Here is a 226596-nt window from a genome sequence, read left to right on the forward strand (position 1 = left end):
ACCTCAGCAACACCGGGCAGGCTGCTGTACAGGGCGCGATACCAACGAAGGAGGACGAGCTTCGGATGGCGCGCGTCTACTCGCGCCTCATCGGGAATGCGAATGTGTTCGGCCACGCCGTCCGGAGCGGGCCCATACCCACATGTGACGACATCGTGATCGCGCGCGAACTCCTCCACCTGCTTCAAGACGCGCGCATCCCCCCGAATCGGCGAGAACGAAAGAATCAACATGCGGGTCATCGCGTCAGAACTTCCACCAGCACACGGCTGTTGACATCCGCATCGGACATCTTTTCCCAGACTTGCCGTGCACGTCGCGCGGGCTCGCGCACCATCCGTAGTATCGCGTCTCCCAACACTTCGTCGGTCGCATCGGCCGGCACCGTCTCCCCGGATCCGAGTTCCCCTCCGACAATCTCGGCAACTCCGCCGACGTCTGTGGCAACGACGGGCACCCCGAACGACATGGCCTCCATGATTGAGACCGGGACGCCCTCGCTGCTGCTCGCGTTGACGAACACATCAACCTTCTCGGAACGGTAGAACCGCATGATCTCCTCGTTCGCAGCCTGGCCGCGAAGCTCGACCGCCAGACGTGCAGACGATATGCGCCGAACGAGGTCGCTGAGCTGGACCATCAGAGGGCCGTCGCCGAAATGAACCCACCGCACAGGAACCGATGCCGCCACGTACTTCATCGCAGCGGCAATGAGATCGACGCGTTTGACCGCAGACACCGAGGAGCAGCTGACCACGGTGACGATACCGATCTCGGGGTGAGCCGGACGTTGACCACGGTCAATGGTCCCGAGGCGAGATACGACTATCGGTGAGCGGTCCCGCCAAGGATATGTCTCGCGCAGGTATCGCGCGGCATGATCGGAAATCGGCAGCAGTACATCCGGACGGGTGAGGAGCGAAGCCCGGAGGGGCAGCCACCCAAGCACCTCTTCGTATACGTCGAATCTGTGCAACCGCAATGCTACAGAACCACGCACGCGGGGAAGACAAGGAAGCGCCATGCCCGCACCCATCGCCCAAAAGCTGTATACCGATACTGACTCCGCCCCACGAAGCGCTTGTCGCAATTGCGGATGAGCGGCCCGCCCCGCGGACGCCGCGATACTTTCCAGCACACGCTTAAGCTTTCGCCCGACACGATGGTGTCGCAGTTCGTCCACCATCGTCCTCGCAGCGCGCAACGCGATCGGAGGATGAAGCAATGCCCGCCACGGGGACACGTCACCATCTTTGAGAGAGCCGCCGTAACGAACGTTCGACGGCAAGCTTACCAACTGCGGCTCTCCTGGCGACGGATAATTGAAGATGACGACGTCATCGAACGCTGCAGCAAGTGCACCGATCTCGTTCTGCACGAAGGTCACATCGCCATATGCCCGTGGGAACTCGTTGGTCAGAAGTATCAGGCGACGAGCGACTCGCCGGTCATGGCCATGTGGCATAGCGAATCAACCTCCGCAGGGGGGACTCCCGGTGTAAGACTAGACGCAGGTCAGCGGTCAACCAGCGATCTGATCTCCCTGCCTCGTTTCGACGCCGTACCTTTATCTCGAAGTCTTCGAACGTAGTGATCGGTTCCTGTACGTCTCGCAGCAATCGACCGTCGGCCCTCGAGAGCACCTCCAGGTACCGAGGAGACAGTGCCTCCGCGACCGCGAGAATTCGCTGCACGGCCGTACGATCTTTCTCCGACCAGGATCCGTCTGCGAGGCGACGGAACAGAGCACCGAGGACATGCACGCGGACGGTCTTCACCACCAGAGCCAGGCGCTCTTCCGTACCCAACTGCTGAACCCATGTCAGTGAGAAGAGGCGCAGGAACGGACGGAACTCCTCGTGGAGAGGGCGAACCTCGAGCGTGACGCGCTGGGGTCCGTCGTTCATGATCACGTACCCCGGATCGCGCGGGTGAAAGTCAATGCGAGCTTCAGAGAACCACAGGGCGGCTGAGACGCTGACATCTTCGCCTGTCGGCAGTCCTTCGGTGAAGGCATAGTCGGAGGAAAGCCAGATCCCCTGCCGGACCAGTGCGAGCGGCGCCGTGCGATACATCAGGCGATCGCGCACCACGTGAAGATTTCGCGTACGCCACTTCCGCGCAAGCGGATTCGGCAAGGAAGGTTGCCCATCGTGCCGGAGCGGATACACAAGGACATCGGGTCGGGTCTCATCGAGTCGACGCAGCAAGCTGTCGACGGCACCGCTCTCAAATCGATCATCTGACCCGAGCAAACCTACGTAATCGCCCGTCGACTGCGAGATACCGAAATTGAACGGGCCAGCGGGACTCTTGATTCCGTCTCGGAATCTGAGCCAACGCACGGGTTCACCTTCGAGAGCGAGTCGCACGCTGTCGAATGCGCCGTCTGCGCAATTGTGCTCGACCACCAGCACACTGACGCGGTGCTGTGAATGCGTGTCCAGGACCGACCGGATGGCGCGCTCCAAGGGGCGCTGCGGGTCGTGAACCGAGATGACGATTTCGATTGAGACTGGCGAATGCGTCATCCGGCCAGACCCGCCAATCTCGCTTGCTCTGCGAAAGTCGGATTCTCTCGCACAAGCTGCTCGAAATTTCCCCGAGCTGTGATCCTGCCATCCGCCATGAGACACACCAGGTCAGCATGTCGAATGGTCGCGAGCCTGTGCGCGACGGTGATGACAGTGACTTCGCCGTGCAAACCGGAGATCGCCGTTGTGACAGCCGCTTCGGTCTGGGTGTCCAGAGCGCTCGTGGCCTCGTCCATCACCAGCACCAGTGGATCGCTGTATAGCGCACGCGCTATACCGAGGCGCTGCCGCTGGCCCCCGGAGAGCGCGATGCCCCTTTCTCCAATCCGTCCGCTGAGGCCGCCCGGCCGCGAGTTCACAAAATCCCAGAGTTGAGCTTGTCGGAGAGCTCGCTCAACCCGCATCACGTCGATCTCTTGACTCCACGTCAGAGCAACGTTCTGCGCGATCGTGCCGTCGAAGAGTGCCACCTCTTGAGGGACGTATCCGACGCGATCACGCCAAGCGCGAAGGACATCTTCCAACCGCTGTCGATCCACCGAGACGTCGCCTTGGGAAGGCGTCAGAAGTCCCAACATGATATCGACGAGCGTCGACTTCCCAGATCCGCTGACGCCGACCAGTGCAACAGACGACCCCATCGGCACATCCAACGTCACGTCGCTCAACGCGGGACGATCGGCCCCCGGATACGTGAATGCGACATTGTCGAGAGTGAGGCGTTTCGGGCGAGGCGGGAGCGCCTGTCCTCCGATCCGCTCAGCGTGCTCGATATACGTTTTCGACATCTCGATATCAGCGATGACTGCGCGAACATGCGGAGCACTCGACGACGTCTGCGTCACAATGGACTGGAACCCCGTGATCGCCGGCACCAACCTGAACCCCGCGACACCGAAGAGTGCGATCGCTTCGACAGCCTTCGACATATCGCCGTGCGCGACGATCAGACTGACGCCGCCGATCACCGCGAACCCACCGACCAGCGCCGAATCAATAACGAACTTGGGTACCGCTGACAGGAATGACAGATTAGCCCGCGCCCGCGTCGTAGCGATCCGCTCAAGATGGACGACATCACCGACTTCGCGGAACTTGCCACGCAGGGCGATTTCCTTGAGCGCTCCAACCATCTCCGTCATGAGTTTTGCCACCCGCATCGAAGAATCGCGATTCACTCGCCCAGCCTGCACAGCCTTGCGCGAGACCCACAGGTACAGCACCAACGCGATCAGCCCGAGGTAGATGAGCGTGACGAGCGCCGTCATCGGCTGCGCGATAACGATGAGAACAATGAGAGCGACCGACGTTACGACGAGAGTCGGCAGATTCAGCACCGGGACGAGAAATCCACCTATCGCATTCGCAATGCCAACGTCCGCGAGTCTCACCAATTCGGCTGTCGTGCGCTTCAGCCGATCGACCCACGGTGCTTGGATGTACGCGTCAAACAGGTGATCCCCGATGCTCAGTTCATAGGAGGCAAACCGACGCGTTGCAAGCCATTGGAGTGCGATGTTACCCGCGGACTTCGTGACGACCAGAAGAGCGAGACCCGCAAGCAGCCAAGGAAAATCACTCCCTTGAATCGTTCCCACCACCGGCAGCGACAGCGATGCGCCGCTGGCCACCATCGCTGCCAACACGGCGGCCAATAGCCCGAGCGCACCTACATCGACAAGCGCAAGGACTGCGGTCACCACAGAGTACAGAATCAGGAAACGCCGCGCTTCCCGTGGCAGATAAGGAAGAAGGTCGCTGACGGTATTCCAGATGAGCTTCATCGTGAGATGACCACGGAATCCCCCGTGCGGGCGGAATGGAGGGCTGCTTCGACGACGGTGAGGGTGCGCTGCCCCTGTGCCATGGTGACGACGTCGGTGTGCTGGCCGAGGACGGCGTCGCGGAAGTTCTCGTGCTCGACGCGCAGGGGCTCCCGCTTGGCGAACGCGTAGCGGGTGACGTCACCCTCGGACACGCCGCGGAAGGAGGACACGGACTCCCATTCCAGCGGGATGGTGCCGTTGGCGTAGAAGGTGAGATCTCCCGTGGAGGTGTCGGCGACGAATGCGCCCTTCTCGCCGGTGACGACCGTGACGCGCTCCTTCATCGGGCTGAGCCAGTTCACGATGTTGTTCACGATCACACCGGATGCCGTGCGGCCGGTGATGGTGATCATGTCCTCGTGCTCGCGGCCGGACTTGAACGCGGTCTGCGCGAACACCCGCTCGTAGTCGGACTGCACGACCCAGGCGGTCAGGTCCACATCGTGCGAGGCGAGGTCCTTCGCGACTCCGACATCCGCGATCCGGGCCGGGAACGGGCCCTGTCGGCGGGTGACGACCTGGTAGACGGCACCGAGCTCGCCCGCCTCGATCCGCCGGCGCAGCTCCTGCAGCGCCGGGTTGAACCGCTCGATGTGTCCCACCGCGCCGATCAGACCCGCATCCTTGAACGCGTCGACCATGCGCTGGCCGGCCTCGAGGGAGTGCGCGATGGGCTTCTCGACCAGCGTGTGCACGCCCGCGGCGGCGAGCTTCAACGCGGCATCCTCGTGGAACCGGGTCGGCACCGCGACCACCGCGATGTCGATCCCCGCGTCGATGAGCGCGTCGATGTCGGGCAGCACCTGCAGCTTGCCCGCCACACCGTGCGGGTCACCGCCGGGGTCGGCGATCGCGACGAGGTCGACCCCGTCCAGTTCACGCAGCACCCGCGCGTGGTGCCGGCCCATCATGCCGACGCCGAGCAGTCCCGCCCGCAGCGTCTCGGCCATCAGGCGCCCGCTCCGGCGACGGTGTTCACCGCGGTGACGATCCGCTCCAGGTCCGCCTGCGTCAACGACGGGTGCACCGGCAGCGAGACGACCTCGCGTGCCGCCCGCTCGGTCTCGGGCAGATCCAGGCCCGGCGCGTACGGCGCGAGCGACGGCAGCCGGTGATTCGGGATCGGGTAGTACACCCCGGAACCCACCTGGTGCTCATCCTTCAACGCCCGAACGAAACCGTCCCGATCCTCCGGCACGCGGATCGTGTACTGGTGATACACGTGCACCGCACCCTCCGCGACCGGCGGGACCACGACACCGCGCAGGTTCGCGTCCAGGAACGCCGCGTTCGCCTGACGGGTCTTCGTCCACGCGTCGACCTTCGTCAGCTGCACCCGCCCGATCGCGGCGTGGATGTCGGTCATGCGGGCGTTGAACCCGATCACCTCGTTCTCGTACTGCCGCTCCATGCCCTGATTGCGCAGCAGCTTCACCCGCCGGGCGATCTCCGCCGTGGCCGTGGTGACCATGCCGCCCTCACCACTGGTCATGTTCTTCGTCGGATACAGGCTGAACATCGCGAACTCGCCGAACGAACCCACCGGGCGGCCGTCCAGCGACGCACCGTGCGCCTGCGCCGCATCCTCGTACAACGCGACACCCCGCTCGGCGGCCAGCTTCTCCAGCTCGCGCATCCGCGCCGGGTGACCATACAGATGCACCGGGAGGATGCCCTTCGTCTGCGGCGTGATCGCCGCAGCCACCGCCGCAGGGTCCAGCGTGAACGTCTCCGGCTCGATATCGACGAACACCGGCGTGCCACCCGTCAGCGCCACCGAGTTACCCGTCGCTGCGAACGTGAACGACGGCACGATCACCTCATCGCCCGCACCCACACCCGCCGCGAGCAGGCCCAGGTGCAGACCAGCGGTGCCGCTGTTCACCGCGACCGAGAGGCGCCCCGGCACGAAATGCTCCGAGAACTCCGCCTCGAACGCCGCCACCTCGGGCCCCTGCGCCACCATCCCACTGCGCATCACACGGTCAACAGCTTCGCGCTCCTCATCACCGATGATCGGCTTCGCCGGGGGGATGAAATCGCTCACGCGGCCTCCTTGGTCAGAATTCCATTGGTCTCGATATAGCGGTCACCCGTAGTCGGGCAGACCCAGATGCCGTCGGTGTCACCGGGGGCGAGCGGCACGCCCGACTCCCCCACCCAGCCGATGCGGCGCGCGGGCACGCCGGCGACCAGAGCATAGGCGGGGACGTCCTTGACGACGACCGCGCCCGCGGCGACAGTCGCCCACGCTCCGATCGTCACCGGGGCGACGCAGGTGGCGCGGGCTCCGATGGCGGCGCCGCGCTCGATGGTCACACCCACGGGCTCCCAGTCGTGCGCGCTCTTGAGCGTGCCATCGGCGTTGATCGCGCGGGGGTACGTGTCGTTGGTCAGCACGACAGCGGGTCCGATGAAGACGCCGTCGGCGAGCTTCGCCGGCTCGTACACGAGCGCGTAGTTCTGCACCTTGCAGTTGTCGCCCATCTCGACGCCCGTGCCGATGTACGCGCCGCGTCCGACGATGCAGTTCTGCCCCATCCGCACGCCCTCGCGCACCTGCGCCAGGTGCCAGATCGAGGATCCGTCGCCGATCACGGCTTCGGACGAGACATCGGCGGAATCGACGATGCGCACGCTCGTGGAAGTAGACACGGCGGTTCCTCCTGCAGAGTCGGGGACGGCGGGACCTTCACGATTCTAGTGTGGGACCTGCGTCGCTCCCTGTGATCCATCCGCAATCGCGACGATCGCCGCCGTCGCGCGCTCGGCGACCCGCTCCGCAGACACATTGTCCTCCGCCCAGCGAACGAGTCGATCACGCTCGTCCTCGAAATCTTCGGTGAGCACCTGCGAGACAGCATCCGCGAGCGACACGGCGTCGTGATCGACGCCCACGCCAAGCCGATCGCGATTGATGATCCCGCGTACGGGATCCGGACCTGCATACGCGACAGGCGTTCCGACAGCGACGGCGGCGTACAGCTTCGTGGGCACGGCGAAGTCATACCCTTGCGCCGGCGCCAGCGTCGCCACGGCGACTCGCGCGCTCCGCAGCCAATCGGCCGCCCGTTCAGCCGGAACAGTATCAAGGAACCGCACCCGGCTGTTCACAGAGCTCCGCGCAGCCAGGTCCCTCAACTGCGACCACTCGCTGCCCTGACCGATGAAGGCTGCCGTGAGCAATGGATCCCGTTCCAGCACGCGAATGACTGCTTCCATCGCCACCGACGCGCCGTGCCACTCGCTTGCCGAACCCACGTATACGATGTCCGCAGGCGCAGGGACCGTCTCTCCGTCGGGCGCGAACGTCGACAAGTCAACCCCGTGCCCTACGACGCGTACGTATCGCCCTGGCGCCAAGTCATGAACGCGACTTTCCACGCCCGGAGTCACCACTAGGAGGGCGTCAGCGCCCCGCATCGCGAATCGCTCCATGGCCGCCAAGATCCGGACGATGAATCGCGGCGCGGAGGTCGCCTGCGCGGCGTCGGACCAGATGTCCGCGGCGTAATAGACGTAAGGTCTCCGCCTGAGCTTCGCGGCGATGCGCACGACTGCACCCGTCGTCGGTGGAGGTTCACAGACGTAGACATCCGCCCGACGCCCGAAGAGCACTCGCAGCAGCAAGGGCAGATCGAAGCTCATATACTGCAGGTAGCCGCGCACGTAACCCGAGCGGTCTCGCAACACCGGCCACCTTCGGATGTCGGTTCCGTCGGCCTCAGCGTCATGCACGTCCCCCGGTGGCAACGTCGTGAGGATCGTCACATCGGCGACTTTGCTCAGTGCGCGAGCCAGGGCCTCCAGGCGCAGGGACGCCGCAGATGGTTCGGGAGCGAAGATCCTGGTCACCATCGTCACCCTCGGTCGAGTCATTCGCACGGCTCGCCTCCTCATCTTCTTTCTTCGTTCTTCGCTCGTGCTCGAGCCCCGAGTTCCAGACTCGTTACTGACACAATGGAACCATGCCCGCGACCGTCCCTCCGCCGCACGCCCCCGATCGGCACGCCTGGGTGATCATCCCGCTCTACAACGAAGCGAGCATGATCTCCGGTGTCATCACGGATCTGCGGCAGGAGTTCGAGCACATCGTGTGCGTGGACGACGGCTCGTCCGACGGCTCCGCACGTATCGCGGCCGAGGCTGGCGCGCACCTCGTGCAGCATCCGGTCAATCTCGGGCAGGGTGCCGCCCTGCAGACCGGCATCGAGTACGCCCTCGCGCACCCCGACTGCGACTACCTGGTGACGTTCGACGCCGACGGCCAGCACCGCATCGAGGATGCCCTCGGGATGCTGGCGCTGGCGCGCGAAGAGGACATCGCGATCGTCTTCGGATCGCGTTTCCTCGATGATCGCACCGATCCGGGCTGGGTCAAGAAGGTCGTGCTCAAGACGGCGGTGTGGGTGACGAACATGACCACCAGCCTGAAGCTGACCGATGCACACAACGGCCTCCGGGTGATCCGCCGCGACGCGGCCGAGCCCATCGAGATCAAGCAGGATCGGATGGCGCACGCCACCGAGATCGTCCTCGAGCTCGGCCGCACCGGACTTCCCTGGCGCGAGTACCCTGTCGAGCTGCTGTACACCGACTATTCGAAAGCCAAGGGACAGAGCGTGCTGAACTCCGTCAACATCCTCGTCGATCTGGTGGTGAGGTGACCCATGTGGATTCAGATCCTGCTCATCGCGGCCATCGTCGTGCTCGCAGTGTTCATGATGCGGCGCACCGGCGCCGACAGCCACCTGGCGATCCGCCGCATCCTGATGGGGCTGTTCGTGATCGCCGCCGTCCTCTCGGTGCTGTTCCCGCAGTGGCTGTCCTGGCTGGCACAGCTCGTCGGCGTCGGTCGAGGCACCGACCTCGTGCTCTACGCGCTCATCGTGATGTTCCTCGCGTTCGTGTACACCCAGTACCGACGCAATGTGCAGCTGCAGCGTCAGCTGACCCTGCTGTCTCGCAAGCTGGCGCTGCTGGAGGCTGACCGAGCCACCGACTCGGCGGACCGCACGCCGGAGAAGTGACCGTGCGCGACGTTCTCAGTCGCAGGCGGTGATCCGCCAGAGTTCTGCAGTGCCCCGCTCGGCGACGAGCTCGAACCCCTCACGGCCTTCGAAGCCGGTCATGCCCGGCATCTCGAAGCGTCCCGGCGTGTTGTCACCGTCACCGAAGTCGAGCGCGTACGTCGGGTCGCCGAGCGCTTCGAGGGCGGCGCACACGGCCGGATCGTCGCCCGCGTCATGCAGATCCTCCGCGACCGTCTCCCATGCCGTGGAGCGCGGCGGAGACCAGGTGCGGGGGAAAACGTCGACGCCGCTGAGCATGTATCCGAAGCCCGTCCCTGTCGACGGATTCCCGATCACCCGCGCCCCGTCGCCTACGTAGTCGGGCAGCGCTTCGAGCAGGGCGCGTTCGTCGATGCTGAGATAGCTCTCGGCCGTCGTCAGGTAACGCGAGTCCTTGTCGAAGGTACCCCCGATGAAAGCGGGCATCGGCACGGTGCGCAGCGCGATGATCAGGATCATCAGCACCGTCGCCGTCGCCGCTCCGACCCACCCGCGCGTGGGACGGGTGCCGCCGCGCAGCCTACCGATGATGAAGGCGACCGCGCGGTCCAGCCCGACCGCCGCGATCGGAATGATCACCATCGGCGCATAGGCGGCGATGCGATTCGGGTCGGCGTACCAGGGAGCGAGCAGGCCGTCGCGAAGCAGGGGCATCCCGATCGCCGCGACGAGCACATAGAGCGCGGACACGGCGAGCCACGCAGCCACGAACCAGCGTCGGCCCGGTGTCAGGCAGAGCACGACCAGCCCGATCAGCATCAGAGCGCTCAGCCCCCACGCGAACGGGATCCGCATCTGCCCGTTGAAGAGGATGTCGAGGAAGACCTCGAGCTTTCCGCGGAACGGAGGCCAATGGGAGCCGCCCGTGCCGCGGGAAAGGATCGACCAGGCGATCACGAGGGCGGCCCAGACACCGATGACCGATGCGATTCGCCAGCCTCTGCGCGAGGCCTCGGCGTCGCGGAGCATCCATGAGGTGAACCACAGCGCGAGAACGAGGCCCCAGATCGGCAGCGATGCGGGCTGAGCCAGCGCGAGCGCCGCGATCCCGATGCCGACGAGCAGCACGGTGCGCACGATCGCACCGGCGTCGCGTCCATCGCGCAGGCCCTGCAGCGCCCAGATGGCGGCGGCGACGGACGCGGGCACGAGCGCGACCGACAGCGCGTTCGGGAACAGCACACCCCACTGGAACATGAGCAGCGGGAACAGTTGCAGCCCGGACGACAGGATCGCGGCATAGCCGCCGATGCGTCGGGACCCGGTGACCGTCTCCGTCAGCCAGGCGACGCCGAGGACCCAGATCGCGCCGATGATGACCGTGAAGGCGTTCGCCGCGATCGGGATCTCCACGCCGGTGCCGAGTACGATCATCGAGACGGCGGCGTGCCACGCCGCCGGGTAGAAGCCTGCAGAGCCGAGCATCGAGCTGACATGCAGCGACGAGGCATCCGCCGTGTCCAGCACGTAGCGGATCGCGTTCATGTGGAAGACCGCGTCATTGGTCTGCGAGATGCCGGCGGGATCCTGCACATAGCCGAGCAGTCGCCAGGTGGTGAACGCAAGACCCGCTGCGATCGCCACCCACAGCAGCCGCCGTTCCGCGGGCGCGGACGGGGAGTCACGCGTCTTGTCGCGCATGCGCAACAACGATCCGACAAGCCACGCGAGCAGGATGACGACCGGGAGGACCGCGCCGAGAGACCACAGCGACCAGCCGACGCCGATCATGCCGAGGATGATCGCCGCGACACCGAGCATCGCGACGAATGCGACGGCGGAGAACGCCGCGAGCGGAAGGCCGCGCATCCCCAGGCCTCGGAGAGCGAGCGCTCCGGGTGCGAACGTCAGCGCTGCCGCGAAGACGACGGCGAGTGCCAGCGCCCCCCAGTCGGCGTTCACGCGTCCACCAGGGCGATGGCCCCTTCGAGTTCACCGTCGTAGACGACTTCGCCCTTGCTGATCACCACACCGCGGGTGCAGAGCTCGCGGACCATCTCCATGTCGTGGCTGACGACGACGAGCGTCTTGCCCGCGGCGATGAGCTCCTCGAATTTCTGGCGGCACTTCTCCCGGAACGGCACATCGCCGACCGACAGGATCTCGTCCATCAGCAGCACGTCGAGCTCGACGTGGATCGCGACGGCGAACGCCAGACGCAGGAACATGCCGGACGAGTAGTGCTTGACCTCCTGATCGATGAACTCCTCGATCTCGCTGAAGGCGACGATCTCGTCGTAGCGCTTCTCGATGTCGGCCTTCTTCATGCCGAGGATCGCAGCGTTGAGGAACACGTTCTCGCGTCCCGACAGCTCGGGGTGGAATCCCGCGCCGACCTCGATGAGACCGGCCACGCGTCCGCGGGTGAGGACTTCACCGGCGTCCGGCTCCATGACACCGGAGATCAGCTTCAGCAGGGTCGACTTGCCCGAGCCGTTCATCCCGAGGATGGCGATCGACTCGCCCTCGCCGATCACGAGGTCGATACCCTTCAGCGCCTCGAATGTCGACGTGAGCTTGCGCCTGCGGATCCACGAGACGACGGTGTCCTTCAACGAGAACGCGTGGTTCAGCGTGAACGTCTTGCGAACGCCCTCGATGATGATGCTGGGGCGGTAGGCCTTCTCGCTCATAGGTCCTGTGCGAACTTTCCCTCGAGCCGGCGGAAGACCAGCTGCCCCAGCAGCAGGGTCGCCACGGCGATGAGCAGGGTCCAGAGAGTGTTGATCCCGAGATTCGGAGGGAACGGTGTCAGCGCCTCGCCCGCATATCCGGATGCTTCGACGAGGTACTGGCTGGCCGGACGCCAGAAGGCGTAGTGGAACAGTTCCACGCCCTGTGTGATCGGGTTCAGCATGTACAGGTCGACGATCCAGCTGGGCCAGCCGAGCTTGCCGACCACTGCCTCGTAGACCATCGTCCACGCGTACAGCACGGGTGACGCCCAGGTGGCGAGCAGCAGCAGAAGCTCAACGATGTTCTCGGCATCGCGGAAGCGGACGTTGACGGCGCCGAAGAAGAGGCCGAGCCCCAGCGAGAAGATCATCACGATGAGCATTCCGGCGAGTGTGGCGAGGATGCTCAGCGCGGAGATGTGCGTCGCCCAGCCCATGAGCAGCGAGACCAGCAGCAGCAGGCCCACCTGCGGGAGGAAGTGCACGAACGAGACGAGCACCGCCGACACGGCGAAGAGCTGGCGCGGGAGGAACACCTTCCGGACGAGCGCGGCATTGCCGACGATCGACGTCGTCGCGTTCTTGAAGCCCTCCGAGAACAGGTTGATCACCACGATGCCCGAGAACAGGTAGACGGCGTAGTTCGGCACCCTGTCGAGGTTCATGAAGATGCCGAGGACGATCCAGAACACCAGGAACTGCGCGGCCGGGCGCACGTAGGACCACAGCCACCCGAGCACCGAATTGCGGTAGCGCGTAGTCACGCCGGTGCGCACCAGAAGGCGCAGCAGATAGCGCCAGCGCACGACATCGATCAGCCCGTGGCTCTTGCCCGGGGTGTCGAACGCGGTGCGCGGGACGGCAACGAAAAGATCTCGGGATTCAGTCACGTTCCAACTTACTTAGCGGCCACGACCGCCGTCGTGACAGGTTCAAGAGCAATCCTACGCCACTGCTCCTCGCGAGCCGTGCTCAGCGGATGATCAGGAAGCCGCCCCAGCCCTTTCCGATCTGCCTCGATCCCATCCATCCGCCCTTTCCGTCGCCGCGATATAGGAGCAGAGCGTTATCGGGTGCACGCGACACCACATCAACATTCCCGTCTCCGTCCATGTCGCCCCCTCCGAGAATTGCCGTCATGATGCTCCAGCCTTGTCCCACCTGCCTGGGTTCACCCCAACGACCTTGTCCGTCGCTCGGATAGATCCAGAGGGTACCGTCGGTCTTACGTGCAAGAAGGTCCCCCGCACCATCTCCATCGAAGTCACCGGCATAGAACGCAGAATCTATCGCACCCCAGTTCCAGCCGACGGTGCTCTGAGAACCCCAACCACCTTCGCCGTCTCCTCGATACAGAACGAGTTCGCCACGAGGGTTTCGTGCGAGCACGTCCGGCTTGCGGTCTCCATCGAAGTCCATCGCCCCAATGATGAGGTCGACCGTGTTCCATCCTCGGCCGATCGCTACGGGAGTACCGAGGCCGGAACCCGCGGCGCCGGGGAAGAGATTCAAGATGCCCTCGCCGTTGACGACTCCGAGGTCGCGCTTGCCATCGCCATTGAAGTCCCCGAGTGGGACAACATCACGCGCTCGCTGCCATCCGGTTGCGATGATCTTCGTCGATGCCCAACCGCCCGCGCCGTCTCCGCTGTAGAGCGCCGCTGCCCCATCGACGCGCACGCCGAGCACGTCGGGCGTCCTGTCGCCACTTACATCGCCCACTCCCGGCGGTAGAACGCGGGTTCTGATAACGGGAGAACCGGCGCCGCTTATCGATTGCATCGATGACCACCCCGACCCGACCACTGCACCTGAACCGAGCCTGCCCGATGAAGTCCCCGGATATGCCCACAACTGCCCAGCTCCGTCCCGAGCAAGGATGTCCGCTCGCTTGTCGCCGTTGAAGTCATCAACTACGAAGATGGAACTCAGACTCTGCCAACCATGCCCGAGTTGCGAGCGCGGTTTCCAACCGCCTCTCCCATCTCCGGGATACATGAAGAGGCGACCCTCGCCGTCCCGAGCGATGACGTCTGGGTTTGCATCGCCCGTGAAATCAGTTCCCCCACTGATGTGAGTCATTACGTTCCAGGCCGTCCCGACACGAATCGCATCTCGGAACCCGCCACGATCGTTTCCCGGCCACAGCCAGAGCGCGCCGACCTTGTCCCGGCTGAACAGGTCCGGCACGCCATCCCCGTCGAAATCGCCGGCTGTCGTGATCGTGTCGGAGGCGCCAAACGCGATGTCGAGTTTCTCTGGGGCCGACACCGTGCCGCTATCGGCGCCATTCAGAATCCAAGCGCCGTTCGACGAATCCAACGCCACAAGATCGCGGTGCCCGTCGCCGTCGAGATCGCCGGGCGACAAGATCTGGGTAGCGGCAGTTGATTCACCGAGTTGTTTCCGCTCAGCCCATCGTCCCTTCTCGAATCCATATGCCCAGATCTCGCCGGCAGCACTGAGTGCGACTGCATAGTCTGATGTATCGAGATGGGTCGGATTGGGCGCAGGTGGAGGGCTGGTGCTGGGCACCTGCGTCGAGCCGAACCAGTCGGTGAAGTAGTTGTAGAAGTTGCGGTTGCCGTAGCTCGAGCACGAGTCGCCGGTGCCGTAGCCGGCACGCATCGCGGCCGCGTTCGGCTGGTACGGGGTGTAGTAGTACAGGGCTTCGGTCGCCTTGTTCGCGATGTAGACCGGTCCGGTGCCGCAGCGCGCGCGGTCCGGGTGCCACTGGATCTGCCAGGTCTGCCCCGCCTTATACCACTGGAAGTAGCGGCCCTCCATGTAGATCTGCATCTGCCGGGCGGCGCCGTAGATCTGGTGGAAGAAACCCACGAACTTCGGATCGCAGGGTGCCGTGTCAGGACATGCCTGTCCGAGGGCCGCGTCGTAGCGCCACTGGCTCGGCCAGGTGTGGTTGATCAAGCCCTGCTCCTTCTGAAGCATGACGATCAGAACCTGCGGGTTGATGTCGCATGCCTGTGCCACGCGGTAGATGATGCGAGCCGCGCTCTCGTTCGCCGCGCCGGCATAGCCTCTGCAGTACTTGTCAGCAGGGCGCGTGACCGATGTCGTCCGGTAGTCCTTCAGACACGTGTATCCGGCCCGGCAGTTCGTCACCTTCGAGTTGAAGAACGTCTGGATCTGCGCCTCGGTCATCGTCGAGCGGTCAGTGAACACCGCGTCGCTGATGATGTTGCCCGGATTGAATCCCGCCAGGGACATCTTCGCGGGCCCGTTCACCGCCGCACCGACCGGCGTCGCAGCCGCGGTCGCGGGCACCGCGGTGCCGAGGATGAGGCCGAGAACGGCGACGATCGTCGTCGCCCAGCGGGCCGTTCGAGACACGTGTCGGTCGCGGGGTCGACGAAGATGCATGTGAATAGTGTGACTGAAGTTGCGCGACGATGCCACCGGGGCGGTATATCGGCGGATTTTCCACGGCGTGTCGCGACTGCTCGCGGCTGACTCTCAGAGTTCTGCGTGCAGTGACCAGACGCGCTCGGCAGAGCTCGCCCACGAGAACGCCCGAGCCCGGTCCGAGCCCAGCACCCTCAGCCGCTCACGGCCCGAGCCGAGCGCATCCGCCAGGGCATCGGTGAGCTCTTCTGCGCTCACCACGGCGCCCCCGTCCGCGATCACGTCGCGGTGCACACCTGAATCGACCGCGACCACGGGCACCCCCAATTCCATCGCCTCGACCAGCCGCCACGGCCAGCGCATACCCGTCGATGTGCCCACGAGCGCACCGGCGGCAGAGAGCACCGCCGCGCGTTCGGCGTCGTCGAGAGCACCCCGCACATGGACGCGACGCTCCGGCAGGCCGGCTGCCGACGCGAGATCGGCGAGCGCCGGCTCGGACCCCTCCTCAGCGTCCAGCACGACGGCATCCGATCCCGCGCGGGCAGCCGCGCGGAAACCCTCCTCGAGCGACCCGGCATCCCCGACGAGCGCCACGTACTCCCCCGGAAGCTGCAGCTCGGCCCGCAGCGCCGCGGCGTCATCCGGCTCGCGGAATCCGGTCGGCGCAGCGCCGGCGATCACTCGGATGCGATCACCCAGCGGCGCGATCTCGGCGAGACGCTCGGCCATGGCGTGCGAGGGCACGCTCACGGCATCCGCGTACTTCACCGCGCGCTTGAGCATCGCGCGCTGCCACACCACGCTCGCCTTCGTCAGTTCGTCCGGTGCCTCCCAGGCGCACAGGTCCCAGAGCGTCACAGTCGTCTGGTCGTGATCGTGCAGGCGATCGTGACGCACCAGCGGAGCCAGAAGCGTCGGCGAGTGGATGAGCCCGCCGCCCACCCCCGCGCCGATGCCCATCTGCCAGGCGGCGGCGAGTTCGCGTCGCGCGAGCGGCAGCGAACGGATCTCGTGCAGTCCGGGCGTCGTCACCTCGGTGCCGCTCGGCGCGATCGCCGACACCACGCAGCCGCGGGGTGCGGTGCGGATCAGGCCCTCGGTGAGCGCCAGGCCCGCGCGCGCCACGTCGGCGTCGACGCCCACCTGGTCGAGCACGACCCGCAGCTGAACACTCATGAGGTCAGCCTAACGGCGGCTTCCTGGGCATCCCCGGTACCCCGCGGCGTCAGCTCTCGACCTCGACCAGGTCCTTCTCCTCGATCAGCTCGAGCGAGAGCACCCGGTACCCCTCCGCGTCGAAGAACACCGTCATCCTGTCGTCCTCGACAGACATCACCGTGCCCGGTCCCCACTCCGCGTGCTGCACCCGGTCATCCACCCGGTACGCGACCCCGGCGTCGGCTTCGCAATCCGATGGCGACGGCGCAGTCCCCTCAGCGCATCTGTCGCAGTTCCCGCACGGCCCGTCCAGCTCCTCCCCGAAGTAGTCGAGCAGTGTCTGCCGCCGGCACCGGCGGCTCTCCGCGTACGACCGCATCATCTCGATCCGCGACTGGTCGATGCGCTCGCGCTCCTCGACCCTGTCGAGCGCATCGGAGACCGCAGCTGCCGTGTCGCCGCGGGTGATCAGACGCGCTCCCCCTCGGCCGAGTCGCACATGCCCGGTGTCGGAGAGCAGCGCGAGAAGCGCGGTCACGCGCCGGGTCGACAGGCCGGATGCCTCCGCGAGCTCGGCCCGCCGGCGCGTGCCAGCGCCGAGCGCACGCAGCAGCTTCCGCATCTCCCCGGCGGCCGGCCGGCGGCCCGCGAAGTACCTCCGCAGCGCGAGGTCTTCCGGCCGGAAGTGCAGCACGGCGTGCGCTGGTCCTCCGTCGCGACCGGCCCGCCCCATCTCCTGGTAGTACGCGTCGACCGAGTCGGGCGCGTCCGCATGCACCACGAAGCGCACATTCGGCTTGTCGATGCCCATGCCGAACGCGGACGTGGCGACCACTGCATCCAGCCGGTCCTCGAGCAGGTCCTCGTGCACCTGCTCGCGCGACTTCGCCGACATGCCCGCGTGATAGGCGGCGGCGCGCAGTCCCCGCTCCTGCAGCTGCTCCGCGTACCGCTCGGTGTCACGTCGCGTCGCGGTGTACACCAGGCCCGGCGTCGGCAGCTCGACGACCTCGTCGACGACCGCGGCCCGTTTGTCGGCGTCCTGTGTATGGCGACGCACCGCCAGTGAGATGTTCGGGCGGTCGAGTTCGCCGATGCACACGAACGGGTCACGCAGGCCCAGCCGCGAGACGATCTCCGCGCGCACGGGTGTGGACGCCGTCGCTGTCAGCGCCATGACGGGCGGACGGCCCAGGCGCTCCGCCGCCGCGCCGATCATGAGATAGTCCGGCCGGAAGTCATGCCCCCACGACGCGATGCAGTGCGCCTCGTCGACGACGAGCAGCGACACCTCCAGCTCCGCGAGCGCCGCCAGCACGTCGTCCTTGGCGAGCTGCTCGGGCGCGAGCAGCACGAACTCCGCACGACCGGTGCGCAGCATCCGCCACGCCTCGCGCGTTCTGCGCACTCCCCCGGCCGAGTTGAGCGCGACGCCGGCGGGCGCATCGGGTGCGTTCTCGATGCCGACCAGCTGATCCTCCTGCAGGGCGATCAGCGGCGAGACGACGACGGTGACGCCGTCGCGCAGTGCCGCCGCGATCTGGTACATCGCCGACTTGCCGTACCCGGTGGCCAGCACTGCCAGCACGTCGCGTCCGTTCACGGCCGCCTCGATGGCGTCGCGCTGGGCGGGCTTCAGTCGATCGATTCCGAAGGATTCGCGCGCGACGCGGTCGATGTCATCTGTGCTCACGTCCTCAGTGCATCGCGCGGCGCCGATCTGCGCCACGGGCTTGCGTCATCCTGGCTGCACCCCTAAAGCGCCGCGCTCAGGAGCCGTCCGGCGCGGGCGTCTTGGTCGGCGGATGCAGGGCGTCCTGCACCATCTCGCGGATGTGAGCGTAGTCGGGTTCGTGCTCGTCGACCCCGAACTCGGGCGTCAGCTCGATCTGAGTGACCTGCTGCTCCTTGGCCTTCATCACCAGACCGAAGAACTCGGGCAGCTTGTCCTGCGGCAGGTCGGTCTCGACGAGCGCCGTGCCGGCCGCCGCGATCTCGTTGAAGCGGCTCGCGACGTTCTCCGGAGTGAACTGCTCGAGGATCGCGATCTGCAGCTGACGCTGGCGCTTCATGCGGTCCCAGTCGCTGGTGGTGTAGCGCGACCGGGCGTACCACTGCGCCGTGTCGCCGTCCATGTGCTGCTTGCCGGGCTCGATCCAGCCGGTCGCCCACTCCGAGGCGGGACGGTCGGTGTCGCCGGGGCCGCCGCCCTTGGGCAGCCGCTTCGCGACCTCGATGTCGACGCCGCCCAGGGCGTCGATCAGCTCGGCGAACGCGTCCATGTCGACGAAGACGTAGTACGGGATCTCGATGCCGAGCACACCCTCGGCGGCGTCCTTGGTGGCCTCGATCCCCGGCGCGGAGTCGTGCTGTGCGGCATCCGGATAGAGAGACGCGCCCTGGTCCTCGCGGCAGACCTCTGCGGCGTTGCGGACGTGGTTCATCCAGCCATTCCAGCCGCAGGTGCGGGAGTCGTGGCCCTCGAACCCGTCCGGGTACAGCTGCTGCATCGGGCTGCCGTCGCTGAACGGCGCGTGGGGCAGCTCGCGCGGGATGCCGGTGATCGTCACGGCACCGGAGTCGGCGTTCACCGACACGACCGAGATGCTGTCGAAGCGCATCGAGTCGCGGCCGTCGCCGCTGTCGGCGCCGAGCAGGAGGATGTTGTAGTAGCCGTCGCTGGGCGGCAGGCTCGGGCCGCCGCCGCCGAAGATGCTGCCGATCGCGCCGCGACTGGACGCGGCGACGGTGGATCCGTAGACGGCGCCGGATGCCGCGAGCGAGAGCACGAGGACGGCTGCGACCGGCAGCGTCCACCGCGAGATCGACGGCACCTTCACCAGCCGGACCAGGCGCAGGGTGTCGACGGTGAGCACGATCCAGAGGATCGCGTAGCCGATCAGCAGCACCTGCACGAGGGTGAGCACGAACCATGACAGGGGTCCGACGGCGAGCCACACCAGTGCACTGCGGCCGAACAGCGCGAGCCCCGCCGCGATGAGCAGCAGGAGCCATCCGAGCAGTGTCGCCCCGAGTCCGAAGCGTCCGAGTCGACGGTTGCCGGCGAGCACCTGCGCGGAGCCGGGGATGAGCGCGTTGAGCACCACGAGCCACCATCCGCGCCGCCCCATCGTCGCCTCGTCGGCGCTGTCGGGGTGCCGCAGCGGGCGCGTCTCGATGAGCGGCCGCCCGCCTCGCGCGGGAGCGTGCGGGGCGGCCAAGGTCACAGGGAGTCCTTCAGCCGCTGGTTCTTCTGCTCGACCTGGCTCTCGAGCTCTGCCGCGTACGCTTCCACGCGGTCGGCGAGGTCCGCGTCGGAGGTGCCCAGAATCCGAGCCGCGAGGATGCCGGCGTTGCGCGCCCCGCCGATCGACACGGTGGCCACGGGGATGCCCGCCGGCATCTGCACGATCGACAGCAGCGAGTCCATGCCGTCGAGGTATGCGAGCGGCACGGGCACGCCGATGACCGGCAGCGCGGTCATCGAGGCCAGCATGCCCGGCAGATGCGCTGCTCCCCCGGCGCCGGCGATGATCACCCGGATGCCGCGGCCGCGGGCCTCCCGGGCGTAGCTCATGAGCTTGTCGGGCGTGCGGTGCGCCGAGACGACCTCGACCTCGTGCGGGATGCCGAAGTCGGTGAGCGCCTGAGAGGCGTCGCTCATCACCCGCCAGTCGGAGTCGGATCCCATCACGACGCCGACCAGGGGCGAGCTCGAGGAGTGCAGTGGCTCAGTCACCATGACAGGTTACGCGGCGCCGCTGAGAGAAGGTCGCAGCGGCACGCGCCACCGCGACACGCGCCGCACCGGGTCAGAGGAACAGCGCCGCGGCGGCGCGGGCGGTGTAGGTGACGTCGACGAGATCGTCGCCCGACACGTTCACGTGGCCCACCTTGCGCCCGGGCCGCGGCGCCTTGCCGTAGGTGTGGATCTTCGCGTCGGGGTACTCCTCCATGGCCGAGGCGAACCGGTCGGCGAGGGCGCCGTCGGCGGGGCCGCCGAGGATGTTGATCATCACCGTCCACGGCTGCCGCGGCTCGGGACTTCCGAGCGGGAGATCGGCGACGGCACGCAGGTGCTGCTCGAACTGTCCTGTCACCGCGCCGTCCTGGCTCCAGTGCCCGCTGTTATGCGGACGCATGGCCAGCTCGTTGACGAGGATCCTCTCGTCGTCGGTCTCGAAGAGCTCGACGGCCAGCATCCCGGTCACGCCGATGCCCTCGGCGATCCGGCGGCCGATCTGCTCGGCCATCTCGACGAGCCGCTCGGTCGCGGCGGGGGCCGGAGCGATGACCTCGGCGCACACGCCGTCGCGCTGCACGGTCTCGACGACCGGATAGGAGACCATCTCGCCGCTGGGACGTCGAGCGATCTGCTGTGCCAGCTCGCGGCGGAACGACACCAGCTCCTCGACGAGCAGGGCATCGCCGGCTGCCGCGTCGAACCAGTCGGTGGCCTCCGAACCGACGCGCACCACGCGCACGCCCTTGCCGTCGTAGCCGCCTCGCGGCGTCTTCACGACCGCGCCGCCGCCGTGCTCGTCGATGAAGCGCTGCAGCTCGTCGGCGTCGCGCACCGCGGCCCAGTCGGGCTGGGGCACGTCGAGCTCGGCGAGACGAGCGCGCATGACCAGCTTGTCCTGTGCGTACTGCAGAGCGTCCGGGCCCGGGTGCACCTGAGCGCCATCTGCCACGAGGGCGCGGAGGACCTCCTGCGGGACGTGCTCGTGGTCGAACGTGATCACATCGACGTCGCGTGCGAACGCGCGGACGGTCTCCGCGTCGCGGTAGTCGCCGACGGCGGTCGCGGCGAGCGAGGCGGACATGCCCTCGTCTTCGGCGAGCACCCGGATGTCGAGTCCGAGCTCGACCGCCGGGGCGATCATCATCCGAGCCAGCTGTCCTCCGCCGATCACACCCACGCGCACGGTCATGCAGCGCCCCTTTCGTCGCCTCCATTCTCGCGCACTCCGACGCGGACGCGAGACGGCGTGTGCTCAGAAGCCCTGGCCGGAGATCTGCGCGTCGCGGTGAGCGAGGATCTGGTTCACCTCGACCTGGTCTGCGAGCACTTCGTGCACGAGGTTGACCATGGGCACGTTCTGCAGCCGCATCGGCTCGTCGACGCCGTTGCTCAGTGTGATCGTCCCGGCACCCCAGAGCCGCTGCAGGGGCCCTCGGCGAACGCTGATCGAGTAGCCGCGCGTGTGCGACAGCTCCCGCCGGTGCCGCGAGCCGAGACCCTCCCGGACGATGACGCGACGTGTGGTGATCGTGCAGGTGCGCGAGAGCCAGAACAGGAACGGCAGCACCACGAGCAGCAGCACGACGATCCCTGCAGCTGCCAGCAGCATCCAGTTCTCGAAGGGAGCGGGCAGGTTGTCGTAAAGGTAGGCCGTGGCACCGGCGGTCGCGATGAGCAGCACGGCCGGCCAGAACAGCCGCCGCGCATGGCTGCGGAAGCGCGCCACGAGCAGCTCTTCGACGGGCGCACCCGGCGGCGGCATGTTCGGCCGACCGCCGAGAGTCACGGGCTGGGTCACGTCTCCATTGTGCCCGCGACCGCCTGCCTGCGCGGCAGGCGTGCCGGGCGCGTCGGGTCAGACCGGGTGCGTCGGTCAGACCGGGCGGGCCGGATCGCTCCTCGAACGTCGCATCAGGCGAGTCGGGCGTGCACGACGTCTCCGGATGCGATGGCGCGCACGGTTCCCTCGACATCGACCAGCAGGCATCCGTCGTCCTGCAGCCCCGTCGCGCGCCCGTGCAGCATCTCGCCGCCCGGAAGCGTGACCTCGACGTCGCGGCCGATGCTGAGGCAGCGCTGCTGCGCCTCGGCGTGCAGGCCGGATGCCACGGCATCGCCGCTCGCGGTGAGACCCGCGACCCGTGCCTCCAGGCCCGACAGGTGATCGGCCAGCAGCCGGTCGACGTCGACGGGAGCCCCGAGAGCTGCGAAGGACGTCGCCGACGGCACCGGCAGCTCGCTCTCGGTCATGGCCGTGTTGACGCCCGTCCCGACGATGACGCCGTGCGGCGTCACCTCCGCGAGGATCCCGCAGATCTTGCGCCCGTCGACGAGCACGTCGTTGGGCCACTTCAGTCCGACAGCGCGGCCCGGGAGCTGCGCCGCGACGGCATCCGTCATCGCCACCCCGGCCGCCAGCGGGATCCATCCCCATCGATCGATGTCGGCCGGCAGATCGCGCAGCAGGACCGATACGGCGAGCGCCGAACCCGCCGGCGCCGTCCAGGTGCGCCCCAGGCGACCCCGCCCCGCTGTCTGCGCGTCGGTGAGCAGGACGGCCAGATGCCCCAGCCGCTCCCCCGCCTCGGCGCGCCGGCGCAGCTCGGCGTTGGTCGAGTCGCACGTGTCGAGCACGATGAGCGGATCAGCGAGCGCGCGGGCACGCGACAGCTGCATCAGTCGTCGTCCTCGTCGGAATCGCTCTCGTCGTCTGCGCTGTCGTCGCCGGCATCCGCACTGCGCGCGTGCCAGTCATCCCACTTCTGCATGAGCTGCTCGATGGCGCCGTGGAACTTCGCGGTGGCCGCCCCGGGTGTCGTGTCGCCGAAGTAGTGCGTCACCCAGGTGCGCAGGCGCGCGACCGCCTCCTCGTCGGCGGCGACGCGCTCGACCTCTGCGACGATGTCGGCGGCTCCGGCGACGGTGAGCCATTCGCAGGCCGAGAGGTAGCCGGTGGTGTCGATGGAGGCCCGCTCGTCGGCGGGACGGGTGATCAGCAACGGCTTGCCGGCGGCGAGCCGGTCGTACACCATCGCCGAGATGTCGACGACGGCCACATCCGCGGCGGCGAGCTGCCACCCGAGCTCCGGTCCGTCGTCGTGCACGTGCTGGGCGCCGGGGTTGGCGGCGTTCGCCTCGGCGATCGCGGTCAGGATGCGCCGGTGCGCGGCCCCGTACTCCTCGTTCACCACGCCGCTGCGCGGGTGCGGGCGGTAGATCACCCGGTGGCGGCCGGTGGCGAGCAGTCGGCCCACGAGCGTCTCGCCGTGCGAGGCGATCGACCCGTAGTGCGCCGAGGGGCGGTCGCCCTCCCAGGTGGGCGCGTACAGCACCACTCTGCGCTCGTCGGGGGTGTACGGGAGCGTTCCGGAGTAGTGGTCGGCCTGCGGGCGCCCGATCTCGATCGTCCGCGCGTCGAGGTCGTAGTCCCACAGCGTGCGGCTGAGCCGCTCGCGCGCCGCCTGACCGGCGATCAGCGCGTAGTCGTACGCCTTGTACTGGTTGGTGGTCATGTACATCTTGTCGGACTCGCCGTGGTTGATGAACACGTGCCAGCGGCGCCCGTAGCGGAACATCTGGAAGTTGCGCGTGTTCTGGTTCACGTAGAGCACGACGCGGATGTCCTGCGTCGCGATGAACCTCTCGAGGTCCCGCACGGTGGGCACGAACGCGACCGGGGGCGCATCCTCCTGCAACAGCTGCTCGGCTCCGGTCGCACTGCGCGAGAGCACCACGACGGGCCAGCGTCCGGCCAGCTCGGCGAGCGGGCGGTACCACTGACGCATCTGGTACATATTGACGGCGCCGTCGGCGAAGTACACCGCGACGCGGTAGTGGTGATGCGGATGCGGTCCCTGCGCGGCGAGCCGCCGACGCACCCGCTGCACCGCCGAGCGCGACGCGAGTGCCTTCTTCAGCAGTCGATACGCCTTCTTCCCGTCCGAGACCACACCCATCCCTCCAGGATACCGGGCACTGTGCGGCCGCTCAGGTGCCGGGATACGCGGGTGCCTGCTCCCAGAGCCGGTCGATGGCGGCCTCGAAACGCGCGGTCGCCGCTCCCGGCGAGGTGTCGCCGAAGTACCGGGCCGACCAGCGGCGCAGCCGCGCGACGGCGTCGGCATCGACGAGCACACGGTCGATCTCCGCGACCCCCTCGGCCGAGACGTCCTCCGCGCGCAGCCACTCGCAGGCGGAGAGGTATCCGCTCTCGTCGATCTTCGCCTCCCGGCTCGCCGGGCGCGTCACCAGCAGCGGTCGCCCGGTGGCGAGGCGGTCGTAGATCATCGCCGACACATCCAGCACGGCGACATCCGCGGCTGTCAGCTGCCAGCCGATCTCGGGTCCGTCATCGTGCACGTGGTGGGCAGCGGCGTCGGCCGCGTTCGCCGTGGCCAGCAGGGACACGATCCGCTGGTGGGCGGCGCGGTACGCGTCGTCGATCACACCGGTTCTCGGGTGCGGACGGTAGATCACGCGATGCCGCCCGGTCGCCACCAGCGCCTCGACGAGCGCGACGCCGTGCGTGCGCACCGAGCCGTAGGCCATCGATTCCCGGTCTCCCTCCCACGTGGGTGCGTAGAGCACCACGGTGCGCTCGTCGGGCTCGAACGGCGGGTCTCCTTCGAAGTGGTCGGCCTGGGGTCGGCCGATCATCGTCGTGCGGGTGTCGACGTCGTAGTCCCACAGCGCGTCGGCGAGCCGGTCGCGCGCAGCCTCGCCGGCGATGAGGGCGTGGTCATACGCCTTGTACTGGTTGCTGGTCATGTAGACCTTGTCGGATTCGCCGTGGTTGATGAACACGTGCAGGCGCCGGCCGTAGCGGAACATCTGGAAGTTGCGCGTGTTCTGATTCACGTAGAGGACGATCCTGATGTCCTGCTCGGCGAGGAACGCCTCGAGTTCGGGGATCTCGGGCAGGAAGGCGACCGGGAGGGCGTCGTCCTGCAGCAGCGCGAGGGCGCCCAGCGGCGATCGGGAGATGACGACGACCGGATGCCGGTCGGCGAGCCGCCTCAGGGGCCGGTACCACTGCCTGATCTGGTACATGTTCACATCGGTGTCGGCGAAGTACACGGCGATCTGGAAGTGCCGGGCGGGCAGGGCTGGTCGCTGGGTGAGCAGTGCGCCCGTGCTCCGCCTCGCGGCGCCGAGGCGCAGGGCGCGTCGCACCAGCCGATAGGCCTTCTGCGCGTCGTGGATCACGTCCATCCGCGGACGCTATCGAGCCAACCTCCGAATCGTCCGAACCGGCCGCCGGAGCGCGCATGACATGATCGACACGTGCACGAAGACGACAGGATCACCTCCGCCGGCGTCTCGTTCGTGATGCCCGTGCTGAACGAGCGTGCGTATCTCGAGCACGCCGTGCGCTCGGTGCTGGAGCAGGACGTCGACGGTCCGACCGAGCTGGTCCTGGCTCTCGGCCCCTCCAGCGACGGCACGACCGAGCTGGCCGAGCGCCTCGCCGCGGACGACCCGCGGATCCTGCTCGTCGGGAATCCGGCGGCGCACATCCCGGTGGGTCTGAACGCCGCCATCCGCGCGAGCAGCCACCCGACGATCATCCGCGTCGACGCGCATTCGGAGCTGGCTCCGGGGTACGCCCGCCGTGCGCTCGAGACGCTGCAGCGCACCGGCGCGGCGAACGTGGGCGGCATCATGCGCGCCGATGGCCGCACGCCCTTCCAGCGCGCGGTTGCACGCCTGTACAACTCCCCGGTCGGTCTCGGCGGCGGCGCGTATCACGGCAGCGAGCACGAGGGCGAGGCGGAGTCGGCGTATCTGGGCGTCATGCGCCGGGAGGTGATCGATCAGGTCGGTCTGTTCGACGAGACGATCCGCCGCGGCGAGGACTGGGAGCTGAACCTGCGCATCCGGCAGGCCGGTCATCTCGTCTGGTTCGACCCCGCCCTGTCCGTCACCTATTGGCCGCGCGAGAGCTGGTCGCGACTTGCTCGGCAGTTCCGCGCCACCGGCGCCTGGCGCGGTGAGCTGGTGCGCCGCTTCGGACGCAGCAACGGCCTGCGCTTCTTCGCGCCGCCCGCACTCGTGATCGTGACGGCGGTCGCTCTGCTCACGGGCATCCTGCAGCTCGCCGGAGTGCTGCGCGGCGTTGCCGCGCTGATCGCATCGGTGATCTACCTGCCGCTGATCGCGTACGCCCTGCTCGTCATCGGAGTCGGCCTCGTGAGCCCCGGTGGGGTGCGTCAGCGCCTGTGGACGATGGCCGTGCTGCCCACCATGCACTTCTCGTGGGGTCTCGGCTTCATCGGCGGTGCGCTGCGTGGCGCACGCGACACCGTCGACGCGTCGCGTCTGGGCTCCCGCAACACCCCGCTGCCGTAGCCGTCAGGCTGCTCCCCGGCCGGTCAGGCCGTCAGCCAGCCCTGATCCAGGATGCGCGAGACGACCCGGTCGGCCGCCTGTCCGTCGTCACGGCGGTTGAACTGCGAGCGCCACGCGGCGTATCGCTCGCCATACGCCTCACTCACCTCGAGGTCATCGAGCGCGCGCACCAGATCGTCCTGACTGTGCACCAGCGGTCCCGGTGCCCGCTCGGCGAGATCGAAGTAGAAGCCGCGCAGCTGACCGCGATAGTGCGCGAGGTCGGGGACGAGGAAGAACATCGGCCGGCCGGTGACGCTGAAGTCGAACATCACCGACGAGTAGTCGGTGACGAGCACATCGGCGATGAGCAGCAGCCGCGCCGTCTCCGGGTAGCCGGTGACGTCGATGACCCGCGCGCCCGCGTGGTCTCGGCCCGGTCGGATGGTGCGCGAGTGACCACGCACCAGCACGACGGAGTCGGTCTGCTCGGCGAGAAGCTGCGGGTCGACGAAGTCGACCATCTCGGCGCGGTCGTCTCGCCAGGTCGGGGCGTACAGGATCACCCGCTCGTCTGCGCCGATGCCGAGCGCCTCGCGCACCGGGGTGGGGTCGCCGTTCACGAGCACGTCGTTGCGCGGGTATCCCTCGACCCAGATCGGCTTGCCGAAGAACGCGTACGCCTTCTTGAGGATGCGCGCGGCGTACGGGTTCTGCGCCAGAAGGACATCCCACCGGCGGGACTCCTTCACCACCGCCGCCATACGGCGCGGGTCGAAGCCGGGGCGGTGCAGCGCGAGCCTCTTCAGGGGGGTGCCGTGCCAGGTCTGCAGCACGATCTGCCCGGGCTTGCGCACGAACCGACGGCGCAGCCAGTCGTTGACGACCAGGAGGCGGGACTCGGCGCGGGCGCGCCACCATTCCGGGCCGTTCTCGACGACCGCGACGGCACCCTCGGGCACCTCCACCGACAGATCGGTGACGCTCCAGTACCGGGTCACCGACGGCGCCCGCTGGGCGAGCACCCGGTCGAGCGCCCGCGGGTTGCAGCCGGAGGTCTGTCCGTAGAAGCTCTCGAAGAACACGGCGTTCTCACCCGCGCCGATCTGCGAGGCGTAGCGCTGCTCGAGGGTGCGCTGTCCTTCGGCGGTCTCGTAGATCGGCGCGATGGGCGGGGCGATCACCGCGCGGGCGCCGCGCATCTCGATGCGCAGACCCGACAGCAGGGTCGGCTCGAGGTCGACCCCGTCGAGGTCGATGCCGTCGACCGTCACCTCGTACTCGCCCGCCGGCAGCGGCAGCTCGGCTCCGCCCCAGCGGGAGACCCGCAGCGGCAGGGTGGCCTTCCACGTCTTCCCGCCGCCGGTCATCCTCGCCTTCACGCGGGCGCGCGGGCCGACGAGGTCGGCGGATGCGGGGCGCGCCCCGGCACCCGAGATGATCAGCGTCTGCGCCTGCTCATCGATGCGAGCGGTGGTCATCGTGCTCCCTTCGGCGCGGGTACGCCCCGCGCGCGGATGGCCTGGTAGACGCGGCGGGCGTTGCGCCCGTCGCGGTGAGCGTGCATGTGGGCGCTGAGCTCGGCGGAGCGCTCCGAGCGCTCCGCCCGCACGGCGTCGTCGGAGAGCACCGCGTCGAGCTGTGCGAGCGCCGTCTCCCAGTCGGGCGCGTTGTCGTCGCCCGCGACGTCGGAGTACTTGCCGTAGAAGCCGCGCTCGCGGGCGTACTGCTCGGCATCGGGCGCAAGGTACACGACCGGCATCGCGAGCAGACCGACGTCGTACGCCATCGACGAGTAGTCGGTGATCAGCACGTCGACGCGGGGCAGGGCGGGTGTCACGTCCGCCAGCAGATCGGAGTTCAGCATCCGGACCCGTCCGCTCGACCACGGCGGCGAGTAGGCGCCTTCGCCGAGCGGGTGCGAGCGGATGAAGAGGATCGCGTCGTGCTTCTCGAGCAGTCGCACGATCTCGACCCACTGCGCGGCGGTGGGGATCGCGGGATCAGCCGCGCCGTCGCGCCAGGTCGGGGCGTACAGCAGCACTCGCTGGGCGGCGAGCAGCGGACCGGTGCGGGTGAGCAGCGTGGCGGCGTTCTGCCGTCGCTGCTCGCGGGTGCCCTGCGAGAGGACGTCGACCCGGGGCTCCCCCGTCACGATGACGCGGTCATCATCGAGCCCGAAGGCCGACTCCAGCCGTCCGCGCGAGCGATGCGAGGCCGCGGGCAGCACCTGGATGCGCTGCGCCGCCCTCCGATACAGCACCGTGAGCAGCCGGCGCAGCACGACGGCGCCGGGCACGCCCGGCGGCACCTGTGCGGTGACCGGCGAATCGAGTCCGATGCGCTTGAGCGGGATGCCGTGCCAGAGCTGCACGACGAAGGCGTCGCTGCTGCCGTAGCGGTTCACATCTCCCAGCCCGTGTGTGACGACGACGACCCCGGCCCGGATCGTCGCCCACCAGCCGCGCAGTCCGTCGCGCGGAACGGTGCGGATGCCCAGCGCCTTCGCGTCATCGGCATCCCGGGTCGAGCGGGCCAGCCACAGCACCCGATGGCCCTTCTGCTCGGCGACCCGGTACAGGGCCAGGGCTCCGTCGCCGATGCCGGCTCCGCAGCCGAACACCCATCTGTCGCTGCGAGGGATGACCAGCGCGGCGATGCGTCCGACGGCATACAGCGGGATCCGGAGCAGCTTCGCCGCGTTTCCGGTGCCGAAAGAGAAGGACGCCACCCCGCGAGCCTATCGCGGGGTGGCGTCCTGACCGGGGAGCGGGCTGGGTACCGCTCAGAGCTTCAGCTCGCCGAGCGTCACCTCGGCTTCGTAGGTCTTGCCCGAGCGCACATAGCTCAGCGTCGCGTCGCTGCCGGCGGCCGCCGCACGCACCTGCGCGGTGAGGTCGCTGGCTCCGGTGATCGGCACGCCGTTGAACTCGGTCACGATGTCGCCGCGCTTGAGACCGGCCTCGGCGGCGGCGCCACCCTGCGTCGGAGTGTCGATCACCGCGCCGGCGACCGACGCGCCCTGCACGCTCGACGCGTCGCGCACCGTGGCGCCCAGCAGACCGTGCGTCGCGGCGCCGTCGGCGATGATCTCGTCCGCGACACGCTGGGCGATGTTCGACGGAATGGCGAAGCCGAGGCCGATGGAGCCCGCCTCGCTCGACGACGAGCCGCCGGCCGTCGCGATGGCCACGTTGATGCCGATCAGGCTGCCCTTGCTGTCGACGAGCGCGCCGCCGGAGTTGCCCGGGTTGATCGCGGCGTCGGTCTGGATCACCGCGATCGAGATCGACTGCTTCGCCGGCTGCTGGCCCATGCCGGGGATGTCGAACTGGAACGGGTTGCCGCTGTCGCCCTGCTCGCCCTCGCTGTCGGGCTGCTGCGTGGCGTTGTCGGGGAGTGCAGACGACGCGACCTCGATGCTGCGGTTCAGCGCGCTGACGATTCCCGTGGTCACGGAGTTCGACAGGCCCAGGGGCGCGCCCACCGCGACGGCGGTGTCTCCCACGTTGAGCTTGCCGGAATCGGCGAACTCGATCGGAGTGAGGTCCTTCGCGCCCTCGAGCTTGATGACCGCGAGGTCGTAGATCGGGTCGGTGCCGACGACGCTCGCCTGATAGATGCGCCCGTCGGAGGTGGTGACCCTGATCGTCGGATCGGCCGCGGCACCGCCGAGGGTGACGACGTGCGTGTTGGTGAGCACATGACCCTGCTTGTCGAGGATGACCCCGGATCCGCTGCCCGACTCGTTGGAGCCGGCGACCTCGATGGTGACCACCGACGGCAGCACCTCGCTGGCGATCGCGGTGGTCTCGTTGACCGACCCCGGGTTGTTCACGGTGACGCTCTGCGGACCGGTCGCGGACTGCGAGGCGGGACGGTCGAACACCGCCGTGCCCAGCGCGCTGCCGCCGAACCCGGCGACCCCGCCGACGAGAGCGGCGGCGAGGATGAGACCGGCGAGCCGCACCGGTCCGCCGCTCCTCTTCTGCCCGTCGCCGTTCGCGGCGCCCGCCGTGGTCGACGGAGGGGCGGTCAGGGTCGGGTCGAGCGTCAGCGTGGGCTGGTCGGCCGAGGGGTGCGATCCCATCGGACGCGGAGGCAGCGGCTGACCCGGCTGCGGCTGACCGGCAGGCGCTCCGTGCCCGAAGGACGCCCCGGGCTGACCGTGTGCGCTGGACTGGGGGTGGCCACCCTGCCGGGGCTGCGTGCCCTGCGGGGGCTGGCCGCCGGGCTGCGCCGGAGCAGCCGGGGGCATGCCGTACTGCGGTGAGACGCCGGGCTGCGGCGGAACCGGGGGCTGCCACGGCGCCTGCTCGGAGCCGAAGGGCGCGGGGGTGTGCTGACCGGGCGTGCCGGACGGCGGGGTCTGAGCCGATGCCTCGGAGTTCGAGGGCTGGTCGGGGGTGCTGTTCTCGTTCATCTTCTGCTCCTTCACAACGCCCTATCAGAGTGACAACCGAGTCTGTGCGTTTCGTATGCCGCGGATGACATTCGCCTATGGTCTTAGCCTGTTCTGCATGGATGCAATACCAGGAGCCTGGCGCCGCACTGCCGCCGGAGCAGGACTGCTCTCCCCCGACGGGCGCGTGGCGCCCACCATCTTCGCCGAGATGTCGGCGGCAGCCGCGCGCACCGGTTCGGTGAATCTCGGCCAGGGTTTCCCCGATGAGGACGGCCCGGCGGAGGTTCTGGAGGCGGCCAGGGACGCCATCGCCCACGGCGCGAATCAGTACCCGCCCGGCCGCGGCATGCCCGACCTGCTCGCCGCGATCAGCGAACACCAGCGTCGCTTCTACGGACTCGAGGTCGATCCCGACACCGAGATCCTCGTCACTGCCGGCGCGACCGAGGCGCTGACCGCGACACTGCTCGCCCTCATCGACGGTCCCGACGACGAGGTCGTCGTGTTCGAGCCGTACTACGACTCGTACGCGGCCGCCGTCGCCCTGGCCGGCGCGCGGCTGCGCACCGTGTCGCTGCGCCGACCGGACTTCCAGCCCGATCTCGACGAGCTCGCGGCTGCGGTCGGCGACCGCACGCGGATGATCCTCGTGAACGACCCGCACAATCCCACCGGCACGGTCTTCACCCCCGAGGTGCAGGCGGAGATCGTCCGCCTGGCCGCTGTGCACGACGCGATCATCGTCACCGACGAGGTCTACGAGCACCTGTCCTTCCACACCCCGCACGTGCCGATCGCTACCCTCCCGGGCGCCGCAGAGCGCACCCTCACGATCTCGTCCGCCGGCAAGACGTTCTCCACCACCGGGTGGAAGATCGGCTGGGTGCACGGGCCGGCCGCGCTGATCACCGCCGTGCTGACCGTCAAGCAGTTCCTCACCTACGTGAACGGGTCAGCCTTCCAGCCCGCGATCGCCGTGGGTCTGCGGCTGCCCGAGTCCTACTTCACCGATGCGGCCGACACGATGCTGCGCAAGCACGCGCTGCTCGGCGAGTCGCTGCGCGCGGCCGGTTTCGAGGTGTTCGCCCCGCAGGGCGGCTACTTCACCGTCGCGGATGCCACCGCCCTCGGCGGCGCGGATGCGGCGGCGTTCTGCCGAGCTCTGCCCGAGCGGGCAGGTGTCGCGGCCATCCCGATCACAGCGTTCGTGGCTCCCGAGAACCAGGGCGCGTACGCCGGCCTCGTGCGCTTCGCGGCGTGCAAGCGGGTCGATGTGATCGAGGAGGCGGGCCGCCGGCTGGCGAGTCTGCGCTGACGCGCGTTCGCGATCAGCGGGGCACGACGCGATAGCGGCGCAGCCGCAGTGAGGGGTTCGTCTCGCGTGTGCGGGCGATGAGACCCGGATCGAGGGATGCCACGGCCACGCCCTCCCCGGCGCTGACCCCGGCGACGACCACGCCCTGCGGGTCGATCACCTGTGAGAGGCCGACACCGACGGGGCCCGGATGGTCCGCGGCGATGACGTACGCGGTGTTCTCGATCGCACGGGCTGCGAGCAGCGTGTTCCAGTGGTGCTCCTTGAGCGGGCCGCGCACCCACTCCGCCGGCACGATCAGGGCATCCGCTCCGGCATCCGCCAGCGTCCGCGCCACCTCGGGGAAACGCAGGTCGTAGCAGGTCATCAGGCCGAAGCGCATGTCCGACGTCTCGAAGACCGCAGCCGCGCCGAGCTCCCCAGGCTCGATCCAGTCCGACTCCCGCTGACCGAACGCGTCGTACAGGTGCTGCTTGCGGTACACGGCCTGCACGCCGGCATCCGACACCGCGACGACGGTGTTGCGCACGCGACCGCCATCCGCCTTCTCCACCATCCCGGCGACGATGACGAGGTCGTGCTCGGCGGCGAGCGCGCGCAGCGCCGACGTGAAGGCGCCGTCGAGCTCCTCCGCGTTGGCGGCGACCGAGTCGTCCATGGGTGTCACGAAGTGGTTCGAGTACTCCGGCAGCACCACGACGTCCGCGCCCCGCTCCGCGGCCGCGGCGACGAGCCCTGCGATTCGCGCCCTATTGCGCTCGGGCGAGGCATCCGGAGCGAACTGGCATACGGCGACGATCGGGGCGGGCATGTGAACATGATGCCGCGCTCGGACGCAGGATGCGAAACGCGATCGTGGGCGGGAAGGCAGAAGGCCCGGTCCTCACGGACCGGGCCTTCTTCTTGTTGCGGGGACAGGATTTGAACCTGCGACCTCCGGGTTATGAGCCCGGCGAGCTACCGAACTGCTCCACCCCGCGGCACATCTGAAAGCCTAACACGGCTTCGGAGGGAGGGCGAATCGAGCTCGTACGCCCGGGTGTGTCACGGTCGGTCGGAAGCGGACGGCGAGTGCTCGAGCTCGCAGTCGGGGCCCGGGAAGATCAGCGATTCGCTTCCATCGTCGAAGCGCACGAGGTACGGCGGCCCACCGTTCTCGCCCCGCGTCTCGATCACCTCGCCTCGACGCTCTGCGCTGTCCACGTGCGCGCCGTGGATCACGATCCTCGAACCCGGTGCTGCTCGCATCACGATCACCCTCCTCGAAGAGAAGCAGATGCGTCCATTGTGCGCCGGTCCGCGACGGGACACCAGAGGTGCCCGAACGCAGAAGGAGGGCAGCCCGACGGACTGCCCTCCTTCTGATGCGGGTGCTACTCGCTCGCGGCCTCGTCCTCCAGGGCGAGCAGCTTCTCGATCGCCGCCGTGAGCTTCTTGTCCTCCGCGGCGAACTTCTCGAGGTCCCCGGCCTTCAGCGCCGCCTCGCGCGCCGAGAGAGCGGCGCGGGCCTCCTCCAGCGCGGTCAGCGTCTCGCCGGTCGGCGGGGTGCTGCCCGTGTCGGGCTCGGTCGGCGCGTTCGGATCAGCCGGCGTGCCGGGATCGGTCGGTTCCACGTCGTCATCGCCGCCGGACGCACCGGCGTCACCGCCGAAGAGCACATCGAGCGCCTCGGTCAGGGTGTCCTCGAACGCAACCCGGTCGCCGAAGGCGACGAGCACCTTGCGCAGGTTCGGCAACTTGGTGCCCTCGGACGACTGCACGAACACCGGCTGCACGTACAGCAGACCGCCGCCGACCGGCAGGGTGAGCAGGTTTCCGTATCTCACATCGGACTTGCCGAGGGTCAGCACGTTCAGCTTGTTCGCGATCTCGGTGTCGGAGTCGAAGGTGTTCTGCACCTGGCCGGGGCCGGGCACCGTCGTGTTCGTGTCGATCTCCAGCAGGCGCAGCTTGCCGTAGCCCTCCGCCTTCACGCCCTTCTTGTTCCCGGCATCCGAATCGACCGCCAGGTAGCCCATCAGCACCTCTCGGCTCTCACCCTGCGCCGAGGCGGGGATGAAGGTCGAGAACATCGAGAAGCGCGCCTCGTCCTGCCCGGGCATCTTCATCGACAGGTAGTACGGCGGCTGCAGTCGGTCCTTGGCGCGCGGGTCGTCCGGCGTCTGCCAGCGGTTGTCCTCCTGCGCGAAGGAGCGGGCGTCGTCGATGTGGTAGACGCCGAGCACGTCGCGCTGCACCTTGAACAGGTCGGTCGGGTAGCGCACGTGACTCATCAGGTCGCCCGACATCTCGCTGATCGGCTCGACCGTCGAGGGGTACACCTTCTGCCATGCCTTGAGGATCGGGTCCTCGTCGTCCCACGCGTACAGCTTCACCGAGCCGTCGTAGGCGTCGACGGTGGCCTTGACCGAGTTGCGGATGTAGTTGATGTTGTCGAACGACACCACCGAGGCCGGCGTGCGCGAGTCGGCGATCGCGTCCCGCAGGCTCACCGTCTTCGAGTAGGGGTAGCTGGCGCTGGTGGTGAAGCCGTCGACGATCCACACGATGCGGCCGTCGACGACGCTCGGGTACGGGTCGTTGTCGAGCGTCAGGTACGGTGCGACCTTCTGCACGCGGGTCTTCGGGTCGCGGTCGTACAGGATCTGCGACTCGGAGTTGACGAGGTTCGAGAAGAGGATCTGCTCGGACTGGAACTTCATCGCGTACAGCAGCTTCACGAAGGTGTTGCCGATGCGCGGACCGCCGTCGCCCTCGAAGGTCGTCTTGGTGTCGCTCGCGCCGTCCTCACCGCGCGGGTAGTCGATCTCGACCGGCTCGGTGCCCTCCGGGGCGCCGACGATCGAGTACTCGGGCGAGGACTCGCCGAAGTACACGCGCGGCTGGAACTTCTCGGTCTCGGTGAGGAACCCCGATGTCGGGATGCCCTGCTCGAGGAAGACAGGCTCGCCGTCGCTGGTGCGCTGGTTGCCGGCGAGCGCGACCAGGCCGTAGCCGTGGGTGTAGACGGCGGCGCGGTTGTTCCAGCTGTCACCGCCGCCGAGCTTCGTGAGGTCGAGGTCGCGCACCGAGACGACGGTGTCCTGCGACTTGCCGTCGATCTCGTAGCGGTCGACGTCCAGTTCGGGGGCGAACTGGTAGTACGAGCGGTACTGCTGCAGCTGACGCACGGTCGGGCTGATGATCGCCGGGTCCATGATGCGCACGGATGCCGTGGTCTCGGCGTCTTCGCGCAGCTGACCGGGCTCGGTATCGGTCGCCGCGGCGAACGGCGTGACCTCCATGTCGGCGACCCCGTACGCCTCCTTGGTGCTCTCGATGCTGCGGTCGTAGAACTCGGCCTGATAGGCGTTCTCGTTCGGCTTGACCTGGAAGGTGGTGACGACCCACGGGTAGCCGATGCCGACCACGAGCGAGGCGACGACGAACAGCGCCGTGGCCGCGAGCGGGAAGCGCCAGCGGCCGATCACCGCGGTGACGAGGAACAGCACCGCGACGACGGCCGCGATGATCGAGAGGATCGCGAGACCCGGGATGGTCGCGTTCACTCCGGTGTAGGCGGCACCGGTGATGCGCCCTTCGGGCTGCACCAGGGTGAGGTAGCGGTCGAGCCAGAGGCTGACGGCCTGCACCGCGAGGTAGAGCCCGGCGAGCACGGCAAGCTGGATGCGCGCCGGCTTCGAGATGCGCAGCTCGCGCTGCCCGATGCGCACCGAGCCGTACAGGTACGACACGAGCGCGGTGATCACGAGGCAGAGCAGCAGCACCGCGGAAGCGAACGCGAGCAGCGCCGAGTAGAACGGCATCGCGAAGAGGTAGAACCCCGTGTCGACGCCGAACTGCGGGTCGAGGGTGTCGGTGGTGACGCCGTTAGCCCACAGCCAGGCGGTCTTCCAGTTGCCCGCAGCGGCGAACCCGGCGAAGACGCCGAAGAACACCGGCATCCCCCACATCGCGAGACGGCGCAGCGGCTCGATGACCTCCTGGTAGCGGTCGAGCTGCGAGCTCAGACGCACGTACACCGGGCGCAGCCGGTACGCGAGCTGGATGCACAGGAAGATCGGCAGCGCCATGCCGAGGAACCCGATGGCGAACATCGTGGCGGTCGCGATCCACTGCGTGGTGAGCACCCCGGCGAAGTCGAGCTGATCGAACCAGAGGAACTCGGTGTAGAGCGAGGAGAACACGAAGAATCCCGCGATGATGGCGGCGATGATCGCCACCGAGATCGCGAGGATCCGGCGTGAGGTGCTGGGTGTGGCCGGTTGCGGCGCTGAGGTCGAGGTCACCGTTCCATCCTAGGCAGGCCACCTATGACGCGGCCGCGGATGAGCGCAGGGTTCGCCCGGGCGGATCAGCGGTTCGCGGTGCAGACGGGGAGCTTCGAGGTGTCGCCGCCGTCGGCGACCACCTCGAGGATGTCGAGCGACTCCTCGAGCGTGCCTGTGCGGAACACCTGCAGACCGTCGGGCACATGCCCGACGACCTCGTCGCAGTTCTCCTCGGGAGCGAGGAAGACGGTCGCGCCTGCATCGCGCGCGCCGTACAGCTTCTGCCGGATGCCCCCGATCGGCCCGACGGCACCCGCGGCGTCGATGGTGCCGGTGCCCGCGATCCGCTTGCCGCCGTTGAGCTCACCGGGAGTCAGGGTGTCGATGATCCCGAGGGCGAACATCATGCCCGCGCTCGGGCCGCCGACGTTGTCGAGCTGCAGGCGCACGTCGACGGGGAAGTCGTAGTCGGTCGTGAGCACGATGCCGATCAGCCAGACCTCGTCGCCGGCGGCGTCGGTCGACTTCTCCGGCGTGATCGCGATCTGCTTCTCCTCGCCGTCGCGTTCGACCGTCAGAGTGACCTCCGCCCCATCCGCCTCCTGGATGGCGTCGCGCAGTCGGGTGGCCGAATCGACCGGCGTGCCGTCGATCGCCAGCACGAGGTCGTCGGCCTCGAGCTCGCCCTGAGCGGGGCTGTCGTCGACGGCCTCGACGACGCGCACCTTCGCACCGACGTCGTAGCCGAGTTCGGTGAGGGCCGCGGCGGTCGCCTCGTGCTGCGAGTCCACCATCAGCGCGGCGTTGCGCTCATCTCGCTCGTCGGAGCTGACGCCCTGCGGGAAGACGCTGTCGATCGGCACGACGGCGCGGGTCGGGTCGGTCCACGCCATCGCCAGCTCGAACCAGGTGGGTGTGCGCTCACGATTGCCGATCACCTGCACGGTGGTCAGGTCGAGGGCGCCGGCGGTCGGATAGGTGGTCGCGCCGTCGACCTCGATCAGCGGGACCTCGGTGCCATCGGCGCTGCGCGCCGTGCCGAGGGTGTCGTACACCGGGCCGGGTCGCTGGATGACGTACGGCGTGGGTACGAAGGTGAGCGCGACGAGGGCGACCAGCGAGATGCTCAGGGCGACGACGCCGGTGACCGTGCCGTTGCTGCGGCGTGATGACACGGAACCTCCGGGGCGTTCGCGAGCGGCGTACAGGGATCCGCGCGCATCGTGCTCGAGCACAGGATCGTGTGACTAGCGTAGAGCGCACACGCTACGGGCATGCTGAGAGGGCTATTCGCATGGCAGACGACGATCGCGATCCATCCGACTTCGAGGAGATGCTCCGGCGCATGATGTCGGGAGGTCAGGTCGACCCCGAAGCGCTGCGCGACGCGCTGTCCGGAATGGGCGGGATGTCGATGGACCCGGCGCAGATGTCGGCGTTCATGTCGCAGATGCAGGGCATGTTCGCCGGCGACCCCTGGCAGAGCGCCCGGCAGCAGGCGCTGCACATCGCCAACCGGGACGGGCTCGGCATCGCAGGCGGCGCCCGGACGTCGCTCGTGGATGCCTTCGGCCTCGCCAACCTGTGGCTCGGCGAGGCGACCACGATCTCCGAACTCGCCTCCGCGCCGCAGGCGATGACCCGCGGCGAATGGGTGGAGGCGACGCTGCCGGTGTGGAAGGAGATCGCCGCCCCCGTGTCGACGTCGATCGCCGATGCGCTCACCGACGCCCTCGAGACCCAGGTGCCGCCCGAGATGCAGAGCATGGTGCACGGCGCCGGCCAGCTGATGCGCGGACTCGGCGGTTCATTGTTCGCCGCCCAGTTCGGCCAGGTGCTGGGCCGGCTCTCGCTCGAGGTCGTCTCGGGCGGAGATGTCGGCATCCCCGTTCTTCCGGCCGGGACCGCGGCGGTCATCCCGCAGAACATCGCCGACTTCGGCGAGGGTCTGGAGATCCCCGAAGATCAGATCACCCTGTACCTCGCGGTACGAGAGCTCGCCTACGCGCGGCTGTACCGTCACGCGAAGTGGCTGCACCTGCACGTGCTCTCCCAGATCACCGACTTCGCCCGCGGCGTGACGGTCGACATCGAGGCGCTGGAAGGACTGGCATCCCGGCTCGATCCCACCGACCCCGAAGAGCTGCGCGCCGCGATCGAGGGCGGCGCGCTGCTTCCGCAGCAGACCGACTCGCAGCGGGAGGCGCTCGCCCGGCTCGAGAACCTCATCGCCACCATCGACGGCTGGGTCGACGTCGTCACGGAGGAGGCCACCACGCGCCTGCCCGATGGCGCACGGCTGGCGGAGGCCGCCCGTCGCCGTCGGGCGGTGGGCGGCCCGGCGGAGGATGCCCTGGGCGCCCTCGTCGGACTCAAGCTGCGCCCGCGCCGCCTCCGGGAGGCGTCGGCGATGTGGCGAGCGGTGACGGATGCCGTCGGCATCGCCGCGCGCGACGCGCTGTGGGACTATCCCGACATCATGCCCCTCGCCACGGACATCGACGACCCGTCGTCTCTGATCGCCCGGCTGGAGGCTCTGCAGCGCGGCGAGACCCCCGAGGCGGACGAGCTCGACGAGGCGCTGGCCCGCCTGCTCGACGGTGAGACCCCCGACTCCCCCGCACCCGACTCGCCCGGCGACGACGACCGCCCCGAGGGCGACCGACCCGTCTGATCTCCGCTCCGACGGTCGGCGCCGGGACCGTCCCGCGCAGCGAGTGGTTCTGCACAGACGAGTCCGGGCGCGGATCCGTCCACAGATCGTCCATCTCCGCACCGAGGGCTGGGGCCGCGGGACACAATCGGGTCATGTGCCCCGTGACTCCGCCGACTCTGACCCGTCTCGATCCGCGCTACCCGCTGCTGTGGCGCGATGCCGACACGGTGCAGTTCGGGCTCGAGAGCGTCGTGCGCATCGACGTCGCCGGCCCGTGGGTCGAGCCGCTGCTGAACCGGCTGCGGGCGGGCATCCGGCTCAGCTCGTTCGATGTCGTCGCGCACGGCGTGGGTGCGCCTCGCCGCGAGGCGCGCCGGATGCTCGCGGCGCTGCGGCCCCTGCTCGTCGACGATGCGCTTCCCGCCCCTCCGTTCTGGGTGGACGGGATCAACCTCCCCGACGGCCGCGGCCAGGAGAGGCTGCGGCAGTCGCTGATCGACGAGGGACTCGACGAGGCCGATCCGCATGCCCCGGGGGCCGTGGCCGTGGTGATGATCGGAGGGGCGGTGGCGGCCCTGCAGATGGCCGCGTACCTGCGCGACGACGTGCCGCACCTGCCTCTCGCGTTCGAGCAGGACGCCGCTGTCGTCGGGCCGCTGGTCGTGCCGGGGCGCACGCCGTGCCTGTCCTGCCGCGACGCGCACGAGCAGGAACGGGACGAGGCGTGGCCGCGACTGCACGCACAGCTGGTCGGCACGACGGTGCAGGTGACGTCGGCGCGGATCGCGCAGGCGGCGACGCTCGCCGCACGGATCCTGCGCACGCCGACCCCCGGCGCGGGCCTGATGGTGCGGGTCAGCCCTGACGGGCGACACGCCTGGCGGTCGGTGCGACATCACGAAGGATGCCCGTGCCTCGACCCGTCGTCCCGATCTCGGCGAGGAAGCGAGACGGCGCCCGCTCCCCTCGCCCCGCGGAGCGTGACCACGACACCGCGAGCGTACGCGCGGCCCGCGTGATGCCGACATAGGCCAGTCGGCGCTCTTCGTCGATGTTCTCGAACGATGTGGCGTACGAGATCGGCAGCGAGCCCTCCGCCCAGCCGGCGAGCAGCACGTGCGGCCACTCCAGGCCCTTGGCCGCGTGCAGCGTCGAGAGCGTCACGGTCTGCAGCGTGGGCTCGTGCTGATCCTTCGCCCGCGCCATCAGCTCATCGGCGAACACCCGCAGCGTCGTGCCGGACTCCGCCTCCTCGGCGAGCCGCAGGATCGCACGCCGCGCCTCCCAGCCGTCGCGCTGTGCGCCGCCCGCCTGTGGCGGCTCGTCGGTGAGGCCGAGTCCGCGCAGCACGTCCCGCACGGTGGGCAGGAAGCCCGCGTCCGTCGGCGCGACCGCAGCGGCCCGCAGCGCGAGCACCGCCTGGCGCACCTCGGGCATGTCGAAGAACCGCGTGCCGCCGAGCACGCTGGTCGCGACCCCGCGTGCGGCGAGCGCCTGCTGCAGCACCGCCGACTGCGCGTGCGCCCGGTACAGCACCGCGATCTCGGAAGGGGCCGCGCCGGACGCGATGCGCCGCACGATGGCTTCGGCGATACCGGCGGCCTCGTCGGTCTCGGTGTCGTAGGCGGTCAGAGTGGGGGTCTCCTCGTCGTCGTGCGCACCGGCGGGAGCGAGCGCCAGTGCGCCGGGCCGGCCGCGCATCAGCGCGTTGGCCGCGGTGAGGATCGGCGCGCGCGAGCGGTAGTTCGTCTCGAGCCGCACGACGGTCGCGTCGGTGAAGCGCCGCTCGAACTCGAGCAGGTAGCGCTGCTGGGCGCCCGCGAACGAGTAGATGGTCTGACTCGCGTCGCCCACCACGCAGATGTCGCGGCGGTCGCCGAGCCAGAGCTCGAGCAGCCGGTTCTGCAGCGGGGAGACGTCCTGGAACTCGTCGACGGTGAAGTGCCGGTACTGCTCGTGCACCGCGGCGGCCACCCGGGGCTCGGCCTCGAGCATCCCCGCGCAGGCGAGCAGCACGTCCTCGAAGTCGAGCTGGCGCCGTTCGTCCTTCAGCGCCTCGTACGCGCTCTGCAGCTCGATGAGCTGCTCGGGTCGGATGCCGCTGATCGGTCGCTCGAGTTCGGCGTACTGCTCGATCGAGAGCATCGAGACCTTGCGCCACTCGATCTCCGCGGCGATGTCGCGCAGTGTCGCCGTGCTGGGGCGCAGGCGCATCGCGTCGGCCGCCTGCCCCAGCATCCGCACCTTGTTGTCGATCAGCGAGGGGGCCGAGTCCCCCGCCACGGTGGGCCAGAAGAAGTTGAGCTGCTTCAGGGCCGCGGCGTGGAAGGTGCGCGCGGCGACGCCGCCGACGCCGAGCGCTCGCAGCCGGCCGCGCAGCTCGCCGGCGGCCTTCGCGGTGAACGTCACCGCCATCACCCGCTGCGGCGAGTACGCCCCGGTGTCGACACCGTGCGCGATGCGGTGTGTGATGACGCGCGTCTTGCCGGTGCCCGCACCCGCGAGCACGGCGACGGGCCCGCGCAGCACGCTCGCCGCCTGCCGCTGGCGCTCGTCGAGCGCGTCGAGTGCGCTCACTTCGACTCGCTCCGCTCGCTCAGCACATCGCACTTCGACTCGCTCCGCTCGCTCAGCACATCGCACTTCGACTCGCTCCGCTCGCCGCTCCGTGGCGACTCCCGGTACCAGTCCTCGATGAGCCGCCGCGCGATCGACGAGCGGCTGGGCAGGCCGACCGGCCCGTCGCCGGCGAGCGACTGCCCGATCTCCTCACGGGTCAGCCAGCGCACGTCGATGATCTCCTCGCCGTCCGCGGTGGCCTCGTCGTCGGCGGCGACGGCCCGGAATCCGACCATCAGCGACCGCGGGTACGGCCAGGGCTGCGACGAGATGTACCGAAGTTCGCGCAGGCGCACGCCGGCCTCCTCGGCGATCTCGCGATGCACGGTGGCCTCCATCGACTCCCCTGCCTCCACGAACCCGGCGAAGCATGAGTACATGGTGCCGCGCCAGGCTGCGTTCGCGCCGAGCAGCAGACGCTCGCCGTCCGGGCTCTCCACGGCCACGATCACCGCGGGGTCCGTGCGGGGGAAGTGCTCGGTGTCGCACGTGGCGCAGTGCCGCGACCATCCGGCGCTGCGCAGCTCGAGAGCGCTGCCGCAGCGGCTGCAGTGTCGCACATCGACGAGCCAGGCGGCCATCGCCACCGCGGTCACGAAGATCTCACCCTCGAACGGTTCGAGAAGGCCGCCGACCTCACGCAGCCCCAGCCACGTCTCCTCGGGCGCGGCGTCGATGCTCTCGCTCTCGCGCGCGACCGACGCGAGAAGCAGGGCGCTGCCGTCGGCATCCCTGCCCAGCAGCGCCCAGTCGGCGTCCCCCACCTCGGCGACCCCGACCCGCACGACCTCCCGGCCCGCGACGCGCACCCGGCGGTCGCGGACGACGACGACCCTGCTGTCGGGCTCGGCCCGCAGCCGATCCATGATGCCCGGCTCGGTGCGCAGCTCACCCGCTCTGTCGAGGATGTCGGACCCGGTGCTCATGCGTCCTCCTGCTCTCGTGCTCGTCTCCCGGAGCGCGACGTATGCCGCCGCACGGGCGTGGCGTGGACGCGAACTGCGCACGGGCAGACCTACGCTGGGGAGCATGGCACGCTCTCCTTTCACTCTAGTCGCGGCGGTCACGGCCGCTGTGCCCGGGGCGGAGGTCACGGGCGCTCGCGCTCTGACCGCGGACGGAGACGGGAGGTTCGACTCGGCCGTCGCGACGCTCGCCGACGGCAGCGAGCTCGTGATCCGGGTCGCCGCCGATGATGCCGCCGCGCTCGAGCTGGCCGAGGAGGCGCTCGCGCTGCGTGCACTGACGGCGGGCGCGCGGGAGATGCTGCCCTTCCGCGTGCCGAACGCGATGGGCGAGACCCGGGTGGGCGAAGCGCGCGCGCTGGTGACGGACCTCATGCCCGGTTTCCAGATCGAGGCCGCGCACATCCCGGCCGGACGAGGCGCGGCGCCGTCCGTCGGCGAGGCGATCGCCGCGGTGCACTCTCTTCCCCCATCGGTCGTGCGCTCGGCGGGTCTGAGCGTGCGCGATGCCGCCGCCGTGCGCGCAGAGACCGAGCAGCTTGTCGATCGCGCATCGGCGACGGGCCGGGTGCCAGCGCGTCTCAGTGCTCGCTGGCGCAGCGCGGTCGCCGATGAAAAGCTGTGGCACTTCGAGAGCGCCGTCACGCTCGGGGGCATCCAGGCGCTGTCCTTCCTCTTCGAGGACGACCCGCAGGACGGTCCGCAGGTGGTCGCGGTGCTGGGCTGGCGCGGTCTGACCGTCGGAGACCCGGCGGAGGATCTCGGCTGGCTGTCCGGCGCTCCGGATGCCGCATCCGACGTTCTCGCCGCCTATACCGCCGCATCGCAGCGCGCGGCCGATGACGCCCTGCAGGCGCGCGCACGGCTGCACGCCGAACTCGAGTTCGCCCGGTGGCTCGTGCACGGAGACGAGCTGCGCCGCCCCGACATCGTCGATGACGCAGCGGCGCTGCTGGAGTCGCTCAGCGACGGTCTGCGCAGCGAAGACCTGCGCGTGGCCGCGACCTACACCGGCGGGGTGGACTCGGCGCTCGACCTTCTCGACCGGGTGCCCGCCACCGCAGCGACCGAGATCGACACGTCGATGCAGACCGACGCGTACCGTCCGGAGGATCTCTGGCGCGACGACCAGGACGACCAGAACGACCAGGACGACCACGACGACCAGGACGACCAGGACGACGCTCATGCGGCATCCGGCGGCGGGATGTCCTCGGCCGAGGCGTCCTCCGATGGATCGCCGCCCACCGGCGGGATCGAGGGCGCAGCCCGGACCGGCTGGGACACACCCACGCAGGATCTCAGCGAGGTCAGCGGAGTCCGCGGGTCCTCCCGTGGCCCTTCCGGCTCGACCGCGACGGGTTCCAATTCGGAGACGGACGCAGACGACGGGTCTGCGGGCAGCGACCTCGATTCCGCAAATGAGGCTCAGCGGGCCGCTCGTGCCGCGCTCCAGCGCTGGACCAGATCCGACTCCGAGTAGATCCGGTCGTCGCGGATGACGAGATCGTCTGCGACGTAGAACAGCGCGACGTCGATGTCCTCCAACGGCACGCCGAAGCGGCGGTGGTAGGCCAGCCGGTAGAGGGCCAGCTGCAGCATCCGCTCTTCCCGCTCGGCAGCGGTGCGCGGTGCGCGCCCGGTCTTCCAGTCGACGATCTCGATGCGTCCGCCGCGGTCGTCGCGGCGGTAGACGGCGTCGAGCTTGCAGATGACGATGTGCCCGCCGCTGAACGCGAAGTCGATCTCGATCTCGACCGCGATCGGCTGCAGCGGCGCCCACTCGCTGTGCTCGAACACGGCACGCAGCTCGGCCAAAGCGCGCTCGTCGTCGTCTCTCGTGAGCGCCGTCGGCGCGGCCTCGCCCGGTTCGTCGTCCAGCTCCCACAGCGCGCTCTCGGCGGTCGAACTCGCCCCCACCAGGCCCGAGCGGTGCTCGACCCACGCGTGGAAGAGGGTGCCGACCCTCGTCTGCGTGTACGGGCGTTCGGGCATCGGCCGGCCGAGGTCACGCAGGGCGCCCCGGTAGTCGGTCACCCAGTCCTTGAACCGCGATGCCGGCACGCGAGTGGGCGCCTCGCCGACGACACCCTGCTGCCGCTCAGCCCGCTCGGCGAGCAGGCGCTGCAGCTGCGCCGTCGGCGCGGGCGCGGGCCCGGCGAGCGCGGCACGCGCGTCCTGCTCGGCCGAGGTGACCCGGCGACGGCGATCGCCGAGCGGATCCATCGGCCACGAGCGCGTCATGCCCGGCCCGTCATACGGGTTCTCGTCCGGGTCGACCTCGCCGATCGGCTCGAGTCCGAGCACCTCGATGGCCTCACGCAGGTAGGGGCTCGCCTGCCGAGGCCTCACCTGCCCCGCCCAGTGGGCGCCGGAGAGCAGCAGATCGCTGCGCGCGCGCGTGAACGCGACGTACGCCAGGCGGCGCTCCTCCTGCTGCTGATAGTCGCGGTACTCGTTCTTGAACCGGCGCAGCGCACCGCCGCTCGGGTGCGCCTTGGTCACCCCGGCCGCGAGCGCATCGAGCGCGGCCTTGTGCCGCTTCGCGGGCACGTCGCCGGCCGCATCCATCTCCGCCTGCGGGTCCCACCGGAAGACCGGCAGCGCGTCACGATCACCGCGGAGCACGAAGGGCACCACTCCGAACCCGAACCACCCCGCGGTGTCCTGCGGGCGCCCGGGCAGTTCTCCGTCGACGAGCCTGACCACCGCGACCGCGTCCCACTCCAGCCCCTTCGACCCGTGGATGGTGAGCAGCTGCACCACACCCGGCTCGGGCGGCTCCGGCCGCGGCATCAGCTCGTCGGTGCTCTCGGCCTTATCGAGCCAGGCGAGCAGACTGGCGATCGTGCCGCGGTCGTCGGCGCTGAGGAACGCCCGCACCTCGTCGGTGAAGGCGCGCAGCTGGGTGGCCGCGATGCGCGCGGGCCCCCTGGACTCGTTCGCGGCGAGCTCGATGTCCAGACGCAGTTCGAGCTCTATCAGGCGGATCAGCTCGGGGATCGGAAGTCCCGCCGCGCGCCGCAGCCGTTCGAGGATCTCCCCGGCCGTGCGCAGCCGGCGGCGCCCCTCGACGCTGATCGCGGAGATCAGCCGGTAGTCGTCGGGAGCCGCCCGGAGGAAGTCGACGGCGTCGACGATCGACACCGCCTCGTCCGCGCCGCGGGAGGAGCGCAGGCGCTCTCGCACCTCGTCGGCGAGCGGGGCGAGGTCGGCGTCACGCGACGCCAGCGCCGTGGCCAGGTCGTACAGCACCGCCATGTCGGCGACGCCGATCGCGAAGCGGGGGCCGACGAGCAGGCGGATGAGTGCGGAACCTGCTGTGGGGTCGTGGATCACCCGCAGCATCGAGACGACGTCCACCACCTCGGGAGTGGAGAGCAGCCCGCCGAGTCCGAGGATCCGGTGCGGGATGCCCTGGCGCGCCAGCGCGGCCGCGAACGTCTGCATGTGCCGCTTCGACCGGAACAGGATGGCTCCAGTGTGCGCGCGGTCCGGCTTCGACGCGGCGTGCTGACGACGACGCTCTGCGAACCACTCGGCGACCTGATCGGCCTCCTCATCGACCGTGTGCGGGAACCGGACCTCCACGTCGCCCGCACCGGCCCCCGGTCGCGGCTGCAGGGCGGGGACGTCGAGACCCGGTCTCACCAGCGGCGCGAGCACCCGGTTGGCGACATCGAGGATGCGCGTGTCGTTGCGCCAGCTGGTCATCAGGCTGTACGTGGTGGCCGGCTCATCCTGAGCGAAAGCGCGGCTGAACGCGTACAGGTTGTCTGCGCTCGCGCCACGCCACCCGTAGATGGACTGGTGCGGGTCGCCGACGGCCATCACCGCACTGTCGCGGAACAGCGCGGCCAGGAAGCGGGTCTGGATCACCGAGGTGTCCTGATACTCGTCGAGCAGCACGACCCGGTGCTGCTCGCGCAGGGCGGCCCGCACGTCGGGTGCGCTCTCGACGATGTCGAATGCGCCGCCGACCTGGTCGGCGAAGTCGAGCACGCCGCGGCGCTGCTTCTCGGCCATGTACTCGCGCACGAGTCGGGTGAGCACGGGGATGCTCCGCAGATTCAGCGCCGCCGTGTCGACATCGCGGTTGGTGCGGTAGGGCTCGAAGGCCGCGGCCTGCTCGGCTGCGATGCGCTCCACCGCGTCGAGATCGACGCGATGGTCGAGAACCTCCGCAGCGAGCCGCTGCACCGCGTCGATGACGCCGCCGAGGGATCGGTCGATCTCCTCGAGGTCCGGGATGTCGGCGCGCAGCACGACGGTGCGGGCGATCAGCCACGACGCGGACTGGCTCAGCATGGCGGCTTCGGGGTCGCGACCGATCCTCGCCGCGTGCTCACGCACGATGCCGTCGGCGAAGGCGTTGTAGGTCGACACCTTCGGACGGATCAGCAGGTCCTCCGCGGAGCGCGGGGTGCCCGGCTCCCATCCCGTGCCGAAGCGTTCGGCGAGCTCGTCGAGCACCTGCACGCGCACAGCGTCGCGTGGCGTCCCGGCGACGGCGGCGTGCACACGGCGCAGCGCGTCGGCGGCGACGATCCGCGGAAGGTGCGGCAGCAGCCCACGCCGGGCGAAATGATCGATCATCTCGAGCCGCGCGCCGATGCGCTCGGCGAGCTCGCCCGCCGCCTTCCTCGTGAAGGTGAGCCCGAGCACCTCGTCGGGGCGCACGTGTCCGTTCGCGACGAGCCAGACCACACGGCCCGACATCGTCTCGGTCTTGCCGCTTCCGGCTCCGGCGACGACGAGCGCCGGTGACGGCGGCGCCTCGATCACCCGCTGCTGCGCATCGGTGGGCACGGGCAGTCCGAGCGCGAGCGCGATGGTCTGGGCTGAGATCGGCTGCGTGCCGATGAGCGTCATGAGCTCACCGCCGGGACGGTGTGGATGCGGCACGGCGTGACGCGCACCTGGGTGTCGGCGCAGTGCGCCTCGACCTGTGCCGTGAAGCTGCTGGCGGCCATGCCACGACCGGCCGCCGTCACGCGCTGCAGGAAGGCTGCGCGGGCCTCGTCGCCGATCGTGTGCTGATGCGCGACGCGGTAGTCCGCCTTGCCCACCGTCTTCGACACGATGACCAGACGTGCCCCGGTGAGCGCTGCGGCAGGAGCGCCGTCGAGCAGGCCTTCCTGCACGGCGATCTGATAGGCCGCGAGCTGAGCGTGCTCGCGCACGTTCGCCTCGGTGTCGGGCTCGTACTTGCCGGTCTTCAGGTCGACGACCACGACCCTCTCCCCCGCCTCGCCGTCGCTCATCCGCTCCCATCTCTGCCCGCGCGCCGCTGCATGCTCGCCGGCGCCGGTCGGATACACCTCGACGCGGTCGATGATGCCGCTGATCAGCGCTCGCGGCCGCGGGTCCGCCTCCTCGGCGCTCTCGTCGGCTGCGAGCACGCCTCCGCGGTCCAGATCGACCGCGAACCGGAAGGGCACCTCCGCACCGACCACGCGCCCGCCGTCGCGAGCCACCTCGTGGAGGTACGAGCGCAGGCGCTCCACGTACAGATCCGCGCGCCGGCGCTCCTTGCGACCGATCCATGCGGTCTCGAAGTCCAGTTCGGGCCAGTGCTCGTCGACGATCGCCCGCATCGCATCCGGATCGCCGTCCGGAACCCTCTCCATCACCTCGTGCACGATCGTGCCGATCCCGGCTGAAGGAGGCATGACCGTGTCGCCGCCGAGTGCGGAGACGACCCAGTTGAGCCCGCACTCCTCGAACGCCTCGAGCCGTGACGGCGAGACGCGCACCGGCGCGAGCTGCAGATCGCGCAGCGGCGCCGTGCTCGAGGACGGGGTGATCCCGTACCAGTCGTCGACGTGGGCGCCCGGGACGCCCTCGTCCGCGAGGATGCGCAGCTGGCCGGCCGCGAACGCCCGCTCCGCGGGGTCGGCGGCGGTGGTCAGCGTCCGGCGGTGCCGCGCGACCAGGCCGCGCAGCGTCAGAGGGTGGGCGAAGCGCACCTCGTCCTCCTCCTCCGGCGGCGCGGCCGGGAGGAACGAGAAGAACGGGCTCGGCGTGAGATCGTCGTCGTCCACGGCGGAGACGACGAGTCGCGTGCGAGCCCGCGAGATCGCGCGCACGAACAGCCGCAGCTCGTCATGCAGCGCGGCTCTGCGCCGGTCGAGCACACCCGGCACCGTCTCGGGCTCACCCGAGCGCGCAGCAGAGACGGCCTCCGCCAGACGCCACGTCTCGAGCATCCCGCCGCGCAGGCGCACGTTCGGCCAGATGCCGTCCTGCACCCCGGCGACGACGACCGCCTCGAACTCCGCCCCCAGCGCGGTCGCCGGCGTGAGAAGCGTCACCAGCCCGGGTCGGTCGGGCGTCGAGAGAGTGTCCTCGGGCACCTCGCTGTCGAGGATGTCGCGGATGAATAGAGCCGGCTTCTCCTGCGGCGAGCGCTCGACGAAGCGCTTGGCGGCGTCGAAGAGGGCCACCAGGCTGTCGAGCGAGCGCGCGATCTCGGAGCCGCCGGGCTGATCCGCCGCGGCCCGCCATGCCGCCTGCAGGGAACCGCCGCCGACGGAGCGCGCGCGATCCCACACCGTCCAGAGCAGCTCGTGGATCGTGCGGCCGGCGGCGCCCTCGTCGTGCAGCATCCGCAGCGTCTCGGCGAAGCGCTGCGCGATGCGCGCCTCGGGCGCGTCGACGCGGTCGAACAGATGCGGGAACTGCATCGCCTCTCTGAGCAGCTCGCGCGCCGGCGTCGACCCGCCCTGCTCGAGCTCGACGTGACGCAGTCGCGCCCGCAGGCGGCGCAGACCGACCGCGTCGAGGCCCCCGAACGGCGAGGTCAGCGATTCGGAGAGCAGATCGGCCGCACGTTCGTCCGGCGGCGTCAGACCCAGCCGCACGATCTCGACGATCTCGCGCACGATGCCCTCGCTGCCCAGCGGCCGCGGCACACCCGCCGCCCTGGTCGGCACCTCTCGGGCCGCGAGCTCGGCTTCGAGCATGACGATCTGTCGCGTGTCGTGCGCGATGACGGCGATCCTGCTCCACGGGATGCCGTCGCTGAGGTGCCAGTCGCGCAGCACGCCAGCGATGCGGTCGATCTCCTCGTGAGGGGACGGCGCGATGAGCGTGCGCACACCCGTCCCGTCCGTCGCGTCCGGCGGGCGGCGGTGATCGACCCGGCCGGCGACGCCGATGGCCTGCGTGACCGTGCGCGTCAGCGCGGTCAGGGCGGGCGCCTGCCGGTGCGCGGTGTCGAGCACGCGCACGTCGCCGAGGATCTCGGCGAGCTCGGCGAACAGCTGCGCGCTGGCCCCACGGAACGCGCCCGAGGAGATGTCCGGATCGCCGAACGCGAGCACGGCGACCCCCCGCGAGCGCAGCGCCCTCACCAGGCGCACCCCGCCTCGGGTCAGCTCCTGCGCATCGTCGATGAGCACGACCCGCAGCCGGGCGAGCGGGCCGAGGGCGGCGGGCTCCGCCGCGTGCAGGATCGCCGTCGCCTCGGCGAGCAGCTCGGATACGTCGCGATGGGCCACGCGCATGCCGCCCATCACGTCGCGGTACTCGCCGAGGAAGTCGTCCGCCGCGCGCCACACCCCCCGCTCCGACGCCGCGAGATCGCCCGGACGGATGCCGAGCTCGGTGCACTCCGCGAGGAACGCGCGCAGCTCGGAGCGGAAGCCCTTCGACGCGCGCACCGCGGGGCTGAGCGAGTCGGGCCAGCGACGCACGTCGTCCTCCGCGTCGCCGGCGAGCAGATCGGCGAGGATGCGGTCCTGGTCGGCTCCGGTCAGCAGGGCGGGCGGCTCGTGCCCCTCGTGCACCATCGCGCCGCGCACGAGCTGGAAGGCGAACGAGCCGAGCGAGCGCGCGAGTGGGCCCGGTGTCGCCTGGTCGACGAGCACGCCGACGCGGTCGCGCAGCGCCGTGGCGGCCTGCCTGCTGGGAGTGAGCACCAGCACCTCGTCGGCGGAGACGCCGGTGGCGAGCAGGTGCACCACGCGATCAATCAGGGCGGCCGTCTTGCCGGTGCCCGGAGCGCCGATGATGACGCCGGATGCCGTGGCGTCGGCGTGCACGACGGCGAGCTGAGCGGCATCGGGGATCATGCTCTCCACGCTATCGCCGCCCGCCGACACCCGGCTCAGCGGCGAGGCGCGCGCGGGCTGTGCGCCCAGGGCGAAATCGGCCCGCGCCGCCGAACCGGCGCGATCGCCACCGGGTAGAGTTGCCGATGTTCGCCCAACCTGAGGAGATCGCGTGGAAATCCGCATCGGCATCATCAACACCGGCCGTGAGCTGAGCTTCGAGACGACCAGCACCGCTGACGAGGTGCGCACCCAGGTGACCTCGGCTCTCGAGCAGAACGCCAGCCACATCAGCCTGACCGATGCCAAGGGCAGCTCGTACATCGTGCCGACCGCGAACCTCGCCTACATCGAGCTGGGCACCGAGGAGTCCCGCCGCGTCGGCTTCGTCGCCTGACGTGTACATCCTGCTCGCGCTCATCGCCGCGTGCTCGCTGGGCGTCGCCCTGCACTTCCTGATGCCGCGTCGCGACCTGCGCGGGGTCGCGGTCACCCCGGCGATCGCGACCGCCACCGCCGCCGCCGTCTACACGATCATGCAGTGGAGCGGCATCGGCGAGGGCGACGTGTGGCTGTGGGTCGCGAGCATCGGGGCGGGCATCCTGCTCGCCGCAGCGGCCACCGCGGCGATCACCGCCCGGCGGACCCGCCACGACGCTCTCGAGAAGCAGGCGCTCGGCATCTGACTCCGGATGGATGCTATGAGGCGAGCCCCATGGCATCCATCCGCCGTGCGTGCGCGCCCATCAGCTCGGTGTACACCGGCTCGATCCGCTGATCGTCGGCGACGAGTCGGTCGGGTCGCAGCGCGTCACGGCAGACGAGCAGGGTGTCGCCGACGAGACGGCGCCCCCACATCGACAGCAGCGAGCGCCACTCGTCGTCGCTCTCGATGGTCTGCTGGATGATCGAGACGATCTCCTCGCCGCGATCGTCCTGGCGCAGGATCGCGGCGACCCGCTCGCCGGTCTCGCCGTAGCTGGAGGCGAGCGCGAGGTAGAAGTCGTCGAGCATCCCGGCGGTCAGGTACACCGCGAGCAGCGTCTCCTCCTGCCGCTCGCCGATCGTCTTGCGGCGGAACTCGTCGAGGTTCTCCCGGAACGGGAGCATGACCTGGGTCGGGTCGTCGCCGCGCTCGGCGATCACCTCGACGATGGCGCGATGCTTGTCGAGGGCGGCGCCGGCGGCGCGCGAGAGCGCCTCCTTGCGGGCGAGCTCCTGCGTGCCGCGGATGCCGCGGCTGAGCGTCTCGAAGTAGCCCAGCTGCAGGTAGGCGGCCTGCCCGAGGAACCGGTTCAGCTCGGGAGCGAGCTCGGCGAAGTCCACGCGGGTGGTGTCGCCCGCCTCCCCACGACTGCGCAGTCTCAAGGGGCGCCGCTGCGGCTTGCGCTTCCAGAACCAGTTGACCACCCGCCCAGACTACTGGGCCGGGGGCCGTCCTCCGGTAGGCTTGTCCCGTCCTGCCATCGGAGCAGGGCCCCGCGCCTGTGGCATGCACTGAGACGGCGTGGATCCATGACGAGGCGCCGCGCTCACGCCGCGCACGCGCCGGACAGGCAAGAGAACAACGTGACTTCATTCGCCGATCTGGGAATCGATCAGGACATCATCGACGCGCTGGCCGCGAAGGGGATCGTCGATGCGTTCCCCATCCAGGAGCAGACCATCCCCCTCGGCCTTCCCGGCCAGGACATCATCGGCCAGGCCAAGACCGGCACGGGCAAGACCTTCGGCTTCGGCATCCCCGTGGTGCAGCGCCTCGGTCCGGACCCCGCGCCGGGTGTCAAGGCGCTCATCGTGGTGCCCACTCGGGAGCTGGCCGTGCAGGTGTACGAGGACATCGATCTGCTCACCTCGAACCGCTCCACCAGCGTCGTGGCGATCTACGGCGGCAAGGCCTACGAGGGTCAGATCGACCAGCTGAAGGCAGGCGCCCAGATCGTGGTCGGCACGCCGGGTCGCCTCATCGACCTGGCGAACCAGCGTCTGCTCGACCTGTCGAACGCGACCGAGGTCGTGCTCGACGAGGCCGACAAGATGCTAGACCTCGGCTTCCTCGCCGACATCGAGAAGATCTTCTCGAAGGTGCCGGCCGTGCGCCACACGCAGCTGTTCTCGGCGACCATGCCCGGCCCGATCGTGGCGCTCGCGCGCAGGTTCATGTCGAACCCGATCCACATCCGCGCCAACGACCCCGACGAGGGGCTGACGCAGGCCAACATCAAGCACATCGTCTACCGCGCGCACTCGCTTGACAAGGACGAGATCATTGCCCGCATCCTGCAGGCCGAGGGTCGCGGAAAGACGGTGATCTTCACCCGCACCAAGCGCGCCGCGCAGAAGCTGGTCGACGAGCTCGGCGACCGCGGCTTCAACGTCGGCGGTGTGCACGGCGACATGGGCCAGGAGCAGCGCGAGCGCTCGATGGCCGCGTTCAAGGCGGGCAAGCGCGATGTCCTGGTCGCCACGGACGTCGCCGCCCGCGGCATCGACGTCGACGACGTCACGCACGTGATCAACCACACCATCCCCGACGAGGAGAAGACCTACCTGCACCGCGCCGGCCGTACGGGGCGCGCGGGCAAGACCGGTATCGCGGTCACCTTCGTCGACTGGGAGGACCTGCACAAGTGGGCCCTCATCAACCGAGCACTCGAGTTCGGGCAGCCCGAGCCCGTCGAGACGTACTCGTCGAGCCCGCACCTGTTCGAGGACCTCGACATCCCGGCGGGCACGAAGGGGCGTCTGGTGACGGCGCCGAAGGCCGAGAAGCCGGCGTCCGAGCGCCGTCAGCGTCAGCCGCAGAAGGCCGCGGATGCCGCTGCCGAGGGCTCCGACGAGGGCACCACGCGTCGCCGTCGCCGCCGCCGCCGCGGCTCGGGCGAGGACAAGGTGGGCTCGACCTTCGTCGAGGGCGCCGAGCAGCCGGCATCCGGACACTCCGACTCGAACGACACCGCCGGACGCGAGGCCGACGGCGCCGGCACGCACGACGGCGACGCCACCCGCGAGCACCGCGACGGCAAGCCGGCGCCGCAGCGCCGGCGTCGCCGCCGCCGCAGCGGCGGTGCCGCGCCCAGCGGCGCCTGACGCGCTGCGCTGACCGAGGCCTCTCCTGCACGGCAGGAGGGGCCTCGATCGCGTGACGGCCCGGGTCAGGGCGTGCGCGGTCGCGTGCCGGTCGCGCGCTCGATGATGCGCGTCACCATCTCGTCGGCCGTGGTGTTCTCGCCCGGGCGGTTCGGCTTGCCTGCTCCGTGGTAGTCGCTGGATCCGGTGACGATGAGGTCGTGCCGGGCGGCGATGTCGCGCAGCAGCCGCTTGCCGTCGGCGGTGTTCTCGCGGTGATCGATCTCGAAGCCGGCGAGACCCTCGCCGATGAGCCGCTCGATGTACGACAGGGGCATCATCCGGTCGCGCCCGGCGGTGACGGGGTGCGCGATGACGGCCACTCCCCCGGCGCGCGTGATCAGTCGCACCGCCGTCAGCGGGTCGGGCGCGTAGTGCGGCTCGTAGTAGCCCTCGCGCGGATGCAGGATGCCGTCGAACGCCTCGCTGCGGTCTCGCACGATCCCCCGGGCGACGAGGGCGTCGGCGATGTGCGGGCGGCCCACCGTGGCATCCGGCGTCGTCTGCTCCAGCACGTCGTCCCACACGAGCTCGTAGTCGCGGCCGATGCTGCGCACGATCCGCTCGGCGCGGCCGACCCGGTCGCTGCGGATGCGGTCGGTCTCGGCGACGAGATCGGGGTCGTCGGGGTCGAAGAGGTAGCCGAGCACGTGCACGCTGCGCCACTCGTGCTTGGCCGAGAACTCCATCCCGGGCAGGAACGTCATGCCGAGCGCGACGGCGGCGTCGCCCGCCTCCCGCCAGCCGGTGGTGCGGTCGTGGTCGGTGAGGGCGGCGGTGCGGATGCCGTGGGCGTGCGCCTGACGCATCACCTCCGCGGGCGGTTCGGTGCCGTCGGAGTGGTTGGAGTGCAGATGCAGGTCGCTCGGTCCCCGGAAGCGGGCGGAGGGGCCTGTGGTCATCCTCCGAGAGTACCGCCAGCGCCGTCACAGCCGTCTCCCCTAGGCTTTCGGGCGATGCTACGACTCGTCGGAATACTCCTCACGGTGCTGTTCGCCATCGCGACGGCGATTCTGGTCTGGCCGCAGTTCTTCCAGCTCGAGCTGACGTTCCCGATCGCGCAGATCGTCGCGTCCCGCGCGGCCGCGGCGGTCGGCCTGCTGGTCGTCGCCGTCCTCGCCGCGCTGCTGCTCTTCGCGCGGCCGCTGCGCGGGTTCGCCGCCTCGATCCTCATCGTCGCGCTGATCGGCGCCGGATCCATCGGCGCCATCGGCGCCGTCCGCGGCTACGGCGCGCCGTCGCTGCCGGACAAGACCGACGGCGCCGTGCGGGTGCTGAGCTGGAACACCGCCGGCGCCGCGGTGTCTGCTGAGACGATCGCCGGCGTCATCGCAGACCAGCAGGCGGATGTCGTCGCGCTGCCCGAGACCTCCGAGGAGGTGGGCGAGCAGATCGCCATCATGATGCGCGAGGCCGGCAGGCCGATGTGGGTGCACCACGTGAACATCCGCCCCGACGTGCCCGACGGGCCGCAGGCGTGGCAGACCACGATCCTCATCTCGGTCGATCTCGGCGAGTACTCGGTGATCGATTCGTCGCGTGACGGGTCGAGCAACACCGGCTCCGTGCCCAGTGCCGTGGCGATGCCGGTCGACGGCACGGGTCCGACGATCGTCGCGGTGCACGCCGTCGCTCCCCGCCAGGACGCCATGGCGCAGTGGCGGTCGGACCTGGAGTGGATCGCCGACCAGTGCCCGGAGGGCGAGTTCATCCTCGCCGGCGATTTCAACGCGACCCTCGACCACATGGCGTCGTTCGGCGTCGACGGCGGCACGATGGGCCGCTGCGTCGACGCCGCGGCGAGCACCGGCAACGGCATGGTCGGCACCTGGCCCGCGAAGCTTCCGCGGCTGGTCGGAGCGCCGATCGACCACATCATGTCCAGCCCGCAGTGGAAGGCGACCGGGTCGGTCGTCCTCGAGGACTCGGGCGGCAGCGACCACCGCGCAGTCGTCGCTCAGCTGGAACGCGCGAGCCGGTAACCGCCGGGGCGGGCATCCGTCGCCGGTGACAGAATGGATGCATGACCAGCGCAGACAACGACGCCGCCGTCGAGACCCCCGCCGAGCCCGTCGCCGAAGAGAAGAACCCCCGCAAGCAGCCGTTCCCGCGCGGGTTCCTCGAGACGATCTCCGAGGGATGGGCCGAGCGTCCGGAGTCGTTGCCTGCTGCGCGCGCTCAGGCGCCGTTCGCGGCAGCGCGTCGTGCGAAGGTGTCTCAGGCCTTCCCCGGCAAGCGGCTGGTGGTTCCGGCCGGGTCGTTCAAGCAGCGCAGCAACGACACCGATTACCCGTTCCGCGCGCACTCGGCCTTCGTGCACCTGACCGGGTGGGCGAACGAGTCCGAGCCCGACTCGCTGCTCGTGTTCGAGCCGACCGACGCCGGGCACGAGGTCACGCTCTACTTCCGCGAGCGCGCCGACCGCACCACCAGCGAGTTCTACTCGGATGCCACCATCGGCGAGTTCTGGATCGGCCCGCGTCCGTCGCTCGCCGGCGTCGCCGCCGACCTCGACCTCGCGACCGCGCACGTCGACACGTTCGTCGCCGGAGACGACGACCTCGTCGTCGATGCGGACGACGAGCTGACCCGCTTCGTCTCGGAGCTGCGTCTGGTGAAGGACGAGTACGAGATCGCCGAGATGCGTCACGCGGTCGCCGTCACGGCATCCGGATTCGACGACATCATCCGCGACTTCGACCGCGCCGTGGCGCACCCCCGCGGCGAGCGCATCGTCGAGGGCGTCTTCCACCAGCGCGCGCGCAGCGACGGCCACTGGGAGGGCTACGACACGATCGCCGCGTCCGGCCACCACGCCTGCTACCTGCACTGGACCCGCAACGACGGCGCCGTGGTGCCGGGGGATCTGATCCTGATCGACGCGGGCGTCGAGGTCGACAGTCAGTACACCGCCGACATCACGCGCACCCTGCCGGTGAACGGCAGGTTCTCCGAGGTGCAGCGCCGGGTGTACGAGGTCGTGCTCGAGGCCGCCGACGCCGCGTTCGCGGCCGCGAAGCCCGGCGTGCGGTTCCGCAGCGTGCACGAGGCGGCGATGGAGGTCATCGCGAAGCGCACCGCCGAGTGGGGCGTGCTTCCGGTCACCGCCGACGAGGCTCTGGACGCGGACAACGGCGGGCAGCACCGCCGCTACATGGTGCACGGCACCTCGCACCACCTCGGCATCGACGTGCACGACTGCGCGCAGGCCAGGCGCGAGATGTACTACGACGGTGTGCTCGAGGAGGGCATGGTGTTCACCATTGAACCCGGCCTGTACTTCCAGATCGACGACCTTACGGTGCCCGAGGAGCTGCGCGGCATCGGCGTGCGCATCGAGGACGACATCCTGATGACCGCCGACGGCGCCGTGAACCTGTCGGCCGACATCCCCCGCACGGTGGACGATGTCGAGGCGTGGATCGCGCGGCTGAAGGGCTGACCACGCAGGGCGGCATCGCGGCTCAGGCGCGTGCGACCTCGTCGATGAACGCCATCACCAGTGGCGCCAGGCCCGCGCCGACGACGTCGGCGGGGCGCTTGGCGCCCTTCACCTCGAACGAATGACCCCCACCGTCGATCCACGCGATCCGGGCATCCTGACAAGACGCCACGGCCTCCTCCAACTGCGACAGCGGCTGCACGAACGGGTCGTTCGTGCCCTCCACGAACAGCTGCGGTGGACGCACCGCAGGCAGGTGCTCGGTGCGGGGCTTGTCGGGCTTGCCGGGTGGATGCAGCGGATAGCCGAGGTACACGAGCCCGTCGACCTCGAGCCCTTCGGCGACCGCCATCGACGCCATGCGGCCGCCGTACGACTTGCCGCACGCCCACACGCGTGCATCCGGCCGCTCGGCGCGGATGCGCGCCACCACAGCCCGCCAGGTCAGCACAGCGTGCGCGGCGGGACCGGGCATCCGCCGCCCCGCCTCGAGGTAGGGGAAGTTGAACCGCACCGTCGTGAAGCCCTCGCCGCGCAGCGCCGCCGCGAACCCGAGCAGGAACGGATGATCCATCCCCGCCCCGGCGCCGTGCGCGATCGCCACCACGCCGCGCGACTCGCCCTCAGGCGCCTCCCACGCGGTCGACACCGCGACCGGCCCTGCCGGCAGCTCGACCTCGACCAGCATCAGGCGCTCCTCGCGAACGGAACCCGCACGATCTCCCCGCGGCGTGCCCGGCGCAGCCCGAGCAGGACGACCACCACGTGCACGACGCACACCACGAGATAGAGCGCGAGAGGGATGCCCTGCGGGAAGAACCCGGATGCCTCAGCGCTGGGCTGCGTCATCCGCACCAACCCGATCACGAGCTGTGCGAGCAGCAGCAGCGTCGAGGAGACGAGGAACACCCGACCCCACGATCGCGCCGCCGCCGCGTTCTGCTTCGCGAGAGGTCCCTGCCGCGACAGCGGACCGTAGGCGGCGATCATGCCGCCGCCTGCGGCGATGGGGCCGAGGATCGGGATGGGAAGCAGCGCGAGCAGGCCCATCGCCCAGGCCGACGCGCCCGTCGCCGTCCGCCCCGGCTCGCTCATCGCGGTTCGGTCGGCTTCGGCGCCTCACCGTCGATGCCCGGCTCGGGGCCGGACGCCGGGCCCATGGCAGGAGTCGCGGGGATCCCGGATGCCCCGGCGCCCGGTGCGCCACCGGCGCCCGGAAGCGGAGGCCGGGGCGGAACGACCGGCCCGACATCCGGATCGGACGCGGGCTGGGCGGCCGGATCCTGTGCAGGATCCGCGCCAGGGGCGGGGTCCGCGCCAGGAGCGGGATCCGCGCCAGGGGCGGGATCCGCGCCGGGAGCAGGGGGTGCCGGCGTCGGGGCGGGCGTCGGCTGTCCCGCCGGCGGAACCCGCTCGCCGTAGCGCGGCGGCTCGCTGAGATCGACGGGAGGACGCACCGTCTGCGGCCGCTCGGGTCCGACGACGCCGCGCGCCTTCGTCAGCGACGCCGGCTGCACCCGTACCTCGTAGTGCTCGGCGAGCATCTGCATCATGCTCGCGAAGTCGCGGCGCCGACGCACGATCGAATACGTCACCAGGCTCATGATCATGCCGAGCGCGACGCCGATGAGCAGGAACCCGAGGAAGAGCGAGATCGGGGCGTCGGGTGTGCCGAACAGCATGATCGCCGACAGCAGCAGGCCGATGAGGACGCCGTTGGTGGCACCCGACCTCGCGGCAGCCGCGTAGCCGAGCTTGCCGGTGACCCTCTCGACAGTGCGCACGCCCTCCCCCACGATGGCGATGTCGCGCGCCGGCACCTCGCCGGCGATCAGCTTCGACACGATCTTCTGGGCGGCCTCGTAGTCCTTCGTCGAGGCGATCACCTCGCCGAGGTCGGTGCCGTTTCCCGGTCGATTCAGCATGCTCATCCGGCCATTGTCCCATCGACGGCGATGAGCCGTCACCCGCCCGGCCGACAGCCTGCTCGCGGGCTACGCTGGAGCGGTGAGCACACAACGGGTCTTCGTCGCACGTCTGGCTGGTTGCGCCGTGTTCGATCCCGTAGGCGATCGTCTCGGCAAGGTCCGCGATGTCGTCATCGTGTACCGCAAGACGGCCTCTCCGCGCGTGATCGGCCTGGTGGTCGAGATCCCCGGGCGCCGCCAGGTCTTCCTCTCCATCGGACGCGTCACCTCCATCCGGTCGGGCCAGGTCATCAGCACCGGCCTGATCAACGTGCGCCGCTTCCAGCCGCGCCCCGGCGAGGTGCGCGTCGTCGCCGAGTTCCTCGGGCGGCGGGTGAGCCTCACCGACGGCGGCGGCACGGCCGTCGTCGAGGACGTCGCGATCGAGCAGGATCGCCACGGCGAGTGGGGAATCACCCAGCTGTTCTTGCGCAAGGCGAAGACCAGCGCCTCGCCGTTCGCCAAGGGCCCCACCACCTTCGCCGCGTGGAACGAGGTCGCCGAGCTGCGCAAGCCCGGCGAGGCGCAGTCGGCCGAGCAGCTGGTCGCCACGTATTCCGAACTGCACGCCGCCGACCTCGCCACCACCCTGCTCGACCTGCCCCAGGAACGCCGCATCGAGGTGGCCGAGGAGCTGCCAGACGAGCGCCTCGCAGACGCGCTCGAGGAGATGCCGGAGGACGACCAGGTCGGCATCCTCGACCGTCTCGGCGACGAGCGCGCGGCGGACATCCTCGACGAGATGGAGCCCGACGACGCGGCCGACCTGCTCGCCCAGCTGCCCCCGGAGCGCCTCGAGCATCTGCTGAAGCTCATGGATCCCGAGGAGGCGGAGGACGTCAGGATGCTGCTGCGCTACGGCGCAGACACCGCCGGCGGTCTGATGACCCCCGAGCCGATCATCCTGTCGGCGGACGCGACCGTCGCGGAGGCGCTCGCCCTGATCCGTCGTCACGAGCTGCACCCCGCGCTCGCGGCCGCCGTCTTCGTCACGCTGCCGCCGTTCGAGACTCCCACCGGCCGCCTGCTCGGTGTCGTGCACTTCCAGAAGATGCTGCGCTACCCGCCGCACGAGCGACTCGGCGCGATCCTCGACGACTCCGTCGAGCCGGTCGCCGTCACCGCCTCGGCCGCCGAGGTCGCACGCATGCTCGCGAGCTACGACCTGGTCTCGCTGCCGGTGATCGACAGCGCGCATCGGCTGGTCGGCGCGATCAGCGTCGACGACGTGCTCGACTATCTGCTGCCCGACGACTGGCGCACCCATGACGCGGACGAGCCGACGGCGGGCGCCCGATGATGGCCCGCCCCACGCGCACCCCGCGCCTCGACACCCCGGGCACCCGCGGCGCCACGCGCGCCCAGGCGCCGTCGCGCGACCGGTTCGGCCGGTTCACCGAGTGGGTCGCCCGGGCGATGGGCACCCCGACCTTCCTCACGATCCTCACGCTGTTCTGCGCGCTCTGGATCGGCTACACCATGCTGGCCGAGCAGAACGGCTGGTGGCGCTTCGACTCCGCCGCCCTGGGCTTCACCGCCCTGACGCTGATCCTGTCGCTGCAGGCCTCGTACGCGGCGCCCCTGATCCTGCTCGCGCAGAACCGTCAGGACGACCGCGACCGGGTGCAGATCGAGCAGGACCGCCAGCGCGCCGAGCGCAACCTGGCCGACACCGAGTACCTGGCCCGGGAGATCGTCGCGCTGCGCATGGCGCTCGAGGAGCGTTCGAACCAGCAGATCACCCGCGACGTGCTGCGCCAGGAGCTGAAGGCACTGCTCGCCGACCTGAACGACGACGAGAGCGCATCCGAGACCGGTCATGACGCTCGCTGAGCGGGTGCGTACGGCCGTCGCCGCTGTCACCGATCCCGAGCTGCGTCGACCGATCGGCGACCTCGACATGGTGCGCGACATCGCCGTGGACGGTTCGACGGCCCGGGTCGGGATCGTGCTCACGATCGTCGGATGCCCTGCCGCTCAGCGCATCGAGCAGGATGTGCGGGATGCCGCCGCCTCCGTCGCCGGCATCGACGAGGTGACCGTCGACGTCGGCGTGATGACCCCCGACGAGCGCCGCGCGCTCACCGAGAAGCTACGCGAGGGTCGCCCCGCGCGGCAGATGCCGTTCGGACCGGACTCGCTCACCCGAGTGATCCTCGTCTCCAGCGGCAAGGGCGGCGTCGGCAAGTCGACCGTCACCGCGAACCTCGCCGTCGCGCTCGCACAGCGTGGACTGCGGGTGGGTCTGGTCGACGCCGACGTGCACGGCTTCTCGATCCCGGGTCTGCTCGGCATCGCCCCGGGCACGCAGCCCACGCGCATCGACGATCTCATGCTGCCGCCGGTGGCACACGACGTGAAGACCGTGTCGATCGGCATGTTCCTGCGCGACGGCGAGGCCGTGGTCGCCTGGCGCGGGCCGATGCTGCACCGCACCGTGCAGCAGTTCCTCACCGACGTGTTCTTCGGCGACCTGGACGTGCTGCTGATCGACATGCCGCCCGGCACCGGAGACATCGCGATCTCGATCGGGCAGATCCTGCCGCACGCCGAGGTGCTCGTCGTCACCACGCCGCAGCCGGCCGCAGCGGACGTCGCGATCCGCAGCGGGCTCGTCGCCAGGCAGACCGGTCAGCGGGTCATCGGGGTGATCGAGAACATGGCGGCGTTCGCCCTGCCCGACGGCACCGTGCTCGATCTGTTCGGCGAGGGCGGCGGCGCCGAGGTGGCGAGGGCGCTCAGCGCCGACGGTGAGAACGTGCCTCTGCTGGCATCCGTTCCGCTCAGTCCGGCGCTGCGCCGCGGCGGGGATCAGGGTCTGCCGGTCGTGCTCGGCGAACCTGACGACATCGCCGCGCGCACCATCGCCGGGCTCGCCGAACGGCTCGCCCACCGCGGCCGCGGGCTCGCCGGTCGCACCCTGCCGCTGCGACTGCGCTGAGCCGTCCCAGCCTGGGCGTCGACTCGGCGCGCGGCCGGTCAGGTGGCTTCGACGTCGAAGGGCGGCGGAGTCTGCCGCGAGAAGTACATGCGAGTCATGCGCGGCCGCACCGGGGCGACCGGATCGGTGGCGACGGCGGTCGGCGCGGACACCGGCTTCGCGTCGAACTCGGGCTCTTCGAAGAGCGCATCCCGGATGATGCGACGAGGGTCGTACTGGCGAGGGTCGAGCTTGCGCCAGTCGACCTCGTCGATCTCAGGCCCGAGCTCGTCGCGCATCCGGCTCTTCGTCTCGCGCAGGTACTCGCCCGCGCGACGGACGAACTTCGCGAACGTCTCGGCCGCCTTCGGCAGTCGTTCAGGGCCGATGATGATGACAGCGACAAGGCCGATCAGCAGCAGCTTGTCGAAGGTCAACCCCAGTTCCATCCCCCCAGGCTACCCGCCGCGCCTCCCGTTGTGATCCGGCCCAGCCGCTTACGCTGGTCATCACAAGCTTTTCCGAGGAGAGACCATGAGCGAGCACGACGCGAACGCCCGATTCGCGCGCGAGACCATCGTGGAACCCGCCGCGATCGCCCGTGCGCGCGCCCACGCACTGGAGCTCGGAGCCGCACCGATCAGTCCGGCCGTCGGCGCGCAGGTCGCCGTGCTCGCCGCCGCGACCGCGGCCCGGTCGATCGTCGAGATCGGCACCGGCGCGGGCGTCTCCGCCCTGTGGCTGCTGCGCGGCGCGCCCCAGGCGGTGCTCACCACGATCGACAACGAGCCCGAGCACCTGGCTGCCGCCCGGCAGGCCTTCGCAGACGCGCGGATCCCCGCCGCGCGCGGCCGGTTCATCACCGGCCGCGCCGCCGACGTGCTGCCGCGCATGAACGAGGGCGCGTACGACATCGTCTTCATCGACGCCGACGCCGAGAACGTCATCGAATACGTCGAGCACGGTCTGCGGCTGGTGCGCACCGGCGGCCTCGTGCTCGTGCCGCGGGTGCTGCACGGCGGGCGGGTGGCCGATCCCGTGCAGCGGGATGCCGTGACGACCGCCTACCGCTCGCTGGTGCAGGAGACCCAGGAGTCGCAGGCCGTGCTGGCCGCGCTCTCCACCGTGGGAGAAGGGCTGCTGCAGCTGACCCGCATCGCCGAATAGGCGCCACTGTCGTCCGGGACGCAGAAGAGGGGCGGTGGATCCGAAGATCCACCGCCCCTCTCGCCAGCAGGTCAGGCGCTCACGACGGCTGCCAGCACGTCGTGAAGCTCCTTCGCCTCGGCGTCGTTCACGGAGACGACCAGTCGGCCGCCGCCCTCGAGCGGAACCCGCACGATGATGAGTCGCCCCTCCTTCACGGCCTCCATCGGTCCGTCGCCGGTCCTCGGCTTCATCGCTGCCATCGTGGCACCCTTTCCCTCGGTGGTATGCGTCAAGTTTATCGGTAGCCTCACAGGTTCGGTGTTACCCGCGTCACATCCTGATCACGGCACCTGCCAGTACGTCTGCGCGAGCCCGTACATCGCGTGGATCCACAGCCACTGCAGCAGCAGGCAGACCAGAAGAGTCGCCCAGCGATACACGCGCGAGCGCGGAACGGCGAGCGCTCCGGCGAACGGGGTGAGCGGGAACAGCAGCCGGAAGGTGCTCGACTGGGGGAAGAACACCGCGAGCAGGTAGAGCAGGTAGCTGGCCCCCCACAGCCGGATGTCGACGCCCAGCCGCCGCACGCTGCGCGCGCGCAGCAGGGCGTACGCCGCCGCGATCACCAGGAGCGCCAGGACCACCCAGCCGGCCCACGCCGGCATCCCCCATTGCGTCGCCCAGAACTCGGCCCCGCGCACGAAGCCGTCGAACGGCACGAACGCGGCGCTCGGCTCGGCGAGCCAGTTGCGCCGCCACGACAGCTCCGTCTTGAGATACGCGCCGGCATCGCCCGTGACCGCGGCGGCGATGACCTGCCACGAGAAGCCGACCGCGGTGGTCAGCGCACCGAGCGCGACGATGTGCACGACGTCCCTGGCGGGCAGCGGGTCTCGGTGCCGGGCCGTCCAGCGGGCGATGCCGTGCAGGCCGAGGAACAGCGCGAACGCCAGGACGCCGGGTCTGGTGAAGCCCATCACCGGGATCACGAGGTACAACCAGCCATAGCGGTGCCGGGATGCCAGGTCGAGCGCGACGAGCAGCAGCAGCACGAACAGGCTCTCCGCGTACCCCACCTGGAAGAGAGCGGCGAGCGGGCCGCAGGCGAAGAACGCGACGGCCCACTGCGCGGCCGTCGTGCCGATCCGCGGCCGCAGGAGCCTGTGCAGGGCCAGGCACGCGAGGTATCCGGCGACGAGCGAGACCAGCAGCGCGCCCACTCCCCAGTCGCCGATTCCGACGATCTGCGACAGGTAGGCGTACACCGGCATGAACGCCCATGCGTTCTCGGTCACCTGGCCGGCGTCGTTCACCGGAAGCGCCGTCGGGTAGCCGAAGACGGCAACGCTCCAGTACCACTGCGCATCCCAGCCGAGCACGTAGTCGGCCAGTGTCGGCTGGGCGCCGAAGCGCGAGCCGAAGCTCGATCCGGCTGCGGCGAGCGCGAAGAAGCCGGTGGTCACCAGCCGCGAGAGCACGTAGACCACCGCGATCCGCGCGGTGACCGGCGTCCGGATCCAGCCGCGCAGCGCCCGGGTCAGACCCCGCTGAGCCACGTGCGCAGCCCGCGTTCGACGTCCTCGATCTGCGACACGGGCACGCGCTCCTCGTCATGGTGCGCCAGGTGCGGGTCGCCCGGGCCGTAGTTGACGGCGGGCACCCCCATCGCCGAGAAGCGCGCGACGTCGGTCCAACCGTACTTGGCGTGCGCCTCCCCGCCCACCGCGGCCATGAACTGCTGCGCGATCGGCGCGTCCAGACCCGGGCGGGCGCCGCCCGCGGCGTCGAGGATCTCGACCTCGAAGCCCGCGAAGGCCGAGCGCACGTGCGCCTCGGCGTCGGCCACGCTCTTGCTCGGGGCGAAGCGGTAGTTCACCTCCACCTCGCACAGATCGGGGATGACGTTGCCCGCGACCCCGCCCCGGATGCTCACGGCGTTGAGGCCCTCCCGGTATCCGAGCCCCTCCACCGTCACCTCACGCGCACGGTACTCTGCCAGACGCGCCAGGATCGGAGCCGCGGCGTGTATCGCGTTCTCGCCGATCCACGATCGGGCGCTGTGCGCGCGCACGCCGTGTACGCGCACGACGGCCCGCAGTGTGCCGTTGCAGCCCCCTTCGACGCGTCCGTCGGACGGCTCGCCGAGGATGGCGAAGTCGGCCGCGAAGAGGTCGGGACGCGCCTGGGCGAGAAGATTCAGCCCGTTCAGCGCGGCGTCGACCTCTTCGTTGTCGTACCACATCCAGGTGATGTCGACCGCGGGCGCGGTGAGCTCGGCGGCCAGTTTCAGCTGCACGGCGACGCCGGCCTTCATGTCGACGGTGCCGCGACCCCACAGGTAAGGCACCCCGTCGATCTCGACGTCGCGGGTGGGCACGTTGTCGTTGATCGGCACCGTGTCGATGTGACCGGCGATCACCACGCGCTGCGCACGGCCCAGGTCGGTGCGGGCCACCACTGTGTTCCCGTGCCGGGTGACCTCGAGATGCCCGTGAGCGCGGACGGCCGCCTCGATCTCGTCGGCGAGACGCGCCTCACCCCCCGACACGCTGGGGATGTCGCAGATGGTGCGGGTGAGGTCCAGGGAGCTTGCGGTCAGATCGAGCGCCATGCCTTCAGCCTAGCCACGTCGTCATATCCGACCGCGCACCGGCTGGGAGCCGTACCGTAGACGCATGAGCACTGCGCGCACGCTATGGGGTGTCGGCCTCAGCACGATCGCATCCGACGGCACCGTCCTCGACGCCTGGTACCCCGAGCTGGGGCTGGGCGCCCAGGAGTCCGACGACGCTGAGACGGCCGCATCCACCTGGGGCGCTTTCGAGGATGACGACGAGCGCCGCGGCGTGACCGTCGAGCTCGTGCAGCTGAGCGTCGATCCGGATGCGCCGGTCGCGTCGACCCCGGACGCCTACCTGCGCCTGCATGCGCTGTCGCATCTGCTGGTGCGCCCGAACGAGATCAGCCTCGACGGCATCTTCGCTCATCTGCCGAACGTCGCCTGGACCAACGCCGGCCCCATGCTCCCGGCGGACGCCGCCCGCCTGCGGCCGGTGCTGCAGCGCAACGGCATCCAGGTGCAGGGACTCGACAAGTTCCCTCGTCTGACCGACTATGTGCAGCCCGCGGGCGTGCGCATCGCCGACGCCTCGCGGGTGCGTCTCGGCGCGCACCTCGCCCCCGGCACCACCGTGATGCACGAGGGCTTCGTGAACTTCAACGCGGGCACTCTCGGCGCATCGATGGTGGAGGGCCGGATTTCGCAGGGTGTCGTCGTGGGCGACGGCAGCGACATCGGCGGCGGCGCGTCGATCATGGGCACGCTCTCGGGGGGCGGTCAGCATCGGGTGTCGATCGGCTCGCGCACCCTGCTGGGCGCGAACGCCGGCATCGGCATCTCGCTGGGCGATGACTGCGTCGTCGAGGCGGGCCTGTACATCACCGCGGGCACCAAGGTCGTCATCGTGGGCGCGCCCGGGGATCCCGAGGGCGAACGCCGGACGATCAAGGCGGCTGAGCTTTCGGGCCGAAGCGGACTGCTGTACCGGCGCAATTCGCTGAGCGGGGCGGTCGAGGTCGTGCCCCGCTCGGGCCACGGCGTGACGCTGAACGAGATGCTGCACGCCTGACCGGCCCTCCCCGGCCGCCCCTCCCCGACCGCGAAACTTCTGTTCCAGCACGAAACAGCTCGCCGTGAGCGACGTCTCATGCTGGAAGGCAAGTCTCGCGGGGTGGGCCGGCTGATCGACGGGTCGGCGGGTCGACGGCGATCGTCCAGGCTCGACCGCTCGGCGACTGTTAGGGTTGACGGTGACGCCCCTCGCGAAGCGAGACGTCTGCGTCGTCGATACCCTTTCCGCACCGGCATCCGGTCGCGGTCACCTCGAGCGGCGAAACGATGCGCGAGCCCGCGCCGTCGCCCCATCCCGCAGCATGCTGCGCCTTCCCGGAGATACTCCTATGCCTTCCTTCCTCGACCTCGGCGTGCCCGCCGTGCTGGCTGACGTGCTCGCCGCCGACGGCAAGACCGAAGCCTTCGCCATCCAGCGCGACACCCTTCCCGATTCCCTCGCCGGGCGCGACCTGCTCGGCCGCGGCCGCACCGGCAGCGGCAAGACCATCGCGTTCGCGCTGCCCCTGGTCGCCCGCCTCTCCGCATCCGGCGGCGCGCGCCGTCCCGGCAAGCCGCGTGGCCTGGTGCTGGCCCCCACCCGCGAGCTGGCCACGCAGATCGCGGCCACCATCAAGCCGCTCGCCGACGCCGTCGGCATGCGCGTCACCACCGTCTTCGGCGGTGTCAGCCAGCGTCCGCAGGAGCAGGCGCTCCGCGGCGGCGTCGACATCGTCGTCGCCTGCCCCGGCCGTCTCGAAGACCTCATGAAGCAGGGCATCATCTCCCTCGGCTCCGTGGAGGTCACCGTGCTCGACGAGGCCGACCACATGGCCGATCTGGGCTTCCTGCCCGGCGTCACCCGCATCCTCACCGCGACCCCGGCCGGCGGACAGCGCCTGCTGTTCAGCGCCACGCTCGACCGCGGCATCGACGCACTGGCCAAGCGGTTCCTCAGCCGTCCGGTCAGCCACGAGGTCGACGAGGCCAGCGTGCCCGTCGGCGAGATGACGCACCGCGTCCTGATCGCCTCGGATGCGGATGCGAAGAAGAAGCTCGTCGAGGATCTCGCGTCCGGCACCGGCCGCCGCATCCTGTTCACCCGCACCAAGCACCACGCCAAGAAGCTAGCCAAGCAGCTGACGGCGGCGGGCATCCCGTCGGTCGATCTGCAGGGCAACCTCGGGCAGAACGCCCGCGAGCGCAACCTGGCCGCGTTCGGCGCCGACCCCGCCGACGGCGGTGTGCGCGTGCTGGTCGCGACCGACGTGGCCGCCCGCGGCGTGCACGTCGACGACGTCGAGCTCGTCGTGCACGTCGACCCGCCGGTCGAGCACAAGGCGTACCTGCACCGCTCCGGCCGCACGGCTCGGGCTGGGGCGGCGGGAACAGTCGTCACCCTGATGCTGCCCGAGCAGCGTCGCGATGTGAAGGACATCCTGCGCAAGGCGCAGATCACCGTCGGACTCGAGGACGTCACCCCCGCGATCGTCGACGAGCTGGTCGGCGAGCGGGCCCCGAAGATCAAGACCGTCCCGGTCGCTCAGCAGCAGAACAAGCCGAAGGCGAAGCCTGCGGCGAATGGCGCGCAGCCCGCCTCCGGCGGCGGACGGCGCCGTCGTGGTCGCGGCAGCGCAGGCGACGCCGCCCGCCGCACCGACACCGCGCAGCGGACTGAGACGGGGCCGCGCCACAACGGCAGTCACCGTCAGACCGCCGGCCCCCGTCACGAACCCGGTCATGCGGATGCCGGCCGGTCTCGTTCGCAGGGCAGCCAGACCCGCTACTCCACTCAGAGCGGCGCCCCGTCCGGTCAGTCGCGGCAGAGCGACCAGGGCGCCGGACGGGCGCGCACCGGTTCGCGTCGCGCGAGCCGTCCGCAGGGCCGCTGAGCCCGGCTCGGTCTGATCAAGAGGGCCCGTCACGCGTTCGGCGTGACGGGCCCTCCCGCGTTCGCGAGACGCGGCCGGACTCAGCCCTCGAGCGCCTTGGTCCGCGCGGCCGCGTGCTCGGCATCCGAGATGACGCCTCTCGCGTGCAGATCGTCCAGCTCGCGCAGGCGGTCCTCGATGGATCTCTGCTGCGCAGGCGCGTCGGCCGCAGTGGTCTCGGCTGCACGCAGCAGCTCGCTGCGGCCCAGCTGAGCGGCGATCTGGGCGTCCATCGCGAGCGGGTCGTACCCCGCGTCCCGCGCGACCTTCCAGCGACGAACGACCGACACGATGATGAAGATCAGGATTCCGACGAAGAAGATTCCGAACAAGGTGATGAAACCGCTCATCTGCTGGAACGGGGTGTCATCGATGATCAGATCGTCCATGACCGCATCATAGGGCGCGTTCGCGCAGCCCGCGAGCGCCTGGTCCGGCGCGCACGCAGAAGCGGCCCCGCACGCAGCGCGTGCGGGGCCGCCTCGTGCTCGGCTCAGCGTCCGGGGTAGGAGCGCTCGGGCGAGCCGACGTACAGCTGCTGCGGGCGCCCGATCTTCGTCTGCGGGTCGAGGTTCAGCTCGCGCCACTGCGCCAGCCAGCCGGGCAGGCGGCCGATCGCGAACAGCACGGTGAACATGCGAGTCGGGAAGCCCATGGCCTTGTAGATCACGCCGGTGTAGAAGTCGACGTTCGGGTACAGCCGGCGCTCCTTGAAGTAGTCGTCGGCCAGCGCGATCTCCTCGAGCTCCTTCGCGAGATCGAGCAGCGGATCGGTGACGCCGAGCTCGGCGAGCACCTCGTCGGCGGCCTCCTTGACGAGCTTCGCCCGCGGGTCGTAGTTCTTGTAGACCCGGTGCCCGAAGCCCATCAGCTTCACACCGGCCTCCTTGTTCTTCACGCTCTCGACGAAGCGCTGCACGCTCTGCCCCGAATCGCGGATCTGGCCGAGCATGGTGAGCACGGCCTCGTTCGCGCCGCCGTGCAGCGGACCGGAGAGCGCCTGGATGCCCGCCGAGATCGACGCGAACTGGTTCGCACCGGTCGAGCCGACCAGGCGCACGGTCGAGGTCGACGCGTTCTGCTCGTGGTCCTCGTGCAGGATCAGCAGCAGCTCCAGCGCCTTCGACATCACCGGGTTGACCTCGTAGGGCTCGCTGTGCACGCCGAAGTTCAGCTTGAGGAAGTTGTCGACGAAGCTCAGCGAGTTGTCGGGGTAGAGGAACGCCTGACCGATGCTCTTCTTGTGCGCGTACGCCGCGATGACCGGCAGCTTGGCGAGCATGCGCACCATGTTCAGCTCGACGTGCTCGGGGTTGTGCGGGTCGGTCTGGCCCTCGTAGTAGGTCGACAGGGCCGCGACCGCCGACGACAGCACGGACATCGGGTGGGCGGTGTGGGGAAGCGCCGAGAAGAAGTGCTTGAGATCCTCGTGCAGCAGGGTGTGTCGGCGGATCTTCTCGTCGAACTCGGCGAGCTCACCCGCCGTGGGCAGTTCGCCGTAGATGAGCAGCCATGCCACCTCGAGGTAGCTGCAGTTCTTCGCGATCTGCTCGATCGGGTATCCGCGGTAGCGCAGGATGCCCTGGTCGCCGTCGATGAACGTGACGGCCGACTTCGTGGATGCGGTGTTCACGAATCCGTAGTCGAGGCCGGTGTAACCGGTCTGGCGCGTCAGAGTGGAGAAGTCGATGCTGTCGGTGCCGCTCGTACCGCGGACCACGGGAAACTCCGCTGTGGTGTCGCCGATCGAAAGAGTAGCCTTCTCGGGCTGAGCTGAGCTCACGCCAACCTCCTGCTGCGTTCGTATCGTCGTAGGCGATGTGAGACGCACGCAGCGCCGGGTCGCGTGGGACCCCATCGCCGTTACAGCCTAGTCGTGCCGTCGGCCTACTGTGACATCCGCCAAGAGATCGGCGGCATCATGTGACGCTGAGCACAAAGGCTCGGCGTCAGGAGGCGGCCAGTCGCGCTGCTGCCTGCTGCACCCGTTCGAACGGAGCGGTGAGCGAGAGACGCACGTGCTGGGCGGAGTGATCGCCGTAGAAGTGCCCCGGGCCCGCCAGGATGCCGAGCGACGCCAGGCGATCCATCGACTCCCACGCGTCGCGCCCCTCGGTGGCCCACAGGTACAGACCCGCCTCGGATCCGTCGATGCGGAAGCCTGCGGCCGTGAGGGCGGGCAGCAGCACCTCGCGGCGCCGGCGGTAGAGCTCCTTCTGCGCGGCGACGTGCTCGTCGTCGCGCAGCGCGACGGCCATCGCGTGCTGCACCGGCGCGGGCGGCATGAGGCCGAGGTGCTTGCGGGCGGCGAGGATCTCGGCGATCAGCCGGGAGCACCCGGCGATGAACGCCGCACGGTAGCCGGCGAGGTTGGACTGCTTGCTGAGCGAGTACACGCTGAGCAGGTTCGCGCGCGTGCCGTCGGTGACCCGGGGGTCGAGCACCGAGGGGATGGTCTCGCTCTGCCAGGTGCCGTCCCACCCGAGCTCGGCGTAGCACTCGTCGCTGGCGAGGACGGCGTCCAGCTCGCGTGCGCGCCGGACGGCGACGCGCAGGGCGTCGACATCCCAGGTGCGTCCGTCGGGGTTGCCCGGGGTGTTGATCCAGATCAGCTTCGCCCCGTCCGGCCACTCCTCGGGGTGGTCGGCGGCGACGGCGGTGGCGCCGGCGACGGCAGCGCCGACGGCGTACGTCGGGTACGCCACGCGCGGGTGCACGACGATGTCGCCAGGGCCGAGGCCGAGCAGCAGCGGAAGCAGCGCCACGAGCTCCTTCGAGCCGATCGTGGGCATGACGTTCGTCTCGGCGAGCCCGGGAACACCGCGGCGGCGCTCGTACCATTCGACGATGGCGCGGCGCACGTCGGCCGTGCCCACGGTCTGCGGGTAGGCGTGCGCATCGGTGGCTTCGGCGAGGGCTCGACGGATCACCTCGGGGGTGGGATCGACGGGCGATCCGATCGAGAGATCGACGAGTCCGTCCGGATGCCGGGCGGCGCGCTCACGGTAGGGCACCACCGCGTCCCACGGGTAGTCGGCGAGGTCGCGGACTCCCACTCACTCCCCCTGCGGCGGCAGGGCGCTGACGACGGGGTGGTCGAAGTCGTACACGCCCACCTTCGATGCGCCGCCCGGCGAGCCGATCTCGGTGAAGAACTCGACGTTGGCCTTGTAGTAGTCGGCCCACTCCTCGGGGAGGTCGTCTTCGTAGTAGATCGCCTCGACGGGGCAGACCGGCTCGCAGGCACCGCAGTCCACGCACTCGTCGGGGTGGATGTACAGCATCCGCTCACCTTCGTAGATGCAGTCCACGGGGCACTCGTCGATGCAGGCGCGGTCCTTGACATCGACGCAGGGAAGAGCGATCACGTACGTCACGTGCCCAGTCTACGACCCCTCAGCGCGCATCGCCCCGCGTGACGGTCGAGCCGTCCGAGAGCGCGCGCAGACGCGCGGTGTCGGGCCAGGCCACGACGAGCATGACGATGCCCGCCGCCACGTACATCCAGATGTTGCCGAGGGGCGTGTTCGGCACGATGATCGAACCGCCCGGGCCACGCTGCGAGATGACCAGCAGCAGCGCCAGCATGCCGAGCCCGGCGGCCAGTGCCGCCCATCGGTCACCGGTGAGCGCCCGCAGGGCGACAAGCAGCCCGGCGCACGCTATCGTGCCCAGGATCATCCCGACGGGAATCGGTCCGATCGTGAAGCTGTGCGCGATGGTCGCGGCGATTCCGTAGACGGCCCCGACGAAGGCGGCGGCCACCCAGGACAGGCCACGAGAGAGCATTCTGCGCACCGGATCAGCCTAGTGCGCGTCGCTGTCACGCGGCTGAGGGCGGGTCATGATGCGAGACCCGCTAGGCGCAGCACCGCGGCGACCGCCGCCGCGGCGAACACGACGACCAGGAAGGACTGGCGCATCCACAGCAGCCCCGCGGCCACGAGCACGGCGGGCACCCGGGCATCCAGCATCACGGCCTGCCCGGCTCCGAGCGTCTGCACGGCGACAAGCGCGCCGAGCAGGGCGACGGTCAGCAGGTCCGAGATCCGCGCCGGTCGCGGCGCCTCGAGCAGCCGCGCGGGAACCAGATATCCGGCGAGCTTCAGCGCCATGCAGATGCATGCCGCGAGCAGCACGGCAGTCCAGACGCTCATGCCTGCACCTCCCCGTCGCGAGTGTTCCGTGCCACGTCCCCCGTGTCTGAGGCATCGCGCCCGAGCCAGTTGAACCACCCGACCACGACCGCGACCACGGCGGCGACCAGCACCGGGAGCCCTGGAGTGAGCACGGGCGTGAGGCCGGCTGCGACCACCGCCGCGGCGACGCCGACGGCGACCGCCTGGCGCTGTCTGAGTCGCGGCCAGAGCAGGGCGAGGAAAGCGGCCGCCGCGGCGGCGTCGAGCCCCCACGTCTTCGGGTCGCCGAGCACATCGCCGAGCAGCGCACCGGCGAGAGTGGTGATGTTCCAGCCGATCAGCACCCCGAGGCCGGTCAGCCAGAATCCCAGACGGCGCAGGTGCGGCTGCTCCTGGGAGATGGCGACCGCGGTGGATTCGTCGATCGTCACGTGCGCCGCGGCCGCTCGACGCCAGCAACCCCGGCCGATGATCGACGACATGCGCATGCCGTACGCCGCATTGCGCACGCCTAGCAGCGCGGCGGAGGCGACGGCGGAGGGAAGGGCGGAGATGCCGCCCGCACCGAAGACGCCGATGAAGGCGAATTGGGATCCCCCGGTGAACATGAGCAGGCTGAGCGCGCAGGTCTGCCAGACGTCGAGGCCGGATGCCACCGACAGCGCTCCGAACGAGACGCCGTAGGCGCTCGTGGCGATGGCCACTCCGAGTCCTTCGCGCCAGACCTCGCGACTCGCGAGATCACGGGTCCCGCGATCCCGCACCGATGTTCGCTGGAGTGAACGCATGTACACAATCCTGAACAGTGGTGAGCTGTTCAGTCAAGTTGAATGATCGTTTGTCATACTGAACGGATGGAACTGCGAGAACGGCTCGCCCACTCCCTCCGGCGCGAGCGCGACAGCGCCGGGTTCTCGGTGTCGGAGCTGGCCCGACGTGCGGGTGTGTCGAAGGCGACGATATCGCAGCTGGAGAACGGCGCCGGCAATCCCAGCGTCGAGACGCTCTGGGCGATCGGCGATGCGCTGGGCGTGCCCTTCGCGACCCTCGTCGAAGACCGCGCGCCGGCCGCGCGCCTCATCCGCGTCGGCGACCATGCCGGGGTCCCCTCGGCAGCCGCGCCTTATCTGGCGACGCTGCTCTCGGCCGCCGCTCCTGGCACTCGACGCGACATCTACCTCATCCAGGCCGAGCCCGGCGAGCCGAGGCGTTCGCTTCCGCACCGTGCGGGCACCACCGAGCACGTCGTGATGGTCAGCGGCGAGGCGACGGTGGGCCCCGAGGATGCGCCCGAGGTGCTGCATCCGGGCGATTACCTGTCGTACGCGGGTGACGCGGCGCACATCTTCGAGGCGCACAGCCCCGGCACCAGCGCGGTGCTGGTGTCGGAGCTGCGCTGAGCCCGAGACTGTCGCGGCTCAGTACCAGTTGACGGCCTGCGAGTGACCCCAGGCGGCGCACGGCGACCCGTACGCGCGGTCGATGTAGCCGAGGCCCCAGGCGATCTGGGTGGCGGCGTTCGTGCGCCAGTCGGCGCCGGCCGTCGCCATCTTGCTGCCCGGAAGGGCCTGCGGGATGCCCGTGGCGCCGCCGTTGGAGTTGTAGGCCTGGTAGTTCCAGCCGGACTCCTTGGTCCACAGCTTCGCGAGGCACGAGAACTCGCCCTCGCCCCAGCCGTAGCGTTCGGCGGCCATCGTGCGCGCCACGGCCTTCGCGCCCTCGGGCGTGTTCGCCGCGGCGAGAGCCGCCGCCGCGCGACGCTTCTTCTCGGCGGCCTCCTTCGCGGCCTTCTCTGCCGCCACCCGCTCGGCCTCGGCCTTGACCCTGGCGGCCTCCGCCGCCTTCGCAGCAGTGAGCGCATCCTGCAGCTCCGACGTCTCCGACTGCACGATGACCGTGCCGAGCACGACCTCCGCGGTCAGCTCGGAGACCTGCTCGGACGTCAGCTGATCAGCGCGACCGAGCCGCTTCACGTCGGTCTTCAGGTCGGTGAGATCGACCTGGGTCGTCTCGGTCTGCATCGGGAAGTCGACCTCGGCCACGACGTTGTTCAGCGACTGTGCGTTGACCAGGGCGATCTTGCCGTCGTCGGCGGCGTCGGCCGCCTCGTCCAGAGCGTGCTCGGAGGGGATCGCGCCGAGCGCGGCGGGTGCGAAGACCGCGCCCGCTGCCGCCGAGGCGGCGAGCACGGCGCCGATGGCCACGGCGATGAAGGGGCGACGCATGCGCGAATGGGCGGATGCCAGGTGCGAGACCCGCTGGGACGCACGGGTGTTCAGGGTATGGGTCATGGGAGGGGTTTCGACTTTCGGGTTGTCGACGGCCCGGACCCTCGCGGGGCGCGCTCATGGGAGCGCCGTATCCCGGGCACGAAGAACAAGCCTGACGGCCCCACCTGGACGTAACCCTGCCCTAACCTGGACGGATCATGGCCGAACGCAGGGAATGACGCGCGATCACTCTCGGAAAAGTGTGTTATGCGTTCGTTACTTTCCGGCGGGCCCGGCGGCGACGCCGGAACGACGAAGACCCCGGCACAGGGCCGGGGTCTTCGCTCAGTCATGCGGTGTCAGGCGTGCGCGTTGGCGTCCTGACGCTTCAGACGCGACGCCTCGCGACCGCGGGTGGTCTGATCGAGGATCACCTTGCGGATCCGCACGGCCTCGGGTGTCACCTCGACGCACTCGTCCTCGCGGGCGAACTCGAGCGACTCCTCCAGCGAGAGGATGCGCGGCGGCGTCATCGACTCGAACGAGTCGGCCGTGGAGGAGCGCATGTTGGTGAGCTTCTTCTCCTTGGTGATGTTCACATCCATGTCGTCGGCGCGCGAGTTCTCGCCGATGACCATGCCCTCGTAGACCTCTTCGGTCGGCTTGACGAAGAACGACATGCGCTCCTGCAGGGCGATCATGGCGAACGGGGTCACCACGCCCGCGCGGTCGGCGACGATAGAGCCGTTCTGACGCGCGACGATCGAACCCGCCCACTCGTCGTAACCGTGCGAGATGGCGTTGGCGATGCCGGTGCCGCGGGTGATCGAGAGGAACTCGGTTCGGAAGCCGATCAGGCCCCGCGACGGGACGATGAACTCCATGCGGATCCAGCCGGTGCCGTGATTGATCATGTTGTCCATGCGGCCGCGGCGGTTCGCCATGAGCTGCGTGACCGCGCCGAGGTGCTCTTCGGGCACGTCGATGGTGAGGTGCTCGTACGGCTCGTGCACCTTGCCGTCGATCTTGCGGGTGACGACCTGCGGCTTGCCGACGGTGAGCTCGAAGCCCTCGCGGCGCATGTTCTCGACGAGGATCGCGAGCTGCAGCTCACCGCGGCCCTGCACCTCCCACGCGTCGGGGCGGCCGATGTCGTTCACGCGGATGGACACATTGCCGATGAGCTCGCGGTCGAGGCGGTCCTTCACCATGCGGGCGGTGAGCTTGTGACCCTTCACCTTGCCGACGAGCGGCGAGGTGTTGGTGCCGATCGTCATCGAGATCGACGGCTCGTCGACCGAGATCTGCGGCAGCGCGCGCACGTCGTCGGGGTCGGCGATGGTCTCGCCGATCATGATGTCGGCGAAGCCGGCGATCACGGCGATGTCGCCGGGGCCTGCGGACTCGGCCGGGTAGCGCTCCAGCGCCTTGGTCATCAGCAGTTCGGTGATGCGCGCGTTCTGGGTGGTGCCGTCCTGACGGACCCACGCGACCGTCTGACCCTTCTTCAGCGTGCCGTTGAAGATGCGCAGCAGCGCGAGGCGGCCGAGGAACGACGAGGAGTCGAGGTTGGTGACCCAGGCCTGCAGCGGTGCCTCGTCATCGTAGGACGGCGCGGGCACGTGCTCGAGGATCGCCTCGAAGAGCGGCTCGAGGTCGTCGTTGTCGGGCAGCTCGCCGTTCGCGGGGCGGTTGCGGGACGCAGCTCCCGCGCGGCCCGAGGCGTACACGACCGGCACGTCGAGCAGAGCGTCGACGTCGAGGTCGGGCACGTCGTCCTGCAGGTCGCTGGCCAGACCCAGAAGCAGATCGTGCGCCTCTTCCTCTACCTCGGCGATGCGGGCGTCGCCGCGGTCGGTCTTGTTGACCAGCAGGATGACCGGGAGCTTCGCCTCGAGCGCCTTGCGCAGCACGAACCGGGTCTGCGGCAGCGGGCCCTCGGAGGAGTCGACCAGCAGCACGACGCCGTCGACCATCGACAGCGCGCGCTCGACCTCGCCGCCGAAGTCGGCGTGACCGGGGGTGTCGACGACGTTGATCGTCACCGGCACCTCGGTGTGCTTGCCGTTGTAGGTGATCGCCGTGTTCTTGGCGAGGATCGTGATGCCCTTCTCACGCTCGAGGTCGTTCGAGTCCATCGCGCGCTCTTCGACGTGGGCGTGCTCGCCGAATGAGCCGGTCTGACGGAGCATGGCGTCGACGAGCGTGGTCTTGCCGTGGTCGACGTGTGCGACGATCGCGACGTTTCGGAGGTCAGAGCGGAGGGCGTGCGCCATTCAAGAAGTCCAATGCGGATTTGGTGTGAGATGGGGTGCCGCGTGCGCCGAATGAACGAGAGCGACGTTCCAGAATAGCGTACGGTCGGGAATGCCGCCTGAGAGCAGGCCGTAGCATCGAGAGCGTGAACCGGATGCGCCTGTGGTGGGAGATCGGCATCGTGCTCGCGCTCGGCCTCGGCCAGTCGGCGGTGTACGCCATCGTGCAGCTGGCCTATCGGCTCACCGACTCCACTCCCCTGGCCGATCAGACCGCGACGCTGAACCCCTCGCGCAGCGACCGGGAGATCTTCGATCTCATCTATCAGCTGCTCTCGATCGGGTTCGGCGTCGTGCCCGTTCTGCTGGTCTGCTTCCTGCTCTGGCAGTCGCACCGGCCGCACCTCGGGATGCTCGGGCTCGACGGCGCACGGCCGGCGCGCGACGTCGGCTGGGGCCTCGGGCTGGTCGCAGCGATCGGCATCCCCGGCATCGCCCTCTACCTCATCGGCCGCGCCCTCGGCTGGTTCGTCGCGGTCGACCCGGCGGGGCTGGACGCGCACTGGTGGACGGTGCCGATCCTGCTGCTCTCGGCGGCACGGGCATCCGTGCAGGAGGAGTTCGTCGTGCTCGGCTACCTCTTCGCCCGCCTCCGGCAGCTGGGCTGGGGCATGGGGCCGATCATCATCGCGACCAGCGTGCTGCGCGCCAGCTACCACCTGTACCAGGGGCCCGGAGCGTTCGTCGGCAATCTCGCGATGGGGCTGCTGTTCGGCTGGCTCTTCGCGCGGACCGGTCGCCTGCTGCCCTTCCTCGTCGCGCACTTCGCGATCGACGCGGTTGCCTTCGTGGGGTACCCCTGGGCGGCGGCGACCTGGCCGGCGCTGTTCGGCCTGCCGGGCTGATCCCCCGTTCAGACCTGAGTCAGCAGCACGGCGATCACGGCCCAGGCGACGAGCACGAGTAGGGCGACGATCGCGGGCAGGTCCCAGCCGCGGCGGATCGGCGGCACCGATGAGACGCGCTCGGCGCTGGCCTTCGCCCGACGCAGTGCGGCGACCGCGTCATCGGCGTCGCCATTGGCGTCCTCCTTGATGCGCCCGGGACCGAGACGCTGCGGCCTGCGCCGGCCCGGACCGCCGAAGCAGGCCAGCTGAGAGCCGTCGTCGAACGCGATCTCGATCTGCCAGCGCATGTCGATCCGCCGCACTCGCGGCCACGGCGCGAAGGTCGTGCGCAGCAGGTTCTGCACGAACACACCATCGCGCTGTGCGCGCACACGCGAGGCGACGCCGACGACGTACACGCCCCACAGCACCAGCAGGGGCCACGGAGCCAGCAGCAGTGCCGTGCCGACGTCCGCCCGCACGGCCGCGTCGACGAGCAGCACGAGGGCGAGCGCGGCGCAGATCACCAGCAGCGCCACCCCGCCCCGGTTGCGGAGCGAGGCGGCGCCTGCGGATGCTGAGGATTGCTCGGGGCTCACAGCCCGACGCCGCCGAGGGGCAACGACGCCCCCGGGATCGCGTCGAGCAGGCGTCGGGTGTACTCCTCCTGCGGGTCGGTGAAGATCGAGTCCACCGTGCCCTGCTCCACGATCCGGCCCTTCTCCATGACGCAGACGAGGTCGGCGGCAACCCGCACCACCGCGAGGTCGTGCGTGATGAACAGGTAGGTCAGACCGAGCTCGTTCTGCAGATCCGAGAGCAGGTGCAGAATCTGGTCCTGCACGAGCACGTCGAGAGCTGATACCGCCTCGTCGAGCACGACGATGTCGGGCTTGAGTGCCAGCGCGCGAGCGATCGCCACACGCTGACGCTGCCCGCCCGACAGCTCGTTCGGATACCGCTCGGCGAGCTCGCGCGGCAGCGCGACCTGATCGAGCAGCTCGAGCGAGCGCTTGTGCTGCTCGTCGCGGGTGCCGATGCCGTGCACGTGCAGCGGTTCGCTGATGAGGTTGCCGATGCTGCGCAGCGGATCGAGTGACCCGTACGGATCCTGGAAGACGGGCTGCATGCGCCGGCGCAGCTTGAACACCTCGGCACGCGACATCGTGCTCGTGGCCTCGCCGTCGATGAGGATCTCACCGTCGGTCGGCTTCTCGAGCTGCAGCAGCATCTTCGCGACCGTCGACTTGCCCGAACCCGACTCGCCCACCAGCGCGAGCGTCTTGCCGCGAGGGATCGAGAACGACACGCCGTCCACGGCCAGGAACTTCTCGCTGCGCAGTCCGCCGCTGCGGATGGAGTACTGCTTGACGAGATCGCGCACCTCGACGACGGCGGGCGCCGTCTCGACCTTCGCCTCCTCGCGGGTGGTCACAGCACCGATCCGCTTGGACGCGAGGCTGGGAGCCGCCGCGACCAGGCGCTGGGTGTACGGGTGCTGCGGCCGAGTCAGGATCTCGGCGCTGGGCCCTGCTTCGACGATCTCGCCCTGATTCATCACGATGATGCGGTCGGCGCGGTCGCCGGCCAGCCCCAGATCGTGGGTGATCAGCAGCACCGAGGTGCCGCGCTCGCTCGTCAGGCTGGCCAGGTGATCGAGAATCACCCGCTGCACCGTCACGTCGAGCGCGCTGGTCGGCTCATCGGCGATCAGCAGCTGCGGGTCGGCTGCCAGCCCGATGCCGATCAGCGCGCGCTGGCGCATACCGCCCGAGAACTGGTGCGGGAACTGGTGCATGCGGCGTGCGGCGTCGGCGAGGCCGGCCTGCTGCAGCACCTCCACCGCTCGATCGCGCACCTCCTGCCGGCCCTGGGCCAGTCCGTTGGCGCGCACCGCCTCCTTGACCTGGAACCCGATCGACCAGACCGGGTTGAGGTTCGACATCGGGTCCTGAGGCACGTAGCCGATGTCCCGGCCGCGGATGTGCTCGAGCTCGGCCCGCTTCGCGGTCGTGAGCTCGCGCCCATCGAGGGTGATGCTTCCCTCGGTGACGTGCCCGGTGCCTGGCAGCAGGCCCACGATCGCCGAGGCCGTGGTGGACTTGCCCGACCCGGACTCCCCCACGATCGCCAGCGTCTCGCCGGCCATCATGTCGAAGCTCACGCCGTGCAGCACCTCGCGATTCTTCTTGCCGCTGCGGAACGCGACGCGCAGGTCGCGCACTCTGAGAAGTGGTTCGGTCATCGCTGAGCCCTCGCCTTCGGGTCGACGGCGTCGCGCAGCAGCTCACCGAGCGTGACGAACGCCAGCACGGTGAGGGTCAGGGCGAGCGACGGCCAGAACAGCGCCATCGGCGCCGTGCGGATGTTCGTCTGTGCCTGGCTGATGTCCAGACCCCACGACATGGTGCCGCTGCCCAGGCCCACGCCGAGGAACGACAGCGTCGCCTCGGCGACGATGGCGCCGGCGAGCGAGAGCGTCGCGACGACGATGACCGGAGCCATCGCGTTCGGCAGCACGTGCACCAGGAGCGTCTTGAACTTCGACATACCGATCGACTCGGCGCCCATGACGAAGTCCGCCTGCTTCACGCGCAGCACCTCGGCGCGCATGATGCGCGCCGTCGACGCCCAGGCGAAGCCGCCGATCGCGAACGCGAGCACGAGCTCGTTGCGCTGCGGCAGCACCGACATCACCACGATGCCCGCGATGATGTAGGGGATCGTGAAGAAGATGTCGCCGATGCGCGAGAGAACCGAGTCGAGCCAGCCGCCGTAGAACCCGGCGAGGGCCCCCATCACGATTCCCACGATGGTGCTGATCAGCGTCGCCAGCACGCCGACGATGAGCGAGGTGCGGGTGCCCCAGATGGTGCGCGCGTAGATGTCGCAGCCCTGGCGGGTGAATCCGAGCGGATGCCCGTCGGTGGGCCCCTTGTTGCTGTCCGCCAGCAGGCAGCCCGAGTTGGGCGCGACCTGCGTGAACAGAGTGGGCACCAGGGCGACGATGATCACCAGCAGCACGAAGGCCGCCGAGATCCAGAACAGCGGGCGGCGACGCAGGTCGCGCCACGAGTCCAGCCAGAGGTTGCTGGGCTTGGCGTCGATGCGCACGACGTCGACGGGAACCGACATGGTGTCGGCCGGTGCGACGTAGTGGCCGCGGTCGAGGTCAGGTCGTGACATAGCGGATCCTCGGGTCGAGCAGGCCGTAGATGAGATCCACGACGAGGTTGATGAGCACGTACACCACGACGAACACCGTGACGAACGACACGACCGTCGGGTTCTCGCCGCGGATGATCGCCTGATAGAGGGTGTTGCCGACACCCGGCACGTTGAAGATGCCCTCCGTGACCGTGGCGCCGACCATGAGCACGCCGAATACGGTGCCGAGGTCGGTGACCATGGGGATGAGGGAGTTGCGCAGCACGTGCACCGGGATGACGCGGCGTCGCGAGAGTCCCTTGCTGTACGCCGTGCGCACCCAGTCCTGACCGAGGGTCTCGATGGTGGAGGCGCGGGTCAGTCGCATGCTCGTCGCATAGACGCTGAACCCGAGCACCCAGGCCGGCAGCCAGAGATCCCCCCAGTCGTTGTTGGCTCCCACCGTCGGTCTGAACCAGCCGAGCTTGATCGCCAGGAAGTACTGCGCGAGGAACGAGAGCACGAAGATCGGCACGGCGATGAAGATCAGCGCGAGCACGAGCATCGAATTGTCGAACGCTCCGCCCTTGTTGAGCGCCGAGAACAGGCCGATGATGATCGAGAGCACGAATGCGATTCCGACGGCCATCACCGCGAGACGCAGCGTGACCGGGAACGTGCGGGCCAGAACGTCTGCGACCGGCTGGCCGGAGAAGCTCGTGCCGAAGTCGAGCCGGAAGATGCCGGCGATGTAGTAGCCGTACTGCACGAGGAACGGCTCATCGAGGTGGTACTCAGCGCGAAGCCGCTCGAGCAGAGCGGGGTTGGGCTGCTTGTCTCCGAACAGACCGGCGATCGGGTCGCCCGGCATGGCGAAGACCATGAAGTAGATCAGCAGGGTCGCTCCGAAGAACACCGGGATCGCCTGCAGGATCCGTTTGAGGATGTATACGGCCACCCTCGACCTCCCTTCGGGTGCGAGGCGCGGATCGCGCGCCTCGAGGGCAAAGAGAACGAGGCGGTGGTGTGTTCCACCACCGCCTCGTCGCGAAGGGTTACTCCGACTTCTTCTCGATCTCCGCGAAGAGCGGCACGGAGTTCCAGCCGAACTTCACATTGTCGACCTTCTCGCCGTAGCCGCCGACGACGTTCGAGTACCACAGGGGCACGACGGGCAGGTCCTTCAGGAGGACCTCCTGAGCCTGCTGGTACAGCTCGTTCGCCTTCTCCGGGTCGGTCTCCGAGACGCCCTCGGCGAGCAGCTTGTCGAACTCGGGGCTCGAGTAGTCGCCGTCGTTGGATCCGGCGTTGGTGGCGTACAGCGGTCCGAGGAAGTTGTACAGACCGGGGTAGTCGGCCTGCCATCCGGTGCGGAACGCGGTCTCGATGGTGCGGTCGGTGACCTTGCCGCGCAGCTCAGCGAACGTCGGGTACGGAGCACCCGAGGCGTCGATGCCGAGCGTGTTCTTGATCGAGTTCGTGGTCGCGTCGACCCAGGCCTGGTGGCCGCCGTCGGCGTTGTACGCGATCTGGAACGTGCCGCTCCACGGGCTGATCTTGTCAGCCTCGGCCCACAGCTCCTTGGCCTTCTCCTCGTTGTATTCGAGGACCTCCGAGCCCTCCAGGTCATCCGTCCAGCCGTCGATGACCGGAGAGGTGAAGTCGCTGGCCGGGGTGCGGGTTCCCTGGAAGATCACGTCGGTGATCTCCTTGCGGTTGATCGCCATCGAGATGGCCTGACGACGCAGGTTGCCCTCTTCGCCGCTGAAGTGCGCGAGGCGCTCCGGGATCGTGAACGACTGGAAGATGGCGGCGGGCTGGTTGACCGCGCGGTCACCCAGGTCCGACTCGTAGTTGCCGAAGGCGGAGTCCGGGATGGCGTCGAGCACGTCGAGCTGGTCGCCCAGCAGGTCGGCGTACGCGCTGTCCTGCGAGGCGTAGAAGACGATGTTCAGACCGCCGTTGGCTGCCTCGGTGGGGCCGTCGTAGTCGGGGTTCTTGACGAGGTTGATGCCCACGTCGTGCTGCCAGGCGCCCTCACCGTCGAGCATGTAGGGCCCGTTGCCGATGGGGTTCTCGCCGAATGCCTTCATGTCCTCGAACGCGACGTCCGGGAGCGGGTAGTAGGCCGAGTAGCCGAGGCGCTGCGCGAAGTCGGAGGCCGGCTTGTTGAGCTTGATGGTGAAGGTGTGGTCGTCGACCTGCTTCAGGCCGGTCAGCTCCGAGTCCTCCTCGTAGCTGAAGCCCTCGATGTCTTCGAAGAAGTAGCTCGAGAGCTGCTCGTTCGACGCCAGGGCGCCGTAGTTCCACGCCTTGATGAAGTTGTCGGCGGTCACCTCTTCGCCGTTGGTGAACTTCAGGCCCTTGCGGAGCTTCACCGTGAGGTTCTGCGGGTCGTCGACCGTGATCTCCTCGGCGACCTCGTTGAAGACCGCACCGTCGGCCGCGTAGCCGATCAGGCCGGCGAAGATCGCGTCGAGGATCTTGCCGCCACCGGTCTCGTTGGTGTTGGTCGGGATCAGCGGGTTCTGGGGCTCAGAGCCGTTGACCTTGATGATCGCGGACGCGTCGGCGCTCGAAGAGCCCTTGTCTGCGTCAGGGCTGTCGCCGCCGCTCGCGCAGCCGGAGAGTGCCAGGGCACCCGCCGTGAGCAGCGCGACGCCCGCGAGTGTGATCTTTTTGTGCTTCACAGTGTCCTCCTGTGGACCGGGACAAGCACGCGCTCGTCGTCGAACGCGCTCATCATCGATCCTAAGACCCGCCACTGATGTCGCCAGCACGCCCGCAGAACTGTTATCCAGCCTTAACCGAAATCACCCCTCGCCGCCGAGGCGCCGAGGGGTGATCGCGGATGCGGGTCGATTCAGGCGAACGCCTCGATCGGCGGGCATGCGCACACGAGGTTGCGGTCGCCGTAGGCCTGATCGATGCGCCGCACCGGCGGCCAGTACTTCGACGCGATCAGCGACGACACGGGGTACGCCGCCACCTCGCGCGAGTACGCGTGGCTCCACTCCCCTGCGATCAGCGACGCGGCGGTGTGCGGGGCGTTCACCAGCGGATTGTCATCCGCTGGCCAGGTGCCGGCCGCCACGGCATCCGCCTCGGCCTTGATCCGGATCATCGCCTCGATGAAGCGGTCGACCTCGGCGAGATCCTCCGACTCCGTCGGCTCCACCATCAGGGTGCCGGCGACGGGGAACGACATGGTCGGCGCGTGGAAGCCGTAGTCGATCAGGCGCTTCGCGACGTCGTCGACCGAGATCCCGGTCGCCTCCTTCAGCGGACGCAGGTCGAGGATGCACTCATGCGCGACCCGACCGTTCTCACCGGTGTACAGCACCGGGTAGTGCTCACGCAGACGCTGGGCGATGTAGTTCGCCGAGAGCACCGCGGCCGCGGTGGCGTCGCGCAGCCCCTCGGCGCCCATCATGCGCACGTACGCCCACGAGATCGGCAGCACGCCGGCCGAGCCGTACGGAGCGCCCGAGACGGGGCCGCCGTCGAACACGAAGCCGCCGGCGTGCTCGCTCTTCTGCGCCTGCGGATGCCCCGGCAGGTACGGCGCGAGGTGCGCCTTCGCCGCCACGGGGCCGATGCCCGGACCGCCGCCGCCGTGCGGGATGGCGAAGGTCTTGTGCAGGTTGAGGTGCGACACGTCGCCGCCCAGGTCGCCGAAGCGCGCGTAGCCGAGCAGCGCGTTGAGGTTGGCGCCGTCGACGTACACCTGACCGCCGGCGTCGTGCACGGCTGAGGTGATGTCGACCACCTGCTGCTCGTACACACCGTGCGTGGACGGGTAGGTGATCATCAGCGCCGACAGCGACTCGGCGTGCTGCGCGATCTTCGCGCGCAGGTCGTCGAGGTCGACGTTGCCGAGCGCGTCGGTGGCGACGACGACGACCTTCATGCCCGCGAGGACGGCGGAGGCCGCGTTGGTGCCGTGCGCGGAGCTCGGGATGAGGCAGACGTCGCGGTGGGTGTCGCCGTTCGCGAGGTGATAGCCCCGGATGGCGAGCAGGCCCGCCAGCTCTCCCTGCGAGCCGGCGTTGGGCTGCAGCGAGACCGCGTCGTAGCCGGTGACCTCGGCGAGCCAGGCCTCGAGCTGGTCGATCATGGCCAGCGAGCCCTCGACGTCTTCCGCCGGCGCGAACGGATGCAGCTGGGCGAACTCCGGCCAGGTGATCGCCACCATCTCGGTGGCCGCGTTGAGCTTCATCGTGCACGAGCCGAGCGGGATCATGCCGCGATCGAGCGCGTAGTCGCGATCGGCGAGCTGCTTGAGATAGCGCATCATCGCCGTCTCCGAGCGGTGCGCGTGGAAGACGGGGTGCGTGAGGTACTCGTCCTCGCGCAGCAGCGCCTCGGGCAGAGCGCCCGCGGAACCGGCTCCGAAGAAGCCGAAGACCCGCTCCTGCTTGCCGCCGAACAGCACCGCGACGCGGTGCAGGTCGGTGAACGAGGTGGTCTCGTCGATCGCGATGCCGACGGTGTCGGCATCCGTCAGCCGAAGCAGGATGCCCTCGGCGTGTGCTCTGGCGACCAGGTCAGCCGCACCGCCGGCGACGCGCACACTGAGCGTGTCGAAGAACGCATCGTGCACGACCTCGGCACCCGCCTCGACCAGCCAGTCGCGCAGCAGCACGGCCTTGCCCGCCACCTCGGCTGCGATCGCGCGCAGACCGTCCGGGCCGTGGTAGACGGCGTACATCGAGGCCATCACGGCCAGCAGCACCTGGGCGGTGCAGATGTTCGAGGTCGCCTTCTCGCGACGGATGTGCTGCTCGCGGGTCTGCAGCGACAGGCGGTAGGCGGGGTAGCCGACCGCGTCGACCGAGACGCCGACCAGCCGCCCGGGCAGCTGACGCTCGAGGCCGGCGCGCACCGCCATGTATCCCGCGTGCGGGCCGCCGAAGCCCATCGGCACGCCGAAGCGCTGGGTCGTGCCCACGCCCACGTCCGCGCCGAGCGAGCCGGGCGAGCGCAGCAGCGTGAGGGCCAGCAGGTCGGCCGCGGCCACCGCAATGCCGTTCGCCAGGTGCGCGGCGTCGATGACGGCGCTCGGGTCCCAGACGCGGCCCGAGGCGCCGGGGTACTGCACGAGCACGCCGAACAGCTCCTCGGGCAGCTGCTCGCCGCCGGCGAGATCGCGCTCGACGAGCTCGACACCCACGGCATCCGCGCGCGTGCGCAGCAGCGCCTTGGTCTGCGGAAGCGCGTCGGCGTCGACGACGAAGACGTTCGACTTGGACTTCGATGCGCGCCGCGCCAGCAGCATGCCCTCGGCCACGGCGGTCGACTCGTCGAGCATCGACGCGTTCGCGGTCGACAGGCCCGTGAGGTCGGAGACCATCGTCTGGAAGTTGATCAGCGCCTCGAGCCGGCCCTGCGAGATCTCGGGCTGGTACGGGGTGTATGCGGTGTACCAGGACGGGTTCTCGAGCACGTTGCGCTGGATGACCGACGGCGTGAGCGTGCCGTAGTACCCCAGGCCGATCATCGGACGGTTCACCGTGTTACGGCTCGCGAGAGCACGCAGCTCGGCCAGGGCATCCGCCTCGCTCGCGGCGGCGGGGATCACCGACTCGTCCGACGGGCCGGTGAAGATGGAGGCCGGCACGGCCTGGCGCATGAGCGCCTCGATCGGCCCCTCAGCCATCGGGTCTTCGGAGGCGTCGGCGGAGGCGGAGATTCCGAGCGCGGCGAGCATCTGCTCGCGCGCGTCGGCGGTGATGCCGATATGGCGGTCTGCGAATGAGGTCACTCTCACGCCTCCGTGTGAGCCACGTAGGCGTCGCGGTCGAGCAGCCCGTCGAGCGCACCGTCGGCGACCTCGACCTTGATGAGCCACGCGTCGCCGAACGGCGCGGAGTTCAGCAGCGCGGGGTCGTCGACGACCGCGTCGTTGATCTCGACGACCGTGCCTGTCACCGGGGCGTAGAGCTCGGAGACGGACTTGGTCGACTCGGCCTCGCCGAAGACGTCGCCGCGGCTGAGCTCGGCGCCCACCTCGGGCAGCTCGACGAAGACGATGTCACCGAGGGCGTCGGCGGCGAAGTCGGTGATGCCGATCGTCGCGGTGGTGCCCTCCAGGGCGACCCACTCGTGCTCTTCGCTGTACTTGAGGGTGCTGAGATCGGTCATTTCTTCCTCCGGTAGAAAGGCAGGGCGGTGCGGGTGGCGGGGATCTTCGTCCCCCGGACATCGAGGAACAGGTCGGCGCCCTTTTCGGCGTATTCGGGGTCGACGAAGGCCATCGCGATCGGGTGGCCGAGGGTGGGGCTGAGAGCCCCGCTGGTGATCTGGCCGACGGCGGTGCCGTCTTCGAGCACGACGGGATAGCCGGATCGGCCGGCGCGGCGACCTTCGGCGGTGAGGCCGATCAGGGTGCGCCCGGCCTGGGCTCCAGCGCCGGCGGCGCCTCCGGCGAGGGCCTCCTTGCCGACGAAGCGCTCCTTGTCCGCGACGACGACACGGCCGAGACCTGCCTGAGCGGGCACGGTCTCGCGGCTCAGCTCGTTGCCGTACAGCGGCATGCCCGCCTCGAGACGCAGCGTGTCGCGCGCGGCGAGGCCTGCGGGCACGAGACCGCGGTCGGCGCCGGCGGCGATCACGGCATCCCACAGCGCTTCGGCGTCTGCGGCGGCGACCAGCAGCTCGAAGCCGTCCTCGCCGGTGTAGCCGGTGCGTGCCAGGAGCAGCGGCTTGCCGCGGTAGACGGCGCTCGCCCAGGCATAGTACTTCTGCTCGTCCCATGGGACGCTTACCTCGTCGATGCCCTCCACTGCGGCGACGATGGCGACGGCCTTCGGGCCCTGCACGGCGATCAGGGCGTACTCGTCGGAGACGTCCTGCACCGCGACGTCGCTCTGCCCGACGCGTGCGGCGAGCGCCTCGGCCACGGCGTCGCGGTTGCCGGCGTTGGAGATGATGAGGAAGTCGTCGTCCGCCAGCCGGTAGACGATGACGTCGTCGATGATCCCGCCGTCGTCGGCGAGCAGCAGCGAGTACTTCGCCTTGCCGACGCTCATGGCCGACAGGCGGCCGGCGAGGGCGTAGTCGAGGTACTCGGCCGCCGCAGCACCGCGCACCGTGAACTCGGCCATGTGCGAGATGTCGAAGACGCCGGCGGCCTCGCGCACCGCGTGGTGCTCTGCGAGATCGGACGTGTAGCGGACGGGCATCTGCCAGCCGCCGAAGTCGGTGAAGGACGCACCGAGCGCCTCATGGCGCGCGCGGAGCGGGGTGTAGCGGGGTTCGGTCACGGAGTTCTCCCGGTCAGGATCGGGCAGGACGACGTCGTCGGCATCCTCGGAACTCCCCCTCTGTCATCGGGCCTGAGAGCTTCGCTCCAGTGGCGGGTTCGGAGAACCTGCCAGCGGGACTTTCACCGTCGGCGGATGCGTGAGCATCGCTTTTCAGAGCGGCCGGACCTGGGCGGTGGGGATACCTGAGAGATTGGCGGGGAGGCTTGCTCCTTCGGTGCCCGACCGTGATCATCGGGCTCTCCCGCACGGGTCATGCGGCCTGTGTTCGATTAGGCCTCCAGCATAGCGGGAAGCGCGCTCGCCACCAGGCGTGCGCCCGATCAGCGGGAGGAGCCGTCTTCGGGGCCGCCCTCGGCGCGCGGCTCGAGCAGCTGTCGCTCGACGGCGAGCATGATCGCCTCCTGCCGGGTCGCGGCGCCCAGCTTCCGGTAGATGCTGCGCAGCTGCGACTTCACAGTGTTCGGCGACACGTAGAGCTCGCGTGCGATCTCCGTGGCCGACCCGCTGTCCATCAGCGCCCGCAGCACGGTGCGCTCACGGGCCGTCAGCGTGGTCGTCGATGCGATATCGGGAAGCACCGACCGCGCGTGCATGCTCTGGAAGAGCTCGTCGTGCCCGGCCGCGCGCAACGCGGTCACGACGCGGTCGAAGTCCGCGCGAGGCAGAAAGGCCAGCGGCATCCGCATTCCGGTGCGGGCGAGCAGGGCGCCGAGGTAGTCGACCGCCGCGTCCGCGCGAGAAGACCTGCTGCGTCGCAGCAGCGTCGCGGTCTCGAGCGCGGACGCCTCTGCGGCCGTGCGCAACGGCAGCCGATCGGTAGACAGCTCTGCGAGCCGTCTCAGCGCTGCTGCCGGATGCCCGCGCATCAGCTCGATCCGCGCACGGGCGACCTCGCGAGTCGGACCTGGCGGGAAGTCGCTCTCGACGATCGCCGAGGCCACGCGCACGTTGCCCAGGCTCAGCTGCAGCATCGACCGTGCGGTCGCCACAGAGCTCGGCGGCACGGCTCGGCCGGTGTGCAGCTCGATCGAGCGGATCCGCGCCTCGAGCGAGGCCAGGCCCGCAGCGGCGTCGCCCTGCACCATGCGCGCCATCGCCGCCACGGTGCACACGGCGATCTGGTGCTCGAACGGCACCTCCATGTCGATGGCGTCCAGGCGGGCGAGGATGCCTGCGCTGTCGAAGTGCTCGAGCTCGATCATCGAGGCGGCCACCCACTGGTTGACAGCGCCTGCAGGGCTCACGGCATCCGTCATGGCTCGTGCCTGCTCGAGATAGCGCGTGGCCAGCGGGACGTCACCTTCGTACGCGAACGCGGCCGCACGGCCGGCGAGCTCTGTCGCGCCCGCAGGACCAGGGGTCGCCGGCGCCGCGGTCTGGCCGGCGGAGAACGCCTCGAGGGCGAGATCCACCTCACCGGCGTAGTGCAGGGAGACGCCGATGTGCGTGAACAGAGCCGCCAGCGGCAGCGTCTGCACCCACGCAGCGGCGACCATGGCGTGCTCCAGCGCCGCGTGGGCGACGCGGATCGCCTGCGCGTCGCTTCCGAGCCGCTGTCGTCGCGCGCTCTCCGCGTAGAGGATGAGCGCGCGATCGATCGCCGTGAGCTCGGTGTGCTCGTCCTGCGCGGCTGCGACGGCGCGGCCGATCCGCCGCATGCCCCGCTCGGGATCATCCCCGGTCTCGAGCCCGCAGAGCCCCGCGAGCATGTCCAGCAGAGGACGGCGGGCGAGCGCGGCATCCGCCATCCCGCGAAGGGCCGACGCTGCCGCCGAGCATTCTCCGATGAGCTCGAACCAGTGGCGGCGGGCGGCGTTCTCGACAGCGAGCTCGTCGCCGTCGGCGATCGCAGCGAGGAACGCGGATGACGGATCCGGCCGGTGAGCCGGCGCGGGAACGTGTCGATCCTCGGTCACCGCTCCACTTCCGTTCGATCGTGATCCGAGCGGGCCGTGGCCCGCGGTGGCAATGTAACCCATCCCGATCTGACGATGCTGTGCACGGCGCTGGAGGATTTCATACCGGCTTTCACCCCGCCGCGGTCGCCATGCAGAGGACGCCCGGCGGAGAATGAGTGCGGGCGACGCGCCTCGGCGATCCCCAGCGCCCGCACGGAGAAGCGCTGCAGCGCCTCCGTGCCATCTGTGCGCTCGTCCGAACGGATGGCTGCCGGTGAGCGTGAACGCTCCCGGATGCCGTGGTCCGGCGGATGGCTCCCCTCGCCATCCGCCGGACTCCCGTGGGTCGGCGCGGGGAGCGGACTCGCCGCCGTCTAGGCTCGTCGATGTGAGTGGCACGACGGGACGACGCGACGCGATCGGCGTCGCCGTGTCGACGGTGATCTTCTCACTGCGCACAGCCGACGACGGCGATCGCCTCATGCTGCCGCTCGTGCGCCGCACGAGAGAGCCGCATCTCGGGTCCTGGGCTCTGCCGGGCGGATGGCTGGATCCGGCGGAGGATCTGGATGCCGCGGCGTCGCGCACGCTCGCCGAGACGACGGCGCTGAAGCCCAGCTATCTGGAGCAGCTCTACACGTTCGGCGACGTCGACCGTGCACCCGCGCGCACGATCTCGATCGTCTACTGGGCTCTGCTGCGGTCCGACCTCGTCGACGCGCAGCGCTCGGGCGCCGGTGCGCCCGAGAACGTCGAGTGGTTCGACGTCGACGCGCTGCCCGAGCTGGCGTTCGACCACAATCGCATCGCCGACTACGCGCTGTGGCGGCTGCGCAACAAGGTCGGCTACAGCCGCATCGCGGCGGGACTGCTGCCCGACGAGTTCACGCTCACCGAGCTGCGCGAGGTGTACGAGGCGGTGCTCGGCCAGCGGCTCGACCCGTCGAACTTCCGCCGCCTGCTCGAGGGCTCGGACGAACTCGTGCCGACCGAGTCGTTCCGCACGGGCAAGCACCGTCCTGCCCGGCTGTACCGCTACGTCGCCCACGCCTGAGCCTCCCGGTCGCCGTCGTCGGCCGGGCTCCGATTGCAGTTCTGGTCGAATCGACCTAATCTGTTCGCGGACAGTAAATGTCATCGCGACCAGAAGGCGGTCCTCTCCGTGCCCACACTCCGCAGCCTCGACCCGTCGGTCGACCACGCCCTGCAGGCCATCGTCGCGGGCGCTTCTCTCGACCCCACCTGCACGACCGATCTCGCCGCCGGGCCGTGGGATTTCGACGCCCGTCCCGGCTACGGCCCCGGCTCATCGATGGGGGATGTCATCCCGGTCGGCGCCCCGCGCCAGGGTGAGCTGCCCGCCGCGTACCGCGAGGCGGACGAGGAGGAGCTCGACGCGCGCATCCGCGCGGCCAAGCGGTCCCTCGGCGATCGGGTCGTCGTGCTCGGGCACTTCTATCAGCGCGAGGAGGTGGTGCGGCACGCCGATTACGTGGGCGACTCCTTCCAGCTCGCGAACGCCTCCCTCGAGCATCCCGACGCCGAGGCGATCGTGTTCTGCGGCGTGCATTTCATGGCGGAGACCGCCGATCTGCTCTCCCGACCGGAGCAGTCGGTGATCCTGCCGAACCTCGCCGCGGGCTGCTCGATGGCGGACATGGCCGACATCGATCAGGTCGAGGACTGCTGGGAGCAGCTGGCCGAGGTGCTCGGCCCGCTCGACGAACCGGACGCTGATGGCCTGCTGCCCGTCATCCCCGTCACGTACATGAACTCCTCGGCCGCGATCAAGGGATTCGTCGGTCGTCACGGCGGCATCGTGTGCACCTCGTCGAACGCTCAGACCGTGCTCGAGTGGGCGTTCGCGCGCGGCCGGCGGGTGCTGTTCTTCCCCGATCAGCACCTCGGGCGCAACACCGCCAAGGCGATGGGTGTGCCGCTCGAGCAGATGCCGATGTGGAATCCGCGCCGCCCGCTGGGCGGCTCCAGCGCGACGGAGCTGCAGCAGGGGCGAGTGATCCTCTGGCACGGCTTCTGCTCGGTGCATCGCCGCTTCACCGTCGACCAGATCGAGAAGGCGCGCGCGGAGCACCCGAATGTGCGGGTCATCGTGCATCCGGAGTGCCCTGTCGAGGTCGTCGACGCCGCCGACGAGGCGGGCTCCACGGACTACATCCGCAAGGCGATCGCCGCCGCCGCGGAGCCCGCCGTCTTCGCGATCGGCACCGAGATCAACCTCGTCCGGCGTCTGGCCGCGCAGCATCCGCAGCATGAGATCTTCTGTCTCGACCCCGTCGTCTGCCCGTGCTCGACGATGTACCGCATCCATCCCGGGTACCTCGCGTGGGTGCTGGAGGAGCTCGTGGCCGGGCGCGTGCAGAACCGCATCCGGGTGACCGACGCCGTCGCGCGGCCGGCTCGGGTCGCGCTGGAGCGGATGCTGGCGGCGAAGCCGCGATGAACGTCATCGTCGTGGGCGGCGGCATCGCCGGGCTCACAGCCGCGCTGCGCGCCGACGCGCTCGGCCACCGCGTGACGCTGCTCGTGAAGGACGTCATCGGTGACAGCTGCACCGCCTGCGCGCAGGGCGGCGTGGCAGGAGCATACGGCCCGGGCGACTCCCCCGCACTGCACGCCCTCGACACCCTGCAGGCCGGCGACGGCCACGGTGACGCGCTCGCGATCACCGCGCTGGTCGACGGCGCCGCGGGCGCGATCGACGAGCTGATCGCTGCCGGAGTGGCCTTCGACCGCTCCGCGGACGGGCTGCTCGCGCGCGGCCTCGAGGCCGCGCACAGCCGGCCGAGGATCGCGCACGCCGGCGGTGACGCCACGGGCGCCGCGATCTCGGCGGCCCTGGCGCGCCGGGTGCGGGCGTCCTCGGTCGAGGTGCGCGAGGGGGTGTTCGTCGCAGACCTGCTCGTCGACAGCGGGCGGGTGCGCGGCATCCGGTCGCTCGACGGCGTCGAGACGCACGCCGACGGCGTGATCCTGGCGACCGGAGGCTCCGGCCAGCTGTACGCGCACACCACCAACCCTCCCGGCATCACCGGCGACGGGATCGCCCTCGCGCTGCGCGCGGGCGCTGCGGTCGCCGATCTAGAGTTCGTGCAGTTCCACCCGACCGTCCTCGGCGACGGCGCGCCGTTCCTCGTCTCCGAGGCGGTCCGCGGCGCGGGCGCCGTGCTGCGGGATGCCGGCGGGCACCGTTTCATGCTCGAAGAGCACCCGGATGCCGAGCTCGCCCCCCGCGACGTCGTGGCACGGGCCGTCGCACGTCGCGCCGCCGCGCAGTCGGCGCCGGTGGTGCTGGATGCCACGGCGCTCGGCGCCGAGATACTGGCCGAGCGCTTCCCCACGATCGACGCCGAGCTGCGGCGACGGGGAATCGAGTGGTCGCGGCAGCCCGTGCCGGTGACCCCCGCTGCGCACTACCTGATGGGCGGGGTGGTCACCGACGTCGACGGCCGGACGACGCTGCCCGGTCTGTGGGCTGTCGGCGAGACCGCACGCACCGGCGTGCACGGCGCGAACCGACTGGCGTCGAACTCCCTCCTGGAGGGCGCCGTCTTCGGCGCTCGCGCGGCCGAATCCCTGACCCACCACTCACTCCCGTATGAGTATGTGCCGCTCGCGACCCCTGCAGGCGACCCGAACTCATACGGGAGCGAGAAGCGGGTGGTCGTGGGCAACGGCGGGCAGGACGGGTGCGTCTTCGAGCGGACGGCGCTGCAGCGGCTGATGTGGGAGCATGTCGGACTGATGCGCACCGAGGAGGGCCTGCGTGACGCCGTCGCGCGCCTGCACGCGTGGTCGCCGCCGCCGGCGACGTCGCGCACAGCGCAGGAGGACGCGAACCTGCTCACCGTGGCGCGCGCCGTGGCATCCGCCTCCCTCGCCCGCACCCGCTCGCTCGGCGCCCACTTCGTCGTCTCCCCCGCCCTGATCGGAGCCGCATGATCACCCCGGCAACCCTGCGTCGCACCGTGTCGGCCGCTCTGGAGGAGGATGCCCCGTGGGGCGACCTCACCAGCACCGCCCTGCTCCCCGCCTCCGCCCGCGCGACGGCGGATCTCGTCGCCCGCGAGCCCGGCGTCTTCAGCGGCGGCGAGGTGTTCTCGGCAGCCTTCGCGCTCACCGACGCGGACGCGGTTGTCGACCTCCATGTCGCCGACGGCGACCGCTTCGCTGCGGGTGATGTGCTCGCCTCGGTGAGCGGCGCCGCACGCGCCCTGCTGACCGCTGAGCGGGTCGCCCTGAACTTCACGCAGCGGATGAGCGGCATCGCGACGCTCACGGCGGCCTACGTCGACGCGGTTGACGGCACCGGGGCGCGCATCGCCGACACCCGCAAGACGACGCCCGGACTGCGCGAGTTCGAACGCCACGCGGTCGTCTCGGGCGGCGGCAGCAATCACCGGCGCTCGCTGTCGGATGCCGTGATGGCGAAGGACAACCACCTCGCGGTGCTCCGTCAGAGCGGGCAGGATCTCGCCACGGCGCTGCGCGGGGCGCTCGGCCGCCTGCCGCACACGACGCACGTCGTGGTGGAGGTCGACCGCCTCGATCAGATCCCGGCTGTGCTCGAGGGCGGCGCGCACACCGTGCTGCTCGACAACTTCAGTCTCGACGATCTTCGGGCAGGCGTCGCCCTGATCGCCGGGCGGGCGACCGCGGAGGCGTCGGGCGGCGTGACCCTCGACACGGTGCGGCGCATCGCCGAGACGGGCGTGCAGGTGATCTCGGTCGGCGCACTGACCCATTCCGCGCGAGCGCTGGATCTCGGGCTCGATCTGCGGGTCGGGTGACATGCTCTACCTGGACCACGCCGCCACGTCACCGGTGCGACCGGAGGTGCTCGAGGCGATGCAGCCGTATCTCACCGGCGCGTACGGCAACCCGTCGAGCCACCACACGGTGGGCGAGGCGGCGGCGGGGGCTCTGGAGTGGGCGCGCGGGCGGGTCGCCGCGGCGCTGGGCAGACGAGCGAGCGAGGTCGTCTTCACCTCCGGCGGCACCGAGGCGAACAATCTCGCCGTGAAAGGCGTCGTGCTGGGCGCGGCTCACGAGCCGCCCGCGCGACGGCGACTGATCACCACCCCGATAGAGCACGCGTCGATCCTGCAGTCGGCCGAGTATCTGCGCCGGCTGCACGATGTCGAGGTGACGCTGCTGCCCGTCGACGAGCACGGAGTCGTGGCGGTCGACGATCTGCGATCGGCGCTCGATGAGGGCGAGACGACGCTGGTGAGCCTCGGCCATGCGAACAACGAGATCGGCACGGTGCAGGACGCCGCCGCGCTGATCGCCGCAGCGCACGAGCACGGCGTGCCCGTGCACCTCGACGCGGTGCAGACGGCCGGGTGGCTCGATCTGCGCGAGCTCGACGCCGACTGCATCTCGATCGCAGGCCACAAGCTCGGCACCCCGAAGGGCATCGGCGCCGTCGCAGTGCGCTCCCGTGTGCCCCTGGAGCCGCTGCTGCACGGCGGGGGTCAGGAGCGAGGGCGGCGCAGCGGAACAGAGAACGTCGCCGGAGCGGTGGCGCTGGCGACCGCCCTCGACCTCGCCGAGGCCGAACGGGTGCGCAGCACCGAGACGGTGGCCGCGCAGACCACGGAGTTCATCGCCGCGGTTCGCTCTGCCGTGCCGCAGGCCGCGCTGACCGGCTCAGTACGACACCGTCTGCCGAATCTCGCGAGCTTCACCTTCGCCGGCACCAGCGGCGAAGCCGTGCTTCTGGAGCTCGAGCGTCGCGGTGTCGTCTCATCCAGCGGGTCGGCCTGCGCCGCAGGCAGCGACGAACCCTCCCCTGTTCTTCTGGCGATCGGCATCCCGGCGGCCGTCGCCCAGACCTCTGTGCGCTTCACCTTCCCCCGCGCGCCTCTGCCGGCAGGTTCCGGGCAGCACCTCGCAGAGCTGGTCGCGGCCGCTGTCGCCGCCGTCTCCTCCTGATCAGTCACACGAGTGCGCCGCGTCCCACCAGTCGAGCACGCGGGTGCCGATCAGCGTGAGCCCCTTCGACGGATGCCCCGGCAGCCCGTTCACGCTCACCCACACCGCTCCGCCGTGAGCCTCGCCCTGCAGCCAGGTGCCGTCTCGCTGTCTCGCGGCGCGCACCACCTCCACCGCCTCGGCCATCCGCGGATCGGGGCGGGTGCCGTCGTGCAGCGTCACCTGCCGGAAGTGATCGAGAGCCGCGAGCGCGCTGTACTGCCAGCGGTTCGGCGAGATGAAGTCCGTGACGAACGGCCCGACCCTCTCACCGGTCGAGAGCCGACGCATCAGCCCCCGTTCGAGCAGATACTCCTCCCCGCCGCGGCGGGCGTCATCGAGACGCGCGTCGCCGGTGATCCGCTGGTATGCGAGGATCTCGACGACCGCATTGAGCGTGGAGTGGAAAGACGAGCGCTCTGATCGCCCCTCTTCGGCCTCGCAGTTCCAGCCGCCGTCGGCGAGCCGATGCGCGGGGAACCAGCCGGCGAGTGCGGACACGTCCGCCCCGAGCCAGGCGCCGGTGGCGAGCGTGAACGCGTTGATGCACACGTCGATCTCGCCGCCCCAGTAGGGCAGATCGTCGTACTCCCACTGGCTGTTGGTCGCCAGCTTCTCGGCCGTGCCGGTCAGCGCCGAGGAGTCCAGGCCGAACTCCCGGAGATCCTTCAGTGCCCAGGTCGTGGCGATCCAGGGCTGGGCGTCCGGATCCCGCTCGATGATGCCGAGACCGGTGAGGTCGCGATCCCGCGCGGGGAAGTATGCTCCGCCCGCCCACTGTCCGTCGGGATCCTGTCTGGCGAGCACCGCCGCGCCGTAGCCCTCCGTCGCGATCCGCGCCCGGGTCGCCTGCCACACCTGCTCCGGCTCCCCGATAAGGTCGCGCTCGACCTGCCAGCGCAACGAGGGGTCGGAGTCCCGCAGCCAGTCGATCGTGTCCTTCGCCAGCGAAGTCATGCATCGCAGGTTACGCCCCGGCAGGCGTCGTGGCATCCGCCGGACCGTAGACTCGGCCTGTGAACCCGCTCGTGACGATCATCGTGCCCGGCCGCGACATCGCCACCTTCGCCCCGGCCGCCATCGCGTCGCTGCAGGGGCAGACCGAGAGCCGCTGGCGCGCGCTGCTGATCGACGACGGCTCGCACGACGACACGGGCGCCGTGTTCGCCGATGCGGCCGCCCGCGACCCGCGCTTCGAGGTGCTTCGTCACGATGAGGCGCGCGGGCTGGGCGCGGCGCGCAACATCGCCCTCGACCGCGTCGACACGCCCTTCGTCGGATTCCTCGACGCCGACGACGAGCTCACTCCGGGCGCGGTCGCGACCTGGCTGGCGACCCTCGACGAGTCAGGCAGCGACTTCGTGGCGGCCGCCTACGTGCGCTCCCGGCTCGTCGACGGCGCCTATCGCGCGGGCCGCGTGCAGCCGTGGGTCGCCGCGGCCACCTCACCCCGACGCCTCGGCGTCACCCTAGCCGAGCATCCCGAGGCCTCGGCGAACATCGTCGCGTGGTCGAAGCTCAGCCGCACGTCCATCTGGGAGAGCCTGCGGTTCCCCGAGAACGTCGCCTACGAGGACCAGGTCGTCGCGCAGCGGATGTACACCGAGGCGCGCGCCTTCGACGTCATCCCCGATGTCGCCGTGCTCTGGCGCGTGCGCGCCGACGGCACCTCGATCACACAGGGCAAGGCGCAGCTGCCCGTGCTGCACGACTACCTCGCAGCGCTCCTCGGCGGCATCGACGTTCTCGTCGCCGCGCATCAGCACGACGCCGTCCGCGCTCGCATCGCACTCATCCGCGCAATGGACCTCCCCTCGCTGCACGCGATAGCCGCCGAGCATCCGGACCCGGCCTATGCCGCCGCTCTCGACGCGTTCGAGGCGACGCTGCGAGCCCTGCCCGGGTACGGCGACGCGACACCCGTCCCGACGATGATGGAGGCGCTGGCATGGTGAACCTCGACGACCTCTTCTCTCTGAACGGCCTCACCGCGGTCGTCACCGGCGGATCGTCCGGCATCGGCCGGGCGATCGCGACCGCTCTCGCCGGCGCGGGCGCGTCGGTCGCGGTCGTGGCACGAGGCGGGGAGCGCATCGATGCGGCCGTGCGCGAGATTTCCGAATCCGGAGGGCGCGCTGCCGGAATCGTCGGCGACCTCAGCACCCGCGAGGGCATCCTCGCCGCCGCGGATGCTGCCGCGGAGCCCTTCGGCGAGCCGGACATCCTCGTGAACTCGGCGGGCATCAACCTGCGTCCCCCGATGAACGACATCGAGATGGACGTCTGGGATGCCACGATGACGGTCAATCTCGAGGCGCCCTTCCTGCTGAGTCGTCGCTACACCCCGGGCATGCTCGAGCGCGGATTCGGCCGGCTGATCCACATCAGCTCCCAGCAGGCCCACCGCGCCTTCGTGACCAGCGGGGTCTATGGCGTCTCGAAGGGCGGGCTCGAGTCGCTCACCCGGTCCCAGGCCGAGGCGTGGTCGTCTCAGGGGGTCACGGCGAACACTCTGGTGCCCGGCTTCGTGCTCACTCCGCTGAACTCACGCTTGCAGGAGGACCCGGAGAAGGTGCAGCAGCTGGCCGCGCGCACCATGGTCGGCCGCAACGGTGTGCCGGACGACTTCGCAGGCATCGCGGTGTTCCTCGCCGGACGCTCGTCGGGATACATCACCGGGCAGTCGCTGTTCGTCGACGGCGGCCTCTCGGTGCACTGACCCGCATCAGCGACGGCTCTCAGCGCTGCCCTTCTTCGACGGCCCGCGCCGATGCCATCTGCTGCGCCGCGAGCGTCGAGTACAGCCCGCCGCTCGCGAGCAGCTGCGCATGTGTTCCGGACTCGACGATGCGGCCGGCCTCCACGACGTGGATCATGTCGGCGTCGATGACGGTCGACAGCCGGTGCGCGATCGACAGCGTCGTGCGTCCCCGCGCCGCGGCATCCAGCGCCTCCTGTACGACCCGCTCGGAAACAGTGTCGAGCGCCGACGTCGCCTCGTCGAGCAGCAGCACCGGCGGATCCTTCAGCAGCACGCGGGCGATCGCGATGCGCTGCTTCTCTCCGCCTGACAGTCGGTATCCGCGCTCCCCCACCACGGTGTCGTAGCCCTGGTCGAAGGAGGCGATCACGTGGTGGATGTTCGCCGCGCGGCAGGCGTTCTCGAGCTCCTCGTCCGTGGCATCCGGCTTCGCATACCGCAGGTTCTCGCGGATCGTGGCGTGGAACAGATACGTCTCCTGCGAGACGATCCCGATCCGGTCGATGATCGACTCCTGGGTGAGCGACCTGACGTCGGCTCCGGAGAACTCGACCGTGCCGCTCGATGCCTCGTACAGACGCGGCGCGAGGTAGAGGATCGTCGTCTTGCCGGCACCAGACGGCCCGACGAATGCGACGTGAGTGCCGGGTTCGGCCACGAACGAGACGCCGTCCAGCGTCGGCCGCGCATCGGCCGAGGCATCCGGATAGCGGAAGACGACGTTCTCGAACGCGATGCGTCCGCGCGGCCCCGGCGCATCACCCGCGTCGATCGCGTCGGGCGCGTCCTGGATCTGGGGCACCATGTCGAGGTACTCGAAGATGCGGGCGAACAGCGCCGCCGACGTCTGCAGGTCGAGCGCCACCCGCATCAGCCCCATCAGCGGCATGAGCAGACGGGCCTGCACAGTCGTGAACGCGACGATCGCGCCGGCGGTGATCTCGGGGGCGCCCCCGGTGAGGAAGAACCCGGCCACGAGGTAGATGACCGCGGGCACACTGGCCATGATCACCTGCACCACAGCGAAGAATCCCTGGCCGCTCATCGCCCGTCGCACCTGCAGACGCACCTGGTTGCGGTTCTCGGCCTGGTAGCGCACCGATTCAGTGCGCTGTCGGTTGAACGACTTCGACAGCAGGATGCCAGAGACGCTCAGGGTCTCCTGCGTGATGCTGCTCAGCTCGGACAGCGACTCCTGGGTCTCTCCGGCGATGCGCGCCCGCACCTGACCGACGCGACGCTGCACGAGCACCAGGATCGGCATGAGGATCACGGCGATGAGGGTGAGGCGCCAGTCGATGAGGATCATCGCCACGAGCGACGCGATGACGGTGACGGTGTTGCCGAGCACGCTGGTGACGGTGTTGGTCAGCACGCCCGACACGCCGCCGACGTCGTTCTGCAGGCGGGACTGGATGACTCCCGTCTTGGTGCGGGTGAAGAAACCGAGCTCCATCGCCTGCAGATGCTCGAACAGCCGCATGCGCAGGTCGCCGGTCACCTCGTTGCCGACGGTGGACGTGAGCCAGGTCTGCACGACGCCGAGCACGGCGGAGAGCAGGAACAGTCCGATCGTGATGCTCACCAGCGCGGTGAGCAGCGGGATGCGCGGGCCGCCGCCCTCGAGCGGGAACAGCGCGTCGTCGAAGATGCGCTGCACGAGCAGCGGTGGGATCACGGCGAGGCCGGCGCCGACGATCACGAGCGCGGCGGTGAGCACGAGCTTTCCGCGATAGGGGGTGAACAGCGCGACCACACGGCGACCGAGACCGGGCACCTTCGGCGCGGACGCGTTCATGCGTCGCTGCGCCGCCTCATCGACGCCGCGGAAGACTGCGCCGCGTCCTCCCCCGACACCCATGCTCATCCCCTCAGGCTAGTGCGCCGAAGAAGGGGGAATACCGTTCTGCCTCGAGGGGTTAGGATGGACGGCTGTTCTCTCCGACCGGCCCGCCGTCCGGCCGAGTCCACGCTTTTCGCGCCTCACGCCCCCATCGTCTCGAGGAGACCCATGTCTGCCGTCCACACCGGGTCGACTCCCGTCGCACCTCCCGCCGCCGGCATCATCCCTCCGAAGGACATGGCCGTCATCTGGGTGCTGCTCACCGCGGCCTTCGTCGCGATCCTGAACGAGACGACGATGGGCATGGCGATCCCGCATCTGATCGTCGACCTCGGTATCACCCCGATCGCTGCGCAGTGGGTGACGAGCGCGTTCATGCTCACGATGGCCGTCGTCATCCCGATCACCGGCTTCCTGCTGCGCCGGTTCACGACGCGCCAGATGTTCCTCGGCGCCATCGCGCTGTTCTCGGCGGGAACGCTGCTCGCCGCGCTCGCCCCGGGCTTCGAGGCGCTGCTCACCGCTCGCGTGGTGCAGGCGACGGGCACCGCGGTGATGATGCCGCTGCTGATGACCACGATCATGAACCTGGTGCCGGCGTCGTCGCGCGGGCGCATGATGGGCCGCGTCAGCATCGTGATGTCGCTCGCTCCGGCGATCGGCCCGACGATGTCCGGGTTCCTGCTCGATCACTTCGGCTGGCGCGCGATCTTCGTCGTCGTGCTGCCGATCGCACTGATCGCGATGTTCATCGGATGGCGCTGGCTGACGAACGTCGGCGAGACTATGCGCGCGCCCATCGACCTGGTGTCGGTGGTGCTCTCGGCATTCGGCTTCGGCGGTCTCGTGTTCGGACTGAGCCAGATCGGCGGACTGGGCAAGGGCGCGAGCTGGGCGCCGATGGCGATCGCGCTCGCGGTCGGCCTGGTCGGACTCGCGCTGTTCCTCTGGCGTCAAGTGCGCCTGCAGCGCGACGACGATGCGCTTCTCGACCTCCGCGTGTTCGCGTCGAAGGACTTCTCGCTGTCGATGATCCAGATGTTCCTGCTGTCGCTGGCGTTCTTCGGCAGCATCACCGTCATTCCGCTGTTCCTTCAGGATGCCCTGCAGCTGAAGGCGCTCGACGCGGGACTGGTCGTGCTGCCGGGCGCTCTCGCGATGGGCCTGCTCGGCCCGCTGATCGGCCGCATCTACGACAGCCACGGCACGCGCATCCTGCTGATCCCCGGGTCGATCCTCGCCGCGTCGATGCTGTGGCTGTTCACCACGCTGAGCGTCGACAGCTCCATCTGGCTCGTGCTCGTCGCGCAGACGCTGCTCTCGGTGGGGCTCGCCCTCTCGTTCACGCCGCTGTTCACCGCGTCGCTCGCATCGCTGAAGCCGAAGTTCTACTCGTACGGCAGCGCCGTGATCGGCACGATCCAGCAGGTTGCGGGCGCCGCCGGGATCGCCGTCATGGTGGCCGTCTTCACCGCGGTCGCGAACGCCGGCGGCGGCACCGAGGTCCCCGAGGCCGTCGCGGCGGGAACCCGCACGTCGGTCACGATCGGCGCGGTCATCGCGACCGTGACGATCGTCGGCGCGTTCCTCATCCGCAAGCCGGAGGACGACGGCGCGGACGCGCCGGTGCACGGCGGTCACTGACGCCCTTCCGCCGGGGCGCGAGGCGGAGTACCGTCCGCTTCATGATCATCACCACCCCGGCACCAGACGCCGACGACGGGGCCGCGGCGATGTACGAGGAAGACCTCGACGCCGACGGCTTCGTGCACTCCTACACCGCGGCGATGGCGGTGAACCCCGCGGCCCACGAGGCCTTCGTCGCGATGGTCCGGGCAGTGGTTCCGTCGATCGGCGCACGGATCTACGAGGCCGCGACGCTCGGCGCCGCCCGTGCTGTCGGCTCGTCGCACTGCCTGATCGCGCACGGTCGCAAGTCGATGACGGCCGGCGTCGTCGACGAGGCGGGGCTGCGCGCGTTCGCCGCGGATGACGATTCCGCCTTCACCGATGCGGAGCGGGCGGTCATCCGGTTTGCGGAGCGCCTGTCGACGTCGCCGCGGGAGATGACGGATGCCGATTCCGCGGCGCTTCGCGAGCACGGCTTCACCGATCGACAGATCGTCGACATCACCCTCGCCGCCGGGCTGCGCAACCATTTCAGCAGGTCTCTGCTGGCCCTCGCCGTGCCGCTCGACGATGATCCCCTGATCGCGCCGGAGCTGGCTGCGGCGCTGCGGCACCGGGCCGAGCACGGCCGCGCGGGGGCGGCTCAGTCGGCGACGGGCCCGGGCGTCCCGGCATCGGCGTCTTCCGCGCCCGCGGGCTCGGAGGCCGCGCCCGCGGGCTCGGAAGCTGCGGGAAGGACGCAGTAGCCGTCCGTGCACACTCCTGCGGCGTCGCCGCCGAGCAGGGTCAGTGCCGCCGGCGCAGGGGTGAGGTGCGAGCGAGTCTCGGAAGCCCGGTTCTCTGGCATCCCTCGATCGTACGCCCGTCACGACATCGGGGCGCCGTGCCGAATCGCGGCGGCGCCCGCAAGCCCCTGCCGTCGCCGAGGCACGAGCCGGTAACGTCCGATGTCATGAACGACAGGCATCCCGATGCGCAGAACGACGGGCGCGACGAGACGGCTGCAGAGCGCGCCGACCGCAACTGGGAAGAGCTCATGCAGGAGCTTCGCGTCATGCAGACCGGCACGCAGATCCTCACCGGCTTCCTGCTCGCCGTGGCCTTCCAGCCGCTGTTCCGCGATCTGAGCGATCTGCAGCGCGTCCTCTACATCGTGCTCGTGCTGCTCGCCGCCACCGCGACCATCCTCGCGCTGACCCCGGTCGGCATGCACCGTGTGCTGTTCGCGAAGGGCCGCAAAGCCGAACTCGTGCACGTCGCGCACCGCATCGTGAAGGCCAACATGGTCGTCATCGCCGCGCTGACGGTCGGTGTCACGGTGCTGATCATCGACTTCACCTTCAACCACGTCTTCGCCTACATCGCCGGCGGCATCGGCCTGGTCGTCATCCTGGTGCTCTGGGTCGGGCTCCCGCTGCTGCTGAGAAGGGAACGCTGACCCCCCGCGCTGTGAGGTGCGGGAGCACTCGGTGTGAAACCCCTCAGAGTGACCCCGCTCAGCTTGAACCCGGCGCCGAGGTGCGGAATCGTGGCACGGACATCGCGCCGGACGGTGCGGTGTCCGCAACCGGAAGGAGAGCCGATGCTCACCCTGACCGAGAACGCAAACACGATCGCGGCGACCATCGTCGCCCAGCAGAGCACGACGCCGGATGCCGGACTCCGCATCCACTCGTCGGGCACCGCGACCGAACCCCGCTTCGCGGTGACGGTCGCCCCCACGCCCGAACCGGGCGACTCGATCATCGGCGATGAGGACATCCGCGTGTTCCTCGAGAAGGCCGCCGCCGACGCCCTCGACGACAAGGTGCTCGACGCCTCTGTCGACGAGCAGGGCGCGGTGTCGTTCAGTCTTCTGCCGCAGCCGGCCTGAGCGCCGCACGCAGCGAGGGCCGTCACCCGTTCGGGTGACGGCTCTCGTCGCATGTCGAGGTCACGACGCGGGAGTGCGGTTCTCCGCGCTGACCATCCACGCGAACTGCTCGAGCTTCTCGATGATCGCGTGCAGGATGTCGGCCGAGGTGGGATCCTCGTCATCCACCTGGTCGTGCACGCGCCGCATGGTGGCCACCGTCGCCTCCAGGCGCACCGTGATCAGGTCGATCGTCTCGGTGGTCGAGACCTCGCCCATCGGGAACTCCGGCAGAGTGGTCGCCTTGGCGACGGTCGCGCTGCGTCCGTCCGGGGCGGCGTGCAGCGCGCGCATGCGCTCCGCCACCGTGTCGCCGAACCCGCGTGCCGCCTCGATGATCTCGTCGAGCTGCAGGTGGGTGTCGCGGAAGTTGCGACCGACCACGTTCCAGTGCGCCTGCTTGCCCTGCACCGACAGCTCGATGAGGTCGACCAGCACGGCCTGAAGGTCGCGCACCAGTTCGGGGGAAGCCTGGAATCCCTTCTCGGCGTTCTCCAGCGGCGTGGTCTCGGCGGCATCCTTCGTCTTCGCCGAGTCCTTCGTCTTGGTGCCGGCGTTCTTCGACTTCTGGGTCGCGGTGCTCTTGGCTGCCATGAATACCACCTCTGTCTTCTGCGCGGCGCTCGCGCGGCGCGCGGTCGGTTGTGTGTTCGACGCGACGCTAGCACCCGACGTCGGACGCGCTGAGGGGGTTGATTTCGTCGCGCGGCTGGTCCATCCGTCGTCGGCACCATGCCTTCGTCCGCATACCGACTGCCGTAGCGTGGACGGATGCTTCGACGCCTGATCGCGCGGGTCTTCTGGCTCTGCAGCCGCTGGACTCTGCGCTCCCGCCCCGCGCCGGCCACACCGACCGTGCTGATCGGCGCGCCGCACACCTCCAACTGGGATTTCGTGCTCATGCTCGCGATCTCGTGGCGCCTGGGGATCGATGTGCGCTGGCTCGGCAAGAAGAGCCTCTTCCACGGCTGGCGCGGTCCGCTCATGCGCGCACTCGGCGGCATCCCCGTCGATCGCGACGACCCCGGCCGGGTGGTCGGCGACGTGGTCGATATGGTGCGACGCGGCGCGGTGTTCGGCCTCGTCGTGACGCCGGACGGCACTCGCCGGGGCCACACGCACTGGAAGTCCGGGTTCTACCGGATCGCGCGCGAGACCGGGATGCCCGTGACCCTCGGCTATGTCGACCGCAACACCATGACATCCGGCCTTGGTCCGACCATCGAGCTCACCGGCGACGTCGCCGCGGATATGAACCGCATCCGGGCCTTCTACGCCGACAAGGCGGGTCTGCGCCCCGAGCATCGTGTCGAGCCGCGCCTGCGCGAAGAGGGATGATGGGGTCATGGCCTCACTCGATGTGCAGTACGCCCGGATCTCGACCGACGACGCCGGAGAGGTGCTGACCCTGCAGCGCGCAGCCTTCGTCTCGGAGGCGCAGATCTACGGCAGCGTCGACATGCCTCCACTGACCCAGACGCTCGAGGCGGTGCAGGCCGAACTCGCCGACTGCTACGGCTGGACGGCTCGCGTCGACGGCCGGCTCGTCGGTGCGCTGCGCGGTCGGGTGGACGGCGACCTGCTTCTCGTGGGCAGGATCGCCATCGCCCCCGATATGCAGGGCGAGGGCATCGGACGCGGCCTGCTCGACGCCGCCGAGCGCGGCAGCGGCGCCGCGCAGGCGGAGCTGTTCACCGGCAGCCTCAGCGAGGCGAACATCCGTCTGTACCAGAACTGCGGCTATCGGATCAGCGAGCGGGTGCCGCAGGACGACGGCGCCGAGCAGATCTTCATGCGGAAGGATCTGCTCGGCTGAGCCACGCCGACGGCCGCGACGCCCATAGCGTCCGGCCGGCGTGGTGCAGCATCGCCACGAAGACCGCTGTCCAGACGATCACGGCGATCACCAGCACGACGCGTCCCACTGCTCCGGCTGCAGGCAACCGGTCGGCGCGAGCGAGCGATTCGGACGCGACGGCGAACATCCCTATGGGGAACACCATCGACCACAGCGTCGGCATGTAGCGCAGCGGAACGCGGTGCACGCCGTGCCGCCACACCCCCGCGCCGATCAGCAGCGGGATCAGCCAGAGGCAGAAGACCCAGAAGATCACGACTGTCGCGGCGATCAGCGGGCGCACGGCGTCGACGATCGGCGTCGTGGGCATACCGACGATGCTCGCACCGGCGACCACGGCGATCGCGAGGGCGCCCATCGCCACCCAGTAAGCCGGATCGAACTGCTGCGGGGTCACGCCGTAGTGCACGACGCGCAGCAGCACGAGCATCGCGACCGCCGCGTACAGCACCACCCCGACAGACCACGCGAGCACGGCGAGCACGCCCACCCAGGTGGCCATCTCACTGCCGGCGGGCGGGTGCAGCTGCGTCATGCTGATCGCGAGCGACTGGCTGGCGACCGCCCAGATGAACCAGGTTCCGTTGGCGCGCGCCAGGATGGGCCTGCCGTCGCGAGTCATCAGCACCTGCCACGGCAGCAGGTAGCCGAAGACCACCCAGATGACTCCGGCGAGCACGAACAGCGGGACGGCGAGAGCCGACAGCTCCTCCCGCGCGAAGCGGACGCCGAGCACGCCGGAGGCCGCCACGACGGTGAAGAAGGCGAACGCCTTCTCGGGGTCGCGCAGGTCTGCGACGACGTTCGCCCCGAACGCGATCGCGCGCCAGACGTACAGGGTCCAGAGCGCGAGGTACAGCGTCGCCGCGAGCCACATCAGCACGACGGAGGCCGCATGGAAGCCCAGGTCGTGCAGCCCGATCGAGACGATCCCGGTGCCCATCACGGCGGCGAAGTACCCGGGCGCCAGTTCGGCGATCGCGGTGCGCACCGGGTTCATCGTCGACTCTTCGGCCGGGGTGTCAGTCCCAGTCGAGGTACTCCTCGATCACGACGGCGGTCTCGATCGGGTGCGTCGCGACGAAGTAGTGGTCGGCTTCGGAGATGCGGGTGATGGTCGCCCGCTCGGGAGCCGTGGCCTGCAGCGCCTCGGCGTTCGCGGCGGGTGTGACGTCATCGTTCTCCGCCTGGATGATCAGCACCGGGATGCCCGGGGCGAGCGGGATCTGCTCATCTTCGACGCCCAGCATGAGCAGCCCGTTGACGCGCTCGGGGTGATCGATCGCGAAGGTGCGCGCGATGGTGCTGCCGCGACCATGGCCGCCGATCCAGGTGTCTTCGATGCCGAGACCCTCGATCACGGCCGCCGCGTCGGCGGCGCGCTCCGCTGCGGTGATGCCCTCGGCGGCTGCGCGGGAGCCGATGCGCACGACGCGGAATCCGGCCTCTTCGGCGAGGTAGTGCGAGACGACGCCGAGACCGTCGGCCTCGAGGCTGCGGTCGGTGACCAGCACGAGCGTGACGGGGCCCTCACCCTCGTCGACGAAGGGGACGGCGCGGCCTTCGGGCTCGAAGGTGCTGGGCTGGGTCACGATGTGTGCTCGCTTCCGGTCGGTCAGTCGGTGGCGCGTCGATGGCCTCTCCCAGCGTACCGGGCGACGTGGCGGTCGATCATGCCGCACGCATCGGGCACCATGGGTGCATGCCCCTTGCCACGCCGCCTGCGACTCCCTTCCCGCTCTTCGACGAGTGGTTCGCCGAGGCGCGCAGCGCCGAAGCATCCGACCGTCCGTTCTCTGCCACGGCGATGACGCTCTCCACTGTCGCCAAGGTCGGGGATCAGTGGCGGCCGCGTTCCCGCGTCGTGCTGCTGAAGGACTGGTCCGAGCGGGGGTTCGTGTTCTTCACCCACATCGACTCGGACAAGGGGCGTGAGCTCGCCGCATTCCCGCAGGCGTCGCTGGTGTTCCACTGGCCCGAGCTCGAGCGGCAGGTCCGAGTGGAGGGAGCGGCGGCGCCGGTCACCCGCTCCGAGGTCGAGGCGTATCACGCCACCCGCCCGCGCGGGTCGCAGCTCGGTGCGTGGGCCTCGCGTCAGAGCCGGCCGATCGCCGACCGTGCCGAGCTGGAGGCGGCGGTCGCCGCGGCGGAGGAGCGCTTCGCGGATGCCGAGGTGCCGGCACCCCCGCACTGGGGCGGGTTCCGGATCACGCCCGAGCGGATCGAGTTCTGGCAGGGTCGACGGTCGCGCCTGCACGAGCGTCTGGTCTACAGTCGCGGCGGATCGGGCTGGACGACCGAGCTGCTCGCCCCGTGAATCTCGCCGCCGTCCGCCGATGATGTACCGGCCGCCTCTTCCAGCAGGGTGGGCACCGTGGCGCACACCCTCCCCGCTGGATGGTCGGCGCCCCGCGCCCGCGGATCTCGCACGCGCGGCCGGCGACGCTCTCGACACCGAGGACGTGCTCCCCTTCCCCGCCGATGATGATTCGGCCGGCCTGTTGCGCCTAATCGTGGTCGGCATCAACCCCAGTCCGTGGACAGCGGCCGTGAACGCGCCGTTCGCACGACCGGGCAACCGCTTCTGGCCGTCGCTGGCTGCGGCCGGCGTCACCGATGGGGCCGTCGACGCGTCGCGGGGCTTGTCGGAGTCGGACGAGCGGATGCTGGCCGAGCAGGGCATCGGCATCACCAACCTGGTCGCGCGGCCGACCGCCCGTGCGGACGAGCTGACCCGTGCGGAGCTGCGCGCGGGAGGGCTCCGGCTGCGCGAGCGGGTGCGAGCGCTGCGTCCGCGCGTCGTGGCCATCGTCGGCATCACCGCGTACCGCGCCGCGTTCGACGCGCCGCGCGCCCGCATGGGGCTGCAGGATGTCAGCGCGCTCGACAGCTGGCCGGCGGAGGTGTCGCTGTGGGTCGTGCCGAATCCGAGTGGACTGAACGCGCACGAGACCGCCGGCACGCTCGCCGAGAAGTGGCACGAGGTGTGGACGGCGAGCGCGCCAGCGGACGATCGATGACCGATGTCGAAGCTCTCCGTGACAAGGCGCTGTCCTCGCAAGGGGCCTGTTGGCTTCGGGCGATCGCACCCTCGATGTCTCGCTCCCTGCAGGAAAGGCGGTGTAGTTGCCCGCGCAGCGGCATTCCGGGGAGATCACCGGAACGACCCCCACTCACACGATTTTCGTCGAGTTGAAGGGCGACGCGGCAGGCACGCCCTCGGAGAGCGCCGTTGGGCCCGACACGCGGACCGAGAACGGCCACTAGCTGTGTGCGGAGTGATCGGCGACGTCGGGCTCGGCCCGCAGCACGTCGGCGATCTCCTCCTCCGGACGCGGGGCGATGCTCTCGTCCGCCTCTATCTCGGGAACCATCGGCTCGTGACGGTCATGCCCGAGGGGCGACTCGTGAATCGGATCGGTCATGGTCTCTCCCTCACTGGGCATCGGCAGGGTTCGCCTGGTCGGCACTGTAATGCAGCATGGTGACACCGTTCTCGAAGACGCGGCTTTCGATCAGGCGCAGATCGAGATGCGCATCCTCGGGCAGTGCTCGCAGTCCACTGCCGAGGATCACCGGGACGATGAAGAAGCGGAAGTCTCGCACGAGGCCCGCGCGGATGGCCGGCGCGGCGGTCGTCGGCCCGAAGATCTCCACCTCCCCTGGCGCTTGCTCGGTGATGCGGGCGATCTCGTCGAGCGTGAGCTGCGTGACGAGCCGGTGGTTCTCGCGGGTGATCTCGTCCGCCGTCAATGTCGATGACGCCGCGACGATGTCGAGCCCCTGCCACAGTCGCCCGAACTCACGTTCGTCGTCACACCAGTCCTCTCCGTCGGGCTCCGCCTCCCAGTAGTGCATCAGGTCGTAGGTGCGCCGCCCGAGGATCTCGGTGGAGATCGCGGCCATCCGCTCGACGTGAAACCGGAACACCTGCTCGCTCGGCGCTCCGAATTGGAAGTCGCCGTCAGGACCCGCCGCGTACCCGTCGACCGAGACGGTGGCGGTGAAGCTCAGTGTTCCCATATCTCATGGTCGCGCCGTGCGGTCGGATGTGCAATCGCCCTTGCGTGCGTCGAAGCTCTCGGCCGCTCCACGATCGGCTCGCGTCTGTGTGCGAGAGCCGGCTCAGGAGAAGAGCTGACGCAGCGCGTCCAGGTCTCCGGCATCGACGACTTTCTGCACCGCGTCGATGGTCACCTGATTCGAGAACATGGGCCTCAGCGTGTCGTTCCAGATCCTCCGGACGGAGTCGACCTCGCCGGCGTCGACTGCCCTGCCTGCCGACTCGATCGCCTGCTGGTACGGGATCTGCGGGAACCCGGCGGGCGCGTCATGCGGGCCGTAATAGTCCACCCACGGGGTGTCGGGGTTCGGTGTGAGCCAGAGCACCTGGCCCGGATGGATGTCCCGCCTGTGGTTCATCGAACCGAGGTTCGGGTACGCGCAGAGCCGTTCCGCGACCACTGTCTCGACGTCGCCAGGCGCGACGGTGTAGGTCACGGGGGTGCCGTCTTCGTCGACGGCCACCTCCCCCTGCGCGAACTCTCGTGCGCCTCGATCGCGGAGAGTCCCCTGGCGCTGCAGGTACAGCCCGTCCGTATGGCTGATGACCTCGGACAGGCGGGAGCAGGAATCCGCCTCCGGCGACTCCGTCGACGCCGTCGACTCCATCGACTCCGTCGACTCCGGCGTCGGTTCTGCGACCGGATTGGTGGCCGCTGTCGCGGACGGGGACGGTTCGGTCGCTCGAGTCGCGGCTGTGGTGGTGCACCCGGCGAGCAGCATCGCGGTCAGCCCGAGTGCGGCCACGGCGATGGGAAGCCTGGCTGTGATCATGACGTCATTTTCGCAGAACGTCCGTGCGCCATCCACCAGGTCTCGCAGCAATCGGTTCGGTCGCCGCCCGCAGACCGAGACATCGACCGACATCACCCTCTGAGTGAGGTGGAGCGGCTGTCAGACGTTGAAGCGGAACTCCACCCCGTGCGCGCAGGTAGCAACCTGTGGGGTCAGGCCGGCAGAAGTCGCCGGTCTGATGCTGACCGCTCCGCCCGCAGGCTGAGCGCGCGCCAATGGCTCAAGAGTCACGCAGCCGGTCAGGCGACCTTCAACGGCGTGATCTCCGCGACCTTGTCGCGCAGCGCCCGGCGTTCGAGGCGCAACTCATAGTTCGACTGAAGGTTCATCCAGAACTCCTCCGAGGTGCCGAAGTAGCGCGCCAGACGGATCGCCGTGTCTGCCGTGATGCCACGCTTGCCGTGCACGATCTCGTTGATCCGGCGCGGCGGAACGCCGATCGATACGGCCAGCTTGTTCTGCGTTATCCCGAAGCCGACGATGAAGTCCTCCATGAGGATCTCCCCCGGGTGAATCGGCTCGATCAGGCCCATCTCAGTTGTAGTCGACGAGTTCGACATCTTCCGCACCTCCATCTCTCCAGACGAAGCAGATACGCCACTGCGCGTTCACACGGACGCTGTGCTGACCACGACGGTTGCCAGTCAGCTGCTCCAGACAGTTCCCGGGAGGGATGCGAAGATCTTCGACATCCTTCGCGGCGTGGATCAGTTCAAGCTTCCGCAACGTCGCCCGCTGCAACACTCGATCGATGCCTTTGACGTATTGCTCGTGCCAGATGCGCTCGGTGTCTCTGCTCCCGAACGATCTGATCACGAGCCCAGCATATAACGGACTCCGTCATTGACGCTAGACGTTAAACCGGAACTCCACCGAGTCCAGGCACGGAACAACCTGTGCGAGTGCACACCTCATGGAACACGTCAGGCCATCTCGTCGCAGCCTTCCGGCAACACTCATCCACGAGCACAGATGTCGAATCACCCTTCAGTTGGTATGTAGACTGGTCTAACTACCACCGGAGTGTGCGACATGACTCAGGGATCAGCGCGGGAGCGATTGCTCGATGCTGCGGCGAGACGCTTCTACGAGGACGGCGTGCACGCGACAGGGATCGACACGATCACGTCTGAGGCCGGTGTCGCGAAGAAGAGCCTCTACAACAACTTCTCCTCCAAGGAGGAGCTCGTCCGCGCCTACATCAACGCCCGCCACGAGGAGTGGCTCGACCTCCATCGGGAACGCTCTGCGAAAGCTTCGACAGCCGCGGACCGGGTCCTGGCAGTCTTCGACGCCTACATCGTCCACGCGGACGACGACCACAGCAAGGGCTTTCGAGGATGCGGGCTGCTCAACGCGGCCGCCGAGTTTCCGGCCGGACATCCCGCCCGCTCGTCCGTACGCGCGCACAAAGAGCAGGTGGAGAAGATTCTCGCCGAGAACCTGGAATCCATGACCACCGAAGCCGAGGCACTGGAGTTGGCCGAGCACTTCAGCTTCCTCCTCGAAGGAGCCGTCGCACGGTCAGGCCTCGAGGGCACCCCTGCGCGCCTGGAGCACGCCCGGGCCATCGCATCGCGGATGCTGGCCGCACTGTGAAGCGAAGTTCCTTCACTGGCATCTTCGCGGTGCTCGCCGCCGCCTGCCTGTGGGGTACCACCGGGACTGCGGCGACATTCGCACCGGCAGTAGGCCCGCTGGCCATGGGCGCGGCTGCGCTCGGCATCGGCGGCATCTTGCAGGCCGCCATCGCTGCCCCCTCGCTCCGCAGAGAGCATCCCGCATTGTCCTCGCATCGTCGAACAGTGATCGCCGGAGCTGCAGCCGTGATGATCTACCCGCTGGCCTTCTACAGCTCGATGCATCTGGCGGGCGTCGCCGTCGGCACGGTCGTCTCCCTCGGCTCCGCCCCGATCGCCTCGGGTCTCCTGGAACGAGTGATCGAGCGGCGCAGGCTCAGCGGCTGGTGGATGCTCGCAGCGGCGCTCGGCATCGCGGGCAGCGCAATCCTGTGCGCTGCGAAGGTGCACGACGGGCCGAACGAGACACTCCCCACGATCGCCGGTGTCGTGCTCGGCCTGGTTGCCGGCGCGACCTACGCCATGTACTCGTGGAGCGCTCACCGCCTCATGAACCGCGGGGTCGGGCGCGCGGCCGCGATGGGCGCTGTCTTCGGCCTGGGCGGCATCGCCCTGATGCCCGTGCTCCTGCTCACCGGGGCACCGCTCATCGCTTCCACCCAAGCCATGATGGTCGGGATCTACATGGCGCTGATCCCGATGTTCCTGGGCTATCTGCTCTTCGGGTACGGCCTCACGCGCGTCACTCCAAGCGCCGCGACAACGCTCACGCTCGCTGAACCCGCGATCGCCGCCCTCCTGGCCGTGGCCATCGTCGGCGAGCGCCTCCCCGTCCTCGCATGGGCTGGACTCGCGGGCATCTGCGCCTCGCTCCTGGTCCTCTCGCTCGCACCTGCGACGAAGGCGCGTGCCGCCGAACCGTCGCGTTCGCGCGAGCTCCCGATAAGTCAGGAAGCCTGAATCAGTCAGCCTGAGATAGACGGCGGGCAAGACCTGGAGATGCATCCCAGTACCGGGATCGAATCACTTGGTACGGCCCAAAAAAGGTGCGCGTAGAGGTTAGAGCGAAAAGCGGAACTCCACCGCATCACATCAGGGGTAGGCATATCACCGGCTGACTCCGGCCGCTCACTGCTTCGCGCTGAGGCGGGACACGAGCGCGCGTGCGACCTCATCCGCCGTTCGTGCTGTCGTGTCGAACTCCAAGACCTTATCTGACCACGCCGCGTAATCGGCACGACGCCGCTGAACGTCCGCCCACGCCGGCTCGCCGACATGGGCGAGACCACGATCCCTGTTGCGAAGCCGCTGCTCGTGCTTTCTTGCGTCCGTGATCACGAGGTGCACGAAGTCTAGGCGCGCGCCCGTCCTCGAAGCCGCAGTCCGCCAGGTCTGGCGAGCCGGTTCGCTGTCATTCACTGCATCGACCATGACGCTGCGACCGAGTTGCAGATTCAATTCCGCCATCGCGCGAGTCGCCTCGTACGCGGCGACGCCGACCTGCCGGCTCACGGGCAGCCCGCAAGAGAGCATCGACTCCTCCACCGCGTCGATGGACAGGTGAACGGAGCCGACGAGTGCAGCGGCGATCTCAGCGACACTGGTCTTCCCGACCCCCGGAAGACCAGAGATCACGACAAGATGACCACTCACGCGATCCGCAATCCGGCATTGTCTGTCATCGTCGGCAATCCTCACCTCCGGGCCGTGGCTGCAGTCCAGCCTACGGTGCTGCGTTTCGTCTCGCTGAGACCCGCACTGAGCGAGCGAAGCGAGACGAAGTGTCGCTCGACGACCGGGTTGGCTCAGACGTTGAAGCGGAACTCCACCGGGTTACGTCACCGTTAGCGGTGTGCACGGTGGCGGTCGAACGCGGAAAGATGGAGAGCATGTGCGCCGCCAATCTGTGGGCGATCAACGCCGCAGCCTTCACGGTCCACGGTGAGATCGAAGCCGACGTGTGGCTCGGGTGGTTGCGCGACATGCCGGACCACGTCTCGAACGTCTCGCGCGTCGCTGTGCTCCGCGCGTGGAGCCCTGAGGACGACGATGTCGTGCCCTCCCACGCTCGAGGTGTCCGAGTGGGAGATCTCACCGAGGACGTGCTCCGCGACATCCGCGACGACAGTCTGCTGACGATCGACTACCCGCGGGTGGTCTGAACGCAAACTGCCCGGAGCTTCCGCTACACGTTGAAGCGGAACTCCACCACGTCGCCGTCCTGCATGACGTAGTCCTTGCCCTCGAGGCGCGCCTTGCCCTTGGCGCGAGCCTCCGCGACGGAGCCGGTCGCGACGAGATCCTCGAACGAGATGACCTCGGCCTTGATGAAGCCCTTCTCGAAGTCGGTGTGGATCACGCCCGCCGCCTGCGGCGCCTTGGCGCCCTGCGGGATGGTCCAGGCGCGCGACTCCTTGGGGCCGGCGGTGAGGTAGGTCTGCAGGCCGAGGGTCGCGAAACCGATGCGGGCGAGCTGGTCGAGACCCGATTCGGTCTGCCCGGTCGCCTCCAGCAGCTCCTGCGCGTCTTCCGGGTCGAGCCCGATCAGCTCGGACTCGATCTTGGCGTCGAGGAACACCGCTCGCGCGGGCGCGACGAGAGCCTCGAGTTCGGCCTTCTTCGCATCGTCGGTGAGCACCGACTCGTCGACGTTGAACACGTAGATGTAGGGCTTCGCCGTCAGCAGCCCGAGTTCCTTGATGGGCGCGAGGTCGATGCCCGCCGTCGAGAGCAGCTGACCGCGCTCCAGGGCATCCTTCGCCGCGTTCGCGGCATCCAGGACCGCCGGGTCGGTCTTCTTCTGCTTCACTTCCTTCTCGAAGCGCGGCAGCGCCTTCTCGATGGTCTGCAGATCGGCGAGCATGAGCTCGGCGTTGATCGTCTCCATGTCGTTCTTCGGGTCGACGGCGCCCTCGACGTGCACGACGTCGTCGTCGACGAACCCGCGCACCACCTGCGCGATGGCGTCGGCCTCACGGATGTTGGCGAGGAACTGGTTTCCCAGGCCCTCCCCCTCGCTTGCACCGCGCACGATGCCCGCGATGTCGACGAACGACACCGTGGCCGGCAGGATGCGCTCACTGCCGAAAATGCCGGCCAGCACCTGCAGACGCGGGTCGGGCAGGTTCACCACACCGATGTTCGGCTCGATCGTCGCGAACGGGTAGTTCGCTGCGAGCACGTCGTTCTTGGTCAGCGCGTTGAAGAGGGTGGACTTGCCGACGTTGGGCAGGCCGACGATTCCGATAGTGAGAGCCACGGGATACGAGTCTACCGGCGCAGGATGAGCGCGCGGATCGCTCATGTTGGTCAGCCTACGGCGAGTCTGACGTGCGGCATCCGGATGCCCGGGGATGCTGGATCCGTGCCCCTGGACTTCACTGCTATCGACTTCGAGACGGCGAACTCCAGTCCCGCCTCCGCCTGCTCGGTCGGGCTCGTCCGGGTTCGTGGCGGCCAGGTCGTCGCGCAGACCGGGTGGCTGATCCGTCCACCGGCGGGCCACGACCAGTTCAACGAGTGGAACACCCGCATCCACGGCATCCACCCGCACGATGTCATCGCAGCGGCGACCTGGGCCGAGCAGCTCAGCCGGCTGTGCGAATTCGCCGGCGACGACGTGCTCGTCGCGCACAACGCCGGATTCGATCTGAACGTTCTGCGTCGCGCATGCGAGGCCACCGGCCTCGAGGCGCCGCCGTACCGTTCGCTGTGCTCGCTGGCCGTCGCCCGCAAGACGTACGACCTCGACTCCTACCGGCTGCCGCTGGCCGCAGCAGCCGCCGGATTCGGCGACTTCCCGCATCACGATGCGCTCGCGGATGCGCGTGCGTGCGCGCAGATCGTCATCGACGCCGCGCGCCGTGCGTTGGTCGACGACATCGCGGCACTCAGCGGTGCGCTGGGAGTCGCGCTGTCGGCACCGCTCGTCTGCGAGCTCGAACGCGTGGCCTGACCGTCCCATCCGACACAATGGTCAGGTGACGAACGGACTGAGCCTCGAGGTGATCGAGGGCGTATTCGACCTGGCCCGCCAGGGCCGCACCGTCCCCCTGGGCGAGATGATCGATGCCGGCGTGCCGGTCGATGTGCGCAATCCGCGTCAGGACACGCTGCTGATCGTCGCGGCGTATGCCGAGCACCTCGAGACCGTCGCCGACCTGATCGCGCGCGGCGCCGACCTCGATGCCGTCAACGCGAACGGTCAGACCGCGATCTCCTGCGCCGTGTTCCGCCGCAATGAGCCGCTGCTGCGCGCGCTGCTCGTTGCCGGCGCGGATCAGGATGCCGGTGGGCACAGCGCGAAGCAGATCGCCGACCAGTTCGGCCTGAGCGACATGCGCGCCGTTCTCGACTCCTACTGAGAACTCCGCGACGGCGTCCGATGGGTCACGCGCCGCCCGGGACCCACGACAGCAGCGCGATGACGACGCCGGATGTCGCCAGAAACGCGCCGATGAACCACCACGAGCTGAGCTCATGGCCTTCGGCGCGGCGCACACGGAAGAGCACGTCGGCGCGTCGTGCGGGATCGAAACCGGGCTGCACGGCGGCCTTCGCCTGCTGCGCCGCCATGATCTGCTCCTCGGTGACCCGGAGGATGCGACCGGTCTTCGTGGTGATGTGCTGTGCGCGGCTCGGGTTCTCAGACGACTCGTTCGACGACATCCCGAGCGCTCCTCTTCATGACCATTCCGGCGCGCAGGTCGCGCCGGCACCGCCTATTCTGCCAGGGCTGTCTGGGAAAGCCGGGATGCGGGGTCGGATGCCCGCGTCAGAGCCACTTCGAGACGAGGTGATCCGACACGATGCGCCGCAGCGTGCCCGACGCACCGCGCAGCACGACGCTCTCGGTGTAGAGGTAGTTGTTCTCGCGGCGCACGCCGCGCACGAGCTGGCCGTCGGTGACGCCGGTGGCGACGAAGATCGTGTTGTTGCCCTTGACCAGGTCGTCGGCCTCGTACACCTTGTCGAACTCCAGCCCGGCGTCGATGCCGCGCTGGCGCTCGTCGTCGTCGCGGGGCCAGAGCACTCCCTGGATATGGCCGCCGAGTGCCTTGATTGCGCAGGCCGTGACGATGCCCTCCGGGCTGCCGCCGACGCCGACGCACATGTCGGTGCGTGCATCGTGGCGGGCTGCGTTGATGCCGCCGGCGACGTCGCCGTCGCTCATCAGGCGGGTGCCGGCGCCGGCCTCGCGGATCTCGGCGATGAGCTTCTCGTGGCGCGGTCGGTTCAGCACCGAGACGACGATCTCGTCGACCGGCTTGCCGAGCGCCTTCGCGAGACGGCGGATGTTCTCGCCGATGGGCTTGCGGATGTCGACGACGCCGACGCCTGCGGGACCGGTGACGAGCTTGTCCATGTAGAACACGCTCGAGGCGTCGAGCATGGTGCCGCGGTCCGACACGGCGAGCACTGACAGCGCGTTCTGCCGGCCGTCGGCGGTGAGGGTCGTGCCGTCGATCGGGTCGACGGCGATGTCGCATTCAGGACCGCGCCCCGTGCCGACGATCTCGCCGTTGAAGAGCATCGGCGCGTTGTCCTTCTCGCCTTCGCCGATCACCACGCGCCCCTGGAAGTCGACGGTGCCGAGGAAGGCGCGCATCGCGTCGACGGCGGCGCCGTCCGCTGCCTCCTTCGCGCCACGGCCGATGAACGGCACCGCGCGGATCGCGGCCGCCTCGGTCGCGCGGACGAGTTCCATCGCGAGGTTGCGGTCGGGGTGCAGGGGGCTGAGATCGGCTGAGAGGCTCACCATGTGGGTCAGCATAGTGACGAGACCAGTCGAAAACCGCGAGTTTTCACGATGCGAGCACGAAGGAAACGCTGTTCTTGCCGCGTGATAAAGATCCGGGGGCGAGGCGGCGTAACCACAGCGGGATCCGCTCACCTGCGGGCTAAAGTGAGCATGACCCCGACCGACAGATGCAGGAGAACTCATGCCCGTCGCCACTCCGGAACAGTACGCAGAGATGCTCGACCGCGCGAAGGCCGGTGGCTTCGCGTATCCCGCCTTCAACGTCTCGAGCTCGCAGACGATCAACGCCGTCCTGCAGGGTCTCACCGAGGCGGGCTCCGACGGCATCATCCAGGTGACCACCGGCGGCGCCGACTACTTCGCCGGCCACACCGTGAAGGCCCGCGCCACCGGCGCCCTTGCCTTCGCCCGCTATGCGACCGAGGTCGCCAAGAACTACCCCGTCACCGTGGCGCTGCACACCGACCACTGCCCCAAGGACGCCCTCGCCGGCTTCGTCGAGCCGCTGATCGCCGCGTCGGAGGAAGAGGTCAAGGCCGGCCGCAACCCGATCTTCCAGTCGCACATGTGGGACGGCTCGGCCGTGCCGCTCGACGAGAATATCGAGATCGCCAAGGACCTGCTGCCCCGCATGAAGGCGATCAACGCGATCCTCGAGGTCGAGATCGGCGTCGTCGGCGGTGAGGAGGACGGCGTGGCGCACGAAGGCTCCAACGACGCGCTGTACACGACGTTCGACGACGTCGACCAGGCCATCCAGGCGCTCGGCCTCGGCGAGCAGGGCCGCTACATCGCCGCCCTCACCTTCGGCAACGTTCACGGCGTGTACAAGCCGGGTGGCGTGAAGCTGCGTCCCGAGCTGCTCGGTGACATCCAGGCCGAGGTCGCCGCCAAGTACGGCACCGGCCCGAAGCCGCTCGACCTCGTCTTCCACGGCGGCTCGGGCTCGAGCGATGAGGAGATCGCCCTCGCGGTCGCCAACGGCGTGATCAAGATGAACATCGACACCGACACGCAGTACGCGTACACCCGCGCGATCGCCGACTACATGTTCAAGAACTACGACGGCGTCCTGAAGGTCGACGGCGAGGTCGGCAACAAGAAGCAGTACGACCCGCGCGCCTGGGGCAAGATCGCCGAGTCGGCGATGGCCGCCCGCGTCGTCGAGTCGACCCGTCAGCTGGGCTCGTACGGCCAGTCGAAGAGCTGACGCTCTTCACGCCTGAGAGGGATGCCCCGGACCCACCGGTCCGGGGCATCCCTCTTTCTCATCAGCGAGGCCCGGCACCGCGTGCGGTACCGGGCCGCGTCGTCGGCGGGCGCGCTCAGCGCGAGAGCGCGCGGCGCGCCCAGATCGCCAGGTCGATGATCGCGTCGACGATCATCAGCACGCCGAGCCCGCGCACCAGCGGAGAGCGGGTGCGGCTGGCCGCGACTCCCGCGGCGAGCTCGGCGGCGCTGATCGCGGCGCCGATGGCCGGGCGTTCGCGCACGAACCGTGCCGCGCGCGGCAGCGGTCGCTCTCGCCGGGTCAGCGACGTGGTCTCGCCGATCCCCGCCACGGCGAGGTCTGCCACAGTGCGCGGCCAGCCGCGCGGCGTGAAGCGGCGACCGGCCGTCTGCACATCGACACCGGCGGCGATGAGCGCCTCCGGCACGCCGAACGCCGCGACGAATGCCCTCACGCGATCCAGCTCGCCCGCCGTGCCGCCCAGCGCCTCCGGGGCGCACGCGCGCGTCGCCGCCTCGACGTCGACCGCCTCGCCCAGTCCCAGCCCCTGCAGCTCCTCGGTCGTGCCGTCGGCTTCGAGCAGCATGCGGCGGTACACGTCCGCACTCTCGGGCACGCTGATCGCGTCGATGTCGAGCACCGGCTGCGTGAGCCGTTCGATGTTCGGCCAGAACATGCCCGTGCGCCCACCGGCGGTGACCTCGACCCAGGCGTCGCCGTGCTGCGGAAGGTTCAGCTCGATGATCGGCTCGTCGGCACGGCCGCCGGACAGCGCCATGTGCGGCTGGTCGGTCGCGTACCGGTAGAGGGACCAGGTTCCGTCCTCGAGGTAGTCGACGTCGACGCCGGTCACCTGCGCGGTGATCCGCGCGCCCCACGGCCCGCGTCGCGAGAACTCCGCCACCCGCACCGGTGCGAGATCGCAGTCCATGTCGTCGTCGGCATCGGGCATCCCGAACCCCGCGAGGTCTTCCGAGGCGGCGGCCGGATCGTCGAGCTGCTCGAAGGCCGCGCCGAACTCCTCATCGAGCTCCTGATCGACCTCCTCGAGCGCGTCGTCCGTCAGGTCGAGATGCAGCGTGAGCGCGGCGGCCTCGAACAGTCGCTGCAGTTCGAGAGCGCTCAGGTCGAAACGCAGGCGGTCGTCGTCGTCGAGAGCGACGACGTGGCCGCTCTCGGTCACCGGTATCAGGAAGACGGCCTCGTCACCGTCGAAGCCGCGGGATGCCGCGAGCACACGCTCCGTGCGCAGCAGGTCCGCCGCGATCGGGGTCGGGTCATCCCCCGCGGATGATTCGACCGAGGCGTAGCTGACGTGGAACGCGATCTGCTCTGCTGTCACCCCTCGAGGCTACCCGGCATCACTCGACGGGAGGTGTCAGCAGTCCCGTGGTGAAAGCCGGGTCGCTGAACATCACGACCGAGATGCAGGCCGAGACCAGCGACATCGTCACCACGAAGCCGACCAGCGGGATCCACCAGGCCGACCTGCCGCGCTTGAGCTGACGCAACGACAGCCATACGGTCGTCGCGTAGCCGGCCAGCAGGATGACGACGGCGACGACGCCCCAGGTGCGCGCGGCCGCGTAGTTGGTGAATTCGCCGTCCATCCCGAGCATCTGCATCGACTCGTTCAGGGTCGACGCCATGTTCACGAACTGCGGGATCGACGAGAGCACGTTGACCAGGCCGAACCCGAGCAGCACGAAGGTGACCAGGCGTCCGACCGGGCGCGCGGGTGCGGTCCGGTTCGCGGTCGGTGCGGCGGAGGGGGTGGGGTCGGGAACAGAGGCCGCCGGCTCGGCTGCCCCAGGCTGGGTGCCCAGCGGAGGCAGGCCTGCCCGCGCACGCTGCTCCTCCGGAGACGCGTACTCGCCGTACTGCGGACGATCGAAGCTCATGCGCGCGAGACCCGACCTCCCAGGGCGCGCTCGTCGCGCTTGCCCGACGTGTCCTGACGCAGCTCCTTCGGCAGCGAGAACATGAGGTCCTCCTCCGCCGTGCGCACCTCTTCGACGTCGGCGTAGCCCGCCTCGTCCAAGGCCTCCAGCACTTCGCGCACGAGCACCTCGGGCACGGACGCGCCGCTCGTGACGCCGATCGTGCGCACGCCGTCGAGCCATTCCTGCCTGACCTCGTCGGCGTAGTCGACCCGGTACGCGGCCTTCGCGCCGTACTCGAGCGCGACCTCGACCAGGCGCACGCTGTTCGACGAGTTCGCCGAGCCGACGACGATCACCAGGTCGGCGTCCTTCGCGATCTTCTTGATCGCCACCTGACGGTTCTGCGTGGCGTAGCAGATGTCGTCGGACGGCGGGTTCTGCAGTTCGGGGAACCGGGCACGCAGGCGGTTCACCGTCTCCATCGTCTCGTCGACCGACAGCGTGGTCTGCGAGAGCCAGACGACCTTGTTCGGGTCCTTCACGACCACGGTGTCGGCCTCGTCGGGAGAGTTGACGATCGTGACGTGCTCGGGTGCCTCACCGGCCGTGCCCTCGACCTCTTCGTGGCCCTCGTGACCGATCAGCAGGATCTCGAAGTCGTCGCGGGCGAAGCGCACGGCCTCGCGGTGCACCTTCGTGACGAGCGGGCAGGTCGCGTCGATCGCGTGCAGACCGCGATCCGCGGCGCCCTGCACGACCGCCGGCGAGACGCCGTGCGCGCTGAAGACCACGTGTGCGCCCTCGGGCACCTCGTCGACCTCCTCGACGAAGATCGCACCCTTCTGCTCGAGCTCGGTGACGACGTGGATGTTGTGCACGATCTGCTTGCGCACGTACACCGGAGCCCCGTAGCGCTCGAGCGCCTTCTCGACCGCTACGACCGCGCGGTCCACGCCTGCGCAGTAGCCGCGGGGCGCGGCCAGCAGCACGCGCTTCTCGCCGTCGACCGGTCGGTTCTCGAGACGGGCGCGCTCGGGGGCGCGACGACGGGTCGGGATGTGCGGCACGGGCAGCGAGACAGCGGTTGAACTCACCCCTGCAGTCTACCGACGCCACCTGTCCAGGGGCCGGGAGCGGCCCGGGGCTGCGCCGCCGCGGGGTCCGACTGTGGGCGCCGTGTCGGCGGCATCCGTGAGAATGGACCGATGACCGTCTTCGAAGCCGCCGCGATCCCCGGCGAGCCGCCGCCCGCCGACTCGGTGGCGCCCCGCGACTCGACGTCCGCGGCTCCCACCTCGGTCGCGCGGCTGAACGGCACCATCCGGGACTTCATCGCGAGATGGAACACGGTGTGGGTCGAGGGCGAGATCACGTCGTGGAACCTGCGCGGCGGCAACGTCTTCGCCCGACTGAAGGACACCCGCTCCGACGCGCAGATCTCGATCCGGGTGTGGTCGAGTGTGCGGCCGCGCATCCCCGCAGACATCGCCGTCGGCGACCACGTCGTCGTCGCCGTCAAGGCCGACTACTTCGTCAAGGGCGGCGACTTCAGCTTCGTCGTCTCTGCGATGAAGCACGTCGGCCTCGGCGACCAGCTCGAACGACTCGAGAAGCTGCGCACGCAGCTGCGTCAGGAGGGGCTGTTCGACTCATCGCGCAAGAAGTCGCTGCCGTTCCTGCCGCACTGCATCGGCCTGATCACCGGCGAGCGATCGGATGCCGAGAAGGACGTGCATCGCAATGCCGAGCTGCGCTGGCCGCAGGTGCGCTTCCGCACCGAGCACGTCACCGTGCAGGGCGATCGATGCGTTCCCGACGTGCTGGCCGCGCTGCGGCGCCTGGATGCCGATCCCGAGGTCGACGTCATCATCATCGCCCGAGGCGGCGGCGACCCGCAGACCCTCCTCGGCTTCAGCGACGAGCGGCTCGTGCGCGCCGTTGCGGCGGCGTCCACCCCCGTCGTCAGCGCGATCGGACACGAGAACGATCACCCGCTGCTCGACGACGTCGCCGATCTGCGCGCGTCGACGCCGACGGACGCCGCGAAGCGTGTCGTGCCGGATGTCGGCGAGCAGCGCGCCATCGTCGCGCAGCTGCGCGCGCGGGCGACCACCCGCCTGACGCAGCGTGTCTCGCACGACATCGCACAGCTCGAGCAGCTGCGCTCGCGACCCGTGCTGCGCTCACCCGATCCGATCATCGACGACCGCGCGCAGGAGGTGTGGCTGCTGGCATCCCGCGGCCGCGACATCGTCACGAGGGCGGTGGATGCCGCACAGCGAACGACCTCCGAGCTGCGCGCGTCGCTGCGCGCCCTCTCCCCCGCCGCCACCCTCGCGCGCGGATATGCGATCGCCCACCTCGACGACGGACGCATCCTCAGCGACGCCGCCGATGCGCCGGCCGGGACGCCGCTGACCGTCACGGTCGACCGCGGGTCGGTGCGCGCCGTATCGGAGGGACCGGTCGCCGAATCCGGCTGAGCGGCCGGATCGGGGGTGTCCGACACGCCGGTAGGATGGGGGTGTGACTGCCCCCAGCGACTCCCCTGTCGAAGCACTGTCGTTCGAGGCCGCACGCGATGAGCTCGTGCGCGTGGTCGCCGAGCTCGAACAGGGCTCCCCGACGCTCGAGCACTCCCTCGCCCTCTGGGAGCGCGGTGAGGCGCTCGCCGCCCGCTGCGAGGAGTGGCTGCTCGGCGCGAAGCGCCGTCTCGAGGCTGCCCGCGACTCGGCATCCGGAGCCGGCGAATGAGCCGCGAACCGCGCGTCGTCGCCGGGCTCGGCCGCCCGGAGACCGCCCAGGAGACCGCCGACCGCAAGGCTGAGGCGAGCCGCGTCTACCGCTCCAGCCAGACGTTCCGCAATCTCATCGCCGCGCTGATCGTCACGGTCGGCGTCGTGGCGATCGTGGTGCTCGGCGTGCCGCGCGGCGAGGTTCCCGATCGGCCCCCGATCGACGTCGCCGCGATCGCCACCGACGTCGAGACGTCGATGCAGCGCCCCGCCCTCGTGGTCGAGGCCGACGACTACTGGCGGGTCAACGACGCCGCTCTCAGCGGCGGCGCGACGCCCGTCTGGACGATCACACTCGCCCCGGCCGCAGACGACGAGCGCGGATTCATCCGCGTCGCGCAGGCGTTCGGAGCGGATGTCGGCTGGGCCCCGCAGGTGCTCGACGGGATGGCGCCGAACGGCACGACGACGATCGACGGTCGCGAATGGGACGAGTTCGACCTGCGTGACCGCGGCACCGCGAACATCTCCTACGCCATCGGGATCCAGGCCGGACCCGACTACGTCCTGCTGTACGGCTCGCAGTCGCCCGAGGCGACCGCCGAGCTGGCAGAGACCCTGTCCGCACAGATCGACGACCTGAAGGAGGCCGAATGACCGCAACGCTCACCCCCGCTGAGGCCTGGCGGGAGATGCTCGACGGCAACAGGCGATTCGTCGCCGGCACGCCTGCGCATCCGCACCAGGATGTGGAGAAGCGACACGAGCTGGCTGATGGGCAGGCGCCCATCGCGACGCTGTTCGGATGCTCGGATTCGCGGCTGGCGGCAGAGATCATCTTCGACAAGGGCCTGGGCGACCTGTTCGTCGTCCGCAATGCGGGGCAGGTGATCGGCGAGTCGATCGTCGCCAGCCTGGAGTACGCGGTCGGCATCCTGAACGTCCCCCTGATCGTCGTGCTCGCTCACGACTCGTGCGGCGCCGTGCGCGCCGCCATCGACGGCACCGCCATCGACTCCGCTCCGCTGCCCGCCGGCATCTGGAAGCTCATCGCACCGATCGTCCCCGCGGCCCGCAAGGTGCTCGCGGAGACCGGCGGCACCACGCCGGCCGACATCGACGCCGAGCTCGTCGGACGCGAGCACCTGCGCAACACCGTCGCCGACCTGCTGCATTCGTCCGAGATGATCAGCAACGCCGTCGCCGCCGGCCGTCTGGGCATCGTCGGCGCGAACTACCGTCTCGCAGAGGGCACCGCGGTGCCCGTCGTCACTGTGGGCATCGACACCGAGGGGCAGATCCCCGCTTCTGAGGAGGTATCGGCATGACCGACATCGAGTACCGCATCGAGCACGACACCATGGGCGAGGTGCGCGTGCCCGCCAAGGCGCTGTACAGCGCGCAGACCCAGCGCGCCGTCGAGAACTTCCCGATCTCGGGCAAGGGTCTCGAGTCGACTCAGATCGCCGCTCTCGCCCGCATCAAGAAGGCGGCGGCCCTCGCCAACAAGGAGCTGGGCACCCTCGACGGCGCGATCGCCGACGCGATCGCTCAGGCCGCCGACGAGGTCGCCTCCGGCAAGCACGACGGTGAGTTCCCCGTCGACACGTACCAGACCGGCTCGGGCACCTCCTCGAACATGAACATGAACGAGGTGCTGGCGAACCTGGCATCCGGGATCCTCGGCTCGACCGTGCACCCGAACGACCACGTCAACGCGTCGCAGTCGTCGAACGACGTCTTCCCGACGTCGGTGCACATCGCCGTGACCCAGGCGCTCATCGACACCCTGATCCCGTCGCTCGACCACCTCGCCGTCGCCCTCGAGACGAAGGCCGAGCTGTGGAAGGGCGTCGTGAAGTCGGGTCGTACGCACCTCATGGATGCGACGCCGGTCACCCTCGGGCAGGAGTTCGGCGGCTACGCCCGCCAGATCCGTCTCGGCATCGAGCGCGTGCAGTCGGCTCTGCCCCGCGTCGCGGAGGTGCCCCTCGGCGGCACTGCCGTCGGCACCGGGATCAACACACCCCTCGGATTCCCGCAGAAGGTCATCGAGCTGCTCGCCGCCGAGACCGAGCTGCCGATCACCGAGGCGAAGGACCACTTCGAGGCGCAGGCGAACCGCGACGGCCTCGTCGAGACCTCGGGCGCGCTGCGCACCATCGCCGTGTCGCTGACGAAGATCAACAACGACCTGCGCTGGATGGGCTCGGGGCCGAACACGGGTCTCGGCGAGCTGCACATCCCCGACCTGCAGCCCGGATCGTCGATCATGCCCGGCAAGGTCAATCCCGTCGTGCCGGAGGCCGTGCTCATGGTCTGCGCGCGCGTGATCGGCAACGACGCGACCGTCGCCTGGGCAGGCGCCTCGGGCTCGTTCGAGCTCAACGTGGCGATCCCCGTGATGGGCACCGCACTGCTCGAGTCGATCCGTCTGCTCTCGAACGCCGTGCGCGTGCTGGCCGACAAGACCATCGACGGCCTCGAGGCAAACGTCGAGCGCGCCGCCGCCTTCGCGGGCATGAGCCCGTCGATCGTCACGCCGCTGAACAAGGTCATCGGCTACGAGGCCGCGGCGAAGATCGCGAAGCACTCGGTCGCCAAGGGCATCACGGTGCGCGACGCGGTCATCGACCTCGGCTACGTCGAGCGCGGTGAGATCTCGGAGGAGGAGCTCGACGCGAAGCTCGACCTCCTGTCCATGACGCACGCGGGCTGACCCGGCCTTCGCGCCGCGCCGGCGCGCGGTTGCACAGATTTCCCCGTTCTGCACATGAATCCCCGTGATCCGTGTGCAGAGCGGGGATTTCTGTGCATCGGAGCGCTGTCCACAACCCGGGAAGTCGGGTGGCTTGTCCCCAATCCCCGTGAATCGGTGCAGTCCGGCGGCCACATGGCATTCAGAGTGGATGCCATGCTCTCGGCTTCCGACACGATCCACCGCCTCGGAGGTGTCGCTCGCAGCGCGCACCTGCAGACCCTCGGCTTCGACCGGCGCCACCTGGCCGCGTGCGTGGCGAGGGGCGAGATCCGGCGCGTGCGGCCCGGCGTGTTCGCCTCGAAGGCCCTCGCCGATGATGTTCACACGGCGGTCGTCCACGGCGGCGCGCTCACCTGCGTCAATGTTCTGCGCCGATCAGGAGTCTGGACCCTGTCGGACTCGGACGCGGTGCACGTCTGGATGGGCCCGGGCCGTCACACCCGCGATCATTCCGGATGCCGGTGCATCAACCACTATCAGCAGGGCACCCCGCCTCTGGGCATGGCCTCGCTGGTGAGTGCACTGCTGCACTTTCGTCAATGCGAGGGGGACGAGGCATTCTTCGCGGCATTCGAGTCGGCCTGGCGCAAGCGCCTTCTGTCACGCTCGCAACGAGACCAGGTGCGCGCCGGTCTGCCAGCCCGCGCTCGGTGGCTCGTGGACTTCGCACGACCGGACGCCGACAGCGGACTCGAGTCGCTGCTGCGTCTGCGCCTGCACCTGCTGGGCATCGCGCTGGAGTGCCAAGTCAACATCCTCGGCGTCGGACGAGTCGATTTCGTCGTCGGCGGTCGCCTGATCATCGAGGTCGACGGCAAGGAGAATCATGACGGCGCGACGATGCGGCACAAGGACCTGATCCGGGATGCCGCTGCGTCCGCCCTCGGATACGAGACCCTGCGATTCGATTACGCGCAGATCATCCACGACTGGCCTGCCGTGCAGGCATCGATCGCCATGGCACTGCAGCGGACGGCCCAGCGAGCGTGAGGTCGGCTGTGGATAACTCCAGCGCCACTCCCCTCATCCGGGTTAGCGTGGTGCGGTGACGATGACGACCACCCTTGTGCGCACGGGCTCTGCCGTGGCTGTCGCGGGTCTGCTGGTCGGGATGCTGTCCGCATGCACCCCCGAAGCGAAGCCGACTCCTGAGCCCACGAAGACGGCCGCCTTCGCCACGGACGAGGAAGCATTCGCAGCCGCGGAGGAGACTTACCGGGCTTTCGTGAAAGCCCAGAACAGCATTGATCTCGCTGACGAAGCGACCTTCGAGCCGGTCTACAACTTGACGGTTGACGACGCGTACATCGCGATCCGCGAAAGCCTGACTCAACTTCAGGCGCGGGGAGTCACTATGTCTGGCGCCTCGAAGGTTGCAAGCGTTAAACCACTAGCAGCGGATCTGCCAGCTGGAAAGGTCTCCATGCACGTCTGCGTCGATGTGTCTGCAACTGATCTTGTCGACGCTGAGGGTGAGTCGTTGGTCCCGGCCAATCGCGCAGACGTGCAGTCGTTGCTGGTGGATTTCGAGATTCAGGGCGCGCGCGGCGTCAAGGTATCGCGCACTACGGGAGATGACACTCCATGCCCGGGCTAGGTACGACCATTCTCATTGCGGCGGCCCTCATCCCTGGCAGCGCAGCCCCACCTCCCTCCTGCGGCATCGCGTCCACCGGGTGCGGATCCACCATCAATGGAGACGTCGTTCAAGTTTCCGGCAAGTCCACGGCAGGAGGGCAGCCAGGCCAGAGGCCGAATAGAGAGGGCGGAGGCGGGGGCTCGAACGCGACGATCGGCTATACCCCGGATGCGCCGACGCCGTTCGAGGAATGCCTGGTGGACTGGGACAGCTATCGGGGCTGCTGGCAGAACAGCATTCCGAGCGAAGACGCTGAGCCCGAAGAGGGTGAGGAGTCACCCGGGCTGCCGCCGATCACGATCACCGATCTGGCGAGCTTCTCGCCCGCCAAGGGCACCATCCTCGGCGAGCCTGACAACCTCGGCGTCGCCGGGCTGCCCACGAACTTCGTGACCGAGGCGGAGACCCACGTCCGATCCGGGGAGCTGTTCGGCTTCCCCATCGATGTCCGGTTCACGCCCGTGTCGTACACGTTCCACTACGGCGACGGAGAGAGCGATACGACCTCCTCCCCCGGCTCGAGCTGGGAGAGCCTCGGACAGGCGCAGTTCACACCGACGGACACCAGCCACACCTACACCGACCGCGGCACCTACGACGCTCGCGTCGACATCGCGTACACCGCTGAGATCGACCTCGGGGTGGGCTGGTTCCCCATCGACGGCCGGCTCGACATCCCGGGTCCGACGCAGCAGATCCGCATCTTCGAGGCGCACACCGCCCTCGTCGCGCACACCTGCGCCGAACTGCCTTCCGCGCCCGGCTGCTGACGACGACACCACCCACCACGCACGTCCAGGCCCGAACCTCCACGCACCGCCGCGAACACGAAACGGGGCCGGCACTCCGGATGTCGGACGGATTCGCGAAGAACGTCCGTCATCTGGCGTGTCGGCCCCGCAACGCAGCGGTCAGCTCAGCTCGCCGCCCTCCAGCAGCTCGGTGACGAGTGCGGCGATGGCCGATCGCTCCGAGCGCTGCAGCGTCACGTGGCCGAACAGGTCGTGTCCCTTGAGCGTCTCGATCACACTGGCGATGCCGTCGTATCGGCCGACGCGCAGGTTGTCACGCTGCCCGACATCGTGCGTCAGCACGACCCGCGAGTTCTGCCCGATGCGGCTGAGCACGGTCAGCAGCACGTTGCGCTCCAGCGACTGCGCCTCGTCGACGATGACGAACGCATCGTGCAGCGACCGACCGCGGATGTGCGTGAGCGGCAGCACCTCCAGCATCCCGCGCGCCACGACCTCCTCCAGGACATTCCCCGAGACGACCGATCCGAGAGTGTCGAACACCGCCTGTCCCCAGGGGTTCATCTTCTCGCCCTGGTCGCCGGGCAGGTAGCCGAGTTCCTGCCCGCCGACGGCGAACAGCGGACGGAAGACGATGATCTTCTTCTGCTGCTGTCGCTCGAGCACCGCTTCGAGGCCGGCGCACAGCGCCAGCGCCGACTTGCCGGTTCCGGCTCGTCCGCCGAGCGAGACGATGCCGACCTCCTGGTCCAGCAGCAGGTCGATCGCGATCCGCTGCTCGGCCGAACGCCCGTGCATGCCGAACACCTCGCGGTCACCGCGCACCAGGCGGTACTCGCCATCGCCCACGACGCGACCGAGCGCCGACCCGCGCTCGGAGTGGATGATCAGCCCCGTGTTCACCGGCACGCCGCGAACCTCATCGCTGAGACCGACCTCGCTCTCGTACAGGTCGCTCATCTCATCGCCCGACAGGTCGAGGCTCGCGATACCCGTCCAGCCCGAATCCACCGCCTGCTCGGCGAGGTACTCCTCAGCCGAGAGACCGAGCGATGCGGCCTTGACCCGCATCGGCAGATCCTTCGACACGATCGTGACGTTCTGTCCATCATTCGCGAGCTGCGCGGCCGTCGCGAGGATGCGGCTGTCGTTGTCGCTGAGCCGGATGCCCGCCGGCAGCACCGACATGTCCACATTGCCGAGCTCGACGCGCAGCGTGCCGCCGTCGCCCACCTCGACCGGGAAGTCCAGGCGACCGTGCTCGATGCGCAGCTCGTCGAGGTGGCGCAGAGCGCGACGGGCGAAGTAGCCCAGTTCGGGATCGTGGCGCTTGCCCTCCAGCTCGCTGATCACCACCACGGGGAGCACGATCGAGTGCTCCGCGAAGCGGAACAGGGCCTGCGGGTCGCTCAGCAGCACCGAGGTGTCGAGCACATATGTGCGAAGAGCCGTGTCATCGTGTGACACGGCTCGGGCTGCTGACGTGGACTGCTGCTGTGCTGTACGTGTGGTCACGATCCACTCCCACCCGGGATGTGCTCCCGGCTCTGCAGCGAGTCGGCCATGGCCACGAGTCGCAGACCTTGGGGCCGACTCGATCGGACACGGTGTCCGATGCCATGAACGTAAGCCTTCGAGCTCATCGGAAGGGTCAACGGCGTGTGGCGTGTCGCCGAACCTGCGGTGAACGACTCATCGCCCGAAGCGGCGGTCGCGGTCTGCGAAGTCGCGGATGGCGCGCAGGAAGTCGACCTCGCGCAGGTCGGGTCCGAGCGCCTCGACGAAGTAGAACTCGCTGTGCGCGCTCTGCCAGAGCAGGAAGTCGCTCAACCGCTGCTCACCGCTGGTGCGGATCACCAGGTCGGGGTCGGGCTGTCCTCCCGTGTAGAGGTGCTCGCCGATCATCTCCGGAGTGAGCTGCGCCGCAAGATCCTCCAGGGAGCCGCCGGAGGCGTTGTGCTTGGCGATGATGCTGCGCACCGCATCGACGATCTCGTTGCGCCCGCCGTAGCCGACGGCGAGGTTCACATGAAGGCCGGTGTGTCCGCTGGTGCGCCGCTGGGCATCCGCCAGCACGTGCGAGAGCTCCGGAGGCAGGATGTCGGCGCGTCCCACGTGCTGCACCCGCCACTCGCCGTGCTCGGCCAGCGAGTCGGCGAGCTCGGCGATGATCTCGATCAGGTCGCCGATCTCCTTCGAGTCGCGCTTGAGCAGGTTGTCGGCCGAGAGCAGGTAAAGCGAGACGACGCCGATGCCGAGCTCGTCGCACCAGCCGAGGAACTCTCGCATCTTCGCGGCGCCCGCGCGATGCCCGGCTGCGGCGCTGTCGAAGCCGAGCTGCCGCGCCCACCGGCGATTTCCGTCGATCATCATCGCGACGTGGTGCGGCGCCTTCGACACATCGATGCGACGTCGCAGGCGTCTCCCGTAGAGCCGATAGAGGGGACCTCTTCCCGAGCTCTCGCGTGCAGTCACGTGCCTACGCTACCGCCACCGGCGCCGAGCCCGCGCAGCACTCAGAACATGTACCGCGGGCGGCATGCGGCCGAACGTAGAGTGAGCGGGTGAGCACCCGATCCTCCGGCAACGCCGACGTCCCTGAGCTGCCCCTGATGGAGGCGGCCGCGGTGGATGCCGCGGCGGAGGTGAAGCCGAGCTGGCGAGGGTGGATCCACGCGGGCACCTTCCCGGTCGCGATCGCCGCGGGCATCGTGCTCATCGCCCTCGCGCAGGGTGTGCCGGCCAAGTGGGCGGCGGCGGTCTTCATGGCCACGTCTCTGCTGCTGTTCGGCAACTCCGCGCTGTATCACCGCTTCAACTGGGGCCCGACGACGAAGGCCGTCCTCAAGCGCATCGATCACGCGAACATCCTGCTGCTGATCGCCGGCACCTACACCCCGCTCGCAACGCTCGCCCTGCCACCCGAGAAGGGCCTCGTGCTGCTGACCGTGGTGTGGAGCGGCACGGTGCTGGGCATCCTGTTCCGCGTCTTCTGGATCAACGCACCGCGCTGGCTGTACGTCGCGCTGTACCTCGCGCTGGGCTGGGCGGCCGTGATGTACATGGTCGACCTGGTGCAGGCCAACGTCGCCATGATGGTGCTGGTCTGCGTCGGCGGGCTGCTGTACACCGTCGGGGCGATCATCTACGCGATGAAGAAGCCGAACCCGTGGCCGGGGCACTTCGGCTTCCACGAGATCTTCCACGTCTGCACAGTGCTCGCCTTCCTCTGCCACTGGACGGCCTGCCTGCTCATCTCGCTCGACCCGCTTTCCCCTTCGCTCGGTCTCGGCGGCTGACACCCCCTGACGGCGGCCCGGCGCCCGGATGCCGTCGCGGAAGGTAACCCGCGGCGCCTGTCACGTGCACCGGGGATACGCTCGAATCGACCGTCACAAGCGAGGAGCGAGAATGGCCGAAGTCGAGAGCTTCACCCTGGATCACACCGCTGTGAAGGCGCCGTACGTGCGCCTCATCAGCGTCGAGCACGGGCCGAAGGGAGACGCGATCTCGAACTTCGACGTGCGCTTCGTGCAGCCGAACGAGGGCGAGATCCCCACGGCCGGCCTGCACACGATCGAGCACCTGCTCGCGAGCGTCGTGCGCGATCGCATTGACGGTCTCATCGACATCTCGCCATTCGGCTGCCGGACCGGTTTCCACGCGATCTTCTGGGGTGAGCCGGCCGTGGCGGACGTCGTCGCGGCGGTGCGCGGCGGCCTCGAGTTCATCGCCGAGAACGCCGAATGGAGCGATGTGCCCGGCGTGTCAGCGGTGGAGTGCGGCAACTACCGCGACCACAGCCTGCACAGCGCGAAGGAGTGGTCGAAGACCATCCTCGATCAGGGCATCAGCCTCGACGCGTTCGAGCGCGTCGGCGTCTGAGCCGGGCGGGTCTCAGCGGCCGTTCGCGTCGCCGTCGGTCTGCTCGCGCAGCGCCGCCTGCTCGGCATCCAGCTCCTCGCGCACCTCTTCGCGGTAGCGCACGCGCCGGATGCGGCGGTTCATGTCCCAGATCAGCAGCACGACGGCGGCGACGATCAGCACGATCATCGCGAAGCCGGCGAATCCTGGAGTCACCGAGTTCGGGTCGACCGTCATCGACGGCGTCGGCATCGGGGTGTTCTCACCGAACAGGATCATGGTCCGCCTTCTCCTCGCAGGTCGAATAACCTGGAAGTCCAGCCTATCCGCCGTCCACACCCGGGAGAGACGTGACCACCGCACGCGAGCTCGATGAGCGATACGGTCGCACGCCGAGGCGTCGCCTCCCCTGGATGATCTTCGGCGCGGTCGCCGCCGCCGCCGTCGTCGCGCTCGGCTGGACGATCGTGGCGAAGCAGATGACCGCGGTGGATGCCGATGACCTGGGCTTCACCGTCGTCGACGCGCACACCGTCGAGCTGCACTTCCAGTTCACCGCGCCGCAGGGTGCGGATGTCGCCTGCGCGGTCGAAGCGCAGGATGAGGAGTTCGGCATCGTCGGCTGGAAGATCGTCGAGATCCCGGGCGGCGAGCATCACACCAAGGGCGTCGCGGTCAGCATCCCGACGGTGGCCGAAGCGACCACCGGTTTGGTGAACGCCTGCTGGGTCACCTAGAATCATCCGAAAGATGACCGACGCCCCGGCCCACGCCGGGGCGTCTTCGCATATCCCTCGGGTCAGCACTCCGACCCGATGTCCCCAAGCCCCTGAAGGGGCCCGCTACGTAAGGAGCACGCTGTGTCCACAGACGCTCAGGTCCCTTTCCTCACGCAGGAGGCCTACGACCGGCTCGCCGAGGAGCTCGAGCACCTCTCGACGGTCGGCCGTGACGAGATCGCCGCCCGCATCGAAGCGGCCCGCGAAGAAGGCGACCTCAAGGAGAACGGCGGCTATCACGCCGCGAAGGACGAGCAGGGCAAGCAGGAGGCGCGCATCCGCACGCTGCAGCAGCTGCTGAAGACCGCGAAGGTCGGCGAGGCGCCTACCAGCCGCGGCATCGTCGAGCCCGGAACGGTCGTCACCGCGCTGGTCGCGGGCGACGAGGAGGTCTTCCTGCTCGGCAGCCGAGAGATCGCCGCCGGCGGCGACCTCGACGTGTACAGCGAGGCGAGCCCGCTCGGCCAGGCCATCATCGGCCTGAAGGTCGGCGACAAGTCGAGCTACGAGGCGCCGAACGGGCGCGCGATCAGCGTCGAGATCACGGGCGTCGAGACCTACACGGGCTGACCCGCACCGCTCACTCGTGAAACGGCGGGGTGCTCCGATCGGAGCACCCCGCCCTTTCGCATGCCGAGCGCTCAGTCGGGCACGACGACCGGCTCGAACCCGGCCCTGCGCAGGGTGTCGAGGGCCAGCTGCGTGTGCTCGGGTCCGCGCGTCTCGATCGAGAGCTGCAGGATCATGTCGCTGATCTGCAGACCGTGGCCGTGCCGGGTGTGCAGCACCTCCATGACGTTCGCCCCCGCCTGGGCGAGCAGGTCGGACACCTGAGCGAGCTGTCCGGGACGGTCGGGAAGCGGGATCCGGACCGTCGCGTACCGGCCGGATGCCGCGAGACCGTGCGCCACGACGCGCTGCAGCAGCATCGGGTCGATGTTGCCGCCCGACAGGATCGGCACCGTGACGCCCGTGTCGTGCACCTTTCCGGCGAGGATCGCCGCGACGCCGACGGCGCCTGCGGGCTCGACGACCACTTTCGCGTGCTCGAGCAGCACGAGCAGCGCCCGCGCGATGTCGTCCTCGGTGACAGTGACGACCTCGTCGACCAGGTCGCGGATGATCTCGAACGGCACGTCGCCCGGTCGGGCGACGAGGATGCCGTCGGCGATGGTGGGGTGCGTCTGGATCTCGATCGGGCTGCCCGCTTCGAGCGAGGGCGGCATGGCCGCCGCGTTCTCGGCCTGCACGCCGATCACCCGGACGGTGCGACCGGCGGCGGCGGCCGCGGCCTTCACCGCCGCGGCGACGCCGGCGATCAGCCCGCCCCCGCCGATCCCCATGATCACGGTGTCCACGTCGGGGACGTCCTCCATGATCTCGAGGCCGAGCGTGCCCTGGCCGATGACGATGTCACGATGGTCGAACGGGTGGATCAGCACCGCGCCGGTGCGCTCGGCGAACTCCGCGGCGAGGCGCAGCGAGGTCGCCACCGTCTCGCCCTCGAGCACGACCTCGGCCCCGTATCCGCGCGTGGCGAGCAGCTTCGGCACCGGAACGCCGAGCGGCATGAAGATCGTGGCCGGGATGCCCAGCATCTGCGCGGCGAGCGCAACGCCCTGCGCGTGGTTGCCGGCGGACGCCGCCACGACTCCCCTGGCCCGCTCCTCGGCGGTCAGGCGCGACAGACGATACGTCGCGCCTCGCACCTTGAACGAGCCGGTGCGCTGCAGATTCTCCATCTTGAGCATCACCGTCGAGCCGAGCGTCTCGCTGAGAGCGCGGGAGAGCTCGGTCGGCGTACGGGAGATCACCCCGTCGAGACTCGCCGCGGCGGCGGTGAACTCGGCCAGGCTGGGAACTGCTGTCATCGATTCCTCCTCTGCCGCTCCCGCGGCACTGTGCTCCAGATGAGATCCTCCGCGGCGGGCTCCCGCCCGGTGCGCCATGCTCCCGAGCCGATCGTCACCGCCGCGACGTTGACGAATGCGGCGAGCGGCACCGCGAAAAGGGCACCCGGGATGCCCGCGATCATGGCACCGCCGGCGACGACGAGCACCACGGCGAGGGGGTGCACCTTGACGGCCGATCCCATAAGGATCGGCTGCAGGATGTGGCCCTCGAGCTGCTGCACGAGCAGCACCACGCCGAGCATGAGCAGTCCGATCACCGGGCCGTTGTAGACCAGCGCGAGGAACACCGCCACGGCCCCCGTGACCACGGCGCCGACGATCGGCACGAACGAGCCGAGGAACACGAGCACGGCCACCGGGATCGGCATCGGCACACCGAGCAGAGCGGCGCCGAGGCCGATGCCGATGGCGTCGATGGCGGCGACGAACATCTGGGTGCGCGCGTAGTCGACGACGGTCGCCCATCCGTTGCGCGCGCCCGCATCGGCGGCGGGACGTGCGATGCGTGGGAAGAGCTTCAGCGTCCAGCGCCAGATGCCGCCGCCGTCGGCGAGCAGGCAGATGAGGATGAACAGGGTGAGCAGCGCGCCGGTGACGATGTGAGCCGCGGTGCCGGTGACGGCGAGCGCTCCGTTGAGCAGCAGGTCGGCCTGCTCGTTCAGCAGGCCCATGCCCTGCTGGATGTAGCCGTCGATCTGCTTCTCGGTGAGGTGCAGCGGACCCTCGAGCAGGAAGGTGCGCAGCTGCGCGATGGCATCCGCCGTCTTGGCCTGCACCTCGGGAAGCTGGGCACGCACCTGCCAGACCACCAGCCAGAGCAGGCCGGTGACGACGCCCAGCGTGCCGATCACGGTGATGGCGATGGCCAGCCACCGCGGGAATCGGGCGCGCAGCATGAGCTGGAAGGCGGGCCACAGCAGGGCGGTGACGAGGATGGCTATCAGCAGCGGGATGACCAGCAGCTTGAGCAGCATCACCAGCCAGATGAACAGGGCCAGCAGGCCGGCGATGACGAGCAGCCGCCACGAGTAGGCGGCGGTGACGCGGAGCGGCGCGGGAACGGCTTCGTCGGCCTCTGTGGTGACGGTGCGGTCGAGCACCGGCGGATAGTGGCGGAACGGATTGCGGAACCTCGGTCTCAGGTCGTCGCTCATTGTGCAATTCTACGTACGGGTCGAATCGGGCTCATGCCGCGTGTCGGCGGGTGCGTATAGCCTGGCGCGGTGACGGCCCACCCTTCCAACACCCTCAGCGCCGCCGAGGCGCGTCGCATGGCTCTGGCCGCCCAGGGCTTCACCAGACGCCGGCCGGATGCTGTGGCGCCGCGCCACCTGCATCGGGCGATGGATCACCTTGGGGTTCTGCAGATCGACTCCGTCAACGTGTTCGCCCGGTCGCACTACATGCCGATGTTCTCCCGGCTGGGTGCGTACGACCCGGCGCTGCTGGATCGCACCTTCCTGTCACGCACGACCCACTACGTCGAGTACCTCGCTCATGAGGCGACCTTCATGCCGGTCGCCGACTGGCCCCTGTGGGGCTTCCGCATGCGGGAATGGCAGCAGCGCGCGGCCCGCCCCGACGCCTGGATGCATGCGCACCGGCGCACCCTCGACTGGGTTCGGGACGAGCTGCGCTCCCGCGGCGCGCTGCGTCCGGTGGACCTGCGCGACGATGCTCCCCGTGAGCGCGGCTCGTGGTGGGACTGGGATGAGGCCAAGATCGCGCTCGAGCACCTCTGGCGCTGCGGCGAGGTCGCCATCGCCGGTCGGGTGGGGTTCGAGCGCCGCTACGGGCTGGCCGAGCAGATCATCCCATCCGGCATCCGAGACACCATGGTCACGCGCGACGCTGCGATCCGCGAGCTGGTGCGGCGCGCTGCCCGCTCGTACGGCGTCTCGACGATCGCCGATCTGAACGACTACTACCGACTGCGCGACCAGTCGGCCGTGCGGGCGGCGGTGGCCGATCTCGTCGACGCCGGCGAACTGGACCCGGTCGTCGTGCGCGGGTGGGAGCGCGCCGGGAAGCCCGTCGCCGCGTGGCGCCACCGCGACGCGACGCTGCCGCGCCGCATCGATCGCGCGGCGCTGCTCACGCCGTTCGATCCGGTGGTGTGGTTCCGCGATCGAGCGCTGCGGGTGTTCGGCTTCGACTACCGGATCGAGATCTACGTGCCCGCCGAGAAGCGGCGATACGGGTACTACTCCCTGCCTCTGCTCGTGGGCGACCGGGTCGTCGGACGCGCCGACCTGAAGGCCGACCGCGCCTCCTCGACGCTGCGCGTGCAGTCGGCGTGGTGGGAGGCGCACGCCAGACCCGAGGCGGACGCCGAGCACATCGCCCAGGAGCTCGTGCGGGCCGCGCGATGGCAGAGTCTGGAGCGGATCAGCGTATCGGGGTGGGGCGACGCGGCGGATGCCCTGGCGAGCGCGCTGCACGGCTCCGACACCGCCGTCGACCGTCACGTGCACCCGCGGGAATGAGAAGAGGGTCGATGCGACGTCGTCGCATCGACCCTCTTGGCGTCAGAACTGCACGCGTGGCGGCTCGGAGATCGCGCCGTCGTCGCTGACCTCGAAGAACTCGCGCTCGCTGAAGCCGAGGCCGCGGGCGAACAGGTTGTTGGGGAACACCTTGATCTTGGTGTTCAGCTCGCGCACCCCGCCGTTGTAGAAGCGGCGCGCGGCCTGGATTTTGTCTTCGGTGTCGACGAGCGAGTGCTGCAGCTGCAGATAGTTCTGGCTGGCCTGCAGCTGCGGGTACGCCTCGGCGACCGCGAACAGGCTGCGCAGCGCCTGCTGCAGGTGCCCCTCGGCGACCCCGGCCTCAGCGGGCCCGGAGGCGGAGAGCGTCTCGGCGCGTGCTCGGGTGACTCCCTCGAAGACCTCCTTCTCATGCGCGGCGTAGCCCCGCACGGTCTCGATGAGGTTGGGGATCAGGTCGGCTCGTCGCTTGAGCTGCACGGTGATGCCGCTCCACGCCTCGTCGACGCGCACATTCAGCTGCACCAGCGAGTTGTACGTCGACCACAGATAGATGCCGACGAGCAGCAGTACCGCGACGATGATCAGTACCGGCCACAGCCATTCCATGCAGAGTCCCCCTCGTGAATCGACATCCATCCTATGCGCGTATGACTGCGCGTCGGCTGGACGACAGGCCGTGCTCAGGCGCCGAGAATGCGCTCGAGGTGACGATTGCCGAACAGTCGATCGGGGTCGAGCCGGTCCCGCAGCGCGACGAACTCATCGAACCTCGGGTATCGCTCGCGCAGCTGGTCTGCGCCGAGGGTGTGCAGCTTGCCCCAGTGCGGGCGCCCGCCGTGGGCGAGCATGATCTGCTCGACGGCGTCGAAGTACTCGCGCGGATCGGCGTGCCAGTAGCGGTGCACGGCGATGTAGCCGGTGTCGCGGCCGAACGCGGTCGACAGCCACAGGTCGTCGGCGGCAGCGAAGCGCACCTCCACCGGGAACTCGATGCACCATCGGCGCTGTTCGATGAGTCGCCGCAGCTCATCGAATGCCGGACCGACGTTCTCCGCCGGCAGGGCGTACTCCATCTCCCGGAAGCGCACGTCGCGGCGGTGGACGAGCACGCGATGCGACTGGTCGGAGTACGCCGCGTCACCCGTGACGGTGACCGCGAGACGGTTGAAGGGCGGGATGACGGACGGCACGACTCGGCTCACCGCGCAGAACGCACCGAACAGCCCGTTCGCGAGCAGGGTCTCGTCGATCCACCGCTTCACCGGCGGCCGCGGGTGGCGCCGGGCCGACTCGGGGAGCCGCGTCTGGGTCTTGGTGAGCGCGAGGTCGGTGTGCGGGTGCCAGTAGAACTCGAAGTGATCCGCATCCGCCACGCGCTCGCGCAGCGACCCGAGCGTCTCCTCGAGCGGGGCGGGCGCGTCCACCGCGTGCATGACGAAGGCCGGTACGCACTGCAGCGTCACCTCGACGACGATGCCGAGCGCGCCGAGTCCGACGATCGATCCCGCCAGCAGGTCGCTGTTGCGGTGCTCGTCGATGCGCAGGAACTCGCCGGCGGCGGTGATCAGGGTCAGTCCGCGCACCTGCGTGGCGATGCCGCCGAAGCGTGCCCCGGTGCCGTGCGTCCCGGTCGAGATGGCGCCGCTGATCGACTGGCGGTCGATGTCACCGAGGTTCTGCATGGCCAGCCCATAGGGCTTGAGCAGGGCGGGGATGCGATGCAGCCGCGTGCCCGCGAGCAGGGTCACCCGGCCGCTGACGGCATCGGCCGAGACGAGCCCCTGCAGATCGTCGAGTTCGAGCAGCACCCCGGGGGCCGCGGCGATCCCCGTGAAGCTGTGCCCCGCGCCGACCGCCTTCACGGTGAGCCCCTGGGCTGCGGCGGCGATGACCGCGCGCTGCACGCCCTCCGGCGAGCGGGGTCGCTCCACGCGCACCGGACGCACCGCAGCGGTGCGCCCCCAGTTCCGCCAGGTTCCGCCCGGTTGCGTCATAGGAATGCCTTTCCCTCACCGCGATAGGTGGGCAGCTCGCCGATCACCGCGCCGTCCGAGACGAGATGGTAACGATCGATCCGCTCGGCCGGCTCGCCGCTCTTGGCGTGTCGGAACCAGACGCGGTCGCCCACGCGCAGCTCCCGCGCCGCCGCGCCGCGCAGCGGCGTCTGCACCTCACCGGCGCCCTCCCGCCCGAGCGTCTGCAGCCCCGCCGGCCACGCCGGAAGCGGCTGGCGGGATGCGAGTGCAGGCCCCGACGCGACCCACCCGCCGCCCAGCACGGTCGCGATGCCGGCGGTCGGCTTGCGCACCACATCGAACGCGAAGGCCGCGGCAGGCGCGGGCTGGAAGGCGCGGTAGCCGTCGAACAGGTGTCCGGCCAGCAGCCCGCTGCCCGCGGTCGCCTCGGTGAGCGATTCGTCGCTGCCGGTGAACTCCAGCGAACCGGTGCCCCCTCCGTTCAGGAATTCCAGCGGAGCGACGTCGACCATCGCCTCCGCGATCTCGGCACGGCGACGGATCAGCTCGTCGCGGGAGCGCGCCTGCACCATCCGGATGACGGGCGCATCGACGCCCGCGGCGTCGCCCTGGCCGGCGATCTGCGCCTCGTACATCTGCAGTCCCACGAGCCGGAACCCCGGACGCCGAGCGACCCGTCTGGCGAAGGCCACGACGTCGGATGCCGAGTGCAGCGGCGACCGCCGCACCCCGATGTGTCCGAGGGAGGGCGAGCGCAGCGAGGCGTCCACGTCGATGGCGACGCGCACGTGCGGACGCGACCCGGCAGCCGCGATCGAGTCGATGAGGTCGAGCTGCGCGAGATCGTCGATCATCAGCGTGATGCGGGCCGCCGCCTGCTCATCGGCGAGCAGGCGGCTCAGACCCGCCCGATCGGCGGTCGGATAGCCGAGCACGATGTCGTCGTGCTGCTCGGCGAGCCAGAGCGCTTCGGCGAGCGTGAAGGCGAGGATGCCGCGGTAGCCCGGGATCTCCAGCACGGCGTCGAGCACGGCGCGCACGCGCACGGATTTCGTCGCGACGCGGATCGGGATGCCTCCGGCTCGCACCAGCAGGTCCATGGCGTTGTGCCGCAGAGCCTCGCGGTTGATCACGGCGACCGGCGCGGGCAGATGCGCGGTCGCGTCGGTCAGGGCCGGCCAGTACAGATCGGGCGTGAGCCAGGGCGCGTCGGCTGCCGACGGCCTGCCTGCGGTGAGATCGAGCACTCCCCCACCATACGACGCGGCCCGCGACGTGCTCCGTGCCGCGGCGTCGATAGGCTGAACCGCGGGCCCCCATAGCCCAACGGCAGAGGCAGGCGTCTTAAACACGCTTCAGTGTCGGTTCGAATCCGACTGGGGGCACAGATGCGAGAAGGGCCCGTCCGATGTCGGACGGGCCCTTCTCGCATCGCAGGTCAGACCTGGACGTCGACGTTCTCGGCTTTCGTCTTCGCGGGCGCCTTCTTGGCCGCCGGCTTCTTGGCTGCGGGCTTCTTCGCGGCAGGCTTGGCGGCATCCGCCTTGGCTGCGGGCTTCACGGCATCCGCATGAGCGGCGGGCTTGCCGGCATCCGCCTTCGCCGTGTCCTTCTGCTCGGCTGGCGCGGCAGCGGGGGCCGCCGCCGGACGCGGCCGTGCCGCGAACTCCTCGAAGGCCGCGCGCGGGTGCTGCACGGCGGCGAGGTTGGCGAAGTCGCGGCCGAGCCACAGGTTGTTCCACCAGCCCCAGAGCACGCGCCACTTGCGCTCCCAGGTCGGCATGGCCAGGCCGTGGTAACCGCGGTGCGCGACCCAGGCGATGAAGCCCTTGAGCGCGATCTTGCCGGACTGGAAGACGCCGTTGTAGAGGCCGAGACCGGCGACAGCGCCCAGGTTCTTGTGGAAGTACTCCTTGGTGCCCTCGCCACGCAGCACGGCGACGAGGTTCTTCGCGAGCAGCTTGGCCTGACGCACGGCGTGCTGCGCGTTCGGCACGCAGGTGCCGTCGGGCAGACCGCCGGTCTTGTCGGGAACCGCCGCGATGTCACCGGCGGCCCAGGCGCCCTCGACGGGGTTGCCATCCGCGTCGACGACGCGCAGGTCGGTGCGGGCGCTGATGCGACCGCGGGGTTCGGTGGGCAGGTCGCCGCCGCGCACCACGGTCGGGTTCGCCATGACGCCGGCGGTCCAGACGATGAGGTCGGTCGGGATGACCTCTCCGGTCGACAGCTCGACGTCGCCGCCGACCGCGCTGGTGACCTGGGTGTCGAGGTGGATGAAGGCGCCGCGCTTGCCGAGGTCCTTCATGACCCACTTGCTGGTCTCGAGCGACACCTCGGGCATGATGCGCCCCATCGCCTCGATGAGATGGAAGTGCGTGTCGTCGAACGACAGCTGCGGGTACTTCGAGATCAGCGACGAGGCGAACGAGCGCAGTTCGGCGAAGGCCTCGATGCCGGCGAAGCCGCCGCCGACGACCACGACGGTCAGCAGACGATCGCGCTCGGGGCCGGCGGGGATCGCCGCCGCCTTGTCGAAGTTCGACAGCAGCCGGTCGCGCACGGCGACGGCCTCTTCGATGGTCTTCATGCCGATCGCGTTGTCGGCGATGCCCGGGATCGGGAAGGTGCGCGACACGGCGCCGGCGGTGACGACGATCTGGTCGTACGCGAACTCGTACGGCTCGCCGATCGGCGGCGTGATGGTCGCGACCTTCTTGGCGTGGTCGATGCCGGTGACCTTCGCCGTGATGACGTTGGTCGTCTTGAGGTGACGACGGTGCGTGACGACCGCGTGGCGCGGCTCGATCGAACCGGCGGCGACCTCGGGCAGGAACGGCTGGTACGTCATGTACGGCAGCGGGTCCACCATCGTCACATCGGCCTCACCCTTGCGAAGGTGCTTCTCGAGCTTCCACGCGGTGTAGAAACCTGCGTAGCCTCCGCCGACAATCAGAATGCGGGGTGCAGTGCTGTTCTGAGGCACAGGGGGACAACTCCTCGTCGTCAGGGGGTGGGAGTGCGTCTACCGCGCTCCGATCGGATGCGCCGGGCAGCTGCGGTGACGCCAAGCGCTACCAGGATACCAGGCACGGTGAGCGCCAGCAGAGGCAGGGTACCGTACCGCAGCGATTCGGGGGTCGGCAGCAGCGGCGACCCGGCCTCCGGAGGCTGCTCGACGGGCGGAAGCGGAGGCACCTCGACGGCCTGCGACGTGGCGTCGGGCTTCGGCTGCTCGGGGGCCTCGGCCCGGCGGTACACCCGCACCCACTCCCTCAGGTCGCCCATCGGGTTGCTGCTGACCGTGGGCAGCGAGGCCGTGACCGCGGCGTGCGCGTCAAGCAGGCCGTAGCCGTACAGCGGGTCGGGTGTGCCGGTCATGTCGGGTACCGGGACGGCCGTCCTGATGAGGCGGTTGATGACGTTCGCCGCGTCCAGATCGGGGTGCGCGGCGCGCACCAGCGCGGCGGCCCCGGCGACGATGGGAGCCGCGCCGCTCGTGCCGTCCCACGAGCGCAGGGTGCCGTCGGCCGAGACACCCAGCAGAGACTCGCTGGGCGCCGAGATGCCGATCGTGATGCCCTGGGTGGATGCCCCCTGGCTGGCGATCCCGGTCTGATCCACCCCGCCGACGGTCAGCACTCCCGGGATGGTCGCCGGCGCGCCGATCATCGACGTGCCGCTGCCCCGGTTGCCCGCGGCGACGATGACGACGACGTCGTGCTCGAAGGCGTACAGGAAGGCCTCGTCCCAGCTCTCGTCCCAGTCGAGGGTGTTGGTGGTGAAGGACAGGTTGATGATGTCGGCGCCGTTGTCGACGGCCCATCTCATGCCGTCGACGACCTGCTCGGTGAACGGCACCGTCGATGACGAGCCGGGGAATCCCATGGAGACCGACAGGAGCTGCGCCTCCGGCGCGACGCCGATCATGCCGGTGCCGTCGGGATTGCCGCGTCCGGCGGCGAGGGAGGCGACCCACGAGCCGTGGTTGGGATCACGCACGCCGACGGGGGTGCGCCCGTCGGGACTGCCCACGCCGGACACGTCAGTGCCGCCTGCGACCGCACCGTCGAAGATCACCGGCGGCTTGCCGATGCCCGTGTCGATGACGGCGATCTTCACGCCCTTGCCCCGGGTCACGCTCCACGCCTGCCGGATCTTGGCACCGTCGAGCCAGTACTCCAGCGCCCGTTCGGGATCCTTCGGATCGTCGGGGATGGGCGGCGGAGTCGGCGTCGGAGTCGCGGTCGCCGTCGCGACCGCCGTGGGCTGAGAGGTCCCCGTCGACGGGTCGGCGGCCCACGCCGGCGTCGCGGCGAAGATCACGGATGCCGCCATCGCCGCACCCGCGGCGATGCCACGAAGCATCCGCTCGGCCGTCATCCCGCCTGGTCTCCCCGCGCGGCACCCGGGTCGACGCATGCGCAGCGCTCGGGCGACCAGCTCGAGCGCTCCAGGGCGGCATCCCCGACCGGGTTCACACCGGGACCGGCGGCGAGGGCATGACCGGCGAGAGCGTGCAGGCACTTGACGCGGGTCGGCATGCCGCCGGCCGAGATGCCGTCGATCTCGGGCACGTCGCCGAACTGTGCGCGATCGGCCAGGTACGCCTCGTGCGCGCGGAGGTAGGCGGCGGCGACGTCGGGGTCGTCCTCGAGCATCCGGGTCAGCTCCGGCATCACCTGGGTCGCCTCGAGCGTCGACATGGCGGCGGTGGCCGCGGGGTGCGTCAGGTAGTAGAACGTCGGGAAGGGCGTTCCGTCGTCGAGACGGGGCGCCGTGGCGACCACGGTCGGATTGCCGCAGACGCAGCGCGCAGCGATGCCGACGACGCCGCGGGCGGCCCGGCCCAGCTGGTTCGAGACCACGGCGATCTCAGCGGCGGTCGGCGTCGGGAAGGGAGGTGTCGTCACCCCACCAGGGTACGGGAGGGTCGCTGTGCGCCGACGCACCCTAGCGGTTCGGCGCCTCGACCGCCGTCTTCGCCAGGCCCGCCGAGGTCAGCCCGCGCAGCAGCTGCGGCATCCAGTCGGCCGGACGCTCCTCGAGCTCGTCACTGACCTCCTGCTGCTCGGGCGGCAGGTCGGCGGGGTCGAGATCGAAATCGATCAGGTACGGCACCTCACCGGGCTTGACGTAGTAGAGCCGCTCCCGCGCCTGGGTGGTGATGTACGCCGGATCGTCCCAGCGGTCGCGCTCGCGCTCGAGCTCGGCGATCTGCTCTTCGGTCACCTGCACCGAGTTCTCGAGAGCGGCGATCTTCTGCTTCTGCCCGAGGTACGTGCCGATGGTGGGCACGAGCACCCAGGTGCCGAGCACGACCAGCGACAGCATGATCACCGCGAAGCCCGACAGGCGGATGCCGCCGGCCCACTCGCGCACGTCGACCGTGCGACCCGTGGTCGCCGGGCGCCCGCTCGAGCGCTCTCGGGCCGATGCTGCGGGCCGGGACGCCGAAGGAGGAGGAACCGGGCGTCTGGCCATGCTCCTCCTCCTTCGTTCGTTCAGATCAGCGCGTGCGCTCCGGCTCAGGCCTGGAAGCGCGGGAAGGCGGATGCGCCGGCGAACACCGCGGCGTCACCCAGCTCCTCCTCGATCCGCAGAAGCTGATTGTACTTCGCGACGCGCTCGCTGCGAGCGGGCGCACCGGTCTTGATCTGACCTGCGTTCGTGGCGACGGCGAGGTCGGCGATCGTGGTGTCCTCGGTCTCACCCGAACGGTGCGACAGCATCGCCGTGTAGCCCGAGCGCTGCGCGAGGCTGACGGCGTCGAACGTCTCGGTCAGGGTGCCGATCTGGTTGACCTTCACCAACAGCGAGTTCGCGACGCCGCGCTTGATGCCGTCGCCGAGACGCTCGGGGTTGGTGACGAACAGATCGTCGCCGACGAGCTGCACCTTGCTGCCGAGCGCGTCGGTGAGCTGCTTCCAGTTGTCCCAGTCATCCTCGGCGAGCGCGTCCTCGATCGTGACGATCGGGAAGTCGTTCACCAGCGTCTGGTAGTACTCGATCAGCTCGGGGCCGGTCCAGTCCTTGTTGTCGAGGCGGTACACGCCGTCGGTGAAGAACTCCGTCGCGGCGACGTCGAGGCCGAGGGCGATGTCCTTGCCGGGGGTGAAGCCGGCCTTCTCGATCGCCTTGATGAGGAACTCGAGGCCCTCGCGGTTGCTGGGCAGGTCGGGGGCGAAGCCGCCCTCGTCGCCGAGGCCGGTCGCGTAGCCGGCGGCCTTCAGCTCGCTGCGCAGCACGTGGTAGGTCTCGACGCCCCAGCGCAGCGACTCGGAGTACGTGTCGGCGCCGATCGGGGCGAGGAAGAACTCCTGCATGTCGATGCCGTTGTCGGCGTGCTCGCCGCCGTTGATGACGTTGAACAGCGGCACGGGCAGCAGGTGCGCGTTGGGTCCGCCGAGGTAGCGGAACAGCGGCAGGTCGGCCGAGTCGGCCGCGGCCTTGGCGACGGCGAGGCTCACGCCGAGGATGGCGTTGGCGCCGACGCGCTTCTTGTTGTCGGTGCCGTCGACCTCGTTGAGGATCTCGTCGACGACGCGCTGCTCGCTCGCTTCGACGCCCTCGATGGCGGGCCCGAGCTCGTCGATGACGGCCTCGACGGCCTTCAGCACGCCCTTTCCGCCGTAGCGGCCCTTGTCGCCGTCGCGCAGTTCGTACGCCTCGAAGGCTCCGGTGGATGCACCGGAGGGGACGGCGGCGCGCTGGACGACACCGTCATCGAGCAGCACCTCCACCTCGACGGTCGGGTTACCGCGCGAGTCGAGAATCTCTCGTGCGCCTACAGCCTCGATCAGTGCCACAGAAGTGCTCCTTCGAAAGGGAGGGAAAGGTGGTGGTGGAGCGACGTCGATCCGCGCTTCAGTCTAGCCGTGCCCGTCGTCGCGGCCCGGGCGCATGTCAGACGACGAGGGCGACGGCGATGCCGTCCCAGCCCTTGACGCCGACCGTCTGCAGCGCGGTCGCATCGAAGCGGGGGTCCTCCGCCAGCATCCGCAGCCCCTCGCGTGTGCCGATGACCTTGGTGTCGGTCGTGGCGTCGTTCACGATCTCGCCGTCGCGCCCGATGTTGTCGAGCACGACCACGGTGCCCGGATGCCCGAGGCGGGCGGCCCAGTCCAGGTACAGCGTGTTCGACTCCTTGTCGGCATCGATGAACACCAGATCGAATCCGCCCACGAGGGTCGGCAGCACGTCCTCGCCGCGCCCGACCCGGATCTCGACGCGATCGCCCACCCCCGCCGCGTCGATGCTGGCACGCGCGATATCGGCGTTCGCGTGCTCGGCCTCGATCGTGACCACGCGACCCTGCTCGCCGACGGCGCGCGCCATCCAGATGGTGGAGTATCCGCCGAGCGTGCCGATCTCGAGCACGCGGCGGGCGCCGCTGATCCGCACGAGCAGGTTCAGCAGCTTGCCGGCGACCGGCGCGACCTCGATGTCGGGCATCCCCGCTGCCCGCTGCGCTTCGAGCGCCTTCTCCAGGTCGGGGTCGTGCCCGACCAGCAGGTCGGAGAGGTACTCGTCTGCGGCGCGCCACGCGTGCGGGGTGGATTCGACCATGCGCCCAGCCAAGTCGCCCCGCGGGCCGAGGTCAAGCGGGAGGAGCGCTGCGCGGCGCCGCCGGCGCGGCGAGAGCGGGCTGTCGGCCGAACTGGCCGGTGAGGAGCAGCACGACGGTCACCAGCGCGCACGCGATCCATCCGGACGCCCCGAGTGTGAACGCCAGCGCGGGATCAGGCCGCGTGCCGGCCGCGTACAGCAGGGTCGGCAGGCCCGCCGCCGCGTTCACGGCGCCGTGCGCGAAGACCGCCGGCCACACCGACCCCGATCGCAGACGCAGCCAGCCGAGCAGCACTCCCCATGCCAGGCATCCGGCCGTCATCAGCAGCACCCCGGTGATGTCGGTGCGGCCGAAGTTGTGGCCGAGCAGGATGATCGGCGCGTGCCAGAGACCCCAGACGGCGCCGCTGATCAGCAGCGCCGGCCATGTGCCGTATCGACGCAGGGCGGGAACGAGGAAGCCGCGCCAGCCGATCTCCTCGCCGAACGCGGCGACGGCGTTGACGGTGACGGCGGCGACCGGAAGCGCGAGCAGCTGGGCGGTCACCAGGATGCCGAGCGGCGGGAGTGCGACCGCCCCGCCCGGACCGGCTTCCAGCACCTCCGCGAACCCCGAGAAGGTGACGAGGTCGAGGGTGATCCAGCCGCACAGGGCCGCGATGGCGAGCGAGAGCACCACGACCGCGATCGTGCCGAACAGGCCGATGACGCTCATCCAGATCACGCGCTTCACCGGACGCAGCGGCCAGATGCCGAGGAATCGCAGGCGCTGACCGCGGGGCACCGGTCGCAGCACGAGCATCACGAAGAGCACCGCGACAGCAGGCGTGTACATCATGACCGGCAGCACCAGGCCGGCGAGCGGACTGGCCAGCCCGTCGCCCAGCCAGAGCGGCAGCGCCACCAGCCACGCCAGTCCCATCGCGATCACGATGTAGCCGATGATGGCGGCGAGGCCCACCTCGGGCATCCGGTCGGTCGAGTGATCTGTCATCGCTTCTTCTCCGCCCCTGCCGCACCCCGGTGCTCGAGGTGGGCCTGCAGGGTCGCGGCAGCCGTCTCGGCGCCGTCGACCGTGACGACGACCGCACCCTTGTCACGGCGTGCGACCTCGACGCCCGGTCCGGTGCGCAGCACGATGCCGGTGCGACCGTCGACGCCTGTCCGCCAGCCGACTCCACCGAACTCGGCGAACGGATGGCATTGGATCGCGCGCACCGAGGTGATCTCGTCGAGCGGCACGTGCAGACGGGGGAACCCGAGCTGCGAGCGCACAGTGAGGCCGTCGGCACCGGCACGAACACGGAACGAGAAGGTTGCTGCAAGGGCGAGCCCGACCACGACGAGCACGAGCAGTGGGATCCACACCTTTTCGGGCGCCTGGAGCAGCAGCACCGCGCTCGCTCCGATCAGGACGACGCAAGCCAGCCCGATGGCGACCACGGCGGCGCGCGCCATCGACGCCCGCCCGAGCCAGACCACCCGCTCCCCCGCGGCGATCGATGCCAGGTGGGCGGTCTTCAGGGGTGCGACCGGCGCCGACTCGATGTCGGGCTGCAGCACCCACCCGGCCGCCGAGAGCACGAGCAGGGCACAGAACGCGCCGATCAGCACCGGAAGCACGTTCGTCGCCGCCGCGGCATCGGCGAGGCCGCGCTGCAGCCAGACGGATCCCGCGGCCGTGATCGCACTGAATCCGGACAGGCCCAGCGCGAGGGCGCCGAGGAAGCGAGCGGTGACACCCCACTGCGTGCGGGTCATCGTCAGGGTCGTCGTCACCATCAGCAGCGGAAGTCCGATTCCGATCGCGATGGCGAGCCACAGATAGGTGGCGGGTGGCCCGAAGCCGTCTACGCCGTCGGCGCTCCAGTGGACGGCGGCCGGGTCGGGCAGCTCGGGCAGCCAGAGCGCGATGAGAGCGACGACGATCGCGGTGAGCACCGCGGGGATCACGAGCCCCACGACGATCAGCGCGCGGCGTGCGCGTCGCACGTCGGCGGTCGCGTCCGTGTGGACGACGGGGTCGAGGGAGGGCGTGGTCACGAGCTCATCTCCTTGATCAGTGCGGCGAGGGTGGCGGGGGTGACGCCGAGCGCGGCGGCGCGTCGCACGAGAGCGGCGATCTCTTCGGCGAGTTCGGCGAGCGGCGCCGCCGAGGCCGACACCACCGCGCCGCGTCCGCGACGCAGCTCGACGAGACCCTCGTCGCGCAGCTCCTGGTAGGCGCGCAGCGCCGTGTGCACATTGACCTCGACGGCTTCGGCCAGGTCGCGGGCGGCCGGCAGCCGCTCCCCTGGTCCAATCCGGCCGGCGAGCACCTCCCTGCGCACCGACGCAGCGATCTGCTCGAACAGCGGGCGCGGGCTGTCGGGGTCGACTCTGATGAGCATGTGCACCTCCTGCGCATTACTCTAGTGCCACTAGATCAACTAGGGCAAGTAGATCACAATGGCATGACCTCTCAGTCGGCGCGCGCGCATCGCGTCACCGGCTGTTCACCCCGCGATGGGAACATGGTCGGATGCCTCTCGCCCGCCGCCTCACCCTCGCCGACGCCACCGCGATCGGACTCGGGTCGATGATCGGCGCCGGCGTGTTCGCCGTCTGGTCGCCGGCGCTCGGCGTCGCCGGGTCCGGCATCCTCATCGCGCTGGCGATCGCGGCGCTGGTCGCGTTCTGCAACGCCACCTCATCCGCGCAACTGGCCGCCGTGCATCCGGTGGCCGGCGGCACCTACGCCTACGCGCGGGCTGAGATCGGGCCCTGGACCGGATTCATCGCCGGATGGTGCTTCGTGATCGGCAAGATCGCCAGCTGCGCCGCGATGGCGATGACGTTCGCGGCCTACGCCGCGCCGGAGGGCTGGCGCACCACGGTCGCGGTGCTCGCGGTCGCGACCCTGGCCACGGTGAACTGCTTCGGGGTCACGCGCACCGCGCGGCTGACGCGCATCCTCGTGGTCGTCTCGCTGCTCGGGCTGGCGGCGGTGGTGGCATCCGGATTCGCCGCCGCTCCCACGGCCGCGCCGGCTCCCCTCCCCGACGGGACCGCCTACGGCGTGCTGCAGGGGGCGGGGCTGCTGTTCTTCGCGTTCGCCGGGTATGCGCGCATCGCGACCATGGGTGAGGAGGTCATCGACCCCGCCCGCACGATTCCGCGCGCGATCGTGCTCGCCCTCGGCGGCGCGGTCGTCGTCTACACCCTGGTGGCGGTGACGGTGATGCTGACTCTCGGCGCGGATGCCGTCGGCAGCCCGCATCCGCTCGCTGACGTCGCCGCGACCACCGGCTGGGAGTGGGCGAACCCCGTGGTGCGGGTCGCCGCGGCGACCGCCTCGCTGGGTGCGCTGCTTGCTCTGATCACCGGCATCGGGCGCACCACGCTGGCGATGGCGCGGGAGGGCGACCTGCCGCGGTTCCTCTCGGCCATCGACGCGCGGTGGCAGGTGCCGCAGCGTGCGGAGATCGTCGTGGCGATGGTCGTGATCGCCATCGTGCTGCTCACTGATCTGCGCGGAGCGATCGGCTTCTCGTCGTTCGGGGTGCTGCTGTACTACCTCATCGCGAACGCCTCGGCGTTCCGCCAGCGGGCCGACGTGCGCCGGTATCCGAGGGCGCTGCAGGTGGTCGGCGCATTCGGCTGCCTGGTGCTCGTCTCGACGCTCCCGGTCGTCGCCTCACTGATCGGCACCGGCGTCGTGCTGGCCGGCGTCGGCTATCGGATGCTGCGGTTGAGGCTCGCCGCACGCTGACCGTCGCTCAGGACAGCGGCCTGACCTCGGCTGCGCCGGGCTCGTCTCCGGAGCGCACCGACGCGAAACCGGTGTACCCGTCGGCCGCCGCCCGCTCGAGCAGCGCCTTCAGGTTCTTCGGGCGGCGCTCGAGGCGCACGCGTGCGACGCCGTCGCGCAGCAGGGCCGACTTGTGCGCGAGCAGCTCGGGAACGGTCACGTCGGCGTCATGCACGAGCACCACGGCCTGTGCCGCCTCGACCTCGCGCTCGGCGACCAGGTCGACGATGCGCTCGAATCCGATCGAGAACCCGACCGCGGGCACCTGCTGACCCAGGAAGCGGCCGATCATGCCGTCGTAGCGCCCGCCGCCGCCGAGCGAGTAGCTCACCGAGGGGTGCGCGAGCTCGAAGATCGTGCCGGTGTAGTAGCCCATGCCGCGCACGAGGAAGGGGTCGTAGACGAGGGGCGGCTCCCCGGCATCCGGACGGGCGGCGACGACCGCCTCGCCGAGCGAGACGAGGTGCGCGACGACCTCGTCGGGCGCGCCCTCCGGCAGCGCCGCACGGATCTGCCGCTCGCCGTACGGGTCGTGCTGCAGGGTCTGCGGCCGGGTGAGGAATGCTTCGAACGCGTCGACGGCGGATGCGGTGACGCCGCGCTCGCGCAGCTCGGCGGCGACACCCGAGGCGCCGACCTTGTCGAGCTTGTCGATCGTGATGAGCACGCCGGGGCGCTCGTCTTCGGTGAAGCCGAAGCTGTCGAGCATCCAGTCCAGGGCGCGGCGGTCGTTGACGCGCACCGTGCCGCCTTCGAGGCCGAGGGCGTCGATCGTGTCGAGGGACGCCACGATCAGCTCGGCCTCGGCGCGCGAGGTCTCGTCGCCCATGATGTCGATGTCGCACTGCACGAACTGGCGGTAGCGGCCCTTCTGCGGGCGTTCGGCGCGCCAGACCGGCCCGATCTGGATCGCGCGGAAGACGGAGGGCAGCTGACCGCGGTTGGTCGCGTAGAACCGCGCGAGGGGCACGGTGAGGTCGTAGCGCAGACCCAGGTCGCTGAGCGCGGCGAGGTCGTCGGCGGCGGCGCGGATGCCGTCGGCGTCGAGGCCGCGGCGCAGGATGCTGTACGACAGCTTCTCGTTGTCGCCGCCGATCCCGGCGTGCAGGCGCCCGTGCTCCTCGACCACCGGCGTCTCGATCTCGTCGAAGCCGTGCGCACGGTAGCGCTCGCGGATGACGGCGAGCACGCGCTCGCGACGGGCCTTGTCAGCGGGGAGGAAATCGCGCATTCCGCGCGGCGGGTTCACAGTTGCCACCCGTCCATCTTCCCAGGTCGCGTGCACCGCGACCGCCGGCGGCGGCCGGCTTCGGTCCAGCGGCGTCACGGCGGGGAGCCACATGCCGGTCATGGGCTGCTCGCAACCGGCATCCGGCTCCCGGTCACGACGGCGCCACCTGCCACCGCCACCGCCACCGGCATCCGCACCGGCCCACCGCAACGACGTGCCCTGCGGATCGCGGGGAGTGCGCCGCGCCGAGCCGGAACGCTGCAAGACGAGCGATTCGAACGGGGTTCAGCCGCCGTATTCGGCGGCGCGGACGTCGGCCTCGAGCAGGCGGATGCGCTCGCGCAGCGCGCGCTCGGCATCCCACCCGTGCTGCTGCGCCTGGGCGACGAGGGCGAGCAGGGCCTCGCCGAGGTCGGCCTCGGATGCGAGTGCCGTTTCCGGTCGCTCGACCGGCAGCACCGGCAGCACCGGCAGCCGCGCGGCGCGCCCGAGCACCTTCTGAGCACGAGCCAGCGCGGGCATGCCGGCGGGCACTCCGTCGAGAACGCTGCGACGCTCGCGCTTCTCGGCCGCCTTCGCGGCGTTCCAGTGCACGAGCACCTCGTCCGGCGTCGTCGCGACGGCATCGCCGAAGACATGCGGATGCCGGCGCACCATCTTCTCGGTGAGGCCGCGGGCGACGTCATCGATGTCGAAGGGGTCGGATGCGTCCTGCGCGGTGATCGCCGCGTGGAACAGCACCTGCCACAGCAGGTCGCCGAGCTCTTCGCGCAGCTCGGCGCGGTCGTCGCGCTCGACGGCGTCGATCAGCTCGTGCGCCTCTTCGATCAGGTACGGGACGAGGTCACGATGGGTGATCCGCTGCGACCAGACGCACCGCTCGCGCACCTGACGCATCGTCTCGGCGGCGGCGCGCAGCGCGTCGGGTTCGGTCAGCGGATCGGTCATCGCTCACTCCACCGCTGCGGCGAGCCGGCGGTACGAGCGCGCCCGCGCGGTGACGACGATCGCCGAGAGCACGAGAGCGATGAGCGATCCGCCCAGCACGCCGAGGATCGCCTGATCGCGAACCTCGCCGTCGTCGGCGAAGGCAAGGTTCGCGAGCAGCAGCGAGACGGTGAACCCGATCCCGCCGAGGGTGCCGGCGGCGAGGATGTCGGGCAGTCGCAGTGCGGGCTCGGTGCCCTTCGGACGCAGCTGCATGCTCAGCCATCCGAAGATGCCGATGCCGATGATCTTGCCGACCGGCAGGGCGATGAGGATGCCCCAGAACGCCGGAGACAGCTCGGTCGGCGACACCTGCGGGATGACGACGAACGCCGCGACGAACGCGAAGACCGGGAGGATGACGCCGTTGACCGTCGGCTCCAGCGCGTGCCGAGTCTTCTCGGCCGGGGCGGGCGACATCGCCAGTCCCAGCATCACGCCGGCGATCGTCGCGTGGACGCCTGAGAGCGCCATGAAGCCCCAGACGATCACGCCGAGCACGCCCATCAGCACGGCGATCCCGGACGACCCGGTCTTCGCGACGACTCGGCTGAGCACGGCGAACACCACGACGCACGCGACGGCGAGCGCGAACATCAGCCAGTTCACGTCGTGCGCGAACAGCACGGCGATGAAGATGATGCCGATGATGTCATCGAGGATGGCCAGAGCGAGCAGGAAGACGCGCACCGCCGCCGGCAGACCCTTGCCGAACATGGCGAGCACGCCGAGGGCGAAAGCGATGTCGGTGGCGGTGGGGATGGGCCACCCGACGGCCGTGCCCTCGCCGGTCGCGGGCCCGGCGATGAGCAGGTAGATCGCGATCGGCACGATCACACCGCCCGTGGCGGCGATCGCCGGCTGCACGGCCTTGTGCGGCGAGTCGAGCTCACCGTGGGTGAGCTCGTGGCGCAGCTCGATCGCGACGACGAGGAAGAAGATCGCGAGCAACCCGTCTGCCACCCACTCCTCGATCGACAGGTCGAGCCCGGTGGCGGGGATGGCGATGTGCGCGTGCAGCACCTCCGCGATCGCGTCGTGCGTGGCGAGGTTCGCGAGAAGCAGGCCGAGGGCCGCCGCGGCGAGGAGGAGCGCCGCCGGGAACTGCTGACCGCGAAGGGGGTTGTCGGAGATACGCATCCCCTCCACTCTGTCATAGGGAACGGAGGCACCGAGTGGGCGGTTTACCCTCGAAGCATGTCGCTTGAGCCCACGAACACCGAAGCCATCCGCGTCATCACCCGATTCGAAGCCTCCCACGGCATTCCCGACGCGATGCGCGCGGACGTCCGGATGCTCGGCGGCCTGCTCGGGCAGGTGCTGCGCGAGTCGGGCAGTCCGGGCCTGTTCGAGGACGTCGAGCGACTGCGGCTGGCCACGATCCAGGCATCCGACGCCGACGGGAACGGGGCGGCCTTCGCCCGCGCCGCCGAGATCGCCGACTCGTTCTCGATCGAGCGCGCCGACGAGGTCGCCCGCGCCTTCACCTGCTACTTCCACCTCGTCAACCTCGCCGAGGAGCACCAGCGGGTGCGCATCCTGCGCGAGCGGTCGGGGCAGCCGCGCGAGGGCGCGACCGACACCGTCGCGACCGCGTTCGCCCAGCTGACGAAGGAGGTCGGGGAGGACGCCGCCCGCGAGCGCCTCGCCGAGCTGCGGTTCCACCCGGTGTTCACCGCGCACCCGACCGAGGCCCGCCGTCGCGCCGTGTCCGGCAGCATCCGCCGGCTCTCCGACCTGCTCACCGAGCACGATGCGGCGAGCGAGGGCGGCGCCGACGAGCGGCGCGCACGACGGCGGATGCTGGAGGAGATCGACACGCTCTGGCGCACCGCTCCGCTGCGCGCGCAGAAGCCCACCCCGACCGACGAGGTGCGCACCGTGATGGGCGTCTTCGACGAGACGCTGTTCAGCACCGTGCCGCACGTGTACCGCCGGATCGACGACGCGCTGCGCGGCGACGAGTCCGGGGCCAGCGCGCCGATCGTGCCCGCATTCGTTCGCGTCGGCTCCTGGGTCGGCGGCGACCGCGACGGCAATCCGTTCGTGACCGCGGCGGTCACCCGCGAGGCCGCCGAGATCGCGTCCGAGCATGTGCTGCGCGGCCTCGAGCGCGCCATCGAGCGCATCGGCCGCTCGCTCACCCTCGACGCGGCCGACACGCCGCCGAGCGCGGCGGTCGACGCGATCTGGCAGCGCTTCGCCGACGAGCAGCCCGATCTCGCAGACGACATCGCGACCCGCTCGCCGTCCGAGCCGCACCGGCGCACCATGCTCGCCCTCGTGCACCGTGTGCACGCGACCCGCACCGAGCAGACCGGCGCCTACGGCGCCCCCGAGGAGCTGCTCGCCGACCTGCGCGCGGTGCAGTCGTCGCTGGCGGATGCCGGGGCGCGCCGCCACGCGTTCGGCGGCCTGCAGCACCTGATCTGGCAGGTGGAGACCTACGGCTTCCATCTCACCGAGCTCGAGGTGCGTCAGCACTCGAAGGTGCACCGCCAGGCTCTCGCCGAGCTCGACGCCGGCGGAGAGATCAGCGCGCAGACCGAGGAGGTGCTCGACGTCTTCCGTGCGGTCGCCGACATCCAGCGCCGCTACGGGCTGCGCGCCGCCGGGCGTTACGTCGTCTCGTTCACGCAGTCGGCGCAGGACCTCGCCAACGTGCACCGTCTCGCGGCCTACGCACTCGGCGACGACGCTCCGGTGCTCGATGTCGTGCCGCTGTTCGAGACCTTCGCCGACCTGCAGGCGGCTCCCGCGATCCTCGCGGAGGTGGTGCAGTTCCCCGAGTTCCGCGCCCGGCTCGACGCCACCGGCGATCGCCTCGAGGTGATGCTCGGCTACTCCGACTCATCCAAGGACGTCGGCCCGGTCGCCGCCAACCTCGCCCTGTACGAGGCGCAGCGCCAGATCGCCCTGTGGGCGAAGGAGTCGGGCATCCGTCTCACCCTCTTCCACGGCCGCGGCGGTGCGCTCGGCCGCGGCGGCGGACCCGCCAACTCCGCCATCCTCGCGCAGCCGCCGCATTCCGTCGACGGCCGCTTCAAGCTCACCGAGCAGGGCGAGGTCATCTTCGCCCGCTACGGCGAGCCCGCGATCGCGATGCGCCACATCGACCAGGTGGCCGCGGCCACGCTGCTCGCCTCCTCCCCCACGGTCGAGCAGCGCACCAGCGGCGCCGCCGAGCGGTTCGCCGACGTCGCGCAGACGATGGATGCCGCATCCCGCGAGCGCTTCTTCTCGCTGGTCGCCGCCGAAGGGTTCGCACCGTGGTTCGCCACCGTCACCCCCATGGAGGAGATCGGCCTGCTCGCCCTCGGCTCGCGTCCGGCCCGCCGCGGGCTCTCCGTCGAGTCCCTCGAGGACCTCCGGGCGATCCCGTGGGTGTTCGCGTGGACGCAGGCGCGGATCAACCTCGCCGGCTGGTTCGGTCTGGGAACGGCGCTGGATGCCGTCGGCGACGAGGCTCGGCTCATCGAGGCGTACCGCGACTGGCCGCTGCTGCGCACCATGATCGACAACGTCGCGATGAGCCTGGCGAAGACCGACGAGCGCATCGCCCGCGAGTACCTCTCGCTCGGCGACCGCGACGATCTGGCGAAGATCGTGCTCGACGAGCTCGCGCTCACTCGCGACTGGGTGATCCGTCTCACCGGTGGCGAGCAGCTGCTGGGCAACAAGCCCGTGCTGCAGCGCGCCGTGCAGCTGCGCACGCCGTACGTCGACGCCCTGTCGCTGCTGCAGCTGCGTGCCCTGCGCGCGCTGCGCTCCGACATCCAGGGTGAGACCGATCCCGATCTGCAGCGCCTGCTGCTCCTCTCGGTCAGCGGAGTCGCGGCTGGCCTGCAGAACACCGGGTGATAGCATCCCCTGCGACTTCTCGTCGGAGGCGGAGCCGCCCGCCAGCTAAAGTGAAGGCTCCAGCCTGATCCGGCGAAGCATCACGCGACACGATCGCACTCCCCCATCCCCCACCAGAAAGCTTCCCGCGTGACAGAGAACACTGCCGACTTCCATCCGCTCAGCGATGCCGCCCAGCCCGTCTTCGACGCGGTGCGCGACCTCAACCCGAATGAGCCGGAGTTCCACCAGGCGGTGCACGAGGTGCTGCACTCGATCGGACCCGTCCTCGAGCGCCACCCGAAGTACCTCGACCAGGGCGTCCTCGAGCGCCTCGTCGAGCCCGAGCGTCAGATCATCTTCCGTGTGCCGTGGATCGACGACGCGGGCCGGCTGCAGGTCAACCGCGGCTACCGCGTGCAGTACAACTCCGCCCTCGGCCCGTACAAGGGTGGCCTGCGCTTCCACCCCTCGGTGAACATCTCGATCATCAAGTTCCTCGGCTTCGAGCAGATCTTCAAGAACGCGCTCACCGGCCAGGGCATCGGCGGCGGCAAGGGCGGGTCGAACTTCGACCCGCACGGCAAGAGCGAGGCCGAGGTGATGCGCTTCTGCCAGTCGTTCATGAGCGAGCTGTTCCGCCACATCGGCGAGCACACCGACGTCCCCGCGGGTGACATCGGCGTCGGCGGTCGCGAGATCGGCTACCTGTTCGGCATGTACCGCAAGATGACGAACCGGCACGAGTCGGGCATCCTCACCGGCAAGGGCATCGGCTGGGGCGGCGCTCAGGTGCGCACCGAGGCGACCGGCTACGGCGCGGTGTTCTTCGTGCAGGAGATGCTGGCCGTGCACGGCGAGAACCTCGAGGGCAAGCGCGTCGCCGTGTCGGGCTCGGGCAACGTCGCGATCTACGCGATCGAGAAGGCCACGCAGCTCGGCGCGCGGGCGGTCACGGCATCCGACTCGTCCGGCTACATCGTCGACGACGCGGGCATCGACCTGGCGCTGCTGCGTCAGATCAAGGAGGTCGAGCGCGGCCGCATCGTGGAGTACGCGAACCGCCGGCCCGGCGCGCGCTTCATCGAGGGCGGCAACGTCTGGGAGACCCCGGTCGACATCGCCGTGCCGTCGGCGACGCAGAACGAGCTGAACGAGGATTCGGCCCGCATGCTCATCGCGAACGGCGTGCGCGCGGTCGCCGAGGGCGCCAACATGCCCTCGACGCCGGAGGCGGTCGGCGCGTTCCAGGACTCCGAGGTGCTGTTCGCCCCGGGCAAGGCCGCGAACGCGGGCGGCGTGGCCACCTCGGCCCTCGAGATGAGCCAGAACGCCTCGCGTCAGCGGTGGAACTTCGCGAACAGCGAGCAGAAGCTGCGCGACATCATGGCCGACATCCACGACGCGTCGTTCCGCGCCGCAGAGCGCTACGGCACTCCCGGCGACTACGTCGCGGGCGCCAACATCGCCGGATTCGAGCGCGTCGCCGAGGCGATGCTCGCGCAGGGCGTCATCTGACCCCTGCCGCGTCGCGATCCTTCGCCGAGAAACCACCCTCTGCCTGAGAAACCATGCGCGAGCGCACTTCTCACGCGGAAGGTGGTTTCTCGCGTGAAGAGGCGGCTCAGATCAGGTGGTCGTCGGCGTGCCGGGCGAGCGAGCTCGCGTAGCGCTCGGTGAGCTGCACCATCAGGTCGGGGGTGTCGCGGTCGACGCCGAACACGTGCCCCGGGAAGTCCAGATCGGGCATCGCGGCGGCGATCTCGTCCGCCTGATCGGGTGAGAACAGGCGCACCGGATGCCCGACCGCCACCCAGCCGATCGGGACGACGGTGCCCTCGGGAAGCACCGCGCGGCGCTGGATGATCGCGTTGACCCGCACCTCGCAGCGCGGGCCGACCAGCGCGCCGTTGAACACGCGGGCGCCGGATGCCAGGAACACCTCCTCACCGACGGTCGCGCCGGCGATGCTGGCGAGTGTGCCGACGAGGGTGTGGTCGCCGATGTGCACGGCGTTGGCCGCGGTGGCGCGGATGAGCGCGTTCTCCATCACGATCACGTGCTCGCCGAGCGTGATCGGCCCGCCCTCGGCGGTGATCACCGCCCCGTGCAGCACCTGGCAGCTCGGGCCGATCTCGACGTCGCCCGAGATCACAGCGGTCGGCGCCACGACGGCGGTGTCGTGGATGCGGGGCCGAGCCCCGAGGTGCTCGTACATCATGCGGCCAGACTAGCCCTGTGCGTCAGCGGGCGCGCAGCACCGCGGGCAGCACGATGTGCACCTCGGGGATCATGCCCGGGGTCACGCGCTTGCGGAAGATCCAGTAGCTCCACGCCTGGTAGAGCAGGATCACCGGCAGCGACACCGCGGCCACGACCGTCATCACGCCGAGCGTGTACGGACCGTTCGCCGCGTTCCACACCGTGAGGTCGAAGGCGGCATCCACCGTCGACGGCAGCAGCCGGGGGAACATCCCCGCGAAGATCGCCGCGGCGCCGAAGAGCCCGAACCCCGCGAAGCCGATGAACGCCCGTCCTTCGTACCGGCGCCGCGCGGCCGTCCAGCCGAAGACCGCGGCGAGCACGGCGAAGACGATGAGAGTCCACGCGAGCACGCTGCTGCCGCCGTGCGCCAGCTGCACCCAGATCGCCCACACCGCCGCCGGGGCGATGCACAGCGGCGCCCAGCGGGCGGCGAATCGTCCGGCACGGTCGCGCACCTCCCCGTCGGCCTTCAGCCCGAGGAACGTCGCCGAGTGCAGCAGCGCGAAGCCCACCACCGCGAGTCCGCCGACCACGGCGGGCAGCGTGAGCCAGACGAAGGGCCCGCCGACGCGGTCGCCGTTCGCATCGATGGGCAGGCCGGTCGAGGTCAGGGCGAGCGCCGCGCCGATGCAGAACGCGACGATGAGCGAGCCCAGGCCGATCATCCACGTCCAGAACGTGCGCCAGCGCTCGGTGTGGATCTTGCCGCGGTACTCGATGCCGACCGCGCGCACGATGAGCCCCACGAGGGTGATCGTCAGCGGCACGTACAGGGTCGAGAACAGCGAGGCGTACCAGGCGGGGAACGCCGCGAACATCGCGGCCCCCGCGGTGATCAGCCACACCTCGTTGCCGTCCCACACCGGACCGATCGTGTTCAGCATGACGCGGCGCTCGCGCTCGGATCGGGTGGAGAAGACCATGTGCATGCCGACTCCGAGGTCGAACCCCTCGAGCAGCAGGTAGCCGGTCCAGAGCACGGCGATCGCCACGAACCAGACGACGGGAAGCGGTTCCATCTGCGGTGTTCCTCTCGGATCGGTCAGTAGGCGAACGCGAGCACGTCGTCGCGCTTGTCGGGGTCGGTGTCGTGGTCGTCGGCATGTGCGGATGCCGTGAGCTCGGGCATCGAGGCGGCGACGCCGCCGCGCACGTACTTCACCATCAGGTACAGCTCGATCACGAGCATCACGCCGTACACGGCGCTGAGCGTGATCACCGAGAACAGCAGCTCACCCGCCGTCACCCCGGGAGACACGGCCGCCGCGGTGTACATGAACACGCCGTCCACGCCGGTCGCGTCCGGGTTGGGGGCGACGACGAACGGCTGGCGGCCCAGCTCGGTGAAGATCCATCCGGCGATGTTCGCGGCAAAGGGCGCGACGATGCCGAGCAGCGCGAGCCGCATGATCCACGGTGACGACGGCACGGTGCCCTTGCGGGTCAGCCACAGCGCGACCGCGCCGCCGAACGCGACGATCCCACCGAGGCCGATCATCAGCCGGAAACCCCAGTAGGTGACCCACATCACGGGCACGTACTGCACGTCGGTGCCCGCCATGTCGCCGTAGAGCGCGTCGTCGGGGATCGTCTTGCCGTACTGGTCGACGTACTGCGGCTCGAGGTCGTTGATGCCGGGCATCTCCGCGCCCCACTCCCCCGTGCCGAGGAAGCCGAGCACGCCTGGGATCTCGATGAGGGTGACCACGTCGGCGCAGTCCGTCGATCCGGGGTCGCCGAGGGAGAGCACCGAGAACGACGAGCCGGTGTGGCAGGCGGCCTCCGCCGCCGCCATCTTCATCGGCTGCTGCTCGTACATGAGCTTGCCCTGGATGTCTCCGGATGCCACGGTGCCGAGGAATCCCGCGATGGCCACGACCGCGCCGAAGCGCAGCGACCAGATCCACACGCCGTGGTCCTTCTTGTCGCGCCCCGCCACGGCATCCGCCTGCCCGACGATCACGCGACCGGTCTCGTCGACGGAGTCGATGCCGTCGTGGCGGCGCCGCCACAGGTGGTACCAGGAGATGCCGAGCAGGAACATGCCGGCGACGACGAGAGCACCGAAGATCGTGTGGGTGTACGCGGCGATCGCGGTGTTGTTCGTGATCACGGCCCACACGTCGGTCATCACCGGGCGTCCGTCGGCGCCGAGCTCGACACCGACCGGGTGCTGCATCCACGAGTTCGCGACGATGATGAAGAACGCCGAGATCCACGAGCCGATGACGGCGCACCACAGCGCCGCCAGATGCAGGCCCTTGCGCAGCCTGCCCCAGCCGAAGATCCAGATGCCGAGGAACGTCGACTCGACGAAGAACGCGAGCAGACCCTCCATGGCCAGCGGTGCGCCGAACACGTCGCCGACGAAGCGGGAGTACTCGCTCCACGCCATCCCGAACTGGAACTCCTGCACGAGGCCGGTGGCGACGCCGACGATGAAGTTGATCAGGTAGACCTTGCCCCAGAACTTCGTCATGCGCAGGAACTTCTCGTCTCCCGTGCGCACCCACCGGGTCTGCATGATCGCGACCATCAGGCCGAGGCCGATCGTCAGCGGCACCATGAGGAAGTGATAGACGGTCGTGATGCCGAACTGCCAGCGGGCGATGTCGAGGACGTCCACGCGGTTTCTCCGTTCGCGAAGGGGCGGCGGCGATCCGCCACAGCAATTCTACGCCTCGTAGAACTTCTTCGACACACGATAGAACAAATTCGACAGGGAGTAGAATCGCAGGAGCCGGGAAAAACCCGGCAGAGGAGGGATGCACCGATGGGCACGCTCGGAGAACTCGAACGAGCAGTGATGGACGCCATCTGGGACGCCGATACGGCGCTCAGCGCCTACGACGTGCAGCACCAGCTGGAAGCCGACGGCCGCGCGCTGGCGGTGACCACCCTGCTCACCGTGCTGTCACGCCTCGAGAAGAAGGGCTTCGTCGCCTCGGACCGTTCGGCGCGCCCGCACCGCTACACCGCGGTCGCCTCGCGCGCCGATCATGTCGCCGAGCTGATGCACTCGGTGCTCGGCGACGCCGGCGACCGCACCGCCGTGCTCGAGCGCTTCGTCGGCGGGGTCTCCGCCGAGGATGCCGCCGTGCTGCGTCAGCTGCTGGGCCGCTCGGGCTGAGCGAGGCACCGTGCTGAACGGCGACGAGCCATGCTGACGACCCTCGCCGAGGTCGCCCCGAGCGGCGCGCTCGTGATCCCGCACGGGGTCGTGCTGTTCGGCGCGGTCGCGCTCGGGCTGATCGCGATCGCGCTGGCCTGGCCGGTGCCCGTGGCGCTGTCGCGCGCGTCGTGGCCGATGCGCGCGCCCGTGATGGCTCTCCTGCTCTGGCAGGCGATCGGCCTCGCCGGCGGGCTGTCGATGATCGGCGCGCTGGCCCTGGCGGGGTACGCCGCGCTGCCCGGGCATCCGTGGCTCGCACCGATCCCCGCCGCGCTGTTCACCGTCTATCTGCTGACGCATCTGGGTGTGACCATCGTGCAGGTCACGAGGCAGCGGCACCGCCACCTCGCACTGCTCGAGATGCTCACCTCCCCGCATCCGACCCGCGCCCGCACCCGCGTCATCGACGACGCGGTGCCCATGGCGTACTGCCTGCCCAACGGGCCCCGCTCGGTCACCGTGCTCTCGCAGGGGCTGCTCGACCGCCTCGACGCGGATGAGCTGGTCGCCGTGATCGCGCACGAGCGCGCGCACGTCGAGCAGCGTCATGATCTGCTGCTGCTGGCCTTCCGCGCGTGGCGCTCGGCTCTGCCATGGTTCCCGATCGCCGCGCGCGCCGAGGTCGAGGTCGCCGCCCTCGTCGAGATGCTCGCCGACGACCACGCCCGCCGCGAGGTGCGCGACGAGGTGCTGGCCCGGGCGATTCTGCAGGTCGGGGCCAGCGGCGTGCCGGGCGCGGATCAGCCCGTCTCGGGATCGATGCGGGTGAGCGACAGGTTCCGGAGGCTTGCCGGCTGAGACGGTCTTCGGTTCCGCGCGCTTTCGACGCCCGCGCGGTCAGCCGGCGACCGGCACGGCCTGGGCGTCCAGTCGGACGACGGCGTCGGCCTCGCGCCGGTCGGCCCGCCGGTGCGAGACGAGCACGACGATGCGATCGGCGGTGGCGCCGCGCACGTCGGCCATCATCGCCGCGGCGGTCGGCCGATCGAGGTGCGCAGTGGGCTCGTCGAGCAGGAGCACCTCGGCGCGGGTGAGCAGGGCCCGCGCGACGGCGAGCCGCTGACGCTCCCCTCCGGAGAGCGCGGAGCCGCCAGGGCCGACCCGGGCATCGAGGTCGCCGTCGAGCGCGGCCAGCAGACCGGAGAGACCCGCCTGCCCGAGCACGCCCCGCAGCACGTCGTGGTCGGGCGCATCATCGCGATCGCGCGCGAGCAGCAGGTTGCCGCGCAGCGTGGAGTCGAACACGTACGCGTCCTGCGGGCACCAGGCGACCCGGTCGCGCCACGCGCGCTCGGCGAAGGCGGTGATCGGCTGCCCGTCGGCCGTGATGGCGCCGGATTCCACCGGCAGCGCGCCCATCACCGCCGACAGCAGCGTGGACTTGCCCGAGCCCGACGGCCCGTCCAGCACGAGCCACCCGCCGCGATCGACCGCGGCCGTGACGTTCGACACGGCAGGGGCCGCTGTGCCCGGATAGCGAACCGTCACCGCGTCCAGGCCGAGGCTGGTGACGGCACCCGGTGTCGCGGTGCCCCACGACGGACTCGGCGCCGGCCGCAGCACGACATCGAGGCGACGGACCAGCGTCTGCAGCGCCGGCAGGCGGTGCATCGCCGCGACGAAAGCCGCGAGGGGCTCGAGCAGAGCGAGTGACAGCAGGGCCACGACGGAGGCTGCCTCCGCGGGCAGATCCGGCGAGAGCACCGGCACGAGCACGGCGAGCGTCGTCGTCGCGATGGTGACGACGGCAGCACTCAACCCCGCAGACCACGCGGCGCGCCGCTCGGCCGATGCGAGCTGCCCGGCGTGCACGTCGAGTCGCCGCAGCGCGTCGGTCGCGACCCCGTTGCCACGCAGATCGTCGGCGGCGGAGGCGAGTGCGGCTGTCGAGCGCACGATGGCCGACCGGGCGGCGACGCGATCGTCGGCGGCGCCGCGTTCGCTGAGGACGGCGAGCGCGGATGCGAGGACGACGGCGGTGATCAGCACCGCGGCGACCAGCATGGTGAGGTGCGGGGTGACGAACGCCGCCGTGACGACGGTGCCCGCGAGCACGAGCACGCCTGCGCCGAGAGGCGGGATGACGCGCGGCAGCTGATCGCGCAGGTCGTCGGCGAGGGTGACGAGGTAGTCGAGCGGAGCGCCGCCCTCGAGCAGGCGACGGGAACCGGCGCCGCGCGCGGCGATCGCCCGCCACAGCTGGAGGCGCAGCGCATCGACGACGAGGAAGGTCGCGCGGTGGGTGACCAGGCGATCGGCGTAGCGGCCGGCGGCCCGGCCGATGCCGAAGGCGCGCACGCCGACGATCGCGACGAGCAGGTACATGATGTACTCCTCGACGCTGGCGCGCACGATCAGCCATCCCGACACGGCGGTCAGGGCGACCGCGAGACCGGCGGCGAGCGCCGAGAGCGCCATCGAGCCCGCCCAGAGCCAGGCGTGCGGACGCAGCAGCGCGGCGAGCGTGAGCGCCCGGGCCGGGGCAACCGCACTTCTGAAGGACGACGGCGACTCTGCAGGATGCTCGAGCTCTTCGCGTCCCTCAGCCGCGGAGTCGTCCGGAATCGTCGCGGCCGGTGCGTCATCGACGGTGGCCGTGACCGGCGCTCCCACCGCGATGAACCGGTCGGCGAGCGCGAGGGTGTCGGGCTCGTGGCTGGCGAGCACGATCGTGCACCGGTCGGCGCGGCGCCGCAGCGCATCGCGCACGAGCTGAGCGGCAACGGGGTCGAGGTGCGCGGTGGGCTCGTCGAGGACGAGGAGGCGCGCGCCGGCATCCACTCGCGCGAGGGCGCGCGCGACGGCCAGCCGACGCTGCTCACCCGGGCTGAGCTCGGCGACCGCCGCGTCCATCAGACGCCCGAGACCGAGCTCGTCGAGCACCTCGACGCCGCCGCCGTACAGCGCGAGCTCCTCCCGCGGTGTCGCGGCGAAGGCGCGCGGGGCCTGGGGCGCCCAGGCCACGGCATCCGGATCGACTCCCTGCACCGCACCCGAGATCGCCGCCTCCGCCGGCAGCGCCCCGGCGAGCACACCGAGAAGCGTCGACTTGCCCGCACCGCTGGGGCCGGTGATCGCCGTGATCTCGCTGATCTCCGCTGTCACGGCGCGCAGCGCGGGTGCCTGGCGTCCGGGGTAGGTGACCGTCAGCGCGTCGACGCGGATCGGACCCGTCGAGTTGCCGCGCGCATCGCGACGGCGCGGTGCGCCGAGCATCGCCTTCACGCGCTCGAGCGCCGAAAGTCCGTCCTGAGAGGCGTGGAACGCCGTGCCGACATCGCGCAGGGCGGTGAAGCACTCGGGCGCGAGGATCAGCGCGACGAGCGCGGGCTCGAGCGCCATGGTGCCGTTCAGCAGACGCAGGCCGAGGAACACGGCGACCACGGCGACCGAGATCGTCGCGATCAATTCGAGCGCGAGGGCCGACAGGAACGCCCAGCGCAGGGTCTCCTCGGTGCGCTGCCGGTAGCGGCGCTGAATGCCGTCGAGCGCCCGCGTCTGCTCGTCGACCCGGCCGAGGCCCACGAGAACGGGCAGGCCGCGGGCGAGCTCGGTGAGGTGATCCGCGAGGCGGGTGAGAGCGCCGAGCGCCGCGTCGGTGCGCTGCTGGGTGTGCCTGCCGATCAGGACCATGAACAGCGGCACGAGCGGCACGGTGATCACGATGATGAGGGCGCTGAGCCAGTCGGCGCCGAGGATCCTCGCGCCGACGAGCAGCGGCACGATCGCCGCGCCGACCAGCGAGGGCAGCGACTGGATGAAGTACTCGTCGAGGTCGTCCAGCCCGTCGGCGGCGAGCACGGCGGTGCCGCCACCGGCCCGATCGCCGTCGACGATGCGAGCCCACAGCCTCGAGCGCAGATCCCGCTTGACGGCGGTGGCGACCCGGCGGGAGACGACGGCGGTGGCCCACTCCGCCGCTGCGCGCAGCAGCGCGCCGCCGACGCCGATGGCGAGGATGGCGCGGGTGGCCTCGGGGGCGAGACCGGATGCCGCGAGCCCTGCGATTCCGCGCGCAACGGCCTCGGCGATGAGCACCAGCCCGAGGGCACGGACCGCCGCCAGCGCGCCCAGGACGTAGAGCGCCCGCTTCGGCACGGATGACAGGTCGGGCCGACGTGACGGTGCCTGCGGGCGCGACGCCTCGAGCACCCACGGGTCGTTCTGGTCAGCGCTCACCCTGCAATTCTACAAGACGTAGAAGTGCGCGTCGTGCCAGGCAGCCGCTCGGTCAGACGCCGGCGGGCTCCGCCTTCACCGGCTCGGGGAACATCGCCGTGAACAGCTGGCCGACCCACTCGATCAGATCGGAGTCGACCGGCATCGGCACGACCAGCGCCTCTCCCCCGCCGACCAGCTTCGCCTTCGGGTACAGCCGCTGCAGGCGCACCTTCATCGAGTCCTCGAAGCGCGCCGGCGCGATGCGCAGGTTCGACCCCATCGCGACGACATCCGACAGGCCCGCCCGCGCGGCCCGCCGGCGCAGACGCGCCACCTTCACCAGCGTCGTCACCTCGTCGGGGAACGCTCCGTAGCGGTCGACGAGCTCCTCGACCACGAGGTCGATCGCGTCGTCCGCCGCCGAGACCGTCGCCGCCGACGACAGCTTCTGGTATGCCTCCAGCCGCAGCCGCTCGCTGTCGATGTAGTGCTCGGGGATGCGGGCATCCACCGGCAGCTCCAGACGCAGCTCGACTTCGGAGTTCGTGTCCTCCCCGCGGAACGTCGCCACGGCCTCGCCGATCATGCGCAGGTACAGGTCGAATCCGACTCCCGCGATGTGTCCCGCCTGCTCGGCGCCGAGCAGGTTGCCCGCGCCGCGCAGCTCGAGATCCTTCAACGCCACCTGCATGCCCGAGCCGAGGTCGTTGTTCACGGCGATGGTCTGCAGCCGGTCGGCGGCGGTCTCGCTGAGCGGCTTCATGTCGTCGTAGAGGAAGTACGCGTAGGCGCGCTCCCGTCCTCGCCCGACGCGTCCGCGCAGCTGGTGCAGCTGCGACAGGCCGTACTTGTCGGCACGGTCGATGATGATCGTGTTCGCGTTCGAGATGTCGAGGCCGGTCTCGATGATGGTGGTCGAGACGAGGACGTCGTACTTGCGCTCCCAGAAGTCGTCCACGACCTGCTCGAGCTGGTGCTCGCCCATCTTGCCGTGCGCGACGGCGATGCGCGCCTCGGGCACCAGCTCGGCGAGCTCGGAGGCGACGCGCTGGATCGACTGCACGCGGTTGTGCACGAAGAACACCTGCCCCTCGCGCAGGATCTCGCGGCGGATCGCCGCGGCGATCTGCTTATCGCTGCGCGGGCCGACGAACGACAGGATCGGATGCCTGTCCTCCGGCGGCGTCTGCAGCGTCGACATCTCACGGATGCCCGTCACCGCCATCTCGAGCGTGCGCGGGATCGGCGTGGCGCTCATGGCGAGGATGTCGACGTTGGTCTTCATCTTCTTCAGCGCGTCCTTGTGCTCGACGCCGAAGCGCTGCTCCTCGTCGATGATCATCAGGCCCAGATCCTTGAAGATGACCTGGTCGGTGAGGATGCGATGCGTGCCGATCACCATGTCGACCGATCCGTCGAGGAGGCCCTGCAGAGTCAGGCGCGCCTCCTTGTCGGTCTGGAACCGCGACAGCGGGCGCACCTTCACGGGGAAGCCCGCGAAGCGCTCGGTGAACGTCTCGAGGTGCTGCTTGACGAGCAGGGTGGTCGGCACGAGCATCGCGACCTGCTTGCCCTCCTGGATCGCCTTGAACGCGGCGCGCACGGCGACCTCGGTCTTGCCGAAGCCGACGTCGCCCGAGAGCAGGCGGTCCATCGGGATGGGCCGCTCCATGTCGGCCTTGATCTCCTCGATCGTCTGCAGCTGGTCGTGGGTCTCGGCGAACGGGAAGGCTTCCTCCAGCTCGCGCTGCCAGGGCGTGTCGGGTCCGAACGCGTGCCCCTTCGAGCTCATCCGCGCCGAGTACAGCTTCACCAGCTCGACGGCGATGTCGCGCACCGCCCGTCGTGCCTTGCCCTTCGCCGCGGCCCAGTCGCTGCCGCCCATCTTCGACAGGGTCGGCGCCTCGCCGCCGACGTACTTCGAGAGCATGTCGAGCTGATCCGTGGGCACGAACAGCTTGTCGCCGGGATAGCCGCGCTTCGACGGCGCGTACTCGAGCACCAGGTACTCGCGGGTGGTCTTCACCGCGTTGCGCCCGCCCGACGACACCTCGCGCTTGGTCATCTCGACGAAGCGCCCGATGCCGTGCGTGGAGTGCACGACGAAGTCGCCTTGCTTCAGCTGCAGCGGATCGACGACGTTGCGGCGACGCGAGGCGAGCTTCTTGACCATGCGCTGGTCGCCGCCGATCGTGCGACCGTAGAACTCGTTGTCGGTGAGCACGGCGATCCGGGCATCCGGCACCTGGAAACCCGACTCGACCGACCCGGCGACCAGCGTCGCCACTCCGTTCTCGGGCTCATCCGTGAGGCTGTCGACGATGCGGGCGGCGAGGCCGCGGTCGCTGAGCACGTCGCGGGCGCGCTCGACGAGACCCTGCCCGGACGAGATCACCACCACCCGCCAGCCCTCGCCGAGTCGCGCCTCGACGAACGCGATCGCCCCGTCGACGTTGCCGTGGAAGGACGGGATGACCGATGAGTCCAGGTGCTCGGCGGCGTCGTCGTCGGTGGCGAACGGGGTCACCCGCCACCACACGCCGTCGCGCTCGTGCACGATCTCGCGCATGCGTCCGAGGCTGATGAAGTCTCCCGCACCGAGGTCGATCGGCGCCGAGGCGCCCGAGGTGGCGGCGCTCCATGCCGCGTCGAGGAACTCGCGGTTCGTCTCGCCGAGGTTCTGCGCGCGGGAGCTGGCGCGCTCGGGGTCGACGACCGCCGTCGCGGATCCCTCCGGCAGATACTCGGCGAGCGTCATGAGGGGGCCGGAGACCACCGGCAGCAGAGACTCCATGCCCTCGACCGGGATGCCCTGCGACATCTTCTCGAGCATCGACGACATCGCCGGGAACCGGGCGATGAGCTCACCGGCACGCTCTCTCACATCGGCGGTGAGCAGCAGCTCGCGGCTTGCGGCGAGCGAAACCGATTCCACGTCGCCGGGCAGGGATCGCTGGTCGGCGACCGAGAAGGCGCGGATCTGGTCGACCTCGTCGCCGAAGAACTCCACCCGCAGCGGGTGGTCGGCGGTGGGCGGGAAGACGTCGAGGATGCCGCCGCGCACCGCGAACTCTCCGCGCCGGGAGACCATGTCCACCCGCGAGTAGGCCCGCTCGACCAGCTGCTCGACCGCGTCCTCGAGCTCGACGCCGCGTCCGCCGACGCGCAGCTCGAGGGGTGCGGCGTCGCCGAGGTTGGCGGCGAGCGGCTGCAGGGCGGCCCGCACCGAGGCGACGACGACGAGCGGCTTCTCGCCGGTCCAGGTGACGATGCGGCGCAGCGTCTCCAGTCGTCGTCCGACGGTGTCGGGGCTCGGGCTCAGCCGCTCGTGCGGCAGTGTCTCCCAGGCCGGGAAGGTGAGGATCTCGGCGTCGGCGAGGTAGGCGTCCAGCGCCGCGGCGACGGATTCGGCACGACGCCCGGTGGGGGTGACGACGAGGGCGGATGCCGGCTTGCCCGCCGCCGCGCGCTTGCGCAGCAGCCCCGCGATGATCGGAGCGTCGAGGCCGTCGACCGCCGAGATCTCGGCATCGGTCTGCGCCCAGGTGAGGGCGTCACGGTACAGGTTCGCCTTTTCCAAGGCGCGCAGAATCCCCGGAACAGTCACCGGATGATTCTAGTCGCGACGATCGGCGTCGGGCTCGCCGACGCCGGGCGCACCGGGATCGCTGGGCAGCGGCAGGTCGCCCCGCCCCCGACGGCTGCGCCGTGTGCCCCGGAAGCCCTCGACCGCGAGAACGGCGAGTGCGACGGCGAGGATGACGTACACGACGGCGTCCGCGCCCTGCATCCGCTCGCCCAGCAGCAGTGCGACGCCGACCAGCAGAACCGGCTCGACGTAGCTGAGCAGGCCGAACACGGGCAGCGGCAGCAGGGTCGCCGCGGCCAGGTACAGCGACATCGCGGCTGCGCTGGCGACACCGATGCCCGCCAGACCCGCGAGCTCGGCGGCAGAGACGGCACCGGGCGCGGCGGTCATGAGGAAGAGCACGGCCAAGGGCACCATGAGCAGCGACTCGGCACCGAACACGATCGGCCCGTCGAGGCCGAAGCGCTGTCGCACCACGAAGTAGACCGTGTAGGGCACGCAGATCGCCAGCGTCACCCACGACAGCTGCGGAGTGGCGGCGATCTTCACCACGACGGCGACGGCAGCGAGAGACACGACGAGCCACTGCATCCGGCTCACCCTCGCGCGCAGCAGGAACCGCCCGCCGAGGACGAGGCAGATGGGCAGCAGCAGGTAGCCGAGCGAGGTGTCGAGGGCGTGGCCGTGCATCGGCGCCCACATGAACAGCCAGAGCTGGAAGCCGATGATCGCGGCGAGACCGGCGAGCAGCAGCGGCATCCACCAGCGCGCCCTCAGCCGGCGCACCAGCACGCGCAGCTGCGCGCGGGCCAGGGGATGCAGCAGCGCGAGCGCGTAGCAGGCGAAGGTCACGAGGATCCGCCAGGCGAAGACCACCTCGGCGGACGAGCTGAGCACGCCGGCGAGAAGGAAGATCGCTCCGAAGAGCACCGAGGCGAGCACCGAGGCGAGCACCCCGCGCGGCGAGGTGTGCTGCACCGTCACTTCCGCCTCCGTCTTCCGCGCACCGCCGACCGGTGCTGCACCGCCGTCCAGGATATCGGCGCCGCGGTTCCGGATAACGTTGCCCGATGGACCCTGTCACCCTGCGCACCGAGCGCCTCGTGCTGAGCATCCCGACCGAAGCCGACGTCGACGCGATCACCGCCGCCTGTCAAGACCCCGAGGTGCCCCGCTGGACGACGGTGCCGAGCCCGTACACACGGGAGAACGCGGTCGAGTTCATCGAGCTGGCCACCGGGTGGTGGGCCGACGGCGTCGAGACTGTGTGGGCGATCCGCAAGAACGGCGTGCTGGCCGGCATGATCGGCCTGCACCGGATCGCCGAGCATCCGCACGGCGGCGACGCCGAGATCGGGTTCTGGGGAGTCGCGCGGTTCCGAGGGCAGGGCGTGATGGGCGAGGCAGCGCGAGCCGTGATCGACTTCGCGTTCGGCGAGCTCGGCCTCGCCCGGGTCAGCTGGCGCGCGGTGGTCGGCAATGTCGCGTCGGCCCGCACCGCGCGTTCGCTCGGCTTCCGATACGAGGGGATGCTGCGCCAGGGCCTCACCAGCGCACGCGGTCGCGACGACGGCTGGATCGCCGGCCTGCTGGCATCCGACGACCGGACTCCGGTCGAGTGGCCCGTGCTCTGACGCACGATGCGTGACAGGATGACGGCATGCCCGAGATGCCAGAGGTGCAGGGACTGGTCGGCTTCCTGGCGGAGCGCGCGGTCGGACGCACGCTCACGCGCGCGAGCGTCACGTCGATCGCGGCTCTGAAGACGTTCGATCCGCCGGTCACCGCGCTGCAGGACGCGGTGATCACAGCAGCCGCGCGGCATGGCAAGTTCGTCGATCTCGCCTTCGGTGACAACCTGCATCTGGTGTTCCACCTCGCCAAGGCGGGATGGCTGCGCTGGTACGACGAGCTGCCGACCACGCTCATCAAGCCGGGGCGCAGCCCGATCGCGATGCGCGTGGCGCTCGACGACGGCAGCGGATTCGATCTCACCGAGGCGGGCACGAAGAAATCGCTGGCGATCTACGTGGTGCGCGATCCGATGGACGTGCCGGGCATCGCCCGCCTCGGCCCCGATCCGCTCGATCCCGCCTTCACCCGCGACGCGTTCGCCGCGCTGCTGGCCGGGCGACGCACCCAGATCAAGGGGCTGCTGCGCGACCAGGGTCTGATCGCCGGCATCGGCAATGCGTACAGCGACGAGATCCTGCACGCCGCGAAGATGTCCCCCTACGCGCCGGCCGCGAACCTCGACGACGGCGAGGTCGACCGTCTCTACGAGGCGATGCAGCAGACGCTGCGCGAGGCCGTCGCGGAGGCGGCGGGCAAGCCGCCGGCGGATCTGAAGGATGCCAAGCGGCGGGGCATGCAGGTGCACGCCCGCCGGGGCGAAGCGTGCCCGATCTGCGGCGACACGGTGCGCAGCGTGTTCTTCGCCGACCGCAGCATGGAGTACTGCCCCACCTGTCAGACCGGCGGGCGGGTGCTGGCCGATCGCCGGCTGTCGCGTCTGCTGAAATGACGACGGTGTGACGGGGAATGAATCGATCCCGTCCACGTTGACTAGACTCAGAGCATCAACGTGCTCCGGGGTCGGTGCGAATCCGAACCGGCGGTGACAGTCCGCGAACGCCTGGTGACAGGCGCCGATCCGGTGGAAATCCGGGACCGACGGTGATGCGAGCATTCGCTCGCTAGTCCGGATGAGAGGCAGCACGTGGCGTACGCGTGCGCTGCAGACCCCGGGAACCCAGAGAAGGATGACCGATGGCAGTGAGCGCAGCCGAACGCGACGCGATGCGTCGCGCCCTCGCGCTCGCGGCCAATGGCCCGCGCGGTCTCAACCCGCAGGTGGGCGCCGTCATCCTCTCCCCCACGGGCGACGTGCTCGCCGAGGGCTGGCACCGCGGCGCCGGCACCGCGCACGCCGAGGTCGACGCGCTCTCCCAGCTCGGGCCGGGAGAGGCATCCGGCGCGACCGCCGTCGTCACGCTCGAGCCGTGCAACCACACCGGGCGCACCGGCCCGTGCGCGCAGGCGCTGATCGATTCGGGCATCGCACGCGTCGTGTACGCGACGGGGGACCCGGGCGACGTCTCCGGCGGCGGCGCTGATCGGCTCCGCGCCGCGGGCGTCGAGGTGGTCGCGGGCGAGCAGGCGGATGCCTCGCGCGCCCTCATCGGCGACTGGCTGACCGTGCAGCGGCTGGGCCGACCTCACGTCACGGTGAAGTGGGCGCAGAGCCTCGACGGCCGCGCTGCGGCATCCGACGGCACCAGCCAGTGGATCACCGGTCCCGACGCCCGCACCGACGTGCACCGCCGGCGGGCCGAGGCCGACGCGATCGTCGTGGGAACGGGGACGCTGCTCGCCGATGACCCGGCTCTCACCGCCCGCGACGGCGACGCTCTGCTCCCCCATCAGCCGATCCCGGTGGTGATCGGCTCGCGTCCGACTCCCGCCGACGCCGCCGTGCACCGGCATCCGCATGCTCCGCTGTTCTACGGCACCCGCGACCTGTCGGCCGTGCTCGAGGATCTGCGCGTGCGCGGGGTACAGCGCGTGTTCGTCGAGGGCGGGCCGACGCTGGCGAGCGCGTTCATCGCCGCAGGATTCGTCGACGCGGTGCTCGCCTACATCGCCCCGGTGCTGCTCGGCGGCGACCGGCTCGCTCTGACCGACATCGGCGTCGGCTCGATCGGCGACGCGCTGCGGCTGCGGATCGACGAGTGGATGCCGCTGGGCGAGGACCTGCTCGCGATCGCACGTCCCGCGACGGACACCGTCGCGGGGAAGGAAGGGATCTGATGTTCACCGGAATCATCGAGGAGATCGGCGAGATCGCCGCGATCGCCGCGTCGGGAGACGGCTGGCGGCTCACCGTGCACGCGCCGAAGGCCGCGGCGGATGCCGTGCACGGCGAGTCGATCGCCGTCAGCGGCGTGTGCCTGACCGTGGTCGGCTCGACCGAGAGCACGTTCGACGCCGACGTCATGAAGCAGACGCTCGACGTGTCGGCGCTCGGCGCCGTCGAGGTCGGCACGCGCGTGAACATCGAGAAGGCCATGCCCGTCGGCGCGCGCCTGGGCGGGCACATCGTGCAGGGTCACGTCGACGGGGTCGGCACCGTGCTCGAGGTGCGCCCCGGAGCCGAGTGGCGCGTGCTGCGCATCAGCGTGCCCGACGAGCTCGCACCGCTCGTCGTCGACAAGGGGTCGATCAGCGTCGCCGGCACCTCGCTCACCGTCAGCGCGGTCAGCGCCGCCGCCGCGGGCGAGCACTGGTTCGAGGTCTCGCTGATCCCCGAGACGCTCGAGGCGACGATCCTCGGCGCGCTCGAGGCGGGCGACGTCGTCAACCTCGAGACCGACATCCTGGCCCGTCACGTGGAGCGCCTGCTGGCGTTCCGCTCACTCACGGAAGGAGGCTCGCGATGAGCCTTTCCCCCCTCTCCGATGCCCTCGACGCGCTGCGCGCCGGCAGGCCGATCATCGTCGCCGACGACGAGAACCGCGAGAACGAGGGCGACATCATCATCTCCGCCGAGCTCGCGACGGCCGAGACGATGGCGTGGATGGTGCGCTGGACCTCGGGCCTGATCTGCGCGCCGATGCCCGCCGACCTCGCCGACCGGCTGAACCTGCCGCCCATGGTCGAGACGAACGAGGACGCCCGCACCACCGCCTACACGGTGAGCGTCGACGCCGCGGAGGGCGTCACCACCGGCATCAGCGCCCACGACCGCGCGCTGACGCTCAACGTGCTGGCGAACCCGGCATCCACCCCCACCAGCCTGATCCGTCCGGGTCACATCCTGCCGCTGCGCGCGGTCGATGGCGGTGTGCGCGAGCGCGGCGGACACACCGAGGCGGCCGTCGAGCTTATGCGACTGGCGGGCCTGCAGCCGGTCGGCGCGATCGCCGAGGTCGTCGCCGACGACGGCAGCATGATGCGCCTGCCCGCGCTGATGGAGCTGGGCGCCCGCGAAGGGGTTCCGGTCATCACGATCGAGCAGCTCATCGCGCACCTGAACGAGGTGGATCCGCGCGACGAGGCCGACTGCCTCGCCCAGCGCACCGGACGCCGCGTCAGCCTGCGCGCGGATGCCAACGTGCCCACCGAACACGGCACGTTCCGCTTCCTCGCCTACAAGGACCGCATCAGCGGCACCGATCACATCGCCGTCGTCTCGGGCACGCCCGGCGACACCGCCCTGGTGCGGGTGCACTCGGAGTGCCTCACCGGCGAGGCGTTCGGGTCGCAGAAGTGCGAATGCGGGCCGCAGCTGCAGGCGGCGCTCGAGCGGATCGACGCAGAGGGCGGCGTCGTCATCTACATGCGCGGCCACGAGGGCCGCGGCATCGGGCTGATCAACAAGCTGCGCGCCTACGCGCTGCAGGAGGAGGGCCTCGACACGGTCGACGCCAACCTCGCCCTCGGACTGCCCGCCGACGCCCGCGAGTACGCGGCCGCCGCCGGCATCCTCACCGACCTCGGCATCTCGAAGGTGCGCCTGCTCACGAACAACACCGACAAGGTGGCGAAGCTGCGCGACCTCGGTCTCGACGTCGTCGAGCAGGTCCCGCTGATCGTCGGCGTGGGCCCGAACAACCACCAGTACCTCGAGACCAAGCGCGACCGCATGGGTCACATCATCGGCGCGGCGGAGCTCGCCGCGGCCCTCGGAAAGGACGACGCATGAGCGGCGCAGGAGCACCCACCCCGACCACCCCGATCGACGGCAGCGGCCTGCGCGTCGTCGTGATCGCCGGCACCTGGCACGAGACGATCTCGAACGGCCTCATCGCGGGCGCGCAGCGCGTGCTCGACGACGCCGGCGCCGCGCACACGCTGGTGCGCGTGCCCGGCTCGTTCGAGCTGGCGGTCGCGGCTCAGGCGGCGTTCGCCGGCGGAGCGGATGCCGTGGTCGCGCTCGGCGTGATCATCCGCGGCGGCACCCCGCACTTCGAGTACGTCTCGGCCGCGACCACCGACGGCCTCAGCCGGGTGGCGCTGGATGCCGGAAAGCCGGTCGGCTTCGGCGTGCTCACCCTCGACGACGAGCAGCAGGGCCTCGACCGCGCGGGCCTCGAAGGCTCGAAGGAGGACAAGGGCGCGGAGGCCGCCGACGCGGCGCTGCGCACCGCGCTGGTCGTCCGCGCGCTGCGCGGCTGACCGCCGCGGGCAGACCGACTAGCCTGGGGTCATGGAGACCCTGCGCCACATCGTCCTGTTCGTTCACCTCATCGGCTTCGCCGTGCTGTTCGGAGCCTGGGCGGTGCAGGCGTTCGGCGGCAAGCGCGAGATCGTCAAGCTGATGCACATCGGTGTCACGATCGCCGCCGTCGCGGGGCTCGCGCTCGCAGCGCCCTGGGGCCTGCCCGACGGCGCCGAGATGAACTACGCCAAGATCGGCACGAAGCTCGTCGTGCTGCTGATCATCGGCGCGTTCCTCGGCATCGGCCAGGCCCGCCAGCGCAAGAGCGGCCAGGTGCCGTCGGCCCTGTTCTGGGGCATCGGCGTGCTGACCGCGGTGAACGCGGGCATCGCCGTCATCTGGTGACCCGGCGGCCCGCCGGGCCCATAGACTCCTCGAGGTTCTGCCTCCGGAGGAGCAACACATGACAACGACCACCGCCCCGGCCAACCCGCGCTCGCGGGTCATCCTGGCCAGCCTCGTCGGCACGACGATCGAGTTCTACGACTTCTACGTCTACGCGACGGCGGCGGTTCTCGTCTTCCCCGTGCTCTTCTTCCCGACCGGCAACGACACCACCTCGCTGCTCGCGTCGTTCGGCGTGTTCGGCGCGGCGATGATCGCCCGCCCGATCGGCGCCGTGGTCTTCGGGCACTTCGGGGACAAGTTCGGCCGCAAGGCGACCCTGGTCGCCTCACTGCTCACGATGGGCATCGCGACGTTCCTCATCGGGCTGCTGCCGACCTTCCAGCAGATCAACTGGTGGGCGGCGCTGCTGCTGCTGGTCCTGCGCCTCGCGCAGGGCTTCGCCCTCGGCGGCGAGTGGTCGGGCGCGGCGCTGGTCGCCACCGAGAACGCGCCCGCGGGCAAGCGCGCCTGGTACGGGTCGTTCCCGCAGCTCGGCGCCCCGCTCGGCTTCATCATCGCGAACGGCATCTTCCTCGGCATCAACGCCCTGCTGCCGCACGAGTCGGACGCCTCCTTGAAGTCGGAGGCGTTCCTGAGCTGGGGTTGGCGCGTACCGTTCCTGTTCTCGGCCGTCATGGTGATCATCGGCCTGTGGGTGCGTCTCAAGCTGGTCGAGTCCGAGACCTTCACTCGCGCGGCCGACACAGGACGCATCCGCAAGCTGCCGCTCGCGACGGTGTTCCGCCACCACTGGAAGCAGCTGATCCTCGGCACGTTCATCATGCTGGCGACCTACGTGCTGTTCTACCTGATGACGAACTTCACGCTCGCATACGGCACGAAGGCCGGCTCGCTCGAGGTGGCGTCGGCCGCCGCGCAGCAGGCCGCCGAGGCGGCCGGCAAGCCGTTCGACGCGTCAGCCTTCGCGGCCCAGTTCTACCCCGGACTCGGCTTCGGCTACACCCAGTTCGTGATCATGCAGATCGTGGGCGTGGTGTTCTTCGGCATCTTCACGCTGCTCTCCGGCCCCTGGGCCGACCGGTTCGGGCGACGCCGCCTGCTGCTGTGGGTGACCGGCGCGATCATCGCCTTCGGCCTCACCTTCAACCTGTTCCTCACGCCGCAGGACGACCCGGCGCTGACCACGGCCGTCGTGCAGGGCTTCCTCATCCTCGGCTTCCTGCTGATGGGCGCCACCTTCGGCCCGATGGGCGCGCTGCTGCCCGAGCTGTTCCCCACGAACGTGCGTTACTCGGGCTCGGCGATCGCGTACAACGTGTCGTCGATCCTGGGCGCCGCCGTCGCTCCGCTGATCGCCGTCGAGCTGTGGCGTCTCGGCGACGGCTCGCCCTGGCTGGTCGGGGTGTATCTGTCGGCCATGGCCGTGCTGACGTTCATCGCACTGTGGCTCTCGCCCGAGACGAAGGACCACGACTACGAGGCCGACCTGGGCGTCGCCGCCCAGCCCTGACGCCCCGCGCCGGGAGCGCGATCAGAACACTGCGGTGACCTTTCGCGCCGTGCCGTCGAGGGTCACCTCCCCGCCGTAGGGCAGGATCCACTGCGGGCGCGTGTGCCCGAAGGGCAGGCCGACGCAGACCACGGCATCCGGGTTGTACCGCTCGACCGTCTCGAGCACGACATCGCGCTGAGCGGCGCGCAGCGCGGCCTTCTCGCGTGCCGTGGGCAGCACCTCGAACGAGCTCACCGCGGGGCGCGCGAACAGCACCCCGGCGACGGCTCCCAGCAGTCCCCGCTCGCCGTAGGCGCGCAGCTGCTCGGCGACATCATGCGCCGGCGTGAGCCGCTCGCTGGTCTCGAGCATCAGAATCGTGCCGGCGAGCTCGTCGTTCGAGGGCATCCGGTCGGCGAGCGCGAGCTGATTCACCACCTCGAGGCAGCCGCCCCAGGTGCGCCCGGTCACAGCGGCGGAGGGCCCTGCCCACGTCCACGGCTCGGTCGGCTCGCGGTCGCCGTACTCGGTCAGAGCAGCCGGGTCGTCCCAGTGCCGCCCGATGTCCTCCGACTCCCCCGGCTCGGTGATCTCGACTCGACCGCCGTCGAGCAGTGCGGCGCGCAGCGCGCGCAGGTGGATGTCGTCGACCGCGGGCCCGGGCCCCAGATGCACCTGAGTGGACCCGCCGTAGAAGCCGGCGACGCCGTGCCGCCACAGCCAGTTCAGGATGTTCGTGTTGTCGCTGTACCCGAGGAAGGGCTTCGGGTCGGCGACGGCGAGCGCCGCGTCGAGGTGCGGCGTCACGAGGATCTGGTCGCTGCCGCCGATGGTGGCGATGATCGCCCGGATGCCCGGATCGGCGAGTGCCGCGTTCACATCGGCCGCCCGCGCGGCGGGGCTCGCATCGAGCTGCCGGGTCGTCGCGTACTCCACCGGCACGAGTCCGGTCACCTCACGCAGGCGCCGCATCGCCTGCTCGTGCACCTCGGGGCCCGCGGCGGGAGCGGCGAACGCGGGCGAGAGCACCGCGATGCGGTCTCCTGGCTGCAGCTTCGGGGGGATCAGCATCCCTCCATCCTCGCCCGCTCCGCGAGTCAACAGCACACGCATAACCCGCGCGGCGCAGAATGGATCGGCCCCCATTCCCGAAGAAGGTCTCCATGTCTCGCACGGCGCCGTCACGCCGACGCGGACGACGCGCACAGCCGGACGGTCCGCGCGCCACGTTCCGCCAGCTCCTCCCCTTCCTGTTCGAGCACAAGAAGGTGCTCGCCGTCGTCGCGGTGCTCAGCATCGTCGGCGCGGCAGCCTCGCTCGTGCAGCCGCTGCTCGTCGGCCAGGTCATCGCGCGGGTTCAGGCGGCCCAGCCGCTCGGCGGCCTGGTGTGGCTGCTGATCGGTTTCGTGATCGTGGCCTCCGTCATCTCCGGCTACCAGCACTACCTGCTGCAGCGCACCGGAACCGCCGTGGTGCACTCGAGCCGCCGCAAGCTGATCGCCCGCATCCTGCATCTGCCGATCAGCGAGTTCGACGCACGCCGCACCGGCGACCTCGTCTCGCGGGTCGGCACCGACACCACCCTGCTCTACGCGGTTCTCACTCAGGGGCTGGCGGATGCCGTCGGCGGGGCGATCCTCTTCATCGGCGCGCTCATCGCGATGCTGATCATCGATCCGCTGCTGCTGGTGCTGATCGTTCTCGTGATCGGCGTCTCGGTGGTCGTGGTCGTGCTGCTCTCCGGGCGCATCCGCGCCGCATCGGCCGCGCAGCAGCAGAAGGTCGGCGAGCTGGCATCCGGAGTCGAACGAGGCATCTCGTCGATCCGCACCGTGCGCGCCTCCGGCGCGACCGAGCGCGAGACGGCGGCGGTCGAGGCCCTCGCCGGAGAGGCGTACGGCCTCGGCGTGCGCATCGCGAAGATCTCGTCGATGGTCGTCCCCGTCGCCGGCGTCGCGCTGCAGCTGTCACTGCTGGTCGTGCTCGGCGTCGGCGGGTTCCGCGTGGCATCCGGCGCCCTCACGATCGCCGCCCTCGTGACGTTCATCATGTTCCTGTTCATGCTGGTGATGCCCCTCGGCCAGGCGTTCGGCGCCATCACCTCGGTCAACCAGGCCCTCGGCGCCCTCGGGCGCATCCAGGAGGTGCTCGACCTGCCGACCGAGACGCAGCACGACGAGCCGGATGCCGCGGCCACCTCCGCCGCGGTGGTCGGAGCGCCTGCGATCGAGTTCCGCGATGTGCGCTTCCGCTATCCCGACGCCGTCATCGCCGCCCGCGAGGCGGCGGCCAGGGAGGCGCAGACCCTGCTGGTCGACGCGCACCTCGAGACCCCGTCGGAGGTCGCGACCGAGATCGATCGCGACGTGCTCAAGGGCGTCTCGTTCGCGGTTCCCCGCGGTGCGCGCGTCGCCCTGGTCGGGCCGAGCGGCGCCGGCAAGAGCACGATCCTCTCGCTCATCGAGCGCTTCTACGACCCCACCGGCGGGTCGATCCGTCTCGCCGGACACGATGTGCGCACCTATCCGCGCGAGCAGCTGCGCGCCCAGTTCGGCTACGTCGAGCAGGACGCGCCGACGCTGGCCGGCACGCTCGGCGAGAACCTGCGGCTCGCCGCTCCGGATGCCACGGATGCCGACTGCGAGCGCGCGCTGCGCTCGGTGAACCTCGGAGATGTGCTCGAGCGCAGCCCGCTGGGGCTCGAGGCGCCGGTCGGCGAGGACGGCGTGATGCTCTCGGGAGGTGAGCGGCAGCGGCTCGCCATCGCACGCGCCCTGCTGACCGAGGCTCCGATCCTGCTGCTCGACGAATCGACGTCGTCCCTCGACGGCGTCAACGAGCAGCGCATGCGCGAGGCGATCGACGCGGCAGCCGCCGACCGGACCCTGCTGGTGATCGCCCACCGCCTGTCGACCGTGGTCGACAGCGACCTCATCGTGGTGCTGCAGGGCGGCCTGGTGGTCGGGCAGGGCACGCACGCCGAGCTGATCGAGTCGACGCCGCTGTACCGCGACCTGGCTCGGCACCAGCTGCTGGTCTGACGCGGTCCGCTCGCCGTCAGCGCCCGAGCACGTCGACCTGCACGCCGTCCTTGCCCGCGTGCTTGGCACGGTACATCGCGGCATCGGCCGCGGCGACCGCCCTCTCAGCCGACGGAGGCTCGACTCCCTCCGCCGCATGCCAGTGCACCGCGCCCACGCTCGCCGACAGGGGCGACCCGGTCGCTGCGCCATCCAGCGGCTCCCGCACAACGTTGCGCACCCGCTCCGCGAACCGCGCCGTCTCGTCGTCGTCCATTCCCGTCGCCGCGATGAGGAACTCGTCGCCGCCGAGCCGCGCGACCGTGTCGCCCGCACGGCACACCCGCTGCAGCCGGCCCGCGACGATGCGCAGCACCTCGTCGCCGACACCGTGCCCGAGCCGATCGTTGATGTCCTTGAACCCGTCGAGGTCGAGGAAGAGCACCGCGCTCGGCTCACCCGTGCGCTCCGACTCGGCGAGCATGCGCTGCAGCCGCTGCTCGAAGAGCACGCGGTTCGGCAGTCCGGTCAGGCTGTCGTGCAGGGCATGATGCTGCAGTTGATCGCGCAGGCGCAGGTGATCCACGACGCGCTCCGCCTGCGCGGCCAGCGCGCGCAGCGTCTCGAGCTCGTCCGGCTCGAGGGAGCGCGCCCTGCGGAACCAGCAGTGGATCTCGCCGAGCACGACCGTGCTGTCCGTCGCCGCGCGGACGATCGGCGTGGTGACGAGCGCCTCGATCCCGGCGGTGCGAAGTGCGGCAGCGTCCTGAGGCACGGCACGGTCGATCTCCGCCATGTCACGGCAGACCATCTGCTGATCGGACGCCGCCGGTCGCGCATCCAGCACGATCCCGCCTGGGGTGCTTCCCCATTCGCGCACGGCGGTCTGCGCCGACGCGGAGGTGTCGACCAGGCGCAGGGCCGTCCACGCTGCGGCCGTCGCTCGGCTCGCCGCGTCGACGAGGGTGCGCCCGAGGTCGTCGAGGCCGTGCGCGACGGCGAGAGCACTCGTCGCATCCTGCAGAAGCGCCAGGCGGCGGTGGGAGATCTCCGCCTCTCGCCGCGCCGTCACCAGCTCCTTCTCGAACGCCGCACGCGCGGTCGTCTCCACCGCAGCGACGTACGCGACGTCCCGACCGTCGTCGGCGCGCCGCAGCTCGGCGTTCACCAGGGCGGTGCGACGTCGCCCCGCCTGGTCGCGGATCTCGAGCATGACTTCGCGCAGCCGTCCGGTCTCGAGAAGCCGGGGCATCACCTGCGTCTCGTACAGCATGCGCGAACCCGGCGTCAGCCACTCGACGATGTTGCGCCCTCGCAGGCCCGTCGCGCCGTCGCCGCCCGGGTCGTCGAGCCACACGCGCATCCCCGTGTTGTGCTCGAGCACGGTTCCGTCGACGCCCAGCACGAACACAGCGATCGGACTGTGCTCGAGCAGGTGGTACGAGCCGGTCGCGCCGGCGCGACTCACAGCGCGCGTCTGATCTGCTCTGCGACCAGCGCGGGGTCGGTGAGATGCACGAAGTGACCGGCGGAGTCGAGCTGCACCAGCTCGCTGCCGGCGATGCGCTGCTTCAGGTACCCGCCGATGTGCGGCGGGCAGATGATGTCGCCCACCGACTGCACGAGGGTGGTCGGCACCGTGATCTCGCTCAGCCGGTGTCGCGTGTCGCTGAAGAACACCACGCGCGCGAAGTGCGTGGCGACCCGGTGCGCGGTGTTCGCGTACAGGTCGCGGACCCTCTCGCTGACCTCGGGCAGGTCCTCGCGCGCCGTCACGGCAGGTGCCAGCGATGCCGCCCAGCCGGGCTGATTCGTCTCGATCGCGGCGAGCAGCTCGAGCACGTCGTCGCGTTCGAATCCGCCGATGTACTCGCCGTCGTTCAGGTAGCGCGGCGACGGGCAGATCATGATCAGGCGGGAGAACAGGTCGGGGCGACGGATCGAGGCCAGCGCGCCGATCATGCCGCTGACCGAGTGGCCGACGAAGACGACCGGCTCACCGCCCGCCGCCTCGATCACATCGATGAGGTCGTCGGCGTAGCCCTCGAGCGAGTCGTAGCGCTGCTCGTCGTACGCCGAGATGTCGGAACCCCCGGAGCCGACGTAGTCGAAGAGCACGATGCGGTGGTCGTCCGAGAAGCGCTCGGCCACGGCCCGCCAGGTCGACTGGTCGGTGCCGTAGCCATGCCCGAAGACGATCGTCGGCGCATCCGTCCGTCCGGTAACCGTGACCGCGTTGCGTCGGATGACGTCGTCGTCCGCGCGGTCCGCGCGGGACGCGTGGGCGAGAGAATGGGCGCTGGTCTCCATCACAGATCCTCCTCGGAGCTCACGCCCGAGACTACCGAAGAAGTGCGAACGCGTCGTCAGCGGGCGGCGTTCAGCCGGTAGCGCAGCGCCTCCAGCTCGCTGCGCAGGGCCGACGGCAGCGCGTCGCCGAACATCGCGTAGAACTCCTCGGTCGAGTCGGCCTCCGCCGTCCAGGCGTCGATGTCGACCTCGAAGAGCTCGTCGAGGTCGGCGTCGGTGATCTCGAGACCGTCCAGGTTGAGGTCCTCACGCTTCGGCAGCCGCCCGATGGGGCTGTCGACGACGTCGACCTCCCCCGAGATGCGGCGGATGATCCAGTCGATCACGCGGGAGTTGTCGCCGAACCCAGGCCACAGGAAGCGGCCGTCCTCGCCGCGGCGGAACCAGTTCACCTGGAAGATGCGCGGCGCGCGGTCGAAGCGCAGCCGGCCGCCGACCCGCAGCCAGTGCGCGAAGTAGTCGCCCATGTTGTACCCGCAGAACGGCAGCATGGCGAACGGGTCGCGGCGCAGCTCGCCGAGTTCCCCCTCGGCCGCCGCGGTGCGCTCGGACGAGATGGTCGAGCCGATGAAGACGCCATGACTCCAGTCGGTGGCCTCGACGACGAGTGGCACGTTCGTCGCGCGGCGCCCGCCGAACAGGATCGCATCCAGCGGCACGCCCTCCGGGTCCTCCCAGTCCTCTGCGATCTGCGGGCACTGCGCGGCGGAGACGGTGAAGCGCGAGTTGGGGTGCGCGGCCGGTTCTGCGCTGTCCGGGGTCCAGGGCCTGCCCTGCCAGTCGATGAGGTTCGCCGGCGGCGTGTCGGTGAGACCCTCCCACCACACGTCGCCGTCGGGACGCAGCGCGACGTTGGTGAAGATCGTGTTGCCCCAGAGCGTCTCCACCGCCGTGACGTTGGTCGACTCGCCGGTGCCCGGCGCGACGCCGAAGAAGCCGGCCTCGGGGTTCATCGCGTACATGCGTCCGTCCTCGCCCGGGCGGATCCACACGATGTCATCGCCCAGCGTGTCGACGCTCCAGCCGGGGATGGTGGGGCGCAGCATGGCCAGGTTGGTCTTGCCGCACGCCGACGGGAACGCCGCGGCGATGTGGTGGGCGCGGCCCTTCGGGTCGGTGACACGGATGAGCAGCATGTGCTCGGCGAGCCAGCCCTCGTCGCGGGCGATCACCGACGCGATGCGCAGCGCGAAGCACTTCTTGGCCAGGATGGCGTTGCCGCCGTAGCCCGAGCCGTACGAGTAGACCTCCAGCGTCTCGGGGAAGTGCACGATGTACTTCTCGTCGTTGCAGGGCCATTCGACATCGGCCTGACCGGGTGCGAGCGGAGCGCCGACCGAGTGCACGGTCTTGACCCACGGCGCACCCTCCGCGATCCGGCGGGTGACGGCGTCGCCGACGCGGGTCATGATGCCGATGGATGCAACCGCGTAGGCGCTGTCGGTGACCTGGACGCCGATGTGCGAGAGCCGGCCTCCGACAGGGCCCATCGAGAAGGGCACGACGTACATGGTGCGTCCGCGCATGGACCCTTCGAACAGCCCGTCGAGCGTCTCGCGCATCTCAGCGGGGTCGGCCCAGTTGTTCGTCGGGCCTGCGTCGCGCTCGCGCTCGGATGCGATGAACGTGCGCCCCTCGGTGCGCGCCACGTCACTGGGATGCGAGCGGGCGAGGTAGGACCCGGGGCGCCATTCGGGATTGAGCTTGATGAGCTTGCCCTCGTCGACCAGCTCACGCAGGAGCGCGTCGTTCTCGGCGCGGGATCCGTCGACCCAGTGCACCCGCTCGGGCTGGGTGAGCGCGGCGATGCCGTCGACCCAGGCGCGCAGCTCGGCCATGGCCGGGGTGTCGTACCCGGGCACGTCTCCCGACCTCCGCGTCCCTGCCAGGGAGTCGGGGCGAGTGGTGAACGTGTCGGCGAGTGCCATCTGAGCTCCTTCAAGCGAGTGAGTTGCTTCCATCTTGCGCGAGGTTTCGGTTAGTTTGCGGTCGCGGAGGATTGAAAGAAGCTGTAATTTTTCGGATAGGATCAAGGAATGGCGACGAGCAGCGGACTTGAACTCAGCACCCTCGGGCATCGCATCCGGCACCACCGCACGGCGAGGAATCTCACGCTGGACGATCTCGGCGCGAAGGTCGGCATCGCGGGCTCGCAGCTGAGCCTGATCGAGAACGGCAAGCGCGAGCCGAAGTTGTCGCTGCTGCAGTCGATCGCCGAGGCCTGCGGCACCGACGTCGCCGACCTCATCTCCGGAGAGCCGCCGAACCGTCGCGCCGCGCTCGAGATCGAGCTGGAGCGCGCCCAGTCCAGCCCGATCTTCCGCCAGCTGGGCATCGCCGCCGTCCGGGTGTCGAAGACCATGAGCGACGAGACGATCGAGGCGATCCTGGGCCTGCACCGCGAGCTGCACCGCCGTGAGACCGAGGCGATCGCCACTCCGGAGGAGGCGCGCCGCGCCAACACCGAGATGCGCCTGACGATGCGCGCCCGCGACAACTACCTGCCCGAGATCGAGGCTCTCGCCGAGAAGCATCTGAAGGCGGCAGGGCATGTCTCCGGTGCCCTGACGCACCGCACCGTCACCCTGATGGCGGCGAAGCTGGGCTTCGAGCTGATCTACGCCGACGACCTGCCGCACTCCACCCGGTCGATCACCGACCTCGAGCACGGCCGCATCTACCTGCCGCCGGCGTCGATCCCCGGCGGTCACGGCCTGCGCTCGATGGCGCTGCAGGCCATGGCGCACCGGATCCTGGGGCACACTCCCCCCACCGACTACGCCGACTTCCTGCAGCAGCGGCTCGAGATCAACTACTTCGCCGCGTGCTGCTTGATTCCCGAGACGGCGGGCGTGGCATTCCTGCAGCAGGCGAAGAAGGACCGCAACCTCGCCGTGGAGGACTTCCGCGATGCGTTCGGTGTCACGCACGAGGCTGCCGGGATGCGCATGACGAACCTCATGACGCACCACCTCGACATGCGCCTGCACTTCCTGCGGGTCGACGAGAACGGTGCGATCACACGCGTCTACGAGAACGACGACCTGCCGCTGCCGATGGACGTCACCGGGGCGGTCGAGGGCCAGCCGGCATGCCGACGGTTCGGGGCGCGCGCCGCCTTCGAGCAGCGCAACCGCACCACCGAGCACTACCAGTACACCGACACCCCGTCGGGCACGTTCTGGTGCGCCACGCAGACCGGGTCATCGACCGACGGCGGCTTCTCGGTCACGGTCGGCGTGCCCTTCGACGACGCGCGCTGGTGGCGCGGGCGCGAGACGCAGCACCGTGCGCAGTCGACCTGCCCGGACGAGTCGTGCTGCCGCAGGGCAGCCCCGACCGTCTCCCAGCGCTGGGAGGGGCGCGCCTGGCCGAGCGCCCGCGTGCACACGCACATGTTCCGCCCTCTGCCGCGCGGCGCCTTCCCCGGTGTCGACGACAGCGAGGTGTACTCCTTCCTCGACCGGCACGCCGGCGAGTAAGCGAGGCGGGTCAGTCGCCGACGAACCGCGCGAAGCGCGTGAGGGCGGATGCCGCGGCCGCGTCGTCCGCGCTGCTGTCGAACAGCTCCGCCGGCGCGCCGCGGGCGGCGTCCGCGTGCGACCAGACGCCCACGATCCGGCCGCTCTCGACGATGGTCGGGCGCACCATGCCGTTCTTACCGGGCCCCACCGCGTCGAGAAGATCCGGATCGCAGACCCGGGTGCGGTCGGCGTACGAGATGTAGTACTCGTCAAACGACGGCAGCGCGAAGGCGGTCGTGTCGTCGAGGCTGCGTCGCGGTGCCTGCCGAGCAGCGAACAGCCCCTCGTCGACCTCGCGCACTCGGTCGTCGGCGCGCTCGGCCGCCTGTCGCGCGGCGCCGAGGGTCAGGCCCGACCACCACGCGAAATCGCGCACGCTCGCCGGGCCGTGACCGTCGATGTAGCGCACGAACAGCTCGGCGAGCGGGTCGTCGGGCCGCGCAGACTCGCTGATCCAGCCGTCCGCGGCGACGAAGCGCTGCTCGCGTGAGACGACGCCGGGGCCGGTGCGCTGGATCGGGCCCTGGCAGAGCAGGCCGGCGACGCAGAGAGCGAAGAGCAGGTGGATGCCGCGCTGCCCGCCCGGCTCGATGCCCGCCGCCCGCCACAGCGCGAATGCCTCGGCTCTCGTGCATCCGCCGTCTCGAGCCGACGGGCCGACCACGCGCCAGGCGACGTCCAGCACGGCGTCGTCGATGCCGAGTGCGCGATGCCGGCCGGCGGCCTGCTGCTGCTGACGCGCGGCGGTCACCGACAGCACCCAGGCGAGATCGCGTGCGGGGATGATGTGCAGAGTGCCGCGCTGCGTCCACGCGCGCACCAGCTGCCCGCTCTCGAACGCCGCGTCGACGGCATCTACCGTCGGCGAGCCCTTCGTGCGCGCGCCGAGCGCCCACCGGCCCGCCAGCAGGTCCTGGCTCTGCACCGCGAGCATGTGCCTCGCCGTGTCGACGACCGTCGCCGCCGGCGCGGTCAGCCGATGCGAGCGCAGGCGTGCAGCGAGAAGGCCGCGGGGGTCCATGTGTCCATGATCCCCGCGGCCTCCGACACGCGCCGGACTCGTCAGGCGTGCAGCGTCACCTCGCGACGCGCGGGCAGCACCACGGGGTGCGTTCCGGCCATCACCTCGAGCACCCGCACCACCTGGCACGAGTAGCCGTACTCGTTGTCGTACCAGACGTAGAGCACCACGTCGCGGTCGTTCGCGATGGTCGCGAGGCCGTCGACGATGCCCGCGCGGTGCGAGCCGACGAAGTCGGTCGAGACGACCTCGGGGCTCTCGACGAAGTCGATCTGCTGACGCAGCTTGGAGTGCAGCGATGCGCGGCGCAGGTAGTCGTTGAGCTCGTCCTTCGTGGCCGGGTTCTCGAGCGTCAGGTGCAGCACCGCCAGCGACACGTCGGGGGTGGGCACGCGGATGGCCGAGCCGGTCAGCTTGCCGGCGAGCTGCGGCAGCGCGCGGGATACGGCCTTCGCCGCGCCCGTCTCGGTGATGACCATGTTCAGCACCGCCGAGCGGCCGCGGCGGTCGCCCTTGTGGAAGTTGTCGATGAGGTTCTGGTCGTTGGTGAACGAGTGCACCGTCTCGACGTGCCCGCGCACGATGCCGTACGCCTCATCCATCGCGGCGAGCACCGGGGTGATGGCGTTGGTCGTGCACGACGCGGCGGAGAGGATGCGATCGCCCGACTCGATGGTGGAGTCGTTGATGCCGTGCACGATGTTCTTCAGCTCGCCCTTGCCGGGGGCGGTGAGCAGCACGCGCGCGGCGCCCTTCGACTGCAGGTGGCGGCTGAGTCCCTCCTCGTCGCGCCAGCGCCCGGTGTTGTCGACGATGATCGCGTCGTGGATGCCGTACGCGGTGTAGTCGACGGTGGCGGGGTCGTCGGAGTAGATCACCTGGATGCGGTTGCCGTTGGCGATGATCTGCGAGTTCTCCTCGTCAACCGTGACCGTGCCGGCGAAGCGGCCGTGCACCGAGTCGCGCAGCAGCAGCGAGGCGCGCTTGACGATGTCGTTGTCGGAGCCGCGGCGCACCACGATCGCGCGCAGGCGCAGGCCGCTGCCGCCCCCGGTGTGCGCGATGATGATGCGGGCCAGCAGCCGGCCGATGCGGCCGAAGCCGTACAGCACCACGTCGACGGGTTCGGAGAGCTCGGCGCCGAGGGCGGGCGCGAGCACGCTGCGCAGGTACGCGTCGAGGTCGCCGCCGGTCTCGGCGTGCCCCTCGATGAGACGCGCGACGTCCAGCGAGGAGGCGCCGGGAGCGAGCTCTCGCAGGGCCTCGAGCACCGCGAGCGTGTCGGTGAGGGCGATCTGGCGATGTCCCAGCTGAGCCACGCGCTCGTGCACCTCGAGGATGCCCGTGGTCGAGAGCCCCAGCAGACGGTGACCGTGCAGCGACGTCACGACATCGCGCTCCCGGTTGAGTCCGCCGATGAGCGGGATCATCCGCTCTGCCAGCTCTTCCTTGACCTTCCAATCGTCGCGGTGTGTCACGACATCGTCCATGTGCGTCCTTGCATGCTTCTCGAGCGCCGTCGGGTCGGGCGCTGCGGTGAATGAGGGAGGCGGGTCCGCCTCATCCAGGCTAGAGCGCGGCGCCCGGTGCGACAGGACGATTCGGGTGTGCAGAACTCGACAGACTGTCTCTGAGCCATGAAACCGGATTCTTAACGCCGGGCGGCCTAGGCTCGATCCATGACCGAGCTGCATGACCTGAGCGCGATCGAGCAGCTCGCCGGGCTGCGGGACGGGTCGTTCTCTCCGTCCGAACTCGTCGCCCACTACCTGGTTCGCATCGCTCGGTGCGACGGACAGGTCGGCGCATTCGTCGAGGTCACCGGCGATTCCGCGCGCGCTCGCGCGGCCGCCCTGACCGGCACCGAGCCGATGGGTGCCCTGTGGGGGCTGCCCTTCGCCGACAAGGATCTCGTCGCGCGCGCAGGCGTGCCGATGCGCTCGGGTTCGCGGCTTCACCGCGATCACGTTCCGACGACGACCGCGGATCAGGCGGCGGTGCTCGACGAGGCGGGCGGAATCAGCCTCGGCAAGACCAGCACACCGGAGTTCGGGCTGACCGGGTACACCGAGACGCTGGTCGGTCCGCCGGCCCGCGATCCTTGGAATCCCGCCAACGGCGCGGGCGGCTCCAGCGGCGGCGCCGCGGCGGCCGTGGCCGCTGGCCTGCTCCCGCTCGCACCGGGATCCGACGGCGGCGGCTCGATCCGCATCCCGGCGGCGACGGTGGGCGTGGTCGGGATCAAGCCGTCTCGCGGGCGCGTGCCGTTCGCCTCGGGCCTCGACAGCCCGGGCGGGCTGCCGGTGGCCGGGCCGATCGCGCGTTCGGTGGCGGATGCCGCGCTGCTGCTCGATGTGCAGTGCGCCGGACGGCCGGACCGGTTCGCGACGCGCGCTCCCGGGTCGGGGCCGTTCCTCTCGGCCGCGACGACGCCCCCCTCGCCCGCCCGGATCGGCGTGACCACGGTCTCCCCGTGGGACGACGCCGACGACATCCGTCTCGATGCCGAGGCTGCTCGCGCTGTCGACGTCGCCGCGGCGCTGCTCTCGGATGCCGGTCACGGCGTCGACGGATTTCCGTGGCATCCGCGCGGCTACGCCGAGCTGTTCACCACCCTCTGGCGCACGAGCGCTGCCCGGATGACACTCACCGACGAGGAGCTGGAGCTCGTCGAGCCGATCACCGCCTGGCTCGTGCGCGAGGGACGCCGGCTGACCGGATCAGAGGTGCTGCAGGCTCTCGCTGCGGCATCGGTGTTCGAGCAGGAGACGATCGCGGCGTTCGACCCGTTCGACGCCGTGCTCACTCCCGCACTGGCACTGCCGCCGCAGCGGATCGGCTGGTTCGACCGCGACGACCCGGTGCGCGGGTTCTCGCAGCAGGTCCGCTATGCCCCGTACAGCAGCTTCGTCAACGTGGCGGGTCTTCCCGCGATCGTCGTCCCGGTCACGATCGACGCGTCGGGGCATCCGGTCAGCGTGCAGCTGATCGGTCGGCCGGGCGGCGAGGCGGCGATCGTCTCGCTCGCCGCGAGCCTGGAGGCTCTCGCGGGGCCGATGCCGCAGCCTGCCATCTGGCATCGATGAGTCGGCCTACGCTGGGCGTATGCCCACCACCCTTCACGCCCGCGCCGTCCTGCTCGACATGGACGGTACCCTCGTCGACTCGACGGCGGTCGTCGAGCGACTCTGGCTGGAGTGGGCGAAGCCGCACGGGCTCGACCCGGCCGTCGTGCTGCAGACCGTGCACGGCCGGCAGGGGCACCAGAGCATGGCGATCATGCTCCCCGACCGCGACCACGCTATCAACCTGCGCGAGAACGACGAGATGCTCGCCCGCGAAAGCGGCGATGTCGAGGGCGTGGTCGAGATCGCCGGCGCCGCGGCGTTCCTCGCCGCCCTCCGTGATCTGCCGCACGCGATCGTCACCTCCGCGAACGTGCCGCTGATGACGGCGCGGATGCAGGCGGCCGGGCTCACCGTTCCCGCCCTCGCGATCACCGCCGAGAGCGTCACAGACTCGAAGCCGCACCCCGAGGGGTTCCTCACGGCCGCGGCGCAGCTGGGCATCGCCCCGGCTGACTGCGTGGTCTTCGAGGACTCCGAGGCCGGCGTGCAGGCGGGGCTCGCCGCTGGGATGCGCGTGATGGGCGTGGGCGCTCACGCGGCCTTGCACGGAGCGACCCATGTGGTACCCGACCTGACGCAGGTGAGGGTGAGGGCCGACGACGACGGGTTCGAGATCAGCTTTCCCGGCTGAAGTCCTCGAAGATCAGGGTGGTGCGTGTCGAGCGGATCGACGGGATCGCCTGGATGTCCTCCAGCACGATGCGACGCAGGTCACGGGCATCGCTCGCACGCACGAGCAGGATCACGTCGAAGTCGCCGCCCACGAGAGCCATGTGCTCGACCTCGGGGATGGCGCGCAGCCGGGTCTGCACCTCCTGCCAGCTCGCCTGCTCGATGGCGAGCATCACGTAGGCGGAGGCGTGGTGTCCGAGCTGCACCGGGTCGGTGCGCACCGTGTACCCCGCGATGACGCCGGACTCGGTGAGTCGCCTGATGCGGGCGTGCGCACCCGCGCGCGAGATGTGCACGCTCTCGGCGATGTGGGTCATCGACGCCCGCGCATCGCGGCGCAGCTCGGCGAGGATCGCGTGATCCGTGGCATCCAGCTCGGCCATATCAGGCCCTTTCGTTTCGTCAGAGCATCCTGACACTTTGACTGTTGCAGGCGCAAGAGCCGCGCATTCGTTCAGTGATCCACGTCATCGGTTGGACGACTGACGAGACAGCGGCATGCTGAGGGAACCAAGTTCGGCAAGGAAGGCGAACCGGCCATGCGAGACGAGCTGCTCCCCCGCGACACCCCCGTGTGTCTGATCGACCCGCGCGGAGAGGCGGTCGATGACCCCCACTACCGCGCGCCCGACATCGAGCGCCTGCGCACCGCCTACCGCGCGCTCGTCGAGGGCAGGCGCATCAACGATCAGGCCAGCGCGCTCGTGCGTCAGGGCCGACTCGCGGTCTACCCGTCGTCGCACGGGCAGGAGGCGTGTCAGGTGGCCGCGGCTCTCGCGCTCGACGAAGGCGACTGGCTCTTCCCCACCTACCGCGACGCCGTCGCGATCATCGGTCGCGGCGTCGCTCCGGCGGATGCCATGGTGCTGCTCGCCGGCGACTGGCACGGCGGGTACGATCCCGCCGAGCATCACGTGGCGCCTCAGGCGACGCCGCTGGCCACTCAGCTCCTGCACGCCGTCGGCTTCGCGCAGGCCGCTCGGCACCGCGGCGAGAGCACCGTGGTGCTGGCGCTGGGCGGCGACGGCGCGACCAGCGAGGGCGATTTCCACGAGGCGATGAACTTCGCCGCCGTGTTCCACGCCCCCGTGGTCTTCTTCGTGCAGAACAACGAGTTCGCCATCTCGGTGCCGCTCTCGCGCCAGAGCGCCGCGCCGTCGCTCGCGCACAAGGCGATCGGGTACGGGATGCCAGGGCAGCGCGTCGACGGCAACGACGTGGCGGCCGTGCTCGCGGTGCTCGGCGAGGCGGTCGAGCGCGCCCGCTCGGGCGGTGGACCGTCGCTCGTCGAGGCGCACACCTACCGCATGCAGGCGCACACCAACGCCGACGACGACACGCGCTACCGCGAGCGCGACGAGGTGCAGGCGTGGATCGAGCGCGATCCGCTGACCCGGCTGCGCGCACACCTCGCCGCCCGGGGCGCGCTGTCAGATGATGACGAGCAGCGCATCGCGGCGGGCGCCGAGAGCATCGCCGCCGAGCTGCGCGCGGCGCTGAACACCGAAGCCGACCTCGACCCCGAGGATCTGTTCCGCTTCGTCACCGCCCAGCGGTCGCTGCAGCTCGAGGAGCAGTGGCGGATGCTGCAGGGCGAGATCGAACGGGATGCCCTGGCCGAGACAGGAGGACGAGCATGACCCTTCGCCAGGCTCAGGACACCGGCCTCGCACCCGCGCGAGCCACGACCGACGGCGATGCATCCGGTTTCCACGCGCCCGATCATGTCGTCGGCACCATGACCATGGCCGGCGCTCTCAACCGTGCACTCGCCGACGCGATCCAGGAAGACCCCGCTGTGGTCGTCTACGGCGAGGACGTCGGCGCGCTGGGCGGCGTCTTCCGCATCACCGACGGTCTCGCCGAGCGCTTCGGCGACGACCGCTGCTTCGACACCCCGCTCGCCGAGGCCGGCATCGTCGGCACCGCGGTCGGCATGGCCATGAACGGCATGCGTCCCGTCGTCGAGATGCAGTTCGACGCCTTCGCTCTGCCGGCGTTCGAGCAGATCGTCAGCCAGGTCGCGAAGTTCGGCAATCGCACTCGGGGCGCCACCCGGATGCCGCTGGTCATCCGCATCCCGTTCGGCGGGGGCATCGGCGGTGTCGAGCACCACTGCGATTCGTCCGAGGCGTACTACGCGCACACGCCCGGTCTCACCGTCGTCTCGCCGTCCACCCCGCAGGACGCGTACTCGCTGCTGCGCGCGGCGATCGCCTCCCCCGACCCGGTCATCTTCCTCGAGCCCAAGAAGCTGTACTGGACGAAGGGCGAGGTCGACACCTCGGTCACGGCGGAGCTCGGCACGGCGCGCGTCGCGCGCGAAGGGGACGACGTGACCGTCATCGCCTACGCCGCGATGGTTCCCGTGGCTCTCGAGGCCGCCGAGATCGCGGCGCAGGAGGGCCGCAGCGTGCAGGTCATCGATGTGCGCTCGCTGTCGCCGTTCGACGACGAGGCGGTGACTGCCGCGGTGCGCCGCACCGGTCGTGCGGTGGTCGTCGCCGAGGCGCCGGGCTACGTCAGCGTCGCGAGCGAGATCCAGGCTCGCGTGTTCGAGCGCTGCTTCGAGCACCTCGAGGCGCCGGTGCGTCGGGTCACCGGGTTCGACACCCCGTTCGCGCCGCCGAAGTTCGAGCACTGGTACCTGCCGGATGCGGATCGGGTGCTGGATGCCATCGATTCGCTCTACCCGGATGACGAGGAGGGTGCGCGATGAGCACCGCGACATCACAGGTGTTCCGCCTGCCCGATCTCGGCGAGGGTCTCACCGAGGCGGGCCTGGTGCAGTGGCTCGTGGCGGTGGGCGACACGATCACGACCGATCAGGCAATCGCCGAGGTCGAGACGGCGAAGAGCGTCGTCGAGCTGCCCTCGCCGTTCGCCGGCGTCGTCACGGCGCTGCACGGAGAGGCAGGCGACGTGCTGCAGGTCGGCGCGCCGGTGCTGGAGGTGGCGGATGCCGCTCCCCCGGCCGACTCGCAGCCGGCCGAGACCACCGAGAAGGACGCCTATCGCACCGAGGAGCGCGCCGGCTCGGGCAACGTGCTGATCGGCTACGGCACCACCGAGCGCACGGCATCCGGACGCCGCCGCCCCCGGGCATCCGACACCCTCCGCCTCTCCCTCACCCCCAACCCCACCCCTTCTTCGCCGAGAGCACGGGACCTCGCCGAGCGCACGGCTCCTGCACGCGAACACCCCGTGCACTCGCCGACGTCCCGTGCTGTCGACGCAGGGCAGCAGCGCACGGTCGCGGTGCGCTCCCCGATCGTGCGGCGACTGGCGCGCGACCTCGGGGTGGATGTGCGCAGCATCGAGGCGACCGGTGCCGACGGCGCCGTCACCCGGGCCGACGTGCTGCGTGCGGCGAACGCGCTCGAGGGCGTTCAGACCCAGGCATCACCTGCCACCGGCGAGACGGTCGACGGCCTCGGCGTCGCGTCCCGCGAGCGGCTCTCGCCGATGCGCAAGGCGATCAGCGCCACGCTGAGCCGCAGCCGCGCCGAGATCCCCGAGGCGACGGTGTGGGTCGATGTCGACGCGACCGAGCTGTGGGATGCACGCTCGCACATGGCGCCGAAGGGCGGGAAGGCCCCGTCGCTCACCGCCCTCGTCGCACGGTTCACCCTGATGGCCCTGGCGGAGCATCCGCTGCTCGCGTCACGTCTCAGCGACGACGCGTCGGAGATCGTGAGCTTCGACGGCGTGAACCTGGGCGTCGCCGCCGACACCCCGCGCGGCCTGATGGTGCCCGTCGTCACCCGGGCACACGAGCTGAGCGTCGACGAGCTCGACGCCCAGCTGCGCGAGCTCGCCGAAACGGCGCGAGCGGGACGGATGCCCGCCGACCGACTGCGCGGATCGACCTTCACCCTCAACAACTACGGCAGCCTCGGGGTCGACGGGTCGGCTGCGATCATCAACCATCCCGAGGTCGCGATCCTCGGCATCGGGCGCATGATCGAACGGCCCTGGGTCGTCGAGGGGCAGATCGTCGCACGGCGCATCACCCAGCTGTCGCTGGTGTTCGATCACCGCGTCTGCGACGGCGGCTACGCCGCCGGGTTCCTGCGCCGCGTGGCCGAGCTGATCGAGCATCCGCTGCGGGCGTTCGGCAGCCTCTGAGCCGGCACCGCCGGGGTCAGCGCGCGAGTGCGTCTGCTGCCACCGCGCGCGCCTCGGCTGCCGTCGCCGCGCCCGCGGCCGCCTCAGCGGCCGCGCGGCACTGCTCGGGCGTCACCGCGGCGAGCGCCGCCGCCACCCGCCCGAGCGCTCGCGGCGCCATCGACAGGCTGGTGACTCCGAGGCCCACGAGCACGGGCGCGATCGCCGGGTCTGCGGCAGCCTCGCCGCACACTCCGACCGATCGGTCCGTCACACGCCCGGCCGAGCCGACCATGCCGATCAGACGCAGCACCGCCGGCTGCCACGCGTCGTTCAGATCGCCCAGCTCACCGAGGAGCCGGTCTGCGGCGAGCGTGTACTGGGCCAGGTCGTTAGTGCCGAGACTGACGAAATCGACGACGTCAAGCACCTCGGCCGCGAGGATGGCCGCCGACGGCGTCTCGATCATCACGCCCGCCCGCTCGAGGCCGGCGGCCCGGGCACGCGCCGCGAAGTCGCGCGCCTCGTCGACGGTGGCGACCATCGGCGCCATGACGTCCACGCGCACGGATTCGGCTGACGCAGCCTCGGCCAGCGCGCGCAGCTGGTCATCGAGCAGGGCGGGGTTCCGGCGAGCGAGGCGAAGGCCCCGCACGCCGAGCGCCGGATTCGGCTCGTCGTCCGCGTTGGCGAACGGCAGCGGCTTGTCGCTGCCGGCGTCGAGCGTGCGCACGACCACGCGGCGCCCGGCGAAGGCCGAGAGGACCCCGCGGTAGGCCGTCACCTGCCCGGCTATCGTGGGGGCGTCGACGCGGTCGAGGAAGCAGAACTCGGTGCGGAACAGCCCGACGCCCTCGGCGCCTGCGGCCGCTGCCGCCTCGGCGTCGCTCGCGCCGCCGACGTTGGCGAGCAGCGTCACCGGCGTCCCGTCGGCGAGCCGGCCCCGCCCGTCGAACGGGGCGATGACCGCCGCGTGCCTCGCCGCCTCGATTCGCTGCGCATCCGGGTCGATCTCGACCGTGCCGCGATCGCCGTCGACGAGCACCACCGCACCGTCGGGGATGCGGGACGCCTCTGCGACGCCCACGACCGCGGGCAGCCCCAGCGCTCGGGCGATGATCGCGGTGTGCGAGGTCGGCCCACCCTGCTCGGTGACGAGCGCCACGCAGGCGCCGCCCGCGAGCGCCGCGGTGTCGGCCGGGGCCAGATCGTGCGCGGCGAGCACGAACGGGTCGTCGCGGCGGGGCACGCCGGGAATGTCGAGCCCGAGCAGTTCGGCGACGATGCGATCGCGGACGTCACGCACGTCGGCGCCCCGCTCGGCCGTTCGTCCACCCAGCGACTGCAGCGCCTGCTGCTGTGACGACGCGACCTCCCACACTGCCCGCGCGGCGCTGCGGCCGGTGCGGCGGACGAGGGCCGACGCCTGGGCGATCAGCTCGGGATCGGCGGCGAGCAGGCGCGAGGCATCCAGGATGGCGCGCGCCTGCCCGGTCGCGGCGGAGGCACGAGCTGCCAGATCGTCGGCGACGGCGGTGGCGGCCTGCCGGACGCGGGATGCCTCGGCCTCCCGATCCGCGTCGGCGACCACCACGGCGGAGTCGGGCTCGGTCAGCGGGGGCGCGAGGACGACGACGGATGCCGCGGCGACACCGGCGCTGACGCCGCGACCGCGCAGCACCGTCCCCGGCGTGACGGGCGGGGCGGGTTCTGCTGCAGCTGCGGGCCGGGCGGGTTCGGGCTGGACAGGTGCCGGCTGCGGCGGGGCGGGCTCCGCCCCGGGGGCCTGATCACCCTCGACGCCCTCGCCGAATCCGTCATCGAAGAGCGCCGCGAGAGCGGCCAGCACCGCCTCCTCCGGCGCCGAGAGCTCGACCTCGTCTCCCTGGTGCGCGCCGAGCACGAGCAGACTGCTCAGGCTCCCCGCGGCGGCCTCGGGCCCGTCGGGCAGTCGGCGCAGGCGCACGTCGGCCCCGCCCGCCGTCGTGGCTATCAGCGCGGCGGGGCGGGCATGGATGCCGAGCGGGTTGCGCACGCGCACCGTCCGGGTGACGCGAGGCGCCTCGGTCGGCTCCGGGGCGGGAGACACAGGCGCGCCCGCCACGGACTCCGCGTCGTCCTGCAGCTGAGCGGTCTTCGCAGCGAGCGCCGCCATGGTCTCCTGCGCGACGGAGTCGAGTGATCCGCCGGCGGCCGCCGCGACCACCGCCGCCAGCAGCCCCTCGACGAAGGGAGCGGGCGCCAGCCGCACCGGCGCGTCGCTCGAGCGCAGCTCGAGGGCGAGTTCGGCGCTCATCACCGCAGAGCCGAGATCCATGAGCACGAGCACGCCGTCGCACTCGGCGGCCAGCTCGTCGATCGCGGAGGCCACGGCCATGGCATCCGTCCCGAGGATCGGCGTGCCGTCGCCGTCGGTGCCCGCCCCCGCAGCCACGCGCACCGGCGCGCCGCCATGCACCATCTGCAGGGCGAGCTCCAGAGCCGCCTCTCCGAGTCGGGCGCTGTGGGAGACGGCGACGACGCCGATCATCCGTCGGCGCCGCGCGCCGCCGCGGCGAGCGTCTCGAACAGGATCGCCGACGATGCCGCGCCGGGGTCGAGGTGGCCGGCGCTGCGGTCGCCGAGGTAGCTCGCCCGGCCCTTGCGGGCGACGAGCGGCACGGTCGCGTCGCGCCCGGCGGCGGCCGCCTCGGCCGCGGCAGACAGCGCCGCACTCAGGTCGGACCCGTCGGCGAGGGCCGAGTCCAGCGCGTCGACGGCGGGCGCCAGCGCGTCGTACATCGTCTTGTCTCCCGCCTCGGGCTTGCCGCGCGCCACGACGCCGTCCACTCCGGCGCGCAGCGCCCCCGCGAGGCCCGCGGCATCGAGCGACGACACAGCCCCCGCGGTCATGCCCATGCGCAGGAAGAACGTGCCGTACAAGGGTCCGCTCGCACCGCCGACCGAGCTGACCAGTGTCATCCCGACGCCCTTGAGCAGCTCGTCGATCGTCTCGGGCACAGCGGCGCCGAGCTTGTCGACGACCGCGGTCATGCCGCGGGCCATGTTGGCACCGTGGTCGGCGTCGCCGATGGCGGAGTCGAGCTCGGTCAGCCAGTCGCGCTTGTCGTTCATGGCGGCGGCGAAGCGCGAGATCCAGTCGTGCAGGCCGGCGGTGTCGATCGTCGAGGTCATGCGTGCTCCTGAGGGCGGGTCGGTCGGGTGTCGGTGTCAGCGAAGGATGAGCGGCGCGGTCAGGCACCCCAGCGCAGGCCCGGGGTGACGACAGGGGCATCCCACAGCCGCAGGATCTCGTCGTCGGCCTTCAGCACCGTGACCGAGCAGCCGGCCATGTCGAGCGAGGTGATGTAGTTGCCGACGAGGTTGCGCACGATCCGCACGCCCGCTTTCTCGAGCAGCGCGGCGACCTCGGCGTACATCAGATACAGCTCGATCTGCGGCGTCGCTCCCATGCCGTTGAGCATGACGATCGCGGGGCCGGCGAAATCGAGGTCGGCGACGATCGGCTCGACGAGCTGCCGAGCGATGTCGGCTGCCGGGGCGAGCGGCTCGCGGTGCCGGCCGGGCTCGCCGTGGATGCCGATGCCGATCTCCATCTGGTCGGCCGGCAGGTCGAAGGTGGGCTTGCCCGCGGCGGGCACCGTGCAGCTCGTCAGAGCCATGCCCATCGAGCGACCCTGGCCGTTGACCTTCTGCGCGAGCGCGACGACGGCTGCGAGGTCCTGCCCCTCTTCGGCCGCGGCGCCGACGATCTTCTCCAGCAGCACGGTCAGGCCGACACCGCGACGCCCGGCGGTGTAGAGCGAGTCCTGCACGGCGACATCGTCGTCGACGACCACGGTGCCGACCTCGATGCCGTCCATCTCGGCGAGCTCTGCCGCCATCTCGAAGTTCAGCACGTCGCCGGTGTAGTTCTTCACGATGTGCAGCACGCCGGCGCCGCGGTCGACCGCCTTGGTCGCGGCCTGCACGCGGTCGGGCGTCGGCGAGGTGAACACCTCACCGGCCACCGCGGCATCGAGCATCCCGACGCCGACATAGCCGCCGTGCAGCGGCTCGTGGCCCGACCCGCCGCCCGAGACGACGGCGACCTTGCCCTGCTCCTTCGGCGTCGCGCGGGTGATCACGTGCGTCTCGAGGTCGACCGACAGCTCGGGATGCGCGGCGGCCACTCCTCGCAGCGATTCGACGAGCACGTCCTCGGGCTTGTTGATGAGCTTCTTCATGCTGCGATCTCCTTCGATCCTCGGGGCTGGTCCTGGGCGGGAAAATCCTCCGTCACCGTCGAATCTGCTCGGCCCCTCTGCCGTTGTCAAGATCGATCCTGACGCCCCGGCCTGCCTGGCCGCAGGGCGCCGCGGTTGCCATCGGCTCCGCGATCTGGAATCGTATTCCTGAACGATCGGTCTGTAATGGATCCGGCCTGCGATCGAGAGGATGACGATGTCCGACGCCTATCTCGTCGACGGCGCGCGCACGCCGGTCGGCCGGTACGGCGGCGCCCTGGCCAGTGTTCGGCCCGACGATCTCGCCGCACTCGTCGTCGGCGAGGTGGTCGCCCGCGCGGGGGTGCCGACGGATGCCATCGACGAGGTCATCCTCGGGGCGGCGAACCAGGCCGGTGAGGACAACCGCAACGTCGCCCGGATGGCCGTGCTGCTGGCCGGCCTGCCCGACACGGTTCCCGGTCTCACCGTCAACCGCCTGTGTGCATCGGGGATGACGGCGATCGCCCTGGCGTCGCAGGCGATCCGTGCCGGGGATGCCGATGTGATGGTCGCGGGCGGGGCCGAGTCGATGACCCGTGCGCCGTGGGTGCAGGCCAAGCCGCAGCGCGCGTGGGGCAAGCCGGGCGACAGCTACGACACCTCGATCGGGTGGCGCTTCCCGAACCCCCGCCTGCTGGCGCGCGAGAAGGCGACGTACTCGATGCCCGAGACGGCGGAGGAGGTCGCGCACATCGATGGGATCAGCCGAGCGGACGCCGACGCCTTCGCCCTGCGCAGCCACGAACGCGCGCTGGCTGCGATCGACGCCGGCCGCCTCGCCGCCGAGATCGTCGCGGTCGACACCGGCCGCGGCATGGTCGACACCGACGAGGGCCCTCGCCGCGAGACGTCATTGGAGGCGCTGGCCGCACTGCGGCCGGTCGTCGCGGGCGGCGAGGTGGTCACCGCCGGCAACGCCAGCTCGCTCAACGACGGCGCCTCCGCGATCGTCGTCGCGGGAGCGGATGCCGTCGCCCGGCACGGACTGCGGCCGCGGGCGCGCATCCTGGCATCCGCCACCGCCGCACTGGCGCCGGAGATCATGGGTCTCGGCCCGGTTCCCGCCACTGAGAAGGCGCTGCAGAAGGCGGGCCTCACGGTGGCGGACATCGGCGCGGTCGAGCTGAACGAGGCGTTCGCCTCGCAGTCGCTGGCGTGCATCCGACGCCTCGGTCTCGATCCCGAGATCGTCAACGCCGACGGCGGGGCGATCGCGCTGGGGCATCCGCTCGGATCCAGCGGCTCCCGCCTGCTCGTCACGCTGCTCGGGCGCATGGAGCGCGAGGGCGCGCGGTATGGCCTGGCGACGATGTGCGTGGGCGTCGGGCAGGGCACGGCGATGATCGTGGAGCGGGTCGATGGCTGAGGCGCTGCGGATCGAGACGAGCGACGACCGGATGCTGGTGGTGCTCGATCGTCCGGCCGTGCGCAACGCCATCGACCAGGTCATGGTCGACGAGCTGCATGCGGTGTGCGCCGAGCTCGAGAGCGCGCCGCGGGTGCTCATCATCGCCGGCGCCGGCGGCGTCTTCGCCTCGGGTGCCGACATCCGCCAGCTGCGCGACCGCACCGCCGACGACGCGCGGCGCGGGATCAACTCGACCGTCTTCCGTCGCATCCGCGAGCTGCCGATGCCGGTGATCGCGGCCGTCGACGGCTACGCCCTGGGTGGCGGCGCCGAGCTCGCCTACGCCGCGGACATCCGCATCGGCACACCGCGGGTGCGCATCGGCAACCCCGAGACGGGGCTCGGCATCATCGCCGCCGCGGGCGCCACCTGGCGCCTTCCCGAGATCATCGGGCACGCCCGAGCGAGCGAGCTGCTGCTCACCGGCAGGATCATCGACGCCGACGAGGCCCTCGCGTGGGGGCTGCTGTCGTCGCTGCACGAGCCGGGCGACCTGCTCGCCGCAGCGAACGCGATCGCCGACCGCATCTGCGCGAACGGCGCCAGGGCCACCGAGCTCACCAAGCGCGCGCTCCTGGCGCCCGTCGACCAGCATCCGGCCATCGAGCTCGAGCTGCAGGCCGAGCTGTTCGACAGCGACGAGAAGCACCGGCGCATGACGGCGTTCCTCGAGCGCCGCGCGACACGTGCCGAGAAGGAGAGCCGATGAGCGTTCCCGGAACCGTGGGCGTGCTGGGCGGCGGGCGCATGGGCGCCGGCATCGCACACGCCTTCCTGCTGGCCGGCGCGCGGGTGCGGCTGGTCGAGCGCGACGAGCGCTCCGCCGACGCCGCGCGGACGCGCGTGCTGGCGAGCATCGAGAACTCCGTGCGCCGTGGCGACCTCGTCGAGCCGCGCCCGGTGATCGAGTCGTTCGCCGTGCACACCGACCCCGTCACCTTCGCGGGCGTCGACCTGGTCATCGAGGCCGTACCCGAGGATCGCACCCTGAAAGCCGAGGCGCTGGCGCACATCGAGCAGATCGTCGCGCACGACGCCGTGCTCGCCACGAACACGTCGTCGATCTCGATCGACGAGCTCGCCGCCTCCCTCGAGCGGCCCGAGCGGTTCCTCGGGCTGCACTTCTTCAATCCCGTGCCGGCATCGAAGCTCGTGGAGCTCGTCGTCGGGTCACGCACCGAGCGCTCCGTCGTCGACGCCGCGCGCGAATGGGTCGCCACCCTGCGCAAAACGCCGGTGGTGATCCGCGACTCCCCCGGTTTCGCGTCGAGCCGCCTCGGCGTGCTGCTGGGCTTGGAGGCGATCCGGATGCTCGAGGAGGGCGTCGGCGACGCCGCAGACATCGACGCGGCCATGGAGCTCGGGTATCGGCATCCGATGGGGCCGCTGCGCACGACCGACGTCGTCGGGCTCGACGTGCGCCTCGGCATCGCCGAGGAGCTCGCGCGAGAGCTCGGGCCGCGGTTCGAGCCGCCGCGGCTGCTGCGGCAGATGGTGGATGCCGGAAAGCTGGGCCGCAAGAGCGGCGAGGGGTTCTACGTGTGGAACGAGGAGAGATGACCGATTTCCTGCCGAGCTACGTCCAAGGCGCGTGGTGGACTCCCGCCGCCGATGCGAAGGGAACCGAGGTGCGCGACGCGTCGACCGGCGAGGTCGTCACGCGGGTCTCGACCGAGGGCCTCGATCTCGCCGGCGCACTCGACTACGCGCGCACGACGGGTCATTCTTCGCTCGCGGGATTGACCTTCCATCAGCGCGCCGTGCTGCTGAAGCAGTTCGCGCTCGCGCTGACCGGGCGCAAAGACGAGCTGTACGCCCTGTCGGCCCGCACGGGCGCGACGAAGGGCGACTCGTGGGTCGACATCGACGGCGGCATCGGGGTGCTCTTCTCGTACTCGGGCAAGGGCCGGCGCGAGCTGCCGAACAGCCGCGTGCATGTCGACGGTCCGGTGGAGCCGCTGTCGAAGGACGGCAGCTTTCTCGGCCGTCACGTGTACACGACCCTGCCGGGGGTCGCGGTGCAGATCAACGCGTTCAACTTCCCGGTGTGGGGGTCGCTCGAGAAGTTCGCCCCCGCCTTCCTGGCCGGCATGCCGACGGTGGTGAAGCCGGCCACGCCGACCGGGTACCTCGCCGAGGCGATGGTGCGCATCCTGGTCGAGTCGGGGCTGCTGCCCGAGGGATCGCTGCAGCTGGTCAGCGGCAGCGTGCCGGACCTGTTCGATCATCTGCGACTCGGCGATCTGGTGGGGTTCACCGGCAGCGCCTCGACCGCGGAGTCGCTGCGGCGGCACGAGGCCGTGCAGACCGGCGGGGTGCGCTTCACCGCCGAAACCGACTCGATCAACGCCTCGGTGCTCGGCACGGACGCCGTGGCAGGCACGCCGGAGTTCGACGCGTACGTGCGTCAGCTCGTTGTCGAGATGACCACCAAGGCGGGTCAGAAGTGCACCGCGATCCGCCGCGCGATCGTTCCGGCGTCGCTTGCGGACGATGTGGTCGACGCCGTGCGCACGCGCATCGCCGACAAGACGGTGCTCGGCGATCCGCGCGCCGAGGGCGTGACGATGGGTCCGCTGGCGTCGATGGCGCAGCGTGACGAGGTGCTGCGTCAGGTGCAGAGGCTGCAGGATGCCGGGGGCCGGGTCGTCGTCGGCACAACCGATGTCCCGGCCGTGCGGCATTCCGACGGGTCGACGGGGCCCGCGCCGGACGGCGCCTTCGTGGCGCCGCTGCTGCTGCGTTTCGACGATGCGAGCGCCGAGGCGGTGCACGACGTCGAGGCGTTCGGGCCCGTCTCGTCGCTGCTCACGTATTCCACCACGGCCGAGGCCGCGGATCTGGTCGCCCGCGGTGGCGGGTCGCTCGTCACGAGCATCGCGACGCACGACCCCGCGCAGGCGGTCGAGCTGGCGACGCGCATCGCGCCGTTCAACGGCCGGATGCTGCTGCTCGACCGCGACGATGCGCGGTCATCGACCGGGCACGGCTCTCCCCTGCCCGGCCTCGTGCACGGCGGCCCCGGTCGCGCCGGCGGCGGAGAGGAGCTCGGCGGCATCCGCGCCGTGCTGCACCACATGCAGCGCACGGCGGTGCAGGGGTCGCCCGAGATGCTCACCGCGCTGACCGGCGTATGGCACGCGGGTGCGGCGACGAGTGCCGGCGACCGGCATCCGTTCCGCAAGTCGCTGGCCGAGCTGCGCATCGGCGACCAGGTGGTGTCGGATGCCCGTGAGGTGACGCTCGACGACATCGAGACCTTCGCGCACTTAACCGGTGACACGTTCTACGCCCACATGGACGAGGACTCTGCGGCGGCCAACCCGTTCTTCCCGGGTCGAGTGGCGCACGGCTATCTGCTCGTGTCGTGGGCTGCCGGGCTGTTCGTCGACCCCGAGCCGGGGCCGGTGCTGGCCAACTACGGGCTCGAGAACCTGCGCTTCATCACTCCGGTGTCGCCCGGCGACAGCATCCGGGTCGCGCTGACGGCCAAGCAGATCACCCCGCGTGAGACCGACGAGTACGGCGAGGTGCGCTGGGATGCGGTGATCCGCAACCAGGACGACGAGATCGTCGCGACCTACGACGTGCTGACCCTGGTCAGCAAGCAGCCGGCGGCGGAGGTCGTGTCGGTGTGAGGGAGATGATGCGGCGCGATGCGGCGTCGGCGATGCTCGGCATGGTGGTCGAGGTCGACGAGCCGGGCCGCGCCGTCGTCTCGATGCTCGTGCGCGACGACATGCTCAACGGCTTCGCGATCACCCACGGCGGGATGGTGTTCGCGCTCGCCGACACGGCGTTCGCGATCGCCTGCAACGAAGACGAGCGGGTGACCGTCGCCGCCGGCGCCGACATCGTGTTCCTGAAGTCGACGACCGCTGGTCAGACGCTGCGGGCGGACGCTGTGCGGCGCACGGTCAGCGGCCGCACCGGCCTGTACGACGTGACCGTGCGCGATGAGACGGATGACGTGGTGGCGGAATTCCGCGGACGCTCGACGACGACGAGCCGCGTCGTCGGCTGACGGCTGCCGTGCCGTGGCCGTGTTCGATCGAGGTCTTCGCGCGTGCTGCCGAAAACGCTGCGCGACGGGTTTTGGTCGATTCGGTTTCGGCAGGGGGTTACGGTGGGTCGAGGCGTGGCGTGTCGCGCCTCTGCCGAGGGAGGTCGTCGACCCGGCCGAAAACGATCGTTTACGGCAGGGGGCAGTCAGCCTGTTTGACGTTGTTGCGCCGGTCTCAGAGCCCGAATGCTCCTCCGCTGATCAGGATGAATACACCGAGCCCGATGAGGACGAGGGGGAACAGGACGTGTTCCCAACGTTCCAAGATCTCGGCGATCGGACGTCGCGTGGCGATGAACTTGGCCACGATGACGAGCACAGCAACGAGCGCGAGGAACACGACGCAGTATGCGACCACCGCCGCGGGTCCGACGTTGAGGAAAACGGGGACGTAGACGCCGATGTTGTCACCGCCGTTAGCGAAGGTGACCCCAGCTACGGCCCAGACAGCAACCTTCTTGCCTTCGATCTTCGCCTCATCGTCGTCATCGTCGTGCCGGCGGCGCCATGCTTGCCAAGCTGCCCATAGTCCTAACGCCAGCGGGATGAGGCCGAAGTATGGAATGACCTCGGGCGGAAGGAAGGCTCCGGCGCCGAGGGAAACGAGTACGGCAGCGCCGAGAATGCCGACGAATCCCAGGTACTGACCCGCCAGGATTCGAGTTGTCGTGCCGCGTTGCCCCGCGCCGCGGGCGAAGAATAGGGACAACACGATGATGTCGTCGATGTTCGTGGCTAGGAACAGACCGATCGCTTGGAGGACAGAGAGAATCATGTGTTCGCTTTCCGGAGATAGAGCAACAAGCCAAGTCCCACGCCGACGCCGAGGATGACGTCGGCAAGGTTGCCGATGAAGAGGTTGCCGTAGGCCAGGAAGTCGGTGACGTGACCGCGACCGAATCCGGGCGGAGCGAGCAAGCGGTCCAGCAGGTTGCCAACCGCGCCTCCCCACAGGAGTCCGATCGCGATCGCCCACCCAGCCGTTCGGGCGCGCGTCGCGGCGATGAGCAGCGCGATGGATGCGGCAGCGGCCAAGACGGTCAGGAGCCAGGTCGCGTCGGCGCCGAGAGACATCACGGTGCCAGGGTTGAACGCGAGCTGCAGCCCGAGCCAGTCTCCGAGGATGGGGACTCGGTCGGCCTCGCTGAGCCGTGCAAGGGCGAGTGCCTTCGTGCCTTGGTCGACCCAGACGGCGACCGCTGCGACACCTACTGCGAGTAGGAACCGCAGCAATCGGCTTCGCGCGGACGCTCGGTCGGGCGAACTCGTCGCGTCCCCACGAGTGGCTCTGCCGAGAGTGATTCCGTCATCGGGCCGGGTCATGCCTTTCTCCGTCGCGCCGCTCGGAGCCCGTTGAGGATAACGACAACCTCTGCGACCTCGTGAACAAGGACGACGGCTGCCAGACCTAGGTATCCGGTAATCGCCAAGGGCAACAGCACCGCGATGATCGCGATGGACAGCACAACGTTCTGATTGATGATGTTGCGGCCACGGCGTGCGTGTTCCAGTGCCTGCGGGATAAGGCGCAGGTCATGTCCAGTGAACGCAACATCGGCCGACTCGATCGCGGCATCCGCGCCCTTCGCTCCCATCGCGATTCCCAAGTCCGCGGAAGCCAGCGCGGGGGCGTCGTTGATGCCGTCCCCGATCATGGCCGTGGGTTGCGACTTCGACAGTGCTGCGACAGCGGCAGCTTTATCCTCGGGGCGTAGCTCGGCGCGCACATCGCTGATCCCGGCCTGTGCGGCCAGAGCTGCGGCGGTGCGAGCGTTGTCGCCGGTGAGCATTGTCACCGCGATTCCACGTCGGGTGAGGGTTGCGATGACATCGGGAACTTCAGGGCGCAGCTCATCACGCACTCCTACCGCGCCAACAGGCTGGTCGTTGCGGTGCACGATAACCACAGTCATCCCCTCGGATTCCATTGCCTGCACCTCGCCGTCCAGCGAACCGGCGTCCAGCCAGCGCGGGCTACCCACCGCGATACGGGCACCGTCGAGCGTGCCAGAGATGCCGTGTCCGGCAGTCTCACTGACGGCCTCCGCGGTTCGGGCCTCGGAAACGGCGGTGGTGATCGCAGCAGCCAGGGGGTGCGTACTGTGACCCTCCAAGCTCGCCGCCCACGCGAGCGCATCGTCCTCGGTCGTCCCCGCGACGGTGACGACGCGGGCCACGGTCGGCTCATTGCGGGTCAGGGTGCCGGTCTTGTCGACAGCGAGATGGCGGATCCCACCAAACCTCTCGAACGCGGCCCCGGACTTCACCACCACACCAAACTTCGATGCTGCACCGATCGCGGCTACGACGGTGAGCGGAACAGCGATCGCCAGGGCGCACGGGGACGCGGCGACCAGCACGACCAAGGCGCGGGTGATCCACAGCTCAGGATCGCCAGTCAGGAGCGAACCGAGCACACCGACCAGAACCGCGAGGATCATCACTCCGGGAACGAGAGGACGGGCGATCCGGTCAGCCAGTCGCGCCCGGTCGCCCTTCTCAGCTTGCGCCTGCTCGACCAGCTCGACGATCGTCGTCAGCGAGTTGTCGGTGCCAGCAGCGGTCGCCTCGATTTCGAGAACGCCTGTGGTGTTGATCGACCCGGCAGAGACTTCGTTGCCGGGATCGACGTCGACCGGGATCGACTCGCCCGTGATCGCTGAGGTATCCAGGCTGCTCCGCCCAGTCCGCACAATCCCGTCTGTAGCTACCCGTTCACCCGGGCGCACCACGAGCACGTCTCCCACGCGCAGATCCTTCGCCTCCACTTCGGACGTCGCGTCGCCTCTCTTGACGAGTGCGGTTTCGGGTACGAGCTTCAACAACGCCCGCAAGCCCGCGCGTGCACGGTCCATGGCCCTGTCCTCCAGCGCTTCCGCGATGGAGTACAGGAACGCCAACGCCGCGGCTTCCTCGACGTAGCCGAGGATGACTGCACCGGTAGCGCTGATCGTCATCAACAGTCCGATCCCGAGCTTTCGCTTCGCGAACAGCTTGCGCAGCGCACCCGGAACGAAAGTCGACGCACCCAACAACAGAGCCACCCAGAACAGCACCAGGCCCGCGGCCTCTGCGCCGGTCCACTCGCACACCAGGCCGGCGCCGAACACCACGCCGGAGAAAATCGGGATAAGAACGCCCGGGCTCCGGTACCACGGCCGGTCATCGTCATCATCGTCGTCGAGGTCGACATGCTCGACGTGCGAACCCGTGACCGAGCTCACGCCCGCAACTCCCCCGCCACGCATCCTTCGACCCCACAGTCCGGGTCCATGCACGGCACACTCTCATCGACCGCGAGCGTCACGTCAACCAGCGCCGTCAAGGCGCGGGCAAGGTGTGGGTCTGCGACCTCGTAGCGAGTCTGCCGCCCCTCGGGCTCAGCCACCACGATCCCGCACCCGCGCAAACACGTCAGGTGATTCGAGACGTTGGAACGAGACAGCCCCAGCTCCCGAGACAACACCGCCGGGTAGCTCGGTCCGTCAAGAAGGGTCAGCAGGATGCGCGAACGAGTAGGGTCAGCCATCGCCCGCCCGAGCCGGTTCATCACGTCAAGTCGATCTGAAATAGTCAGCATACTATGACTATACATTGTGCGATGTACAGTTTACCGCCGTCTTCATGCATCCTCAAACGGCTTCCACCGGTTCGAGACGCTCGCCTGGGCGGGCATCACTTCCGGCATCGTCGACGCCTGGCCGGCGGCGCCAAAGACGACCCGGGTATCGAGGCTGCCTTTCGGGAATAGACCGGCACCCGTTGAGTTGGATACCCCTAGGGGGTATCTTGTGAGCATGAACGGTTACACCGACAACAAGGCGGATCTGCGTAAGCGATTGAGTCGGGTTGAGGGTCAGGTGCGGGGTATCTCTCGGATGGTCGATGAGGACAAGTACTGCATCGACATCCTGACGCAGGTCGCTGCGGCCACGAAGGCGCTTGAAACTGTGGCGTTGTCGCTTCTCAGCGACCATCTGAGTCATTGCGTCGCCCAGGCAAGCGCTGAGGGTGGCGAGGTTGCCGCGGAGAAGGTCCGCGAAGCAAACGATGCCATCGCTCGCCTGGTCCGTTCATAACCACTCGTCAAACTACTTGGGAGGAACTCACCATGACTGACCGCATCGAACTTGGACTGAAGGACGCGAACGCTGGTTGCGCGTGCTGCGCCGCTCCATCGAACACCGAAGCATCCACTCCTGTCACGACCCCGGTCTCGGAGGATGTCCTGGTCACCGGGATGACGTGCTCACACTGTGTGTCGAGCGTCAGTGAGGAACTGAGCGCCCTGGACGGTGTCGCGTCCGTCACCGTCGACCTGAACACTGGCGGCCCGTCCCGAGTGACGATCCACAGCGCATCCCCTGTCGATCCCGCTGCCGTGAGGGCTGCGGTCGAAGAGGCCGGCTACAGCCTCGCGACCGGTCACGCCTGACCCACTATCCGTCCGCGCCCGGGTCATCCCCGGGCGCATCCGAGCAAGGGTTTCCGATGAGCCAGCACGACGAACACACCCATCACACTGGACACGAGAATCACGGCGGTGCGCCGACAGCGCAGCATGACCACGCGGCGATGAGCCACGATCACGGCGCTCCTCAAGAACACGCCGGTCACAGCGGTCACGAGGGCCACGCCCGCCACGCCGGCCACGGCGATCACGTGGGCCAGTTCCGGCGATTGTTCTGGATCATGCTGATCCTCGCGGTCCCTGTTGTCGGGTTCTCGATGATGTTCTCGATGCTGCTCGGGTACCCGCTGCCGGAGGCCGCGTGGATCGGGTGGGTATCCCCGGTTCTCGGGACGGTCATGTACGTGTGGGGTGGTGCCCCGTTCCTCACCGGCGCGGTGAGCGAGCTGCGTGCCCGTAAGCCCGGCATGATGCTGCTGATCGCCCTGGCGATCACTGTGGCGTTCCTCGCATCCTGGGGTGCGAGCCTCGGGCTGCTGCATCACGAGCTGGACTTCTGGTGGGAGCTGGCGCTGCTAATCGTGATCATGCTGCTCGGTCACTGGATAGAAATGCGTTCGCTCGCACAGACGACCTCAGCGTTGGATTCCCTGGCTGCGTTGCTGCCCGACGAGGCGGAGAAGATCGAGGGAGATACGACCGTGACGGTCGCCCCGTCTGATCTGCAGGTGGGTGACATCGTGGTGGTGCGCCCGGGTGGGCGGGTGCCCGCGGACGGGAGGATCGTGCAGGGCTCGGCCAGCATGGACGAGTCGATGATCACCGGCGAATCGCGCCCGGTACGTCGCAGCGACGGCGACCAAGTCATCGCCGGCACCGTCGCCACCGATTCCGGGGTCCGGGTCGAGATCACCGCAATCGGTGAAGACACTGCTCTCGCCGGGATCCAGAAACTGGTGACCGAGGCGCAGAACTCATCCTCACGAGCGCAGCGACTCGCAGACAAGGCGGCAGGGTGGCTGTTCTGGTTCGCACTCGGCGCTGCCGCCATCACCGCGATCGTCTGGACGGTCGTCGGCCTGCCCGACGCCGCAGTGATCCGCACGATCACCGTGCTGGTAATCGCCTGCCCGCACGCTCTGGGCCTGGCGATTCCGCTCGTCGTGTCGATCGCGACCGAGAGGGCCGCGCGTGGAGGCGTTCTGATCAAGGATCGTCTCGCGCTGGAGAGCATGCGCACCGTCGATACCGTCCTGTTCGACAAGACCGGCACGCTCACCAAGGGCACTCCCGCTGTGACCGCGATCGACCCCGTCTCCGGAACCGACCCTGATCAGTTGCTGGCGTGGGCGGCGGCCGCGGAAGCAGACTCCGAGCACCCGCTCGCTCGCGCGATCGTGAACGCGGCGAAGGAGAAGACTCTCACGGTCTATTCCTCCTCCGACTTCGAATCTTCCCCGGCGGTTGGGGTGCGTGCACGTGTCGATCGACGCATCGTGCAGGTCGGTGGCCCGTACATGCTCGAGCAGGAGCACGCCTCCGAGCTGCCGGTCGCCGACGAATGGCGCGATGAGGGGGCGATCATCCTCCACGTGCTCGTCGACGGCCAGGTCGCCGGAGCGCTGCGTTTGGCGGATGAGATCCGCTCGGAGTCGCGTCACGCCGTCGACGCCCTCCATGAGCGCGGCGTGCAGGTGGTCATGATCACCGGTGACGCCGACGCGGTTGCCGCCTCGGTCGCGAGCGAACTCAGCATCGACCGCTACTTCGCCGGGGTCCGACCGGAGGACAAGGCCTCGAAGGTGAAAGAGCTTCAGGGCGAAGGCCGCAAGGTCGCGATGGTTGGAGACGGTGTCAACGATGCCCCCGCGCTCGCGCAGGCCGACGTCGGTATCGCCATCGGCGCGGGAACGGATGTCGCGATCGCGTCCGCGGGCGTCATTCTCGCCAGCGACGACCCCCGTTCGGTGCTGTCGGTGATCGAGCTGTCGCGGGCCAGCTACCGGAAGATGAAACAGAACCTCTGGTGGGCCGCCGGCTACAACCTGCTCTCCGTCCCCCTCGCGGCCGGCGTGCTCGCCCCGATCGGGTTCGTGTTGCCCATGTCAGTGGGTGCGCTGCTGATGTCTCTGTCGACCATCGTGGTCGCCCTCAATGCACAGCTGCTGCGCCGACTGGATCTGCGCCCGGACGCGGTGACGGGCACGTAGCCGGGAATCAGAGGCGCATAGTCTGCGGTGTTAGCATCCTGAGCAGAGTGGAGGGTCCCCGCATGCATGTCGCGTTTCGCAGCGCACGCCCGCAGCTGTCGCTGCGCGCGCTGTTGATGCTCGGCGCGGCCACGCTCATGGTCATCGTCGGGCTGCTGGCCATGCACACCTTCACCGCCGAACCAGCCGGGCACGGATCGCCCGGGCTCACCCACTCAACATCCGCAGCCGGCGATGAGCACGCCCCTGACGTGATGGGCACCGCCTGCGATGGGCCCTGTCACGTAAGCACCGGGCCCGACCAGGGCCACAACGACATGCTGACGGCCTGCGTGCTCGCGCTACTCGCCGGCCTCCTGCTGCTGCTTCCTCCGACGCTGATCCACGGTCGCGGCCTGCCCCTTCACCAAGCGATGAGCCTGGTGAGATGGGGTGCGACCGGTGTTTTTCCGCGGGCTCCCTCGCTCACGTTCCTTTCGATAAGTCGCACCTGAGTAGTCGCCGCCGACCCGAGCGGTCGGTTTCGTGGCGCCGCCTGGCGCCGTTATTTGCGAACCCTCATACGACTTATCGAAGGAACAATCATGAACAAGAAGATCGCCCTCGCTGTCAGCACCGGCATTCTGACACTCGCGCTGGCGCTCAGCGGCTGCGCGGACAGCGGCACCGCGCCGTCCAGCGAGACCACCTCCCCGTCGCAGTCGTCGTCGACCTCACAGGCGACTGAGGCGGATGAGATGTTCGTCACGATGATGATCCCGCATCACCAGCAGGCCATCGAGATGGCCGACATCCTGCTCGCCAAGGACGGGGCAGACCCACGCGTGGTCGAGCTCGCCGAACAGATCAAAGCAGCGCAGGGTCCCGAAATCGACAAGATGCTCGGATGGCTCGAAGACTGGGGCGTGGACTACGACCCTGACTCCATGGGCGGCATGGACCATGGGTCAATGGGCGGTGACGACAGCATGATGTCCGAAGAAGACATGACCCTGCTGGAGAACGCAGACGCCGCCGAGGCCAGCCGTCTGTTCCTCGAACAGATGATCGTGCACCACGAAGGTGCCGTCGACATGGCGCAAACTGCCCTTGACGACGCGCAGAGCCCGGACGTCCTCGACCTCGCCCAGCAAGTGATCGACGATCAGACCGCAGAGATCGCCACAATGCAGGAACTCCTGGAACAGCTCTAGGACCCGACTCGGGCGGGCCCTGAAACGTTCGGCCCGCCCTCACCGGCCACCTCTTTGCCACGCCCTCGACATCCATCACATGTCGGTGCGCTCCTGCCGCGCGCCGCGAAGCCAGGCCGTCCCGCGGCCGCCACCGGAAGCCATCATGAAACGCTCACTCCTTCTCGCCACTGCCACGGTGACCGCCCTCGCCGTCATCGCCACCGGCTGCACCGCAACACCGCTCGGAAACCCCGACTCGGCACCCCGCATCGACCACATCCACGGCATCGCCGAAGACCCACGTGGCGATGACCTGCTCATCGCCACGCACAACGGCATCTTCACCCTCGACCCCGGCGGGAAGATCTCCGGCCCGATCGGCGGACACGATTTCGACGCCATGGGATTCACCGCCTGGAAAGACACGCTGTTCGCGTCCGGACACCCCGGGGAAGACACCCCGCCTGAACTGGGAGCCCCGAACCTCGGCATCATCCGCAGCGACGACTACGGGAACTCCTGGTCCCCGATCGCCCTCAACGGGACCACCGACTTCCACGTCCTGACCGCAGGACCCGACGGCGTCCTGTACGGCATCCCTTCCAGTCAGGTGAACCTACTCACCAGCACCGACGAGGGAAGCACCTGGACAGAGCGTGCACCCCTCGGCGCCGCTGATCTCGCCGCCACCGAATCCGGCGTGTACGCCGCCGCCGAAGAAGGCCTCCTCCTCAGCACCGACGGCGGCAACACCTTCACGCCCGTCGATGCGGCCCCTGTCCTGTACGCCCTGGAGGCGCGCACGGACGGCACCCTTCTTGGTGCTGGTACGGACGGCGTCCTGTGGTCACAGGACGAAAGCGGTGCCTGGCAGCAGCTGGAATCGCTGCGCGGCGCCGTGCAAGCCCTCTCCGTCATCGACGAGCGCATCATCCTCGTCGATGACCGCGGCATCGTCGAGATCTCCACAAACGGCACGACCGTCCTCAGCCCCGCCCAATAGGGGGGCGGATACCGACAAAGCCCCGCGCTCCAAGACTTCTCATGAACAAGCCCAAGAACCCATTGCGGAATCTCACGTTCTTCATCACAGCCGCGACGATCGCCGTCGCCCTCCTCGCCATCGCCAGTTTCCTCACGATCGGAGCGATCTTCCAATGACCCGCGCCGGAACCCACCCGCTCGATCCTGTGCGAACGCATCGACGCCTCGTTCGCCTCGGGTACGTGCTCCTGGCCACGGGCCCGGTCCTCGCACTCGCGCACTTGCTGAGCGACACGCAATCGACCGATGCCGCCTGGTGGACCTACACAGTCGCCAGCTACGACATCGCGCTGATCATCGTCATGGCGGCCGTGGCATTGATCCTGCGGGATCCCCCGCCTGGGGGAACGGATCAGCGAGACACTGCGCCCTGAGCGTTGAGGCCGCATCACGGCTGGGGTTACCATGCCCTCCCGGGGTATTCAACGGGGTGCCGCAGGCGACACCGTGATCGTAGTTTGAGAGTTCCAGGACGACGAGAGGATTCGATCATGACTGTCGTGGCAGAAATGCTCCGCTCCTATCCGAAGGACCTCGGACAGGTCGACCAGAAGGCGCTCGTGGACTGTATCGAGGCCTGCATGGACTGCGCCCAATCGTGCACCGCATGCGCGGATGCGTGCCTGAGCGAGGAGATGGTCTCAGAGCTCACGAAGTGCATCCGCACGAACCTGGACTGCGCCGACCTCTGCGACACCACCGCGCGCATCCTGTCCCGACACACCGGCTACGACACCAACCTCGCCCGGGCAGCCCTGGAAGCGTGCCGCACCGCGTGCGCGAGCTGCGCCGACGAGTGCGAGAAGCACACCATGCACGAACACTGCACCGTGTGTGCCGCGGCCTGCTGGCGATGCGAAGACGCGTGCGCCACACTCCTCGCAACCCTCTGAACCGGACGCTCGTCAACCGCGCGACGCGCAACCTATCCAGACGAACAGGTGAATCACATGTCACAGGACGCCCATGAAGGAAGCGAACGACAGGCAAAGGACAAGAAGCACGGCTCGCTGAAGATGTACCTGCGTTTCGCGGCGATGATCCTCACCGGCATGGTCGTGATGTACTGGACGATGTTCGCCGGAGTGTGGGAATGGGGACACATCCGCTTCAGCGAGAGCCGCGTATTCATGGCCCTCACCATGGGCGGCGCCATGGGCCTCGTCATGCTCGCCTGGATGCTGAACATGTACAAGAACACCAAAGCGAACATCGCCGTCGTCATCGTCAGCGTCCTCCTGCTCGGAGGCGGCGTCGCGCTCGACCGTAGCCAGATCACCGTCGACGACACCGCATACATGCGGGCCATGATTCCCCACCACTCCCTTGCGATCACCAGATCTGAACGAGCGCAGATTCAGGACATCCGGGTCTGCGAGCTCGCCGTCGGAATCAGCGAAGCTCAGCGGCGAGAGATCCTAGAAATGGACTGGCTGATCGACGATATTGAACGCAACGGACTCGCCACGACACCCGAGGACGCGCAGAACCGGCCCGTTCCCGACTTCGACCGGGCTGCCGACCGTGAATGCGCCGACGACGAGTAGCGATGCCCGGGCGCGGCCCAGATGTCTGCGACGAGATAGTCACCAAGGTCCGCTGAAAGTCCCCACCGAATGAGTTTCGGAGAGTCATTGCGGCAGCTCGCCGTGAGACTCTAACCGAATCAGTCAGAAATGATGGGTTGCGCGACACCTGCCGTCGCCGTTCGCGAACGGACTGCGTGTGTCTCCGCGAGATCAGCCGGAAACCCTTGCCGTTTGGTGGTTATGACGAACGTTTGTGGCAGGCCTTCCGAGCCTTAGTTCTGGACCCCTGCCGAAAACGATCGTTTTCGGCAGGGGTCGACCACCAACCGATCAAGTGCGGCAGTACTGGCATCGCGGCGGCGGCGACGTCCGCTGTCCGGTCGCGCTTGACGGCTACTCCAGCGACGCGAGCGACGTCATCGCAGCTGTCTCCAGTGTCGCGATCTGTCGGATAGTGTCTGCTGCTTCGCCAAGGAGGTCTGCGCGTCCTGTGGTGCCGGCGCGCTCAATCGTCTCCGACGCTCGGGTCCAGTGCTGGGCTGATTCTGCGAACCGGGCCGCGTTCTGGCCGATGAGCTTCGCGTGGGATGCGCGAGTGACTAGTTCCTTGCTCTCGGTCAAGAAGTCTCGGTAGAGGTTGCGGAACAGCGCCCCACCGGTGCCCGCTCGTTCCATCAGCATCGCGATGACTGCAAGATCGCGGGACGGGTCATCCAGCCGCTCGAACCACGACGGGATCCGCTCGGCTGTGGTGACGATACCGCGGTTGCCGAGATTTGCAATCGGGGGTGCGAGGAACTCCTTTGCACAGGCGACGATTGCAGGAACGATTGCCTGGCGAATCCGGTTAGGTCGCCGAGCGTCGGCCGGCACGTTGACGATGAAGGCGCGATGGTGTGCGGACATCGGGCCTCGTGCCGCTCGTGCCCGGGCCAGGCTCTCCAAGCTGGTCGTAACCGCCCCTCCCTGCTGGGCGGTGTCGACGAGATACGCCCTGTCGTGGTCGTAGCCGTACATAGCGACGATGTGGCCGGCGAAGTGAACCCGCGATCCGAAGTACTCCAGGTCATGGCTGTCGAGTTGGAGGCCGACGGGTGTTCCGTCGCGAAGCGTCTCGCGGAGCTGGTCCCACGCTTTTCGCCGCGATGTGGTCTCATCCACGCGAAGATCGATTCCCAGGCGGGAGGTCAGGTTCTGCGAGAGCACGAACGGTTTGACCCGGCCGCCGAGGAACGGCAGGTTCTGCTGCCGGGAATCCCAGTAGATGAAGGACAGCCCGGAGCCCAGGCCGAAGAGCATCGGCTCTGAGAGTTGGAGCCCGCCGTGCGTGAGAAGGACCCTGAGGGCTGTGGTCTCGCAGTGCACCCCACCGGAGGTGTTCACTCCGGCAAGGATCATCGCGCCAGAAGTTCCCTCGCTAGCGCTCGAAGTGGACTCAGTCATTCGACACCCCTACTCTCGCGGCGAGCCACGACCTCTCGGCCTCGAGAAGGCTGAGCGAATACGAGAAGACTTCATGCGCAGCATGAGGGAGAGGGGCTTGTGCCTGTCTAGCAGCGAGAAGGGCGGCGATCCGTTCGCTGATCCAGATCATGCGTTGCCGCAGCGCATCGCGGTAGTCGTCTTCTGAGATCAGCTGCGCGTTGGCCAGCCCAGCCAGCATGGGATGCACGACGGTCTGCTGGTCCGCGATCGACGCGACAGCCGCTCTCGCTGCGGCGGACTGCCCGGCCGCGGTCGCGCGGAACACTCGTCTCTTCTTGGCGCCGGATTGGTCGCCAGGAGATTCGATGAGCCCGCGATCTTCAAGCTTCGCGAGCACGTAGTAGATCGACGAGAATCCGATCTCGGCCCAACGCCGGATCCCTCGTCGTTCGATCACCTGCTCGAGGTCGTAGCCGTGCCTCGGCTGCTCGATCACGAGACCGAGCACGGTCAGCTCGGTAGAGGTCAGCTTCATGCTCGTTATCCTAGTACTAGGATGGTTGGAGCGTTGGACATAAGTGTTGTCACTGCAGTGGGGCCTGCGGCGGACTCATCTCCCGAGAGATCGCGTTCGAGGCTCATCTCCAAAATCTGTAGCTTTCTGAGACGTACCGTTCGGCGGTCATTCAGCGACCAGTGGGGCCGTGTTCTCGGAACGGCGCCTGTCTCGAAAAGACGTCTTGCCGTGTTTCGTCTCAGGAGGGGGCGCAGAGGGTCTTTCCGAGTCAGAATGGGCTCGTGAGGCTTCTGGGGTGTGGGTGGCGACGTGCAGCGGAACGGCCGACTCGGCACCCGGCAGAGTCGCCCAGCCGGTGCCGGCGGCGAAGTCGGCAGCGTCGACATGCACGACCAGGGTCGGAGCCGCCCCGCCCAGCGAGGGCATCTCGCTGTGTCGAGCGGCGATGCCGAGGGCGGCGGCGAGCGCATCGTGCCGCTTCTGTGCTGCGGTGCGGGGATCGATCACGTTGCGCGGATCGGTGTTGAACGGATCGTCGGCGTCGTCGGTGTCGAGAGTGAACCGGACGCCGGTGTCGGGAGCGCCACCCACCTTCGGGTCGTTGTACGCGTCTTCGATGAGCTGCCACTGCGCGGCGACCTCGGGTGTGAGGTTTCCCCGCAGCGGGTGGACGCCGTCGCGCAGGCGACCTATGGTGATCGATCGGCGCGCCTGCGCCTGATGGTCGGTCGGTTCGGCGCCGTCGGGGTCGAGCGCGACCGCGAGAGCCGCCGCGAACGGCTTGAGGTCTTCTGCCGAGGCTCGTGGCGCCTGGCCGCGATCGTCGCCTTCCTCGCCGGGAAGCTCGTCGCCGCGCGCGAACGCCGCAAGGTTGGCGTCAGCCCACATCCGCTGCTCGATCGTGATGCGGTCGCGCCCGCGTTCCACCGGGGCGACGGCCGCGAGCAGTCCGGCGACTCCGACCGCACCGTCGAGCAGAGCCTCTCTCATGGCGGGCCAGCGGGCGGGCATCCGCTCTCCCGACACGAGACTCGTCTCGCGCTGCACGGCCTCCGCCGCCCGGATGATCCGCGCCGCGACGGACGCATCGACCAGAGCGGCACGGCGGAGCATCTCGTTCATGCCCCGGCAGCCGAACCGATGCCCGAACTCGGTGTCGGCGGTCGCCACCGTCTCGACGATGCCGGCATCCGCCAGCCGCGAGATCTCTCCGAACGCCGCGAGCGCCTCGGCACGCTCCGCGTCGGACAGCCCCGCGAGCGTGTCGCCCGACAGCAGATCACGCAGGTCGGCGGCGACCTGAGCGAGAGCATCGGCCGGGCTGTTCATACCTCCATTCTGAGGAGGGCCACCGACATTGAAGGGATCACTTTTCCCAGATCAGAAAACTTTTCGGAGACGTTTTCCGGATGTCCAGTAGGACCAAGTGAGACTTGCCTTCCAGCACGAGACAGTGCTCCGTGCGGGCCGTCTCGTGCTGGAACAGAAGTCTCGCGGATGGGGCGAACCACCGCGGGGTCAGCCGCGCAGCGCCAGCACGAACGGCAGCACCTCGCTCGCCCCCGCCCGGCGCAGCTCGCGGGCGGCGACCGTGAGGGTCCAGCGGCTGTCGGCCTGATCGTCGACGAGCAGCACCGGGCCGTCCGGTACCGTCAGCCCGTCAGCCGTGAAGCGCTCCCAGAGCCCGGCGAGGCGGAACACGCTGTTGCCGCCGGGTTCGCCGCTCGGCCCGCCGTTCGCGTAGCCGAGCGCGCCGATGTACGGCAGCCGGCCGATGTCGGCGATCCCGCGGGCGAGCGAGTCGACGAGCAGCGGCTTCGACCGCGACGGCATCGCGACGACGGCCACCGGACGCCGCTCCCAGCCCCACCCGGCGAGCACGCGGACGCAGGCGTCGAGCACCTGAGGGGTGATTTCGGCATCCGCAGCTCCCGCGGCGAACAGCTGCCGCAGCGTGCCTCCCCAGCCGAGGTCGGTGAGTCTCGCCAACGCGCGCCCCTCCCCCGCCTGCTCGTCGGCGGGAATGCGCCCCTTCACCGGAACGCCCACACGGTCGCCGCCGGTGGGCCACTGCCGGCGCGCTTCGATCGGCACGCCGACACGGTCGAGCGCTCCGGATGCCGCGGCCCCGGCATCCGACCCGATCTCGGTCGGGAACCACGGCCCGGCGCAGTTGTCGCAGCGACCGCACGGGGCCGCCGTGTGGTCATCGAGCGAGCGCTGCAGAAACTCCATGCGACAGCCGTCGGTCTGCTGGTAGTCGAGCATGTGCTGCTGCTCGGCGCGACGCTCGGCGGCGATGCGCTCGTACCGCTCGGCGTCGTACGTCCATGGCTCACCGGTGGCGATCCAGCCGCCCTGCACCCGGCGCACGGCGCCGTCGACGTCGAGCACCTTCAGCAGCAGCTCGAGCGGCGTGCGGCGGATGTCGACGATCGCCTCGAGCGCCGGTGTCGACAACGGTGCGTCGCCGAGCGCCGCGATCACCCGCTCGGCGCGCTCTCGATCGGGCATCGACGCGGTGGCGAAGTAGTGCCAGATGTCGCGATCCTCCACACCCGGCAGCAGCAGCACGTCGGCGCTGTCGCTGGCGCGACCGGCGCGACCGACCTGCTGGTAGTACGCGACCGGCGACGACGGAGCCCCGAGGTGCACGACGAACCCGAGGTCGGGCTTGTCGAACCCCATGCCGAGCGCGCTGGTCGCGACGAGCGCCTTCACCTCGTTGCGCTTGAGCATCCCCTCCGACTCCTCGCGCTCCTCGACATCGGTCTGGCCGGTGTATGCGCGCACCTCGTGCCCCTGCTCGCGCAGCAGCCGGGCGGTGTCGACGGCGGCCGCCACCGTGAGCGTGTAGATGATGCCCGAGCCGGGCATATCGTTCAGATGGCTGAGCAGCCAGGCCAGGCGCTGTGCCGAGCCGGTCAGCTGCAGCACGCCGAGGCGAAGGGATGCCCGGGCCAGCGGCCCCCGGATGGTCAGAACCCCGGCATCCGCGGGCGACGCGCCGCCAAGCTGCTCTGCCACGTCGGCGACCACCCGGCTGTTGGCCGTCGCCGTCGTCGCCAGCACGGGAACCCCTGCGGGCATCTCGGCGATCAGCTCACGCAGGCGCCGGTAGTCGGGGCGGAAGTCGTGCCCCCAGTCGCTGATGCAGTGCGCCTCGTCGACCACGAGCATGCCGATCCGGCGCACCAGCGCCGGCAGCTGGTTCTCGCGGAAGGCGGGGTTGTTCAGCCGCTCAGGCGAGACGAGCAGCACGTCGACCTCGTCGCGGTCGAGACGCGCGATCACGTCGGACCATTCGTGCGCGTTCGTCGAGTTGATCGCCACGGCGCGCACACCCGCCCGCTCGGCCGCCGCGATCTGATCGCGCATCAGCGCCAGCAGCGGCGAGACGAGCACCGTCGGGCCCGCCCCCTGGCGACGCAGCAGGAGAGTGGCGACGAAGTACACCGCCGACTTGCCCCAGCCGGTGCGCTGCACGACCAGCGCACGGCGGTGCTCGGCGACGAGCGCCTCGATGGCCTCGTACTGCCCGTCGTGGAACGTCGCGTCTGGGCGCCCGACCAGTTCGCGCAGCGCGGCGAGCGCGGCATCACGGATGTCGGTCGAGGTCGATGCAGCCATGCCGTCCACTCTGCCTCACGCCGCCGACACCACCGCATCCGCGTCCACACCACTGCATCCGCCGGCGACAGACCCCTGGGCATCCGCCCGTCGCCTACCGTAGAGGCATGATCAGCCGCGAACTGGCCGTCGCCCTGCGCGAGACGGGTCTGGTCTGGCATCCGGCCAGCGGCGATCGGTTCGCGCTCGACCTGCCCGACGAGATCGAACTCGAGGCCGAGGCGGACATCTTCACGGTCAGCGAGATGACGATCGAGGCGCGCGCGACCCCGTCGGGCACCGACCTCGCCTTCAACGGCACCACCGAGTGGGCGCTCGACGCAGTGCAGCTGTCGGAGGCGGTCTGGCTGCCCAGGGAGGATCAGCTGCGCGAGCTGCTGCGCGGCACCTTCCGGTCGCTGCAGCGTCTGCCCGACGCGTTCGTCGTCGAGATCGAGATCGCCGGAGAGCGGATGCGCTTCGAGCATCCGGAACCCGCCGAGGCCTACGGGCAGGCGCTGCTCACCCTGTTGCAGCGCGCTCGCTGACCCCGTCTTGCCCGCCCGACTCCTGCGTGCGAGAATTACCAAACGAACGGTCAGTAAACCGATGGAGTCGACGATGACCAGCCCCGCAGACCTCACGCTCGTGAACGACGCGCCCACCGACGACGAGCGCCGCTTCGACGAGCTGATCGAGAACGAGCAGCGCATCGAGCCGCGCGACTGGATGCCCGATGCGTATCGCAAGACCCTGGTCCGCCAGATCTCACAGCACGCGCACTCCGAGATCATCGGCATGCAGCCCGAGGGCAACTGGATCACCCGCGCGCCGAGCCTCAAGCGCAAGGCGATCCTGATGGCCAAGGTGCAGGACGAAGCCGGCCACGGGCTCTACCTCTACTCAGCCGCGCAGACCCTCGGTACCACCCGCGAGGAGATGATGCGTCAGCTGATCGACGGCAAGGCGAAGTACTCGTCGATCTTCAACTACCCCACCCCCACCTGGGCCGACATGGGAGCGATCGGCTGGCTCGTCGACGGCGCCGCCATCGTCAACCAGGTGCCTCTGTGCCGTGCCTCGTACGGCCCGTACGGCCGCGCGATGGTGCGCATCTGCAAGGAGGAGTCGTTCCACCAGCGGCAGGGCTTCGAGATCCTGCTCACACTGATGCAGGGCACCGACGAGCAGCGCGAGATGGCGCAGGACGCGGTGAACCGCTGGTACTGGCCGAGCCTGGCGATGTTCGGCCCGCCGGACGATCAGTCGCCCAACTCCGCGCAGTCGATGAAGTGGAAGATCAAGCGCTTCTCGAACGACGACCTGCGTCAGCGCTTCGTCGGGATGCTCGTGCCGCAGGCCGAGATCCTCGGTATCACCCTGCCCGACCCCGACCTGAGGTGGAATGACGAGACCCGGCAGTACGACATGGGCGAGATCGACTGGGACGAGTTCTTCGAGGTGCTGAAGGGCAACGGTCCATGCAACGCCGAGCGGCTCGAGCGCCGCCGCACCGCGCACGACGAGGGCGCGTGGGTGCGCGAGGCCGCCGCCGAGTACGCCCGCAAGCAGGCGCTGCGAACGGAGGTGGCGTCATGACCGAGCAGACCGCCTGGCCTCTCTGGGAGGTGTTCGTGCGGGCGAACCGCGGACTCAGCCACGTGCACGTCGGATCGCTCGTGGCCCCGGATGCCGAGATGGCCGTGCGCAACGCCCGCGACCTCTACACCCGCCGCGGCGAGGGAGTGTCGATCTGGGTGGTGCCGGCGGATGCCATCACCACCAGCGATCCGGATGCCAAGGATGCCTTCTTCGAGAGCTCGGAGGGGAAGAACTACCGGCATGCGGTCTACTACACGGCGTCGGAGGGGGTGCCGCACCTGTGAACATCCACGTCTCCGTCGAGCAGCGGCACCTGGCATCCGAGCTCTCCGGCGGCGAGAGCCGCGCCGGGTCGGCCGATGTCGCCGAATACGCCCTCTGGCTGGGTGACGATGCGCTGATCCTGTCGCAGCAGCTCGGCGCGTGGATCTCACGCGCCCCCGAGCTGGAGGAGGACGTGGCTCTGGGCAACATCGCCCTCGACCTGCTGGGGCACGCCCGCTCGCTGCTGCGCTACGCCGGCACATGGGACGACCGCAGCGAGGACGACCTGGCGTACTTCCGCGACGAGCCGGAGTTCCGCAGCTCGTGGCTCGTCGAGCAGCCCAACGGCGACTTCGCGCAGACGATCGCCCGCCAGCTGATCGCCTCGGCGTACATGTACGAGCTGTACGCGGCGCTGCGCGCCTCGACCGACGAGACCTTCGCCGCGATCGCCGCGAAGTCGCTGAAAGAGGTCGACTACCACCGCGACCACGCCGTGCAGTGGGTGCTGCGCCTGGCCGGCGGCACCGAGCTCTCACGCGAGAAGATGATCCGCGCGCTGACGGACGTGTGGCCGTACGTCGACGAGCTGTTCCGCGACGAGCCGCTGATCGACCGGCTCGAAGGGATCGCCGTGCGCCCGTCGACGCTGCGGATGGGCTTCGACGCCGTGATCGACACCGTCTTCGCCGAGGCCGAGCTGGCTCGGCCCGCGATCGCCGCCTCCCGCGCCGGCGGGCGGCGCGGGTCGCACGCGACGCCCTTCGGGCACCTGCTGGCAGAGATGCAGGTGCTCGCCAGGCGGCATCCGGGGGCGACATGGTGACCACCATGACCGACCGTGTTGCTCGCGCGCGTGAGATCGCTGCCGCGGTCGCCGATCCCGAGATCCCCGTCCTCACGATCGCCGATCTCGGGGTGCTACGCGACGTGCGCGTCGACGGCGAGCGCGTCGTCGTCGACATCACGCCCACCTACTCCGGATGCCCGGCGATGGATGCCATCCGCGACGACATCGTGCTCGCATTGACCGCCGCCGGCTTCGCCGACGTCGAGGTGCGCCTCGTGCTCTCCCCCGCCTGGACGACGGACTGGATGAGCGAGGACGGAAAGCGCAAGCTCGTGGAGTACGGCATCGCCCCGCCGTCAGGCAGCTCCGCCCACCGCCAGGGACCGATCCGGCTGGCGTTGGCTGTCAAGTGCCCCCGGTGCGGTTCGCTCGACACCCGAGAGGTGTCGCGCTTCGGCTCGACCTCATGCAAGGCACTGTTCGAGTGCCGTGCATGCCTCGAGCCCTTCGACCACTTCAAAGTCATCTGATGGAGGCGATCTGATGCCACTGTTCCGGATGCCCGCCACCGCCGCTCACGATGAGGGCGCCCCGCACATCGCCGGCGACCGCCATCGCGCCGGCTTCCACACGCTCACCGTCTCGAACGTGCGCCGGCTCACCGACGACGCCATCGAG

Annotated in this window: 212 protein-coding genes, 2 tRNA genes, 1 pseudogene and 1 riboswitch (1 of these 216 only partly in view); of the genes and pseudogenes, 94 read left to right on the top strand and 121 right to left on the bottom strand. The window is 69.7% G+C overall.

From position 1 onward, the window contains the following. From V2S04_RS04650 to V2S04_RS04685, 8 genes and pseudogenes are all read right to left on the bottom strand, one after another. Positions 1-242, bottom strand: a pseudogene (locus V2S04_RS04650) (glycosyltransferase family 1 protein); the annotation flags it as partial. Then, on the bottom strand, positions 239-1378 hold the full coding sequence (locus V2S04_RS04655) for a glycosyltransferase (RefSeq protein WP_413637288.1): 1140 nt from the start codon (positions 1376-1378) through the stop codon (positions 239-241). The pseudogene V2S04_RS04650 and the gene V2S04_RS04655, both read right to left, overlap by 4 nt. Before the next feature lie 70 nt (positions 1379-1448). After that, complete coding sequence (locus tag V2S04_RS04660; protein ID WP_413637289.1) at positions 1449-2531, bottom strand: glycosyltransferase family A protein; 1083 nt, start codon at positions 2529-2531, stop codon at positions 1449-1451. Then, on the bottom strand, positions 2528-4318 hold the full coding sequence (locus V2S04_RS04665; protein WP_413637290.1) for an ABC transporter ATP-binding protein: 1791 nt from the start codon (positions 4316-4318) through the stop codon (positions 2528-2530). The genes V2S04_RS04660 and V2S04_RS04665 overlap by 4 nt, the downstream gene beginning before the upstream one ends. Beyond that, positions 4315-5310: a Gfo/Idh/MocA family oxidoreductase gene (locus V2S04_RS04670; protein WP_413637291.1), complete on the bottom strand. Its 996-nt coding sequence runs from the start codon at positions 5308-5310 to the stop codon at positions 4315-4317. Before V2S04_RS04670 ends, V2S04_RS04665 begins: the two co-directional genes overlap by 4 nt. Continuing rightward, entirely contained in the window at positions 5310-6407 is a 1098-nt protein-coding gene (locus V2S04_RS04675) for a DegT/DnrJ/EryC1/StrS family aminotransferase (protein WP_413637292.1), read from the bottom strand. The genes V2S04_RS04670 and V2S04_RS04675 overlap by 1 nt, the downstream gene beginning before the upstream one ends. Further along, positions 6404-7015 carry a DapH/DapD/GlmU-related protein gene (locus V2S04_RS04680; protein WP_413637293.1) on the bottom strand — a complete coding sequence of 204 codons (612 nt, stop codon included), beginning with the start codon at positions 7013-7015 and terminating at the stop codon, positions 6404-6406. The genes V2S04_RS04675 and V2S04_RS04680 overlap by 4 nt, the downstream gene beginning before the upstream one ends. A gap of 45 nt (positions 7016-7060) precedes the next feature. Beyond that, positions 7061-8218 (bottom strand): glycosyltransferase family 4 protein, encoded by a 1158-nt coding sequence (locus V2S04_RS04685; protein WP_413637294.1) that lies wholly within the window; start codon positions 8216-8218, stop codon positions 7061-7063. A 110-nt stretch (positions 8219-8328) separates the two neighbouring features. On the opposite strand from V2S04_RS04685, the gene V2S04_RS04690 reads away from it, so the two are divergent. After that, positions 8329-9027, top strand: coding sequence for a glycosyltransferase family 2 protein (locus V2S04_RS04690; protein ID WP_413637295.1), 699 nt, complete (start codon positions 8329-8331; stop codon positions 9025-9027). 3 nt (positions 9028-9030) lie between these two features. Then, entirely contained in the window at positions 9031-9390 is a 360-nt protein-coding gene (locus V2S04_RS04695) for a DUF2304 domain-containing protein (RefSeq protein ID WP_413637296.1), read from the top strand. A 15-nt stretch (positions 9391-9405) separates the two neighbouring features. On the opposite strand, the gene V2S04_RS04700 is transcribed toward V2S04_RS04695, so the two are convergent. The 13 genes from V2S04_RS04700 to V2S04_RS04760 form a co-directional block, all read right to left on the bottom strand. Further along, entirely contained in the window at positions 9406-11334 is a 1929-nt protein-coding gene (locus tag V2S04_RS04700) for a DUF6541 family protein (RefSeq protein ID WP_413637297.1), read from the bottom strand. Further along, complete coding sequence (locus tag V2S04_RS04705; RefSeq protein ID WP_413637298.1) at positions 11331-12065, bottom strand: ABC transporter ATP-binding protein; 735 nt, start codon at positions 12063-12065, stop codon at positions 11331-11333. Before V2S04_RS04705 ends, V2S04_RS04700 begins: the two co-directional genes overlap by 4 nt. After that, positions 12062-12997 carry an ABC transporter permease gene (locus V2S04_RS04710; protein WP_413637299.1) on the bottom strand — a complete coding sequence of 312 codons (936 nt, stop codon included), beginning with the start codon at positions 12995-12997 and terminating at the stop codon, positions 12062-12064. Before V2S04_RS04710 ends, V2S04_RS04705 begins: the two co-directional genes overlap by 4 nt. Before the next feature lie 82 nt (positions 12998-13079). Beyond that, positions 13080-15488 (bottom strand): FG-GAP repeat domain-containing protein, encoded by a 2409-nt coding sequence (locus tag V2S04_RS04715; protein ID WP_413637300.1) that lies wholly within the window; start codon positions 15486-15488, stop codon positions 13080-13082. A gap of 93 nt (positions 15489-15581) precedes the next feature. After that, entirely contained in the window at positions 15582-16649 is a 1068-nt protein-coding gene (locus tag V2S04_RS04720; RefSeq protein WP_413637301.1) for a glycosyltransferase, read from the bottom strand. A gap of 49 nt (positions 16650-16698) precedes the next feature. Further along, positions 16699-18324 (bottom strand): RecQ family ATP-dependent DNA helicase, encoded by a 1626-nt coding sequence (locus tag V2S04_RS04725; RefSeq protein WP_413637302.1) that lies wholly within the window; start codon positions 18322-18324, stop codon positions 16699-16701. 76 nt (positions 18325-18400) lie between these two features. Next, the gene (locus tag V2S04_RS04730; RefSeq protein ID WP_413637303.1) at positions 18401-19858 is read right to left on the bottom strand and encodes an LCP family protein; all 1458 of its coding nucleotides are present in this window, start codon (positions 19856-19858) and stop codon (positions 18401-18403) included. Continuing rightward, a complete protein-coding gene (gene purE, locus V2S04_RS04735) occupies positions 19855-20322 on the bottom strand; it encodes a 5-(carboxyamino)imidazole ribonucleotide mutase (RefSeq protein ID WP_099195441.1) in 468 nt (155 codons plus the stop codon). The genes V2S04_RS04730 and purE overlap by 4 nt, the downstream gene beginning before the upstream one ends. Positions 20323-20443: 121 nt before the next feature. Next, positions 20444-21565, bottom strand: a complete 1122-nt coding sequence (locus V2S04_RS04740; protein WP_413637304.1) for a 5-(carboxyamino)imidazole ribonucleotide synthase — start codon at positions 21563-21565, stop codon at positions 20444-20446. A 63-nt stretch (positions 21566-21628) separates the two neighbouring features. Continuing rightward, positions 21629-22174 carry a PH domain-containing protein gene (locus tag V2S04_RS04745; RefSeq protein ID WP_413637305.1) on the bottom strand — a complete coding sequence of 182 codons (546 nt, stop codon included), beginning with the start codon at positions 22172-22174 and terminating at the stop codon, positions 21629-21631. 113 nt (positions 22175-22287) lie between these two features. Further along, positions 22288-23052, bottom strand: a complete 765-nt coding sequence (locus tag V2S04_RS04750) for a biotin--[acetyl-CoA-carboxylase] ligase (RefSeq protein WP_413637306.1) — start codon at positions 23050-23052, stop codon at positions 22288-22290. After that, positions 23052-24332 (bottom strand): CDP-glycerol glycerophosphotransferase family protein, encoded by a 1281-nt coding sequence (locus tag V2S04_RS04755; RefSeq protein WP_413637307.1) that lies wholly within the window; start codon positions 24330-24332, stop codon positions 23052-23054. The genes V2S04_RS04750 and V2S04_RS04755 overlap by 1 nt, the downstream gene beginning before the upstream one ends. Before the next feature lie 31 nt (positions 24333-24363). Beyond that, positions 24364-25587: a hypothetical protein gene (locus tag V2S04_RS04760; RefSeq protein ID WP_413637308.1), complete on the bottom strand. Its 1224-nt coding sequence runs from the start codon at positions 25585-25587 to the stop codon at positions 24364-24366. A 117-nt stretch (positions 25588-25704) separates the two neighbouring features. Here V2S04_RS04760 and V2S04_RS04765 point away from each other — a divergent pair, with 117 nt between their 5' ends. After that, the gene (locus V2S04_RS04765) at positions 25705-26724 is read left to right on the top strand and encodes a glycosyltransferase family 2 protein (RefSeq protein ID WP_413638097.1); all 1020 of its coding nucleotides are present in this window, start codon (positions 25705-25707) and stop codon (positions 26722-26724) included. Between the two features lie 23 nt (positions 26725-26747). Here the strand turns inward: V2S04_RS04765 and V2S04_RS04770 are convergent, their stop codons facing one another. From V2S04_RS04770 to V2S04_RS04780, 3 genes are read right to left on the bottom strand one after another with little or no spacing between them, the layout of a single operon-like run. Beyond that, positions 26748-28184 carry a CDP-glycerol glycerophosphotransferase family protein gene (locus V2S04_RS04770; RefSeq protein WP_413637309.1) on the bottom strand — a complete coding sequence of 479 codons (1437 nt, stop codon included), beginning with the start codon at positions 28182-28184 and terminating at the stop codon, positions 26748-26750. Beyond that, on the bottom strand, positions 28181-29434 hold the full coding sequence (locus V2S04_RS04775) for a CDP-glycerol glycerophosphotransferase family protein (RefSeq protein WP_413637310.1): 1254 nt from the start codon (positions 29432-29434) through the stop codon (positions 28181-28183). Before V2S04_RS04775 ends, V2S04_RS04770 begins: the two co-directional genes overlap by 4 nt. 54 nt (positions 29435-29488) lie before the next feature. After that, the gene (locus tag V2S04_RS04780; RefSeq protein ID WP_413637311.1) at positions 29489-31126 is read right to left on the bottom strand and encodes a trypsin-like peptidase domain-containing protein; all 1638 of its coding nucleotides are present in this window, start codon (positions 31124-31126) and stop codon (positions 29489-29491) included. Positions 31127-31223: 97 nt separating this feature from the next. Here V2S04_RS04780 and V2S04_RS04785 point away from each other — a divergent pair, with 97 nt between their 5' ends. Further along, positions 31224-32423: an aminotransferase class I/II-fold pyridoxal phosphate-dependent enzyme gene (locus V2S04_RS04785; RefSeq protein ID WP_413637312.1), complete on the top strand. Its 1200-nt coding sequence runs from the start codon at positions 31224-31226 to the stop codon at positions 32421-32423. Positions 32424-32436: 13 nt separating this feature from the next. On the opposite strand, the gene V2S04_RS04790 is transcribed toward V2S04_RS04785, so the two are convergent. From V2S04_RS04790 to V2S04_RS04810, 5 genes are all read right to left on the bottom strand, one after another. Next, the gene (locus tag V2S04_RS04790) at positions 32437-33234 is read right to left on the bottom strand and encodes a carbon-nitrogen hydrolase family protein (protein ID WP_413637313.1); all 798 of its coding nucleotides are present in this window, start codon (positions 33232-33234) and stop codon (positions 32437-32439) included. Between the two features lie 95 nt (positions 33235-33329). After that, positions 33330-33403, bottom strand: a tRNA-Met gene (locus V2S04_RS04795). Between the two features lie 64 nt (positions 33404-33467). After that, complete coding sequence (locus tag V2S04_RS04800) at positions 33468-33671, bottom strand: DUF1918 domain-containing protein (protein WP_413638098.1); 204 nt, start codon at positions 33669-33671, stop codon at positions 33468-33470. A 125-nt stretch (positions 33672-33796) separates the two neighbouring features. Further along, positions 33797-36712, bottom strand: a complete 2916-nt coding sequence (locus V2S04_RS04805) for a UPF0182 family protein (RefSeq protein ID WP_413637314.1) — start codon at positions 36710-36712, stop codon at positions 33797-33799. A 65-nt stretch (positions 36713-36777) separates the two neighbouring features. Next, positions 36778-37869 (bottom strand): PDZ domain-containing protein, encoded by a 1092-nt coding sequence (locus tag V2S04_RS04810; protein ID WP_413637315.1) that lies wholly within the window; start codon positions 37867-37869, stop codon positions 36778-36780. A 119-nt stretch (positions 37870-37988) separates the two neighbouring features. On the opposite strand from V2S04_RS04810, the gene V2S04_RS04815 reads away from it, so the two are divergent. Further along, positions 37989-39368: a zinc-dependent metalloprotease gene (locus V2S04_RS04815; protein ID WP_413637316.1), complete on the top strand. Its 1380-nt coding sequence runs from the start codon at positions 37989-37991 to the stop codon at positions 39366-39368. Positions 39369-40205: 837 nt separating this feature from the next. Here the strand turns inward: V2S04_RS04815 and V2S04_RS04820 are convergent. Further along, the gene (locus V2S04_RS04820; RefSeq protein ID WP_413637317.1) at positions 40206-41927 is read right to left on the bottom strand and encodes an ATP-dependent helicase; all 1722 of its coding nucleotides are present in this window, start codon (positions 41925-41927) and stop codon (positions 40206-40208) included. Beyond that, a complete protein-coding gene (nudC, locus tag V2S04_RS04825) occupies positions 41924-42895 on the bottom strand; it encodes an NAD(+) diphosphatase (RefSeq protein ID WP_413637318.1) in 972 nt (323 codons plus the stop codon). The genes V2S04_RS04820 and nudC overlap by 4 nt, the downstream gene beginning before the upstream one ends. A 103-nt stretch (positions 42896-42998) precedes the next feature. Here nudC and V2S04_RS04830 point away from each other — a divergent pair, with 103 nt between their 5' ends. Beyond that, on the top strand, positions 42999-44417 hold the full coding sequence (locus tag V2S04_RS04830; RefSeq protein ID WP_413637319.1) for a phosphotransferase: 1419 nt from the start codon (positions 42999-43001) through the stop codon (positions 44415-44417). Here the strand turns inward: V2S04_RS04830 and V2S04_RS04835 are convergent. Together V2S04_RS04835 and V2S04_RS04840 are read right to left on the bottom strand one after the other, a co-directional pair. After that, positions 44363-47806 (bottom strand): ATP-dependent helicase, encoded by a 3444-nt coding sequence (locus V2S04_RS04835; protein ID WP_413637320.1) that lies wholly within the window; start codon positions 47804-47806, stop codon positions 44363-44365. The genes V2S04_RS04830 and V2S04_RS04835 overlap by 55 nt on opposite strands. Then, positions 47803-51009, bottom strand: coding sequence for an ATP-dependent helicase (locus V2S04_RS04840; RefSeq protein ID WP_413637321.1), 3207 nt, complete (start codon positions 51007-51009; stop codon positions 47803-47805). The genes V2S04_RS04835 and V2S04_RS04840 overlap by 4 nt, the downstream gene beginning before the upstream one ends. A gap of 151 nt (positions 51010-51160) precedes the next feature. Here V2S04_RS04840 and V2S04_RS04845 point away from each other — a divergent pair, with 151 nt between their 5' ends. Together V2S04_RS04845 and V2S04_RS04850 are read left to right on the top strand one after the other, a co-directional pair. Then, positions 51161-51385, top strand: coding sequence for a DUF3107 domain-containing protein (locus V2S04_RS04845; RefSeq protein WP_099196152.1), 225 nt, complete (start codon positions 51161-51163; stop codon positions 51383-51385). 1 nt (position 51386) lies between these two features. Beyond that, a complete protein-coding gene (locus V2S04_RS04850) occupies positions 51387-51674 on the top strand; it encodes a hypothetical protein (RefSeq protein WP_413637322.1) in 288 nt (95 codons plus the stop codon). A gap of 13 nt (positions 51675-51687) precedes the next feature. On the opposite strand, the gene V2S04_RS04855 is transcribed toward V2S04_RS04850, so the two are convergent. Then, positions 51688-52398 carry a ferritin-like fold-containing protein gene (locus V2S04_RS04855; RefSeq protein WP_099196150.1) on the bottom strand — a complete coding sequence of 237 codons (711 nt, stop codon included), beginning with the start codon at positions 52396-52398 and terminating at the stop codon, positions 51688-51690. A gap of 159 nt (positions 52399-52557) precedes the next feature. Between V2S04_RS04855 and V2S04_RS04860 the strand changes: the two genes are divergently transcribed. Next, positions 52558-54078, top strand: a complete 1521-nt coding sequence (locus V2S04_RS04860; RefSeq protein ID WP_413637323.1) for a DEAD/DEAH box helicase — start codon at positions 52558-52560, stop codon at positions 54076-54078. A gap of 65 nt (positions 54079-54143) precedes the next feature. Here V2S04_RS04860 and V2S04_RS04865 read toward each other — a convergent pair whose 3' ends face one another. Continuing rightward, positions 54144-55019 carry a PHP domain-containing protein gene (locus tag V2S04_RS04865; protein WP_099196149.1) on the bottom strand — a complete coding sequence of 292 codons (876 nt, stop codon included), beginning with the start codon at positions 55017-55019 and terminating at the stop codon, positions 54144-54146. An 84-nt stretch (positions 55020-55103) separates the two neighbouring features. Here V2S04_RS04865 and V2S04_RS04870 point away from each other — a divergent pair, with 84 nt between their 5' ends. Together V2S04_RS04870 and V2S04_RS04875 are read left to right on the top strand one after the other, a co-directional pair. Next, positions 55104-56099 (top strand): endonuclease/exonuclease/phosphatase family protein, encoded by a 996-nt coding sequence (locus tag V2S04_RS04870; protein WP_413637324.1) that lies wholly within the window; start codon positions 55104-55106, stop codon positions 56097-56099. A gap of 41 nt (positions 56100-56140) precedes the next feature. Beyond that, positions 56141-57559: an aminopeptidase P family protein gene (locus tag V2S04_RS04875; protein ID WP_413637325.1), complete on the top strand. Its 1419-nt coding sequence runs from the start codon at positions 56141-56143 to the stop codon at positions 57557-57559. Positions 57560-57581: 22 nt separating this feature from the next. On the opposite strand, the gene V2S04_RS04880 is transcribed toward V2S04_RS04875, so the two are convergent. The 3 genes from V2S04_RS04880 to V2S04_RS04890 are packed head-to-tail and all read right to left on the bottom strand — an operon-like array spanning position 57582 to position 59490. Beyond that, positions 57582-58247 carry an alpha/beta family hydrolase gene (locus V2S04_RS04880; protein WP_413637326.1) on the bottom strand — a complete coding sequence of 222 codons (666 nt, stop codon included), beginning with the start codon at positions 58245-58247 and terminating at the stop codon, positions 57582-57584. Continuing rightward, positions 58247-58654: a hypothetical protein gene (locus V2S04_RS04885; protein WP_413637327.1), complete on the bottom strand. Its 408-nt coding sequence runs from the start codon at positions 58652-58654 to the stop codon at positions 58247-58249. Before V2S04_RS04885 ends, V2S04_RS04880 begins: the two co-directional genes overlap by 1 nt. After that, positions 58651-59490 (bottom strand): general stress protein, encoded by an 840-nt coding sequence (locus V2S04_RS04890; RefSeq protein ID WP_413637328.1) that lies wholly within the window; start codon positions 59488-59490, stop codon positions 58651-58653. The genes V2S04_RS04885 and V2S04_RS04890 overlap by 4 nt, the downstream gene beginning before the upstream one ends. Before the next feature lie 76 nt (positions 59491-59566). On the opposite strand from V2S04_RS04890, the gene V2S04_RS04895 reads away from it, so the two are divergent. Genes V2S04_RS04895 through V2S04_RS04905 form a run of 3 tightly spaced genes read left to right on the top strand, consistent with a single transcriptional unit; the run spans position 59567 to position 62467 of the window. Further along, positions 59567-60826 carry a magnesium transporter gene (locus V2S04_RS04895; protein ID WP_413637329.1) on the top strand — a complete coding sequence of 420 codons (1260 nt, stop codon included), beginning with the start codon at positions 59567-59569 and terminating at the stop codon, positions 60824-60826. Continuing rightward, complete coding sequence (locus tag V2S04_RS04900) at positions 60826-61359, top strand: DUF1003 domain-containing protein (RefSeq protein ID WP_099196932.1); 534 nt, start codon at positions 60826-60828, stop codon at positions 61357-61359. The genes V2S04_RS04895 and V2S04_RS04900 overlap by 1 nt, the downstream gene beginning before the upstream one ends. Next, complete coding sequence (locus V2S04_RS04905) at positions 61346-62467, top strand: Mrp/NBP35 family ATP-binding protein (protein WP_413637330.1); 1122 nt, start codon at positions 61346-61348, stop codon at positions 62465-62467. Before V2S04_RS04900 ends, V2S04_RS04905 begins: the two co-directional genes overlap by 14 nt. 38 nt (positions 62468-62505) lie before the next feature. On the opposite strand, the gene V2S04_RS04910 is transcribed toward V2S04_RS04905, so the two are convergent. Then, on the bottom strand, positions 62506-62895 hold the full coding sequence (locus V2S04_RS04910; protein WP_413637331.1) for a twin-arginine translocase TatA/TatE family subunit: 390 nt from the start codon (positions 62893-62895) through the stop codon (positions 62506-62508). Between the two features lie 85 nt (positions 62896-62980). Between V2S04_RS04910 and V2S04_RS04915 the strand changes: the two genes are divergently transcribed. Beyond that, positions 62981-63613 carry an O-methyltransferase gene (locus V2S04_RS04915; protein ID WP_099197009.1) on the top strand — a complete coding sequence of 211 codons (633 nt, stop codon included), beginning with the start codon at positions 62981-62983 and terminating at the stop codon, positions 63611-63613. Between the two features lie 71 nt (positions 63614-63684). Here V2S04_RS04915 and V2S04_RS04920 read toward each other — a convergent pair whose 3' ends face one another. The 3 genes from V2S04_RS04920 to dapE form a co-directional block, all read right to left on the bottom strand. Beyond that, positions 63685-63855, bottom strand: coding sequence for a DUF3117 domain-containing protein (locus V2S04_RS04920; protein WP_099197008.1), 171 nt, complete (start codon positions 63853-63855; stop codon positions 63685-63687). Positions 63856-63936: 81 nt separating this feature from the next. Beyond that, complete coding sequence (locus tag V2S04_RS04925; RefSeq protein WP_413637332.1) at positions 63937-65151, bottom strand: hypothetical protein; 1215 nt, start codon at positions 65149-65151, stop codon at positions 63937-63939. Continuing rightward, positions 65133-66206: a succinyl-diaminopimelate desuccinylase gene (dapE, locus tag V2S04_RS04930; protein WP_413637333.1), complete on the bottom strand. Its 1074-nt coding sequence runs from the start codon at positions 66204-66206 to the stop codon at positions 65133-65135. Before dapE ends, V2S04_RS04925 begins: the two co-directional genes overlap by 19 nt. 64 nt (positions 66207-66270) lie before the next feature. Between dapE and dapD the strand changes: the two genes are divergently transcribed. Further along, a complete protein-coding gene (gene dapD, locus V2S04_RS04935; RefSeq protein WP_413637334.1) occupies positions 66271-67224 on the top strand; it encodes a 2,3,4,5-tetrahydropyridine-2,6-dicarboxylate N-succinyltransferase in 954 nt (317 codons plus the stop codon). A 331-nt stretch (positions 67225-67555) separates the two neighbouring features. Then, positions 67556-69097 carry a DEAD/DEAH box helicase gene (locus tag V2S04_RS04940; RefSeq protein WP_413637335.1) on the top strand — a complete coding sequence of 514 codons (1542 nt, stop codon included), beginning with the start codon at positions 67556-67558 and terminating at the stop codon, positions 69095-69097. 80 nt (positions 69098-69177) lie between these two features. Here V2S04_RS04940 and V2S04_RS04945 read toward each other — a convergent pair whose 3' ends face one another. The 7 genes from V2S04_RS04945 to V2S04_RS04975 form a co-directional block, all read right to left on the bottom strand. Then, the gene (locus V2S04_RS04945) at positions 69178-69525 is read right to left on the bottom strand and encodes an SHOCT domain-containing protein (RefSeq protein ID WP_413637336.1); all 348 of its coding nucleotides are present in this window, start codon (positions 69523-69525) and stop codon (positions 69178-69180) included. A 104-nt stretch (positions 69526-69629) separates the two neighbouring features. Then, a complete protein-coding gene (locus V2S04_RS04950) occupies positions 69630-70919 on the bottom strand; it encodes a citrate synthase (protein ID WP_413637337.1) in 1290 nt (429 codons plus the stop codon). Between the two features lie 166 nt (positions 70920-71085). After that, entirely contained in the window at positions 71086-72192 is a 1107-nt protein-coding gene (gene dapC, locus V2S04_RS04955; RefSeq protein WP_413637338.1) for a succinyldiaminopimelate transaminase, read from the bottom strand. Continuing rightward, complete coding sequence (gene fdxA, locus V2S04_RS04960) at positions 72193-72513, bottom strand: ferredoxin (RefSeq protein ID WP_110555101.1); 321 nt, start codon at positions 72511-72513, stop codon at positions 72193-72195. Positions 72514-72532: 19 nt separating this feature from the next. Next, the gene (locus tag V2S04_RS04965) at positions 72533-72925 is read right to left on the bottom strand and encodes a histidinol dehydrogenase (protein ID WP_413638099.1); all 393 of its coding nucleotides are present in this window, start codon (positions 72923-72925) and stop codon (positions 72533-72535) included. A 53-nt stretch (positions 72926-72978) separates the two neighbouring features. Beyond that, positions 72979-73293 (bottom strand): AzlD domain-containing protein, encoded by a 315-nt coding sequence (locus V2S04_RS04970; protein ID WP_413637339.1) that lies wholly within the window; start codon positions 73291-73293, stop codon positions 72979-72981. Further along, positions 73290-74063 carry an AzlC family ABC transporter permease gene (locus V2S04_RS04975; RefSeq protein WP_413637340.1) on the bottom strand — a complete coding sequence of 258 codons (774 nt, stop codon included), beginning with the start codon at positions 74061-74063 and terminating at the stop codon, positions 73290-73292. The genes V2S04_RS04970 and V2S04_RS04975 overlap by 4 nt, the downstream gene beginning before the upstream one ends. Before the next feature lie 66 nt (positions 74064-74129). Between V2S04_RS04975 and V2S04_RS04980 the strand changes: the two genes are divergently transcribed. After that, the gene (locus V2S04_RS04980) at positions 74130-74675 is read left to right on the top strand and encodes a helix-turn-helix domain-containing protein (RefSeq protein WP_413637341.1); all 546 of its coding nucleotides are present in this window, start codon (positions 74130-74132) and stop codon (positions 74673-74675) included. Positions 74676-74693: 18 nt separating this feature from the next. Here the strand turns inward: V2S04_RS04980 and V2S04_RS04985 are convergent, their stop codons facing one another. Together V2S04_RS04985 and typA are read right to left on the bottom strand one after the other, a co-directional pair. Further along, on the bottom strand, positions 74694-75566 hold the full coding sequence (locus V2S04_RS04985; protein ID WP_413637342.1) for a phospholipase: 873 nt from the start codon (positions 75564-75566) through the stop codon (positions 74694-74696). 278 nt (positions 75567-75844) lie between these two features. Further along, positions 75845-77761, bottom strand: a complete 1917-nt coding sequence (gene typA / locus V2S04_RS04990; RefSeq protein WP_413637343.1) for a translational GTPase TypA — start codon at positions 77759-77761, stop codon at positions 75845-75847. A 134-nt stretch (positions 77762-77895) separates the two neighbouring features. On the opposite strand from typA, the gene V2S04_RS04995 reads away from it, so the two are divergent. Beyond that, positions 77896-78645 carry a CPBP family intramembrane glutamic endopeptidase gene (locus V2S04_RS04995; RefSeq protein WP_413638100.1) on the top strand — a complete coding sequence of 250 codons (750 nt, stop codon included), beginning with the start codon at positions 77896-77898 and terminating at the stop codon, positions 78643-78645. Between the two features lie 8 nt (positions 78646-78653). Here V2S04_RS04995 and V2S04_RS05000 read toward each other — a convergent pair whose 3' ends face one another. The 9 genes from V2S04_RS05000 to V2S04_RS05040 all read right to left on the bottom strand — a co-directional run bounded on the left by V2S04_RS05000 (position 78654) and on the right by V2S04_RS05040 (position 90958). Continuing rightward, positions 78654-79226, bottom strand: a complete 573-nt coding sequence (locus tag V2S04_RS05000; protein ID WP_413637344.1) for a PH domain-containing protein — start codon at positions 79224-79226, stop codon at positions 78654-78656. Continuing rightward, positions 79223-80872, bottom strand: coding sequence for a dipeptide ABC transporter ATP-binding protein (locus V2S04_RS05005; protein ID WP_413637345.1), 1650 nt, complete (start codon positions 80870-80872; stop codon positions 79223-79225). The genes V2S04_RS05000 and V2S04_RS05005 overlap by 4 nt, the downstream gene beginning before the upstream one ends. Then, positions 80869-81813: an ABC transporter permease gene (locus V2S04_RS05010; RefSeq protein WP_340087940.1), complete on the bottom strand. Its 945-nt coding sequence runs from the start codon at positions 81811-81813 to the stop codon at positions 80869-80871. Before V2S04_RS05010 ends, V2S04_RS05005 begins: the two co-directional genes overlap by 4 nt. Next, complete coding sequence (locus V2S04_RS05015) at positions 81800-82732, bottom strand: ABC transporter permease (protein ID WP_413637346.1); 933 nt, start codon at positions 82730-82732, stop codon at positions 81800-81802. The genes V2S04_RS05010 and V2S04_RS05015 overlap by 14 nt, the downstream gene beginning before the upstream one ends. Positions 82733-82829: 97 nt before the next feature. Beyond that, positions 82830-84464: a peptide ABC transporter substrate-binding protein gene (locus V2S04_RS05020; protein ID WP_413637347.1), complete on the bottom strand. Its 1635-nt coding sequence runs from the start codon at positions 84462-84464 to the stop codon at positions 82830-82832. Positions 84465-84637: 173 nt separating this feature from the next. Continuing rightward, positions 84638-87484: an aminomethyl-transferring glycine dehydrogenase gene (gene gcvP / locus V2S04_RS05025; protein ID WP_413638101.1), complete on the bottom strand. Its 2847-nt coding sequence runs from the start codon at positions 87482-87484 to the stop codon at positions 84638-84640. A gap of 56 nt (positions 87485-87540) precedes the next feature. After that, entirely contained in the window at positions 87541-87918 is a 378-nt protein-coding gene (gcvH, locus tag V2S04_RS05030; protein ID WP_099196979.1) for a glycine cleavage system protein GcvH, read from the bottom strand. After that, positions 87915-89039, bottom strand: a complete 1125-nt coding sequence (gene gcvT, locus V2S04_RS05035) for a glycine cleavage system aminomethyltransferase GcvT (protein WP_413637348.1) — start codon at positions 89037-89039, stop codon at positions 87915-87917. The genes gcvH and gcvT overlap by 4 nt, the downstream gene beginning before the upstream one ends. 163 nt (positions 89040-89202) lie before the next feature. Further along, positions 89203-89296: riboswitch (glycine riboswitch) on the bottom strand. Positions 89297-89362: 66 nt separating this feature from the next. Further along, positions 89363-90958 (bottom strand): LuxR C-terminal-related transcriptional regulator, encoded by a 1596-nt coding sequence (locus V2S04_RS05040; protein WP_413637349.1) that lies wholly within the window; start codon positions 90956-90958, stop codon positions 89363-89365. A gap of 370 nt (positions 90959-91328) precedes the next feature. Between V2S04_RS05040 and V2S04_RS05045 the strand changes: the two genes are divergently transcribed. The 5 genes from V2S04_RS05045 to V2S04_RS05065 all read left to right on the top strand — a co-directional run bounded on the left by V2S04_RS05045 (position 91329) and on the right by V2S04_RS05065 (position 96895). Continuing rightward, on the top strand, positions 91329-91994 hold the full coding sequence (locus V2S04_RS05045; RefSeq protein ID WP_413637350.1) for an NUDIX hydrolase: 666 nt from the start codon (positions 91329-91331) through the stop codon (positions 91992-91994). Between the two features lie 108 nt (positions 91995-92102). Next, entirely contained in the window at positions 92103-93401 is a 1299-nt protein-coding gene (gene nadA / locus V2S04_RS05050) for a quinolinate synthase NadA (protein ID WP_413637351.1), read from the top strand. Then, positions 93398-94900 carry an L-aspartate oxidase gene (gene nadB, locus V2S04_RS05055; RefSeq protein WP_413637352.1) on the top strand — a complete coding sequence of 501 codons (1503 nt, stop codon included), beginning with the start codon at positions 93398-93400 and terminating at the stop codon, positions 94898-94900. Before nadA ends, nadB begins: the two co-directional genes overlap by 4 nt. Next, positions 94897-95748 carry a carboxylating nicotinate-nucleotide diphosphorylase gene (gene nadC, locus V2S04_RS05060; RefSeq protein WP_413637353.1) on the top strand — a complete coding sequence of 284 codons (852 nt, stop codon included), beginning with the start codon at positions 94897-94899 and terminating at the stop codon, positions 95746-95748. The genes nadB and nadC overlap by 4 nt, the downstream gene beginning before the upstream one ends. A gap of 1 nt (position 95749) precedes the next feature. Beyond that, positions 95750-96895, top strand: coding sequence for a cysteine desulfurase family protein (locus V2S04_RS05065; RefSeq protein WP_413637354.1), 1146 nt, complete (start codon positions 95750-95752; stop codon positions 96893-96895). Here the strand turns inward: V2S04_RS05065 and V2S04_RS05070 are convergent, their stop codons facing one another. Continuing rightward, positions 96896-97891, bottom strand: a complete 996-nt coding sequence (locus V2S04_RS05070) for a squalene cyclase (protein WP_413637355.1) — start codon at positions 97889-97891, stop codon at positions 96896-96898. A 59-nt stretch (positions 97892-97950) separates the two neighbouring features. On the opposite strand from V2S04_RS05070, the gene V2S04_RS05075 reads away from it, so the two are divergent. Both V2S04_RS05075 and V2S04_RS05080 read left to right on the top strand, forming a co-directional pair. After that, on the top strand, positions 97951-98889 hold the full coding sequence (locus tag V2S04_RS05075) for a glycosyltransferase family 2 protein (protein ID WP_413637356.1): 939 nt from the start codon (positions 97951-97953) through the stop codon (positions 98887-98889). Next, positions 98883-99653, top strand: a complete 771-nt coding sequence (locus V2S04_RS05080; RefSeq protein ID WP_413637357.1) for an SDR family NAD(P)-dependent oxidoreductase — start codon at positions 98883-98885, stop codon at positions 99651-99653. The genes V2S04_RS05075 and V2S04_RS05080 overlap by 7 nt, the downstream gene beginning before the upstream one ends. 19 nt (positions 99654-99672) lie before the next feature. On the opposite strand, the gene V2S04_RS05085 is transcribed toward V2S04_RS05080, so the two are convergent. Continuing rightward, positions 99673-101562, bottom strand: coding sequence for an ABC transporter ATP-binding protein (locus tag V2S04_RS05085; protein WP_413637358.1), 1890 nt, complete (start codon positions 101560-101562; stop codon positions 99673-99675). A gap of 144 nt (positions 101563-101706) precedes the next feature. Here V2S04_RS05085 and V2S04_RS05090 point away from each other — a divergent pair, with 144 nt between their 5' ends. From V2S04_RS05090 to V2S04_RS05105, 4 genes are all read left to right on the top strand, one after another. Beyond that, positions 101707-103182, top strand: a complete 1476-nt coding sequence (locus V2S04_RS05090) for an MDR family MFS transporter (RefSeq protein ID WP_413637359.1) — start codon at positions 101707-101709, stop codon at positions 103180-103182. Positions 103183-103223: 41 nt separating this feature from the next. After that, positions 103224-103913, top strand: a complete 690-nt coding sequence (locus V2S04_RS05095) for a carboxymuconolactone decarboxylase family protein (protein ID WP_413637360.1) — start codon at positions 103224-103226, stop codon at positions 103911-103913. 206 nt (positions 103914-104119) lie between these two features. Continuing rightward, positions 104120-104605: a DUF6328 family protein gene (locus tag V2S04_RS05100; RefSeq protein WP_099195605.1), complete on the top strand. Its 486-nt coding sequence runs from the start codon at positions 104120-104122 to the stop codon at positions 104603-104605. A 144-nt stretch (positions 104606-104749) separates the two neighbouring features. Further along, positions 104750-105040, top strand: coding sequence for a Fe-S cluster assembly protein HesB (locus V2S04_RS05105; RefSeq protein ID WP_099195604.1), 291 nt, complete (start codon positions 104750-104752; stop codon positions 105038-105040). 60 nt (positions 105041-105100) lie between these two features. Here V2S04_RS05105 and V2S04_RS05110 read toward each other — a convergent pair whose 3' ends face one another. Next, positions 105101-105673, bottom strand: coding sequence for a Dps family protein (locus tag V2S04_RS05110; RefSeq protein WP_271638164.1), 573 nt, complete (start codon positions 105671-105673; stop codon positions 105101-105103). A 177-nt stretch (positions 105674-105850) separates the two neighbouring features. Between V2S04_RS05110 and V2S04_RS05115 the strand changes: the two genes are divergently transcribed. Further along, positions 105851-106417, top strand: a complete 567-nt coding sequence (locus tag V2S04_RS05115) for a 1-acyl-sn-glycerol-3-phosphate acyltransferase (RefSeq protein WP_413637361.1) — start codon at positions 105851-105853, stop codon at positions 106415-106417. Positions 106418-106424: 7 nt separating this feature from the next. Continuing rightward, positions 106425-106895, top strand: a complete 471-nt coding sequence (locus V2S04_RS05120; RefSeq protein ID WP_413637362.1) for a GNAT family N-acetyltransferase — start codon at positions 106425-106427, stop codon at positions 106893-106895. On the opposite strand, the gene V2S04_RS05125 is transcribed toward V2S04_RS05120, so the two are convergent. Both V2S04_RS05125 and V2S04_RS05130 read right to left on the bottom strand, forming a co-directional pair. Then, a complete protein-coding gene (locus V2S04_RS05125) occupies positions 106870-107937 on the bottom strand; it encodes a tellurite resistance/C4-dicarboxylate transporter family protein (protein WP_413637363.1) in 1068 nt (355 codons plus the stop codon). The genes V2S04_RS05120 and V2S04_RS05125 overlap by 26 nt on opposite strands. A gap of 22 nt (positions 107938-107959) precedes the next feature. After that, on the bottom strand, positions 107960-108529 hold the full coding sequence (locus V2S04_RS05130) for an alpha/beta fold hydrolase (protein WP_413637364.1): 570 nt from the start codon (positions 108527-108529) through the stop codon (positions 107960-107962). 110 nt (positions 108530-108639) lie between these two features. Between V2S04_RS05130 and pdxH the strand changes: the two genes are divergently transcribed. Next, positions 108640-109254 carry a pyridoxamine 5'-phosphate oxidase gene (pdxH, locus tag V2S04_RS05135; protein WP_413637365.1) on the top strand — a complete coding sequence of 205 codons (615 nt, stop codon included), beginning with the start codon at positions 108640-108642 and terminating at the stop codon, positions 109252-109254. Between the two features lie 196 nt (positions 109255-109450). Continuing rightward, on the top strand, positions 109451-109957 hold the full coding sequence (locus V2S04_RS05140; RefSeq protein ID WP_413638102.1) for a mismatch-specific DNA-glycosylase: 507 nt from the start codon (positions 109451-109453) through the stop codon (positions 109955-109957). A 243-nt stretch (positions 109958-110200) separates the two neighbouring features. Here V2S04_RS05140 and V2S04_RS05145 read toward each other — a convergent pair whose 3' ends face one another. From V2S04_RS05145 to V2S04_RS05165, 5 genes are all read right to left on the bottom strand, one after another. Continuing rightward, the gene (locus tag V2S04_RS05145; protein WP_413637367.1) at positions 110201-110362 is read right to left on the bottom strand and encodes a hypothetical protein; all 162 of its coding nucleotides are present in this window, start codon (positions 110360-110362) and stop codon (positions 110201-110203) included. A gap of 10 nt (positions 110363-110372) precedes the next feature. After that, complete coding sequence (locus tag V2S04_RS05150; RefSeq protein ID WP_413637368.1) at positions 110373-110960, bottom strand: dihydrofolate reductase family protein; 588 nt, start codon at positions 110958-110960, stop codon at positions 110373-110375. 102 nt (positions 110961-111062) lie between these two features. Next, the gene (locus V2S04_RS05155; RefSeq protein WP_413637370.1) at positions 111063-111773 is read right to left on the bottom strand and encodes a hypothetical protein; all 711 of its coding nucleotides are present in this window, start codon (positions 111771-111773) and stop codon (positions 111063-111065) included. Positions 111774-112033: 260 nt separating this feature from the next. Next, complete coding sequence (locus V2S04_RS05160; protein ID WP_413637371.1) at positions 112034-112354, bottom strand: HigA family addiction module antitoxin; 321 nt, start codon at positions 112352-112354, stop codon at positions 112034-112036. Then, on the bottom strand, positions 112329-112610 hold the full coding sequence (locus V2S04_RS05165; protein ID WP_413637372.1) for a type II toxin-antitoxin system RelE/ParE family toxin: 282 nt from the start codon (positions 112608-112610) through the stop codon (positions 112329-112331). Before V2S04_RS05165 ends, V2S04_RS05160 begins: the two co-directional genes overlap by 26 nt. Positions 112611-112826: 216 nt before the next feature. On the opposite strand from V2S04_RS05165, the gene V2S04_RS05170 reads away from it, so the two are divergent. Both V2S04_RS05170 and V2S04_RS05175 read left to right on the top strand, forming a co-directional pair. Beyond that, positions 112827-113393 carry a TetR/AcrR family transcriptional regulator gene (locus V2S04_RS05170; protein ID WP_413637373.1) on the top strand — a complete coding sequence of 189 codons (567 nt, stop codon included), beginning with the start codon at positions 112827-112829 and terminating at the stop codon, positions 113391-113393. Beyond that, positions 113390-114334: a DMT family transporter gene (locus V2S04_RS05175; protein WP_413637375.1), complete on the top strand. Its 945-nt coding sequence runs from the start codon at positions 113390-113392 to the stop codon at positions 114332-114334. Before V2S04_RS05170 ends, V2S04_RS05175 begins: the two co-directional genes overlap by 4 nt. Positions 114335-114502: 168 nt before the next feature. On the opposite strand, the gene V2S04_RS05180 is transcribed toward V2S04_RS05175, so the two are convergent. Then, entirely contained in the window at positions 114503-115072 is a 570-nt protein-coding gene (locus V2S04_RS05180) for an AAA family ATPase (protein ID WP_413637376.1), read from the bottom strand. Positions 115073-115155: 83 nt separating this feature from the next. Here V2S04_RS05180 and V2S04_RS05185 point away from each other — a divergent pair, with 83 nt between their 5' ends. Then, a complete protein-coding gene (locus V2S04_RS05185; RefSeq protein WP_413637377.1) occupies positions 115156-115536 on the top strand; it encodes a hypothetical protein in 381 nt (126 codons plus the stop codon). Positions 115537-115559: 23 nt separating this feature from the next. On the opposite strand, the gene ychF is transcribed toward V2S04_RS05185, so the two are convergent. Next, positions 115560-116633: a redox-regulated ATPase YchF gene (gene ychF, locus V2S04_RS05190; protein WP_413637378.1), complete on the bottom strand. Its 1074-nt coding sequence runs from the start codon at positions 116631-116633 to the stop codon at positions 115560-115562. Positions 116634-116738: 105 nt separating this feature from the next. Between ychF and V2S04_RS05195 the strand changes: the two genes are divergently transcribed. Both V2S04_RS05195 and V2S04_RS05200 read left to right on the top strand, forming a co-directional pair. Beyond that, the gene (locus V2S04_RS05195) at positions 116739-117329 is read left to right on the top strand and encodes a 3'-5' exonuclease (protein ID WP_413637379.1); all 591 of its coding nucleotides are present in this window, start codon (positions 116739-116741) and stop codon (positions 117327-117329) included. A 25-nt stretch (positions 117330-117354) separates the two neighbouring features. After that, entirely contained in the window at positions 117355-117738 is a 384-nt protein-coding gene (locus V2S04_RS05200) for an ankyrin repeat domain-containing protein (protein ID WP_413637380.1), read from the top strand. A gap of 25 nt (positions 117739-117763) precedes the next feature. Here the strand turns inward: V2S04_RS05200 and V2S04_RS05205 are convergent, their stop codons facing one another. Both V2S04_RS05205 and glpX read right to left on the bottom strand, forming a co-directional pair. Beyond that, a complete protein-coding gene (locus V2S04_RS05205; RefSeq protein WP_413637381.1) occupies positions 117764-118042 on the bottom strand; it encodes a hypothetical protein in 279 nt (92 codons plus the stop codon). A gap of 106 nt (positions 118043-118148) precedes the next feature. Further along, positions 118149-119135, bottom strand: coding sequence for a class II fructose-bisphosphatase (gene glpX, locus V2S04_RS05210; protein ID WP_099195588.1), 987 nt, complete (start codon positions 119133-119135; stop codon positions 118149-118151). Between the two features lie 181 nt (positions 119136-119316). Here glpX and fbaA point away from each other — a divergent pair, with 181 nt between their 5' ends. Further along, a complete protein-coding gene (fbaA, locus tag V2S04_RS05215; RefSeq protein ID WP_413637382.1) occupies positions 119317-120345 on the top strand; it encodes a class II fructose-bisphosphate aldolase in 1029 nt (342 codons plus the stop codon). A 115-nt stretch (positions 120346-120460) separates the two neighbouring features. Here fbaA and V2S04_RS05220 read toward each other — a convergent pair whose 3' ends face one another. From V2S04_RS05220 to V2S04_RS05230, 3 genes are read right to left on the bottom strand one after another with little or no spacing between them, the layout of a single operon-like run. Then, complete coding sequence (locus V2S04_RS05220) at positions 120461-121708, bottom strand: hypothetical protein (RefSeq protein ID WP_413637384.1); 1248 nt, start codon at positions 121706-121708, stop codon at positions 120461-120463. A 19-nt stretch (positions 121709-121727) separates the two neighbouring features. Further along, entirely contained in the window at positions 121728-122267 is a 540-nt protein-coding gene (locus V2S04_RS05225; protein ID WP_413637386.1) for a DUF6264 family protein, read from the bottom strand. Beyond that, positions 122264-123307 carry a 4-hydroxy-3-methylbut-2-enyl diphosphate reductase gene (locus V2S04_RS05230; protein ID WP_413638103.1) on the bottom strand — a complete coding sequence of 348 codons (1044 nt, stop codon included), beginning with the start codon at positions 123305-123307 and terminating at the stop codon, positions 122264-122266. Before V2S04_RS05230 ends, V2S04_RS05225 begins: the two co-directional genes overlap by 4 nt. 147 nt (positions 123308-123454) lie before the next feature. Between V2S04_RS05230 and xseA the strand changes: the two genes are divergently transcribed. The 8 genes from xseA to V2S04_RS05270 all read left to right on the top strand — a co-directional run bounded on the left by xseA (position 123455) and on the right by V2S04_RS05270 (position 130154). After that, entirely contained in the window at positions 123455-124732 is a 1278-nt protein-coding gene (gene xseA / locus V2S04_RS05235) for an exodeoxyribonuclease VII large subunit (protein WP_413637387.1), read from the top strand. A gap of 43 nt (positions 124733-124775) precedes the next feature. Continuing rightward, positions 124776-125003, top strand: a complete 228-nt coding sequence (locus V2S04_RS05240) for an exodeoxyribonuclease VII small subunit (protein WP_099196276.1) — start codon at positions 124776-124778, stop codon at positions 125001-125003. Further along, a complete protein-coding gene (locus V2S04_RS05245) occupies positions 125000-125641 on the top strand; it encodes a DUF4245 family protein (RefSeq protein ID WP_099196275.1) in 642 nt (213 codons plus the stop codon). Before V2S04_RS05240 ends, V2S04_RS05245 begins: the two co-directional genes overlap by 4 nt. Continuing rightward, positions 125638-126312, top strand: coding sequence for a carbonic anhydrase (locus V2S04_RS05250; RefSeq protein ID WP_099196274.1), 675 nt, complete (start codon positions 125638-125640; stop codon positions 126310-126312). Before V2S04_RS05245 ends, V2S04_RS05250 begins: the two co-directional genes overlap by 4 nt. Further along, on the top strand, positions 126309-127703 hold the full coding sequence (locus V2S04_RS05255) for a class II fumarate hydratase (protein WP_099196273.1): 1395 nt from the start codon (positions 126309-126311) through the stop codon (positions 127701-127703). The genes V2S04_RS05250 and V2S04_RS05255 overlap by 4 nt, the downstream gene beginning before the upstream one ends. Before the next feature lie 174 nt (positions 127704-127877). Further along, a complete protein-coding gene (locus V2S04_RS05260) occupies positions 127878-128735 on the top strand; it encodes an endonuclease domain-containing protein (protein ID WP_413637389.1) in 858 nt (285 codons plus the stop codon). 55 nt (positions 128736-128790) lie between these two features. After that, complete coding sequence (locus V2S04_RS05265) at positions 128791-129342, top strand: hypothetical protein (RefSeq protein WP_413637391.1); 552 nt, start codon at positions 128791-128793, stop codon at positions 129340-129342. A 239-nt stretch (positions 129343-129581) separates the two neighbouring features. Further along, positions 129582-130154: a PKD domain-containing protein gene (locus tag V2S04_RS05270; protein WP_413637392.1), complete on the top strand. Its 573-nt coding sequence runs from the start codon at positions 129582-129584 to the stop codon at positions 130152-130154. A 141-nt stretch (positions 130155-130295) separates the two neighbouring features. Here the strand turns inward: V2S04_RS05270 and V2S04_RS05275 are convergent, their stop codons facing one another. Next, positions 130296-131651 carry a PhoH family protein gene (locus V2S04_RS05275; protein ID WP_413637393.1) on the bottom strand — a complete coding sequence of 452 codons (1356 nt, stop codon included), beginning with the start codon at positions 131649-131651 and terminating at the stop codon, positions 130296-130298. Positions 131652-131828: 177 nt separating this feature from the next. Next, positions 131829-132611 (bottom strand): isoprenyl transferase, encoded by a 783-nt coding sequence (locus tag V2S04_RS05280; protein ID WP_413637394.1) that lies wholly within the window; start codon positions 132609-132611, stop codon positions 131829-131831. Positions 132612-132748: 137 nt separating this feature from the next. Here V2S04_RS05280 and trhA point away from each other — a divergent pair, with 137 nt between their 5' ends. After that, entirely contained in the window at positions 132749-133435 is a 687-nt protein-coding gene (gene trhA, locus V2S04_RS05285; protein ID WP_413638104.1) for a PAQR family membrane homeostasis protein TrhA, read from the top strand. Between the two features lie 112 nt (positions 133436-133547). Beyond that, on the top strand, positions 133548-134021 hold the full coding sequence (locus tag V2S04_RS05290; protein WP_340087989.1) for an S-ribosylhomocysteine lyase: 474 nt from the start codon (positions 133548-133550) through the stop codon (positions 134019-134021). A 12-nt stretch (positions 134022-134033) separates the two neighbouring features. Here V2S04_RS05290 and V2S04_RS05295 read toward each other — a convergent pair whose 3' ends face one another. After that, on the bottom strand, positions 134034-134279 hold the full coding sequence (locus V2S04_RS05295; protein WP_413637395.1) for a hypothetical protein: 246 nt from the start codon (positions 134277-134279) through the stop codon (positions 134034-134036). Positions 134280-134350: 71 nt separating this feature from the next. Between V2S04_RS05295 and V2S04_RS05300 the strand changes: the two genes are divergently transcribed. Together V2S04_RS05300 and greA are read left to right on the top strand one after the other, a co-directional pair. Beyond that, a complete protein-coding gene (locus tag V2S04_RS05300) occupies positions 134351-134737 on the top strand; it encodes a DUF4307 domain-containing protein (protein WP_413637396.1) in 387 nt (128 codons plus the stop codon). 123 nt (positions 134738-134860) lie between these two features. Continuing rightward, positions 134861-135349 (top strand): transcription elongation factor GreA, encoded by a 489-nt coding sequence (gene greA / locus V2S04_RS05305; RefSeq protein ID WP_110555105.1) that lies wholly within the window; start codon positions 134861-134863, stop codon positions 135347-135349. A 71-nt stretch (positions 135350-135420) separates the two neighbouring features. On the opposite strand, the gene ilvA is transcribed toward greA, so the two are convergent. Next, the gene (gene ilvA / locus V2S04_RS05310; protein ID WP_413637397.1) at positions 135421-136650 is read right to left on the bottom strand and encodes a threonine ammonia-lyase; all 1230 of its coding nucleotides are present in this window, start codon (positions 136648-136650) and stop codon (positions 135421-135423) included. Then, positions 136647-137846, bottom strand: coding sequence for an AI-2E family transporter (locus tag V2S04_RS05315; RefSeq protein WP_413637398.1), 1200 nt, complete (start codon positions 137844-137846; stop codon positions 136647-136649). The genes ilvA and V2S04_RS05315 overlap by 4 nt, the downstream gene beginning before the upstream one ends. Positions 137847-137915: 69 nt before the next feature. Here V2S04_RS05315 and V2S04_RS05320 point away from each other — a divergent pair, with 69 nt between their 5' ends. Continuing rightward, the gene (locus tag V2S04_RS05320; protein ID WP_413637399.1) at positions 137916-139178 is read left to right on the top strand and encodes a winged helix-turn-helix domain-containing protein; all 1263 of its coding nucleotides are present in this window, start codon (positions 137916-137918) and stop codon (positions 139176-139178) included. Between the two features lie 42 nt (positions 139179-139220). On the opposite strand, the gene V2S04_RS05325 is transcribed toward V2S04_RS05320, so the two are convergent. From V2S04_RS05325 to V2S04_RS05335, 3 genes are all read right to left on the bottom strand, one after another. Next, a complete protein-coding gene (locus V2S04_RS05325) occupies positions 139221-139787 on the bottom strand; it encodes a LemA family protein (protein ID WP_413637400.1) in 567 nt (188 codons plus the stop codon). 74 nt (positions 139788-139861) lie between these two features. Continuing rightward, positions 139862-141175, bottom strand: coding sequence for a D-arabinono-1,4-lactone oxidase (locus tag V2S04_RS05330; protein WP_413637401.1), 1314 nt, complete (start codon positions 141173-141175; stop codon positions 139862-139864). Continuing rightward, on the bottom strand, positions 141172-142404 hold the full coding sequence (locus V2S04_RS05335; protein WP_413637402.1) for an alanine racemase: 1233 nt from the start codon (positions 142402-142404) through the stop codon (positions 141172-141174). The genes V2S04_RS05330 and V2S04_RS05335 overlap by 4 nt, the downstream gene beginning before the upstream one ends. Positions 142405-142469: 65 nt before the next feature. Between V2S04_RS05335 and V2S04_RS05340 the strand changes: the two genes are divergently transcribed. Next, a tRNA-Leu gene (locus tag V2S04_RS05340) sits at positions 142470-142542 on the top strand. Between the two features lie 53 nt (positions 142543-142595). Here the strand turns inward: V2S04_RS05340 and V2S04_RS05345 are convergent. The 9 genes from V2S04_RS05345 to V2S04_RS05385 all read right to left on the bottom strand — a co-directional run bounded on the left by V2S04_RS05345 (position 142596) and on the right by V2S04_RS05385 (position 151116). Continuing rightward, on the bottom strand, positions 142596-144143 hold the full coding sequence (locus V2S04_RS05345; protein WP_413637403.1) for an NAD(P)/FAD-dependent oxidoreductase: 1548 nt from the start codon (positions 144141-144143) through the stop codon (positions 142596-142598). 20 nt (positions 144144-144163) lie between these two features. Next, entirely contained in the window at positions 144164-145540 is a 1377-nt protein-coding gene (locus V2S04_RS05350; protein ID WP_413637404.1) for a S8 family serine peptidase, read from the bottom strand. Beyond that, positions 145537-146070, bottom strand: a complete 534-nt coding sequence (locus V2S04_RS05355) for a DUF501 domain-containing protein (RefSeq protein ID WP_413637405.1) — start codon at positions 146068-146070, stop codon at positions 145537-145539. The genes V2S04_RS05350 and V2S04_RS05355 overlap by 4 nt, the downstream gene beginning before the upstream one ends. A gap of 40 nt (positions 146071-146110) precedes the next feature. Next, positions 146111-146641, bottom strand: coding sequence for an FtsB family cell division protein (locus tag V2S04_RS05360; RefSeq protein ID WP_413637406.1), 531 nt, complete (start codon positions 146639-146641; stop codon positions 146111-146113). 44 nt (positions 146642-146685) lie between these two features. Further along, positions 146686-147966, bottom strand: a complete 1281-nt coding sequence (gene eno / locus V2S04_RS05365) for a phosphopyruvate hydratase (protein ID WP_413637408.1) — start codon at positions 147964-147966, stop codon at positions 146686-146688. Between the two features lie 97 nt (positions 147967-148063). Beyond that, a complete protein-coding gene (locus tag V2S04_RS05370) occupies positions 148064-148726 on the bottom strand; it encodes an O-methyltransferase (protein WP_413637409.1) in 663 nt (220 codons plus the stop codon). Between the two features lie 31 nt (positions 148727-148757). Next, positions 148758-149720: a CPBP family intramembrane glutamic endopeptidase gene (locus V2S04_RS05375; RefSeq protein ID WP_413637410.1), complete on the bottom strand. Its 963-nt coding sequence runs from the start codon at positions 149718-149720 to the stop codon at positions 148758-148760. Then, positions 149717-150769, bottom strand: a complete 1053-nt coding sequence (locus V2S04_RS05380; protein WP_413637411.1) for a DUF1648 domain-containing protein — start codon at positions 150767-150769, stop codon at positions 149717-149719. Before V2S04_RS05380 ends, V2S04_RS05375 begins: the two co-directional genes overlap by 4 nt. Next, the gene (locus V2S04_RS05385; RefSeq protein ID WP_413637412.1) at positions 150766-151116 is read right to left on the bottom strand and encodes a GntR family transcriptional regulator; all 351 of its coding nucleotides are present in this window, start codon (positions 151114-151116) and stop codon (positions 150766-150768) included. Before V2S04_RS05385 ends, V2S04_RS05380 begins: the two co-directional genes overlap by 4 nt. Positions 151117-151247: 131 nt before the next feature. On the opposite strand from V2S04_RS05385, the gene V2S04_RS05390 reads away from it, so the two are divergent. Then, the gene (locus V2S04_RS05390) at positions 151248-152477 is read left to right on the top strand and encodes an APC family permease (RefSeq protein WP_413637413.1); all 1230 of its coding nucleotides are present in this window, start codon (positions 151248-151250) and stop codon (positions 152475-152477) included. Positions 152478-152484: 7 nt separating this feature from the next. Here V2S04_RS05390 and hisS read toward each other — a convergent pair whose 3' ends face one another. The 3 genes from hisS to V2S04_RS05405 form a co-directional block, all read right to left on the bottom strand. After that, the gene (gene hisS, locus V2S04_RS05395) at positions 152485-153747 is read right to left on the bottom strand and encodes a histidine--tRNA ligase (protein ID WP_413638105.1); all 1263 of its coding nucleotides are present in this window, start codon (positions 153745-153747) and stop codon (positions 152485-152487) included. 285 nt (positions 153748-154032) lie between these two features. Then, positions 154033-154695, bottom strand: coding sequence for a MazG family protein (locus V2S04_RS05400; protein ID WP_413637414.1), 663 nt, complete (start codon positions 154693-154695; stop codon positions 154033-154035). 3 nt (positions 154696-154698) lie between these two features. Beyond that, positions 154699-155874 carry a Na+/H+ antiporter NhaA gene (locus V2S04_RS05405; protein WP_413637415.1) on the bottom strand — a complete coding sequence of 392 codons (1176 nt, stop codon included), beginning with the start codon at positions 155872-155874 and terminating at the stop codon, positions 154699-154701. A gap of 57 nt (positions 155875-155931) precedes the next feature. Between V2S04_RS05405 and V2S04_RS05410 the strand changes: the two genes are divergently transcribed. Both V2S04_RS05410 and gdhA read left to right on the top strand, forming a co-directional pair. Next, a complete protein-coding gene (locus tag V2S04_RS05410) occupies positions 155932-158595 on the top strand; it encodes a phosphoenolpyruvate carboxylase (protein ID WP_413637417.1) in 2664 nt (887 codons plus the stop codon). 192 nt (positions 158596-158787) lie between these two features. Next, entirely contained in the window at positions 158788-160092 is a 1305-nt protein-coding gene (gene gdhA / locus V2S04_RS05415; protein ID WP_413638106.1) for an NADP-specific glutamate dehydrogenase, read from the top strand. A 106-nt stretch (positions 160093-160198) separates the two neighbouring features. Here the strand turns inward: gdhA and V2S04_RS05420 are convergent, their stop codons facing one another. From V2S04_RS05420 to V2S04_RS05430, 3 genes are read right to left on the bottom strand one after another with little or no spacing between them, the layout of a single operon-like run. Then, positions 160199-160795, bottom strand: coding sequence for a gamma carbonic anhydrase family protein (locus V2S04_RS05420; protein WP_340088014.1), 597 nt, complete (start codon positions 160793-160795; stop codon positions 160199-160201). Between the two features lie 22 nt (positions 160796-160817). Continuing rightward, positions 160818-161858 carry a cytochrome d ubiquinol oxidase subunit II gene (gene cydB, locus V2S04_RS05425; protein ID WP_413637419.1) on the bottom strand — a complete coding sequence of 347 codons (1041 nt, stop codon included), beginning with the start codon at positions 161856-161858 and terminating at the stop codon, positions 160818-160820. Between the two features lie 23 nt (positions 161859-161881). Beyond that, complete coding sequence (locus V2S04_RS05430; RefSeq protein WP_413637421.1) at positions 161882-163465, bottom strand: cytochrome ubiquinol oxidase subunit I; 1584 nt, start codon at positions 163463-163465, stop codon at positions 161882-161884. 147 nt (positions 163466-163612) lie between these two features. Between V2S04_RS05430 and V2S04_RS05435 the strand changes: the two genes are divergently transcribed. Beyond that, positions 163613-163969 carry a BlaI/MecI/CopY family transcriptional regulator gene (locus V2S04_RS05435; RefSeq protein WP_413637422.1) on the top strand — a complete coding sequence of 119 codons (357 nt, stop codon included), beginning with the start codon at positions 163613-163615 and terminating at the stop codon, positions 163967-163969. 30 nt (positions 163970-163999) lie between these two features. After that, positions 164000-164809: a M56 family metallopeptidase gene (locus tag V2S04_RS05440; protein ID WP_099195366.1), complete on the top strand. Its 810-nt coding sequence runs from the start codon at positions 164000-164002 to the stop codon at positions 164807-164809. Positions 164810-164848: 39 nt separating this feature from the next. On the opposite strand, the gene cydC is transcribed toward V2S04_RS05440, so the two are convergent. From cydC to rarD, 3 genes are read right to left on the bottom strand one after another with little or no spacing between them, the layout of a single operon-like run. After that, positions 164849-168190 carry a thiol reductant ABC exporter subunit CydC gene (cydC, locus tag V2S04_RS05445; protein WP_413637423.1) on the bottom strand — a complete coding sequence of 1114 codons (3342 nt, stop codon included), beginning with the start codon at positions 168188-168190 and terminating at the stop codon, positions 164849-164851. A 52-nt stretch (positions 168191-168242) separates the two neighbouring features. Next, positions 168243-171779, bottom strand: a complete 3537-nt coding sequence (mfd, locus tag V2S04_RS05450) for a transcription-repair coupling factor (RefSeq protein WP_413637424.1) — start codon at positions 171777-171779, stop codon at positions 168243-168245. Between the two features lie 9 nt (positions 171780-171788). After that, positions 171789-172745 (bottom strand): EamA family transporter RarD, encoded by a 957-nt coding sequence (gene rarD / locus V2S04_RS05455; protein ID WP_413637426.1) that lies wholly within the window; start codon positions 172743-172745, stop codon positions 171789-171791. Between the two features lie 86 nt (positions 172746-172831). Here rarD and V2S04_RS05460 point away from each other — a divergent pair, with 86 nt between their 5' ends. From V2S04_RS05460 to V2S04_RS05495, 8 genes are all read left to right on the top strand, one after another. Continuing rightward, a complete protein-coding gene (locus V2S04_RS05460) occupies positions 172832-173395 on the top strand; it encodes a GNAT family N-acetyltransferase (protein ID WP_413637428.1) in 564 nt (187 codons plus the stop codon). Positions 173396-173421: 26 nt separating this feature from the next. After that, the gene (locus V2S04_RS05465; RefSeq protein WP_413637430.1) at positions 173422-174285 is read left to right on the top strand and encodes an Fpg/Nei family DNA glycosylase; all 864 of its coding nucleotides are present in this window, start codon (positions 173422-173424) and stop codon (positions 174283-174285) included. Positions 174286-174530: 245 nt separating this feature from the next. Then, on the top strand, positions 174531-175571 hold the full coding sequence (gene ribD / locus V2S04_RS05470; protein ID WP_413637431.1) for a bifunctional diaminohydroxyphosphoribosylaminopyrimidine deaminase/5-amino-6-(5-phosphoribosylamino)uracil reductase RibD: 1041 nt from the start codon (positions 174531-174533) through the stop codon (positions 175569-175571). Continuing rightward, complete coding sequence (locus tag V2S04_RS05475) at positions 175571-176200, top strand: riboflavin synthase (protein WP_413637432.1); 630 nt, start codon at positions 175571-175573, stop codon at positions 176198-176200. Before ribD ends, V2S04_RS05475 begins: the two co-directional genes overlap by 1 nt. Further along, on the top strand, positions 176197-177465 hold the full coding sequence (ribA, locus tag V2S04_RS05480; RefSeq protein WP_413637433.1) for a GTP cyclohydrolase II: 1269 nt from the start codon (positions 176197-176199) through the stop codon (positions 177463-177465). The genes V2S04_RS05475 and ribA overlap by 4 nt, the downstream gene beginning before the upstream one ends. Beyond that, positions 177462-177938, top strand: a complete 477-nt coding sequence (ribH, locus tag V2S04_RS05485; RefSeq protein ID WP_413637434.1) for a 6,7-dimethyl-8-ribityllumazine synthase — start codon at positions 177462-177464, stop codon at positions 177936-177938. Before ribA ends, ribH begins: the two co-directional genes overlap by 4 nt. A 31-nt stretch (positions 177939-177969) precedes the next feature. Then, positions 177970-178326: a Fe-S protein gene (locus V2S04_RS05490; RefSeq protein ID WP_413637436.1), complete on the top strand. Its 357-nt coding sequence runs from the start codon at positions 177970-177972 to the stop codon at positions 178324-178326. Positions 178327-178384: 58 nt separating this feature from the next. Next, positions 178385-179839, top strand: coding sequence for an MFS transporter (locus V2S04_RS05495; RefSeq protein ID WP_413637437.1), 1455 nt, complete (start codon positions 178385-178387; stop codon positions 179837-179839). Positions 179840-179860: 21 nt separating this feature from the next. Here V2S04_RS05495 and V2S04_RS05500 read toward each other — a convergent pair whose 3' ends face one another. After that, the gene (locus V2S04_RS05500) at positions 179861-180892 is read right to left on the bottom strand and encodes an LD-carboxypeptidase (RefSeq protein ID WP_413637438.1); all 1032 of its coding nucleotides are present in this window, start codon (positions 180890-180892) and stop codon (positions 179861-179863) included. A gap of 92 nt (positions 180893-180984) precedes the next feature. Between V2S04_RS05500 and V2S04_RS05505 the strand changes: the two genes are divergently transcribed. Further along, positions 180985-182862, top strand: a complete 1878-nt coding sequence (locus V2S04_RS05505; RefSeq protein WP_413637440.1) for an ABC transporter ATP-binding protein — start codon at positions 180985-180987, stop codon at positions 182860-182862. A gap of 16 nt (positions 182863-182878) precedes the next feature. Here V2S04_RS05505 and V2S04_RS05510 read toward each other — a convergent pair whose 3' ends face one another. From V2S04_RS05510 to V2S04_RS05520, 3 genes are read right to left on the bottom strand one after another with little or no spacing between them, the layout of a single operon-like run. Beyond that, complete coding sequence (locus tag V2S04_RS05510) at positions 182879-184309, bottom strand: diguanylate cyclase domain-containing protein (protein ID WP_413637442.1); 1431 nt, start codon at positions 184307-184309, stop codon at positions 182879-182881. Continuing rightward, a complete protein-coding gene (locus V2S04_RS05515) occupies positions 184306-185151 on the bottom strand; it encodes an alpha/beta fold hydrolase (protein WP_413637443.1) in 846 nt (281 codons plus the stop codon). The genes V2S04_RS05510 and V2S04_RS05515 overlap by 4 nt, the downstream gene beginning before the upstream one ends. Before the next feature lie 56 nt (positions 185152-185207). Beyond that, entirely contained in the window at positions 185208-187079 is a 1872-nt protein-coding gene (locus V2S04_RS05520) for a phosphoenolpyruvate carboxykinase (GTP) (protein ID WP_413637444.1), read from the bottom strand. 108 nt (positions 187080-187187) lie between these two features. Between V2S04_RS05520 and V2S04_RS05525 the strand changes: the two genes are divergently transcribed. Next, positions 187188-188633, top strand: a complete 1446-nt coding sequence (locus V2S04_RS05525) for a helix-turn-helix domain-containing protein (protein WP_099196646.1) — start codon at positions 187188-187190, stop codon at positions 188631-188633. Positions 188634-188643: 10 nt separating this feature from the next. Here V2S04_RS05525 and V2S04_RS05530 read toward each other — a convergent pair whose 3' ends face one another. Together V2S04_RS05530 and V2S04_RS05535 are read right to left on the bottom strand one after the other, a co-directional pair. After that, the gene (locus V2S04_RS05530; RefSeq protein ID WP_413637445.1) at positions 188644-189696 is read right to left on the bottom strand and encodes a winged helix DNA-binding domain-containing protein; all 1053 of its coding nucleotides are present in this window, start codon (positions 189694-189696) and stop codon (positions 188644-188646) included. Positions 189697-189737: 41 nt separating this feature from the next. After that, on the bottom strand, positions 189738-191186 hold the full coding sequence (locus V2S04_RS05535) for a glyceraldehyde-3-phosphate dehydrogenase (protein WP_413637446.1): 1449 nt from the start codon (positions 191184-191186) through the stop codon (positions 189738-189740). 189 nt (positions 191187-191375) lie between these two features. On the opposite strand from V2S04_RS05535, the gene V2S04_RS05540 reads away from it, so the two are divergent. Together V2S04_RS05540 and V2S04_RS05545 are read left to right on the top strand one after the other, a co-directional pair. Then, a complete protein-coding gene (locus tag V2S04_RS05540) occupies positions 191376-192782 on the top strand; it encodes an amidase (protein ID WP_413637447.1) in 1407 nt (468 codons plus the stop codon). Between the two features lie 19 nt (positions 192783-192801). Continuing rightward, positions 192802-193455 carry an HAD-IA family hydrolase gene (locus V2S04_RS05545; protein WP_413637449.1) on the top strand — a complete coding sequence of 218 codons (654 nt, stop codon included), beginning with the start codon at positions 192802-192804 and terminating at the stop codon, positions 193453-193455. Here the strand turns inward: V2S04_RS05545 and V2S04_RS05550 are convergent. Then, on the bottom strand, positions 193439-193879 hold the full coding sequence (locus tag V2S04_RS05550) for an Lrp/AsnC family transcriptional regulator (protein WP_413637451.1): 441 nt from the start codon (positions 193877-193879) through the stop codon (positions 193439-193441). The two genes, V2S04_RS05545 and V2S04_RS05550, sit on opposite strands and share 17 nt — an antisense overlap. A gap of 156 nt (positions 193880-194035) precedes the next feature. Between V2S04_RS05550 and pdhA the strand changes: the two genes are divergently transcribed. Genes pdhA through V2S04_RS05565 form a run of 3 tightly spaced genes read left to right on the top strand, consistent with a single transcriptional unit; the run spans position 194036 to position 197624 of the window. Continuing rightward, positions 194036-195136, top strand: coding sequence for a pyruvate dehydrogenase (acetyl-transferring) E1 component subunit alpha (pdhA, locus tag V2S04_RS05555; RefSeq protein ID WP_413637452.1), 1101 nt, complete (start codon positions 194036-194038; stop codon positions 195134-195136). Continuing rightward, positions 195133-196215, top strand: coding sequence for an alpha-ketoacid dehydrogenase subunit beta (locus V2S04_RS05560; protein WP_413637453.1), 1083 nt, complete (start codon positions 195133-195135; stop codon positions 196213-196215). The genes pdhA and V2S04_RS05560 overlap by 4 nt, the downstream gene beginning before the upstream one ends. Then, positions 196212-197624 carry a dihydrolipoamide acetyltransferase family protein gene (locus V2S04_RS05565; RefSeq protein WP_413637454.1) on the top strand — a complete coding sequence of 471 codons (1413 nt, stop codon included), beginning with the start codon at positions 196212-196214 and terminating at the stop codon, positions 197622-197624. The genes V2S04_RS05560 and V2S04_RS05565 overlap by 4 nt, the downstream gene beginning before the upstream one ends. Positions 197625-197640: 16 nt before the next feature. Here V2S04_RS05565 and ptsP read toward each other — a convergent pair whose 3' ends face one another. The 3 genes from ptsP to dhaK are packed head-to-tail and all read right to left on the bottom strand — an operon-like array spanning position 197641 to position 201829. Beyond that, entirely contained in the window at positions 197641-200133 is a 2493-nt protein-coding gene (gene ptsP / locus V2S04_RS05570) for a phosphoenolpyruvate--protein phosphotransferase (RefSeq protein WP_413637455.1), read from the bottom strand. After that, positions 200130-200777: a dihydroxyacetone kinase subunit DhaL gene (gene dhaL, locus V2S04_RS05575; protein WP_413637456.1), complete on the bottom strand. Its 648-nt coding sequence runs from the start codon at positions 200775-200777 to the stop codon at positions 200130-200132. The genes ptsP and dhaL overlap by 4 nt, the downstream gene beginning before the upstream one ends. Before the next feature lie 59 nt (positions 200778-200836). Beyond that, the gene (gene dhaK, locus V2S04_RS05580) at positions 200837-201829 is read right to left on the bottom strand and encodes a dihydroxyacetone kinase subunit DhaK (RefSeq protein ID WP_413637457.1); all 993 of its coding nucleotides are present in this window, start codon (positions 201827-201829) and stop codon (positions 200837-200839) included. 217 nt (positions 201830-202046) lie between these two features. Between dhaK and V2S04_RS05585 the strand changes: the two genes are divergently transcribed. Genes V2S04_RS05585 through paaI form a run of 5 tightly spaced genes read left to right on the top strand, consistent with a single transcriptional unit; the run spans position 202047 to position 207303 of the window. Then, complete coding sequence (locus V2S04_RS05585) at positions 202047-203237, top strand: thiolase family protein (protein WP_413637458.1); 1191 nt, start codon at positions 202047-202049, stop codon at positions 203235-203237. Further along, positions 203230-203988 carry an enoyl-CoA hydratase/isomerase family protein gene (locus V2S04_RS05590; protein WP_413637459.1) on the top strand — a complete coding sequence of 253 codons (759 nt, stop codon included), beginning with the start codon at positions 203230-203232 and terminating at the stop codon, positions 203986-203988. Before V2S04_RS05585 ends, V2S04_RS05590 begins: the two co-directional genes overlap by 8 nt. Further along, a complete protein-coding gene (locus tag V2S04_RS05595; RefSeq protein ID WP_099195655.1) occupies positions 203985-204839 on the top strand; it encodes a 3-hydroxyacyl-CoA dehydrogenase family protein in 855 nt (284 codons plus the stop codon). Before V2S04_RS05590 ends, V2S04_RS05595 begins: the two co-directional genes overlap by 4 nt. Further along, on the top strand, positions 204836-206917 hold the full coding sequence (gene paaZ / locus V2S04_RS05600) for a phenylacetic acid degradation bifunctional protein PaaZ (protein WP_413637460.1): 2082 nt from the start codon (positions 204836-204838) through the stop codon (positions 206915-206917). Before V2S04_RS05595 ends, paaZ begins: the two co-directional genes overlap by 4 nt. A gap of 5 nt (positions 206918-206922) precedes the next feature. Then, entirely contained in the window at positions 206923-207303 is a 381-nt protein-coding gene (gene paaI, locus V2S04_RS05605; protein ID WP_413637461.1) for a hydroxyphenylacetyl-CoA thioesterase PaaI, read from the top strand. 214 nt (positions 207304-207517) lie between these two features. Here paaI and V2S04_RS05610 read toward each other — a convergent pair whose 3' ends face one another. The 4 genes from V2S04_RS05610 to cmtR are packed head-to-tail and all read right to left on the bottom strand — an operon-like array spanning position 207518 to position 210922. Beyond that, positions 207518-208117: a cadmium resistance transporter gene (locus tag V2S04_RS05610; RefSeq protein ID WP_053548203.1), complete on the bottom strand. Its 600-nt coding sequence runs from the start codon at positions 208115-208117 to the stop codon at positions 207518-207520. Beyond that, positions 208114-208665 carry a signal peptidase II gene (locus V2S04_RS05615; RefSeq protein WP_082334722.1) on the bottom strand — a complete coding sequence of 184 codons (552 nt, stop codon included), beginning with the start codon at positions 208663-208665 and terminating at the stop codon, positions 208114-208116. The genes V2S04_RS05610 and V2S04_RS05615 overlap by 4 nt, the downstream gene beginning before the upstream one ends. Further along, on the bottom strand, positions 208662-210566 hold the full coding sequence (locus V2S04_RS05620; RefSeq protein WP_413637463.1) for a heavy metal translocating P-type ATPase: 1905 nt from the start codon (positions 210564-210566) through the stop codon (positions 208662-208664). Before V2S04_RS05620 ends, V2S04_RS05615 begins: the two co-directional genes overlap by 4 nt. Beyond that, positions 210563-210922, bottom strand: coding sequence for a Cd(II)/Pb(II)-sensing metalloregulatory transcriptional regulator CmtR (cmtR, locus tag V2S04_RS05625; protein WP_053548253.1), 360 nt, complete (start codon positions 210920-210922; stop codon positions 210563-210565). Before cmtR ends, V2S04_RS05620 begins: the two co-directional genes overlap by 4 nt. A gap of 217 nt (positions 210923-211139) precedes the next feature. On the opposite strand from cmtR, the gene V2S04_RS05630 reads away from it, so the two are divergent. The 9 genes from V2S04_RS05630 (at position 211140) to V2S04_RS05670 (ending at position 217729) form a co-directional block, all read left to right on the top strand. Continuing rightward, entirely contained in the window at positions 211140-211421 is a 282-nt protein-coding gene (locus V2S04_RS05630) for a metal-sensitive transcriptional regulator (RefSeq protein ID WP_053548254.1), read from the top strand. A 32-nt stretch (positions 211422-211453) separates the two neighbouring features. Next, the gene (locus V2S04_RS05635; RefSeq protein WP_155048972.1) at positions 211454-211777 is read left to right on the top strand and encodes a heavy-metal-associated domain-containing protein; all 324 of its coding nucleotides are present in this window, start codon (positions 211454-211456) and stop codon (positions 211775-211777) included. Between the two features lie 56 nt (positions 211778-211833). Then, entirely contained in the window at positions 211834-213963 is a 2130-nt protein-coding gene (locus V2S04_RS05640) for a heavy metal translocating P-type ATPase (RefSeq protein WP_053548205.1), read from the top strand. Positions 213964-214025: 62 nt separating this feature from the next. Beyond that, positions 214026-214457: a DUF6153 family protein gene (locus V2S04_RS05645; RefSeq protein ID WP_413637464.1), complete on the top strand. Its 432-nt coding sequence runs from the start codon at positions 214026-214028 to the stop codon at positions 214455-214457. Between the two features lie 90 nt (positions 214458-214547). Then, entirely contained in the window at positions 214548-215156 is a 609-nt protein-coding gene (locus V2S04_RS05650; protein ID WP_053548207.1) for a DUF305 domain-containing protein, read from the top strand. 145 nt (positions 215157-215301) lie between these two features. Next, positions 215302-216141 (top strand): F510_1955 family glycosylhydrolase, encoded by an 840-nt coding sequence (locus V2S04_RS05655; RefSeq protein ID WP_053548208.1) that lies wholly within the window; start codon positions 215302-215304, stop codon positions 216139-216141. A gap of 223 nt (positions 216142-216364) precedes the next feature. Then, entirely contained in the window at positions 216365-216556 is a 192-nt protein-coding gene (locus tag V2S04_RS05660) for a hypothetical protein (protein WP_236967381.1), read from the top strand. Positions 216557-216673: 117 nt separating this feature from the next. Next, positions 216674-217075, top strand: coding sequence for a four-helix bundle copper-binding protein (locus V2S04_RS05665; RefSeq protein WP_413637465.1), 402 nt, complete (start codon positions 216674-216676; stop codon positions 217073-217075). Positions 217076-217132: 57 nt separating this feature from the next. Next, on the top strand, positions 217133-217729 hold the full coding sequence (locus V2S04_RS05670) for a DUF305 domain-containing protein (protein ID WP_181417817.1): 597 nt from the start codon (positions 217133-217135) through the stop codon (positions 217727-217729). A gap of 375 nt (positions 217730-218104) precedes the next feature. On the opposite strand, the gene V2S04_RS05675 is transcribed toward V2S04_RS05670, so the two are convergent. The 4 genes from V2S04_RS05675 to V2S04_RS05690 form a co-directional block, all read right to left on the bottom strand. Continuing rightward, complete coding sequence (locus V2S04_RS05675; protein WP_413637466.1) at positions 218105-219154, bottom strand: BtrH N-terminal domain-containing protein; 1050 nt, start codon at positions 219152-219154, stop codon at positions 218105-218107. After that, positions 219147-219671, bottom strand: a complete 525-nt coding sequence (locus tag V2S04_RS05680) for a PadR family transcriptional regulator (RefSeq protein ID WP_413637467.1) — start codon at positions 219669-219671, stop codon at positions 219147-219149. The genes V2S04_RS05675 and V2S04_RS05680 overlap by 8 nt, the downstream gene beginning before the upstream one ends. A gap of 147 nt (positions 219672-219818) precedes the next feature. Then, positions 219819-220982, bottom strand: coding sequence for a DUF222 domain-containing protein (locus V2S04_RS05685; protein ID WP_413637468.1), 1164 nt, complete (start codon positions 220980-220982; stop codon positions 219819-219821). A 189-nt stretch (positions 220983-221171) separates the two neighbouring features. Continuing rightward, positions 221172-223283, bottom strand: a complete 2112-nt coding sequence (locus V2S04_RS05690; RefSeq protein WP_413637470.1) for a RecQ family ATP-dependent DNA helicase — start codon at positions 223281-223283, stop codon at positions 221172-221174. Between the two features lie 107 nt (positions 223284-223390). Here V2S04_RS05690 and V2S04_RS05695 point away from each other — a divergent pair, with 107 nt between their 5' ends. The 6 genes from V2S04_RS05695 to paaE form a co-directional block, all read left to right on the top strand. Further along, positions 223391-223810: a pilus assembly protein CpaE gene (locus V2S04_RS05695; RefSeq protein ID WP_413637471.1), complete on the top strand. Its 420-nt coding sequence runs from the start codon at positions 223391-223393 to the stop codon at positions 223808-223810. A 73-nt stretch (positions 223811-223883) separates the two neighbouring features. Further along, the gene (paaA, locus tag V2S04_RS05700; RefSeq protein ID WP_413637472.1) at positions 223884-224861 is read left to right on the top strand and encodes a 1,2-phenylacetyl-CoA epoxidase subunit PaaA; all 978 of its coding nucleotides are present in this window, start codon (positions 223884-223886) and stop codon (positions 224859-224861) included. Next, positions 224858-225148, top strand: coding sequence for a 1,2-phenylacetyl-CoA epoxidase subunit PaaB (gene paaB, locus V2S04_RS05705; RefSeq protein ID WP_099196344.1), 291 nt, complete (start codon positions 224858-224860; stop codon positions 225146-225148). The genes paaA and paaB overlap by 4 nt, the downstream gene beginning before the upstream one ends. Then, positions 225145-225954, top strand: a complete 810-nt coding sequence (gene paaC / locus V2S04_RS05710; protein WP_413637473.1) for a 1,2-phenylacetyl-CoA epoxidase subunit PaaC — start codon at positions 225145-225147, stop codon at positions 225952-225954. Before paaB ends, paaC begins: the two co-directional genes overlap by 4 nt. Before the next feature lie 5 nt (positions 225955-225959). Then, positions 225960-226448: a 1,2-phenylacetyl-CoA epoxidase subunit PaaD gene (gene paaD, locus V2S04_RS05715; protein ID WP_413637475.1), complete on the top strand. Its 489-nt coding sequence runs from the start codon at positions 225960-225962 to the stop codon at positions 226446-226448. Between the two features lie 28 nt (positions 226449-226476). After that, positions 226477-226596, top strand: the 5' end (the start) of a protein-coding gene (paaE, locus tag V2S04_RS05720; RefSeq protein WP_413638107.1) for a 1,2-phenylacetyl-CoA epoxidase subunit PaaE. The gene runs 1029 nt beyond the window's last position; only the first 120 of its 1149 coding nucleotides appear in the window; it begins with the start codon at positions 226477-226479; the stop codon falls past the right edge of the window.

Origin of the sequence: Microbacterium sp. OR21, from assembly GCF_047306785.1 — a bacterium.
GTDB classification, from domain to species: Bacteria; Actinomycetota; Actinomycetes; order Actinomycetales; family Microbacteriaceae; genus Microbacterium; species Microbacterium esteraromaticum_E.

Bases quoted from the DNA above. Each gene is read 5' to 3' on its own strand.
- ilvA (WP_413637397.1), bottom strand. From the start codon at position 136,650: ATGACAGCAGTTCCCAGCCTGGCCGAGTTCACCGCCGCCGCGGCGAGT.
- dhaL (WP_413637456.1), bottom strand. From the start codon at position 200,777: ATGACCTCGACGATCGACACCGCCGGCCTGCACGACTGGATCTCGCGC.
- V2S04_RS04705 (WP_413637298.1), bottom strand. From the start codon at position 12,065: ATGAGCGAGAAGGCCTACCGCCCCAGCATCATCATCGAGGGCGTTCGC.
- V2S04_RS05435 (WP_413637422.1), top strand. From the start codon at position 163,613: ATGGGCACGCTCGGAGAACTCGAACGAGCAGTGATGGACGCCATCTGG.
- V2S04_RS04770 (WP_413637309.1), bottom strand. From the start codon at position 28,184: ATGACCACCGCTCGCATCGATGAGCAGGCGCAGACGCTGATCATCTCG.
- pdhA (WP_413637452.1), top strand. From the start codon at position 194,036: ATGCGAGACGAGCTGCTCCCCCGCGACACCCCCGTGTGTCTGATCGAC.
- V2S04_RS05085 (WP_413637358.1), bottom strand. From the start codon at position 101,562: ATGAGCATGGGTGTCGGGGGAGGACGCGGCGCAGTCTTCCGCGGCGTC.
- V2S04_RS05260 (WP_413637389.1), top strand. From the start codon at position 127,878: ATGGCATTCAGAGTGGATGCCATGCTCTCGGCTTCCGACACGATCCAC.
- V2S04_RS04915 (WP_099197009.1), top strand. From the start codon at position 62,981: ATGAGCGAGCACGACGCGAACGCCCGATTCGCGCGCGAGACCATCGTG.
- V2S04_RS04765 (WP_413638097.1), top strand. From the start codon at position 25,705: ATGCCCGTGCTGAACGAGCGTGCGTATCTCGAGCACGCCGTGCGCTCG.
- V2S04_RS05495 (WP_413637437.1), top strand. From the start codon at position 178,385: ATGACAACGACCACCGCCCCGGCCAACCCGCGCTCGCGGGTCATCCTG.
- V2S04_RS05370 (WP_413637409.1), bottom strand. From the start codon at position 148,726: ATGGTCGAATCCACCCCGCACGCGTGGCGCGCCGCAGACGAGTACCTC.
- V2S04_RS05665 (WP_413637465.1), top strand. From the start codon at position 216,674: ATGACTGTCGTGGCAGAAATGCTCCGCTCCTATCCGAAGGACCTCGGA.
- gcvP (WP_413638101.1), bottom strand. From the start codon at position 87,484: ATGCTCGCCGCGCTCGGAATCTCCGCCTCCGCCGACGCCTCCGAAGAC.
- V2S04_RS04760 (WP_413637308.1), bottom strand. From the start codon at position 25,587: ATGGACGTGATCCACGACGCGCAGAAGGCCTATCGGCTGGTGCGACGC.
- V2S04_RS05360 (WP_413637406.1), bottom strand. From the start codon at position 146,641: ATGGCCAGACGCCCGGTTCCTCCTCCTTCGGCGTCCCGGCCCGCAGCA.
- V2S04_RS05500 (WP_413637438.1), bottom strand. From the start codon at position 180,892: ATGCTGATCCCCCCGAAGCTGCAGCCAGGAGACCGCATCGCGGTGCTC.
- V2S04_RS04865 (WP_099196149.1), bottom strand. From the start codon at position 55,019: ATGACCACAGGCCCCTCCGCCCGCTTCCGGGGACCGAGCGACCTGCAT.
- V2S04_RS05475 (WP_413637432.1), top strand. From the start codon at position 175,571: ATGTTCACCGGAATCATCGAGGAGATCGGCGAGATCGCCGCGATCGCC.
- V2S04_RS05440 (WP_099195366.1), top strand. From the start codon at position 164,000: ATGCTGACGACCCTCGCCGAGGTCGCCCCGAGCGGCGCGCTCGTGATC.
- V2S04_RS05420 (WP_340088014.1), bottom strand. From the start codon at position 160,795: ATGATGTACGAGCACCTCGGGGCTCGGCCCCGCATCCACGACACCGCC.
- V2S04_RS05090 (WP_413637359.1), top strand. From the start codon at position 101,707: ATGTCTGCCGTCCACACCGGGTCGACTCCCGTCGCACCTCCCGCCGCC.
- V2S04_RS04670 (WP_413637291.1), bottom strand. From the start codon at position 5,310: ATGGCCGAGACGCTGCGGGCGGGACTGCTCGGCGTCGGCATGATGGGC.
- V2S04_RS05315 (WP_413637398.1), bottom strand. From the start codon at position 137,846: ATGAGCGACGACCTGAGACCGAGGTTCCGCAATCCGTTCCGCCACTAT.
- V2S04_RS04945 (WP_413637336.1), bottom strand. From the start codon at position 69,525: ATGGACGATCTGATCATCGATGACACCCCGTTCCAGCAGATGAGCGGT.
- V2S04_RS04970 (WP_413637339.1), bottom strand. From the start codon at position 73,293: ATGAGCGTCTGGACTGCCGTGCTGCTCGCGGCATGCATCTGCATGGCG.
- pdxH (WP_413637365.1), top strand. From the start codon at position 108,640: ATGCCCCTTGCCACGCCGCCTGCGACTCCCTTCCCGCTCTTCGACGAG.
- nadC (WP_413637353.1), top strand. From the start codon at position 94,897: ATGATCACCCCGGCAACCCTGCGTCGCACCGTGTCGGCCGCTCTGGAG.
- V2S04_RS05515 (WP_413637443.1), bottom strand. From the start codon at position 185,151: ATGGAGACCAGCGCCCATTCTCTCGCCCACGCGTCCCGCGCGGACCGC.
- V2S04_RS05545 (WP_413637449.1), top strand. From the start codon at position 192,802: ATGCCCACCACCCTTCACGCCCGCGCCGTCCTGCTCGACATGGACGGT.
- V2S04_RS05525 (WP_099196646.1), top strand. From the start codon at position 187,188: ATGGCGACGAGCAGCGGACTTGAACTCAGCACCCTCGGGCATCGCATC.
- V2S04_RS05650 (WP_053548207.1), top strand. From the start codon at position 214,548: ATGAACAAGAAGATCGCCCTCGCTGTCAGCACCGGCATTCTGACACTC.
- V2S04_RS05405 (WP_413637415.1), bottom strand. From the start codon at position 155,874: ATGCGTATCTCCGACAACCCCCTTCGCGGTCAGCAGTTCCCGGCGGCG.
- V2S04_RS04790 (WP_413637313.1), bottom strand. From the start codon at position 33,234: ATGCCCGCCCCGATCGTCGCCGTATGCCAGTTCGCTCCGGATGCCTCG.
- ptsP (WP_413637455.1), bottom strand. From the start codon at position 200,133: ATGATCGGCGTCGTCGCCGTCTCCCACAGCGCCCGACTCGGAGAGGCG.
- V2S04_RS05540 (WP_413637447.1), top strand. From the start codon at position 191,376: ATGACCGAGCTGCATGACCTGAGCGCGATCGAGCAGCTCGCCGGGCTG.
- V2S04_RS05520 (WP_413637444.1), bottom strand. From the start codon at position 187,079: ATGGCACTCGCCGACACGTTCACCACTCGCCCCGACTCCCTGGCAGGG.
- V2S04_RS04995 (WP_413638100.1), top strand. From the start codon at position 77,896: ATGCGCCTGTGGTGGGAGATCGGCATCGTGCTCGCGCTCGGCCTCGGC.
- V2S04_RS04940 (WP_413637335.1), top strand. From the start codon at position 67,556: ATGCCTTCCTTCCTCGACCTCGGCGTGCCCGCCGTGCTGGCTGACGTG.
- V2S04_RS05375 (WP_413637410.1), bottom strand. From the start codon at position 149,720: ATGACAGATCACTCGACCGACCGGATGCCCGAGGTGGGCCTCGCCGCC.
- V2S04_RS04880 (WP_413637326.1), bottom strand. From the start codon at position 58,247: ATGCTGGTCGAGGTCGAGCTGCCGGCAGGGCCGGTCGCGGTGTCGACC.
- dapE (WP_413637333.1), bottom strand. From the start codon at position 66,206: ATGGCGCTCGATCTGACCGCAAGCTCCCTGGACCTCACCCGCACCATC.
- V2S04_RS04885 (WP_413637327.1), bottom strand. From the start codon at position 58,654: ATGAGCGAGCCGGGGCGGACGGCGACGGGCGCGTCGGCCTGGGCGATG.
- V2S04_RS05400 (WP_413637414.1), bottom strand. From the start codon at position 154,695: ATGACCGATCCGCTGACCGAACCCGACGCGCTGCGCGCCGCCGCCGAG.
- paaZ (WP_413637460.1), top strand. From the start codon at position 204,836: ATGACCGATTTCCTGCCGAGCTACGTCCAAGGCGCGTGGTGGACTCCC.
- trhA (WP_413638104.1), top strand. From the start codon at position 132,749: ATGGAGGCGGCCGCGGTGGATGCCGCGGCGGAGGTGAAGCCGAGCTGG.
- paaB (WP_099196344.1), top strand. From the start codon at position 224,858: ATGACCGAGCAGACCGCCTGGCCTCTCTGGGAGGTGTTCGTGCGGGCG.
- V2S04_RS05645 (WP_413637464.1), top strand. From the start codon at position 214,026: ATGCATGTCGCGTTTCGCAGCGCACGCCCGCAGCTGTCGCTGCGCGCG.
- V2S04_RS05595 (WP_099195655.1), top strand. From the start codon at position 203,985: ATGAGCGTTCCCGGAACCGTGGGCGTGCTGGGCGGCGGGCGCATGGGC.
- xseA (WP_413637387.1), top strand. From the start codon at position 123,455: ATGACCGTCTTCGAAGCCGCCGCGATCCCCGGCGAGCCGCCGCCCGCC.
- V2S04_RS05460 (WP_413637428.1), top strand. From the start codon at position 172,832: ATGGACCCTGTCACCCTGCGCACCGAGCGCCTCGTGCTGAGCATCCCG.
- V2S04_RS05670 (WP_181417817.1), top strand. From the start codon at position 217,133: ATGTCACAGGACGCCCATGAAGGAAGCGAACGACAGGCAAAGGACAAG.
- V2S04_RS05615 (WP_082334722.1), bottom strand. From the start codon at position 208,665: ATGACCCGGCCCGATGACGGAATCACTCTCGGCAGAGCCACTCGTGGG.
- V2S04_RS05255 (WP_099196273.1), top strand. From the start codon at position 126,309: ATGACCGACATCGAGTACCGCATCGAGCACGACACCATGGGCGAGGTG.
- V2S04_RS05590 (WP_413637459.1), top strand. From the start codon at position 203,230: ATGGCTGAGGCGCTGCGGATCGAGACGAGCGACGACCGGATGCTGGTG.
- fbaA (WP_413637382.1), top strand. From the start codon at position 119,317: ATGCCCGTCGCCACTCCGGAACAGTACGCAGAGATGCTCGACCGCGCG.
- V2S04_RS05630 (WP_053548254.1), top strand. From the start codon at position 211,140: ATGAACGGTTACACCGACAACAAGGCGGATCTGCGTAAGCGATTGAGT.
- V2S04_RS04720 (WP_413637301.1), bottom strand. From the start codon at position 16,649: ATGAGTGTTCAGCTGCGGGTCGTGCTCGACCAGGTGGGCGTCGACGCC.
- V2S04_RS05290 (WP_340087989.1), top strand. From the start codon at position 133,548: ATGGCCGAAGTCGAGAGCTTCACCCTGGATCACACCGCTGTGAAGGCG.
- V2S04_RS05550 (WP_413637451.1), bottom strand. From the start codon at position 193,879: ATGGCCGAGCTGGATGCCACGGATCACGCGATCCTCGCCGAGCTGCGC.
- V2S04_RS05225 (WP_413637386.1), bottom strand. From the start codon at position 122,267: ATGAGCTTCGATCGTCCGCAGTACGGCGAGTACGCGTCTCCGGAGGAG.
- V2S04_RS05465 (WP_413637430.1), top strand. From the start codon at position 173,422: ATGCCCGAGATGCCAGAGGTGCAGGGACTGGTCGGCTTCCTGGCGGAG.
- V2S04_RS05655 (WP_053548208.1), top strand. From the start codon at position 215,302: ATGAAACGCTCACTCCTTCTCGCCACTGCCACGGTGACCGCCCTCGCC.
- V2S04_RS04830 (WP_413637319.1), top strand. From the start codon at position 42,999: ATGGCACGCTCTCCTTTCACTCTAGTCGCGGCGGTCACGGCCGCTGTG.
- purE (WP_099195441.1), bottom strand. From the start codon at position 20,322: ATGGGATCCGACTCCGACTGGCGGGTGATGAGCGACGCCTCTCAGGCG.
- gcvH (WP_099196979.1), bottom strand. From the start codon at position 87,918: ATGACCGATCTCAGCACCCTCAAGTACAGCGAAGAGCACGAGTGGGTC.
- V2S04_RS05390 (WP_413637413.1), top strand. From the start codon at position 151,248: ATGCCTCTCGCCCGCCGCCTCACCCTCGCCGACGCCACCGCGATCGGA.
- V2S04_RS05110 (WP_271638164.1), bottom strand. From the start codon at position 105,673: ATGGCAGCCAAGAGCACCGCGACCCAGAAGTCGAAGAACGCCGGCACC.
- V2S04_RS04750 (WP_413637306.1), bottom strand. From the start codon at position 23,052: ATGCAGCTGTCGCGTGCCCGCGCGCTCGCTGATCCGCTCATCGTGCTC.
- V2S04_RS05250 (WP_099196274.1), top strand. From the start codon at position 125,638: ATGACCGCAACGCTCACCCCCGCTGAGGCCTGGCGGGAGATGCTCGAC.
- V2S04_RS05680 (WP_413637467.1), bottom strand. From the start codon at position 219,671: ATGAAGCTGACCTCTACCGAGCTGACCGTGCTCGGTCTCGTGATCGAG.
- V2S04_RS04715 (WP_413637300.1), bottom strand. From the start codon at position 15,488: ATGCATCTTCGTCGACCCCGCGACCGACACGTGTCTCGAACGGCCCGC.
- V2S04_RS05170 (WP_413637373.1), top strand. From the start codon at position 112,827: ATGACTCAGGGATCAGCGCGGGAGCGATTGCTCGATGCTGCGGCGAGA.
- V2S04_RS05560 (WP_413637453.1), top strand. From the start codon at position 195,133: ATGACCCTTCGCCAGGCTCAGGACACCGGCCTCGCACCCGCGCGAGCC.
- V2S04_RS05205 (WP_413637381.1), bottom strand. From the start codon at position 118,042: ATGTCGTCGAACGAGTCGTCTGAGAACCCGAGCCGCGCACAGCACATC.
- V2S04_RS05065 (WP_413637354.1), top strand. From the start codon at position 95,750: ATGCTCTACCTGGACCACGCCGCCACGTCACCGGTGCGACCGGAGGTG.
- V2S04_RS04695 (WP_413637296.1), top strand. From the start codon at position 9,031: ATGTGGATTCAGATCCTGCTCATCGCGGCCATCGTCGTGCTCGCAGTG.
- V2S04_RS05145 (WP_413637367.1), bottom strand. From the start codon at position 110,362: ATGACCGATCCGATTCACGAGTCGCCCCTCGGGCATGACCGTCACGAG.
- glpX (WP_099195588.1), bottom strand. From the start codon at position 119,135: ATGGTGAGCCTCTCAGCCGATCTCAGCCCCCTGCACCCCGACCGCAAC.
- V2S04_RS04755 (WP_413637307.1), bottom strand. From the start codon at position 24,332: ATGGGTGTGGTCTCGGACGGGAAGAAGGCGTATCGACTGCTGAAGAAG.
- V2S04_RS05490 (WP_413637436.1), top strand. From the start codon at position 177,970: ATGGAGACCCTGCGCCACATCGTCCTGTTCGTTCACCTCATCGGCTTC.
- nudC (WP_413637318.1), bottom strand. From the start codon at position 42,895: ATGAGCACCGGGTCCGACATCCTCGACAGAGCGGGTGAGCTGCGCACC.
- V2S04_RS05010 (WP_340087940.1), bottom strand. From the start codon at position 81,813: ATGTCACGACCTGACCTCGACCGCGGCCACTACGTCGCACCGGCCGAC.
- V2S04_RS05535 (WP_413637446.1), bottom strand. From the start codon at position 191,186: ATGGACGATGTCGTGACACACCGCGACGATTGGAAGGTCAAGGAAGAG.
- V2S04_RS04690 (WP_413637295.1), top strand. From the start codon at position 8,329: ATGCCCGCGACCGTCCCTCCGCCGCACGCCCCCGATCGGCACGCCTGG.
- V2S04_RS05685 (WP_413637468.1), bottom strand. From the start codon at position 220,982: ATGAACAGCCCGGCCGATGCTCTCGCTCAGGTCGCCGCCGACCTGCGT.
- V2S04_RS04660 (WP_413637289.1), bottom strand. From the start codon at position 2,531: ATGACGCATTCGCCAGTCTCAATCGAAATCGTCATCTCGGTTCACGAC.
- V2S04_RS05330 (WP_413637401.1), bottom strand. From the start codon at position 141,175: ATGACGCAACCGGGCGGAACCTGGCGGAACTGGGGGCGCACCGCTGCG.
- V2S04_RS05095 (WP_413637360.1), top strand. From the start codon at position 103,224: ATGATCATCACCACCCCGGCACCAGACGCCGACGACGGGGCCGCGGCG.
- dapD (WP_413637334.1), top strand. From the start codon at position 66,271: ATGAGCACTGCGCGCACGCTATGGGGTGTCGGCCTCAGCACGATCGCA.
- V2S04_RS05150 (WP_413637368.1), bottom strand. From the start codon at position 110,960: ATGGGAACACTGAGCTTCACCGCCACCGTCTCGGTCGACGGGTACGCG.
- V2S04_RS04835 (WP_413637320.1), bottom strand. From the start codon at position 47,806: ATGACGCTCATCGGCACGCAGCCGATCTCAGCCCAGACCATCGCGCTC.
- dhaK (WP_413637457.1), bottom strand. From the start codon at position 201,829: ATGAAGAAGCTCATCAACAAGCCCGAGGACGTGCTCGTCGAATCGCTG.
- V2S04_RS04785 (WP_413637312.1), top strand. From the start codon at position 31,224: ATGGATGCAATACCAGGAGCCTGGCGCCGCACTGCCGCCGGAGCAGGA.
- V2S04_RS04875 (WP_413637325.1), top strand. From the start codon at position 56,141: ATGACCAGCGCAGACAACGACGCCGCCGTCGAGACCCCCGCCGAGCCC.
- V2S04_RS05695 (WP_413637471.1), top strand. From the start codon at position 223,391: ATGATCAGCCGCGAACTGGCCGTCGCCCTGCGCGAGACGGGTCTGGTC.
- V2S04_RS05690 (WP_413637470.1), bottom strand. From the start codon at position 223,283: ATGGCTGCATCGACCTCGACCGACATCCGTGATGCCGCGCTCGCCGCG.
- V2S04_RS04980 (WP_413637341.1), top strand. From the start codon at position 74,130: ATGGAACTGCGAGAACGGCTCGCCCACTCCCTCCGGCGCGAGCGCGAC.
- V2S04_RS05120 (WP_413637362.1), top strand. From the start codon at position 106,425: ATGGCCTCACTCGATGTGCAGTACGCCCGGATCTCGACCGACGACGCC.
- V2S04_RS04665 (WP_413637290.1), bottom strand. From the start codon at position 4,318: ATGAAGCTCATCTGGAATACCGTCAGCGACCTTCTTCCTTATCTGCCA.
- V2S04_RS05115 (WP_413637361.1), top strand. From the start codon at position 105,851: ATGCTTCGACGCCTGATCGCGCGGGTCTTCTGGCTCTGCAGCCGCTGG.
- V2S04_RS05565 (WP_413637454.1), top strand. From the start codon at position 196,212: ATGAGCACCGCGACATCACAGGTGTTCCGCCTGCCCGATCTCGGCGAG.
- V2S04_RS05325 (WP_413637400.1), bottom strand. From the start codon at position 139,787: ATGGAATGGCTGTGGCCGGTACTGATCATCGTCGCGGTACTGCTGCTC.
- V2S04_RS05100 (WP_099195605.1), top strand. From the start codon at position 104,120: ATGAACGACAGGCATCCCGATGCGCAGAACGACGGGCGCGACGAGACG.
- V2S04_RS04920 (WP_099197008.1), bottom strand. From the start codon at position 63,855: ATGGCAGCGATGAAGCCGAGGACCGGCGACGGACCGATGGAGGCCGTG.
- V2S04_RS05675 (WP_413637466.1), bottom strand. From the start codon at position 219,154: ATGACTGAGTCCACTTCGAGCGCTAGCGAGGGAACTTCTGGCGCGATG.
- V2S04_RS05410 (WP_413637417.1), top strand. From the start codon at position 155,932: ATGTCGCTTGAGCCCACGAACACCGAAGCCATCCGCGTCATCACCCGA.
- paaA (WP_413637472.1), top strand. From the start codon at position 223,884: ATGACCAGCCCCGCAGACCTCACGCTCGTGAACGACGCGCCCACCGAC.
- V2S04_RS05070 (WP_413637355.1), bottom strand. From the start codon at position 97,891: ATGACTTCGCTGGCGAAGGACACGATCGACTGGCTGCGGGACTCCGAC.
- V2S04_RS05385 (WP_413637412.1), bottom strand. From the start codon at position 151,116: ATGCTCATCAGAGTCGACCCCGACAGCCCGCGCCCGCTGTTCGAGCAG.
- typA (WP_413637343.1), bottom strand. From the start codon at position 77,761: ATGGCGCACGCCCTCCGCTCTGACCTCCGAAACGTCGCGATCGTCGCA.
- ribD (WP_413637431.1), top strand. From the start codon at position 174,531: ATGGCAGTGAGCGCAGCCGAACGCGACGCGATGCGTCGCGCCCTCGCG.
- V2S04_RS05585 (WP_413637458.1), top strand. From the start codon at position 202,047: ATGTCCGACGCCTATCTCGTCGACGGCGCGCGCACGCCGGTCGGCCGG.
- paaD (WP_413637475.1), top strand. From the start codon at position 225,960: ATGACCGACCGTGTTGCTCGCGCGCGTGAGATCGCTGCCGCGGTCGCC.
- V2S04_RS05350 (WP_413637404.1), bottom strand. From the start codon at position 145,540: ATGACGGCCGAGCGGATGCTTCGTGGCATCGCCGCGGGTGCGGCGATG.
- V2S04_RS04965 (WP_413638099.1), bottom strand. From the start codon at position 72,925: ATGCTCTCTCGTGGCCTGTCCTGGGTGGCCGCCGCCTTCGTCGGGGCC.
- hisS (WP_413638105.1), bottom strand. From the start codon at position 153,747: ATGCGCGATTTCCTCCCCGCTGACAAGGCCCGTCGCGAGCGCGTGCTC.
- V2S04_RS05245 (WP_099196275.1), top strand. From the start codon at position 125,000: ATGAGCCGCGAACCGCGCGTCGTCGCCGGGCTCGGCCGCCCGGAGACC.
- V2S04_RS05005 (WP_413637345.1), bottom strand. From the start codon at position 80,872: ATGACCGAACCACTTCTCAGAGTGCGCGACCTGCGCGTCGCGTTCCGC.
- V2S04_RS04975 (WP_413637340.1), bottom strand. From the start codon at position 74,063: ATGCGTTCACTCCAGCGAACATCGGTGCGGGATCGCGGGACCCGTGAT.
- V2S04_RS05155 (WP_413637370.1), bottom strand. From the start codon at position 111,773: ATGATCACAGCCAGGCTTCCCATCGCCGTGGCCGCACTCGGGCTGACC.
- V2S04_RS04840 (WP_413637321.1), bottom strand. From the start codon at position 51,009: ATGATCCCCGATGCCGCTCAGCTCGCCGTCGTGCACGCCGACGCCACG.
- V2S04_RS04900 (WP_099196932.1), top strand. From the start codon at position 60,826: ATGGCCCGCCCCACGCGCACCCCGCGCCTCGACACCCCGGGCACCCGC.
- V2S04_RS05105 (WP_099195604.1), top strand. From the start codon at position 104,750: ATGCTCACCCTGACCGAGAACGCAAACACGATCGCGGCGACCATCGTC.
- cmtR (WP_053548253.1), bottom strand. From the start codon at position 210,922: ATGCTGACTATTTCAGATCGACTTGACGTGATGAACCGGCTCGGGCGG.
- V2S04_RS04985 (WP_413637342.1), bottom strand. From the start codon at position 75,566: ATGACCCATACCCTGAACACCCGTGCGTCCCAGCGGGTCTCGCACCTG.
- V2S04_RS05125 (WP_413637363.1), bottom strand. From the start codon at position 107,937: ATGAACCCGGTGCGCACCGCGATCGCCGAACTGGCGCCCGGGTACTTC.
- V2S04_RS05610 (WP_053548203.1), bottom strand. From the start codon at position 208,117: ATGATTCTCTCTGTCCTCCAAGCGATCGGTCTGTTCCTAGCCACGAAC.
- V2S04_RS04905 (WP_413637330.1), top strand. From the start codon at position 61,346: ATGACGCTCGCTGAGCGGGTGCGTACGGCCGTCGCCGCTGTCACCGAT.
- ribA (WP_413637433.1), top strand. From the start codon at position 176,197: ATGAGCCTTTCCCCCCTCTCCGATGCCCTCGACGCGCTGCGCGCCGGC.
- V2S04_RS04910 (WP_413637331.1), bottom strand. From the start codon at position 62,895: ATGGAACTGGGGTTGACCTTCGACAAGCTGCTGCTGATCGGCCTTGTC.
- V2S04_RS05295 (WP_413637395.1), bottom strand. From the start codon at position 134,279: ATGATCCTGTTCGGTGAGAACACCCCGATGCCGACGCCGTCGATGACG.
- V2S04_RS04815 (WP_413637316.1), top strand. From the start codon at position 37,989: ATGGCAGACGACGATCGCGATCCATCCGACTTCGAGGAGATGCTCCGG.
- cydB (WP_413637419.1), bottom strand. From the start codon at position 161,858: ATGGAACCGCTTCCCGTCGTCTGGTTCGTGGCGATCGCCGTGCTCTGG.
- V2S04_RS04800 (WP_413638098.1), bottom strand. From the start codon at position 33,671: ATGCGAGCAGCACCGGGTTCGAGGATCGTGATCCACGGCGCGCACGTG.
- V2S04_RS05080 (WP_413637357.1), top strand. From the start codon at position 98,883: ATGGTGAACCTCGACGACCTCTTCTCTCTGAACGGCCTCACCGCGGTC.
- V2S04_RS05635 (WP_155048972.1), top strand. From the start codon at position 211,454: ATGACTGACCGCATCGAACTTGGACTGAAGGACGCGAACGCTGGTTGC.
- V2S04_RS05640 (WP_053548205.1), top strand. From the start codon at position 211,834: ATGAGCCAGCACGACGAACACACCCATCACACTGGACACGAGAATCAC.
- ribH (WP_413637434.1), top strand. From the start codon at position 177,462: ATGAGCGGCGCAGGAGCACCCACCCCGACCACCCCGATCGACGGCAGC.
- V2S04_RS04685 (WP_413637294.1), bottom strand. From the start codon at position 8,218: ATGGTGACCAGGATCTTCGCTCCCGAACCATCTGCGGCGTCCCTGCGC.
- paaI (WP_413637461.1), top strand. From the start codon at position 206,923: ATGATGCGGCGCGATGCGGCGTCGGCGATGCTCGGCATGGTGGTCGAG.
- V2S04_RS04740 (WP_413637304.1), bottom strand. From the start codon at position 21,565: ATGACCGTGCGCGTGGGTGTGATCGGCGGAGGACAGCTGGCTCGGATG.
- V2S04_RS05530 (WP_413637445.1), bottom strand. From the start codon at position 189,696: ATGGACCCCCGCGGCCTTCTCGCTGCACGCCTGCGCTCGCATCGGCTG.
- V2S04_RS04780 (WP_413637311.1), bottom strand. From the start codon at position 31,126: ATGAACGAGAACAGCACCCCCGACCAGCCCTCGAACTCCGAGGCATCG.
- V2S04_RS05505 (WP_413637440.1), top strand. From the start codon at position 180,985: ATGTCTCGCACGGCGCCGTCACGCCGACGCGGACGACGCGCACAGCCG.
- nadB (WP_413637352.1), top strand. From the start codon at position 93,398: ATGAACGTCATCGTCGTGGGCGGCGGCATCGCCGGGCTCACAGCCGCG.
- V2S04_RS04890 (WP_413637328.1), bottom strand. From the start codon at position 59,490: ATGAGCATGCTGAATCGACCGGGAAACGGCACCGACCTCGGCGAGGTG.
- V2S04_RS05160 (WP_413637371.1), bottom strand. From the start codon at position 112,354: ATGTCGAACTCGTCGACTACAACTGAGATGGGCCTGATCGAGCCGATT.